We start from the raw sequence: 221,125 nt of genomic DNA on the forward strand, positions 1-221,125 counted from the left end.
AGCCGCTCGGGGAACGGCTTTTCGACCGGCTTCAGGTCATCGTCGAGCTCGTAGTAGGCAAACTGCTCGCCGGTGGTGGAAACCATCAGCAGCGACAGGCCGGGCCGCGCGCCCTTCTTGGCGTTCCAGTCGCCCAGGATCGACAGCGGATCGGAGATCGAGGTGCCGCCCCAGCCGAGGCCGGGCTCCGAGACCTTGAAGTAGCGGCCAGGCGTCGAGCGACGGCCGATGATCTTGATGCCGGTGTCCTGCCAGCCCAGCACCTTGCCGGCCTGGTGCTCGGAAACGACGCCGGTGATGTGGTCGTCGACCACCACCACCTCGTCGACCAGCCCGCGCCATTGCGTGGCGAACATGCCGATGGTGGCCGAGCCGCAGCCGACGCGCATGCGATGCTCGACCTTGCCGTCGATGACCGGCGCCTTGCCGGCCTCGACGATGACGGTCGCGCCGCCATCGATGGTGAGCTCGACCGGCTTGCGGTTGCAGAGATTGAGCAGTGCATCGCAGGTGGCGCGGCCTTCCTGCTTGGAGCCGCCGGTCAGGTGATGCACGCCGCCCAGCGACAGCATCTGCGAGCCGTATTCGCCTGTCGTGACGTGGCCGATCGCCTCGCCCTCGACACGTACCGTCGCCGTCTCGTCGCCGATGTGGCGGTCGGTGTCGATCTTCACCTTGACGCCGCAGTAGGAGAAGATGCCCTCGGTAACGACGGTGACGAGATCGACGCCCTCGACCTCCTGGCTGACGATGAAGGGCGCCGGCTTGTAGTCGGGATAGGTGGTGCCGGCGCCGATCGCGGTGACGAAGCGGCGCCCAGTGTTGACCAGCTCGCCGTTCCAGGCCTCGCCCTCGGCGACGAACGGCACGACGGCGCCACCGGTCTCGGCGGCATGGTCGAGGATGGTCAGCGGATCCATGCGCACGATGCGGCCGCCGACATTGCCGTAGCGGTCGCAAGCGCCGGTGCGGCCGTCGGCGATGTAGCACATCACCGGGCAGGCATCGCAGCGGATCTTCTCCGCCACCTGCTTCTCGCCGGGGTCGTGGGTTTCGAAACGTTCGGCAAGCTCGCTCATCGGCGTGCCTCCTTGTCGCGGATCGCCGCGCGGATGCGGGCCGGTGTCGCCGGCACCTTGGTGACCAGAACGCCGGTGGCGTGGCGGATGGCATTGAGGATCGCCGGTGCGGTCGGGATCAGCACATGCTCGCCCAGGCCCTTGGCGCCGAAAGGTCCTTCCGGGTCCGGAACCTCGACCAATATGTGCTCGACCGGCGGCACGTCGCCGATGGTCGGGATGAGATAATCGTGCAGGTTCTCGGTGCGGCCGGGGATGTATTCCTCCATCAGCGCCATGCCGATGCCTTGCGCGATGCCGCCCTCGATCTGGCCTTCGACCAGGACGGGATTGATGGCCTTGCCGACATCGTGCGCGGCGGTGATCCTGATCAGCTTCACGGTACCGAGCTTGAGATCGACCTCGAGTTCGGCGATCTGCGCGCCATAGCCGTAGACGGCGTAGGGCTTGCCCTGGCCCTTGGCGTCCAGCGGCAGCGTCGGCGGGTCGTAGGTTTCTTGCGCAACGAAGACCAGTCCGGCGGCGTCAGCCTTCAGCTCAGACAGATCGATGCGCCGCGCCGCGTCGCCCTCGCGGATGAAGATGCTGACGCCGTCGAGCGCGAGGGTCGCACGGTCAGAGACATTGGCGAAGCGCAGGATCTGCTCGCGCAGTGCCCTGCCGGCCTTCTCGGCCGCCTTGCCGGTGACGAAGGTCTGGCGCGAGGCGGACGTCTTGCCGGCATCCGGCGTGATCGCGGTATCGGCGCTCTTCAGTTGGAATTTGTCCAGCGGCAGGCCGAGCGCGTCGGCGCAGATCTGGGTGATGACGGTGTTCGATCCCTGGCCGATGTCGACGGCGCCCTGATGCAGCACGACCCCGCCCGCGGCCGAGATGCCGACCTTGATCGTCGAGGGGTTGGGCAGCGAGGTGTTGCCGCAGCCATACCAGCAGGAGGCGACGCCGACGCCGCGCTTTCTGTCCTCGCCGGCGGCGTTGAACGCCTCGGCCTCGGCCAGCGCGCGGGCCCAATGCGGGCGAAGCGATTCCAGGCATTCGCCGATGCCGACGCCCGATTCAAGGCGCTGTCCGGTCACCGTTTCGGAGCCGTTACGAAGGCAGTTTTTCAAGCGGAAATCGAGGCGATCCAGGCCAAGCTTGCCGGCCAGCTCGTCGTAGAGCGTCTCCTGCATGATGGTCGCCTGCGGCACGCCGAAGCCGCGGAACGCGCCGGAGATCGGGCCGTTGGTGTGGATGGCGCGACCCTCGGCACGGTAGTTGGGCGTCAAATAGGGGCCGGAGGCATGCACCGGAACGCGATTGGCGACCGTCGGCCCCCAGCTGGCATAGGCGCCGGTGTTGAAATCGCCGGAAAAGACCATGCCGGTGACGCGGCCTTCGGCATCGGCGCCGACAGTTGCCTGCATCTCGGCGGGATGGCGCTTGGTGGTCGAGATCATCGATTCGTTGCGGGTGTAGGCAAGGGCCGCGGGCCGGCCGGTCTTCATCGCCACCAGGCCGATCAGCGGCTGCAGCGAGACGTCGAGCTTGGAGCCGAAGCCGCCGCCGGTGGCGGTCGGCACGATGCGCACCTTGTCGACGGCAAGACCGAGCACCTTCGCCGTGTCGTCACGGTCCATATAGGGCGCCTGCGTACAGGCGACGACGACGAGCGTGTCGCCGTCCATGTAAGCATAGCCGGCTTCCGGCTCGATATAGGCGTGCTCGACATAGGAGGTTTCGATGACGCCGGACGCGGTGACGGCGGCGCCGGCAAGCGCTGCGTCAGGATCGCCGCGTTCGACGAAGCCGGAGGTGAGCAGGTTCGCCGGACGGTGCCGGTGCAGCAGCGCCGCGCCATCGGCTTTCGCATCCGAGGGCTGCAGGACATGCGGCAGCTCGGTCCATGAAACCGGAAAATCCGTCAGATCGAGATCGAGGATCGTTTCGCGCTCGCCCGCCACCAGCGCAACCGCCTCGCCGCGAAAGCGCGCGACGCCTTCCGCGAGCGCCGGCTGGTCGGCAAAGGGACCGATGACGCCGAAGCAGTTGTGGCCCGCAATGTCGGCGGCGGTGAAGACGCCGGCGATGCCGGGACGGGCGTCCGCCCAGGCCCCGATGTCGCCGAAGGCGAAGCGGGCACGATAGTGCGGCGAGCGGACCACCAGCACGGCGAGCGCATCGGCCGGAAAGGAGTCGCCGCCGAATTTCTCATCGCCGGTGACCTTCGGCACGCCATCGAGGCGGATCGGCGAGGCGCCGACGGCGCGACCCGTCTCGGGCATGCGATGGTCGAGCCCATCGACGTGCCGCCAGGCATCCATCACCGCCGCCACGATCTTCCGATAACCGGTGCAGCGGCAGAGCACGCCGCCCAGCGCGTCCTGGGTCTCGGCTTCGCTGGGCTGCGGATTGCGTTCGAGAAGCGCGGTCGCCGCCACCAGCAGGCCCGGCGTACAGATGCCGCATTGCGCCGCGCCGTGCTCGAGGAAGGAAGCCTGCAGCGCCGACAGCCGGCCATTGGCAAGACCCTCGACCGTGGTCACGGTCGCGCCCGACACGGAGGCCGCCGGCACCAGGCAGGCGCAGACCGGGTTGCCGTCGACCAGCACGGTGCAGGCGCCGCAATCGCCGGCATCGCAGCCGACCTTGGTGCCGGTCAGCCCCAATTCGTCGCGCAGCACCTGGGAAAGGCGGCGGACCGGCGGCACGGAGACGCTGACGGCGGCGCCATTGACCTCGAAGGCGATGTCGGCGCGGTCCATGCCCGTGCCGGACTGGTCTACGCTCACAAGAGGCTGAACCTGGCTCATGCGGCCACCTTGTCGCCAGCAGCGTGGCCTATGGCGCCGGCGACCGCGCGGACGACGATCTCGCGCGCCGCATCGAGCCGGTATTCGGCGCTGCCGCGCACATCGCCGATCGGCGACAGTTCGTCGATCGGCGCGGCGAGCACCGCGCCGGCAAGGGCTTCGTCGGCCGGCAGGCCGAGCAAGGCCGCCTCGACGCCCGCGAGCCGCCTGGCGACCGCCGAGCAGGCGCCGACGGCGATGGCCGCTTCAGCGACGGCGCCATCGTCGACGACAAGGCGCGCCGCCGCCATGGCGATGGAGATGACCAGATAGCGTCGGGCGCCGAGCTTGACGAAGGCAGATGTGCCGGCAGCCGCCGGTTTCAGGATGCGAATGGCGGTGACCATCTCGTCCGATGCCAGGGCGGTGCGGCGATTGCCGAGAATGAACTCGCCGAGCGGCAGATGCCGCGTCGCCTTCGCCGACCGCAACTCGACATCGGCGTCGAGCACCAGCAGCGCCGGCACGCCATCGGCGGCGGGCGAAGCGTTGCAGAGATTGCCGACGATGGAGGCGACATTCTGGATCTGCACGGAGCCGACATCCCGCGCCGCCGCCTTCAGCGCATCGAAGGCCGCCGGAAGCGGTTGGCGGACGAGGTCGGTCCAGGTGGTGCGCGCGCCGATCCGCCAATGCGCCTCGCTTTCCGCGATTCCTCGCAGCGCTGTCAGGCCGTTGATGTCGAGGATGTTGTCGCGAAACGGCTTGTTGCCTTGCGCCGGGTAAAAGTCCGTGCCGCCGGCCAGGATTCGCCAGCGATCCTCGCCAAGCAAGGCGAGCGCCTCGTCGACCGTGGTGGGTTTCGCGTAACGGATCACGCTTTGCCTTCCCAGAAAGGGGCCCTTGCGAGGGAACCTGCCGGCGTCCCACCGGCCAAAATTCATTCGTATGCAAATGATATCAAGTCGGCAGGAATTGTCAAAGCCGGAGTTTCCTGTCGCCGCACAGGCTGACGGTCTCAACGCGATTGTTATGCCGCTGGAGGTTGACGCCGCCCGCCATCTGGTCGAGTTTCTGCGTCCGGTCGCGACAGCGGCATTCTATCAAAGCCTACGCCGAGACGAGAAGGAGGCCCCATGGCCGACGAAGCGCTTGTTGTCATCGACCTGCAGAACGACTTCTGCCCGGGCGGCGCGCTGGCGGTGGCCGGCGGCGACGAGATCGTGCCGCTGGTCAACGACCTGATCCGCCGAACCGACCACGTCGTGCTGACGCAGGACTGGCACCCCGCCGGCCATTCGAGCTTCGCCTCCAGCCATCCCGGCAAGCAGCCCTTCGAGACCATCGAGATGCCCTACGGGCCGCAGACGCTGTGGCCCGACCATTGCATCCAGGGCAGCCTCGGCTCGGACTTTCATTCCGGGCTTGCCTGGACCAAGGCGGAGCTGGTGATCCGCAAGGGGTTCCGCCCGGCGATCGACAGCTACTCGGCCTTCTTCGAGAACGATCACACGACCCAGACCGGCCTGGCCGGCTATCTGCGCGAACGCGGCGTCGACACGGTGACGCTGGTCGGGCTGGCGACCGACTTCTGCGTCGCCTTTTCGGCGCTGGACGCGGTCAAGCAGGGCTTCAAGACAACCGTGCGGCTAGACGCCTGCCGCGGCATCGACCTCAACGGCTCGGTCAATGCGATGCTGAAGCGAATGCGCGAGGCCGGCGTGGTGCTCGAAGACCACTTGTCGGACTGACCGGACTGTGGAGCGTCGAGGAGGCTTCAAACAATTGGCGAGGACACTGGCGGCAGGCCTACCCGCCCTGGCTGTCCTTCTGTTTCCGCAATTCGCCTTCGCAGCGGCGGACCACGAACTGCCCGGCGCGGCGATGTCGCTCTGGTGGGTGCTGCCATTTGCCGGCCTGCTGTTGTCGATCGCCACCGGCCCCCTGCTCTTCCACCATGTCTGGGAGCATCACTACGGCAAGATCGCGGCCGGCTGGGCGGCACTGGCGGTGGTGCCGCTGGCGATCGCCTTCGGCATCCCTTCGGCCATGGAAGCGGTGCTGCACACGCTGCTCACCGAATACATGTCCTTCATCATCCTTTTGTTCGCGCTCTACACGATTTCGGGCGGCATCCTGCTTGCCGGTAACATCCACGGCACGCCCCTGGTCAACGCCGGGCTTCTGCTTGCCGGCGCGCTGCTTGCCTCGGTGATCGGCACGACCGGCGCCTCGATGATCCTGATCCGGCCGATCCTGCGCGCCAATGACAACCGGCCGTTCAACGCGCATGTCGTGATCTTCTTCATCTTCCTGGTTTCCAACATCGGCGGCTCGCTGACGCCGCTCGGCGACCCGCCGCTGTTCGTCGGCTTCCTGCGCGGCGTCGACTTCTTCTGGACGACCGCCAATCTCTGGCGCGAGACGCTGTTCACCGGCGGCCTGGTGCTCCTGGTCTTCCTGGCGATCGACACGATGCTGCACCGACGCGAGGCCGGTATGCCGAAGATCAAGGATCCGACGCCGGACAAGACCGTGCGCCTGCGCGGCGTCGCCAACCTGCCGCTGCTGGCCGGCGTCATCGGCGCGATCCTGCTCTCCGCAACCTGGAAGCCGGGCGTCAGCTTTTCCATCTTCGGCGTCGGGCTCGAGCTGCAGAACCTGGCGCGCGACGTCGTCATCCTGGCGCTTGCGTTCGCCTCGCTCGCCGTCTCGCGCAAGAGCCATCGCGAGGCGAACGGCTTCACCTGGGGGCCGATCGCCGAAGTGGCGAAACTGTTTGCCGGCATTTTCATCGCAATCGTGCCGGTGATCGCCATCCTGAGAGCCGGCCATGATGGCGCGCTGGCGCCGCTGGTCGCGCTGGTCACCTCCGATTCCGGCCAGCCCAACGACCTCGCCTATTTCTGGCTGACCGGAGCGCTGTCGTCCTTTCTCGACAATGCGCCGACCTATCTGGTGTTCTTCGAGCTTGCCGGCGGCGATGCACAGCGCCTGATGGGCGAATTCGCAACCACGCTTGCGGCGATCTCGGCAGGCGCGGTGTTCATGGGCGCCAACACCTATATCGGCAATGCGCCGAACTTCATGGTCTATGCGATTGCCAGGCATCGCGGCGTGAAGATGCCGGGCTTCTTCGGCTATATGGCGTGGTCTGGAACGGTGCTGATCCCGACGTTTCTGATCGCGGGATTTCTGTTCTTCGGTTGAGTTCGGCGGCCACCGGCATGGGGGTCGCTGGCGGCGCTTGCGTATGCGCGGTCAGCAATTTCTGCTATTGGCGAAGCGAGGTGCGGGATAGGTTCGATTGAACCTGAGGAATGCTTATCGAACGCAAGCCATTCGTGGGACGACGATGACCATCAAAGCCGAGAGCCTGCCCTATCTGTCAGCCGAATTCCTGGACAGCTTGGCGATTTCCACGTCCGACGTGGTCGACGAAATCGAGCGGCAGATCATCGGTCAGAGGCGGGGCGAAGTATGGTGTGCGCCGAAGGCGGTGGTACTGCCGGGCGACGACCGCTACATCATGGCTACTCTCGCCGTCGCGACCGAACCCCGAGTGCTGGCCACCAAGTCGCTGGTGGTCAATCCCCGCAACTCCGGGCGGGGACTCGCAACGCTGAACTCGCTGGTCACCCTTCTCGACGCTGAGACAGGACTGCCGCTTGCCTTGGTCGACGGCAATTGGGTGACTTCGAAGCGTACGGCTGGGCTGAGCGCGGTAGCGGCCAGGCGTCTGGCCCGCGCCGACTCGGCGTGCGTCGCGTTCATCGGATGCGGCGTGCAGGCGCGTGCTCATCTCGACGTTCTGGCCGATCTTTTTCCGCTGCAAGAGATCCGGGCCTTTGCTCGCAGCAAAGCCAGTGGTGAAGCACTGTGTCGGATGGCCGAGGCGCGTGGTCTGACCGCGGTAGCGAGCGATACTGCCAAGGCGGCGGTCGAATCCGCCGACATCGTGGTGACGACAGTCACATTGATACCCGAGCCCGCTCCGTTTCTGGATGCGCGATGGCTGCAGACCGGAGCCTTCGCCACCATGACCGATCTGGCCCTGCCCTGGGTGCCTGAAAGCATGGCCGTCTTCGATCGCATCGTCATAGACGATCTGGCGCAAGAGGCGCAGATGAGCAAGCCGATGGTGAGGCCCGAACTCGTGGCCGGCGACCTGACGGGTTTGGTCGGTGGCGACGTGGCGGGTCGCCAAGGCGCGAGCGAGCGAACAGCATTCGTTTTTCGTGGCATGGCGGTCGGCGATCTCGCAATTGCCGGTCTGGCATTTGCACGCGCGAAAGCAATCGGCGCGCTGGACGCTTAGGGGTTGAAGCGCCGTCCACCTCAACCCACCCCCACATAGCGCCGCACCGCCGACGGATCGGCGCGCAATTGCTCGACATCGACAGTCTCGCGGTTGCGGCCGTTCTCGATGAAGCAGACGCGGTCGGCGACCGAAAGAACTGCATCGACGCGCTGCTCGACCAGAATGGTGGAGACGCCGCGTTCGCGCAGCTTGGCCACCGTCTCGCGGATCTTGGCGATCATCGACGGCATCAGCCCTTCGGTCGGCTCGTCGAGCAGCAGCACCTGCGGTTCGAGGCAGAGCGCGCGGGCCATGGCCAGCATCTGCTGCTCGCCGCCGGACAGCGTGCCGGAGCGCTGCCTGAGGCGCTGGCGCAGCAATGGAAAAAGGTCGAGGACATTTTCCCGCACGGCCTTGCCCCTGCCGCGCGCCATCAGGCCGATCTCGATGTTTTCCGCCACCGTCATCTCGGCGAACAATCGCCTGCCCTGCGGCACATAGGCGACGCCGGCTTTCGGCACGTCGTGCGCCGCCAGGCCGGTCAGCTCCGTGCCGTCCAGCCTGATCGAACCGGCGGCCGCCGGAACCAGGCCCATGATCGCCTTCAGCGTCGTCGTCTTGCCGGCGCCGTTGCGGCCGAACAGGCAAAGCACCTCGCCCTTCTCGAGCACGAGGTCGAGCCCGTAGAGGACCTGGACCTCGCCGTAGAAGCAGTCGAGCCCGGAGATGGCCAGCGCCTTGGACCCCGCCTCAGTCATGGCCGGCCCCGAGATAGGCGTCCTGCACCTGGCGGTTCTCGCGAACTTGCTCCGGCGTGCCTTCGGCGAGGATGCGGCCGGCATTGAAGACGGTGATGCGGTCGGCGAGCTGCATGACGACGGGCATATTGTGCTCGATCAGGAGCACGGTGGCGCTTTTGGCGATCTCGCGCACCAGCTCGATGAAATTGTCGATCTCGCTGTCAGCCAGGCCTTGCGTCGGCTCGTCGAGGATCAGGAGGCGCGGCTTGAGCGCCAGGCCCATCGCCACTTCGAGTAGCCGCTGGTGGCCATAGGAGAGCTGGCCCGCCGGCATATGGGCGCGATCGGCAAGCCCGGTTCGCTCGAGCGCGGCCATGACGCCGGCCTTGACCGCGCCCTTGGAGCGGCCGTCGGTCAGCGTGCGCTGCACCGGCAGCGCGACATTGTCGTAGGCGGAAAGATTGGCGAAGACGCTGGTGATCTGGAAGGTGTAGGCGACGCCAAGGCGAACCCGTCTGTAGGCCGGCAGGCCGGTGATGTCGGCGCCGTCGAAGACGATCATCCCGGACGAAGGAGGGATACGTCCGCTGACCAGGCTGACGAAGGTGGTCTTGCCGGCGCCGTTGGGGCCGATGACGGCGCGGATTTCGCCCGGCATCAGGGCGAAGTCGACATTGTCGACGGCGCGCAGGCCGCCGAAATTGCGGGACAGGCCCCTGGTGGTCAAAAGCGGCATCATGGCAGCCACCCGAGCCAGCGCTGGCGGATGCTGCCCATGATCCCCTTGGGGAAGAACAGCACCAGAAGGATGAGCGCGACGCCGACGATCAGCAGATAGGCGGAGGTGAAGCCGCTGGTGATGTCGATGACATAGTACATGAACAGCGTGCCGATGAGGGGGCCGAGCGCAGTGGCGGCGCCGCCGAGCAGCACCCAGAGCAGCGGCAGGATCGAATATTGCACCGAGGCGAAGCTGGAGCCGACATAGCCGAACAAAAGCGCGTAGGCCGCTCCGGAGGCCGCGCAGATGGTGCCGGAGACGACGACGGCGGCGAGCTTGTTGGAGAAGGTGTCGTAGCCGAGCATCTTCGTCCGCTCCTCGTTCTCGCGGACGGCGACCAGCACGCGGCCATAGCGAGAGCGGACGACGGCAAGCGTCGCCAGCAGGATGATGGAGAACAGGGCCAGCGCGCTCATGTAGCGCACGGTCGGATTGGTGAGGTCGAGCGTCGTGCCGCCCAGGGTCAGCACCCGCGCCGCTTGCTGAACGACCAGGCCCTGGTCGCCGCCGGTCCAGACGGCGAAATAGAGCATGAGCAGCGAAAACACCTGCGCGAACATCATGGTGACGATCATGAACGCCACACCGGAAGTGCGCAGCGCCAGCAAACCGATGAGCAGGGCCAGCAGCGCGCCGCAGGCGATGCCGGCGAGGAAGGCGGCCGGCACGCTCCAGCCGAGATGATAGACGCTTAAGCCCGCACCATAGAGGCCGGCGGCGAAGAACATGGCATGGCCGAGGCTGAGCAGGCCGACATAGCCGAACAGCAGATTGTAGCCCATGGCGAACACCGCCAGCACCATGATGCGGGCGATGAGGCCGTGATGATAATCCGGCAGCACGAAGCTCAGCGCGAAGAGCAGGGCGATGACGCCGAGATGCAGCGAATAGGCCTTTGCCGGCGAAGCTTCCGTCATCGCGAGGCCGTCCCGAACAGGCCTTGCGGCCGGAACACCAGCACCATGGCAACGACAAGTGTGGCGATGATCTTGGCCAGCGTCGGCGAGAAGAACATCGAGATGATGCCGTCCGACAGGCCGATCAGCACTGCGGCGACGAGGGTGCCGCGCAATGAGCCGAGGCCGCCGATGATGACGACGATGAAGGACAAAAGCAGCGGATCCTGACCCATCAGATAATGCGCCTGGCTGATCGGCACGATCAGCACCGCGGCTATTGCCGCCAGCATGGCGCCGAGGGCGAAGACGCCGCCATAGACGCGGTCGACCGGAATGCCGAAGGCTTGCGCGGTCTCGCTGTCATACTGGGTGGCGCGCATCAGCAGCCCAACCTTGGTCCGTGTCAGCACCAGCCAGGTGGCGACGAGCAGCAGCGCGGAGGCCGCGACCACCGACAGCTTGTAGCCGGAATAGCCGAACCAGGGCAGCAGGATGCGGTAGCTGAAGGGCGGCTCGACCGGGCGCGCCTCAGGGCCGTAGAAGGTCAGCGCCAGCTGCTGGATGATGTAGAGCATGCCGATCGTGGCGACGATGGTGGCTTCCGGATTGTAATTGAGCCGGCGCAGCACCAGCCGCTCGGCGACCAGCGCGACCGCGCCGACGATGAGCGGCGCGATGACCAGCGCGGCGACGAAGCCGAGTGCAGGATGGCCCGAGATCGCCGTCGAGATCGCCCAGGCCAGCACCGCGCCCAGCATGAAGAACTCGCCATGGGCGACATTGACGACGCGCATGACGCCGAACACCAGCGACAGGCCAAGCGCCGTCAGCGCCAGCACGGCGGAAGTGACGAGGCCTTCGAGGGCGGCGAGGAGGAGATGGGGTCCGAAATGCATGCTACACGCAGGCAGGTGCCAAGCGCACCCCTCTCTGCCCTGCCGGGCCCGGCCCCGCGCTATCGCTCCGGGCGTTCGTCGCTCGGAAAGCCAAGCAATTGGCTTCCCGTCCGCTTCGCGGACCGCTCCTCACCCCCCTCAAGGGGGGAGATTGGCTCTCCCTATCGCTTTCGCCAATCGCAAAGGCCGACCGATGGCCGCCTTCGCATGAGCTGCTGATCTCCCCCCTTGAGGGGGAGATGTCCGGCAGGACAGAGAGGGGTGGCTTGGCGCTCACGCTTGTCGGCGCAACTAAGTCACAGCGCCTGCGTCGTGTAATCCCCCTCGGCCTCGTAGAGGCCGTCCTCGATCTTCGTCTTGTGCACCACCTTGAGCTTGCCGCCCTCGACCTTGGAGATGTTCTGGATACCGAAGCACTGGTGGATCTTGCCGTTGAAGGTCTTCGGGCCCTGCGGATGCTCCGGCCCTTCGGCGAACTCCTTCAGCGCCTCGGTCGCCTCGACCAGCTTGGCGCGATCCTCGGGCCCCTTGTAGCCGGCATCCTCCATCGCCTTCTTGACGACATAGAGCGTTTCCCAGCAGCCGAACATGTGCGAGGCGGTGGAGACGTCCTTGGCATCGCCGACGGCGGCGCCATTGTCGTCGATGCCGACGGCGGCGCGGTAGGCCTTCTGGGCAGGGGAATCGTCGGCCTGCGCATAGCGCGGCGAACCTTCCCAGAAATGGCTTCCGTCGAGGAATTCGAGGCCGGGGCTGTTGATGTCGGTCGCCTCGAGCGAATCCATGAAGCCGAACAGCTGCGGCCGCGACGAGCCGTAGAATTCGCCGAGCTCCTTGACGAAGGTGAGCACGGCCGGGCCGACCATGACGTGATAGATCACCTCGGTCTCGGCCGGGATCTGCGGGAAGTATTTGGTGAAGGACGACTCCGTCGGCGGGATGGCGATCTGGGCGACGACGTCGGCGCCCTGCGCCTTCAGTGCCGGCGGCAGGTAGTCGCGATGGTCGTAGCCGAAGGCGAAGTCGGGGAAGATCTGCGTCACCTTCTTGCCGGCATTGGCGGCGATCCACGGCGCCATCGACTGGATCTGGCTCTTCACGTCGGTGATGCCGGGCTGGAAGACGTAGCGGTTGAGCTTGGTCGAGGCGACGTGGTGACCTTCGCTGACGACGAAATAGGGGATCTTGTTCTCGCCGGCGGCGGGCGCCGAGCCGATCACGACATGCGAGAACAAGGTGCCGAAGACGATGTCGGTCTTGTGCTGGGTGGCGAACTTGCCGACAACCTCGGCGCCACGGGCGGGATCGGTGCCGTCATCCTCGATGACCAGCTCGACCGGGCGGCCATTGATGCCGCCGGCATCGTTGATCGCCTTGACCGCGGCGGCGCTCGTCTTCTCGTACCAGCGGCCATAGGCGGCGCCGATGCCGGTGCGGTGCGACTGGAAGCCGATCTTGACCGGCGCCGAGCTCTGCGCCTGGCTGTAGCGGACGAAGCCCGGCGCGACGGCAAGGCCGGCGCCGGCGGCGAGGCCCTTCAGCGCGGTGCGGCGCGAAAGAGTGGTCTTGGAAAGATCGAAAAACCCATTCTTGTCAGACACGGCAGTTCCCCTGTTTTTTGAGTTTTGACCAATGGCTGTAACGAGGCAAAAATTGCATGTGTACAAACTAAATCACCAAAGCCTCGACGTGGCAAGCGTACTTCCCGACAGGCATTGAGGCCGCCTCTTTCACCCGGCGGTCGGCGTGGCAAGCAGCCAAAGGCCAAAGACCGTATAGGCGATCATCAGCACCGTGAGCGGCAGTTGGCTGAGCGCGGCACGCGCCGCGGCCGGATGCAGCCGCCAGGCCAGACCATGGGCGACGAGGACGGCCAGCATATGGCCAAGGATGATGACGCCGGCCTGGAGATTCCACAGCCACCAGGCCGAGTCGGCGCCGGCGACCACGCCGGCTTCGACTTCCATGTCAGCGGTGTCGAACAGGTTCCAGCCGAGCGCGAAGGGATCGGACAGGGCGGCCAGCGCATATTGGCCGTCGACCAGCAGCGCCGTCAGGTAGTGGGCGAAATGGTAGGCGAGCGCGATCGGCACGATAGACCAGACCAGCAAGCCGGCGGCTTGCGCGAATGAATGCCGGTCGCCGGCGAGGCGCTGGCCGATATGGACGGCAAGCGCGAACACCGCTGCCAGCAGGACGAAGGTCAGGACAAGGCCGAAGCTGCCGATGCCGATCAGCGCGGTGCGCCCGGGAAACTCCAGCGGATTGACGCCGAACAGGCCGAGCCAGAAGAAGGTTTTCGACAGGCCGTCAAAGGAGACCGAGGACAGCGCCAGCAGCAGGAAGGCGATGCCGGCTGTCGGCAACGGCTCGGCGGAGAGCAGTTTGGCGCCCGGCCAGCAGAGACTGAGGCGGCACTTCGCATCGCGCTCAACAACAGCAAAGCGCGCGACCATGGCGAAGAACACGCTCAGGAACTCGCCGCGCCGGCTCCATTCGCGATGGCCGAAGACGAGCATCAGGATGAAGTTCAGCAGCCAGTAGAGGCCGGCGGCGTATGCCAGCCGGGCCGGGTCGTCGGGCGCCGGGTCGATCAACTCGAACCAGGCGAAGGCGAAGAACAGCCCGACGGCCGGCCAGCAGGCTAGCCATGCGGGCAAGCGGCCGTCCTGTTCACCGCCGCGTCCGATCAGGCGGCTGACGACCCGCCACGGTCCGTACCAGGGGTTCAGCCACGACCAGAGATCGCCGAGCGCGCCCTGCAACAAAGCCAAGCCCACCCAGAGCAGCGTCCATATGACGAGCGGCAGCGGGTTGGACAGCGGATCGCGGCTGCCGAACAGGCCGGCGGCAAGGAGGATTGCGAAGCCGGCAAAAGATATCGCGCTGACGATCGTGCGAGAGGCGTCACCGAGGGCAAAGAGCGGCAGGCGCCGGCGCCAGAAGCGATCGAGGGCTGCGGGCGGCAGCAGGGCCAGGACAAGGAAGCTGACGGCGACCGCGAGCGCGCCTCCGGCGACGTAATAGCCGGTGGGAAGGAGGAGGACATGGCCGCGATCGGAGGCATGGGCGAAGGCGGAAGTGGGGAGGGATGCGAAGGCTGCTGCGAGAGCCATTCGCGAAGGTTTGCGCCTTACGGCGCCCCCCTCTGTCCTGCCGGACATCTCCCCCACTTGGGGGGAGATCGCACTATCTTCAGAGGCAAGCGTCTGCCATTGAGAAGTGGCGCCTGCTCGGATGGCTTGGCACCCTTCCTCTCCCCCGTCGATCGGGGGAGAGGTGTCGAGCGCAGCTCGACGGAGTGGGGGTCGACCCTGGCGCGGGTCAGGACGATGCGTGCAAGCGATCCTCTTTCCTATGCCCGTTGCGGCGGTTGCCAGGTGGTTCCCCCACTCCGTCGCCGCTTCGCGGCGCCACCTCTCCCCCCTCCGGAGGGAGAGGAAAGCAGCCTCAGCGGGGGAGATGTCCGGCACGACAGAGGGGAGCGCGAAGAAGCTCGGCTTATCGAGCCTTGCAATCTCGCTTGACGATGCGGGATCAGCACAGGCCACAGGCGCAGCCTTTAAACCTTGACCAGCTGCCTCACCCGGTCCTTCTCGCCGAATATCCTCAGGTAGCGCTTGATCTCCTTCTGGTCCCCGGTCGCCTTGGCCGGATTGTCGGAGAGCTTGACCGCGGGCCTTCCATTGGCCTCGGTGACCTTGCAGACCAGCGAGATGGCATCCAGGCTGTTGGTTTCGGTCGGCGCGCAGCCCTCGAAATCGTTGGTGAGGTTGGTGCCCCAGCCGAAAGACATGCGCACCTTGCCGCGGAAGTGGCGGTAGGTCTCCTCGATCGTCTCGACCTCGAGCCCGTCGGAGAAGATCAGCAGCTTCTGCCTGGGGTCCTTGCCCCTCTCGCGCCACCAGTCGATGATCTTCTCGCCGCCCTCGATCGGCGGCGCGCTGTCGGGGCGGAAGCCGGTCCAGTCGGCGACCCAGTCCGGCGCGTCACGCAGGAAGGATGCGGTGCCGAACGCGTCCGGCAGCACGATCAGCAGGTTACCGCCATAGTAGCGCTGCCAGTCCTGCAGCACCTTGTAGGGCGACTGCTTGAGCTCCTCTTCCGAATTGGCAAGGGCGGCAAACACCATCGGCAGCTCATGCGCGTTGGTGCCGAGCGCCTCGAGGTCGTTGTCCATGGCAAGCAGGACGTTGGAGGTGCCGGTGAAGGCCTGGCCGATGCCTTCCTTCAAGGCTTCCACACACCAGCGTTGCCACAGGAAGGAGTGGCGGCGGCGGGTGCCGAAATCGGAGATGCGAATACCCGGCAGCGCCTTCAGCCGCTCGGTCTTTGCCCACATCTTGGCCTTGGCGCGGGCATAGAGCACGTCGAGCGCGAACGGGCCGAAGGCGCGCATGGCCGCGCGCGATCGCAGTTCATTGATGATGGCCAGCGCCGGGATCTCCCACAGGGTCGTGTACATCCAGGGACCGCTGAAAGAGAGCTCGTACTGGCCGTCGCGCTTGGACAGCTCGTATTCGGGCAACTGGAAATCCTCCAGCCAGGCAAGGAATTCCGGCTCGAAGATCTGCTTGCGGCCATAGAAGGTGTTGCCGCCGAGCCAGATCATCTCCTTCTTGGAGAAGCGCAAGGTGCGGGCGTGGTCGAGCTGGTCGCGCAGTTCCTGCTCGTCGATCTCGTCGGCGAGGCGCACCGAGGTGGTGCGGTTGATCAGCGAGAAAGTGGTTTCGACCTTGGGATACATGCCCCAGATCATCTGCAGCATCAGAAGCTTGTAGAAATCGGTGTCGAGCAGGCTGCGGACGATGGGGTCCAGCTTCCAGGTGTGGTTGTAGACGCGCCGCGCAATATCGGTCTTTGCCATCTCGTCCTGCCGCCTTCGCTGCTCACTCTAGCGCTTGCCTGCGCAATTCCGGCCGCTTTTCCTGGAACTGCTTCAACCAAGCCTCTTAGCATTGAATTTTCGGCAACGCCTCCCGCTTTGCGGGCTGGCCCGACAAAAAGAAGTCGCCCCAGTCCAGCCGTCAGGACGCCGTCCTGGCGCCGATCACCCTCAGCGCCGGGCGCTTCCGACGGCTGCCGATGCGCCCCGCGACCGGTGCGTCGGCGCGGCCGTCGGCCTGTTCCTTCTCGGCGAACAGCCAGTCGATGAAGAGCTGGACGATCGGCGTCGACCTCATCTCGTTGCGGCAGACGACGTAGAAGTCGTCGACCGCCGGCACCGACAGGCTGAACGGAGCGACCAGCAGGCCCCTGGCCAGCAGCGTGCTCGCGGTGACGGAATCGCCGAGCGCGACGCCGTGGCCATGCACGGCGGCCTCGGTCGCGGTGCGCGCGTCGCCCAAATGATGGCGGCGGCCGCGCTCCAGGTCCAGCGCGTCGGCGGCGGCCAGCCAGGTGTGCCACTCGCGGCCGTCATCGCCGTGCAGGATGACATGGTCGGCGAGATCGCGAACGGTGCGGATCGGGCGGTTGTTGATCAGCGTCGGACTGACCACGGGGAACAGTTCGAGGCCGGACCATTTGCGCATCCAGCAATCGCTCCAGCTGCCATCGCCATAGTGCACGCAGACATCGATATGCGGGGCGCGGATGTCCCTGGCGTCGTTGGAGGGAAGCAAGGTGAGCTGGATGTCGGGATATTGCGCGGTGAACGAGCCCAATCGCGGCGTCATCCACAAGAGCAGCAGCGCCGGCACGCAGGATATTGAGAGCTTGCCGGCGCTGGCCGGCCGCGTCATGCGCTGCGTGGCGGCGGCGATGCCGTCGAAGGCGCTCGACACCGCCGGCAGAAGCTCGGCGCCGTGCGGCGTCAGCTTCACCCGCTGGCCGGCGCGCTCGAGCAGCTTGACGCCGAGCGACTGCTCGAGCGCCTTGATCTGGTGGCTGACGGCGCCGTGCGTGACATTCAGCTCCGCCGCAGCCTTGGTCAGCGAGGCATGGCGGGCCGTGGCCTCGAAGGCGCGCAGCGGATTCAGCGGGGGCAGACGCTTGGCCATGGTGCACTCAAGTAGTGTGAGATTTTCTCACAACAAACACCCTAACAATATCAATTGATTTTTCAATGGAGCTGCCGGAAACTTTGTCCCGGAACATCATCAAGACGTGAAATCTGCAGGCAGCCAGGGCGGGACCGCGGTCCGGCCGGATGGCGGTCAGCATCATAGGTGTTGCTTCACTACCAGCCAGACGGAGGAGACCGACATGGGTTACGATCGCGGCAAACTTGAAGCGTTGCGTCGCAAGTATGGCGAGGGCCATGGCGGCGAGATGTTCGACCCGAAGTTCCGCAAGGTCGCCGACAAGATCTTCTCCAAGTCGGGCACCAGGCTGGCGCCCTATTCCGGCATCCCGACCTTCCTCACCGCGCCCTACCGCGAGGTGGCCGCCGACAAGCCGGATTTCGGGGATCTGCAGGTGGCGATGATCGGCGTGCCGATGGATCTCGGCGTCACCAACCGTCCGGGCTCGCGCTTTGGGCCGCGGGCGCTGCGCGCCATCGAGCGCATCGGCCCCTACAACCATGTGCTGGAATGCGCGCCGACGCATGAGCTTCGCGTCGCCGACATCGGCGACGTCCCGTTCCAGAGCCGCTACCGGCTGGAGACCAGCCATGAGGACATCGAGCGCCGAGCCAACCAGATCGTCGACGCCGGCGTCATCCCGCTCTCGGTCGGTGGCGACCACTCGATCAGCCATCCGATCCTGAAGGCGGTCGGCAAGAAGGCACCGGTCGGCATGATCCATATCGATGCCCATTGCGACACCAGCGGCCTGTTCGACCTGACCAAGTTCCACCATGGCGGGCCGTTCCGCAACGCGGTGCTGGACGGCGTGCTCGATCCCTCGCGCACCATCCAGATCGGCATCCGCGGCTCGGCCGAGTATCTGTGGGAGTTCTCCTACGAGTCCGGCATGACGGTCGTGCACGCCGAGGAAGTGACCGGGCTGGGCATGCCGGCCATCATCGAGAAGGCGCGCAAGATCGTCGGCGACGGGCCGACCTACATTTCCTTCGACGTCGACAGCGTCGATCCGGCCTTTGCGCCGGGCACCGGCACGCCGGAAGTCGGTGGGCTGACGACGCGCGAGGTGCTCGAACTGCTGCGCGGCCTCAAGGGCCTCAACATCGTCGGCGGCGACGTCGTCGAGGTGGCGCCGCAATACGACGCGACCACCAACACCGCCCATGTCGGCGCCCAGGTCCTGTTCGAGATCCTGAGCCTGATGGTGTTCAGCCCGGCCATCAAGAAAGGCTGAGGCTACGCCAGACCAATACGGCCGCCGCGCTGGAGCCGGCGGCCGGTTTCAACAACAAGCTTCCAGAAGGGGAACTAAAATGACACTTCGCACCACGCTGAAATCCGCCATCACGGCAATGCTGATGCTCGGCGCCGCCGGCCTCGCCTCGCAGGCGGCCAGGGCCGACGCCATCGACGACATCACCAAGGCCGGCACCATCAATGTCGGCATCTTCTCCGACTTCCCGCCCTTCTCCTCGGCCAGCGCCGACATGAGCATCAAGGGCTATGACATCGACGTGGCGCAGGCCATCGCCGACTCCCTGAAGGTGAAGCTGAACCTCGTCAGCGTCACCGGCCAGAACCGCATTCCCTATCTCACCGACAAGCGCGTCGACTTCCTGATGAGCGTCGGCTACTCGAAGGAGCGCGCCGAGGTGATCGACTTCGCCACCGCCTACGCTCCCTACTACATCGCCGTCATCGGTCCGGCCGCGCTTGCCGTCAAAGGCAAGGAGGACCTTGCCGACAAGTCGATCGCCGTCAATCGCGGCACGCTGGAGGACACCTCGCTGACCGAAGCGGCACCGGCCTCGGCGGACATCCGCCGCTTCGACAACTACAACTCCGTCATCCAGGCCTTCATCTCCGGCCAGACCCAGCTGATGGTGGTCGGCAACGATGTCGGCGCCCAGGTTCTGGCCAAGCAGGACGCGCTGCAGCCGGAGCAGAAGTTCCAGCTGCTCACCTCGCCTTCGCATATCGGCCTCAACAAGAACGAGGACCGGCTGAAGCAGGCGATCAACGACGCGGTTGCCAAGATGCTGGCCGACGGCAAGCTGGACGAGAGCTCGAAGGCCTGGCTGAAGACGCCGCTCAACCCCGACAACCTCAAGGACTGATCCTGGGACAGCAGGGGGCATTGCCATGGGCTACAGCCTCGACTTCGGCTGGCTTGCGGGTGCGGTAGGCGCGATCGCGCGCGGCGCGGCGACGACGATCCTTTTGATCGCCGTCACCACGCTGGCGGGAACCTTCCTCAGCATCCTCGGCGCCGCCGGCAAAAGAAACGGCCCGAAGCCGCTCCGGCTGGCAATCGCGGCCTATGTCGAGGTAATGCGCAACACGCCGTTCCTGGTGCAGCTGTTCTTCATCTTCTTCGGGCTGCCCAGCCTCGGCATAAGGCTCGATCCGATCCTGGCCGCCATGCTGGCGATGACGCTCAACATGGCGGCCTACACGATCGAGATCGTCGGCGCCGGGCTGGACGCGGTGCCGCGCGGGCAGACGGAAGCCGCACTGGCGCTTGGGCTCAGGCCTCGCCTGGTGTTCGTCAAGATCGTGCTGCCGCAGGCGCTGAAGGTGATCTACCCGGCGCTGACCAGCCAGATCGTCATCATGATGCTGGAATCGGCCGTGGTGTCGCAAATCGCGGTGCGGGAACTGACCTACGAGGCCGATATGCTGCAGGCACGCACCTTCCGCGCCTTCGAGACCTATTTCGTGGTGACGCTGGTCTATCTCGGCCTGTCGATGGGGCTGCGCCGGCTGCTGGTCGGCGGCGGACGCCGTGTTCTGGGAGCCGGCGTGTCATGATCGAGTTCACCTTCTGGGACATATTGCGCAACCTGCTGCTCGCCGCGCGCTGGACGGTGCTGTTGTCGCTCGCCGCCTTCGTCGGCGGCGCGCTGGTCGGGCTGGCCGTGCTGTTCTTGCGCATCGCCAAGACCAAATGGACCCGGCGGATTGCCTCTGGCTACATCGCGCTGTTCCAGGGAACGCCGCTCTTGATGCAACTCTTCCTGATGTTCTTCGGCCTGCCGATGCTCGGGCTGCGCATCGAGCCATGGACGGCGGCGGCGATCGGCCTCACCTTCTTCGCCAGCGCCTATCTGGCCGAGATCTGGCGCAGCGGCGTCGATGCGCTGCCGCGCGGCCAGTGGGATGCCGGCGCCAGCCTCGGGCTGCACTACCTGCAGGAGCTCAGGCTGATCATCCTGCCGCAGGCGTTCTCGATCACCCGCGCGCCGACCGTCGGCTTCCTGGTGCAGCTCATCAAGTCGACGGCGCTGACCTCGATCATCGGCTTCGAGGAACTGGTCAGGACCTCAAACGCCATCAACAACGCGACCTTCGAACCGTTCACCGTCTACGGACTGGTGGCGCTGATCTTCTTCGTCATGTGCTTTCCACTGACGCAATACGCCCGCGCGCTCGAGCAACGAGCGGCGGCACACTGATCCGCCTGACGGCGGAGAAACGCAACCAAGGGAACCCGCCGGACAACCGGCACAAACAGAGGAGAATTGAGATGAACAGACTGATCGCAACACCCATCACCCGGCGCGGCGTGCTTGGCGCCGGCCTGGCCGCCGCCGGCGTGCTCGCCATGCCCGCGGTGCTGCGGGCGCAGGACAAGTCGCTGAAGGTCGGCGTCTATGGCGGCTATTTCAAGAAATCGTTCGACGAGCATGTCTTTCCGGAATTCACCAAGGCAACCGGCATCGCGGTGGAATCGGTCGCCGAGCCGACCGGCGAGGCCTGGCTGGTGCAGCTCGAGCAGGCGGCCAAGGCCGGACAGGCGCCGGCCGACCTTTCGATGATGTCGCAGACCTCGACGCTGAAGGGCCAGTCGACCGAACTGTGGACGCCGCTCGACACCTCGAAGTTCAAGCACTATGGCGACCTCCTGCCCCGCTTCATCAACAAGTATCCGGACGGCCGCGTCGCCGGCATCGGCGCGGTGGCCTGGTGGATCACGCTGGTCACCAACACCGACGTCTACAAGGACGCGCCGACCTCGTGGGCAGCACTCTGGGACAAGGCCAACGAGGACAAGCTCGGCCTGCTGGCGCTCGCCTCCAACTCGTTCCTGCTCGAAGTGACGGCCAAGACCTTCATGGGTGGCACCAACGCGCTCGACACCGAAGACGGGCTGAACAAGGCGTTCGAGAAACTCGCCGAGCTCAAGCCGAATGTCCGGCTGTGGTATCGCGACGAGGCGCAGTTCGAGCAGGCGCTGAAGTCGGGCGAGATCCCGATGGGCCAGTACTACCACGACGTCACCGGGCTTGCGGCCGCCGACGGCTTCCATGTCCGCTCGACCTTCCCGAAGGAAGGCGGCATCCAGGATTCCGGCAACTGGGTGCTGTCGCGCGCCTCGACCAAGGTCGAGGAAGCGCACGCCTTCATCGACTTCATGAGCCAGCCTTCGATGCAGGGCGTGATGTCGCGCAAGGTCGGCACCACGCCGACGTTGAAGAAGGAGGTGCTCGACCTCAAGCCGGAGGAGTTCGCCGCCGTGTCGTCGGACATCGAGCCGATCATCCCGCGCTACGACCTCTATACGTCGAAGGCCGACTGGATCAACCAGAAGTGGACCGAGCTGATCGTCGGCTAAGCACCAGCTGAAACCGGCCGCCGGGCATCTGCCCGGCGGCCCTTGCGGTGCAACGTCCTGAGAGAGGGGTGAGCATGTCCGGATTGAACATAAACGCCATCACCAAGAAATTCGGCGTCTTCGCCGCCGTCGACAATGTCCAGCTCAACGTGCCGCACGGCACCTTCGTCTGCCTGCTCGGCCCGTCGGGCTGCGGCAAGACCACGCTGCTGCGCATGATCGCCGGGCTGGAGGAACCGACCAGCGGCGCCATCGTTCTCGATGGCGAGGACATCACGCCGCTGCCGACGCACAAGCGCAATCTCGGCATGGTGTTCCAGTCGCTGGCGCTGTTTCCGCATCTTTCGGTCGGCGACAACATCTCCTACGCGCTGCGCATCCGCGGCGCCTCCAGGGATGAGCAGAAGAAGCGGGTCGACGAACTGCTGACGCTGATCCACCTGGAGGGCTTCGCCGACCGTCCGGTGGCGAAGCTGTCGGGCGGCCAGCGCCAGCGCGTGGCGATCGCCCGCGCCCTCGCTCTGTCGCCGAAACTGTTCCTGCTCGACGAGCCGCTGTCGGCGCTCGACGCCAAACTGCGCGAGGCGATGCAGGTGGAACTGCGCCAGCTGCAGCAGAGCCTCGGCATCACCACCATCGTCGTCACTCACGACCAGCGCGAGGCGATGACCATGGCCGACCTCGTCGTCGTCATGGGTCACGGCAAGATACTGCAGGCGGCGCCGCCGATCGAAATCTACCGCAAGCCCGCCGACGCGTTCGTCGCCGACTTCATCGGCATCACCAATCTGTTGCCGGCGGAAGTCGACAGTGCCGGGCGCACGACGATCCTCGGCACCGCCATTCCGGGCCTCGCCATGCCGGCCGGCATGACCAAGGCTTCGGTGTCGATCCGTCCCGAGGATGTGCATATCGGCGAGCCTGCCGGCGGCGCCATCACCGGCCAGGTCAGCTTCGTGCGCGATCTCGGCGGCACGATCGAGACCTTCATCGAGGTGGGCAACACCAGCATCGTCGCGGTGACGACCCCGCGCGAAAGGCACGACGTGCCGGTCGGCGCCAAGGTCGGCGTCGTGCTGCCGCCGGAAAGCTGCGTGGTGCTCGGCTCATGAGACGCGAAGCCCCCAGGTCGCTAGCCGACTACACGCCGCTGTTCTTTCCCGGCCTGATGCTGATCGTCTTCTTCGTCATTCCGTTCTCGACGATGATCGCGGTCAGCTTCTTCAAGCGCAATCCGTCCGGCTTCTACACGCCGGATTTCGTCATCGACAATTACGCCCGCTTCCTGTCGACCTTCTTCGGCGGCGTGCTCGGCTTCTCGCTGATGCTGGCGGTGCTGGTCGCCGTCTGCTGCGTGGCGATCGGCTTTCCCTTCACCTACCTTTTGACCCGGCGGCCGCGCCGCGTGCAGACGCTGTGGCTGGTCGGCCTCTTGTCGGTGCTGTCGCTGTCGGAGGTCATCATCGGCTTTGCCTGGTCGACGCTGTTCTCGCGCACGGCGGGCATCACCAACCTTCTGGTGGCGGTCGGGCTGATGGACAAGCCGGTGGCGCTGCTGCCGACCTTCGGCGCGGTGCTGACCGGCATGGTCTACCAGGCGCTGCCCTACACGATCCTGGTGCTCTACCCGGCGCTTGTCCGTCTCGACCCGACCTTGCTGGAGGCGGCGCGCACGCTCGGCGCCTCGCCGGTCAGGGCCTTCTTCAACGTTGTCGCGCCGGCGCTCAGGAACACCATCGTGGCGACGCTGATCATGGTCTTCGTCTTCGCGCTCGGCTCCTATCTTTTGCCGCAGATCCTCGGGCGGCCGCAGCATTGGACGCTCTCGGTGCTGATCACCGACCAGGCGATCTACCAGTCCAACATGCCTTTCGCGGCGGCGATGGCGGTGTTCCTGGTGCTGATCTCGCTGGCACTGGTCGGCATGACGCTGCTCGTCGGACGCAGGGAGAACGCGCTATGATCGAGACCTGGCTCCGCCGCCTCTATTTCGGCCTCGTCGCGCTGTTCCTGGCAGCGCCGCTCATCGTCGTCGCCGGCGTCTCGGTCAATTCGCGGCAGGAACTCACCTTCCCGCCGGTCGGCTTCTCGCTCGCCTGGTACGCGCAGATCTTCACCGATCCGGAATGGCGGCTGGCGCTGATCCATTCGGTGACGCTCGCCGTCTGCTCGGCGGCGATCGCGGTGGCCATCGCGCTGCCGCTTGCCTGGTTCCTGTGGCGGCGCATCGCGCCATGGGCGAACATCTTCCAGGTGCTGGGGCTGGCGCCCTTCATCCTGCCGCCGGTCATCACGGCGCTCGGCTTCCTGAGCTTCTGGGCGACGGTCGGGCTGTTCGGCCAGTTCTTCACCGCCATCATCAGCCACGCGATCTTCTTCGTGACGCTGCCGCTGGTGACGCTGTCGCTGGGTTTCGCCTCGATCGACCGCTCGCTGGTCGAGGCGGCGGCGACCATGGGCGCCGACGACCGCACCGTCTTGAAGACCGTGGTGCTGCCGTTGATCCTGCCCTATCTCGTCTCGGGCTACGCCTTCGCCTTCGTGCTGTCGCTCAACGAATACATCGTCGCCTACATGACGATCGGCTTCACCACCGAGACACTGCCGATCAAGATCTTCAACGCGCTGCGCTACGGCTACACGCCGACCATGGCCGCGGTGTCAGTGTTCTTCGTCGCGGTGGCGGCGCTGGTGTTCGGCTCGATCGCGCGCTTCGGCGACATCCGCAGGCTGCTGGGCGCCATGTCTTCCGACGGCAATTGAGCAAGCCATGAAACGAACGGCCACCGATCTCGGTGGCCGCTCTCTTCAATGCCCGAAGGCGAGCTGCGGCGTGATGCGGTCGCGCCGCAGCCAGCGCGCCAGCAGAAGCGCGGCCACCACGGCCAGCCCCGACGCCAGGCCGATCCAGATGCCGACGCCGTTGAAGCCGAGATGGAAGGCGAGCAGCACGCCGAGCGGCAGGCCGATGCCCCAATAGCCGATCGCGGCGTAGATCATCGGCACCTTGGTGTCGTGCAGGCCGCGCAGCATGCCGGCCGCCACCGCCTGCGCGCCATCGAAGATCTGGAACAGTGCCGCAAACACCAGGAAGGAGACCGCAAGCGTGATCACCCTGGCATTGGCCGGATCGCTCAGATCGATGAAGGCGCTGATCAGCAAATGCGGCCAGAGAATCATCACCAGCCCCATCAGCGCCATGGAGGAAACGCCGATGACGAAAGCGGTCCAGCCGGCGCGCGAAACGCCTTCCGGGTTGCCGGCGCCATGGGCAAGGCCGACGCGCACGGTGACGGCCTGGTTGAGGCCGAGCGGCACCATGAAGGAGATCGAGGCGATCTGGATGGCGATGGCGTGCGCGGCCAGCGAGTCCGCGTCGATCAGGCCCATCAGCAATGCCGCCGCGTTGAAGATCGTCACCTCGAAGGCGAGGATGCCGGCGATCGGCAGGCCGAGCCTGAGCAGACCCTTGAAGCGCGGCCAGTCGGAGCGCCAGAAGCGGCCGAACAGGTGGTAGCGGCGGAATTTTTTCTCCACGAGCAGCACCGCCGCCAGGCCGCAGAACATCAGCATGCTGGACAGCGTGGTGGCGAGGCCGGAGCCGGAAATGCCCATCGCCGCGACGCCGAGATTGCCGAACATGAACACCCAGTTGAAGAAGGCGTTGCAGGCGACGGCGACGAAGACGATGACCAGCGCCCAGCCCGGCCGCTCCAGCGCCGAGATGAAGGAACGCAGCACGATATAGCCGTAGAAGGGCAGCACCGCCCATTCCAGCCAGCGCAGATAGATGCCGGCCTGATGCGCCAGCCTGGGCTCCTGGCCCATGGCCAGAAGCACGCTCTCGCCGTGCCAGAGGAAGACCCAGATCGGGATCGAAATCAGGATCGCCAGCCACAGGCCCTGGCGCACGGTGCGGCGCAGGTCGCGCACCGAATGGCGGCGGCGACCGAGCTCGGTCGCCATCATCGGCGAGGTCGCCAGCATCAGGCCGAGACCGAAGATCAGCGGCATGAAATAGAGATTGGCGCCGAGCGCGCCGGCTGCCAGCGTGTCCGGCCCCAGCCGACCCATCATCATGACGTCGGTCGCGGTCATGGCGGTCTGGCCGAGATTGGTCAGCACCATCGGCCAGGCAAGCGCAAGCGTTGCCCTGATTTCCTGACGCCAAAGATTTTCCGGCGCGCGAGCGCCGGCTTCGATCGCAGACATTGTCCTGCTCTTCAGACCACGGCGCGTCGGGACAGAGCCCGGAAGCCGCACACAAACGGCGCAAAATGGCGCCGTTTGCGTCGTCTATTGAACGAAATGCGACATGAAGGCAAGGGAGGACGGACGGCGAACCATTGAGCCAGCGGCGCCGGCGCCTCGTTCACTTGCCGCGCGGAGCCTGCTACGGGTTTCCGGGACGGGAGGAATGGATGACGTTCAGGCAAAGGAAAAATACCGCCGCGATCCCGCGCACCGTGCCCTCCTTCGAGCATATCGTCACCGAAGCGAGCGACAGTTTCCTGTGGCGTCTGGACGACTATCCGTGGGAACGCAACGTCTGGAACTTCCATCCGGAATACGAAATCCATTTGCTCAGGAAATCGTCGGGCGTGGCGCTGGTGGGCGACCATATCGGCGAGTTCGGGCCGGGTTACCTGGCAATCGTCGGCGGTGGCCTGCCGCATGACTGGGTGACGGCCGTGCAGCCCGGCGAGCTGATCGAAGGGCGCGATATCGTGTTGCAGTTCGATCCGCAGCGGCTGCGCGGCTCGGCCGGCCTGCTGCCGGAGCTGCGCGAGCTGGAGCCGTTCCTGGAGCGGTCGCTGCGCGGCATGGTCTTCCACGGACAGACGGCAATCGACGGCGCCGCGCTGATGGAACGGATGGGCACGGTGCACGGGCTGCCACGGCTCTGCCTGTTCCTCGAGCTGGTCGACCTCATGGCCAGCACCGATGAATACGAGCTTCTGTCGTCGCCGGATTTCTCGCCGCTGCTCGACGCCCAATCGCTCGACATCATCCAGCGCACGCTGACCTATCTGTTCCAGCACTTCGCCGAGGACCTGAAGCTGCCGGATGTGGCGGAGCTGGCCGGGATGAGCGAAAGCACATTTTCGCGCTTCTTCCAGAAGAACACAGGCAACAGCTTCAGCGACCATGTCGCCAAACTCAGGCTGTGGCAGGCCTGCAAGCTGCTCTCCGATACCGACGTCCCAATCACCGACATCTGCTTCCAGGTCGGCTACATGAACATTTCCAACTTCAACCGCGCCTTCCTGCGCAAGCACAAGATGACGCCGTCATCCTACCGCAAGCTGTCGCGGCAGCGGCTGGCGATGCGGGCCTGATCCGGTCGAGAACCGACTCCCAAAACAGCACTGATACTCGTGTGACAGGTCGGTCCCGCCTTGGCGGTTTTTTGCGCCGCACAATGCATAAAAGTACAGGTTTACTGCAACGGGGCTTCTAGCCTCCCCCTTAGCAACTCCTCATTTTGGCGACGGGTGGCAAGTCGCTCGGGCGACGGTGAGGGTCGCTTAGCCCGAGGACAGCCGCTTCCCGCGACGATTCCTGGAGGAGAAAAACCAATGAAATCAACTCGGCTCGCTGCCAGCCTGGGCGCAGCTTTCGTGCTTACCGCTTCCGCTTCAACGATGGCGCTGGCGCAGGCGCCGGTCTGCTCGGCGCCGGTCAAGGTGCTGGCGCAGCCGCGCGACGGACTGACGCTGCTGGAGGACTCCAAGGACGAGTTCAAGAAGCTCTCCGGCGCCGGCTTCCAGATCGACTACCTCAACGAGAACGACCGCCGGGCAAAGTCGCGCGCCGATGCGTCCACCGTCGGCAACTACAACGTCTACTATGTCGACGAAGCCAATGTCGCGCTGTTCGCGTCGTCCGGCTGGATCGCGCCGCTCGCCGATTATTATCCGGCTGAATATGATTTCGCCGATTTCGATCCGGGCCGGCAGAAGGTCGCCACCTATGACGGCAAGGTCTGGTTCGCGCCGCTGACCGGCGGCGGCGACCTGATGGTCTATCGCAAGGACGTTCTGGAGGCCGCCGGCATCCAGCCGCCGAAGACGCTGGACGAGCTGCTCGCCGACGTGCCGAAGCTGACCAATGCCGACAAGGGCATGTATGGCATCGCGCTGCGCGGCGCACGCGGCTCGGGCGCCAATGTCTGGCGCTGGATGCCCTACTTCAAGGCCTATGGCGGCAAGTGGTTCGACGGCGACAAGCCGGCTTTCAATTCGGACGCCGCCGTCAAGGCGACCGAGACCTACCTCAAGCTGTTCAAGGATTCGGCGCCCGGCACGCAGACCGGTAGCTGGGATGAATCGACCGGCGCCTTCCTCTCCGGCCAGGTCGCCATCCTCGTCGAATCGACGCCGCTGTCGGGCATGGCGGTCGATCCGAAGACCTCGCAGGTGGTCGGCAAGGTCGGCTTCCTGCCGCCGCCGGCGCCACTGTCTGGCGGCGGCTACGGCCATGGCCTCGCCATCGCGACCAAGGCCAATCCGGACGACGCCTCGAAGAAGTGCGCCGGCTTGTTCGTCGCCTGGGCGACATCGAAGGAGAACGAGAAGCGCCGGCTCGACGCGCACCAGTTCGGCGAGCTCAACCGCACCAGCATCCTGTCCAGCAAGGAATTCGCCGACATCTACGGCGCCGATCTCGGCCAGGCGCTGGCCGAAACCGGCAAGGTGACGGCGGTGAACTTCTGGCAGGATCCGCGCTGGCCGGATCTCGGCGACCGCTGGGGCATCATCCTCGAAGAGCTGGTCACCGGCACGCGCACCGACATCAAGGGCAGCCTCAACGAGCTCGAGGCCTACGCCAACGAGCTGGTGAAGAAGAAGTAGTCCTCCCGCCGCGGCGCGCGGTCCACGGCATTCGCTGGAATGCCGGGACCTGCGCGCCGCGGGTTCTTCACACGACCGCCAACACCCGAAAGGCCCGCGAGGATAGGCCATGCGCCGACGCTCTTCCCTGCCCGTCACATTTCTGGTCCCGACGCTCGCCATCCTGCTGGTGCTGTCGATGGTGCCGACGCTCTACGCCGTCGTCATCGCCCTGCAGAACCGCGAGCTGAGCACGCCGGGCTATTCCTGGGTCTGGTTCTCGAACTTTGCCGACCTCTTCATCGACCGCCGCTTCCTCAACGCCGTCTGGGTCTCGGTCAAATGGGAGATCGTCACCGTCGTGGCGACCATGGTGGTGGCCATCGGGCTCGGCGTGCTGATGTTCGAAGTCGCGTCGCCGCGGCTGCGCAACATCTATTGCCTGCTGTTCATCATCCCGGTGCTTTTGCCGCGCGTCTCGGCGGCCTTCGTGTGGAAGTTCGCCTACCATCCGCTCTACGGCATCGCCACCTATCCCTACCGGCTGGTCACCGGCGGCCTGATCTTCGATCCGCTCTCCAAGGCCTCGACCGCCCTGTTCGCCGTCGCCTCGGTCGATGTCTGGCAGTGGGGACTGTTCTTCGCGGTGATCGTGCTGAAGCTGCTCGAGACACTGCCGCCGCAGCCGATCGAGGCGGCGCGGCTCGACCATGCGAGGCGCTGGCAGATCCATGCCTACGTTACCCTGCCGATGCTGAAGGCGCCGCTGATCAGCCTGATGTTCGTCAAGATGATCGAGTCGCTGCGCTCCTTCGACCTGATCTATGTGATGACACGCGGCGGGCCGGGCGTGGCGACCGAGACGCTCGACATGTACGCGTTCTCGCAAGGCTTCATCGAGTCCGGCAAGGTCTCCTACGCCTCGGCGATGGCGGTGCTGATGATGATTGCCACGGTGATCACCTTCACCATGCTGTGGAAGCGGGTGCAGGCATGAGGCGGTACCGCATGCGACCGGGCCGCTTGATCGCCAAGGCCATCCTGGCGCTGGCCGGATTCCTCGCCGTGTTCCCGCTCGTCTGGACGGCGCTCAATGCGCTGAAGAACAATGTCGACATCATCACGCGGGTGCCGCGCCTGGTGTTCACGCCGACCTTTGCCAACATCAGCTACATAATCGGCCGCGACAGCGTGATGACCGGGCTCTACAACTCGGTCGTCGCCTGCGGCTTGGCCGTGCTGATCGGCGTCGTTCTCGGCCTGCCGGCGGCCTACGCGGTGGCGCGCTATCCCAACCGCTTCGCCGGCGACATCCAGTTCTTCGTCTTGTCGCTGCGCTTCCTGCCGCCGGTGGCGGTGGCCATACCGCTGATGGTCATCTGGCTGCAGATCGGCCTCTACGACACGCTGCCGGCGCTGATCGTCACCTATTCGCTGCTCACCATATCGGTGATCATGTGGCTCGCCATTCCGGCCTTCCAAAGCGTGCCGAAGGAAATCGAGGAAGCGGCCTTCGTCGACGGCTACGGCGCCTATTCGGTGTTCTGGCGGATCGCGCTGCCGGTCGCGGCGCGCTCGCTCGCCGGCGCCATCGCGTTCAGCTTCGTGCTGGTGTGGAACGAGTTCCTGATCGCGCTGATGCTGTCAAGCTCCAACGCCAAGACGCTGCCGATCGTCGCTTCGGAATTGTCCCAGCAAGGCATGAACGTGCCGTGGGGCATCCTCAACGCCTCGGTCGTGCTCCTGTCGCTGCCGCCGCTGCTGTTCCTCGGCGTGCTCAGCGGCTTCCTGAATTCCGTTTTCCGGCAAAAGAAGAGTTGATGCGAGGATTACCCGATGCAGGCACTGGTACTTGAGAAAAAGGGCGAGCTGTCGCTGCGCGAGATCGCGCTGCCGCTCGACGTCGGACCGGACGACGTCAGGATCGCCATCCACACCGTCGGCGTCTGCGGCAGCGACGTGCATTACTACACGCACGGCGCCATCGGCAGCTACATCGTGCGCCAGCCCATGGTGCTCGGCCATGAGGCGTCAGGCACGATCGTCGAGGTCGGCGCCAACGTCGCGAGCCTGAAGGTCGGCGACCGCGTCTGCATGGAGCCCGGCGTGCCGAACCTGTCGTCGCGCGCGACCAAGCTCGGCATCTACAATGTCGATCCGGACGTGCGTTTCTGGGCGACGCCGCCGGTGCATGGCGTGCTTGCGCCTTTCGCGGTGCATCCGGCGGCCTTCACCTACAGGCTGCCGGACAATGTCTCCTTCGCCGAAGGCGCCATGGTCGAACCCTTCGCCATCGGCATGCAGGCAGCGGCGCGGGCGCGCATCGTGCCAGGCGATGTCGCCGTCGTCGTCGGCTGCGGCCCGATCGGCATCATGATCGCGCTGGCGGCGCTGGCCGGCGGCTGCTCGAAGGTGCTGATCTCCGATTTCTCGGCGCCCAAGCTGAAGATCGCCGCGCAGTATCAAGGCATCGTGCCGGTCAATATCGGCGAGCAGTCGCTGGTCGACGCCGTCGCGGCCGCGACCGACAGTTGGGGCGCCGACATCGTATTCGAAGCCAGCGGCAACCCGAAAGCCTTCGCCAATTTGTTCGACATCGTGCGGCCAGGCGGCGCGGTGGTGCTGGTCGGACTGCCGGTGGAGCCGGTCAGCCTCGACGTGCCGGCGGCGATCTCGAAGGAAGCGCGCATCGAGACGGTGTTCCGCTACGCCAACATCTTCGACCGCGCCCTGCAATTGATCGCCTCCGGCAAGGTCGACCTCAAGCCGCTAATCACCGGCACCTATGATTTCTCCGACAGTATCAAGGCCTTCGAGCGGGCGGCCGAGGGCAACCCGCAGGACGTCAAGCTGCAGATCCTGCTTACCGGCGAGAAGGGCTGACCATGTCCGCGATCGTTTGCTCCCATGTCGACAAGGCCTACGGCGCAACCGCCGTCATCCGAGATCTCAATCTCAGCATAGAAGAGCACGAATTCGTCGTGTTCCTCGGCCCGTCAGGCTGCGGCAAGTCCACGCTGCTCAGGATGCTCGCCGGGCTGGAGGACATCACTGGCGGCGAGGTCTCGATCGGCGGCAAGGTGGTCAACGACCTCGAGCCCGGCGACCGCGGCATCGCCATGGTGTTCCAGAACTACGCGCTCTATCCGCATATGACGATCTTCGACAACATCGCCTTCGGGCTGCGACGGCAGAAAGTGCCGGCGGCCGAGATCGTGAAACGGGTCGAGGCGGTTTCCCGGACGCTGGGGCTCGACCCCTATCTCGGCCGCAAGCCGACCGAGCTTTCCGGCGGCCAGCAGCAGCGCGTGGCGATCGCACGCGCCATGATCAAGACACCGAAGGTGTTCCTGTTCGACGAGCCGCTGTCCAATCTCGACGCCAAGCTGCGCAACCATATGCGCATCGAGATCGCAAGGCTGCACCAGTCGCTCAAGACGACGACCGTCTACGTCACCCACGACCAGCTCGAGGCGATGACACTGGCCGACCGCATCGTGCTGCTCAGGGATGGCGTCATCGAGCAGGTCGGCTCGCCGGCGGAGATCTATCGCCGGCCCGGCAACCTGTTCGTGGCCGGCTTCATCGGCACGCCGAACATGAATTTCGTCGAGGTGACGGTCGGCCGGGCCGGAGACTGCTGGTCGCTGACCGGCGCCGGAACGGTGCTTTCGCTGGACGGCTCGGCCTTCCATCTCCAGCATGGCGATCGCGCCGTGCTCGGGATCCGGCCTCCCGACCTGAAGACGGCAGGCGCCGATGCCGGGCGGAACCTGCTGCAGGGCACCGCGGACCTCATCGAATTCCACGGCAATGACGCGCTGGTGACGTTCGGCTCCGGCGGCAAGGAGATCAGCGCGTTGGTGCCGGCGCGCGAATGCCCGGCGTTGCGCGCGCCTGTGCGCTACACATTCGACGAGGAAAGCATCCATCTGTTCGACGCGACATCCGGCGCCTCGCTGCGCAAGCCGGAACGAAACGGCAGCCTGCTCAGCTGATCGCGTCGAGCGCCTGCCGCTGCCGGTGCATCTCCAGGAAGATGCGGTAGTCGCGGTCGAAGCGGGCGCCGGCCGCCGGATTGGCGGCGCGCTTCCTGCCGCCCTGCTGCATGGCGACGCAGGCGGCGTTCAGATCCGTATAGAGCCCGGCGGCGGTGGCCGCCACCATGCCGGTGCCGAGCAAGACCGCCTCGTCGGCCAGCGGCTCGATGACGGTGCAGCCGGTGGCGTCGGCGTAGAGTTCCATCAGCAGCGGGTTCTTGGTGTGGCCGCCGGTAACGTGCAGCGTGTCGATCAAATAGCCGTTCTCGTTCAGCGCTTCCAGCACGTGGCGCACACCGAGCGCGATGCCGACGGCGGTGCGCCAGTAGAGCTTGCACAGGCTGTCGAAGGAGGAGTCCAGCGTCAGGCCGCTGACGACGCCGACGGCGTGCGGGTCGGCCAGCGGCGAGCGGTTGCCGTGGAAATCCGGCAGCACGTGCAGTCTCGCCGCCAATGCCTCGCCCTCGGCGGCGCGCAGTTCGGCGACGCGGCTGGCGATCCTGGCATGCATTGCTGTATTCGGCTCGCCGCCGGCGCCATGCCAGCGGATGATGTGGTCGAGCAGCGCGCCGGTGGCCGACTGGCCGCCTTCCGAGAGCCAGAGCGTCGGCAGCGCCGCGCCATAATAGGGGCCCCAGACGCCGGCGAAGGGCTGCGGGTCGGGCGACATCGCCATGACGCAGGAAGAGGTGCCGGCGATCAGCGCCAGATGTCGGCTGATGTTCTTCTGGTCGCCGGCAAAGCCGCCGAGCACGCCGAGCGCGCCGGCATAGGCGTCGATGACGCCGGCGCCGACCCGGCACTTTTCGCCCAGGCCAAGCTCGGCCGCCGCTTGCGCCGTCAACGGGCCGATATCGGCGCCGACCGGGCTGGCCTTCTCCGGCAAATTGCCGTGCTCGAACAAATCGCCAAGGCCGACGGTCTCGAAGAAGTCGCGCCGCCAGCTTGTCTGCTCATGCGCCAGATAGGTCCATTTGGCGGTCAGCGTGCATTGCGAACGCGCCAGCGACCCGGTCGCCTTCCAGGTCAGGAAATCGGTGAGGTCGAATAGATAGCCGGCTTCATTCCATGTCGCGGGCAGATGGCGCTTCAACCACATCAGCTTGGGCGTCGCCATTTCCGGCGACATGACGCCGCCGATATAGTCGAGCACGGCGTGGCCGCTCGCCGTGCACTCGTCGGCCTCGGCGATGGCGCGGTGGTCGAGCCAGACGATGGTGTCCCAGCGCTTTTCGCCGGTGACCGACACGCTGAGCTGTTCGCTATCCCTGCCTCGCACCACGAGCGAGCAGGTGGCGTCGAAGGAAATGCCGATGACGTCATCGGCCGCGATCCCCGCCTTGGCGACGGCGGCGCGCACGGCCTTGCAGACCGCCGACCAGATATCGCGCGAATCATGCTCGGCGTGATCGGCCTTGGGCTGATGCATGGCGATCGGATGATCGGCGCGCCCGAGCAAGGTGCCATTGACGTCGAGAATGCCCGCGCGGGCGCTCCCGGTGCCGACATCGACCGCGCAAACGAAACTGTTGGTCAAGATGCTTTTACTCTCGCTCCCAGGCCTGCAATCAGATCGGGCAATTGCAGCATGTCAGCGAATATAAAGTCCGGTTCGGTCGACGCAAGCCGCGCTTTCAAGGCGGGGTTGTCGGCATGCGAGCCGCCGGTGAAGGCAAAGACACGCATGCCCGCGGCGCGGGCCGCGGCGACGCCGGCCGGGCTGTCCTCGATGACCAGGCATTTGCGTGGTTTTGCCCGCATGCAGGCAGCGGCATGAAGGAAAAGGTCCGGCGCCGGCTTGCCGCGCTTGACCATGGCGGCGCTGAACAGATGCGGTTCCAGAAGGCCGAGCAGCCCGGTGACATCGAGCGCGTAGCGGATGCGCTCCAGCGTGCCGGAAGAGGCGACGCAGAACGGCAGGCCAAGTCTCGGCAGCACCTCCCTGATGCCGGGGATCGGCTTCAACTCCTCACGGAATTTGCGCATCAGGTCGACGCGCATCGCGGTGAGGTGCTGGTCGCTGATCTCGAGCCCGAACTCGCTGCCGAGGATCTCGCGCACGCTCTTCATGCTCTTGCCGAGGAAATGCTCGTAGGCGGCATCCTCCGAGACCGTACCACCCGCGAGCGCGATCATGCCGAGCAGTGCAGAGACCGAAAGCGCCTCGCTGTCGACCAGCACGCCGTCGCAGTCGAAGATGACCAGTTCGGGCGTCATCCTGGCTGCTTCCGGTGGCTTCAGAGCTTGCCGGCGAGATAGCGCGTCAGCGTCTCGCGCGCGCCGTTTGCCCACAAGACGTTGAGCGCATGGGCAAAGGCCTCGGCGAAGGCGGCGGAGCGGCCGACATCGCCATAGATGTCCTCCATGGCCAGCCAGGCGCCGGGCGCATCCTTCGCCGTCCTGGCGGTCGCCTGCAGGCGATCCCAATTCGGATCGTTGGGCTCGATAACGACGCCACTGTCGGTGGTGCCGAAGCAGTAGCGGCACCACAGCGCCGATTCCAACGCGAGGCCGGCGAAGCCCTTGCCCGCCTTTAGCCGGTCGGCGATGGTCGGGATGATGAATTTCGGCTGCCGGTTGGAGCCGTCGAGGCAGAGCCGGCGGATGGTGTCGCCAATCTTGGGGTTGGAGAAGCGGCGCTCGATGAGCTGGTAATAGTCCTCCAGCACCGTGTCCGGCACCGGCGGCACGGTCGGAATGATCTCGTCGCGTTCCAGCTTGGCGAGGAAGCCGCGCACCAGCGGCTCCTGCATCGCCTCGTGGACGAAGTGGATGTCCATCAGTCCGGCCGGATAGGCGATCGTGGCATGACCGCCATTGAGGATACGGATCTTCATCAACTCGTAGGGCGCGACATCGCCGACGAACTGCACGCCGACCTTTTCCAGCGCCGGCCGGCCGGCGGTGAAATGATCCTCCAGCACCCATTGGCGGAACGGCTCGCAGAACACCGGCCAGTTGTCCTCCAGTCCGAAATCGCTGGCCAGGATGCCGCGCTCGCGGTCTGTCGTGGCTGGCGTGATGCGGTCGACCATGCCGTTCGGAAAGGCGACGTTGTCCCGTACCCAGTTGGCCAGATCCTCGTCGATCAGCCGCGACAGGCCGATGACGCCGTCGGAGGTGACATGGCCGTTATGGGGGATGTTGTCGCAGGACATGACGGTGAACGGCACGATGCCGTCGGCGCGGCGGCGCACCAGCCCTGCAAGGATGAGGCCGAATACGGTCTTCGGCTCCGCACCCGGCTGAGCATCGGCGACGATGTCGGGATGGGTCGGGTTGAAGACACCGGAAGCCGGATCGATGAAATAGCCGCCTTCGGTAATGGTCAGCGAGACGATCCGGATCGCCGGGTCGGCAAGCTGCTCGATGATCGCGGCCGCTTCGCCCGGCATTAGGAAATCGATCATGGCGCCGGTGACGCGGGCGCTCATATGGCCTTGGTCCTGCTCGACCACCGTGGTCAGCCAGTCCTGTTCCTCGAGCTTGCCGCGGCCGATCTTCTCGCCGGCGAAGACGCCGGCGCCGATCAGTGCCCAGTCGTGGCCGAGGCCCGCGTTGAACAGGTCGTCGAGATAGACGGCCTGGTGCGAGCGATGAAAATTGCCGACGCCGAAATGCACGATCCCGGCCTTGAGCCTGGCACGGTCATAGTTCGGACCGGAGACCTTCGGGGGGAGCTTGGCGAGGTTCGAGGAAGAGAGTTTCACGGTCATCTGCTTTTACCCTTTGGCCGATACATGGCCTGACAATTCTCCCAACCCTCGGGAGAAGGAGCGGCAGCGAGGGGCGGCATTTGCCTGCCAGCATTCATGCCGCCCCCGCATGCCCCGGCGGCAGCCTCTCCCCGGAGGAAGGGAGAGGCGCCTTTCCCCCTCAACTCATCCCCGTCAACTCATCCATTGGCCGCCGTCGACATTGTAGGTCTGGGCGACGATGTATTCGGCCTCGTCGCTGGCCAGGAACACGGCCATGCCGGCGAGGTCTTCCGGCTTGCCCATGCGCCCGTAGGGCACGCCCTCGCCGACCAGCCGCTTCTTCTCGCCCTTCGGCCGGTTCTCGTATCTGGCGAACAGCGCATCGACGTGGTCCCACATGTCGCTGTCGACGACGCCGGGAGCGATGCCGTTGACGTTGATGCGGTGCTTGATCAGATCGAGCCCAGCCGACTGGGTGAGCGAGATAACGGCGGCCTTGGTGGCGCAGTAGACGGCGACCAGCGGCTCGCCGCGCCGGCCGGCCTGGCTTGCCATGTTGATGATCCGGCCGCCCTTGCCCCTGGCAATCATCGAACGGGCAGCCGCCTGCAGCATGAACAGCGTGCCGGCGACGTTGACCGAAAACAGCTTGTCGTAGCTCGCCCTGGTTATCTCGACGATCGGCGCGAGGTCGAAGATGGCGGCGTTGTTGATCAATATGTCGAGGCCGCCGGTCCTGGTCTCCACCGCTTTCACCGCCGCCTCGATGGAGGCCTGATCGGTGACGTCCAGCTTGACGGCGTAGGCCTTGTCGCCGATGGCAGCCGCCGACTTTTCGGCCGCCGCCAGATCGATGTCGGCAACCGCCACTGTCGCACCCTCGCGCGCGTAGGCTTCGGCGAACGCCCTGCCGATGCCGCGCGCCGACCCGGTGATCAGCGCCGATTTGCCTTTGAGCCTCACCGGGCCATCGCCTTTCCGTCCGGGCCGAAGCGATGCAGCTTGGCCTGGTCGGGCGTCAGATAGATGGTGTCGCCATGATGGACCGCGAGCTCGCCGTCGGCGCGCACCGTCAAGGTGCCGACGCCGTCGGCATGGACGTGCAGGAATGTATCGGAACCGAGATGCTCGGCGACGCCGACGGAGGCCTTCCAGTCGCCGGCCGTGGTCGAGATGTTCATGTGCTCGGGGCGGATGCCGATGGTCTTGGCGCTGTATTTCGCCGCCGGCGCGCCTTCGATCAGGTTCATCTTCGGCGAGCCGATGAAGCCGGCGACGAACAGGTTCTTCGGCGTCTTGTAGAGCTCCATCGGCGAGCCGACCTGCTCGACATTGCCGGCGTTGAGCACGACGATCTTGTCGGCCATGGTCATGGCCTCGACCTGGTCGTGGGTGACGTAGATCATCGTCGTCTTGAGCTGGTGGTGCAGTTCGCTGATCTCGAGGCGCATGGTGCCGCGAAGTGCGGCGTCGAGGTTGGACAGCGGCTCGTCGAACAGGAAGGCGGAAGGCTGGCGCACGATAGCGCGGCCGATGGCGACGCGCTGGCGCTGGCCGCCGGAGAGCTGGCCCGGACGACGCTCGAGGTAGTTGGTGAGGTTGAGCACCCGCGCGGCGTCCTTGACCTTCTTGTCGATGGTCGCCTGGTCCTCGCCCGCCATCTTGAGCGGGAAGGCGATGTTCTTGGCGACCGTCATGTGCGGATAGAGCGCATAGGACTGGAACACCATGGCCAGCTTGCGCTTGGCCGGCGCCTCGCCGGTGACGTCGCGGCCGTCGATGTTGATGGTGCCGCCGCTGGTGTCCTCCAGCCCGGCGATCAGCCTGAGCAGCGTGGACTTGCCGCAGCCCGACGGACCGACGAACACGACGAACTCGCCATCCTCGATGACCAGATCGATGTTCGGAATGATCGTCGTCGACCCAAAGGATTTGGAGACGTTCTTGAGCGTGATGTTTCCCATGGTTTCCTCCCCGAGGGATTATTGTCCGTCGTCCGCCGCTTGCGGCGCCCTACTACTTCACCGCGCCGAACGTCAGGCCGCGCACCAGCTGCTTCTGGCTGAACCAGCCCATGATCAGGATCGGCGCGATGGCCAGCGTCGAGGCCGCCGACAGTTTGGCCCAGAACAGGCCTTGCGGGCTGGAGAAGGAGCTGATGAAGGCGGTCAGCGGCGCCGCCTCGGTGGTGGTCAGCCGGATCGTCCAGAAGGCTTCGTTCCAGGCCAGGATGATGTTCAAGAGCATGGTCGAGGCAATGCCCGGCACCGCCATCGGGGTGAGCACATAGACGATCTCGTTCCACAGCGAGGCGCCGTCCATGCGCGCCGCCTCCAGGATCTCGCCCGGGATCTCGCGGAAATAGGTGTAGAGCATCCACACCACGATCGGCAGGTTGATCAGCATCAGCATGACCATCAGACCGACGCGGCTGTCGAGCAAGCCGGTGTCGCGGAAGATCAGGTAGATCGGGAACAGCACCGCGACCGCCGGCATCATCTTGGTGGACAACATCCACATCAGGATGTCCTTGGTGCGCTTGGTCGGCGAGAAGGCCATCGACCAGGCCGCCGGGATGGCGATGATGAGCGCCAGGATGGTCGAGCCAACCGACAGGATCACCGAATTCAGGAAGAACTTGAAATAGCCGCTCTGCGCCTGGACCTCGGAATAGCTCTCGAACGTCCCCGAAGGGATCAGGGCGAAGCCCTGGATCGCCTCCTGCTCCGATTTGAACGAAGTGATGATCGTGTAAAGGATCGGGAAGAAGATCAGCAGGGCGACGATCCAGGCCGCCACCGTGGCGATCGTCTTGTGCTGGGTGGTGACTGCGCGTGCCATCTTATCCTCCCTTACTTATCGAGGTTCTTGCCGACTGCGCGCATGGCGAAGAAGGCGACGATGTTGGCGAGAATGACGGCGATCACGCCACCGGCGGACGCCTGGCCGATTTTGAATTCGAGCAGCGCCTTCTGATAGACGAGGAAGGGCAGGTTGGTGGAGGCGTAGCCGGGGCCGCCATTGGTGGTGACCAGGATCTCGGCGTAGACCGAGAGCAGGAAGATCGTCTGGATCAGGATGACGACGGTGATGGCGCGCGACATGTGCGGCAGCGTCAGATAGATGAAGCGGCTGAGGAAGCCGGCGCCGTCCATCTCGGCCGCCTCCTTCTGCTCGCCGTCGAGCGACTGCAGCGAGGTCAACAGGATCAGCGTGGCGAAGGGCAGCCACTGCCAGGCGACGATGATGATGACGGCGGTCAGCGGATGCTGGCCGAACCAGTCGATCGGCTGGCCGCCGAAGAAGCGCGCAATATCGGCGAAGACGCCGTATTGCGGGTGCATGATCATGTTCTTCCAGACCAGCGCCGCTACCGGCGGCATGACGAAGAACGGCGAGATGACGAGGATGCGGACGATGCCTTGTCCCCACATCGGCTGGTCGATGAGCATCGCCAGGAGGATGCCGCCGACCACCGTGATCACCAGCACGCTGACGACGATGGTCAGCGTGTTGAGAATGGCCGCAAAGAATGCGGGGTTGGAGTAGAACAGCTTGTAGTTGGAGAACCAGACAAAACCGTCGCGGATCGGGTTCAGCGGATTGTATTGCAGGAACGAGAACCAGAGCGTGAAGGCAAGCGGCACGATCATCCAGACGAACAGTAGGATCACCGATGGCGCCATCATGAAGCGGGCAAGCGAACGGGTCTGCTGAGTAGCCATGACGGTCACCCTCCAAATGTCAGCCGGATTTTAGAGTTGTGTCACAATTTCCGAGATTGTGAAGGTGGCCGCCCGACTGGGATTCGGGCGGCCAATGCCGGTCATGATGCGCTACCGGCGTTCGGCACCGGGAGGAGCCTTACTTGATGTAGCCGCCTTCGGTCATCGCCGCGGTGGCTGCGTCCTGAGCCTGCTTCAGCGCGTCGTCGACGCTCGACTGGCCGGCGAGTGCCGCCGAGAACAGCTGGCCGACAGTGGTGCCGAGACCCTGGAACTCAGGAATGGCGACGAACTGCACGCCGACATAGGGCACCGGCTTGACCGTCGGATGCGTCGGGTCGGCCGCGTTGATGGAGTCCAGCGTCATCTTGGCGAAGGGCGCCGCCTTCTGGTACTCGGCGTTGTTGTAGAGCGAGGTGCGCGTGCCAGGAGGAGCGCTGGCCCAGCCTAGCTTGGAAGCGACGAGCTCGGAGTAATGCTTGCTGGTTGCCCAGGAGACGAACTTCTGCGCCGCGTCAGCCTTCTGCGTGCCGGCGGGAATGGCCAGCGACCATGCCCACAGCCAGTTGCCGCGCTTGCCGAGGCCATTGTCGGGCGCCAGCGCATAGCCAACCTTGTCGGCGACCTTCGAGCTCTTCGGATCGGAGACCATGGATGCGGCGACCGTGGCATCGATCCACATGCCGCACTTGCCCTGCTGGAACAGCGCCAGGTTCTCGTTGAAGCCGTTGGACGAGGCGCCCTCGGGGCCGTCGGCCTTCATCAGGTCGACATAGAACTGCAGCGCGTTCTTCCATTCCGGCTGGTCGAACTGCGGCTTCCAGTTCTCGTCGAACCAACGGGCGCCGAATGAGTTCGACATGGCGGTCAGGAAGGCCATGTTCTCGCCCCAGCCGGCCTTGCCGCGCAGGCAGACGCCGTTCACGCCATTGGCGCGGTCGGTCATCTTGTCGGCGGCCTGCTTGATGAAGTCCCAGGTCGGCGCTTCGGGCATGGTGAGCCCGGCCTTCTCCATCAGATCCTTGCGGTACATGACGAAGGAGCTCTCGCCGTAGAAGGGCGCCGCATAGAGCTTGCCGTCGACCGAAAGGCCGCCGGCGATAGCCGGCAGGATGTCCTTGACGTCATAGTCGTCACCGAGCTTGTCGAGTGGCAGCAGCCAGCTCTGCTTGGCCCAGATCGGAACCTCGTAGGTGCCGATGGTCATGACGTCGTACTGGCCGCCCTTGGTGGCGATGTCGGTGGTGACGCGCTCGCGCAGCACGTTTTCTTCAAGCGTGACCCAGTTGAGCGTGATGTCGGGGTTAGCCTTGCTGAAGTCGTCGGTCAGCGTCTGCATGCGGACCATGTCGGCATTGTTGACGGTGGCGATGGTGATGGATTCGGCGTGCGCGGCGAACGCAAGAGCGCTGGCCGACAACAGGCCCAGGGTGAGCGTGCGAAGTTTCATCAAATTCCTCCCATAAACCAAGTGAGCATTTGCCTTGGCTGTGAGCAATTACTCATCTGATGTGAATTATGTCAAGCCGGATTCGATGCTGCAGCGCAGCACAAGTGACCCGTGCGCCGACACGCAAAATCGCACGGGCAGATGCATGAAGAGGCGCGACGGGGTTGGCCAGGGACGGGCTTTCGCGATCAGCCTATTGGCAGGCGATCTCGGCCAGGATCCAGTCGCGGAAGGCGCGGATCTTCGGCACGTTGCGGCGCGCCGTAGGATAGACCAGCCAATAGGCATGGCCATCGTCGCCGACCAGATCGAAAGGCTGGATCAGGCGGCCGTCGGCGAGCTCCGCCTTGAACAGCGCCCTGGTCACGATCGCCACGCCCTGGCCGGCGATCGCGGCATTGGCCTCATAGGCCTGGGCGCCCATGCTGGTGTTGGGGCGCCTGGCCAGCTCCTCGACCGGCAGGCCGGCAGCGGTGAACCAGTCCCGCCACCAGATGTCGCCGGGATCGAGGATCGGCAGGCGCAGGAGATCGGCCGGCTCCCTGACGCCGCCGATGCTGGCGGCAAGCTCCGGGCTGAGCACAGGGGTGAAATCGGCATTGAACAGCCTGTGCACCTCGACGCCCGGCCAGGTGCCGCCGCCCGAGCGGATGGCGATGTCGATGTCCTCGCGGGCGAAGTCGACCAGGCGGTTCGAGGTGTCGAGGCGGACGGCGAGCGAGGGATGCGCGACCTGGAAGGAGCCGAGATGCCGGGCGAGCCAGTTCGACGCGAAGGTGAGCAGCGTGGAGACGCAGAGCACGCCGTCGGCGCCGCCGCGGGCCGCGGCATAGGCGCCGCTCAACAGGGCGAAGGCCTCGCTGACTGCTGGCGCCAGGCGCTGCCCGGCTTCGGTCAGCACGATCTGCTTGGGCTTGCGCAGGAACAGAGGCGAGCCGACGCGCTCCTCGAGCAGCTTGATCTGGTAGCTCGCCGCCGCTTGCGTCATGCCGAGCTCGGCGGCCGCCTTGGTGAAGGAGAGATGCCGCGCCACCGCCTCGAAGACCCGGATCGCGGCGAGCGGCGGGAGCTGGGCGAGCTGCCGTGAGCTGAGTTCGGGTCCTTATGGGCCGTGATCGACGTTTGATTGGTCGCAGCGGCCGATCGGACCGATATCTGGGGTCGACGACACCTCTCGTCCAGACATAGCGAAGGCTGACGATCATGACCACGGTACAGGAAAAACTGCTTCTCGTTCCAGGCCAGGCTTGGTTTTCATGGCTTGTGCGTGGATTTGCGCACCATCGGGCGAAGCGGCGGGCCTATCTCGACATCAGGGAGCTGTCGCCGCACCTGCAGCGCGACATGGGCTTGCTGGACGGCAACGGCAATTTCGATCCCTACAATTAGGCTCTGCTGATTTTATCGGAGATCGGGGCGCCTGCTGGCTTGGCGCATGAACGGCTCCGAACCCGAGGCGCAGATCATGCGCCAAGCAAGGCTGTCGCGGTCCGCTCGTCGGTGATGAGGCCGTTGACCAGACGCCGGTTCACGGCGGCGAGGATGCCGGGCAATTTGCGCTCGCCCATGGCGAGCGCAATGACCAGCGATCTTTCGCGCGACGGCAACGCCGCCGAAGAGACGCGGTCATTGGTGATGCCGTCGATCATGCGGCCCTCGCGGTCGAACACCCAGCCGACGATCTCGGCGATGCCGCCGGCCTTCTGCAGCGACTTCAACTCGCCTTCGGAAATGAAGCCGTCCTCATAGAGCGGGGCCTTGGGGCCGAGATCGCCGATGCCGACGAAGGTGACGTCGGCTTCCGCCGCCAGCGCCAGCGTCGGCTGGATCATCGGCTGGCTGAGCAGCATGTCGCGCTCTTCCGGCGAGGAGGCGATGACCGGCAGCGGCATCGGGAAGGAGCGCGCCTTGACCCTGTCGGCCATGGTGAAGATGACGTTGTAGAAGGCGGCGGAGCCGTCCGGCGAGATGTTGCCGGTCAACGACACCACCTTGTGCTGCGGGCATTCCATCGGCGGCAGTTGCTCGATCGCCGCCTTCAGCGTGCGCCCGGTGCCGATCGCCATGACCAGGGGTTCCGGGGAACGCAGCCGCCGCTCGATTTCCGCCGCCGCCGCCTCGGCGACGCCGATCGTCGTCGAGGACGAGGTGGGATCGCTCGGCACCACTTCGACCAGATCGAGCGCGAAGCGCGATTTGAGCCGCGCTGCCAGGTCGAGGCAATTGGCGATCGGATGGTCGACACGCACCTTGATCAGCCCTTCCGAGACCGCCAGCGACACCAGCCGCTGCGCCGTCTGCCGGGAAATGCCAAGCGTCAAGGCGATCTGGTCCTGCGTGTTGCCGGCAACATAATACAGCCAGCCGGCGCGCGCCGCGTCGTCCAACCGGTTGCTGCCGCTGTCCTGCCGCGAATTCACTTCTGCCTCCCAAACCCGCCCAACAGGGCGCGGGTACCACTAGCTTACAGGGAATGTGCCAACGCGCAATTGTCTATCGACAGGGCAATTGCCTGCACTAGCGATGCGACCTGGAGTGGGGACGGCGGCAAAGGAAGGCCTGCTTGACGGTTTATCTCGCCAAGCAAACCGATTAAGGGGATCGGCAAAGGAGCCTTGCATGACGCCGAAAGCGGTTTTCTGGGATATGGACGGGACGCTGGTCGACAGCGAGCCGTTGCACGAGGCGGCCCTGGTGGCGGCGCTGCGCAGCGTCGGCATCGCGCCGCCGACCAATCTGCATGAGCGGGTGCTGGGCGTCGCCGCATGGCCGGTCTACGAAATGCTGCGCAACGAATTCGGGCTCGACCTGCCGTTCGACGACTGGATCGTGCGCAAATACGATCACTACCTGCCGCTGGCCGAGACGCTGAAGCCGCGCCCAGGCGCGATCGAGATCTTCAACGAATTGCGCGATCGCGGTGTCGAGCAAGCGGTTGTCTCCAATTCCGACCGGCTGATCGTCGACGCCAATCTGCGCGCCGTCGGCCTGATCTACCCCGGCATGAAGACGATCAGCCGCAACGACGTGCGCGAAGGCAAGCCCTATCCCGAGCCGTTCCTGCGCGCCGCTCATCTGGCGGAGGTCGATCCGGCGCAATCCGTCGCGGTCGACGACAGCCTGACCGGCGCCATGGCCGGCCTTGCGGCGGGCATGCGCACGATGTTCTGGCCGGAAGCGCCGATGGCTGGGCCGCCGGGGGCTGTTGTGATTAACAGTGCTGAACAGTTGCGGGCTGAGTTGGGGCTGTGAGCCCGGGCGTCGGCGCCGCCCCTCATCCTAAGCGGCTGGTCATTGGCGATACCGTGTAGCTTGGCGCATGCATTGTCTAATGTAGCGCTGGTCGACCCCCCACTCCGTCTCGGCTTCGCCGAGCCACCTCTCCCCCGATCGACGGGGTAGAGGAACGCCAAGCTTTTTGCCGTCAACGCTCCCTTCCTTTCCCTCCGGAGGGGGGAAAGGATGGCGCTGCAAAGCAGCGACGGATTGGGGGAACCACGTGGCAATCAAACCTTCGGCCGATCAGTCACGCCAGTCACAGAAGATGTGTGCATGGCGTATGCGTGACGGGGAGAAGGAAGAGGCCTCAGTTCCGGTAGACCGGTTCCTGCTCGTCGAGGATCGCCTTCAGCTCGGCGAGATGGCGTTCGGCCTGGCCGGGATAATCGCTGGCTTCCGCCGCGGTCTTTTCGGCGATGGCGTCGGACAGGGTGCGCAGCGGACGGCCGGTCCATAGCGCCTTGATGTAGGTCTCGGCGGCGCGCTCGAAATAGAACATGCGGTTGAAGGTGTCGGCGACAGTGTCGCCGATGACCAGCACGCCATGATTGCCCATGACCATGACCTTCACCTTGGGATCGGTCAGAAGCTGCGAGCAGCGCTCGCCCTCCTCCTCGAAGGCCAGCCCGCCATAATGGGCGTCGACGACATGGCGGTTGAAGAAGGTGGCCGAGTTCTGGTCGATCGGCGGCAGGCGAGAGTCGGCAAGCGAGGCGAGCACGGTGGCGTGGATCGAGTGCACATGCATGACGCAGCGCGCATGCGGCACGTTGCGATGGATGGCGCCATGCAGGCCCCAGGCCGTCGGATCCGGCGCATTGGGTCCGGAAAGCGTAGCGGGATCGTTGGCGTCGATCAGCAGCAGGTCGCTGGCCTTGATGCGCGAGAAATGCACCTGGTTGGGGTTCATCAGGAACCTGGTGCCGTCGTCGTTGACGGCCAGCGAGAAATGGTTGGCCACCGCCTCATGCATGTTGAGCCGCGCCGTCCAGCGGAAGGCGCAAGCGAGGTCGACGCGCTCCTCGTAGAAGGGCAGGTTGCTCAGCGGTTCCTTCTGCAGGCGGGCGATGCTCATCGAAAATCCTCCGGTTTTGGCGACAATGCCGCGCTGAAGGCCAGCCAGCAACGGCAAACTCGTGGGTCAGGCGGCCGGGCGCGCCGACTGCAACCCGCCATGCTCGACGATGAACTCGATCACCTCCTTGAGGCCCTTGCCGCGCGACAGGTCGGTGAAGCCGAACGGCCGCTTGCCGCGCATGCGGGCGGCGTCGCCCTCCATGATTTCGAGGTTGACGTTCACATAGGGCGCCAGATCGCTCTTATTGATGATGAGGAAATCGGAGCGGGTGATGGCCGGCCCGCCCTTCCTCGGGATCTCCTCGCCCTGGCAGACCGAGATGACATAGAGCGTGAGGTCGGCGAGGTCGGGCGAGAAGGTGGCGGCAAGATTGTCGCCGCCGGATTCGATGAAGATGACGTCGAGGTCCGGAAATTTGCGGTTCAGTTCGGCGATCGCCTGCAGATTGATCGAGGCGTCCTCGCGAATGGCGGTGTGTGGGCACCCCCCCGTCTCGACGCCGACGATGCGCTCCTCCGGCAGCGCCTGCAGGCGGGCCAGCATCATGGCGTCTTCCCTGGTGTAGATGTCGTTGGTGACGACGGCGATGGAGAAGTCGTCGCGCAGCGCCTTGCAAAGCTTTTCGGTGAGCGTCGTCTTGCCGGAGCCGACGGGACCGCCGATGCCGATGCGAAGGGGGCCATTGGCCTGGGTCATGCGGAAAACTCCGTGATGGCGAGGATTGCGAAGCCTGCTCCGATCAGCAGGCAGAGTGGCGAATAGAGGCGCTGGTCGAGCCGCGCGAAAGGCTGCTCGGGGGCCAGCCGGCGCCACCAGGGCGTGAAGCCGGCGATGCCGCGCCCGAGGAAGACCAGCGCGATGAGCAGCGAAGTGGCGGCGAGGCCAGGCTTGGGAAAGGGCGAGGCAAAGACGCCCTCGAGCGCCAGTGGCCATAGCGTCGCCAGGCCAAGGCAGGCAGCGACGGCAAAGCTGGCGCCAGGCGACGGCATCTCGTCGACGCCGCGGAAGCCGACGACGGCTCGGGCGCATGACTGGGTATCGGTGCCCGGCCAGATGCCGCCGATGCCCCAATAGACATGCAGCGCGGTGATGAGGAGCAGGACGAGCGAGAGCGCGAAGGCGAGAACGATCATGAGCGGAACAACCGGGAGTACTGGGTTTCGTGCCTCATCGCCATGACGTCGGAGACGAAGGCGCAGCCGCCTAGATCGTCGAGCGTGGAGGCGGCGGCGCGGGCGGCCGTCGCCAGCGCCAGCGGTTCGAAGCCGGCTAACGATGCGGTGGCGTCGACCTGGCCGACGACGCCGAGCCGGATCGCCGCCTGGACCAGGTTGGAGAAGAAGGACTGCAGGAAGGCGGAAAGTGCGTCCGTCAGGCCAATGCCGTTGCCGCCGGCGACGGCGCCGACAGCGACGCAGTAAGGGCAATCGGCGGGCAGGCGCCCCAGCACCGGGCTTGGCCAGGCCGAGGCTGCCTTGAGGAAGGCCGCGCCCTGCAGCATGGTCTCGGCATGGCGCTCGCGCGAGCCGGCGAGTGCCTCGGCAAGGGCCGCGATCTCGCCGGGATCGTCACCGTCGCGGGCACGCCGCCAGCTTTCGGCAAACAGCACGGCGTCGTTCCAGCCCGAGCCCATCTCGACCAGCGCCTCCAGCCAGGCGGCGAGGCTTTGCTTGTCGTCCACCAGACTGTCCTGCACGGCGCGTTCGAGGCCATGGCTATACGAGAACCCGCCGACCGGGAACGCCGGCGACAACCACGCCATCAACCGCAGCAGGGCGATGCCGTATGGCTGCTCAGTCATGGTGGTGGTGGTGGTCATCATGCGAATGGGAATGACTGTGCGAATGGCTGTGGGAATGCTCGCCGCCATGCGCATGGGAATGCGCTTCGGTATGGCTGTGCGCGTGGCTATGGCCGTGATCGTGGCCGCCATGGCCGGAATAGGCGCCGCGCACCGGCTTGAACGGCTCGCGGACCTCGCTGACCGTGGCGCCCAATCCCTCCAGCATCGCCTTGATGACATGATCGCGCAGGATGAGGATGCGGTCAGCCTCGATCGCCGCCGCGAGATGGCGGTTGCCGATATGCCAGGCGAGCTCGGTGAGGTGCACGGCATCGCGGGCTCGGATGTCGTAGACGTCTTCGGGCGCTGCGACGATCTCGAGCTGGCGGCCGTCCTCAAGCACCAGCCGGTCGCCATTGTCGAGCGCCACCGGCTCGGGCAGGTCGACCAGCACTTTGTCGCCGCTCTCGGTCTCGATGGCGCGGCGGCGCAAATGCCGCTCATCATGGGCAAGCACGGCCCTCGCGTAGGGCTTGACCGTTCCGGCCTTGCCAGCGGCGAGCACGGAGATCGCGCGCGGGAATTTGGTGAAATCGGTGTTGATGTTCAGTTTCATCTCATGGCTCCGCCATTAGCTTGCGCACGCGCGCGGGCCGGCCGCGACAGCACGCGCTCGAAATAGGCATTGACGCGTTCGGACTCGATCGGAAACCGGCCGGCGCGAGCCCAGCCACCCATGTCGCCAAGCAGCACATCGACCGCGGAAAATCGGTCGCCGAGCGCGAAAGGCTTGTCGCCGAGCCGACGGTCGAGCGCCTTGACCTCCGCGGCGAAATCATGGGCGGCGGCGGGGCCGACATCGACGCGGACTTCCTTCGGCAGAATGAAGCGGTGGCGCAGCTTGTTCCACAGCGGCGCTTCGAATTCCGACTGGGCGAAATGCATCCAGGAATCCATCTCGGCGCGGCCGGCGAGACCCGGATTGGCGCCCATGCCTTTGTCGGCATGCTTTTCGGCCAGATAGACGCAGATCGCCGCGGAATCGGTGACCTTCAGATCGCCGTCGATCAGGATCGGCACCTTGCCTGAGGGGTTGAGCGCGTAAGCTTCGGGCGAGCGCAGCTTGACCTCGACGAATTCATAGGGCTGCCCGAGCTCCTCGAGCATCCACAGGACCCGGCTGACCCGGGACCCGCGCGATCCGACGGCCTTGTACATATAGTTGAACCCTGCTTTTTCCCGGACCCTAAACCATCGCAGCCCCTAACCCAATGGGCTCAACGAGCGCGGCTCAACGGCCGCCTAGAACAGAAAATACCGCTGCGCCATCGGCAGCACGGTGGCCGGCTCGCAGGTCAGCAACTCGCCGTCGGCGCGCACCTCGTAGGTTTCCGGATCGACCTCGACGTGAGGCGTAGCGTCGTTGAGCACCATGGAGTGCTTGCCGATGCCGCCGCGCGTGTTCTCGACGGCGACCATCGCCTTGTCGACACCGAGCTTCCCTTGCAGGCCGGCGTCGAGCGCGGCCTTGGAGACGAAGGTCACCGAGGAGTTGGTCAGCGCCTTGCCGTAGGCGCCGAACATCGGCCGGTAGTGCATCGGCTGCGGCGTCGGGATCGAGGCGTTGGGGTCGCCCATCGGGGCGGCGGCGATCGAGCCGCCGACCAGCACCATTTCCGGCTTGACGCCGAAGAAGGCCGGGTTCCACAGCACCAGATCGGCGCGTTTTCCGACCGCCACCGAGCCGATCTCCCTCGACAGGCCGTGCGCGATGGCCGGGTTGATGGTGTATTTGGCGATGTAGCGGCGGACGCGGAAATTGTCGTTGTCACCGGTCTCCTCAGGCAGCGAACCGCGCTGGCGCTTCATCTTGTCGGCCGTCTGCCAGCAGCGGATCGCCACCTCGCCGACGCGGCCCATGGCCTGGCTGTCGGAGGAGATGATCGAGAACGCGCCGATGTCGTGCAATATGTCTTCGGCCGCGATGGTTTCCTTGCGGATGCGGCTTTCGGCGAAGGCGATGTCCTCCGGGATCGACGGCGACAGATGATGGCAGACCATCAGCATGTCGAGATGCTCGGCCAGCGTGTTGACCGTGTAGGGCCTTGTCGGATTGGTCGAGGACGGGATGACGTTGGGCAGGCCGCAGACCTTGATGATGTCGGGCGCATGGCCGCCGCCGGCGCCCTCGGTGTGGAAGGCATGGATTGTGCGGCCCTTGATCGCCGCCACCGTGTTCTCGACGAAGCCGGACTCGTTCAGCGTGTCGGTGTGGATCATCACCTGCACGTCATAGGCGTCGGCGACCGACAGGCAGCAGTCGATGGCGGCCGGCGTCGTGCCCCAGTCCTCGTGCAGCTTCAGCGAGCAGGCGCCGGCCAGCACCATTTCTTCCAGCCCCGCCGGCAGCGAGGCGTTGCCCTTGCCGGAGAGGCCGATGTTCATCGGAAACGCGTCGAAGGACTGGATCATGCGCGCCATATGCCAAGGGCCCGGCGTGCAGGTGGTGGCCAAGGTGCCGTGCGCCGGACCGGTGCCGCCTCCGAGCATGGTGGTGATGCCGCTCATCAGCGCTTCCTCGATCTGCTGCGGGCAGATGAAGTGGATATGCGCGTCGAAGCCGCCGGCGGTGATGATCTTGCCCTCGCCGGCGATGATCTCGGTGCCGGGTCCGATGATGATGGTCACGCCGTCCTGCATGTCCGGATTGCCGGCCTTGCCGATGGCGGCGATGCGGCCGTCTTTGAGGCCGATATCGGCCTTGAAGATGCCGGCGCTTGCATCGATCACCAGGGCGTTGGTGATGACGGTGTCGACGGCGCCTTGGGCGCGCGACACCTGGCTCTGGCCCATGCCGTCGCGGATCACCTTGCCGCCGCCGAATTTCACCTCCTCGCCGTGGAGCGTTAGATCCTTCTCGACTTCGATGATGAGCTCGGTGTCGGCAAGCCGCACCTTGTCGCCGACCGTCGGGCCGTACATCTGCGCATAGGCGGCGCGGGTAATTCTAGCCATCAGCACTTGCTCCCGAAAAGCGGCCCGATCGAAGCCGGGCTCCACATTGGCGCCATCCTATGGTCACGCAATGACCCGCTGGGCGACACCTTGTGTTCCCATTTCGCGGTTGAGGTGGGCGAGTCACCCCGAAACGACCGTTTGCCAAATCGATGGAAGGAAAATCCATGCGCAAAACGACACTTCTGGCGGCCGCCGCTGCCGCGATGCTGGCGAGCGCCGCCAGCGCCCAGCAGCAGCCTGCCCAGCAGCAGCAGCCCGCGCCGACCGCTCCCGCGGCGCCCGGCGCGCAGCCGGCCGTGCCGACGATCCAGAGCGTCAACATCGTCGACATCACCGAGCTGCCCAAGGAAACCCAGACGCAGGTCAACCAGGTGATCGCCGAGCGCGGCGAGGCCGGGCTGCAGAAACTGCGCAGCTCTATCGACGCGACGCCCAAGGTGAAGTCGGCGCTGGAAGCCAAGGGGCTCACCTCGGCGCAAGTGGTCGCTGCCAGCATGAACACCGGCGGCGCGCTGACCCTGATCACCAAGAAGGCGAGCTGACGACCGGCCGCGGCGGACCGGCACCCGGTCCGCCCACGGCGCCGAAGAGGGAACCATCGCCGGACGGAAGCCGTTTCGTCCCTGTCGCGCTGCACCGCGTCCGGAAGCGACCCCCCTCAGGAGCGAGCCATGGCGATCAACCCCTTCTCCGTTACGAGGCTGAAAAGCGCAGCCGCCGTGGCGCTGCTGCTGGCGGCCGCGCCCCTTGCCGGACTGAACGCGCAAGGGCTCGAAAACAAGGAGACGGTCGACCGCATCGTCGGCTCCGACGTCGAGCAGGAAGAGAGCAAGACCACCGCCCAGGCAGGCAAGGTCGCCAGCGCGATCGACCGGACGCGCGAGAACATCGGCGCGGTGCGCAAGACCTCCAAGCTCGACAAGGTCGACATCGTGTTCCTCACCGACGCCGCACGCAGCGAAGGCGGACCGCCGCCGGCGATCGAGAGCAAGATCGAGCAGCACCGGGACGACATCGCGGAGCTGCGCAAGGAGATCGAAGCCAACGCGCTGCTGTTCAACGCCATCGATTCGCGGCGCGTGCAGGCAGAGGACGTCGTCGCCGTCGCGTTCGACGATCCGGGGAAAGTCGTTATCTATGCGGCAGCCAAGCCGCCAGGCTGAGCCGGACGCGCGGAATGGACCGACAGCTCCAGGCGCCAACGGCCTCACAGCTTGCCCATCACCTTCTGCTGAAAACCGTAGACTTCGCGTTTTCCCCCGAGCGGCACCAGCGTGACGTCGCGCTCCTGCCCCGGCTCGAAGCGGATCGCCGTGCCGGCGGCGATATCGAGGCGCATGCCCCTGGCGGCCTCGCGGTCGAATTTCAGCCCTTCATTGGTCTCGAAGAAATGATAGTGGCTGCCGACCTGGATCGGCCGGTCGCCGCTGTTGGCGACTTTCAGCGTCAGCGTCGGCAGGCCCTTGTTGAGCTCGATATCGCCTTTGGCGGTGATGACTTCGCCGGGGATCATCGCCAGCCTCACAGCACGCCGCAGACGAGGCCGACGCCGACGGCCGCGCAAGCGGCACCGGCGGCGCGGGCAAGGCCGCGGAAGCGCATGCCAAGCCCAAGCGCGGCGGCAATGCCGGTGGCGTGGAGCAGCGCGGTAGCGCCGGCAAAGCCCGCCATGTATTCCAGCCCGCCGGCGTTTTCGGGCACTTCCGTGCCATGGGCGTGACCATGGAACAGCGCGAACAGGCCGATGATTGCGACACCGGCCGAGACAGGCAGGTCAACCGCAAGTGCCACCAGCAGGCCAAGCGCCACGACAGAGGCAAGAATGCCCGGCTCGACGAAGGGTACCGGCACATGCAGCATGCCGAGCGCGCCGCCCGCCAGCATGACGCCGACGAAGGCCAGCGGCCATGCCCATATCGCCTTGCCACCCTTGAGCGCCGCCCAGAGCCCGACCGCGACCATCGCGGTCATGTGGTCGAGGCCGGACAGCGGATGCATGAAGCCGGCGGTGAAGGACGAGGTCGTGCCGACTCCGACATGGGCATAGGCGGGCATCGCCGCTGCCAGCAGCATGACGGCGGTCAGCGTGGTGCGTTTGGTCGAAGCTGAGATCATCGATTTGCCTTCTCTTATGCCTTCTCTGGGGACGGTCAGGCGGCCACGCGGGGGCCGCAACCCTCGGCCTTGAGCACGCGTTTGGTGGAAGCCGGGTATTTCTTCAGCATGGCCGCCGGCCGGATCGGCCGCGCCGTAAAATTGCCGCCGCAGTTCGGGCAGACGCCGCCGAGCACGTTTCCAGCGCAATCGGCGCAGAAGGTGCATTCGAAGGTGCAGATCAATGCATCCGTCGCCTCCGGCGGCAGGTCCTTGTCGCAGCATTCGCAGTTGGGGCGCAGCTCCAGCATCTTTTCCTCCTCAGCGTATCGGCTCGTGCACGGTCACCAGCTTGGTGCCGTCGGGAAACGTCGCCTCCACCTGCACGTCGTGGATCATCTCGGCGATGCCATCCATCACCTGCGCGCGGGTGACGACATGGGCGCCGGCCTCCATCAGCTCAGCGACCGGGCGGCCGTCGCGGGCGCCTTCAACGACGAAGTCGGTGATTAAAGCGATCGCCTCCGGGTGGTTGAGCTTGACGCCGCGCTCCAGCCGCTTGCGCGCCACGATCGCCGCCATGGCGATGAGCAGCTTGTCCTTTTCCCTCGGCGTCAGGTTCATGCGTCTTCCCCGGATTGGCGTAATCAGCTTCAGAGTGACCATAATTTGGGCAGGCCGGCCCGTCCGTTGAGCAATTCGACAAGCGGAACCAGCCGCTTGCGGAGCCGGTAGCCGTCCTCGGCGAACAGCCTCGCAAGAAGCTTGCCAGATTGGTTGACGGTCCAGACGCTGGCGCCGCCCGCATCGCCGATGATGGCGCGCGCCGGATCGAGAAAAGCCTCCGCCCGCGGCGAGACCATCAGCAGTGTCGCGACCGCGGCGGCGCCGCCGGCGACGGCCGGGCGGCCGAGCGCAGCCGCTATGTCCGGCCCTATGCGGAAATCCTCGGCGTGGACGAGAGCGCCCTCCTGGCGGACACGCCAGCGGTCATGGAAGCTGCCTTCCGTCGTCCTTTCGCCCATGGCCAGGCGGCCGAACACGGTGGCCTCCAGCAACAGCGCCTCGGCGCCGGCGGCAAGCTCGACGTCGAGGCTGCGGGCGAAAGCCGCGCGGTCGAAGACGATGGTTTCCTGCGGCAGCCAGGCGAGGCTGCCGCCTGCGCCGACATTCAGCTCGACCCGCATTTCGGCACGGTCGGAGGCAGCTCGATAGACCTTCTCGCAGGCCTGGGTGGTGATCGAGGCAGAGGCACCGGCGCCGACGTCGACCTGCCAGGCAAGGCGGTCGCCGCCGGTCAGGCCGCCGGCGGTGTTGATCAGCACGGCTTCCAGCGGGTCGACCGAGACGGCCGGCATGCGGATCTTGGCCGAGCCGTCCTGGTAAAGACGCTCGAGCCGCGTGCGGCCGTCCTTCCTGCCGCAGAAAAGCCTGGCTCGCCCGGCAACACGCTGTGCAGTCGGCGCTGAAGTCGAGAGAGTTGCCATCATGTCCATGCCGCCAACGTTAAGCACTCCGGCGGCTTTGTCGATATATAGCTTGTTGCTTGACAGCGTTTCGGTTTCTATAGAGGGAGCCACCTTGGAACGGTCATGCGACGTCTGACGGAGCATGAAGCGACGACGACGATGCGAATCCGGGGATAAAAGGGGCGCTGATCGATTGGCGTCGGGAAACGACAAAGTGGGGAAGAGACCGAATGGCTGATCAGCTGGCGACGGACATCATCGCGAAGATCAAGGCTCATGCCGAGCCCGGCGGCGAAGAGATCACCACCAGCACCGAATTGACCGCGCTGGGCATCCATTCACTGGAACTGACCGAGATCATCTTCGATCTCGAGGAAGAGTATGGCATCGAGATCGAGATGAACACGGTCGATGCCTGGAGCAATCTGAAGAATGTCGGCGACATGGTCGAGGCGGTTCGCGCGCTGATCGCGAAAAAAGCCTGACCGCATGCTGAAACGCGTCGTCATTACCGGCATCGGCGGACTCTGCGGGCTTGGCACCGATGCCACCGCCATCTGGAGCGAAATGCGCGCCGGCCGCTCGGCGATCGGGCCGATCGACAATCCGCTGCTGCACGATTTGAAGGTCAAGATCGGCTGCGAGATCAAGGAGTTGCCCGAGCACGGCATCGACCGCAAGCAGCTGGTGTCGATGGATCGCTTCAGCCTGCTGGCGGTGATCGCGGCACGCGAAGCCATGCAGCAGTCCGGACTGGCGACGCATGCGGACAATACCTACCGGATGGGCACGATCGTCGGCGTCGGCGTCTGCGGCTTCGAGGCGATCGAGGAAAACTACCGCGCCATTTTGATCGACAAGAAAAACCGCGCCGGCATCTTCACCGTACCGAAGGTGATGCCAGGCGCCGCCTCGGGCCAGGTCAGCATGAATCTCGGGCTGCGCGGGCCGGTCTTCGGCGTCACCTCGGCCTGCTCGTCGGCCAACCACGCGATCGCCACGGCTGTCGACCAGATCCGGCTCGGCCGCGCCGACGTCATGGTCGCCGGCGGCACCGACGCGCCGCTGGTCTGGGGCGTGCTGAAGGGCTGGGAGGCGCTGCGCGTGCTGTCGCCCGAAACCTGCCGGCCGTTCTCGGCCGACCGCCAAGGCCTGGTGCTCGGCGAAGGCGCCGGCATGGCGGTGCTGGAAAGCTACGACCACGCCATGGCGCGCGGCGCCACAATCCTCGCCGAGATCGCCGGCGCCGGCCTCTCCGCCGACGCCTCCGACATCGTCGCGCCGACCGTCGAGGGGCCGGAGGCGGCAATGCGCTTCTGCCTCGCCGACGCCGGCCTCAATCCCGAGGACATCGACTATCTCAACGCGCACGGCACCGGCACCAAGGCCAACGACCAGATCGAGACGGCGGCAATCAAGCGCGTCTTCGGCGAGCACGCGCGCGCGCTTTCCATATCCTCGACCAAGTCGATGCATGCGCACTGCCTCGGCGCCTCGGGCGGGCTGGAGATGATCGCCTGCGTGATGGCGATCCGCGACGGCATCGTGCCGCCGACGGCGAACTTCCGCGAGGCCGACCCGGATTGCGATCTCGACGTGACGCCGAATGTCGCGCGCGAACGCAAGGTGCGCGCCGCGATCAGCAACGGTTTCGCCTTTGGCGGCACCAATGCGGTGCTGGCCTTCAAGGCGGTCTGACGGCCTCTATTTCCGCCAGGGTCATTTCCATCGACGGTCCGGAACCCTCGCTTGCATATTGATCGCGGCGGGCCGCGCGCCTAACTCATGGCGACCCGCCACGACCGCCGTCCGGCGCCCAGTCCCCGCCCAGGAGCCTTCGATGACCGACCTGTCCGCCTTTCCGATCGCCATGCGCTGGCCGGCCGCCCATCCCGATCGCATCCAGCTCTATTCCTTCCCGACGCCGAACGGGGTGAAGGTGTCGATCACGCTGGAGGAGCTTGGCCTTGCCTACGAGCCGCATGCGGTCAACATCGGCAAGAACGAAAGCTGGACGCCGGAATTCCTGTCGCTCAACCCCAACGGCAAGATCCCGGCGATCATCGATCCGAACGGCCCCGGCGGCAAGCCGATCGGCCTGTTCGAATCCGGCGCCATCCTGCTTTATCTCACTGACAAGACCGGCAAGCTGATCCCCGCCGATCCGATCCGTCGCTACGAGACGATCCAGTGGGTGTTCTTCCAGATGGCCGCGATCGGCCCGATCTTCGGCCAGGTCGGCTTCTTCAACAAATTCGCCGGGCGCGAGATCGCCGACAAGCGGCCGCTGGAGCGCTATCGCGACGAGTCGCGGCGGCTGATCGGCGTGCTCGAAACCAGGCTCAAGGGCCGCAGCTGGATCATGGATGACGACTACACCATCGCCGACATCTCGATGCTCGGCTGGGTGCGCAATTTGATCGGCTTCTACGAGGCGCGCGAACTCGTCGGCTTCGACGACTTTCCGCTCGTGGCGGCATGGCTGGAGCGCGGACTGGCGCGGCCGGCGGTGCAGAGAGGCCTCACCATCCCCGCCAGGGGCTGAAAGGCCGACCCTACTTCGCCTTGGCTTTCGCGCCACCTCTGCCAATCACCGAAGCCGCGAGCCGCGCTGTGGCGGCCACCGCGCCCGTTGCAATGCTTGCCACGGTGCGGATCGGGCCCGACTTGGCTGCCGCCGGCTTGTGCGACTTCGGCGCCTTCACGGCGGCCTTGTGCACCGCGCCCGGCACCACCTTCTTGGGCGCCGCCTTGCCGAAGGCTGGCTTGGCGTCCTTCGAGCGCTCGGCTATTGCCGGGCCGGCGCCGTTTTTCGCTTGGGTGGCCTTGCGCGGAGCTGCCTTGCCCTTGACGGGTTTTCTTGTGCTGGTAGCCATCGGACGAGTCCTTCAAACGACACAATCAGGATGTCGGCATAACGACCGGAAAGTCTTAAGGTTCCGCTCGGAAATTGCTGCAAATTGAACGAGTTCGCCTTAGCCCGGTTCGCCGATGACGAGATCGGCGACCCGCCGCCGCGCCAGCACGCGATCGATGTTGGGCATGTCGTTGGAGGCGATCCAGGCGCGGGCGTCCTCGTCGGAGCGGCCATGGCCGCGCCAGCGCTCCATCAGGCGGCGCTCGAGCTCGCCCCGCGGCACGTCGACGAAGATGGTGAAATCGAACAGAGGCGCCAGCCGCGACCACGGCTCCTCGTCGAGCAGCAGATAGTTGCCCTCGACCAGGATGAACTTGGTGTCGGCGCCGATGATCTCGGCCGCGGCGCGCGACAGTTCCATGCCGCGGTCGAACACCGGAATGGCAATGTCGGGCTCGCCCGAGCGGATGCGCTTCAGCAGCGTCTCGAAGCCGGCGAAGTCGAAGGTCTCCGGCGCGCCCTTGCGCGCGCGCAGACCACGGCGGTTGAGCACGATGTCGTCAAAGTGGAAGCCGTCCATCGGCACCACTTCGGAAGCGCCTTCCGGCAGCAGTTCATGCAGCCTGCCGGACAGCGTCGACTTGCCGGCGCCGGGCGGGCCGGCGATGGCGACGACGAAGCGCTTGGCCTTGCCGGCGCGCTTGAAGATGGCGGCTGTGATATGGGCGATCTCGGACATCGGCGCCTTTCCGGTAGCGATTTTCGGCCGCATCTTGGCGGCAGTCGGCGGAAATTTCAAACCCGCGCGGGATGCCCGGCGTTCAGGCCGGAACGGAGCGGCCGAGGCGCAGGAAATCGCCGTCGAAAGCGATCTCCCGAACCATGCCGTCGGCGCCGGTTATGCGCATGTGGTCGCGCGCGGCCTCGATGTCGCGCGGCGGCTCGCCGCCGGCGAAAGGCACGGCGCCGATGACATGGCGGAAGGAGACGCTGCGGCCTTCGGCAAGCGCAAAGGCGGTGGCGACGCCTTCGCGCTTCAGCCAGTTGTCGCCGAGCGAGGCGGCGTGGCCGACCGCGGCGCGACCGTCCTCGATGCCGAGCACCCCGAGATGGCGGCCGCCCCACGGCGCGTAGTCGCGGCCGCCATTGCTGAACCACAGCATGGTGATGGGCAATTCGGCCGGGTTCTTCAGCACCAGCACCAGGTCCTGCTCGGCATGGCGCGCAAGCGCCGTCCAGCCCGGCCCGCCGTGATCGGCTTCCACCAGCGTCAGGAAATCCTCGCGCCTGTCCTCTATGCGATACTCGGTGAGATCGGCGGTGCCGCCGGCTGCCGTGGGAAACCGGGTCAGATCGGCCGAGCGGGCGGGGTAGGCAAGGAGGAAACGGCCGCGCGCCGGATCGGGCTCCAGCGGGTCGCCCGGCGTCGCCGCATAGCGCTTCGGCGAGAAGGCGAGAGACCCGCCGCCCTGCATTACCGTCATTGGATGGTGGGCGACGGAAATGGCGCCGGCGCCGCCGGAAAAGACATGCTCCTGGTAGAGGAAGGGGTGGGTGTCGCGCAGCGTCAGCACCTTGTCGACGCTGGCACCCATGACCTTGCGGCGCAGCCGGAAGCTGGCGCGCCAGCCATCGCTGACGGCGCTATCTTCAACCAGGTCCCAGGCGCTGTTCGCCGGCCAGCCATGCAGCGGCGCCTCCTCGACATCAGCGCGCGAGAACGGCGCGCAGAGGAAATCGCCGGAGAGACGCACCGTGCCCTCGGGCAGGTCCTGCGGCAGGCTCTCGCGCGGCGCGCCGACCCAGGGCGCGCGATGCAGCGGCTGCAGCCGGCGGCCGTCGGCCTCGACCGTCATGTCTGCGATGTGGCCGACCGCAAGGTCGAGCGCGACCGAGATGCCCCTTGCCTTGATCGTGACCGTATCCATGCCTGTCACCCTCGCGAATCTTTGGCGCCAGCAAAGCCCGCGCGATGCCCGATGCGCAAGCGCTGCGAAAAGCATTTTGCATCAGACGGGAAGTCGGCGCCGCCCCTCATTGCCCTGCCGGGCATTTCTCCCCGTATAGTGACGGGGAGAAATGGGCTGGCCGCAGCGGCGGCGCCCTCCTGCAGCGTTGCTGATTGGCGAAAGGGGCGATGAGAGCGCCCCTCTCCCCGTCACTATACGGGGAGAGGATGCCGGCAGGCAGGTGAGGGGCAGCGCCAGCGTTGGAAAGGGTGCGGTAGCGCTACAAACGGGCCGCCCCTATTGCCTTTTATACTCCCAGACCGGCGACTTGGTGCCGTCCGTATACGTGACCTGCACCGACATCGACTTCACGCTGTCGGCGACCTTGAAATAGGGCTGGTAGTCGTAGGGGATGGCGTAGGGATCCTTCTTGTCGCAGGGCGGCATCTTGATCTCCTTGTCGGGCGCAGCGCCGTCGAGGCCGTAATGAACCTCCTTGATGGCGCAGCGGTAGGACAGCATCTGCGTGAAATAGACCAGGCCGTGGTTGCCGCCGGAATCGAAGGCGATCCACGAGGTCCAGAACTGGTCGAGGATCTGCTTGTCGCCCTGCTGAAGGGCCGAGTCCGGATCGAAACGGATGTCGAACGGACCGGTCTCGCGGCCCCTGATGTCGAGATATTTGATGCCGATCGTGGTGGCGGCGGTGCTGTCCGGCAGTTCGAAGCTCGGATTGGGCATCGGCTTGCCGGTCCGCTGGTCGTTCATCGCCATCAGGCCAGTGTCGGTGAACGGGCCGCTCTCGCCGAGTCGCCAGGAGATGCCGGTCGCCGCCTCGGGCAGCGAGATGGTGATCGTCCAGCCGGCATTGGAGCGCATCGGCGTCAATGTCGGGGCGAAGCGCTGCGGATCGAGCACGTCGCCGACCGCGGCCAGCCGGCTGCGGCTGCGCTCCAGCCAGTCGGCCAGTTGGGTCTGGTCGACGAAATATTTGAGCAGCCCGCCTTCCTTCTCGTAGGAGACGAACTTGGTCAGCGCCTCGGCCTCGCTGCGCTTGTCGGACAGCGACTGGCTGCCGAGGCGATCCTCGGAAAACTCCTGCGCCAACAGGAAATAGGCCGGGGCGTAGTCGGGATGGGCCGCTATGAAGGCGTTGAGCTTGTCGAGGCGCTGGGCATCGTCGAACTGTTCGAGATGGACGAGCTTGATCGCCGGCGCCTTGGCCTTGTCGGCAAGCTGGCCGAACACCTCGCGGGCGCCGGCCTTGCCGTCCTGGACCCGAAGCAAGGTGGCGAAGCGCGTGTAGGGATCGACGGCGTCGACATCGAAGTTGGCGAAGGCGAGATAGGATCGCCGCGCGTTCAGCATGTCGCCCGACAATTCGTAGACACGGGCATTGTGGTAGTACTCGTCGGGACGCTTGGGATCGGCGATCGCGCCGCCCTGCGCGGCGAGCGCGGCAAAGCCCTTGGCGATGGTGTCGATGGAAGCTGCGATCTGCTCGGTCGTCGCCTGCAGCTTCTCGGCCTGCGCGGCCGCCTGCTGCTGGCCGGCGGCCAGCGTGTCGGTGGTCTGCTTGACCGCCTCGACGGCTTTCTGCGTCTGCGTGCCTTGTTCGGTCTGCTGTTTCTGGGCCGAGGCAATCTCCTCGGCCTTCTGCGCAACGGTGTCGGTCGACTGCTTGACCGCCTCGACCGTCTTCTGGGTCTGAGCGCCCTGCTCGGTCTGCTGCTTTTCGGCGGCGGCGATCTCCTCGGCCTTCTGCGCAACGGTGTCGGTCGACTTCTTGACCTCCTCGACCGTCTTTTGCGTCTCGGTGACGGTCTTTTCGATCTTGGCGACCTTTTCGGAGACGATGCCCAGCGACTGCTGCAGTCCGGCCACCGCCGGCACCAGGGTGGCGATGATGCCGTTCTGCGAATTCGTCTCCTGCTGGACCGCGTAGACGCCGCTGGCGATCGCCGCCGCACTGGTGGCGAAGATCAGCGCCGGCATCGCTTTGGTCGCCAGCACCAGCCTGAGCACGATGGCGACGGCGATGATCGCGGCGGCGATCGCGGCAACCAGTGCGATATAGGCGGCGAACGGCCCCAGCGGGTTGAGCACGTCCGATACCGCGCCGCTGACGAACGCGACGCTGCCCGCCCATTTGCCGGTGCGGCTGAGCGATGCCCGGATAAGAGAAGGCGCGGCCGCGCCGATGTCACCTGTCATGTCGATCCCCCAAACCAATGCCGCACGCATGGTAGCAGCGCGGCCCCGCCGGGAAAACAGGCCAGGAAACGGGCGTTTTCGGGGCGGTGGGGTGTGGGAGGTGTCGCCCGACGAAGCGATAGCGACGAGCTGCAAGGTATGGCGCCGCTCGCGCAGGAATCGCCAATTTGCCGAAGTCGGCGCCGCCCCTCATTGCCCTGCCGGGCATTTCTCCCCGTATAGTGACGGGGAGAAATGGGGCTGGCCGCAGCGTTGGCGCCTTTCTTGCAACGTTGGTGATTGGCGAAAGCGGCGATGAGAGCGCCCCTCGCCCCGTCACTATACGGGGAGAGGGTGCCGGCAGGCAGGTGAGGGGCAGCGCCGGCGTTGATGTCGTTCAGAGCCTGTCGCCCGCCTAAGCTGTTGAGACACCTTGATCCCCCCGTTAACCAGTTGGACGCAGCAATCGGCTTAGGCTAGGGTCCGGCCCTCTCAGCAACAGCCGGATCCGACTTGCGCCTGTCCGACACTTTCCCGCTCCTCCAGAAGATCATGATGGCGTTCGCGCTGCTGGCGATGGTCGCCGGCTGCACCACCGTCGAGCCGCCCGATAGTGTATTGGCGGTGCCGGCGCAGCCGCAGCGCTATGCGGCGATCGTCGTCGATGCCCGCAGCGGCAAGCAGCTGTTCGAGGTCAATTCGACGGCACAGCGCTATCCGGCCTCGCTGACCAAGATGATGACGCTCTATCTCCTGTTCGAGGCGCTGGAGAGCGGCCGCATCACCAAGGAGACGCAGATCCCGGTTTCGGACAATGCCGCCCGGCAGCCGCCGACCAAGCTGCGCTTTAGGCGCGGCGAGACGATCGACGTCGATTCCGCCATCCGGGCGATCGTGGTCAAGTCGGCCAATGACGTGGCGGTGGCGGTCGGCGAATATCTCGGCGGCTCGCAAGACCAGTTCGCCGCCATGATGACCGCCAAGGCGCGAAGCCTCGGCATGACCAGCACCAGCTTCCGCAACGCGTCCGGCTTGCCTGACGACAGCCAGATGACGACGGCGCGCGACATGGCGGTGCTGGGCATGGCGCTGGAGCACCGCTTCCCGCAGCATTTCCACTATTTCTCCGAGAGCGACTTCATGTTCCGCGGCCGGCTGGTGCGCGGCCACAACGACATGCTCGGCCGGGTGCGCGGCGTCGACGGCATCAAGACCGGCTATATCAGGGCCTCCGGCTACAACATCGTCACCTCCTACAATGCCGACGGCCGCCAGCTGATCGTGGTGGTGATGGGCGCCGAGAGCGCGCGCCAGCGCAACGACCATGTCGAGGCGCTGATCCAGCGCAGCCTGTCGCCGATGGCGGCGGAGGCGAAAACGCGGCTGATGTACGCGGGGCAGCAGCCGACGGGGTCGGCGCTTCCGGGGTTGCCGGAACCGTAGAAGTTTTGCAACGCCGGCCCGAGGCGCCCCCCTCTGGCCTGCCGGCCATCTCCCCCACGAGGGGGAGATCAGATTTCACCGCGGCTTTCGCCAATCGCCAACGTCAAAGCGTGGCGCCGAAGCTGCCAATCTCCCCCCTCGCGGGGGAGATGTCCGGCAGGACAGAGGGGGGCGCGAAGGATCACCACCGATCTCAGCTTGCGCCGCCCCCCATCACAACAACTTGTTCGGTCACACCACATTCACACTCGCGATGGATATGCCGCGCCGGCTTGGCGTATCGTACCCAAAAGCCGAGAACAGGAGCACTGACCATGGCCGGCGACCCGAAGGCGCAGAAGACGGAAGACGACGAGACCCACTCGGCCGGCGAATATCTCGAGGCCTCCACCTTGCCGGACGACCTGCACGAGACGGCGGACGACGAGATCCTCGAAGCGCCGGAGGTGCCGGATTCCGAACCGGCCCTGCCCGGGCCCGCCGCGTCGCGGGTCAAGCCGAAGAAAAAGCCGTCGGCGATCAGCGGCCGGAAATTCCGCAAGCGCGACCTGGTGCGCATCGACGATTTGCGACCGAGCCTTTCCGACCGCATCCGCGCCGACCATCCCGACCTGCCGCGCGGCGCCCGCATCAGCCGCGAGGAGCTCGCCCGCTACCGCATGCGCTACATGGAGGAACTGCTGCAGCAGGAGCACGGCGAATTCTCCGAGCTCGACCGCCAGGTGGTCGAATCGATCGCGAGACAGGACACGATTTCGGAAAACTCGGAAGAGGAGTTCGAGGAGCACAGGTCGTTCGCCGACCGCGTCTCCGACTCGATGGCCGAGTTCGGCGGCAGCTGGTGGTTCCTGATCTCGTTCGCCAGCGTGCTGCTGATCTGGATCGGCATCAATCTTTTCGAGGGCATGGCGGGCGCCTTCGACCCCTACCCGTTCATCCTGCTCAACCTGATGCTGTCCTGCATCGCTGCCATCCAGGCGCCGGTGATCATGATGAGCCAGAAGCGGCAGGAAGCAAAAGACCGGCTGCGCTCCTTCAACGACTACCGAGTGAACCTCAAGGCCGAGCTCGAAGTGCGGCATCTGCACGAAAAACTCGACTATCTGATCTCGCGCCAATGGCAGCGGTTGGCCGAAATGCAGCAGATGCAGCTCGACGCGATGCACGAGCTGACCGGCGCGAAGAAGGTGAAGCGGGCGACAAGAGGGGTGCGGAGGCGGGTGGCGAGGAGCGAGGCGGCGGGGTGAGGCGTCGGAGCAGCAAGGTTGCTGACGACGCAGATACGGCGCAGCCTTGACCGCCACATACGCCCTCGGGAAGCCTAACCGCTCCTGTGGCGTCAAATGCCTTGCCACCCCAATTGCCCGTTGAAGCCCGGAGCGGCTTCCGCTAAGAAGCCGTGGCTGGCCGGCTCACCGGCTGGTTCGTTTTCCGGTTCCCCGGGAAGCACCCGTAGCTCAGCTGGATAGAGCGCTGCCCTCCGAAGGCAGAGGTCACAGGTTCGAATCCTGTCGGGTGCGCCAACGGCATGCCCCCTATTGCCTGCGACGCCTCCCCGACGAAGCAAGGTAACCCAGCGCAAGGGTCATAACGGCGACCGCGATCCCGGCGCTGATCACACCTGCCGGTGTTATCCTGGCACTGCCTTGCAAGACAACATGCTTACCCAAACGCAGATCGAAAACCGACTTGATTTCCTCAGGATGTGCGGGGAGCGCGAGGGAAGGTTCTTCCTGGACTGACATTTGAGCCTCCGGTTCGAATGTGCCGCCGCCCGCACATCGGCCGGCGACTAGCGCGCCGACATTTGTGCCGCGGCCGAACGTGCATTCAGTGGTAAGCCTTGAGAATCGATAGGCACCAAAATAATATGGCGGTGCCCAGTTTCATCTCCTGTGGTGCCCCATTTGGCAACCTACGATTTCCTCGATCACTGCGCCAAGCTTACAGCCGCCTCCCACGCCTGAAGGCAGAATATTGTAGCGCTGCGGCCGACATAGATGGGAATTGATCGACCAGATGGCGGCGTAACTGGCGCGGCCCGGCGTGCGGTTGAACGCGCGCCGCCTCAGAGATAGGTGGAGGCCAGCCCACCGTCGACCGGCAGGTTGACGCCATTGATCCAGCGCGCCGCGTCCGAGCACAAGAAGACGACAGCCGGCGCGATCTCGTCTGCAAAGGCAGGGCGCTTCATTCTGCCGCTGTCAGCCTCGACCCGATCCTGACCAAGCATGGTGATGAAGTCGCCGAGGATTGGCGTAAAGACCGGGCCGGGCGCGACGGAATTCATGCGGATGTCACGCGAGAGGAAGAGCTGCTGCGCCCGCATGAACGTCCAGACGATCAGCGCTTCCTTGAAATATTGATAGCAGGTGCCTTGCGAAACCGGATTCGCAGCCAACCAATCATGACCGGATTGGAAGGTCGCGGTCGTTGCCAGGTCCTTGTGCCGGGCGAGGCGTTCCGGCCATGCGGCGCCCAATATCGATGCGAAGTTGACGATTGCCGCGCCCGGCGAAAGCCTGCCGACCACAGTCTCGGTCAGGTGACGCAGGCCGAGATAGTTGACGCGTGCGACCGTATCCTTGTCGGCGGTGCCCGGCACGCCTGCCGCGTTGACCAGCCCATCGAATTGCGCGGGCAAGAACGAAACGGCCTCGTCGATCGTTTCCGGCTTCGAGAGATCGGCCTTCACGAAGCCATCGAGGCTAACCGTGGGATCATTGCGGTCGATGCCGATTACCCTGGCGCCATGGAAGCGGGCGAGACGGGCGACCTCGGCTCCGATCCCCGAAGAGGCGCCCGTGATGACCAGAAGCTTGTTGGAGAGATTCATGGTTCGATCCTTCGGGGATTGGTCAAAATGGATAGGGCGTTGCTTGTTCCTTGACGGAAATCCACATCCACTGCGTGAATTCCTCCCAGATCGCCGGGCCTGAGACGCGGCTGCCATTGCCCGAGCGCCGCCGGCCGCCGAAAGGTGCGTGCGGCCCGGCGTTGACGGTCTGATCGTTGATGTGCAGATGGCCGACCTCCAGTCTTTCGCCAACCGACTGGGCGCGGTCGACGGAAGCCGAAATGACGCCGGCGGCGAGGCCATATTCGGAGCTGTTGACGAGAGCGATCGCCGCCTCTTCGTCGCGGAACGGGGCAATGCAGGCGACGGGCCCGAAGATCTCTTCCTCGAACGCACGCATGCCTCGCTCAATGCCGAACAGAACCGTTGCCGGATAGAAGCGGCCGCTTGCCTTGCCTCCGGCGAGCAGCTTTGCGCCCTTGGCGACGGCATCGTCGACGATGCCCTGGATTCTCTCGACCTGGGCATCGGAAATGATGGGGCCAAGCGCCACCTGATCGGTCGAGGGATCGCCGGCAACCAGGTGTCCGGCTCTGGCGGCAAGGCGCGAAGCAATCGCATCGGCATGCTTCTCGTCGACAAGGATGAGACCGGTCGACATGCAGATCTGGCCCTGATGCAGGAAGCAGCCCCAGGCGGCATTCGACGCCGCGATGTCGGGATCGGCATCATCGAGAATGATCAGGGCGTTCTTGCCGCCGAGCTCGAGCTGGACCTTCTTCAGATGCTTGCCGGCCAGCTCGCCGACCCGGCTCCCGGCCGCCGCCGACCCCGTGAACGAGACCATCGCGATGTTCGCATCCGTGCAGAGGGCCTCGCCGGCGTCAATTCCGCCGGGGACGACATGGAGGACACCTGCGGGCAGGCCCGCTTCCTCGAACAGGCGTGCAATGATGATGCCACCGGAAATCGGCGTGCGCGGATCCGGTTTGTGGACGACGGCGTTGCCTGTCGCCAAAGCGGCGGCAATCGCGCGGACAGAGAGGACAAGTGGAAAATTGAACGGCGAGATAATTCCGACCACGCCGTGCGGCACCCGCCGCGCATGGTTCTGGCGTCCGGCATCCATGGTGGGAAGGGCGATGCCATTCGGCTCGACAGCGGCAGCCGCGGCGTGGCGGATGAAGGCCGCCCCGTGATCGATCTCGATTTGCGCCTTCGCCCGGATGGAGCCGGATTCGCGCATTATCCAGCCGACCAGCTCTTCGCCATTGGCTTCCAGGATATCGGCCGCCTTGTTCAATATGGCCGCGCGCTCGGAGGGAAGTTTCGCCGCCCAGGCCGGCTGCGCCAGATAGGCGCCAACCGCGGCTTGCCCGATGTCTGCCGCGCCGCCGACGCCCACCGAGGCCACCAACATGGCGGTCGCGGGATTGCGCACCTCGGCGACGCCGGCAGCCGTCTCACGCCAGCCACCCAGAAATGCCTTGCCGGTCCAGCGCGCCTCGTCGATGAAGCTCCTGCTTTGGATGTTCACTCGTTGATCCTCCCTTGCAAACATTCGCAATTGCTCTGCTGCGCGCGCGGGGCATCTGGTCCTGCCGCTGCCAGCGCCCGCAGCACGTGAATCTTGCCGGAGGCTGTTCGCGGCAACGCCTCAAGCGCACAGAATGTCTTTGATACTTTGCAGGCTCATGCGCCTGGTGCAGTGGCCAACGAGCGCGGTGGCATCGAGGATGCAGCCTGGCTCCATCACCAAGACCGGGCCGACTCCATCCCATTACACCGCGACCTCGGCACTGTGTGGCTCCTCCTTGCCATCATTCGCTATGTCAAATAGCATTATTGCTATGCCGCATAGCATAGTATTGCTATCTGTCATAGTCTTTTTTGAGATTCCGGAAAGCCAAGCGGCGCAGCGCGGCGCGCTCGACACATTGGTTGGTTGCGATCCGCGCCGGGCCGCGTCCTCGCCGTCTCGGACCGCATCGCCGTGCCGAGGCGCGGGGTGCAGGCGGGCGAGCGCAAGATCGCGGAGACCAACCACGACGAGGTCGTCAAGCTGATGGTCGGCGGATAGGCGAAAACGCCGTTGTTAGCCGCAACCTGCGACGCCAAGTGATTCCACTTGGCTGCAAATGCTCTAGCGAACAACGCCCCGGCAGGCCCAGGCGACATTGGCGAACGAGCGCGGGCCATCGGGCCGGCCGGCCTGGTAGGCATCGCGGACGGCGGCTTCGGTGCGCGCCCGCTCGGCGGCGTCGAGCGTGGACATGTATTTGCCGAGCGGCCCCTCGCCGGCGCCGATCGGCGCCCAGTAGTCGTCGAAATCCGCATAGTCCATGCGGATCATCAGCTCGGTCTCGGTGACGTCGGCCAGGCCCTGCTCGACGAAGGTCCGCTTCATCTCGCCCGGCTGCATCATCGGCTGGAAGCAATAGCGGCTGCGCATCTGGCGACCGCTTTCGCTGAGCGCGGCAACCGTGTCGATCATCATGCGCATGCCGGGCATGCCGCCGAAATGGTCCCACACCACCGCTGCCACAACGCCGCCCGGCCGCGTCACGCGGCGCATCTCGGCCACCGCCTTGCCGGCCTCCGGCACGAAATGCAGCACGAGCAGCGCCAGCGCGCGGTCGAACGCGTCGTCCGCGAACGGCAGCGCGGTGGCGTCGGCTTGGCTGAAGGTAGTGCGCGGATCGGTGTTGCGTGCCTTGGCCGCCTCTATGAAGACGGGCGAGAAGTCGATGGCCTGGATTTCGGCGAGGCCGGCGGATTTCGCCAGCTCGAAGGTCAGGCTGCCGGTGCCGCAGCCGACGTCGAGGATCTTCTCGCCGCCGGCCAGGCCGGCGAAGTCGATGAATTTGGGCGCCAGCCTGCGGCTCCAGCGACCCATCAGCTGCTCGTAGCCGGATGCCTGGTGCACAGTGAAGCTAGACGTCATCTCGCTCTCCCTTCGCTGGCCTCAGGCTAGTCCTCGACGGGATCGATGCCAAGCGGTGGCGCAATCGACGCGATCGCAGGCAAGGATAGCGTGGTGTGTAACGGCTTCTATGTGGACGACTTCACGGTCGCCACGCTCTCCCGCTCCACCAGCGGGCATTCCAGCTTGGTGATGGGATAGCGGCCGCGGCCAGGCGTGGGCGGCGCTTCCAGCTGCTCGATCGCCCATTGGCCCATCGCCATATGCGGCAGGATCGATGTCGTCAGCGGCGGAAACAGATGGCGGGCGATCTCCTCGTCGTCATAGCCGACGACGGAAATATCCTCGGGGATATGCAGGCCGGCCTCCTTCAGCGCCTCGTAGCAGCCAATCGCGGTGCGGTCGTTCTGGCAGAAGATGGCGGTCGGGCGCTCCTTCAGGGCGAGCAATTTGACAGTCGCGGCATAGCCGGCGCTGGCCGACCAGTCGCCCTCGACCACCAGCTCCGGATCGAAGGGGATGTCGGCGGTAGCGAGGGCGCGGCGATAGCCTTTCAGCCTATCTTGAGCCGCTTGCATCCAGGGCTCGCCGGTGATGGTGGCGATGCGGCGGTGGCCATGGCCGATGAGATGCCGCGTCGCGCTCTGGCCGCCGGCGATCTCGGAGGGTACGACGGCAGGGAAGGCATAGTCGGCGGTGTAGCAGTTGAGCAGGATGACCGGGATATCGAGGCTGTAGAGGAATTCGGGCGCCGCGATCTCGCGGGTGAAGATGGTCATGTAGATCAGCGCCGAGATGCCGCGCCTCGTCAGCGCTGAAATAGCGCGCGGCTCCATGACGGCATCGCCCATGGTCTGCGCGACAAGCAGCACGTTGCCGGCATTCCAGGAGGCCTGGCGCGCGCCCTCGATGGCGACCACCGCCTCGGGGCTGGTGGCGAGCTGGTCGACGGCGAAGCCGATGACGCCGTCCAGCCCCTCGAATGGCGTCACCGGCGGCCGCAGGGCGGAAAACACCGGCGGCGAGTAGCCCAGCGACCGCGCCGCTTCGATCACCCGGTCGCGGGTCTGCTGCGAGAGCCTGATGCCGGGCGAATTGTTGAGCACGAACGACACCGTCGCCTGCGAGCAGCCGGCGGCCCTGGCTATGTCGGTCATGGTGACGCGGCCCTTGGGCCTGGCGGCGCGTCGCCTGGACGCCTCCGGGGGATCGCGCAATTCCGTCGGTTCGCTCATGGTCGTTTTCCCAAACCCGGCCAGTTGTTAAGCAAAGGCCGGCAGCAACGGCAAGATGGCTTTCGTGGAAGCGCATTTATCGAAATGCAGCTTGATTATAACTATTACCAAACGCAACGCATTCCGCGCCGGCCGCGCCGCACGCCGACGAAACGACCGGACAAGGTCAGCAAAGCTGACGATTTCCCGTAGAATTTCCGCGCGATGGCCCGCTTTGCCGCTGGCGCTCTTCTTCCTCCCTTGCGCTCCGCTTCGCCTGCCAGATCTCCCGTCCGGCTGTATCGGCCATCCTCAATAACTAATACTATTTACTAATAGCCGTAAGCGTTCTACTGTCAACTCGTCGTTACCGGATCCGGGCTTCCGGCTGGTGGCGTCAAGGCGTGCGATGCGGTGCGCCATCGGGCCGGCAAGCCGCCGGAAGAGGGTCGCCGCACACTCACGAAAATGTCAGACAAATCGGACTATTTACGAACTGCGAATGAGTGTCTAGTGTCTCGGTCGCGGCTGGATTGGCGCCATTCTTAGGTTGCCGGATCTGGGGCCAAACCCTTGAGGAGAGGGGTGCCCGCGCCGCAAGCGACACATTCTGTCTGTGTTTCAAAAGGGAGGTTGAACATGAAATCTGTGATCCGAACTGCGTCCATCGCCGCCGCGGCCCTGGCGCTCGGCCTGTCGGCGAGCGCGATCGCGCGCGCCGACGACAAGCCGACGCTGGCCTTCGTCGTCAACGGCGCATCCGACTTCTGGAAGGCGGCGGAAGCCGGCGTGAAGAAGGCGCAAGGCGAGCTGCCGGACTACAATCTGGAGCTGAAATATCCGGAGCAGTCGTCCGTCGCCATCCAGCAGCGGCTGATGGATGACCTGGTGACGGCCGGCGTCAAGGGCATCATGGTCTCCGCCGTCGACCCCAAGACCTCGACCGACGGGCTGAACAAGATCGCGTCCCAGACGGCGCTGTTCACCACCGACTCGGACGCCCCGCAGACCAAGCGCGTCGCCTATATCGGCTCGTCCAACGTCGATGCCGGCAAGCAGGCGGCCGAGATCGCCAAGAAGGCGATGCCGGACGGCGGCAAGTGCCTCGGCTTCGTCGGCCTGCTCGGCGCCGACAACGCCAAGGAACGCATCCAGGGCATGAAGGACGGGCTCGCCGGCACAAAGATCGAACTGGTCGACGTGCGCGGCGACGACATCGACCAGGCACGCGCCAAGAAGAACGTCGAGGACGCGCTGGTCGCCAGCCCCGACATCACCTGCATGGTCGGCTTCTATTCCTACAACACGCCGCGCATCTATGAGGCGCTGCGCGACGCCGGCAAGCTCGGCCAGATCACCGTCGTCGGCTTCGATGACGATCCGATCACGCTGGGCGGCGTCAAGGAAGGCACCGTTGCCGCCACCGTGGTGCAGCAGCCGTTCGAGTGGGCCTATCAGGGCATGAAGCTGATGGCCGCCTATCTCAAGGGCGACAAGTCGGGCATCCCGGAGGGCGGCCTGATCATCGTGCCGACCAAGATCATCGGCAAGGACGATGTCGACGCCTACGCCGCGAACCTCAAGGCGATGGCCGGCAAGTAGGACGACGCCCGTTTCGCCGGCTCATGGATCTGCCTTGAGCCGGCGATCATATTGACGGGCCCGCGAAGGCCCGTCAGTCTGAGGCCAAACGCCCACCGGCTGCTGTCAGGCGTGATGAATTATTCCGACGTATCCATTGCTCAATCCGCGATCGCTCCGTTCCTGACCCTGGACGGCGTGCGCAAGACCTATCCCGGCGTGGTGGCGCTGGACGGCTTTTCCATGGAGGTGCGGCCAGGCGAGGTGATCGGCCTGGTCGGCGAAAACGGCGCCGGCAAATCGACGCTGATGAAGATCCTCGGCGGCGTGACGCGGCCGGATACCGGCACCATCACCGTCGATGGCGTCGCGCATGATGGGCTCACCGTCGAGGCCAGCATCGGTTCCGGCATTGCCTTCGTGCACCAGGAACTCAACCTGTTCGAGAACCTCGACGTCGCCGCCAACATCTTCTTCGGCCGCGAGCCGCTGAAGGCTGGGCCGCTGAAGCTCGTCGACCGCTCGAAGCTGCGCGAGATGGTGGCGCCGCTGCTGAAGCGCGTCGGCGCCAATTTCTCAGCCGACGCGCCGGTCGCCTCGCTGTCGCTCGCCCAGCAGCAGATGGTCGAGATCGCCAAGGCGCTGTCGATCAAGGCGCGGCTGGTGATCCTCGACGAGCCGACCTCCAGCCTGCCGATCGCCGAGACCGAGAAGCTGCTCGACGTCATCAAGGCGCTGAAGGCGGAAGCCATCAGCGTCATCTTCATCTCGCATCGACTGCACGAGGTCGAACGCGTCGCCGACCGCGTCGTCGTGCTGCGCGACGGCATGCTCGCCGGCACGCTGCCGAAAAACCAGATCAATCACGACCAGATGGTCAAGCTGATGATCGGCCGCATGCTGAAGGAACGCGAGCGGGTCTCGGATTCCGCGCATGCGCCGGGCGGCACGGCGCTCTCGGCCAGGGCCGTGCGCACCAGCGCCTATCCGGAACGCCCGGTCGATCTGGACGTCCGCCACGGCGAAATCCTCGGTTTTGCCGGGTTGGTCGGTTCCGGCCGCACCGAGCTGGCGCGGGTGCTGTTCGGCATCGACGAGCGCTTCGGCGGCAGCGTGACGCTGGATGGCAAGACGCTGAAGCTCGGTTCGGCCGCCGACGCTGTCGCGAGCGGCATCTTCCTGGTGCCGGAGGACCGCAAGCTGACCGGCATCCTGCTCGACCTCTCGATCGCCGAGAACATCTCGCTGCCCAACCTGCCGGCGCATGCGAAGCATCAGCTGGTCTCGACCAGCGCCGAGATCGCCACCGCCGAGAAGCAGAAGAGCAATCTCGGCATCAAGGCGCCGTCGGTCGCGACCCGCACCGGCACGCTGTCGGGCGGCAACCAGCAAAAGGTGGTGCTGGCCAAATGGCTGGCGATGAACCCCAAGGTGATGATCCTCGACGAGCCGACGCGCGGCATCGACATCGGCGCCAAGGCCGAGATCTACGGCCTGATGCGGGCGCTGGCCGACGCCGGCGTGGCGGTGCTGATGATCTCCAGCGACATGGAAGAAGTGATCGGGGTGTCGGACCGCATCGCGGTCATGCACGAGGGGCAGATATCCGGCATCCTCGAGAAGGACGACTTCAGCCAGGAGAACGTGCTTCGGCTGGCGGTGGGCAAGAAGCCGCTGCCGGCCCAGGCGGTGGGAGGAGCGCAATGAGCAAGAAAGATCTCGGCCTGCTGGTGCTGATCCTGGTGGTCGGCGCGGTGGTGACGGCCATCAACCCGCGCTTCCTGTTGCCGATCAATCTTGCCAACACCTCCAACCTGATCGGCCTGTTCGGCATCCTGTCGATCGGCCAGGCCTTCGTCATCATCACCGGCGGCATCGAGCTCTCGGTCGGCTCGGTGGTCGCGCTGCTCGGCACGCTGTTCATCGACTTCATCGCCGTGCGTGAGCTGGACTGGCCGCTGGCCTTCGTGCTGATCATCGCGCTCGGCGCGATCATCGGCCTGGTGCATGGCTGGCTGATCACGCGGCTGAAGCTGCAGCCTTTCGTGGTGACGCTGTGCGGCTTGCTCATCTACCGCGGCGTGGCGCGCTTCTACACCGCCGACGGCACGGCGGGCTTCGCCTTCGGCCAGAATTTCCCGGACCTCGAATTCCTCACCGCCGGACGCAGCTACGGCGTGCCGAACAGCTTCATCGCGCTGATCATCATCGCCATCGTCATGTGGGTGGTGCTGCACCGCTCGGTGTTCGGGCGCTATCTCTACGCCATCGGCAAGAACGAGGAAGCGGCGAAATATTCGGGCATCCGCACGGGCCGCATCGTCATGGCGGCCTACGTCATCTGCGGCGTGCTGACGGCGCTGTCGGCGATCTACTTCGCCATGTACACGCGCTCGATCTCGCCGGCGAGCCACGGCCAGTTCTACGAGCTCTATGCCATTGCCGCCGCCGTGCTCGGCGGCTTCTCGCTGCGCGGCGGCGAAGGCTCGCTGATCGGCGTCATCCTCGGCACGGTGCTGCTGCAGGAGCTGCAGAACCTCGTCAACCTGCTCGGCATCCCGTCCTCGCTGAACTTCGCCGTGATGGGCGGGGTGATCCTGATCGGCGTGCTCGTCGACCAGCAATGGGGCGTGTTCCGGGCGCGGCGGCAGATGATCGACGCGACGCGCAGGAACGTCGCCGGCGCACCGGCGGAGTAGCTTTCACTTCCCCTTCTCCCCTTGTGGGAGAAGGTGGATCGGCGCGCAGCGCCGAGACGGTTGAGGGGTGCGCGACGGATCACCGTCCTTGCCAAGCTGGAGCACCCCTCATCCGACCTCGCTTCGCGAGGCCACCTTCTCCCACAAGGGGAGAAGGCAAGGGGCTCAGATCATGCTGGACAAATCCGAAAACGCCATCGCCTTGCGCAGCACCTCGGCGAAGCGCTCACCGGCGATGTCCCTGGCGCCGCTGTTGTCGATCGAGGTGACGTCCGGCCCGGAGAGCGCGATGCTGGCGCTGCGCGCCAGGCGCGCCAGCACTTCGCCGCGCGATTCGCGGCCGCGCGCGGCCAGCCGCTCGGCGAGGATTTCCGGCGTCGCGGTGATCTCGACCACCGCCAGATTGGCGTAACGCTCGCGCAGCGCCGGAATAACAGACCGCGAGACGTTGGCGACTGCGACATGACCGTTGGCGACCGCCCAGTCGACATCGGCGGGCAGGCCGTAGCGCAGGCCGTGGGCGTCCCAGCACAAGGCGAAGGCGCCGTCGGCCTCGGCCTCGGCGAAGGCGGCATCGGCCAGCGTATCGTGGTCCTCGCTTGCCGCATCGCTCGGGCGGGTGATGACGCGGCGCACGAATTCGAGCCGCGTCTCGTCGGCGAAGCGGCCCTTTGCATAGCCGATCACCGTGTCCTTGCCGGCGCCGCTCGGACCGACCACGGCGACGAAGACGCCGTTGCGGATCGGGAATCTCTCGGCCGACAATTCGCGTTCGAGCAGGGCCGAGACCATCATGCGACCCGGCGCCCCTGGCGCCAGACGGTGCGCACGACCGGCACATGATCGTCGACGCGCACGCGCACCAGATCGGCGCGCCGGCCCTCCTCGATCACGCCGCGGTCACTGAGACCGACCGCCTCGGCCGGGTTCTTCGAGACCATCGCCACCGCCTGCGGCAGGGAAATGCCCTCGACCATATCGCCAAGGAAGAATGCCGACTGGATCAGGCTGAAGGGAATGTAGTCGGACGACAAGATGTCGAGCAGGCCGTCGCCGGCCAGCGTGCGGGCCGAGACGTTGCCGGAATGCGAGGCGCCGCGCATGACGTTGGGCGCACCCATCAGCACGCCGAGGCCGGCCGCCTTGGAGGCCCGCGCCGCTTCCTCGGTGGTCGGGAACTCGGCGACGCGCACGCCCTGCTCGATCGCTTCCTCGACATGGCCGGCGGTGGCGTCGTCATGGCTGGCCAGCACAATGCCGCGTTCGTGGCAGGCGGCGGAAATGAAGATGCGGTTCGGACCGGAATTCATCGCCGATTCCGCCATGCGCTTCTCGCAGAATTTCTGGAAGTCGCGATCGGAGAGCTTCAGCTTGCGTTGGTAGTAATAGGCATAGGTTTCGAGATTGACGAATTGGCGCTGTCCCGGAGCATGGTCCATCAGCGACGCCAGCTTCACCCGCTCGTCGGTCTCGAAATTGGCGAAGGCCTTCAGGCAGTCCGGCGCCGAGACCTCGCAGCGCAGATGGATGAAATGGTCGGCCCTGAGCCGCTCCTGCGCGACGCTGTCCTCAATGGCGTCGGCCAGCTTGCGGATGTCGGCGGAGGTGAGGTCGGCGTCCTCGTCCATGCCGACGCGCAAGGCATCGAGCACGGTGGTGATGCCGGCGGTTGCCACCTGCGCGTCATGGGCAAGCACGGCGGCAATCGGGTTCCAGCGGACCTTCGGGCGCGGCGCGTAGTGACCTTCGAGATGGTCGGTGTGCAGTTCCACCAGGCCGGGGATGATGTAGTCGCCGCCCATGTCCTCGCCGGCGCGGGCAGCGCCCGGGTCGATGACGGCGATCAAGCCGCCGCGCAGCACCAGCGAGCCCTCGACGATCTCGTCGGCAAGCACGATGCGGGCATTGGTGAGAACGGTCTCGGCGGTCATTTCAAATCGTCCTTGGTAATCAGGCAGTTTGGTCTCAAGCAGTTTGGTCTCAGGCAGTTTTCCGGGCCGGGCGGCGTCCTAGCGCGTGGTGGGACAGCACAATGAACGGGGCGCCCGGTTCGGTTTCGACGAACAGCGTCAGCGCATCGACCGGCACCGGCCGCAGCAGCACTTCCGTGAACAGGCTGTCGATTGCTGCGCGCAGACGAGGGCTTTCCTGTGACGCGACGCGGCCGGACAGCGTCATATGAAAGCGGAAGGTCTCGAAGACGTAAGGGTAGCCCCATTGGCAGAGGTTGCGGAACTCGTCCGGCTTCAGCGAATCGGGGCTGCGGCGCTCGATCTCGGCCTCGGTCAGCGGCGCGCGGAAACGGTCGAAGGCGAGCACGACATCGCCGGCGAAGCGGTTGAGCGCCGGCACCGGCGCTTGCGGCACCAGCGCGAAGAAGCCATCGATCTGACCGACGATCAGGCGCGGGATGGTAGCCGGCTGGGCCGCCTCGGCAAAGCTGTCGAGCGCCGCGCGCAGCGAGGCTTCCGTCTCGTTCTCAGCCAACCTGAAGGGCGCCTTCAGCGTCGCGTGAAAGCCGTAGCGGCGGGCCGAGGCGGTATGGAAGGCAACTTCAGCCGCCGACAGCTCACCCACGGCCTCGACCGGCCGGGTGGCGGCGCCGAACGGGTCGCGTCCCAGCCAATTGGCGGCGATCCGCGCCAGCGGCTCGTCCTGGCTTGGGGTGAAATAGATGGCGTAGCGCATAAGAAGTCCTCGTCAGACCGTTGCCATAGGTGATTTCCATGACGGATTGACGAAGCTTACGATGGTTTTCGATGGCAAATCGGCCAGGCAGGTCCTTAGCCGACGATTTTTCCGTGCTGGACCAATGGCTTCAGCGCAATGCAGGAGGCTCAGGCCTTCATCAGCCATTCGTGCTCGGGCGCGTTGTGGAACTTCCAGGTGCGCTTCGGCCCGGCCATGACGTTGAGATAGTAGAGATCGTAGCCATGGCAGGCGGCGCATGGGTGGTAGCCCTTCGGCACCAGCACCACATCGCCGTCCTCGATCGCCATCGCCTCGTCCAGCTCGCGCTCGCCATTCCTGCCGGCGTCGGTATAGACGCGCTGGAAGGCAAAGCCCTGCGGCGGGTTGAGGCGGTGGTAGTAGGTCTCCTCGAGATAGGACTCGGCGGGGAGATTGTCCCGGTCGTGCTTGTGCGGCGGATAGCTGGAGGTGTGACCGCCAGGCGTGATGACCTCGACCACCAGCAACGAGTCGGCCGGCTTGCCTTCGGGCAGGATGTTGGTGACGTAGCGCGTATTGGTGCCCTTGCCGCGCACCTCCTGGCCGAGGTCCCGCGGAGCGATGACGCGGGCCGGCAGGCCGCCGCCCAGGCCGGGCGCCGAGCAGACGGCGAGTTCCAGCTCGGTGTCGGCGGTCACCGACCAGTTGGACCCCTCAGGCACATAGACAGACCAGGGCTTGCCCTCGAACGGCGACATGCGCTCGCCGAGCAGGCCGAGATCCGTGCCGGCGGCGGACGCCTTGCCCTTGCCGGTGACGAAGACCAGGCAGACCTCGCGGTCGGCCGTTTCACCCGAAGCCGTCTCGCCCGCTTTCAGCCGATGAAGATCGAAGCCGACATAGGTCCAGCCGGCGCTTTGCGGCGTGACGTGGGCGACGCGGCCGTGGCCCTTGTCGGCCTTGACGAGCAGTTTGGACATTTTTGTCTCCTCGATCATTCCTTCGGTTCGGCCGGAGGCTTGGCCTCTTCGGCCGGCTTGTAGAGATAGAAGAACTGCCAGACGGCATAGCCGGCGAAGCCGAGCGCGATGACGCCCCAGAAAGGCGTTCCGGAGGCGAACTCGATCACCGACCAGGCCAGGCAGACAGCCACCACGGCGATGCGCCGCCACAGCGGCCGGAAGAACGGGTGCTCATAGTCTTTCATCGCGCGCCAATCCCGGATTTAGCCAAAGCGCATCAGATAGACCGAGCGCCCTGACTAATCCACCGTTCAGGCCGGAAAACCCTGCGTCTCCACCGTGTAGCCGGCGGCGCTCATCACCCGCATCAGCTCCTTGTAGCCGACCTGGGCCATCCTGAGCGGAGGGTTTGGCTTCGGATCCTGCTCGGCCTCGACGACGAACCAGCCTTCATAGCCATGGTCGGCGAACCGCTGCACAATGGCGCCGAAATCCAACGACCCGTCGCCAGGCACGGTGAAGGCGCCGAGCGCCACGGCATCGAGGAAGGACTGCCTGGTGCGGTCGAGTTTGTCGATCACTCCCATGCGAACGTCCTTCACGTGGACGTGGTTGATGCGCTTGTGGTGGTTGTCGATGGCGCGCAGCACATCGCCGCCGGCGAAGGCGAGATGGCCGGCGTCGAGCAGCAGCGGAATGCCTTCGCCGGAGTGGCGCATGAAGGCGTCGAGCTCCGTCTCGGTTTCGACGACCGCCGCCATGTGGTGGTGGTAGGACAGCGGCATGCCCTGCTCGGCGCACCATTCGCCGAATTCGGTCAGGCGCCTGCCATAGGCCTTCATCTCGTCGCCGGAGAGCTTCGGCTTGGTGGCGAGCGGCTTCGAACGGTCACCCTGGATGGAGCGGCCGACCTCGCCATAGACGATGCAGGGCGCGTTGACCGCCTTGAACAGGTCGATCATCGGCTGGATGCGGTCCTTGTTCCTGGCCATCTCCTCGTCGACCAGCGTGCCTGAGAACCAGCCGCCGCAGAGCGTGACGTCGGCCTCCTTGAGGATCGGGAGCATCACTTTGGGATCGTCGGGAAAGCGGCGGCCCTTTTCCATGCCGGTGAAGCCGGCCGAGCGCGACTGGCGCAGACACTCCTCCAGCGACACGTCATCGCTCAGTTCCACCAGATCGTCGTTCCACCACGCGATGGGGGACATGCCCAGTTTGGCTTTCAAGTCGTCACTCCAATTGTCAGTTCGTTGCGAGGCGGACGCGGGCTCAGCCCTGCCGGCTGCCGACGGCTTCCTCATATTTCTTGCGCGCGGCGTTGACTTCGCGTCGCGCGGAGACTTCCGGCACGGCGACATCCCACCAGTGGCCGCCGGCCTCGGTCGAGACCAGCGGATCGGTGTCGATGACCAGCACGGTGGTCTTGCTGTTGGCCTTGGCCCTGGCGAGCGCCGTCTCCAGCTCGGCGATCGAGGCCACCTTCTCGGCCGTCGCGCCGAGGCTTGCCGCATGGGCGGCGAAGTCGACATCGGGCATGACCTCGTGGCGGGAGTCCTTCAGGAGATTGTTGAAGTTGGCGCCGCCGGTCGCCATCTGCAGCCGGTTGATGCAGCCATAGCCGCGGTTGTCGAGCAGCACGATGGTGAGTTTCAGCCCCAGCATCACCGATGTGGCGATCTCGGAATTGAGCATCAGGTAGGAGCCATCGCCGACCATGACGACGACCTCCTGATCGGGCTTGGCCATCTTGACGCCGAGACCGCCGGCGATCTCGTAACCCATGGTCGAGAAGCCGTATTCGGCATGATAGGAGCCGGGCGCGCCGGCCTGCCAGAGCTTGTGCAATTCGCCGGGCAATCCGCCGGCGGCATGCAGCAAGGTGACGCCCGAGCCCATGGCGCGCTGCACGGCGCCGATCACCTGCGCGTCGGATGGATAGGCGGCATTGGTCGAGGCCGTGACCTTGGCGGCGGCAGCCTGCCACTCCGTCTTGCCCTTCAGCGCATTGTCGGTCCAGGCGAACGGCGCCTTCCAGCCCTTCAAGGCAGCGGACAGTTCCGCCAGCCCTTCGGCCGCGTCGGCGACCAGCGGCAGCGCCCAGTGCTTGCCGGCATCGAAACCTTGGGTGTTCAGCCCGATGATGGTGCGGCCGGCATTCTTGAACAGCGCCCATGAGCCGGTGGTGAAATCCTGCAGCCTGGTGCCGACGGCGAGCACGACATCGGCCTCCTCGGCCAGCCGGTTGGCGGCGGACGTGCCGGTGACGCCGACCGCAGCCATGTTGAGCGGATGGTCATCGGGGAGCGAAGACTTGCCGCCCTGCGTCTCGCAGACGGGAATGCCGGCGCCCTGCACCAGCTTGGCCAGTTCGCCCGAAGCCTGCGAATAGAGGACGCCGCCGCCGGCGATCACCAGCGGCCTTTTGGCGCCCTTCAGCGCCGCGACGGCGGCCGCCAGTTCGTTGCGGTCCGGACGAACCCGGCGCGGCATCCAGAGGCGCTCGGCAAACAGGCTTTCGGGATAGTCATAAGCCTCGGCCTGCACGTCCTGGCAGAGCGACAGTGTGACCGGGCCGCATTCGGCCGGATCGGTCAGCACCTGCATGGCGCGGTTGAGCGCCGGGATGATCTGCTCCGGCCGCGTGATGCGGTCGAAATAGCGCGACACGGCGCGGAAGCAGTCGTTGACGCTCGCCGTGCCGTCGGAAAAATCCTCGGCCTGCTGCAGCACCGGATCGGGCAAGCGGTTGGCGAACACATCGCCCGGCAAAAACAGGACAGGCAACCGGTTTACGTGTGCCAGGGCCGCCGCCGTCACCATGTTGAGCGCGCCGGGACCGATCGAGCTGGTCGCCGCCATGAAGCGGCGGCGGAAATTGGCCTTGGCATAGGCGATCGCTGCATGCGCCATCGCCTGCTCGTTATGGGCGCGGAAGGTCGGCAATTTGTCGCGCACCTGGTAGAGCGCCTCGCCGACGCCGGCGACATTGCCATGGCCGAAGATCGCCCAGACGCCGCCGAAGATCGGCACTCGTCTGCCGTCGATCTCAGTCATCTGGCGCGACAGGAAGCGGGTCACAGCCTGCGCCATGGTCAGGCGTACGGTCTTCGTCATGTCGTTTCCTCCGGCTTCCGTCTGTTATGCCGCCTTGCGGCCGCGCGCGGCAAGCCATGCCTCGGTCAGTTGCTCGAAGCGCGACGCCATGTCGGCGACCGCCCCTTCATCCGACATGCTGCCGGCCAGCCACTGTTCGGCGGCGTTGATGAAGATGGTGCGACCGACGGCGAAGCCCTTGACGATCGGCGCGTTGCTCGTTGCGGCAAAGGCCGCTTCCAGCTCGTCCTGCGGCGCCTCCAGCCCGAGCAGCACGACACCGCGGCACCATGGATCGTTCTTGACGATCACCGCCTCGATCTTGGCCCAGGCGCTGGCCGAGGCCTGCGGCTCGAGCTTCCACCAGTCGGGCTTGATGCCCAGCGCATAGAGTTCCTCCAGCGCGCGCGGGATGGTGGTGTCGTCGAGCTTGCCGTGCTTGCCGGCGATGATCTCGACGAGAAGCTCCCTGCCCACTTTCCGCGCGGCTTCGAACAGGGTCCTGAGCTTCTGCTGCTGCTCCAGCTTCAGCGCCTCGGGGTCGTCCGGGTGGTAGAAGCACAGGCATTTGATGCAGTGCTCGACCGGCCAGTCGACCAGTTGCGAGCCAATGTCCTGCGAGAATTCGAAGCGCAGCGGCCGCGAGCCCGGCAGTTCGACCGGACGGCCAAGCCAGGCGAAGGGATGGCGGGCGAATTCGAACATGGCGTCGCGGCCATATTTCTCGTCGAGCAGCATGCCGTAACCGGCGCGGCCGGCGGCGACTTTGGCCGCCGCCTTGACGGTCAGCACCTTGAAATCCTCGATGCGGGCGGCATCCGCACCGGTCTTGGCGGCGACGTCCTCGAGCTGGACGCGGTGGTCGCAGGCGAGCGCCATCAGCGAGGGGATGTCGCGCCGGCGCGTCGTCGCCCAATGGATGTGGTTGATCGCCTCGTCCTTGCGCAGCGCCAGGTGCTTGCTGCCGTGCTTGAGGAAATACTGCAATTCCTCGAAGGTCGGATATTCCGGCGCGCAGAGCAGGCGCGAGACGGCGAAGGCGCCGCAGGCATTGGCCCAGGTCGCCGCCGTGGCGAAGCTCTCGCCGCCGAGCCAGCCGCGCAGGAAGCCCGACATGAAGGCATCGCCGGCGCCAAGCACATTGTAGACCTCGATCGGAAAGCCCTTGCCGACAATGCCGTCCTCGAGGTCGTCGCTGATCGGCCCGTCATAAACGATGCAGCCCATGGCGCCGCGCTTGAGCACGATGGTGGCGGAGGACAGCGAGCGGATGGTCTTCAGCGCGCTCAGGCAATCATCGGCGCCCGAGGCGATCATGATCTCCTCTTCGGTGCCGACGATGAGGTCGCAATCGGGCAACACCGTCTTCAGCTGCGCCGAGACGCGGTCGGATTTGACATAGCGCTCGAAGCCCTCGGCATGGCCGGCAAGGCCCCAGAGGTTCGGGCGATAGTCGATGTCGAAGACCACCTTGCCGCCCTTGGCCTTCATGATGCGGATCGCCTTGCGCTGCGCGGCGTCGCTGTTGGGTCGCGAGAAGTGCGTGCCGGTGACGACGACGGCGCGAGCCGAGGCAATGAACGCCTCGTCGATATCCTCCTCGGCCAGCGCCATGTCGGCGCAGTCGGAGCGGTAGAAGATCATCGGCGAGACGCCTTCATCCTCGACCGAGAGCAGCACCAGCGCGGTCAGCCGCTCCTTGTCGGTCTTCAGGCCGTCGACCGAGACGCCTTCACGCTTGAGCTGCTCGCGGATGAAACGGCCCATCTGCTCGTCGCCGACGCGGGTGAGCAGCGCCGAACGCAGGCCAAGCCTTGCCGTGCCGACGGAGATGTTGGCCGGGCAGCCGCCGACCGATTTGGCGAAGGAGGTGATGTCCTCCAGCCGCGAGCCGATCTGCTGGCCGTAGAGGTCGACCGAGGCGCGGCCGATGGTGATGACGTCGAGCGGTTTCGCTTCCACGGCTTCGCCCATTCGAACCTCCCATCGGCCTTATTGTGTTGAGCAACCCCATTTTGGGGTACACGCGCGAGCGGCGGCGTGATGCCGGGATTATGAAATAATAATTCCAATCTGTAGTCAAGATGGAATGAGCATTCCCTAGCCGAAAAAGACTGCAGGCCGAGCCGTTCAGCCCTTGCGCTTGCGGCCCGTGTCGCGCCGCTTCTCGCCGACTGCGACGGTCAGCGCCATGGCCAGCGCCATCGTCGCCGACAGTGAGCGGAAGCCGGCGAAATCGGCCTCGGCGACCTCGAACCAGACCTTGGCGAACTGGGCGAGCGGCGAGAACGAGGAGTCGGTGATGGCGACGATCGGCACGCCCTGCTCGGAGATGGCGCGCGTTTCCTCGATGGTCGCCGGCGCATAGGGCGAAAACGAGATGGCGATGACGGCATCCCTCGGCGTGGCAAAGCCGACCATCTCGGCGTTGAGGCCGGCGGCCGACTCGATCAGCTGGTTGCGGATCTTGAGCTTGCCCAGCGCGTAGGCGATGTAGGAGGCGACCGGATAGGAGCGGCGCTTGGCGAGCACGTAGATGGTCTCGGCCTTGGCCAGCAGCGCGATCGCCTCCTCGAAATGCGGTTCGTTGAGCGTGCGCGAAATGTCGCTCAGCGAGGTGCTGGCGGCAGCGACGAAACCATCGAAGATCGCCCGATGGCCGGCGCCTTCCTCGGCCTTGGCGCGCAGCGCGGCCAAACGCTCGTCATAGGATGAATTGCGCTCGCGCAGGCGTTCCCGGAACACAAGCTGCAGGCTGGTGAAGCCGTCGAAGCCGAGCTGCTGGGCAAAGCGGATCAGCGTCGAGGGCTGGACGCCCGCCGAGGCGGCGATGCTGGCGGCGGTGCCGAAAGCGATGTCGTCGGGATTGTCGAGCGCATAGGCGGCTATCTGCGCGATGCGCTTGGGCAGGCTGTGGCGCCGCTCCAGGATCGTCGCGCGCAGCGTCTCGAAATCGCGGGGAACCCGTTCGTCCATCGTCGCTCCGCCCACGGCCATAATGGTAGTCCCCCTCTCCTGCCTCATCATAGCGGCTTCGCGCAAGAACACCATAAAAAATGATTTGGACGTTCCATTCCGAGCGGAAATGGATTAATTCATCCACACGCTGCAGTTCCCCTTCAATGGAGACATCCAAATGGTCGGAGTGGGCCTCATCGGCACGGGTTTCATGGGCAAGTGCCACGCCATTGCCTGGAGCGCGGTCGGCACCGTCTTCCCGGATGTAGCCAAGCCCAGGCTGGTGCATCTCGGCGAGGTCAATGACGAGCTTGCCAGGCGCAAGGCGGGTGAGTTCGGCTTCGCCAGGGGCTCCGGCGACTGGCGCGCCGTGGTCAACGATCCGGAGGTCGAGATCGTGTCGCTGACCACGCCCAACCAGTTCCATCCGGAAATGGCCATCGCCATCCTCGAAGCCGGCAAGCATCTCTGGTGCGAGAAACCGATGGCGCCGGGCTTCGCGGAAGCCGAGGCGATGGCGAAGGCGGCGAAGACATCCGGCAAGGTGGCGGCGCTCGGCTACAACTACATCCAGAACCCGGCCATCCGCCATATCGGCGCGCTGCTTGAGGAGAAGATCATCGGCGAGGTCAACCATCTGCGCATCGAGATGGACGAGGACTTCATGGCCGACCCCGAGGCGCCGTTCTTCTGGAAGCATGAGGCGGCATCGGGCTATGGCGCGCTCGACGATTTCGCCGTGCACCCGCTGTCGCTGATCAAGGTGCTGTTCGGCCGCGTCGGCCGCGTCATGTGCGACATGGCCAAGCCCTATGCCGACCGCAAGGTCGCGACCGGCGGTCGCCGCGCGGTCGAGACCTACGACATCGCCAGCGTGCTGATGCATCTCGAGAACGGCATTGCCGGCACGCTGCTGGTCAATCGCTCGGCCTGGGGCCGCAAGGGCCGCATCGCCATCCAGATCTTCGGTTCGAAAGGCTCGATCCTCTACGACCAGGAGCGGTTCAACGAGTTCCAGCTCTACCTGACGGCAGACAGGCCGACCGAGCAGGGCTACCGCACCATCCTGGTGGCGCCGCACCACAAGCCCTACGACGCCTTCGTCCCGGCGCCCGGCCACGGCCTCGGCTTCAACGACCTCAAGATCATCGAATGCCGCGAGCTCATGCTGCGGCTCGCCGGCAAGCCGGCGCGGATCATCGATTTCGACGAGGGGCTGGAGATCGAGCGCACCGTGCATGCGATGGCGCGCTCGTTCCAGGAACAGCGCTGGGTGGACGTGCGGTAACAGCCGCTTCCAACGCAAAGCCGGCAAAGCGTCAGGTGGCGGCAGCCGATGCGTTGATCTCCCAGCCGTCCACCCAGACCTGCCGCAGCCGGTCGCCTTCGCCCTTGAACCATAGGCCCGCCAGCCGGCAGTCCTCGATGCGGTCGCTGCGGAAATTGCGGATGGCCTGGCGCAGTTCGCACCAGGCGACGATGTTGGCGGTTTCGGCGTAATAGATGAGCGCGACCGGGCGGATGAGGCGCTTTGTGTCGCGGCCGGCCTCGTCGCGATAGGAAAGGTCGAGCTTCTCCTCGTCGCGGATGGCGCGGCGCACCAAGGCGAGATCGACCGCCGAGGCCGAGGGTGCAGCAAAACCCCAGGCATGCAGGGCATTGGCGTCGAGCGCCTGGCGCAAGGGCGGCGGCACGGCACCGGCGATCTTGGCGCCGACGCGTTTTGCGGCCTGCTTGAGCTCGTCGTCGCCGGTACGCTCGAGCAGCGCCAGCGACAGCACGATCGCCTCCATCTCCTCGATCGAGAACATCAGCGGCGGCAGGTCGAAGCCCGGGCGCAGGACGTAGCCGATGCCGCGCCCGCCCTCGATCGGCACGCGCATCGCCTGCAGTGCCGCGATGTCGCGATAGATCGAGCGCACCGTCACTTCCAGCTGTTCGGCAATCATGGCCGCCGTCACCGGCTGCCTGGCCAGCCGCAGGATCTGGATGATCTCGAACAGGCGCGACGCCTTGCGCATTTCCTCAACGGCTCCGAACGCAACTGACACACCCCCGTCAGTTGGGATGATCTATAGGACGGCCTATCCGCTTGAAAATCAACACATTGCTCTGCGGCATTTCGGGTGAAGGCAACAGACTACTGACATGGACTACGCGCAAAATCTCTGGCTCTTCTTCATCCTGCTGTTCGGCATCATCGTCGTGCCCGGCATGGACATGCTGTTCGTGCTGGCCAATGCGCTGACGGGCGGCAGCAACAGAGGTCTCGCCGCGACTGGCGGCATCATGCTGGGCGGCATTGTGCACACGCTGAACGGCGCGATCGGCGTCGGCCTGCTCATGCATTTCGTCCCGATCCTGTTCACGCCGCTGCTGATCGCCGGCGCCGCCTACATGGCCTATATCGGCATCACGCTGATGCGCAGCTCCATCACCATCGGCCAGGACGGGCCTTCCGGCAGCCGTTCCGCCTGGAAGGCGTTTCGCCAGGGGCTGATGACCTGCCTGATCAATCCGAAGGCCTACCTCTTCATCCTCGCCGTCTATCCGCAGTTCCTGAAGCCGGACTACGGCCCGATCTGGATGCAGGCGACCGTCATGGGGCTGATGACGATCGCCACGCAGGCCGCCATCTATGGCGGGCTCGCGGTTACCGCCGGCAGCAGCCGCCAACTGCTGGTCGCCAATCCGCGGGCGACCGTCCTTGCCGGTCGGGCGGCGGGGCTGCTGCTGTTCGCGGTCTCGGTGTTCACCGCCTGGGAAGGTTTGAGGGCGGCGTGAGCCTCAAGGGCCCACGCCGAGTTCCTTCCGGCACCCGTCTCGGCGCTGCGCGCCGATCCACCTTCTTCCGTAGGGGGGAAGGAAGTCAGGCCGCGCCCTGCCGGGTCGCCAGCATTTCGCGGCGTGCCGACCGCCGCCATTCGACCGCGCCGGCAAGGCCGTGCAGCACCGTCTCGGTGGTCGCCCAGTCGATGCAGCCATCGGTGATGCTCTGGCCGTAGGTGAGCGGCTTGCCGGCCACCACGTCCTGCCGGCCGGCGACGAGATTGCTCTCGATCATGACGCCGATGATGCGCTCGTCGCCCGCTGCCACCTGGCCCGCCACGTCGGCCGCCACCTTCGGCTGGTTCTCCGGCTTCTTGCTCGAGTTGGCGTGGCTGACGTCGATCATCAGCCGCGGCGCGACTCCGATGCGGCCGAGCTCCGCAGCGGACGCGGCGACGCTCGCCGCGTCGTAGTTGGGCTGGATGCCGCCGCGCAGGATGACGTGGCAATCCTCGTTGCCGGTGGTCGCCGCGATCGCGCTGCGGCCGCCCTTGGTCACCGCCATGAAATGGTGCGGCTGGGCGGCCGACTTCACCGCCTCGGCGGCGATGCGGAGATTGCCGTCGGTGCCGTTCTTGAAGCCGACCGGGCAGGACAGGCCCGAGGCCAGCTCGCGATGGATCTGGCTCTCGGTGGTGCGCGCGCCGATGGCGCCCCAGGCGACGAGGTCGGCGATGTATTGCGGCGTCGTCATGTCGAGGAACTCGGTCGCCGCCGGCAGGCCGAGATTGTTGACGGCCGACAGCACGTTGCGCGCCATGCGCAAGCCCTTGTCGATGTTGAAGCTGCCGTCGAGGTCGGGATCGTTGATCAGGCCCTTCCAGCCGACCGTGGTGCGCGGCTTCTCGAAATAGACACGCATGACGATCTCGAGCCGGTCGGCAAGGGCCTCGCGCAGCGCCGCCAGACGGCTGGCGTAGTCCATTGCGGCGACCGGATCGTGGATCGAACAGGGGCCGACGATGACCAAAAGCCGGTCGTCGGCGCCTGTCAGGATCGAATGGATGGCGTTGCGAGACGCGGCAACGGTGCGCGTCGCCGTCAGCGTGCGCGGTATCTCGCGCATCACCTCTTCCGGCGTGCTCAGTTCCTTGAGTTCGGTGACCCGAAGGTCGTCTGTGGTGGTCAACACGGCTTTCTGCTCCTGGTTAGGAGACCTGCCGGCTGAAACAAAAAAGCCGCCAGGTCTGGCGGCTTGTCGGATTTTGATGCTGCAATCTTCAGATCGAGCGCAATCCTCCCGCCGCCAGCGAGCTACCGTAGCTAAAGTACCAAAACGAGGCGGTCAGGTGGATCATGCGGCTCATATAGTCGATGCGAAGGCGCTTGTCACGTGTCGGTAGGGGCTCGGCTTGATATTTGTCTCGCCTGAACGTGGTTCAACAGTGAGACGACATACCGTTCCATCTCAAGCCTGCGAGCGATATTGAGAACGCTTGCCCATGTATCCTGCGGATCAGCACCGCGGGCGATCATGGCCGGCGCGTTGTGAAATGAGTCTGCAAGCATGCGTGCTGTAGGTAGGTCATCGGCCGCGCGAATTTCGATGAGGACGATGCCGAGAATCTTCAGGATATTTTCGTTCGTGATGGGTTGAGGATCACTCAATTGAGACGCCTTTCTTTCGGTACGGGCCTCGTCTCAGCTAGAAATTTGCTCGTGGCCTCGGGGAAACCAGATACGACGACGAAACCAGTTGCCCATGATTTTGATCGAAATCATCCATGTCCTGACCATCTCGATGCTGACGACCTTTTGCACGGATCCGAAGGTTGGCGAGAACAGTTGGAGAGCGTTGGCTTCTGACCGCGCGGTGACGCCAACCCCAAGATGGCCGCTTACCGTGATCTAATATGGATGCATCGAGACATTCTCTTGTGGCGAGGGCATAGGCTATCGAACCCGACATGCCCTGTTTATGCAGTCCAGGGATCGAAGAGTTCGATTCCAAAGCCTTCGAAATCCTTCGTGTTGCGCGTTGCCAAAGTGAGCTGCTGCGCAATCGATGTGGCAGCGATCAGTCCATCCATTGAGGACAGACCGCGGCCGCGGCGCTTGGCAAGGCCCATCAGGTCGCCCCAGGCCAAGGCAACGCCTTCGTCCACCGGCAAAACCCTCTGCTCAAAGCGCTGGGGCAAATCCCGAGCGAGCCATTCTGCAAGCGCTTCGCGTTTGCGTCCCTCATCCATGAGGGCAACGCCGCGGCGGATTTCGGCGATCGACACGACGCTGATGAATGAGCGGTCCTCGTCAAGCTCGTCCAACCAGCCCAACACGCGTGCGTCTGGCGCCGGCCTTGTCACTTCGGACAGGACATTCGTATCAAGCAGTATCTTCACAGCGGCAGATCACGCGGCTCGTCGCGTTGACGCTCAAGGTTCAAATCGGAGCCGCGCAACGGCGACTCCAGCAGGAACTCCGCCAGCGTGCCTTTCCGTGCGGTCTTGCGCCGCCATTCCTCTGCGGACACGACGACCACGCTTGGTTTGCCGTTTCGGGTGATCGTCTGCGGCGACGATTGTGCCCGATCTATGACCTCCGAGAGCCGGGCTTTTGCCCCAGCGACCGTCCAGCTCATATCTTCTTTGGGTCCAGGCAGCATTTCAATCTCATGACTATTCTGACCATCTTGACTATATGGGAATAGCGATGCTGCGGCAACAGGGACTTTCAGAGCCCGGGACGCTCGAGCCCAATCACTCGTGAACGCGCGGCCGATCTGCTTCTGGATGCGAGGCTGCTCGCCTGCCCTACTCGCCGACCACGCCAGCAATGTTCTGGTCGTAGTCGACCAGCGAGCCGGTCATCACGCCGGCCTGCGGGCTGAGCATATAGGTGATCAGCCGCGCAAGCTGGGCCGGCTTGACCAGCTGGCCCATCGGCTGCGAGGCCTCGGCCTTTTGCAGCCAGTCGTCCGGGGCGTCGTGCCACTTCTTCTGCACGATCGCCTCGCCCTCGGTGTCCATCCAGCCCGGCAGCACCGCGTTGCAGCGGATGCGGTTCCTCCGATAGGAGCTGGCGACATTCTTGGTCAGCGTCATCAGCGCGCCCTTGCTGGTCGAATAGGGCGTCAGGAAGGACTGGCCGGCATGCGCCGACATCGACAGCACGTTGACGATCGAGCCCGGCGCCTTGCGGGCCAGAAGATGCGCGACCAGGCCCTGCATCAGGAAGAAGGGGCCGCGCACATTGGTGTCGAAGATCTGGTCGAAGACGTCCTCTGTCGTTTCGATCAGCGAGCCGCGGGCCGAGGTGGCGGCTGCGTTGACCAGCGCGTTCAGCGTGCCGAAATGCGCGATCGCCGTGTCGACGGCGCGCTTGCAGTCGGCGACCTTGGCGACGTCGGCGCTGATGAAGATGGCGTCGACGCCGCCCTTCTTCAGCGCCGCGACCGCCTTGTCGCCCTTTTCCTGCGAGCGGCCGACCAGCGCCAGCGCGCGGCAGCCCTCGTCGGCCAGCGCCTCGGCGACGGCGAAGCCGATGCCTTGCGCGCCGCCGGTGACGAGGGCGCGCGTTTCCGAATTGCGACCGGCCAAACCGCTCATCGCTGTTCTCCTGTGTTCGAATTCAAAAAGCTCAGTCGACGCGGACAGCCTTGCCGGTCTTCGCCGATTTGAGCGCCGCGTCCGCAAGCTTCAGCGCCACAAGGCCGTCCGTTCCGCTTGGCGCCGCCTTCTTGCCCTTGGTTGCCGCGCCGATGAAGGCGGCGATCTCGTTGGCGTAGGCGTCGAGGTAGCGGGTCATGAAGAAGTCGTGCAGCGGCGGGCGCGTGTAGCCCTTGTCGTTGGCGAGCTCGATCGACACCGGCCGCTGGTTCTCGGCGGCGACCATGCCCTTCGAGCCGTGCACCTCGATGCGCTGGTCGTAGCCATAGGTGGCGCGGCGCGAGTTGGAGATGACAGCCTGCTTGCCGGACGCGGTCTCGAGGATGACGCTGACCGAGTCGAAATCGCCGGCCTCGCCGATTTTTTTGTCCACAAGCACCGAAGCGTGTGCGCTGACCGCCACCGGCTCCTCGCCGAGCAGGAAGCGCGCCATGTCGAAATCGTGGATGGTCATGTCGCGGAAGATGCCGCCGGAGCGGGCGATGTAGTCGAGCGGCGGCGCGCCGGGGTCGCGCGAGGTGATGGTGACCATCTCCACCGTGCCGATGGCGCCGTCGTCGATGGCCTTGCGCACGGCGGCGAAATGCGGGTCGAAGCGGCGGTTGAAGCCGACCATCAGCGTGGCGCCGGCCTTCTCGACCACGGCCAGGCACTTCTCGACGCGCTTGACGTCGAGATCGATCGGCTTCTCGCAGAAGATCGCCTTGCCGGCCTTGGCAAAGCGCTCGATGAGGTCGGCATGGGTGTCGGTCGGCGTGCAGATGATGACAGCGTCGATGTCCTTGGCCTTCTCGATGGCCTCGATGCTGCGCACTTCGGCACCATAGGCCGAGGCCAGGTCGCTCGCCGCCTTCTCGAAGGCGTCCGCCACGGCAACCAGTTTTGCATCGGGATTAGAGCCGACGGCGCGGGCGTGGACCTTGCCGATGCGGCCGGCGCCGAGAAGTGCGAAGCGGATAGTCATGAATTGTCCTTTGAGGGTGGTTCTAAAACATGTCCGCGCCTGTCTGGCGCGGACGATCTGGTTGATCCCGGCCGTCAGGCGGCCTGGAGCTCCGCCTGTCCGGTCTTGGCGCCGGTGATATAGGCGACAATGTCGTTGCCGTCAGTGTCCTGCTTGCGCAAATTGGCGACGATCTTGCCGCGCCGGAAGACGACGATACGGTCGACCAGATCGAACACCTGGCGCATGTTGTGGCTGATCAGGATCAGCGGCTCGCCATTTTCCTTCAGCGTGCGGATGATGTTTTCGACCTGTGCCGTCTCCTGCACGCCGAGCGCCGCCGTCGGCTCGTCCATGATGATCAGCTTGGAGGCGAAGGTCGCCGTGCGGGCGATCGCCACGCACTGGCGCTGGCCGCCCGACATGTGGCGAATGGTGCTGGAGAGGTTCGGGATCTTCACCGCGGTGCGGACCAGTGCGGCCTCGGTCGCCTTGCGCATGTACTTGCGATCCAGAATCGAGAACGGGCCGAGATTGAACAGCACCTTCTCGCGGCCTAGGAACAGGTTGGACGGCACGTCGAGATCGTCGGCAAGCGCGAGGTTCTGGAACACGGTTTCGATGCCCGCCTCGCGCGCCTCGATCGGCCCGGCGAAGCTCACCTCCTTGCCGTCGAACCAAACCTTGCCGTCGGTCCGCTGCTCGACGCCGGTGATCTGGCGCACGAAGGTCGACTTGCCGGCGCCGTTGTCGCCCATGATGGCGACATGCTCGCCCTTGCGCAGTTCGAAGTTGGCGCCTTCGAGAGCATGCACGCCGCCGTAGCGCTTGGTCAGGTTTTCGGTCTTGAGAACGATGTCCGACATGGTCAAGCTCCTATCGCGCGGCGACGCTGGCGCCATTGATCGAGAACCACCGCGCCGACGATGATCACGCCCTTGACCATCTCCTGGTAGTAGGCGTCGAGGCGCAGGAAGGTGAAGCCGGAGATGATGACGCCGAAGATCAGCGAGCCGATGACGGTGCCGATGATCGAGCCGCGGCCGCCCGACAGCGAGACACCCCCGATGACCGCCATGGCGATGGCGTCGAGCTCGTACATGACGCCCATGCCGGCCTGGGCGGTGAGGTTCTTGGAGCAGAGCACCACGGCGGCGAGCGAAGCGAGGATGCTGGCGATGACATAGACCAGCACCTTGTGGTTGGCGATCTTGATGCCCGACATGCGCGCGGCGTCCTCATTGGAGCCGATGGCGTAGCAGTGCTTGCCATACTTGGTGTAGGTCAGGATCAGCTGGAACAGGATCGCCAGCGAGATGAAGATGATGACCGGCATCAGGCCCTTGCCTATCGCCGCGAAGCTGTCGGTCGGAAACGAGATCGGCTGGCCCTTGGACCACCATTTGGCGATGCCGCGCGCGGTGACCATCATGCCGAGCGTGGCGATGAAGGGCGGGATGCGCGTGTAGGCGATCAGAAGCCCGTTGACCAGGCCGGCGATCAAGCCGCAGCCGATGGCGACCAGCACCGGCACGATCACCGGCAGGTCGGTCAAGCCATAATCGATGAACATCGCCTTGGGGTTGGGATTGCCGTTGACGGTCGCCACCTGGGCGAAGCTCATGGCGATCATCGCGGTGGCGCCGACGACCGAACCGGACGACAGGTCGATGCCGCCGCAAATGATCACCTGCGTCACGCCGATGGCGATGATGCCGACGATCGACACTTGCAGGATGATGATCTGCAGGCGCTGCTCGTTGAAGATGGCGTCGACATTGTCGCGGGTGTTGAACAGGAAGCTGTCACCGAGAAAGACCCGGCCGATCAGCTCGAAAGCGCCGACGAGGATGACGAGCGCCAGGAAAACGTTGAACTCGGCAGGCCATGCACGCTTCTTCGCATCGTAGGTCAGCCCGCCGACGCCATGGGATGTCTGTGCCACGTCTCTTTCCTCCGTCGGCCGCATTCGCCCTCCCGCCCGCACGGGCGGGAGGAACGAGGAGCGGCGCCGTTGTTCTGATCTGATGCGCCGCCCTATTTCTCTGTCGCAATTCCGCGCGGAAAACCGTTTCACGCTTTCCCTGGAACTGCGCTAGTGAACGGCCTGCCTCAGTTCTTCTTCAGGAACTTGTCGATGTTGGCCGGCGTGACGAGCTGGAACGGCACGTAGACCTTGTGCTCGACCTTCTCGCCCTTGGACAGCTTGAGCGCGGCATCGAGCGCGCCGGCGCCCTGGCCGGCGGCGTCCTGGAACACCGTCACGTCGAGATCGCCGGCCTGCATCGCGGCGAGCGCGTCCTGGGTGGCATCGACGCCGCCGACGACGACCGTCTTCATGTCGATGTTGGCGGCCTTCATTGCCTGGATGGCGCCGATGGCGCTTTCGTCGTTGTTGGCGATGACGCCGTCGAACGGCTTGCCGGTCGACAGCCAGTTGGTCATCAGGTTCTGCGCCTGGTCACGGTCCCAGTTCGAGGTCTGCTTGTCGATGATCTTGATGAAGCTGCACTCCGGGGTGGCGATCACTTCCTCGATATCTTTGGTGCGCTGCACCGCGGCCTGGTTGGAAAGCTCGCCCATGATCACATAGACGTTGGCCTCCTTCTTGCCGGCTTCGGTGAACAGGCGGCAGGCTTCCTTGGTTTCGAGCGTGCCGGAATCGGCTTCGTTCGAGGCGACGAAGGCCTGGTTTTCGGGCAGCGAGTCGACGTTGACCGGTTCGCGGTTGACGTAGACGAGCGGGATCTTGGCGGCGGCCGCCGCGTCGGACATCGCCTGCGTGGCCGAGGTGTCGACCGGGTTGACGATGATGGCGTCGACGCCCGAGGCGGCGAAGTTCTTGATCTGGTCGAGCTGCTTGGCGACGTCGTTCTGCGCGTCTTCGACCTGCAGCTCGACACCGTCCATGCCCTTGGCCTGCTCGATCATGCCGTTGCGCAGCACGGTGAGGAAGTTGTCGTCGAACTTGGCCATCGACACGCCAACCTTGGCGGCAAAGGCGGACGAACTCATCAGCGCCGCGAAAGCGACGCCCAAAAGCAGTTTCTTCATTGTATTTCTCCTCCACATGGTGTCCGGCTGCACCGATTTTTGCCCGGAATCCCCGATCTCCCGAGGAATCTCTCCCGCTTGCCATCTCGATTCCGGAGGGCGCCTCCCGCGTGATGGAACGCCAAGTCCTGTGTTTGAAACAGATGTTCCGGAACGAAAGAACCAAAATGCCTAGTTCATGAAATATTTATTCCATTTCGGGCGAAGGCGTCAAGGGCGAATCGAAAGCCGAGCGCCGGATTTTCGGTCCCGTCTGATAGATTCTATCATTTGCCGCGGTTGCCGCGCCGGCGGGCGGATAGCCGGCCCCGGCTAGATGTTTTCTGGCAAATAGATGTCGAAGGGCAGGAAGGTCTGGCCCGGCGCGTTGGCGGCGCCGGCCTCGATGGCATGCGCCATCAGGTCGACAAGCTCGCGGCAGAGCGCGGCGAGCGGAGTGGAGATCACCATAGTCAATATGTTGTCGGCAAGCGCGGCGCGCGACACGGGCGTGATCTCGTTGCAGACGACCGCCGGCATCTGCATCGGCCGCGCTTCCCGCAAGCCCGAGACCGCACCTTCCATGCCGCCGCCGGCGACATAGCAGCCGGCGAGATCGGGATGACGCGCCAGCAGGTCGATCATCGCGTCGTGAGTGACCTGGTTTGCCTCAAGATTGACCAGCGTCTCCAGCACGGCGAACTCCGGCGCATGCTCGCGGAAGAAGGAGCGGAAGCCGATCTCGCGCAGCTCATGACCGTGGAAACGGTGGCTGCCGACGAAGAGGGCGACCTTGCCGGGCTTCCTCGCCGCCTTGGCGATCATCCAGGCGGCGGTGCGGCCGACCTTGCGGTTGTCGAGCCCGACATAGCCCTCGCGGATGCCGGAGGCAAAATCGGAGAGCAGCGAAAAGACCGGCAGGCCTCGCGCCTTCAGCGCCTCGACAGCGGCGGTCAATGTCGGGTGGTCGGGCCCGACCAGGGCGACGGCCCGCGATCTGGTCGCCAGCCTGCGCATCTCCGCGGCGATCTCGTCCGGCACCAGCGAACTGGTGAAGTCTACCGCCGCGGTGCCGCGAAAACGCTGCGACTGCGCGACCGCCAGTTCGAGTTCGCGGGCGAACTCGCCGTAGAAAAAGTCCTCGCGCCTGAGCAACAGGAAGCCAAGGCGATATTCCGGCAATTCCTGGCGCATGCGCTTCCGGATCAGCCCTGCGGCGTGGTAGCCGATATCGGTCGCCGCTTCGTAGACGCGGCGCGCGGTCTCCTCGCGAACCGGCAAGCGGTTGTTGAGCACGCGGTCGACGGTGGCGACGCTGACACCGGAAATTCGCGCCAGATCGGTGATGGTCGGCCGTTTCGCCATGATGGTCCTCCGATAGCCTCCCTTCCTACACCAGCCTGATGGAAAATGATAGAAACTATCTTCATGATGTTGATCCTATCATTTGTTGCCGCTATTTTGAATTTCGACGCCTGCGATCCCAGGCTCGGCATTGGCCGGCAGGAGATCCGTGAGGCGTGGTGGAGGACCCCGGAATGGCGGAAGCATTGTCCGCGACGCCGTCGCGACGCGATTACAGCCTGGTGGGCCGCGACACGCAGCTGGCAGTCGACAACGGGCTGGCGGCGGCCGAGTGGTACCACACCGAAGTTCCCCGCAAGCAGATGAAGGAGCTAATGCAGCGTTCCGACGGACCGGCGCTGCGCGATACCATCATCTGGCTCGGCGCCCTGGTCGTCAGCGGCGCCGGCGGCGCCTGGTTCTGGGGCACGTGGTGGTGCGTGCCGTTCTTCTTCGTCTACGGCACGCTCTACGGCTCCTCGACCGACTCGCGCTGGCACGAATGCGGCCATGGCACCGCTTTCCGCACCCAGTGGATGAACGACGCGGTCTATCAGCTCGCCTGCTTCATGATCATGCGCAATCCGGTGACCTGGCGCTGGAGCCATACGCGCCACCACACCGACACCATCATCGTCGGCCGCGACCCGGAAATCGCCATCATGCGGCCGCCGGACCTCATCCGCGTCGTCCTCGCCTTCGTCGGCGTCCTCGACGGCTGGCATGCGATGAAGGACATGGTCCGTCATTCAGCCGGCATCATCAACGCCGAGGAAAGGACCTATGTTCCCGAGCAGGAGGTGCCAAGGGCGATCCTGATCGCGCGCATCTGGCTGGCGATCTACGCGGCGACGATCGCGCTGGCGCTCTACACGGGCTCGTTCCTGCCGCTGATGCTGGTCGGCCTGCCCCGTCTCTATGGCGCCTGGCACCATGTGCTGACCGGCATCCTGCAGCATGGCGGGCTGGCCGACAACGTCATCGACTACCGGCTGAATAGCCGCACCGTCTACATGAACCCGATCAGCCGGTTCATCTACTGGAACATGAACTACCATGTGGAGCACCACATGTTCCCGATGGTGCCCTATCACGCGCTGCCCAGGCTGCACGAGCTGATCAAGCACGACCTGCCGGCGCCGACGCCGTCGATCCTGGCCGGCTACCGCGAAGTGATCCCGGCCTTCCTGCGCCAGCTGCGCAACGAGGACTATTTCCTCAAGCGCGAGCTGCCGCCGACCGCCCGGCCCTATCGCGAGGAATTGCACAACGACAAGGCCGCCGCCGCGGCCGAGTGAGATCGCCCTAAAGCGCCAAGCCGCAGACAAGTGGGCGCCATGCAATGGCGGGCGCCAGGCAGACTATCGGAGAGATCGATGAGCGACTGGATCGAGGCCTGCAAGGCCGATGACATCGACGAGGAAGACGTGAAGCGGTTCGACCATGGCGGCCGCACCTTCGCCATCTACCGCAGCCCCGACGACGAGTATTTCGCCACCGATGGGCTCTGCTCGCATGAGAAGGTGCACCTGGCCGACGGCCTGGTCATGGACGACATCATCGAATGCCCGAAGCACAATGGCCGCTTCAACTACAAGACCGGGGCGGCCAAGGGCGCGCCGGTCTGCGTCAACCTCAGGACCTATCCGGTCAAGGTCGACGCCGGCAAAGTCCTCATTCAGATCGGGTGAGGGAAATGCACGCGGGAATGGTGATCATCGGCGCCGGCGAATGCGGCGGACGGGCGGCGCTGACGCTGCGCGACCTGGGTTACGAGGGCCCGGTGACGCTGGTCGGCGACGAACCGCACCTGCCCTATGAGCGGCCGCCGCTGTCGAAAGAGGCGATGACCGGCGCGGCGCCGGCGATCAAATCGATCGCCAGCGACGCGGTGCTGGCCGAACGCTCGATCCGGCATATCCATTCAGTCCGCGCCGTGGCGATCGACCGCGCACAGCATCTCGTGCGTCTGTCGGACGGTTCCTCGCTGCGCTACGACAAGCTTTTGCTGGCGACCGGCTCGCTGCCGCGCAAGCTGCCGATGCCGGGGCTGGGCGAACGCTGCGTCTATTTGAGGACCTTCAACGATGCGCTCGCCATTCGCGCGCATCTCAATCCGAAGAACCGCGTCGCCATCATCGGCGGCGGTTTCATCGGCCTCGAACTCGCCGCCTCGTCGCGCAAGCTCGGCGCCACCGTCACCGTCATCGAGGCGCAGCCGCGCATTCTGATGCGCGGCGTGCCGGCCGAGATCGCCGCGGTGATCCACAAGGCGCATGAGGCCGAAGGCGTGACCATCCTCGCCGGCCAGGGCATCGAGGCGATCGCCGATGACGGCAAAGAGGTGCGCATCAGCCTTACCGGCGGACAGCAAATCGTCGCCGACCTGGCGGTGATCGGCATCGGCGCCGTGCCGGTGACGGGCCTTGCCGCGGAAGCCGGGCTGGCGGTCGACAATGGCATCGCTGTCGACGCTGAGCTTCGGACCGCCGACCCCGACATCTTCGCCGCCGGCGACTGCTGCTCGTTCCCGCTTGCCGTCTATGGCGGCCGCCGCGTGCGGCTGGAAGCCTGGCGCAACGCGCAGGAGCAGGGCGCGCTGGCGGCGAAAAACATGCTCGGCGCCAGCGAGGCGCATGCGGCGGTGCCGTGGTTCTGGTCGGATCAGTATGGACTGACGCTGCAGATCGCCGGGCTTTCCGACGAGGGCAAGAGCATGGTGCGGCGCGATCTCGACGACGGCGCGTTCATCCTGTTCCACCTGGCCGAGGACGGACGGCTGGTCGCCGCCAGCGGCATCGGTCCGGGCAATGCGGTGGCGCGCGACATCCGCCTGGCGGAGATGCTGATCGCCAAGCGCGCGGCGCCGGGATCCGAGGCGCTCGGCTCGCAAACGGTCAAGCTGAAATCGCTGCTGGCGGCGTGAGACTTTGGGAAGCTTGCAAGCATCTTGCCGGCATGAGGGAGACCTAAAAGATGGCACGCAGCAGACCGACGGTCGCCGACCTGCAAGCGCTGAAGGGCAAGCGGCAGCTCTCCAAGCTGCGCGTCTTCTCGCTGGACGAGGCGGAAGCCGCCGAACGCGCCGGCATCGACATGATCTCGGTCACCTATGAGCTGATCTTCGATCCGCGCTTTCGCGACGCCGCGCCGACCTGCTTTGCCATTCCTGGCGACGAGCAGGCGAAGATGGGCGCCACCACCGACGAGATCCTGCGCATGGCTGTGAAGCTGCGCGCCGCAAGCGCCGACGCCATGTACTGCTCGGCCAGCCTGCAGACGATCCGCCGCCTGCGCGACGAGCACATCCCGGTCTGCGGCCATGTCGGCCTGATCCCGGCGCACGCGACCTGGACCGGCGGCTTCAAGGCGGTCGGCAAGACCGCCGAAAGCGCCGCCTTCGTCTGGAAACAGGTCAAGGACCTCGAGGCGGCCGGCGCCTTCGCCGCCGAAATCGAGGTGGTGCCGGCCGAGGTCGCCAGCGCGATCTCGCGGCGCACGCCGCTGATCATGATCTCGATGGGCGCCGGCGCCGGCTGCGATGCCCAGTATCTGTTCTCGGAAGACGTGCTCGGCACCAATCGCGGCCGCTATCCGCGCCACGCCAAGCGCTACCGCGACCTCGCGGCGGAGTTCGACCGCATCCAGAACGAGCGCATCGCCGCCTTTAGCGAATATGCCGCCGACATCCGGTCGGGCGCATATCCGGAACCGCGCCACATGGTCGAGGCGGACGCCGGGGAATTGCGCAAATTCGAGGCGTTTCTCGACGCGGAAGGCTAAAGGGGCGCTAGAACAGCGCCTTCAGCTCGTCCAGTTTGTCGTTGACCAGCCAGCCGTAGTAGTTTTCCTCGGGCAGCTTTTCCGGCTCGCCGGCGGCGCGGCGCTTGTCGTTCTCGGCCTTCAAGGCAGAGGCGCGCTGCTCGGGATTGCCTACATTGTAGAGCGTTGCGGTGAGCCCGGGATTGTCGGAGATGTCGAAGCCGGCAATGTTCTTATAGGCATCGATCGACGTCCTGATCGTCGCCGCGACATAGGCCAGCGTCAGGTCCGGATCCATGATGGTCTTGTAGACCGTGTTCGGATCGCCGACGTCGAGCTTCGGCAGTCCGGAAACCTTGTGCACGAGATCGCTCATCTGCAGCGCGGTCAGCGGATTGAGCTGGCCGAGGCCGAAGGTCTGGCCGGCATAGTAGGGCTGGAAGAAGGTGGCGCCGAACCGGTCGTTGGGAAAGCTTGTCCCGCCAACGCTCTTGCCGCGGAAAGAATGGTTCCAGACCTGCTCGCGGCACTCCCACAGATCGTAGCTGTCGGTCATGCCGGCGCATTTCTTGAATTCGGGGCGCTGGACGAAATCGCTGATATCCTCGCCGTCATAGGCGAAGGAGAGCTTGCTCGACAGGTAGGAGATCGCCTTGACGTAATAGGTCTGCAGCCGGTCGTAGGCGTCGACATTGTAGGTATGCTCGCCGACGATGGCGCCGACGATGTGCATCGGGTCGATGCCGTAGGCGGCGGCCTCCTTGCTGATCTTGGCGCGCAGATCGGCGTCGCTCTTCAGCAGCGCGTAGACCTTGCGGTACTTGGCCTGGAAAGTGGTGTTGGTGGCTTGCGTGCGCCGGCTGGAGGCGCCCGGTATGTCGGGCTGGACGGCGTTGCGGTTTCCCGGCGGCACCAGGGTCTGTGCGTCGGCAACAGAAACAGCCGCCGCCATAGCCAGGCCGAGAAGGAGAAGAAGCCGTTTTTTCATACGCCGCCGCCCGTCAAGGCGCACGGCCAGAGCGATCCGGCAACGCGCCTTAAGTGTTGTCTTCCATGCTTGTCCCAAAACCGCTCGCCAGTCTGGGGCACGCCCGAGTCGCCGGGCAAACTAGGTAAAGCAGGACGGAGAGTCGAGAGAAGCCCACCCGCCGCCGGGGCGAAAGAGGGCCGGATGCTTCCATTTGGCCACACCCGCCCGCCGCGCCGGGCAAGCCTTGCCGGCCCGCCCGAAGCCGGAACCCTGCCCGGCATCGGGTTCCCTGCTGATGCATATCGTTGTCCCAAAACCGCTGCGCACTTTTGGGCGACATGCATTTACAGGATGAATCTGGACAAATCCGTGTTCCTCGAGAGGTCGCCGACATGCTTTTGCACATAGGCGGCGTCGATGGTGACGGCGGTTCCGTTGCGGTCCGGCGCGTCGTAGGAGATCTCGTCGAGCACCCGCTCCATCACCGTCTGCAGGCGGCGTGCGCCGATATTCTCGACGCTGGCGTTGAGATCGACGGCAATGCCGGCCAGCGAATCTATGGCATCGTCGGTGAAGGTCAGCTCGACCCCTTCCGTCTTCATCAGCGCGACATACTGCTTGATCAGGCTCGCCTCGGTCTCGGTGAGGATGCGGACGAAGTCCTCCTTCTCCAGCGCGCGCAGCTCGACGCGGATCGGCAGGCGGCCCTGCAGTTCCGGCAAAAGATCGGACGGCTTCGACACATGGAAGGCGCCGGAGGCGATGAACAGGATATGGTCGGTCTTCACCGGGCCGTACTTCGTCGCGACCGTCGTGCCTTCGACCAGCGGCAGCAGGTCGCGCTGCACGCCTTCGCGCGACGGGCCGCCCGAAATGTCTGACCTGGCGGCGATCTTGTCGATCTCGTCGAGGAAGACGATGCCGTCATTTTCCGTCGCGTCGAGCGCGCGGCGGATCACCTCGTCCTGGTCGAGCAGCTTGTCGGACTCGTCGTTGACCAGCAGCGCGTAGGAATCGCGCACCGTGGTCTTGCGGCTCTTGGTCTTGCGGCCGCCCATCGCTTTCGACAGCATATCGTTGATGTTGAGCACGCCGATATTGCCGCCCGGCATGCCGGGGATCTCGAAGCCAGGCATGCCGCCGGTGCCGGTGTCGGCGACTTCGATCTCGATCTCCTTGTCGTCGAGCTCGCCCTCGCGCAGCTTCTTGCGGAAGCTATCGCGCGTGGCCGGGCTCGCCGTCTTGCCGACCAGGGCCTCGAGCACGCGTTCCTCGGCATTGATCTGGGCGCGCGCCGCGACGTCCTCGCGCATCTTCTCGCGCGCCAGGCCGATGGCGACCTCGACCAGGTCGCGCACGATCTGCTCGACGTCGCGGCCGACATAGCCGACCTCGGTGAACTTGGTCGCCTCGACCTTGACGAAGGGCGCGCCGGCGAGGCGGGCCAGGCGGCGCGAGATCTCGGTCTTGCCGACGCCGGTCGGGCCGATCATCAGGATGTTCTTCGGCATCACCTCCTCGCGCATCTGGCCTTGCAGCTGCTGGCGGCGCCAGCGGTTGCGCAGCGCAATGGCCACGGCGCGCTTGGCGTCCTTCTGGCCGATGATGAAGCGGTCGAGTTCCGAAACGATTTCACGGGGGGAGAAGGTGCTCATGTCACTAAATTCCACTTTGCCACTGCTTGATGGACTCGAACGGATGCAGCAGCATGATCACGTTGAGCGTCAGATTGTCCCGGATGATGTAGCCTGTGCCGAGTTCGAAGATGAGGGCGAGGGCGACGACCACCCATATAGGAAGCTTTCGCGCCATCACAAATCCCAGCACCATGGCCAGCGTGTCGGACACCGAATTGATGATCGAGTCGCCGTAATAATCGAGCGAGATCGTGCCGGCGCGGTAGCGCTCGATGATGAAAGGGCTGTTCTCGAGCAGTTCCCAGCCGCCTTCGATGAGGACGGCGAAGGCGAGCCTGAGCCCGATCGGCGAGCGCGGAAAAAGAAAGCGCGCCAGCGCGTAGAACACGAAGCCATGAATGATGTGCGAGGGCGTGTACCAGTCGGAAATGTGCTGCGAGTTTTCCGAGCTCAGCACCACGCCGTGCCAGAGTTTCACGTAGCCGCAGGTGCAGATCGGAGGATGGCCCATGCCGTAAAGCGCGCCGGCCTGGAAGATGAGCAAAGCCAGCACGAGCAGCAGCCCCATGCGCCAGCTGTCCTCATAGGCCGAATAGCTGTTGTCGTCGCCCGTCGCGTTCATTTGGTCAGTCCCCCTCTTCCGTGCCGGCCGCGTCGACGGCCATCAGCACGACGTCCCCATATTGCGATTGCCTGCGGCCGATGGCCCTGAAGCCGGCCTTCTCATAGGCGCGAATGGCGCGGCCATTGTCCGGATGCGGATCGATGATGACGCGCGGCGCCCCTTCCTCGAAAAGCTGCTCGACGAACTGCCGCACGATGGCCGAGCCGTGGCCGACGCCGACCAGCTCGGCCCGACCGATCGACAGGTCGATGCCCAGCGTGCCGAACGGCTGGTCGGCATAGGGATGATCGTCCTCCAGATGCGGATCGTAGCTCTGCAGATAGGCGATCGGCCTGCCGTCGAGCTCGACGATCAGCGGCTCGACCGAAACCGAATCGATGTGCTCGCGGATCTCGACGATCTCTTTTTGCGGATCGTCCCACCATTCGGCGACATGCGGCTCGGCCAGCCAGCCGGCGATCATCGGCAGGTCTTTTTCAGTCACCGGCCGAAAATCGTAAACGTGCTCTTGTTGGACCATGATCTTATCCGAAAACCGGGTCCCACTTTTCGGGATCATGGTCGATTGCCTCAGGCGGCATCGAGCGTTTCGACGACAAAATTGCTGTTGGTGTAGACGCAGATGTCGGCCGCGATCTGCATCGCCTTGCGGGCGATCTCCTCGGCGTCCTTGTCGGTGTCCATCAGCGCGCGGGCGGCGGCCAGCGCGTAGTTGCCGCCGGAGCCGATGGCCATGACGCCATGTTCGGGCTCGAGCACGTCGCCGGTGCCGGTCAACGCCAGCGAGACCGACTTGTCGGCGACCAGCATCATCGCTTCCAGCCGGCGCAGGTAGCGGTCGGTGCGCCAGTCCTTGGCGAGTTCGACGCAGGCGCGCGTCAACTGATCGGGATATTGCTCGAGCTTGGCTTCGAGCCGCTCCAGAAGGGTGAAGGCATCGGCGGTGGCGCCGGCGAAGCCGGCAATGACATTGCCGCCCTTGCCAATGCGGCGCACCTTCTTGGCATTGCCCTTCATGATGGTCTGGCCGAGGCTGACCTGGCCGTCGCCGGCGATCACGACCTTGCTGCCCTTGCGCACGGTGACGATGGTCGTGGCGTGCATGGTCAGTTCATTCGACATTTTCTGCTCCGATTCGCGCGATCCCAATGAGGCGATTGGCGCGGTACGAGGGACTTTGATCGGCCATATGTATGCATGGGGTGGGCGATTGCAAACGACATGCCGGCCAGCCCGATACCCTATGGGAATGGCAACTGGCAATCGCCGGATCATGCTGCTAGAAGGCTCTCGATTTCAAGCATATGGGCGTTTGCGGCCTGTGCGCTCCCGCACGCCATGAACCTCCCGGACAAGGATAGATCATGCCGACGCGTTCCGCCGAAGCCAGCCGCAAGACCAAGGAAACCGACATCTCGGTGTCGGTCCATGTCGACGGCACCGGCAAGTCCGACATTGCGACGGGCGTCGGCTTCTTCGACCATATGCTCGACCAGCTGTCGCGTCATTCGCTGATCGACATGACGGTGAAGGCAAAGGGCGACCTGCACATAGACGACCACCACACGGTCGAGGACACCGGCATCGCGCTCGGCCAGGCGCTGGCCAAGGCGCTCGGCGAGCGGCGCGGCATCATGCGCTATGCCTCGATCGACCTCGCCATGGACGAGACGCTGACCAGAGCGGCAATCGATGTCTCCGGCCGGCCGTTCCTGGTCTGGAACGTCTCCTTCTCGTCGCCCAAGATCGGCACGTTCGACACCGAGCTGGTGCGCGAGTTCTTCCAGGCGCTGGCGCAGAACGCCGGCATCACGCTGCATGTGACCAATCACTACGGCGCCAACAACCACCACATCGCCGAGACCTGCTTCAAGGCGGTGGCGCGAGCGCTGCGTTCCGCGCTCGAGCGCGATCCGCGCCAGCCGGACGCGGTGCCGTCCACCAAGGGATCTTTGAAGGGATAGGCGATGGCCATCTATGTCGTGATGGAGCCGCCGGGCCGCGGTGAACGATCCGATGGAACGGTCTTTGTCCGCGACGGTTTCGCCTGGCTGGGCTTCCTCGTGCCGCCGCTGTGGCTCGCCTGGAACCGGCTGTGGATCGAGGCGGCGCTGACCTTCGTCGTCATGGCCATCTTGTCGATGCTTGGTGAAAAGCTTGGACTTGCCTGGGCCGGCTCGGCCCTGTCGCTGCTGGTCTCGCTCTATGTCGGGCTGGAAGGGCAAGGGCTGCGCATCGCGGCGCTGCGCCGCCGCGGCTGGCACGAATGGGGCGTCGTCGAGGCCGACAGGCTGGACGGCGCCGAGACGCGTCATGCGCTGGAGACCGACATGCCAGACGAGCAGCCGCCCGTGCCGCGCATCGTGCCCGACGCCAATCTGGCACGGCCGGCGCAGACCGGCATGGCTCTGGGGCTCACCCACACGCCGGGAAGGCCCTGACATGCGGGTTGCGATCATCGATTACGGGTCGGGCAATCTGCGCTCGGCCACCAAGGCCTTCGAGCGCGCCGCGCGCGAGGCGGGCATTGCCGCGACGATCGAGCTCACCGCCGATGCCGAGCGGGTCCGCACCGCCGATCGCATCGTGCTGCCCGGCGTCGGCGCCTATGCCGACTGCGCGGCCGGCCTCAAGGCCGTCAGCGGCATGTGGGACGCGGTGGAAGAGGTGGCGATCGACAAGGGGCGGCCGTTCCTCGGCATCTGCGTCGGCATGCAGCTGATGTCGGAACGCGGGCTGGAAAAGACCGTCACCAGGGGCTTCGGCTGGATCGCCGGCGATATCAAGGAGATCACGCCCGCCGATGCGGCGCTGAAGATCCCGCAGATCGGCTGGAACACGATCGAGCTCACGCGCAAGCATCCGGTATTCTCGGGCATCGAGACCGGGCCGAAGGGACTGCACGCCTATTTCGTCCATTCCTATCATCTGGAGGCCACGAAGCCGGACGAGGTGCTGGCGGTCGCCGACTATGGCGGGCCGGTGACGGCGGCTGTCGCGCGCGACAACCTGGTCGGCACGCAGTTCCATCCCGAGAAGAGCCAGGCCCTCGGCCTTGCCCTGATCACCAATTTCCTGCGCTGGAGGCCTTGATGAGCAAGAAGGGCTACTGGATCGCGCTGATCGACGTCCGCGATCCCGAGATCTACAAGCAATATATCGAGGCCAACGCTGTGGCATTCGACAAATACGGTGCGAAATTCCCCGTGCGGGCCGGACGCTACACCAACCCGGAAGGGCCGACGGGCAATCGCCATGTCGTGGTCGAGTTCGAGTCCTACGAAACGGCGATCGCCTGCTACGAATCGCCGGAATACCAAGCGGCCTCGAAATATAGGCTTACCGCCTCGACCGGCCACTTTGTCATCGTCGAGGGCGCCTGACCGTGATCCTGTTTCCCGCGATCGATCTCAAGGACGGCAAATGCGTGCGCCTGAAGCACGGCGACATGGCGACGGCCACCATCTACAACGATGACCCGGCGGCCCAGGCCAAGGCCTTCGAGGAACAGGGTTTCGAGTGGCTGCACGTGGTCGACCTCAACGGCGCCTTCAAGGGCCAGAGCGTCAACAGCGCGGCTGTCGGCGCCATCCTCAAGGCAACCAGGAGCCCGGTGCAGCTCGGCGGCGGCATCCGCACGCTGGAGCAGATCGAGGACTGGCTCGACCGTGGCCTGGCGCGCGTCATCCTCGGCACCGTGGCGGTGCGCGACCCCGACCTCGTCAAGCAGGCCTGCAAGGCCTTTCCGGGCAAGATCGCCGTCGGTATCGACGCCAAGGGCGGCAAGGTCGCGGTCGAGGGCTGGGCCGAAGCGTCCAGCCTCGGCGTCGTCGAGCTGGCGCAGAAATTCGAAGGCGCCGGCGTCGCCGCCATCATCTACACCGATATCGACCGCGACGGCGTGCTGACCGGGATCAACTGGGATTCGACGATCGACCTCGCCGAGGCGGTGTCGATTCCGGTGATCGCCTCGGGCGGCCTGGCCTCGATCGCCGACATCGTGCGCATGACCATGCCTGACGCGCAGAGGCTCGAAGGCGCCATTTCCGGCCGCGCGCTCTATGACGGGCGCATCGACCCAGCCGAGGCGCTGGCGATCCTGCGCGGCGAGGGCATGGAGGCAAGACCGTGAAGGTCTCGATCATCCTGGCGTCCTACGACAGCGGCCACTATCACGGCGGCTGCGGCCAGGGTCCGGACGCGCTGATGGCCGGCGGCCTGGCCGACGCGCTCAAGCTTGCCGGCCACGACATCGACGTCCACGACATCGGCAGGGTGAGCGACGACGAGCAGGCGCGCGAGATCGCGACCGGCTTCGCCGTCTGCAACGCCGTCTCGGGCGAGGTGCGCATCGCCCTCGACAATGGGCGGTTTCCCGTCGTGCTCGCCGGCAACTGCCTGAGCAGCGCAGGCGCCGTGGCCGGCGAAGGCGCCGACGCCATCATCTGGGCCGACCAGCATGGCGACATCAACACGCCGGACACTTCCACATCCGGATTTCTCGACGGCATGGCGCTGGCGACGGTACTGGGCCTCTGCTGGCGGCCGATGACGGCGCAGATCCCCGGCTTCAAGCCGATCGATCCCGCCCGTGCGGTGCTCGTCAATGCGCGCGACCTCGACCCGGCGGAAAAAGACCGTCTGGAAAAGCTCCCCGTCATCCGGGCGGAATGTCAGGGCTGGGCCGGAGCGGCCGAAAAGCTGAAGGCCGCCGGCGCAAGCCGTGTCCACATGCATATCGACCTCGACGTGCACGATCCCGAAGAGATGCAGGCGAACCGCTTCGCGACGCCCGGCGGTCCCGCTCCGGAGCAGGTGCGTCGCGCCATGTGCGGCATGGCCGGGCTGCTGCCCGTCGCCGGCCTCACCATCTCCGCCTATGATCCGGCCTTCGATGCCAAGGGCGAGGTGCCGCCGCTGGTCGGTGAACTGCTGGTCGACCTGCTGGCGACATTGGAGAAGAGCTGATGCTGAAGGCACGCGTCATTCCTTGCCTCGACGTCAAGAACGGCCGCGTCGTCAAGGGCGTCAACTTCGTCGACCTCATCGATGCCGGCGATCCGGTCGAGGCGGCCAAGGCCTATGACGCGGCCGGCGCCGACGAGCTCTGCTTCCTCGACATCACCGCCTCGTCGGACAACCGCGAGACCATCTTCGACGTCGTCGCCCGCACCGCCGAGCAATGCTTCATGCCGCTCACCGTCGGCGGCGGCGTGCGCCAGGTGGCCGACATAAGAAGGCTGCTTCTGGCCGGCGCCGACAAGGTGTCGATCAACACGGCAGCGGTGAAGAACCCCGATTTCGTCGCGGAAGCGGCCGACAAGTTCGGCAACCAGTGCATCGTGGTGGCCATCGACGCCAAGAAGGTCTCGGGCGCCGGCGAGGCCGACCGCTGGGAGATCTTCACCCATGGCGGGCGCGAGAAGACCGGCATCGACGCCGTCGACTTCGCCAGGCGGATGGTCGATCGCGGCGCCGGCGAGATCCTTTTGACGTCGATGGACCGCGACGGCACCAAGGCCGGCTACGACATCGCGCTGACGCGCGCGATCGCGGACGCGGTGCGCGCGCCGGTCATCGCCTCCGGCGGCGTCGGCACGCTCGACCATCTGGTGGAAGGCATCCGCGACGGCCATGCCGGTGCGGTGCTTGCCGCCTCGATCTTCCATTTCGGCACCTACACCATCGCCGAGGCCAAGGCGCATATGGCCGCTGCCGGGCTGCCGATGCGGCTGGACTCGCCGGTTCAACGGGCTTAAACGGCGAAAATGACTGAGTTTTCGCTGTCCGATCTGGAAAAGACCATCCGGGAACGCGCCCGCTCCGGCGATCCGGACTCGTGGACGGCAAAGCTGTTCGCCAAGGGCATCGACAAGGCGGCGCAGAAGCTCGGCGAGGAAGCCGTCGAGACGGTGATCGCCGCCGTGCGCGGCGACAGGCAGGGCCTCGTTTCGGAAAGTGCCGATCTTATGTATCATTGGCTGGTCGTCCTCGGCATCGCCGGCGTGCCGCTGGACGAGGTGCTGAAGGAGCTCGAGGGCCGCACCGGCCGCTCGGGGGTTGCCGAAAAAGCGTCGCGGCCCAAGGGCTGACGGTAGAGACGGATTGAGCATGATGTCGCCCGAAAACCGCTTCACACTTTTCGACATCATGCTCTAGGAGGGCAGGAAACTCGATGGATCAGCTTGCTCCTACCGAGAAATACTCCCCCTATCGTTTCTTCTCGGCCGAGCAATGGTCACAGTTCCGCGCCGACACGCCGCTGACGCTGACCGAGGACGAGATCGACCGCTTGCGGTCGTTGAACGACCCGGTCGACCTCGAGGAGGTCAAGCGCATCTATCTGTCGCTGTCGCGGCTGCTCTCGGCGCATGTCGAGGCAAGCCAGCTCCTGTTCCGGCAGCGCCAGGCCTTCTTCAACGCCCAGGATGTGGTCAAGACGCCCTTCATCATCGGCATCGCCGGCTCGGTCGCGGTCGGCAAATCGACCACGGCGCGCGTGCTCAAGGAGCTTCTGGCGCGCTGGCCGTCGAGCCCCAAGGTCGATCTGATCACCACCGACGGCTTCCTGCTGCCAAACGAGATCCTGCGCCGCGACAATCTGATGGAGCGCAAGGGCTTTCCCGACAGCTATGATGTCGGCGCGCTGCTCAGGTTCCTGTCCGGCATCAAGTCGGCGCAACGCAATGTCCGCGCGCCGGTCTATTCGCACCTGACCTACGATGTCATTCCCGGCGAGTTCGTCACCATCGATCGGCCGGACATTTTGATCTTCGAGGGCATCAACGTGCTGCAGCCGGGCAAATTGCCGAGGGACGGCAAGATCGTGCCCTTCCTGTCGGACTTCTTCGACTTCGCCATCTACATCGATGCCGACGAGAAACTGATCCACCAGTGGTACATCCAGCGCTTCATGCGGCTGCGCGAAACCGCCTTCCGCAACCCGGACTCCTTCTTCCACCGCTATTCGCAGCTTTCGGAAGACGCCGCACGCGCCATCGCCGAGGGGCTGTGGACCAACATCAACCTGAAGAACCTGCGCGAGAACATCCTGCCGACGCGGGCGCGCGCCGACCTCATCCTGCGCAAGGGCGCCAATCACCTGGTCGAGGAGGTGGCGCTGAGGAAGCTTTGAAGCGCCGAGGCATTCCTTAAAGTCATCTTAACCGAGCTTTCCTATTGTCGGGCCCGATCCGCGGGCTGGGCAAGCAATGAACGCGCCATTCCTCCACATCGATCGACCGGCGTCGAGCGGCATCGCGCACCCGCGAACCGGCACGGCGACGGTCGCGCTGATCGTGCCGGTGCACAATGAGGAAAGCGCGATCTGGCCGTTTCTGGCGGCCGTGCGCGAACACACCGACCCGCTGAAGCAGGCCGGCGTCGCCTTCGATTTCATCTTCGTCAATGACGGCAGCAGCGACGCGACGCTCGATCGGCTGATCGAGGCGCAGCAAGCCGATCCGCGCATCCGGGTGATCGACCTGTCGCGCAATTTCGGCAAGGAAGCCGCCTTGACCGCCGGGCTCGACTGCTGCGATGCGGATGCCGCGATCCCGATGGATGCCGATCTCCAGGATCCGCCGCATGTCATTCCGCTGCTTGTCGAGAAATGGCGCGAGGGGTTCGAAGTCGTCCTCGCCAAGCGGACCAGCCGCGCCACCGACAGTTTCCTCAAGCAGCGCTCCGCGTCGATGTTCTACCGCGTTCACAACTGGATCGCGCAACAGAAGATCCCGCAGGATGTCGGCGATTTCCGGCTCATCGACCGCCAGGTGATCGAGGCGCTGCGTTCGCTTCCCGAGCGACGCAGGTTCATGAAAGGGTTGTTCGCCTGGGTGGGCTTCCGCTCCGCCACCGTCGAATACAGCCGCGACCAGCGCAGCGCCGGACAATCGAAGTTCTCTGGCTGGCGGCTGTGGAACTTCGCGCTGGAAGGCATCACCAGCTTCTCGAGCGCGCCGCTGGAGGTCTGGACCTATGTCGGCGCGACGATCTCGGCCTTCGCCTTCCTCTACGGCCTCCTGATCATCGCCAAGACGCTGGTTTTCGGCATCGACGTGCCCGGCTATGCCTCGCTGCTGGTCAGCGTGCTGTTCCTCGGCGGCATCCAGCTGCTCGGCATCGGCATCATCGGCCAGTATCTCGGCCGCGTCTATGCCGAGATCAAACAGCGCCCGATCTACATCGTGCGCCGCAAATACGACGGGACGCCCTGATGGAGCTCGATGCCTATCGGCGGATGGCGGCCACCGAGGACGAGCATTGGTGGTTCTGCGGGCGGCGCGCCATCGCCGAGGCGGTCATCCGCGGCCTCGGCCTGCCGCGCGAGGCCGACATCCTCGAGATCGGCGCCGGCACGGGCGGCAACATCAGGATGCTGGAGCAGTTCGGCACCGTCACGGCGGTGGAGATGAACGAGCTGGCGCGCCGGATCGCCCGCGAGAAGACGGGCCGCGACTTCCTTGCCGGCCATCTTCCCGATGGCATGCCCGTGACGCCGGCGAGCTTCGACCTCGTCTGCCTGTTCGACGTGCTGGAGCATGTCGCGGAAGACGAAGCCTCGCTGGAGACGATCAGGCGGATGCTGAAGCCGGGCGGCAAGGTTGTGCTCACGGTTCCGGCGCACCAATGGCTGTGGAGCAAGCATGATGTCGGGCTGCACCACATGCGGCGCTATTCGCGCAATCTGTTGAAGACGCGCATCGAACAGGCCGGTTATCGCATCGAGAAGCTGAGCTACACCAATGCGGCGCTGTTTCCGGTGGCGGCGCTCGCCCGCCTTGCCGACCGCCTGCGGCGCTCGAACACCGCTTCCGGGCAGGCGATGCCGCCAAAGCCGATCAACAGCGCGATGAAGGCGCTGTTTTCGGCCGAAAGCCGGATCCTGCCGAACGCCGGGCTGCCGTTCGGCGTCTCGCTGCTTGCCGTGTTCGGCACGGACGCGGCCTTCGACAGGGCGCGACTGGACAGCCGGCTGGCGGCCTGACTCCGACCATGCTGAACATTCTGCGCTCCCACCGGATTTCGCGCTTCGCAGTGATCGGCGGCGCTTCGACGCTGGTCTATGCCGTTTGCGCCCTGGCGCTGTCGCACGGCGGCACTGGCGCCGCGATGCTCCCGGCAACGGCGGCGTCCGTGGTCGCCTATGCCATTGCGGGCCTGTTCTCCTATGCCGGGCACAAGTACTTCACCTTCATGTCGGCAGGCGCGCACGCCTTCGAACTGCCGCGCTTTGCTCTGCTCAACGCGATGGGCCTGGCGACAGCCATCGCCTTGCCGGTCGTCCTCACCGAGCGGCTGGGCATGCCCGCGGCCATCCCGATCGTCCTGACCTGCATCGTCGTGCCGCTGGTGAACTACATCGTGCTCAGGCGTTGGGTGTTCCGCGATGTCTAGAGCCGAGCCCTACGACAAGCCTTTGGCCGGATTTGCTCCCACGTCGCGACCCGTCTGGCGGATCGCGACGCCGCTTTTCCTGACGTTCTTGGCTGCCGCCTATGCGGCGTGGCTGGCGATCGCTGTGGTGCCGACCAATGTCGATGTGTCGTGGCTGCTGGTGGTCTGCGAGCGGCTGTTGAACGGCGAACGGCTGAACACCGATATGCTAGAGACCAATCCGCCCTTCTCGATCTGGCTGTATATGCCGTTCGTGCTGCTGGAGAGGCTGACCGGCATAGCGGCCGAGTTCTGGCTGGCGCTCGGGGTTGTCTGTCTCGGTCTGGCCAGCCTGGTGGTTTGCGCCCGGATCCTGACGCGCGCCGACCCGATCTACCGGCAGGCCGGCGCCTTCTGGCTTCTGGCGGCGGCGGCCTTCATGGTTCTGTGTTTCCTGCCGGATCAGTTCGGCCAGCGCGAGCAGTTCGCGCTGATCGGCATCCTGCCCTGGCTGGCATTGCAGTGCGCGCGCCAGCGGCAGCCGGACTTCGTTGCCGGGTCGCTTGCCGAACGCATCGTGGCCGGCCTCGGCGCCGGCGTCATGGTGATGGTCAAGCCACCCCACTTCGCCCTGGCCTTCGTCGTGCCGTCGCTGTGCCTCGCCTGGCAACGGCGTTCGCCAAGGCCGATCCTCGTTACGGAAAACCTTATCGGCGCCGCGATGGCCGTCCTCTACGTGGCCAGCATCGCAATCTTCGACCGCGGCTACCTGACGCAAGTCCTGCCGCTCGTCAGGGAAGTCTACCTGCCGCTTCGCGCGCCGCTGCTCGACAATCTGGAGAACTGGCCGAAGATCGTGCTGCTGCTGTCGGCCGCGATCGTTGTCGGGACGGGAGGGTTGAGGCATGTGCATTGGGACACAAGGATCGCGCTGGCAAGCGCGCTCGGCCTGGTCCCCGCCTTCCTGCTGATGGGCAAGGGATGGCCGAACCACGCCCTGCCGATGGTCGCGATCACGGCAATCGCGTTCGGCCTGCAGCTTCTGCGGTTCGGCGATTTCCCCAAGGCAGGGATGGTTCGCAAAGCCGCGCTGATGTTCGGTTGCGTGCTGCTGCTGCAAGCGACGACCAGGGCGCAGTATGACGCGCTGACCAGGGACAGCGGACCGATCGAGCGATCCGTCGCGGCGATCCGCGGCAGCTTCGACCATCCGACGATCGTATCGATTGCCTCCCAGATGCAGGCCGCCTTCCCCCTGACCCGGTTGGTCGGCGGCAGGTTCGTGTCGCGCAACCCCGGCGCCTGGATGGTCTCCAGCGCCCAGAAACTGGTGGACAGGACCGATGACCCCGAACAGAAGCTGAGACTGGAGACAATCCGCGATCGGGCGATCGGCGACTTTGCCGCCGAGATAGCGGCAAAGCAGCCCGACATCGTGCTGGCAGGCCCGGCAGGCAATCCGTCCTGGGATGCGCTCATGCACGGCGACAAGCGGATCGCTTCTGCCTTGCGCAATTACCGTGTGCTGCATGCGGAGCCGGCAATCACCGTCTACCGGCGCATCCAAAGATGAAGGATACGGCGCTCAGAACGCCGCGATGGCCGCCTCGGGGCGATTGACGGTCGCTGTCTGCATGGCCGCCACCGGCCGGGAATCGGCCGGGATCAGCTTGCGAGCCACGACATAGACGATGAGGGTGACGATGGCGCTGACATAGCCGTCGATCGCATAATGCCAGGCGAGGTAAACCGAGCTGGCCGCGACGAAGGCGACATAGACGAACGCCAGCGCACCCAGATAGCGGTTGAACTCGCGCAGGAACAGCGCGTTCAGCATCGCCAACCCGACATGCACGCTCGGGAACGCCGAAATGCCCGAGCCAAAGCCGGTCTGCCTGGCCTCGTGCAGCGTCCACAGATACTGCTGATAGGAAACGGCGGAGTTGCGCGACGCGGCGCCATGGGCCAGGAACGCAAGCTGTTCGCCAAACCGGGCCACGTCTCCCGTGACCGAGCCATAGAACGCCGGGCCCGCCGACAGGAACAGCGCCGCCAGCACGTTGCCGACGACGATCCAGACGGCCATGAAGCAGGCCAGGTAGCGCGTGCGAACCGATGCCACCATGGGCGACGTCGCGACAAAGAACAGGGCGCCGAAATTGAGCAGGAACCAGAACACGTTGTAGTTCCACTCGATTGCCGCGCGGACCGAATCGTTTTCGGCCACGGCGTAAAGCCAGCGCCACGGATCGGTGCCAAAATGCAGGAAGGCGTCGATGTTGGCTTGCGCCACGTCGAACGGAAAACCGTCCTGCCAGACCGGCATGCCGTTCTTCACCGAGGTGAACGTGCCTTGGAAGATCATCAGCGCCATAAGCAGGCTCAGCCCGGAGAACGCGTAGGCCAACCGCGTCGTGGAAAAGATCCGTTTCGCGGCAAGACGGCGCCGGGGGCCGAAGCGGCGGACAATCAGGATGAGGTCGATAAGGATGGCAAAAGCCGGCAATATCAGACAGTTAAGCAGTGTCCATCTGCCGAAATAGATCGAATAGGCGGTGCGGTCGTCAGCGCCTATCGCATGCAGGAAGACCAGTCCCGCCAACGTATAGATGACGATGCTCAGATAAAGGCCCGAATCCCTGCGAACGAGCTGAATCGCCCCGCAGACGATCGTCCACAGGTGACGGATAACCAAACCGCTCTCATTCATTGCCCGACCCCACATCGCAGCGCCTTGGCGTATTTATGAAAAAAGTCTGTAGATTCGGTTAGCGGGCGTGCATCGTCACCCGCCGCAACGTCAGATTGATACGGCCGCCATTCTTCAGCAGAGCCGAGGTCGACGGGTAGATGCGGTCGACGCCGTGGAAGCAAAGGCGGCCCTCGCCGCCGAGCACGACGACGTCGCCGCTTTTCAGCCGGAACGATTTTGTCCCGCCTTCGCGCGTGGTCTGGCCGACCCTGAACAGGCAATCGTCGCCGAGCGACACGGAGACGACGGGCGCGGCGAAATCTTCCTCGTCGCGGTCCTGGTGCAGGCCCATCCTGGCGTCGCTCGAATAGAAATTGACGAGGCAGGCCTCAGGCGGATGCGGATAGGCAGCAACCTCCTGCCATACTTTCAGCAAGGCCTCCGGGATCGGCGGCCAGGGCTGTCCTGAGACCGGATGCGTCGGCTGATAGCGGTAGCCACGCTCCTTGTCGGTGACCCAGCCGAGCGGGCCGCAATTGGTCATGCGCACGCTCATTTCCTTGCCGGTGCGCGGCATGGCCGGCACGAACAAGGGCGCGGCCTGCACCACCGCCCTGATCTCTTCGACCAGCGCTTCCTGCGCCGGGCGCGGCAGGTAGCCGGGCATGTGGCGGACACCCTTGGGCAAAACGAGCATGGGATTTCCGTTCGATCCGGTTAACGCGCCCGAGCATGCCACCGATGGGGAAAGTCGGCGACCCGAAAGCGGCCAGCGCGGTCTCCGCCGGCCGGTCTCAGTCGTTCTCGACCCGGCCGCGCAGCTTCTTCACCGTGGAGCGCCCGGCCTTGGTCTTGAGGCGGCGCTCGACGGCGCCTTTCGACGGCCTGGTCTTCTTGCGCGGCGGCGGCGGCGGCTCGGCCGCCTTGGCGACCAGCGCGGTCAGCCTCGCCCGCGCATCGGCCCGGTTCTGCTCCTGGGTGCGGAAGCGTCCGGCCTCGATGACGACGACGCCGTCCTTGGTGGCGCGCTGGCCGGCAAGCTTGATGGTGCGCTCGCGCACCCGCTCCGGCAGGCCCTCGGCGTTGGCGGCATCGAAGCGCAGTTGCACGGCGGTGGCCACCTTGTTGACGTTCTGGCCGCCGGGACCCGAGGAACGGATGAAATCCTCGTGCAGATCGCCGGGATGGATCACCACATTGTCGGCAATGATGATTTTTTCGTCTGAAGCCATGCCGCAGTCATGACGCGGCGGCGTGAAAAAGAAAAGACCCGGCGGAAAGCCGGGTCTTGGACAGAAACACCATAGCCGCAACGACTATTCGGCCGCTTCCTGCAGGCGCGGCGCGGCACCCATGATGGTCGCGTCGACATGCGGCTCAAACTTTTCGAAGTTGGCGGCGAACATGCCGACCAGCCTCGCCGCCTGGCGGTCGTAGGCCGGCTTGTCGGCCCAGGTGGAGCGCGGATCGAGGAGGGCGCGCTCGACGTCGGCGACCGCCACCGGCACCGCGAAGCCGAAATTGGCGTCGGTGCGGAAATCGGCGGTCTTCAGCGACCCGTCGAGCGCGGCGGAGAGCAGCGCCCGCGTCACCTTGATCGGCATGCGGCGGCCGGTGCCGTAAGCGCCGCCGGTCCAACCGGTGTTGACCAGCCAGCAATCGGCGCCATGGCGGGCGATCAGCTCGCGCAGCAGATTGCCGTATTCCGACGGGTGGCGCGGCATGAACGGCGCGCCGAAACAGGTCGAGAAGGTCGCTTCCGGCTCGGTGACGCCCTTTTCGGTGCCGGCGACCTTGGCCGTATAGCCGGAGAGGAAATGATACATCGCCTGCGCCGGGGTCAGTTTCGCGATCGGCGGCATCACGCCGAAGGCGTCGGCGGTCAGCATGATGATGTTTTTGGGATGTCTGGCGCGGCCGGTCTTCGAGGCATTGGGGATGTAGTCGAGCGGATAGGCGCAGCGCGTGTTTTCGGTCAGGCTGCCGTCGTCGAAATCCGGCACGCGGTCGGCGCCGAGCACGACATTTTCCAGCACGGTGCCGAAACGTTGCGTGGTGGCGAAGATCTCCGGCTCGGCCTCGGCCGAGAGCCTGATCGTCTTGGCGTAGCAGCCGCCCTCGAAGTTGAAGATGCCGTGCGGGCCCCAGCCGTGCTCGTCATCGCCGATCAGCGTGCGCGACGGATCGGCCGACAGCGTCGTCTTGCCGGTTCCGGAGAGGCCGAAGAACACCGCCGCGTCGCCCGCCGGGCCTTCATTGGCCGAGCAGTGCATCGGCATCACGCCCTTGGCCGGCAGCAGATAGTTGAGGGCGGTGAACACCGACTTCTTCATCTCGCCGGCATAGGAGGTGCCGCCGATCAGCACGATCATGCGCGTCAGATCGACGGCGATCACCGTTTCGGTGCGGGTGCCGTGGCGGGCCGGGTCGGCGCGGAACGAGGGCAGGTCGATGATCGTCATCGCCGGCACGAAATGCGCGAGCTCCGACGCCTCGGGGCGGATCAGGAGATTGCGGATGAACAGCGAATGCCAGGCGAATTCGGTGACGACCCGGGTCGGCAGCTTCAGATCCGAATCGGCGCCGCCGACCAGATCCTGAACATAGAGGTCCTTGTTCGCCGCATGGGCGTGGAAATCTGCCAGCAGCGCATCGAACTGCGCCGGCGAGATCGCCTTGTTGTTGTCCCACCAGACATGCGGTTCGGTGGCGCCGTCGCGCACGACGAATTTGTCCTTGGGCGAGCGTCCCGTATGCTGGCCGGTCTCGGCGACAAGGGCGCCATGGGCGGTGAGCCTGGCCTCGCCGCGGCGGATCGCTTCCTCGTACAGCGCGGCGGCGCCGAAGTTATAGCGTACCGTGCCCGTGGTCTTCAGATCGAGGGGGCATGCGGGATTGCGTTTGCCGGCTTCCGACATCAAGGGTTCCTTCTTCGTTTGCCGCATCTGGCTTCGTTTTGCCGCGTCTGGCCGGCGGATGACCGGCGCCCCGATGCCGGGGCTGAGAGGGTCAGAACCAGAAAACCCGAATGATATCAAATCTTTAATCGATTTAAAAAATTTGAAAGTTGTTTAAATCGTTTATATGTGCAAAAAATCACAGTGGTTGCCCAAAGGATTGGCAAACCTTGTTCGTCCAATCCGCGTAGGGGTGCGAATGCGGCCGCCGGCACGCTGTGCGTGACACTGCGCGGAGCCTATGCCACATTTTGTACCTAATTTGTCCTGCAAAAGCCCCTTCTCGACGAAAGAAGGGACAGCTCATGAGGGAGCCGCTTGAAATGGCAACAATCGCGCTTGTCGACGACGACCGCAATATCCTGACGTCGGTGTCGATCGCCCTCGAATCCGAGGGCTATCGCGTCGAAACCTACACGGATGGTGCGTCGGCGCTGGAAGGCCTGGCGGCGCGGCCGCCGAATCTCGCCATCCTCGACATCAAGATGCCGCGCATGGACGGCATGGAACTCTTGCGCCGGATGCGTCAGAAATCCGACCTGCCGGTGATCTTCCTGACCTCCAAGGACGACGAGATCGACGAGCTCTTCGGCCTCAAGATGGGCGCCGACGACTTCATCCGCAAACCGTTCTCGCAGCGTCTGCTGGTCGAGCGGGTGCGCGCGGTCCTGCGCCGCACCAGCGCCCGCGAGGCCGCCGCCAAGCAGCCCAGCCAGCAGGCCCGCTCGCTGGAGCGCGGCCAGCTGGTGATGGATCAGGAGCGGCATACCTGCACCTGGAAGGGCGAGCCGGTGACGCTGACGGTCACCGAATTCCTCATCCTGCATTCGCTGGCGCAGCGTCCCGGCGTGGTAAAAAGCCGTGATGCGCTGATGGATTCGGCCTATGATGAACAGGTCTATGTCGACGATCGCACCATCGACAGCCACATCAAGCGGCTGCGCAAGAAGTTCAAGGCCGTCGACGACGACTTCGAAATGATCGAAACCCTTTACGGAGTCGGATACCGGTTCCGCGAAGCGTAAGTTGATGCATGCCGCTCGACGGTGTACGGCGGTTTGGGTCAACGACATGCGTAGGAACAGGCCGGGAGCTGCTATTCGATGGCAGTGGACGTAGAGCGGAACAGAAGGGCGGGCGCCGTCAGGCGGCCGTCCCGGATGCTGCCCGCATTCCTGTCGAAGATCACCGTGCCGATGCGCCGTTTCCTCGGCCATCACATCTTCTCCAGCCTGACCCGCCGCATCCTGTTCCTCAACCTTGCCGGCCTGGCGGTGCTGGTCACCGGCATCCTCTATCTCAACACCTTCCGCGACGGGCTGATCGATGCCCGCGTCGAAAGCCTGATGACGCAGGGCGAGATCATCGCCGGCGCGATCGCGGCGTCGGCGACGGTGGAGACTGATTCGATCAGCATCGATCCGGAAAAGCTGCTCGAGCTGCAGGCGGGCGAGAGCCTGGGCCCCGGTTCCGACCAGCTCGACAATCTCGACTTCCCGATCAACCCTGAGCGGGTCGCGCCGGTGCTGCGGCGGCTGATCTCGCCGACGCGCACGCGCGCCCGCATCTACGACCGCGACGCCAACCTGCTGCTCGATTCGCGCCATCTCTATTCGCGCGGCCAGATCCTGCGCTACGACCTGCCGCCGGTCGACGACGAGCAGCCGGGCATCGTCGAGCGTGTCGAAAAGTTCGTCTTCGACTTCTTCCGCAACAAGGACCTGCCGGTCTACCACGAGCAGCCCGGCGGCAACGGCGCGGCGTTTCCTGAAGTGGTCAAGGCGCTGACCGGCAGCCCCTCGACCATCGTGCGCATCAGCGAGCAGGGCGAGCAGATCGTCTCCGTCGCCGTCCCGATCCAGCGCTTCCGTGCCGTGCTCGGCGTGCTGATGCTGTCGACCGAAGGCGGCGACATCGACAAGATCGTCTCCGCCGAGCGCAAGGCGATCCTGCGTGTCTTCGGCATCGCGGCACTTGTCACCGCCATCCTGTCGATGCTCCTCGCCTCGACCATCGCCAACCCGTTGCGCCGGCTTTCCGCCGCCGCCGTCAGGGTGCGGCGCGGCGTCAAGAACCGCGAGGAAATCCCCGACTTCTCCGACCGCCAGGACGAGATCGGCAATTTGTCGATCGCGGTCCGCGACATGACCAACGCGCTCTATGCCCGCATCGAGGCGATCGAGAGCTTCGCCGCCGACGTCTCGCACGAACTGAAGAACCCGCTGACGTCGCTGCGCAGCGCCGTGGAGACGCTGCCCCTGGCGAAGAACGAGAATTCGCGCGGGCGGCTGATGGAGATCATCCAGCACGACGTGCGGCGGCTCGACCGGCTGATCACCGACATTTCCGACGCGTCGCGCCTCGACGCCGAGCTGGCGCGCGAGGATGCGGGAACGGTCGACCTCAAGACCTTCATCACCGACCTCGTCGCCGTCTCGCGCGAGACGACGCGCAACAAGAAGGCGGTCGAGATCGAGCTCAAGGTGGCCAAGCTGCCGCAAGGCGTCAAAGGCTATGTCGTCACCGGCCACGACCTGCGGATCGGCCAGGTGATCACCAATCTGATCGAGAATGCCCGCTCCTTCGTTCCCGAGGAGCATGGCCATATCACCATCTCGCTGGCGCGCGCCGGCAAGCTCAACATCGTCACCGTCGACGACAACGGGCCGGGCATCAGGGCCGACAACATCGACCGCATCTTCGAGCGTTTCTACACCGACCGTCCGGCCGGCGAGGCCTTCGGCCAGAATTCCGGCCTTGGCCTGTCGATCAGCCGGCAGATCGTCGAGGCGCATGGCGGCACGCTGACGGCGGAAAACATCCCCGGCACCAAGCCCGGCGAGATCAAGGGCGCGCGCTTCGTGGTGACGCTGCCGGCCGAAGCTTGACTTCCGACGCCATCATGTCCGATCCCGCCGCGAAGCCCGAAAACATCCACGGAACCGCTATCCTGATCGGCGAGCGCGGCGTCCTCATCACCGGAGCGTCCGGCGCCGGCAAGACGACGCTGGCGCTGACGCTGATCGACCATTGCCGCGCGCGCGGCCTGTTTTCGCGGCTGGTCGGCGACGACAGGCTGCTGGCCATGGCGCATGGCGGGCGGCTGGTCTGCCGCGTGCCGGCGACCATCGCCGGCCTCGCCGAGGTGCCCGGCTTTATTCCGCGGCCGCTGCCATTCGAGCCGGGCGCGGTGATCGACCTCAATGTGCGGCTGGTGCCACAGGCGGAAATGGCGCGTTTCCAGGAAGAAATCCGCGAACCGGTCGCCGGCTGCCCGGTGCCGCGCGTCGACCTTGCCGAGCGCAATGCGGCGACCGCCCTGCCGGCCGTGATGGCGCGGCTCTCCATCGCGCCTTTTCTGTGATCCGTTTCGGCTTTTTTGCTGCAATGCGTCAAAATGGCCCCGGCCGGCGCAATTTTGGGCTTGTCAACGCGCCGCGTGTCGACAAGATAGCGCTCCCGCCGCCTGGAATGGCTGGCGAGCATAAAATACGCCTGTGAAGCGGCGATGACGGGAGCCACCAAAGAATGATCGGACTCGTGCTCGTGACGCACGGTCAGCTGGCCACGGAGTTCCGACATGCCGTGGAACATGTCGTCGGGCCGCAGGACAATTTCGAAACCGTGGCGATCGGCGCCGAGGACGATATGGAGCAGCGCCGCCGCGACATCGTCGACGCCGTGGCGCGCGTCGACACCGGCGCCGGCGTCATCGTCTTGACCGACATGTTCGGCGGCACGCCCTCGAACCTTGCCATCTCGGTGATGGAATCCGGCCGCATCGAGGTCATCGCCGGCATGAACCTGCCGATGCTGATCAAGCTTTCCTCGATCCGCAAGGGCGACAACATGGCCGCCGCGCTCGACGAGGCGCAGGCCGCGGGGCGCAAATACATCAACGTCGCCAGCCAGCTCCTGAGCAGCAAATGAACGCGCTGTCGCCGGAACAAGACCAGCTCGTGCGTGATTTTCCGATCATCAACCAGCGCGGCCTGCATGCGCGCGCCTCGGCGAAATTCGTCCAGGTCGCCAGCAGCTTCGATGCCGCCATCCATGTCGAGAAGGACGGCGTCACGGTCGGCGGAACCTCGATCATGGGCCTGATGATGCTGGCGGCAAGCCCGGGCTATTCGATCCGCGTCACCGCCAGCGGCCCGCAAGCGCTGCAGGCCATTGACGCGCTGGAGCAGCTGGTCGCCGGGCGCTTCGGCGAGGAATGCTGACGACGAGCTTTTTGTCTTCATGCATGTCGTTACCCCAAAACCGCTGCACACTTTTGGGCGACATGCATCGGTGCAAAGACATGCACGAATAAAGATTTCTTTATATCCCATTGTCGTTTGGATGCCGATCTGCTAGTCAGGCCGGCAATCCGCGCCCTTCCACGCGCCGTCAGGCGCCGGCGCGTGTCACAGACAAATCACACCGGAGCACTGCCATGACGGGTAGCAAGGACTATGTGGTCGCCGACATTTCGCTTGCCGGCTGGGGCCGCAAGGAGATCGAGATCGCCGAAACCGAAATGCCGGGCCTGATGGCCTGCCGCGAGGAGTTCGGCGACAAGAAGCCGCTCAAGGGCGCGCGCATCACCGGCTCGCTGCACATGACGATCCAGACGGCGGTTCTGATCGAGACGCTGAAGGCGCTGGGCGCCGACATCCGCTGGGCCTCGTGCAACATCTTCTCGACCCAGGACCATGCCGCGGCGGCGATCGCCGAAGCCGGCATTCCGGTGTTCGCCATCAAGGGCGAGACGCTCGAGGACTATTGGGAATACACCGACAAGATCTTCCAGTGGGCCGATGGCGGCACCTCCAACATGATCCTCGACGATGGCGGGGACGCCACCATGTACATCCTGATCGGCGCCCGCGCCGAGGCCGGCGAGGATGTGCTGTCCAATCCGGGCAGCGAAGAGGAAGAGATCCTGTTCGCCCAGATCAAGAAGCGCCTGAAGGCCTCGCCCGGCTTCTTCACCAAGCAGAAGGAAGCGATCCGCGGCGTCACCGAGGAGACGACCACCGGCGTCAACCGGCTCTACCAGCTGCAGAAGAAGGGCCTGCTGCCGTTCCCGGCGATCAACGTCAACGATTCCGTCACCAAGTCGAAGTTCGACAACAAATACGGCTGCAAGGAATCGCTGGTCGACGGGATCCGCCGCGGCACCGACACGATGATGGCCGGCAAGGTCGCGGTCGTCTGCGGCTATGGCGATGTCGGCAAGGGCTCGTCGGCCTCGCTGAAGGGCGCCGGCGCCCGCGTCAAGGTCACCGAGGTCGATCCGATTTGCGCGCTGCAGGCGGCGATGGACGGTTTCGAGGTGGTCACGCTCGAGGACGCGGCGCCGACCGCGGACATCGTCATCACCACCACCGGCAACAAGGATGTCGTCACCCTCGACCACATGCGGTCGATGAAGGACATGGTGATCGTCGGCAACATCGGCCACTTCGACAACGAGATACAGGTGGCGTCGCTGCGCAACCTGAAATGGACCAATGTCAAGCCGCAGGTCGACATGATCACCTTCCCGGACGGCAAGCGCATGATCCTGTTGTCCGAAGGCCGGCTGCTCAATCTCGGCAACGCCACGGGCCATCCGAGCTTCGTCATGTCGGCGTCCTTCACCAACCAGGTGCTGGCGCAGATCGAGCTCTACTCGAAGCACGGCCAGTACCAGAACCAGGTCTATGTGCTGCCGAAACATCTCGACGAGAAGGTCGCGCGCCTGCATCTCGGCAAGCTCGGCGCCCGGCTGACCGAACTGTCAGGCGAGCAGGCCGCCTATATCGGCGTGACGCCGCAAGGTCCGTTCAAGCCGGAACACTACCGCTATTAACCAAAACGAAAATTACCACTAGATATTGAAGCCGGGCGATTGACTTTCGCCCGGCTTTATTTTTGCGCCGAATGATTCTTCACGCCGATTCCAGCAGGCGTTATTGTTGTGATTCGCGGTCCGGGGGACGAGGGCCGGGATACGCAATCTGGGCGGTCTTGCATTCAGGCGGCGAAGAGGACCAAGACATGCCGGGGGAAAACCCGCCTCGTGCGGGACAGGCCGTTTCCGGCGGCCAAAGCGATTCGGTGAGATCGGGCTCCGCCGTCAGGGGCGGGCGTTTGCTGCGGCGTGCCGGTGTCCGCATGGCGGCGCTGCTTGCCGGCTCGGCGCTTTGCAGCCCGTTACTTGGCCTTGCGGCGCATGCCGAAGGCGGCGTCGCGCAATCGGCCGGACTATCGGTCAGCACGGTCGAGGTCATGCAGCTCGCCATGTTCGCCGGGGTCATGGGGGCCGCCCTTGTCTCGGCCATCTTCCTGATCCGCGAAAGAGCCCGCACGTCGGCGCAGAACGCCGAGCTCAGGACCCGCATCGCCGACGTCAACGCGGCGCTGCAGCGCTCCGAGGCGCTGCTCAATCTGCGCGACCAGCGCGTCGTGGTGTGGGCTTCCGAGAACAAGAAGCCGGAACTCATCGGCACATTGCCGCTGGAGAGCGGCGCGCCCGAGGACCGCGCCGCCTTCCTCGCCTTCGGCCGCTGGCTGATGCCGCGTTCGGCCGCCGCGCTCGAGCATGCCGTGGCGGCGTTGCGGGAAAAGGCAAGGACCTTCGATCTCGTCATCGAGACGCAGGCCGGGGTGCCGCTCGAGGTGCAGGGCCGCAAGAGCGCGGCGCATGTGCTGGTGCGCTTCGTCTCGCTATCGGAAACGCTGCGCGGCCAGGCAAGGCTGAAGATCGAGAACCAGCGACTCAGCGCCGACTACGACACCATGCTTGGCCTGCTCGACGCGCTGAAGATGCCGACATGGCTGCGCGCCGCCGACGGGCGGCTGAAATGGGTCAACCGCGCCTATGCCGAAGCGGTCGAGGCGCCAAATGCCGAAGCCGCGGTGCGCGAGGCCAAGGAGTTCCTCGGCGGCCAGGCGCGCGAACAGATCGCCGAGCAGCACAAGGCGCGGCCGGTGTTCGAGCAAACGCTGTCGACGGTGATCGAAGGCGATCGCCGCATGTTCTCGGTGACCGATTTCGCCGGTGCCGACGGCTCGGCCGGGCTTGCCTGCGACACCAGCGCCACCGAGACCATCCGCGGCGAATATGAGCGGACGGTGCGCAGCCACGCGGACACGCTCGACCAGCTCAACACAGCGGTCGCCATCTTCGACGCCAACGAGAAGCTGCGTTTCTTCAACCAGGCGTTCCAGAAACTGTGGAACCTTGACAGCGGCTTCCTGCACAGCGCACCGGACAATGCCCTGCTGCTCGACCGGCTGCGCAGCGAGGGCAAGATCGCCGAACAGCCGGAGTGGCGGCGCTGGAAGGAAGGCCTGCTCGGCGCCTATCGCGCGGTCGAATCGCAAGAGCACTGGTGGCACCTGCCGGACGGCAAGACCATTCGCGTGGTGGCCAATCCGCAGCCCAAGGGCGGCGTCACCTGGGTGTTCGAGAACCTGACCGAGAAGATGGATCTCGAAAGCCGCTACCAGACGGCGGTGCGCGTCCAGGGCGAAACGCTGGACAATCTCGCCGAAGGTGTCGCGGTGTTCGGTCCGGACGGTCGGCTGCGGCTGTCGAACCCGGCATTCGTGGCGCTGTGGGGGCTGGACCAGGACGTGGTCAAGCCCAATGTCCATGTCTCGGCGATCCGCGACCTCTGCGACCGGCGGGCCAAGGACAGCCCGTGGGGCGGCTTCGTCGCCGCCATCACCGGTTTCGACGACGAACGCCGCGACCGCCATGGCCAGAGCGAACTCGTCAACGGCACGGTGCTCAGCTACGCCGTCATCCATCTGCCCAACGGGCAAGTGATGATGACCTTCGTCGACGTCACCGACAGCGTCAATGTAGAGCGGGCGCTGAAGGACAAGAACGAGGCGCTGGAGCGGTCCGACCAGCTGAAGAACGAGTTCGTGCAGCACGTTTCCTACGAACTGCGCTCGCCGCTGACCAACATCATCGGCTTCACCGAGCTGCTGTCGTTGCCCACGACAGGGCCGCTGACGCCGAAGCAGCGCGAATATGTCGAGCATGTCGGCTCGTCCTCCTCGGTGCTGCTCACCATCGTCAACGACATACTGGATCTCGCCACCGTCGATGCCGGCATCATGCAACTCGACATCTCCGAGGTCAGCGTCGACCGGACGATCGCCGCCGCCGCCGAGCTGGTCGCCGACCGGCTGGAGGAGCACTCGATCACGCTCAAGGTCGACGCCGCGGCGGCGCCGAAGAGCTTCCATGGCGACGAGACCCGCATCCGCCAGATCCTCTACAATCTCCTGAGCAACGCCGCGAACTACGCGCCGGAAGCAAGCACGGTCACCCTCGCCTGCCGCCAGCTCGCCGAGGGCGTGGAATTCTCCGTCCACGATGACGGACCCGGCATGCCGCCGGATGTGCTGGATTCGGTGTTCCGCCGCTTCGAGCCGCGGACCAATGGCGGACGCCGGCGCGGCGCCGGCCTCGGCCTGTCGATCGTCAAGAGCTTTGTCGAATTGCATGGCGGCAGCGTCCGCATCGAGACCGGCAAGGACCAGGGCACCACCGTCATCTGCACCTTCCCCGCCGCGCCTTCGGGCATTCGCGCCGCAGCCGAGTAGCGGGCCTCATGGCAGGGCTGGAGCGTTTTCTCGCCGACGAAGCCGCCACGGCAAGGCTGGGTGAAGACCTGGCGATGGCGCTGCGCCCGGGCGACGTGCTGGCGCTCAAGGGCGATCTCGGCGCCGGCAAGTCGACGCTGGCGCGGGCGCTGATCCGGGCGCTGGCCGACGATGCCGGCCTCGACGTGCCGAGCCCGACCTTCACGCTGGTGCAGAGCTACGAGACGCGCCTTCCCGTGCATCATTTCGATCTCTACCGCCTGTCTTCGGCGAGCGAGCTCGACGAACTCGGCTTCGACGACGCGCTGGCGCAAGGGGGGGCGGCCCTGGTCGAATGGCCGGAACGCGCCGAGGCCGCTTTGCCCGATGGCACGGTCTGGATCGAGCTCGTCCACCAGGGCGACGGCCGCCTGGCGAAGCTGTCGGGACAGGGCGCTGCCTTCGATCGCGCGGCGCGCTCGCTGGCGATGCGCGATTTCCTGGCCACGGCCGGCTGGGGCGAAGCCGGCCGGCGCTTCTTCGTCGGCGACGCTTCCGCCCGCTCCTATGAGATCGTTTCGCTCGCCGGCATCGCGCCGCGCGTGCTGATGAACTCGCCGCGGCTGGTGCTCGGCCCGCCAGTGCGCGACGGCAAGCCCTATGCGGTCATCGCCCACACCGCGCAGTCCGTCACCGCCTTCGTCGCCATCGACAAGGCGCTGCACGCCGCCAAGGTCAGCGTGCCGGAGATCCATGCCGAGGACCTGGAGCAAGGCTTCCTGCTGCTCGAGCATCTCGGCGCGGAAGGGTTCCTGGGCCAGAACGGCGAGCCGATCGCCGAGCGCTATGCTGCGGCGGCCGAGTTGCTGGCGATGATGCACGGCAAGGCCTGGCCCGACAGGATGGAGGCCGCGCCCGGCGTCTTCCACGACGTGCCGCCCTTCGATCGCGAGGCGATGCTGATCGAAGCCGATCTCCTGGTCGATTGGTATGTGCCGATGCTGACCGGCAAGCCGGCGGGCAATGCCTTGCTGGCCGGCTACCACAACGAATGGAACAAGGTGCTCGACCGGCTCGAAGGCAGCCAATACACGCTGATGCTGCGCGATTTCCATTCGCCCAATATTATCTGGCGCGGCGACCGCACCGGTCATGACCGGCTCGGCGTCGTCGATGTCCAGGACGCGCTGATCGGCCCCGCCGCCTATGACGTTGCCTCGCTCGCCATGGACGCCCGCGTCACCATCTCGCCTGAGATCGAAAAGCGGACGCTCGATGCCTATGTCGCGGCGCGCCACGCCGCCGGCGCCTTCGACGAGGCGGCGTTCCGGGAGGCCTACGCGATCATGGCGGCGCAGCGCAATTCGAAGATCCTCGGCATTTTCGTGCGGCTCGAAAAGCGCGACGGCAAGCCCTTCTACCTCAAGCACCTGCCGCGCATCCGCGACTATCTCAGAAGAGCGCTGGCGCACCCGGCACTCTCCGGGCTACACGACTTCTACGCCGCCCATGGCCTGCTGGAAGAACGACCGCTGTGACCGCAACCCCCAGGAACGCAATGGTGCTCGCCGCCGGGCTTGGAAAGCGCATGCGGCCGATCACCGACACGATGCCGAAGCCGCTGGTGGAAATCGCCGGCAAGACGCTGCTCGACTGGGGGCTGGACAGCCTGGCGAGCGCCGGTGTCGATAGGGCGATCGTCAACGTTCATTATCTTCCGGACCAGATCATCGCCCATGTCGCCGGCCGCAAAGCGCCGAGGATCGTCATTTCCGACGAGCGCGAGATGCTGCTGGACTCGGCGGGCGGCATCGTCAGGGCGCTGCCCGCGCTGGGACAAGAGCCCTTCTACATCATCAACGCCGACACGTTCTGGATCGACAGCGGCCAGCCCAGCCTCCAGCGCCTTTCCCTTGCATGGGACGCTGCCAGAATGGATATTCTGCTGATGCTCACCGATCTCGATTCCGCCACCGGACATTGCGTCGGCACCGATTTCCTGGTGGCGGCGGACGGCGCCCTGCAGCGCTCGAAAGGCGATCCGGCCGGCCTGATCTATGCCGGGGCTGCGATTGTCCACCCGCGCATCTTCAAGGACGCGCCGACGGGCCCGCATTCACTCAACGCCTATTTCGACACGGCGATCGCCGCCGGACGGCTGTTCGGAATGGCGATGCAGGGCCGCTGGATCACCGTCGGCACGCCCGACGCCATTCCGCTCGCCGAGGCGGCGGTCGCCGGCGCCCTCGCGAAAGCGATATGAGCGGCTCGCGCCGCGTTTTCTCGATCCCGCCCGGAGCGCCGTTTCTGCCGACGCTGGCTGAAGCCTTGCTGGCCGGCCGGCTTGTCCCCGGCTTCCGCTTCGAGGGCGACCCGCTGGCGCTCGCCGACGTCACGCTCTATGTGCCGACGCGGCGCGCGGCGCGGGCATTGCGCGGCGCCTTCGTCGACATGCTGGGAGGTCGCTCGGCCATTCTGCCGACGGTGCGGCCGCTCGGCGAGTTCGACGAGGACGAGGCCGCCTTCGACACCGAGGCAACGCCAGCAATCGATCTGGCGCCGCCGATCGCGGCGCAGGAACGCTTGCTGTTGCTGGCGCCGCTGGTGCGGGCGTGGAAGGAGAGCCTGCCGGCGCATGTCGCGGCGCGCTTCAATGAGGAATTCGTGGTGCCGACCTCGGCGGCCGACGCCATCTGGCTGGCGCGCGACCTTGCCCGGCTGATGGACGAAATCGAGACCGAAGGTACGGATTGGGCGAAGCTCGCCGGGCTGGTCAGCGGCAACCTCGCCGGCTGGTGGCAGGTGACACTCGATTTCCTCGGCATCGTCACCGACCACTGGCCAAGGCTGCTGGAGGAGCGCAGGCTCTCCAATCCGGCCGCGCACCGCAGCGCGCTGATCAGGCTGGAGGCGGCGCGGCTGAAGCGCAATCCGCCGGCCGGACCGGTGATCGCCGCAGGCTCGACCGGCTCCATTCCGGCGACAGCCGAACTGCTCGGGGTGATCGCCGGCCTGCCTAACGGCGCGGTCGTGCTGCCCGGCCTCGACAAAGGGCTGGATGAGGCATCCTTCGCCGCGATTTCGGCACCCGGCGCGCGGCCGGCGACGCTCGGCCACCCGCAATACGGCCTGGCAAAGCTGATCGGCGGCATCGGCGTGCTGCGCACCGATGTCGAGGAGATCGTCGCCGCCGACCGGGCGCTTTCGGTGCGCGCGGCGCTTGTCGGCGAAGCACTGCGACCGGCCGAAACCACCGAATTGTGGACCGCGACCCGCCCCGGTTTCGCAGGCGAGGCCATAGGCGAGGCTCTGGCCGGCGTGACGCTGGTGGAAGCCGCGAGCGAGCGCGACGAGGCAGTGGCGATCGCGATCGCGCTGAAGCGCGCCGTCGAGCAGCCGGCCCGGCGCGCAGCACTTGTCACCGGCGACCGCGCGCTGGCGCGGCGCGTCTCTGTCGAGCTCAAGCGCTTCGGCGTCGTCGCCGACGATTCCGGCGGCACGCCGCTCGCCAACACGCCGGCGGCGAGCCTGCTGAGGCTGGCGCTGCAGGCCGCATTCCGGCCTGGCGATCCGGTCGGCCTGTTGTCGCTGCTGAAGCACCCGCTGCTTGGCCTCGGCCGCGACCGGGCACGCGTGCGCCATGCGGCGGAGATCGTCGAACTGGTGGCATTGCGCGGCGGCACCGGGCGGCCGGACGCGGCCTCGCTGGCGTTGCTTTTCGAGGCCCGCCTTTCGGGTCTCGGCGGCAGCCGCCCGCCCTTCTGGCTCTCGCGGCTGTCGGCGCGCGGCATCGACGAGGCGCGGGACATGCTTGCCCGCCTGGCCGAGGCGCTTGCGCCGCTCACCGCCTTTCGCGGCGAACAGGATGCCGACCTCGCCGCCTTGACTCATGCAAGCGTTGTTGCGCTGGAGAACCTCGGCCGGGCAGCCGATGGCGGCCTGACGCAACTCTATGCCGGCGACGCCGGCGAGAAGCTCGCCGAACTCATGCGCGGCCTCGTCGCCGCTTCGGTGCCGTTCGCCTTCGCGGCAGCCGAATGGCCGGACGTGATGGACGCGCTGATCGCGCCCGAAATGGTCAAGCCGGCGCAAGGCACCGACCGCAACATCGCCATCTGGGGCGCGCTGGAGGCGCGGCTGCAAAGCGTCGACACGCTCGTCATCGGCGGGCTCAACGAAGGCGTGTGGCCACGCAAGCCGGAGAGCGACCGCTTCATGTCGCGGCTGATGAAGACCGGCATCGATCTCGAGCCGCCGGAACGGCGCATCGGCCTTGCCGCGCACGACTTCCAGATGGCGATGGGCGCGAAAAAGGTGGTGCTGACGCGCTCGGCCCGCTCCGGCGACGCGCCGGCGGTGCCGTCGCGCTGGCTGCAGCGCATGCTGACCTTCATCGGCAAGGAGCATGCGGCAGCGCCCTTGCGGCGCGGCGAGGCGCTGCTCGCCTGGGCGCGCGCGCTCGATGCCGGCGAGCGGCAGGATTTCGCGCCACGGCCGCAGCCGAGGCCGCCGCTCGGCGTGCGGCCGCAGCATTTCTCGATCACCGAGATCGAGACGCTGCGCCGCGACCCCTATGCCGTCTATGCCAGGCGGATCCTCGGCCTGATGCCGCTCGATCCCGTCATCCGCGATCCCGGAGCGGCCGAGCGCGGCACGCTGTTCCACGCCATCCTGCATCTGTTCTCAGCCAGGATCGCCGATCCGCGCCAGCCGGACGCGCTGGCAGGTCTTCTCGAAGCCGGCCGGGCCTGCTTTGCGGAAGCCGCACTGCCACCTGACATTGAGGCGGTGTGGTGGCCGCGCTTCGAAAAACTCGCCGCCAACATCATCGAATGGGAGCATGGCCGCGCCGACGCCGTCACCCAACGCTATGCCGAGGAACGAGCCGAGAAGACCGTGGTCGGCCGCACCGGGGTGACGCTGTCCGGCTATGCCGATCGCGTCGACCTGCTGGCCGGGGGCATGGCCGACATACTCGACTACAAGACCGGGTCCTCGCCATCGAAGGCGCAGGCGCACACGCTGCTTTCGCCGCAGCTGGCGCTGGAAGGCGCGCTGCTCAGGCGCGGCGCCTTCAAGGCGCTCGGCACAGCTGAGCCCTCGCAGCTCGCCTTCGTGCGGCTGAAGCCCAATGGCGACGTGTTCGAGGAATCGATCCTCGAATACAACCGCAAGCCCAGGACCGCCAATGAGCTCGCCGAGGAGGCCTGGGCACGGCTGGAGAAGCTGCTCTTCCACTATGCCGACCCGACAACCGGCTATCTGTCGCGCGCGCTGCCGTTCCGCGAGGGCGAGGCCGATGGCGACTACGACCATCTCGCGCGCGTGCTCGAATGGTCGGCCGGCGGCGATAGCGAGGACGAGGCGGGGGAGGCATGAAGAAGGCCTACCCGATCCCCAGCGACACCGCTGCCAGCCAGGCGCGCGCTTCCGACCCGCTGAATTCGGCCTGGGTGTCAGCCAATGCCGGCTCGGGCAAGACGCATGTGCTGGCGCAGCGCGTCATCCGGCTTTTGCTCAACGGCACCGATCCGTCGAAAATCCTCTGCCTGACCTATACGCGCGCCGCCGCCGCCAACATGTCGAACCGGGTGTTTTCGACGCTGTCGGAATGGACCTCGCTCGGTGACGCCGAGCTCGCCGCGCGGATCGCGACGCTGGATGGCCGCCGCGCCGCGGCCGACACGATGCGCCGCGCGCGGCGGCTGTTCGCCGAAGCACTGGAGACGCCAGGCGGGCTGAAGATCCAGACGATCCACGCCTTCTGCGAATCGGTGCTGCACCAGTTCCCGCTGGAAGCCAACATTCCCGCGCATTTCGAGATGCTCGATCCGCAGATGGAAGCGTCGCTGTTCGCCGATGCCCGCCGCGACATGATCTCTGGCGCCGGCGCCGGCGCCGAAGGACTGGCCGAGGCCTTCGCCACGGTGCTGGAGCGCGGCGGCGAGGCCGGCCTCGACGCGCTGCTGGCCGAGATCGTGGCGAAGCGCGATGGGCTGCGCGCCTTCCTGTCGGGGCTGGGCGAGGACTTCCGGCCGCTGTTCGCCGAATTCCGCTTCAGGCCAGGCCTGACGGCCGAGGACATCGCCGCCTCGCTCTGGCCATTGCCCGGCTTCCTGCCAGACTATTTCGCCGGCTTCGCGCGCACCGCGGAAACGGCCGATGCGCGCATCGTGCTGAACAACATCCTGCCCTATGCCAGGCTGGCCTTCGCCGAAGCCGACCCGATCCGCAGGCTGCAGCTGCTCGGCAAGGCCTTCCTCAAAGCCGATGGCGACGCTTACGAGCCGGCAAAGACCTTCAAGAGGGCGCTGCTCGACCGGCTGCCCGACCTGCCGGAGCGCTATCTAGCGGCGGCCAAGGCGATCCTCGAGGTTTCGGACCGGCTGGCGCTGTTTCGGATGCTCGAAGGCACGGCGGCGGCGCTGACCATCGCCCGCTGGCTGATCGCCCGCTACGAGCAGCTGAAGCGAAGCCGCGGCTTCCTCGACTTCAACGATCTGATCACCCGCACCGTCGCCCTTTTGTCGCGGCCCGATGCCGGCCCCTGGGTGCAGTTCAAACTCGACCAGGGCATCGACCACATCCTGCTCGACGAGGCGCAGGACACCAGCCCCGATCAGTGGGAGGTGGTGAAGAAGCTGACAGAGGAATTCTTCGCCGGCCTCGGCCAGCGCGAGACGGTGCGGCGCACGATGTTCGCCGTCGGCGACGAAAAGCAGTCGATCTATTCCTTCCAGGGCGCCGCACCCGATTCCTTTGCCGAGAGCAGGCTTTTGTTTGCCGGTCGCGTGCGCGACGCAGAAGCCTCTTTCGCCGATCTCAAGCTGACCTGGTCGTTCCGCTCCAGTGACGATGTGCTGGCCGCCGTCGACCGTGTCTTTGCCGACCCGGGCGTCAGGCGGGGCATCAGCCACGACCCCGATCCGCTCAGCCACAAGGCGATCCGCACCGACGCGCCGGGCTATGTCGAGGTGTGGCCGTCGATCGGCGCCGACGCGGTCGAGGAACCGGACGACTGGACCTTGCCGGTCAACCATGCCAGCGCGCCGGCGGTGCGGGTGGCCGAGCATGTGGCTGCGACGATCCAGGCCTGGCTCCGGGACGGCGAGGTCCTCGAGGGCAAGGGCCGCAGGCTGACGGCCGGCGACATCCTTGTCCTGGTGCGCAAGCGCGACCGCTTCGTGCATGCATTGTCGCGCAGCCTGAAGAACCGGCAGATTCCCGTCGCCGGCGCCGACCGGCTGAGCCTGCCCGGCCACATCGCGGTGAAGGACCTGATCGCGCTCGGCCATTTCCTCATCCAGCCCGAGGATGACCTTTCTCTCGCCGCCGTGCTGCGCAGCCCGATCTTCGACGTGTCCGAGGAGCGGCTCTTTTCGCTGGCTAACGGACGGCCGACGGGTCTTTCGCTATTCGCTTCGCTCCGCAAGCAGGGTGGCGAGGATGCCGTGCTGGCCGGCATTGTCGCGCGGCTCGACGCCTGGACGGACGAGGCAGCCTTCAAGCCGGTGTTCGAATTCTACGCCGCGGCCCTTGCGCGCGACGGCCTGCGCAAGAAGATGATCGCGCGCCTCGGGCCGGAAGCCGGCGACATAATCGACGAATTCCTGAGCTTCTGCCTTGCTGAGGAGCACACAGGCCTGCCCGGGCTGGAGGCTTTCCTGGCAACGCTGGAAAGCAGCGGGCCAGAGATCAAGCGCGAGATGGACCAGACCCGCGACGAGGTGCGCGTCATGACCGTGCACGCAGCCAAGGGCCTGGAGGCGCCTGTCGTCTTCCTGGTCGATGGCGGTTCGGCGCCGTTCAGCGACCAGCATCTGCCGCGCCTGATGCCGTTCGAGGGTTCGGGCGAGCATCTTGGGGGCAAGGGCTATCTCTGGCGCTCGGCGAGCGACGTTGCCAATAGCTTTTCGAAAGCCGCGGCCGCGCATGCAAGGGAGCTTGCCGACGACGAATACCGCCGTCTGCTCTATGTCGGCATGACACGGGCCGAGGACCGGCTGGTCGTCTGCGGCTATCACGGCAAGCGCGCGCCGAGCACCGGCACCTGGCATGCGATCGTCAGCCGGGCGCTGATCGGCGCGCCGGAAAGCGGGGAGCGCCGGCACCCGGCGACGGACGAGGTCGCCGTGCACCGCTTCCATATGACCAAGCTGCCGCCGGTGGCGTTGGTGGCGGCCGGATCGGCAAGCCCGGTGCAGCATGTCGCGCCGCTGCCGGAAAACCTGTTCCGCCCGTTGCCGCCCTATGAGGAGCTGCCGCGGCCTCTGTCGCCCTCCGGCGCCTCGGCGCTGATCGACGAAGCCAAGCAGACGGTGACCGACACGCGCTCGCCGGTGCTGGATGCCGAGGCAGAGCCCGGTTTCGCCGTCCTGCGCGGGCTGGCGCTGCACAAATTGCTGCAAATGCTGCCCTCGGTCGCTGAAGGCGAGCGTCAGGACGCCGCTGAACGCTATCTGGCGCGCGCCGGCGCCGGCTGGCCAGAAGCAGAGCGCGGCAAAGCGCTGGCAGCCGTGATGGCGATCCTCGCCGATCCCCGCTTCACCGCATTGTTCGCGCCCGCATCGCGCGCCGAAGTCGCGGTCATGGGCAGCCTCGAGGTGAAGGGAAAGTTGCGCTCGATCTCCGGCAAGATCGACCGCCTGGCGGTCTCCGGGCACAGCGTGTCGATCGTCGACTACAAGACCAACCGGCCGGCGCCGGCGACGCTGGAGGAGGTGCCGCCTGCCTATGTGCTGCAGCTGGCGCTCTATCGGGCACTGCTTCAGCCGCTCTATCCCGGCCGCGCGGTCCGGGCCGTGCTTTTGTTCACCGAGGCGCCAAGGCTGATCGAGCTGCCGGCGCGGGCTCTTGACGATGCCCTTGCCCGACTCACGGGAGCGTGACACAAGAACTGCTTGAATTAGGCCGCTGCCACCACCACATTTGGTGTAACCCGAGTTCTCGAAAGGATTTCCGCATGACCACCGTCAAGGTCGACAAGAGCAATTTCCAGGCCGATGTGCTCAACGCCAAGGAGCCGGTCGTGGTGGATTTCTGGGCCGAATGGTGCGGCCCCTGCAAGATGATCGCCCCGGCACTGGAAGACATCGCCAAGGAGCTTGGCTCGAAGGTGAAGATCGCCAAGCTCAACATCGACGAGAATCCGGAGCTTGCCGCCCAGTTCGGCGTGCGCTCGATCCCGACGCTGATGATCTTCAAGGGCGGCGAAGTCGCCGACATGAAGGTCGGCGCGGCGCCGAAGACCGCGCTGTCGCACTGGATCAACGGCAGCCTCGCCTGAGCCAATCGAAAAGCTTCAAAGGAAAAGCCCGGCCGTCGCGCCGGGCTTTTTCTTTGGCGCCATGTCTCGGCGCCTTCTGGCCCTCGTGTGCTATGCCTGCATGTCGTCTGCTTGGGACGGACAGGAGAACACCATGACCGGAACAGCCAAGGCCACCGTCTTCATCGACAACGAGCGCGTCATCGTCACCGAATACCGCTTCCAGCCCGGCGACAACACCGGCTGGCACCGCCATGGCCATGACTATGTCATCGTGCCGCTGATGGACGGCAAGGTGAAGCTGCTGACCAAGGACGGCGAATCCTTCGCCGAGATGAAGAAGGGGGCGCCCTATTTCCGCAAGGAGGGCGTCGAGCACGACGTCATCAGCGCCAATGACAGCGAATACGCCTTCATCGAGATCGAGCTGAAATAGTCCATAGACGGCGCGCGGAAGTCACCAGTCGGCGATGCGATCGCCGCCGGTAAATTGCGCGCTTTTTGCGGTGTATTCGAACAGCTCGATCTTCACGCCGTTCGGATCGCGGATCCAGGCCTGGAACGTGTCGTCGCAGGCGTGCTTCTTCGATGTGACCTCGACGCCCTTCGACCTGATATGGGCGATCGCCGCGTCGATGTTTTCCACTTCCAGGCAGAAATGGTTGATCTGGTTGCGATCGCTGTAGCTGGCCTCGTCGTTCTGGAACACCTCGACATGGCTGCGGCCGCCGCAATCGAGGTAGAAGCCGAAAACCTTGCCGTCGCGCAGGAAATTGAACCTTGTGTCCATGCCGAGCACGTCGCGGTAGAAGCTTCGCGTCGCTTCCAGGTCATGCGCGAAGATGCAGACATGGGCGAGTTGCTTGACCTTGATCACGACGGGCTCCTTGCGGTCAGAACAGGTCGGAACCCTGCCCTCAGGTCGGCGGCGTGCCGTTTTCGGCCAGCACCGCGCCGGCCAGGTAAAGCGAGCCGCCGATCAGGATGCGCGGCGGCGGACCGTCCCAGGTGTCGCGCAGCAGCATCAGCGCGCTGGCGACGGAGCTGACGGGTTCCGCCGACAGGCCGGCCTCGGCGGCACGCAGCGCCAGTTCGTCATTCGGCACGCCGGCGTCGCTGAGGCTCACCGGCACCGTATAGACATGCCGGGCGAGCCCCTTGAAGGCGCGGAAATAGCCGCTCTGGTCCTTGGTGTTGATCATGCCGGAGATCAGGAACAGCGGCCGCGGGTGCTTCTCTTCCTGCTCGGCGAGCGCCTCGGCGATGACGACGCCGGCGCCCGGATTGTGACCGCCGTCGAGCCAGATGTCGGCGCCCTTCGGCGCCAATTCGGCCAGCTTGCCTTGCGCCAGCTTCTGCATGCGGCCGGGCCAGGCGACGCTGGCCATCGCCTTTTCGGCGGCGCGATGGCTGATCTCGAAGCCGGCGGCCTTGATCGCGGCGATCGCCGCGGCCGCATTGGCGAACTGGTGGCGCCCCGGCAGGCGCGGCGGCGGCAGGTCCATCAGCCCGTCCTCGTCCTGGTAGACCATGCGGCCGTTTTCCTCGAAAGCGAGGAAATCCTGGCCGTAGACGAAGGTCGGGCAGTCGAGCCGTTCGGCGGTCTCGATCAGCACCTGCAGCGCCGTCTCGCTTTCCTGCGCGCCGATGACAACCGGGCAGCCAGGCTTGATGATGCCGGCCTTTTCTGCGGCGATCAGTTCGACGCGGTCGCCGAGATAGGCCTCATGGTCCATCGACACCGGCATGATCACCGACACTGCCGGCCGGGCGATGACATTGGTGGCGTCGAAGCGGCCGCCAAGGCCGACCTCGATGATGGCCGCTTCGGCCGGATGCTCCGCGAACAAGAGGAAGGTGACGGCGGTGAGGATCTCGAAGACGGTGATCTTCTGGCCTTGATTGGCCGCCGCGACGCGGGCGATGGCATCGGCGAAGACCTGGTCGTCGACCAGCTTGCCGCCGCCCTCGGCGGCGAGGCGGTAGCGCTCGTGCCAGTTCACCAGGTGCGGCGAGGTGTGCACATGGACGAGGTGACCGGCCGCTTCGAGCAGCGCGCGAGAGAAGGCGGCGCAGGAGCCCTTGCCGTTGGTGCCGGCGATGTGGATCGCCGGCGGGATCAGCTCCTGCGGATTGCCGAGACGTTCGAGCAGCCGCGTGATGCGGTCGAGCGAAAGGTCGAAGCCCTTCGGGTGAAGCGCCATCAGGCTTTCGATTTCGCGGTCGGCGGCAAGCGTTGTCATGGACGAATCCTAGCGCATGACCCCGAAACCGGAAATCGGTTTCGGAAAGGATCATGCGCAAATCAAAAAGCTACAGCACCGGACGGTGCGCGCAATCGCGCCTCGCGGCGTTCAGTGTCGCGTCAGGCCTGCGGCCGCGCTTCCTGGTGGGCGAGCGCCGGCGGTAGGATCTCGGGCTCGAGCGGCTTTTCTTCCTGCGGCAGCTTGAGCAGCATCTTCAGAAGCCGCGCGATGGTCTGGCGCATCTCCAGCCTCGACACCACCATGTCGACCATGCCGTGCTCCATCAGATATTCGGAGCGCTGGAAGCCGTCGGGCAGCTTTTCGCGGATGGTCTGCTCGATGACGCGCGGCCCGGCAAAGCCGATCAGCGCGCCGGGCTCAGCGATGTGGACGTCGCCAAGCATGGCATAGGAGGCGGTGACGCCGCCGGTGGTCGGATTGGTCAGCACGACGATATAGGGCAGGCCGGCTTCCTTCAGCCGGTCGACGCCGACCGTGGTGCGCGGCAACTGCATCAGCGAGAGTATGCCTTCCTGCATGCGGGCGCCGCCGGAGGCAGCGAACAGGATCAGCGGCCGCTTGCGCTGCAGGGCGACCTCGAACGCATGGACGATGGCGTCGCCGGCAGCCATGCCGAGCGAGCCGCCCATGAAGGCGAAATCCTGCACGGTGACCACCACAGGCAGTCCGTCGATGCTGCCCAGCGCATTGACGATCGCGTCCTCCAGGCCGGTCTTGGCCTTGGCGTCCTTCAGCCGGTCGGTGTAGCGCTTCTCGTCGCGGAACTTCAGCGGATCCTGCACGACCTTGGGATTTTCGAGCGTCTCGTATTTGCCGTCGTCGAAGAAATATTTCAGCCGCTCCTTGGCCGAGATCTTCATGTGATGGCCGGACGACGGGATTACGAACTGGTTGGATTCGAGGTCCTTGTGGAACACCATCTCGCCGGTCTCGGGATCCTTGATCCAGAGATTCTCGGGCATGTCGGTGCGCCGGCCGAGCATCGAATTGATCTTCGGGCGGACGTAATTGGTGATCCAGTTCATCGCTTCGGCTCCCGTCCTGACTAGGAAGAGGTAGGAAAACTATTCGGCGGCAGCAAGGCGGGCGGAGCGGACGCCCTGGGCAAGGCCGCTGACCAAAGTAGCCACCGCCTCGGCCGGATCGGCGGTCTTTTCGCCCTTCGGCCCCAGCACATTGGCGACAGCGTTGACGATCGCGGTGCCGACGACGACGCCGTCGGCCGAGGCGCCGATGGTGCGCGCCTGCTCGGCGGTCTTGACGCCGAAGCCGACGCAGACCGGCAGCGCGGTGTGGCCCTTGATGCGCTTGACGGCCGCCGCCACCTTGGCGGTGTCGGCCAATGCCGAGCCGGTGATGCCGGTCATCGAGACGTAGTAGACGAAGCCGGAGGTGTTCTCCAAAACCTTGGGCAGGCGCCTGTCGTCGGTGGTCGGCGTCGCCAGGCGGATGAAGTTGATGCCGGCCTTCAGCGCCGGAATGCAGAGCTCCTCGTCCATTTCCGGCGGCAGGTCGACGACGATCAGCCCGTCGATGCCGCTGGCCTTGGCATCGGCAAGGAAACGCTCGACGCCGTAGATGTAGATCGGGTTGTAGTAGCCCATCAGCACGATCGGCGTCTCGTTGTCGGCGGTGCGGAATTCCGAAGCCATCTTCAGCGTCTTGACCAGCGTCTGGCCGCCTTTCAGCGCCCTGAGGCCCGCCGCCTGGATGGCCGGGCCGTCGGCCATCGGATCGGAAAACGGCATGCCGAGCTCGATGACGTCGCTGCCGGCTCCGGGCAGCGCCTTCATGATGGCTAAAGAGGTGTCGTAATCGGGATCGCCGCCCATGAAATAGGTGACGAGCGCCGGGCGGCCCTCGGCTTTCAGCTTGGCCATGCGGCGGTCGATGCGGGTCGTCATGATCAGATCTCCATGCCCAGCATCGAGGCCACCGTGTGCACGTCCTTGTCGCCGCGGCCGGACAGGTTGACGATGACGATCTGGTCCTTGTCCATGGCCGGAACGATCTTGACCGCATGCGCGATGGCATGGGCCGATTCCAGCGCCGGGATGATGCCTTCGACGCGCGTCGTCAGCTGGAAGGCCTCCAGCGCCTCGTCGTCGAGGATCGGCACATATTCGACGCGGCCAGAGTCGCGCAGCCAGGAATGCTCGGGGCCGACGCCGGGATAGTCGAGGCCAGCCGAGATCGAATGGCCGTCGAGGATCTGGCCGTCGGCATTCTGCAGCAGATAGGTGCGGTTGCCGTGCAGCACGCCCGGCGCGCCGGCATTCATCGACGCGCAATGCTCGACACCATCGAGGCCGCGGCCGCCGGCTTCGATGCCGATGATGCGGACGTCCTTGTCGTCGAGGAAGGGATGGAACAGGCCGATGGCGTTGGAGCCGCCGCCAACGGCGGCGATGATGGTGTCGGGCAGGCGGCCTTCCTGTTCGAGGATCTGCGCGCGGGCTTCGGCGCCGATCACCGACTGGAAGTCGCGCACCAGCTCCGGATAAGGATGCGGGCCGGCGGCGGTGCCGATCAGGTAATAGGTGTCCTCGACATTGGTCACCCAATCACGAAGCGCCTCGTTCATGGCGTCCTTCAGCGTGCCGTGGCCGGCGGTGACCGGCCGCACCTCGGCGCCGAGCAGCTTCATGCGGAAGACGTTGGGGCTTTGCCGGGCGACGTCGGTGGCGCCCATGTAGACGACGCAGGGATAGCCGAAGCGGGCCGCGACGGTGGCCGAGGCGACGCCATGCTGGCCGGCGCCGGTCTCGGCGATGATGCGCTTCTTGCCCATGCGCTTGGCAAGCAGGATCTGGCCCAGGCAATTGTTGATCTTGTGCGAGCCGGTGTGGTTCAAATCCTCGCGCTTGAAATAGACTTTCGCGCCGCCGAGATGCCTCGTCAGGCCTTCGGCGAAATAGAGCTTTGAGGGCCGCCCGGCGTAGTGGGTCGACAGGTTCTGCAGCTCGGCCTTGAACTCCGGATCGTTCTTGGCCTCGTTCCAGTGCCGTTCGAGGTCGAGGATCAGCGGCATCAGCGTCTCGGCGACGAAGCGGCCGCCGAAGATGCCGAACATGCCCTGCTCGTCGGGCCCGGTGCGGAAGGAATTGGGCATAGCCGGCTTGTTCATCGCCGATCTCCTGGTTCAAGAATTGCTCAGGCGGCGCGGTCGTCGCGCGCGGCCCTGACGGCCCGGAAAAACTGCTCGATCAGCGCCGGATCCTTGACGCCCGGGGCGCTTTCCACGCCCGACGAAATGTCGATGCCGGGCGGATTGGCTGATCTCAGGGCGTCGCCGACGTTGACGGCGTTGAGCCCACCGGAAAGCATGTAATCGACGCCGGCGTCAAGGCCGGCAAGGATATGCCAGTCGAAGGCGACGCCATTGCCGCCCGGCAATTCAGATCCTTTCGGCGGCTTGGCATCGAAGAGGAAGCGGTCGGCGATGCCGACGAACGGTTTTATCCGCTCCAGATCGGCCGTCTCACTGATCGACAATGCTTTCATCACCGGCAGGCCGTAGCGCACTTTCACCTCGGCTACCCGCCCGGGCGTTTCGGAACCGTGCAACTGCAACATGTCAGGCTGCATCCTGGCGACGATCTCATCCAGAAACGCATCGCTGGCATCGACTGTGACGGCAACCGCCAACGCCTTGCCGCGCGCCGCCTCGCGCAACCTGCCAGCGTCGGCGGGCTCGATGTAGCGCGGGCTCTTGGCGAAAAAGATGAAGCCGACATGGCTGGCGCCGCCGGCCAGCGCCGCGGCCATTGCCGCGTCGGTCTTCAACCCGCAGATCTTGATGTCGAGCGCCATGGCGCGGGGATTGGCACGAAAAGCCGCAAGAGTCGAGAAAAAGCATGCTGTTGCCGCCACGGCGGAAAGCACTACCTTTCAAACAGGGGACATTGGCGGGAGCAGACAATCATGACCGACCGAACCGTTGCCGAACTCAGGCAAAAGATCGCGCAGGCGCGCGACGTGATCGCGCATCTGATGGACAAGGCCGCCTTCAACGGGGCCGAGGCGCACCGGGCGCTGGACTATTTCGGCGGTGACGCTTTCGACCGGAATTTCCTGCCGTGGCCGCAACATGGCGCCGAGGGGTTGCGACCGGAGGAACTGAACGCGGCGAATGATGACTGAGCGGCCGGCCCAAGGCCGCCGGACGCGTCAATCGAACACGATCGCCTGCAGGGCGCCGCCGTTGCGCTTCAGCCAGTCCTTGCAGCGGTCGGTGTCGGGGCAGAGCTTTTCGCACAGTTTCCAGAATTTCGGGCCGTGGTTCATCTCTTTCAGATGCGCCACCTCATGCGCGACGAGGTAGTTTATCACCGGCGCCGGCGCCATCATGATGCGCCAGGAGAAGGACAGATTGCCTTCCGAGGTGCATGAGCCCCAGCGGCTGGAGGTGTCCTTGAAGCGGATCGCCTTGGCGCGCTTGCCGAGCGCTTCGGTGTGTTTGGCCACCAGCTTCTCGATCTCGCGCTTGGCCTCGCGCTTCAGATAGTCGGCGATGCGGCGCGGCAGATGCACGCGCTCGCCATGCACGATCAGCAGCGGGCCACGCTCGTCGCGCGAGATGGTGACGGTGCCGCGCTTGGACGGGTCATGGACGATCCGATGCGCCACGCCGCGCACCGGAATCTTGATGCCCGGCCGCACCTGCGGCCGTGTCGGCACCTTGGCCAGCCGCTGCTCCAGCCAGTCCTGGTGACGGTCGAGGAATTTCTCCACCTCGCCGCGGCGCAGGCCCGGCGGCACGGTGATGCGCAGGCCCTGGCCGCCGGAATCGATGCGCAGCGTCAGCCGCCGCGCCCTGTGGCTCTCGACGATCTTGAGCGGCAGGGTACGGCCGGCGACGCTGTGCTCACGCTCGACGACTGGCGCCGGCTTGGGTTTGGTCAGGCTGCGGAAAAAGCCGATGGTCATGGCCGGACGATACGCGATTCGAGGAAAACGACCAGTGGAGTGAACTTAAAAAGAGAACAAAAACGAAACGGCGCCGCTTGCGCGACGCCGTTTGTCATAGCGAGGCCGGTCGCGCAACCTCAGTCGTCAAGCAGGTTCGAGCCCTTGCGCTTGGGGGTCGACGGGCTTGCCGGCTTGGTCGTCCCGGTCGTGGTTGGCGCGGTCGACTTGTTGCGGTTGGCCATGAAACGATCGAACTCGTCCTGGTCCTTGGCGCGGCGCAGCTCGCGGGCATAGTCGTCGAACTCGGTCAGCATCTCGTCGAGCTTGCGGCGTTCCTCGGCCAGGCGGTCGAACTCCTTTTCGCGCCAGTCGTCGAAAGCGACGTTGCCGGTGCGGGCCGAGCCGTGGCCCCAGCGCGCGGCCTTGTCGGAACCGCGGCGGCAGCCGGCGAAGATGCCATCGGTGGCGCGGTTCACGTCACGCTTGAAGCCGTCGAGCCGGTCGCCCCAGATGATGTAGGCGAGCATGGCGAAGCCGAGCGGCCAGAACACCATGAAGCCGATCACCATCAGCGCGATGGTCGCCGGCGTCCAAGCCGGACGGATCAATGCAGTTGTGTTCATTTTCTCCCAGTCCTTCCGTTGGGCACAGCCAATCCTGGCTGCGTGGAATCGAGATGGGATGGGCAAAACGGCGATTCAAGACGATCGCATCCAAAACCGGACAAAGGGCTGAAATGATTGTCTCATTTTGAGTTCTTCGAGGAAAACCACGACCATTCCGGCAACCAGACCCCAGAAGGCCGCGCCGACGCCGAACAGCGTCAGCCCCGAGGCGGTGACGGCGAAGGTGACGATGGCGGCCATGCGGTGGCCTTCGTCCTTGAGCGCGATCGACAGCGCGTTGGTCAGCGGCGCCATCAGCGCAAGACCCGCCACCAGCACGATGAGGGCCTGCGGCAGCACGGCGAAGATCGCCACCAGCGAGGCGCCGAACATGGCGAAGACGAGGTAGGCGAGCGTGTAGAACGGGCCTGTCTTCCAGCGCTCGGCGGTATCGGGATGGACATCCGGCCCGGTGCAGATCGCCGCTGAAATCGCCGCCAGATTGGTGGTCGGCCCGCCGAACGGCGCCGACAGCAGCGAGAAGAAGCCGGTGACGCCGATCAACGGACCGGGCTCGGGGTGGTAGCCGGCGGCCTTCAGCACGGCGAGGCCGGACAGGTTCTGCGAGGCCATGGTGACAAGGTAGAGCGGCAGCGCGAGCCCGATGACGGCGCCGGCCGTGAACTGCGGCGCAATCAGCGTCAGCGTCGACAGTTCCGGCGCCGGCAGGCCGCCGACACGGCCGGTGAGGAAGGCGGCCAGGCCACCGCCGATCAGCACCGCCAGCACCGATAGCGCCGGATTGAACAGACGGATGACGAAGAAGGCCACGATCAGCGGCAGGATCAGCCGGATCGGAAGGGATGGTCTTGAAGGCATTGGTGGCGAAGCCGACGAGGATGCCGGCCAGCATGCCGGAAGCGACGGAGGGTGGAATCCGGGCGATGAATTGGGTCAGCGGCTTGAACAGGCCGGTGGCGATCAAAAGCACCGCGGTGACGATGAAGGCGCCGACCGCCTCGTTCACCGAAAAGCCGCTCGATGCCGCGAGCAGCGCCAAGCCGGGCGTCGACCAGGCGGTGATGACAGGCATTTTGGTGCGCCAGGACAGCCACAGGCACTCGACCGCCATCGCCAGGCAGATCGCCGTCACCCCGCTCGCCGTCTCGACCTGCGTCGCGCCGACCGCCTTGGCGGCGGCGATGACGACGGCGAGCGTGCCGCCGAAGCCGACGATCGCGGCGACGAAGGCGGATATCGGAATGGAGATGCGCATGCTCACATGCCTCGCTGCACCATGTCGCCCACCGCCCGCAGCAGCAGGTCGAGATCCTGTGGCCGCGACAGGCGGTGGTCGCCGTCCGGAATGAGCGAAAGCGTCACGTCGTCGGCCGGCAGCAATGCGGCAAGCTTGAGCGCGTGGCTGGACGGCACATCCGCATCGGCGAGGCCCTGCAGGATGTGCACCGGGCAGTGGGTGTCGATCGGCCCGCCCATCACCAGGTTCTTGCGGCCGTCCTCGATGAGCGCGCGCGTATAGATGTAAGGCTCGGCCGAATAGTCCGACGGTTCGGCGAAGAAACCCTTTTCGAGCAAATCCTGCTTCTGCGCCTCGGTCAGCGCCGGCTCGACCAGTTCGGCGGTGAAATCCGGCGCCGGCGCCAGGAGCACCAGGCCGGTGACGCTGGCGTCGCCCGCCTTGCGCAGTTCCTGCACCATGCGCAGCGCGATCCAGGCGCCCATCGAGGAGCCGACCAGGATCTGTTTGCCTTGGGTGAAACGGCGAAAGACGGCCAGGCTCTCGGCCAGCCATTTCGAGATGGTGCCGTCGGCGAAGGCGCCGCCGGACTCGCCATGGCCGGAATAGTCGTGGCGCAGGAAGGCTCTGGGCTCCTTTGCCGCCCACCCGGCCAGCGTCTCGGCCTTGGTGCCCAGCATGTCGGACTTGTAGCCGCCGAGCCAGACCACGCCGGGCGCGGCGCCTTGCGACGGCCTGACGGCCGCGCCTTGCGACTGCCTGACGGCGATGCTGGTTCCCTCGACATCCAGAAACATGGGAGCGGTTGCGGTCATGGCTGGCGTCTGGTCCTGTTCCTTGTGCCGGTCTTTTGGCACGGCGGAGCGTTCGACGAAAAGTGCTCTGCAACTTTCTTTGCTTGGTGCAGACGCGGGATCAGGTGATTTCTTGCGAAGGCTGTGCTATTGACTTGCGCCGCGCGCTCACCACATTGGCGCGTCCCGACCATCCGAACTCTACGAACCCCGAACGAAACGGCCAAGGAGACCACGACCATTCGCAGACCTTTCAAAGCAGCGGCGCCCACCAAGGATGGGCCGCGCTCCAACCGCGACATCCGGGTGCCCCGGGTCCAGCTCATCGACGCAGAAGGCCACAATCGTGGCGATGTTTCCATCAACGACGCATTGCTGCTGGCCGAAGAGGCCGGGCTCGATCTCGTCGAGATCTCGCCCAACGCGCAGCCGCCCGTCGTCAAGATCCTCGATCTCGGCAAGCTGAAATACGCCAACCAGAAGAAGGCGGCCGAAGCGCGCAAGAACCAGAAGGTCATCGAGATCAAGGAGATCAAGATGCGCCCGAACATCGACAGCCATGACTACGAGACCAAGATGAAGGCGGTGCGCCGCTTCTTCGAGGACGGCGACAAGGTCAAGCTTACGCTGCGCTTCCGTGGCCGCGAAATGGCGCATATGGAGCTCGGCATGCAGCTCCTGAACAAGGTTCGCGAGGAAGTGGCGCCGATCGCCAAGGTCGAAGCCGAACCGAAGCTCGAAGGCCGCCAGATGATGATGGTGCTGGCGCCCCGCTGACAGGCGGGCCGCCGACCAACCCAGGCGTTGGCGTCGATCACGGCTTCGAGAAGCCGAATTGACTACTTCCCATGGCAGCGTGCTCTAAAATCCGCCTGAATTGCGGAGCACGGCGTCCCGACGATCGGCGGGGCGCCTGTTTTCAATCCGATCGCCGGCAAACCTCGACGATCGGATTGCATCATGGTCGATGACGTCAAATACCCTGACACCAACCCCGTGAAATACGGGCTGGGCAACTACCAGCAGATGCGCAGACTGGTGCTGGCGGTGCTGATCGCGGTGCTGTTCGCCGCGCTGCTGTTCGGCCAGTCGACCTTTCCGCCCGACACGTGGCTGCATGAGTCGATCGAGATGTTCGGCGTGCTGCTGATCTTCCTCGGCATCGTCGGCCGGCTGTGGGCGACGCTCTACATCGGCGGACGCAAATCCTCCGAAGTGGTCACCGGCGGCCCCTATTCGATCACCCGCAACCCACTCTATGTCTTCTCGACTGTCGCCGCCGCCGGTGTCGGGGCGCAAATCGGCTCGTTCACCGGCATCATCCTGTTCGCGGCCCTGTGCGCCGGGGCGTTCCACATCGTCATCCTGCGCGAGGAGAAATTCCTCAAGGAGGCGCTCGGCGCCCCTTACCGGGCCTATCTGGCGAAAGTGCCGCGCTTCTTCCCCGACCTCTCGCTGTACGACGAAGGCGACACCGGCAGCTTCAAGCCGCGCCTGCTTTTGAACACGCTGCTCGACGGGCTGGTGTTCCTGGTCGCGCTGCCGGCCTTCGAGCTGATCGACGGCGCACAGCTGTCGGGCGTGCTGCCCGTGCTCTTCAGGCTCCCCTGATCGCGGACAGAGCGTCGCATGGCTTGAGGTGTTGCGCGCCGGCCGTGTTTGATCTATAGGACCGCCGTCCCGCGTATCGGCCCGAAATCGTCTTTCGGAAAGCATAAGCAGGAACAAAAACGAAAACCGCCCGGCAGGGCATGCCGTGGCGGTTTCATTTGCTTTTCGGGCTTTGGTCGGCCCGGAGCGAACAAGAAGCGCGATGGTGCGCCCACAATACGGAGTAGCAAAATGCCCAAGATGAAGACCAAATCGGCCGCCAAGAAGCGGTTCAAGATTACTGCCACCGGCAAGGTGCTGTCGGCTGCCGCCGGCAAGCGCCACGGCATGATCAAGCGTTCCAACAAGTTCATTCGCGATGCCCGCGGCACGATGGTTCTGGCTGAACCGGACGGCAAGAAGGTCATCAAGAATTTTCTGCCGAACGGCCTCTGAGCATTCGGCCTGGACACGCAACTGGTTTGACGCAATTCCGAACGGAAAACCGCTAAACACTTTTCCTGGAATTGCTTTTAAGGAGATCATGACATGGCACGCGTAAAGAGAGGCGTCACCGCTCACGCCAAGCACAAGAAGGTCCTGAAAGCCGCCAAGGGTTTCTACGGCCGCCGCAAGAACACCATCCGCATCGCCAAGCAGGCGGTGGAGAAGTCGCTGCAGTACGCCTATCGCGACCGCAAGAACCGCAAGCGCTCGTTCCGCGCGCTGTGGATCCAGCGTATCAACGCCGCGACCCACGAGCACGGCCTGACCTATGGCCGCTTCATCGACGGCCTCAACAAGGCCGGTATCGAGATCGATCGCAAGGTCCTGTCCGACATGGCCATCCACGAGCCGCAGGCTTTCGCCGCGCTGGTGGCCAAGGCCAAGGTCGCGCTCGAATACCTGAAGAACACCACGCCGAACGCTTTTGAAAGCGCTGTCGCCTAAGCCAGCGCTTCCCAAGCATTCGCAATTCTGATTTGGGGAACCCGCGCTGGCACGGCTGGCGCGGGTTTTTCTTATGCCTGATGCAACCAAAATGGTGACGCACCGGACACTGGTGGTTGCCCGATCGAGAGAGTTTCACCGTGAACGCCAGTGCTGGAAATCTTGAAGTCCTGGAAGGCTCGCTGCTTGCCGACATAGCGGCAGCCGCTGACGAGGCTGCGATCGAGGCGGTGCGCGTCGCGGCGCTGGGCAAGAAGGGCTCGGTCTCCGAAATGCTGAAGACGCTCGGCGCGATGACCGCCGAGGAACGCCAGGTGAAGGGCCCAGCGATCAACGGGCTGAAGAACCGCGTCACCGAGGCGCTGACCGCGCGCAAGGCGGAACTGAAGGACGTGGCGATCGCCGCCCGGCTCGCCGCCGAGACGGTCGACGTGACGCTGCCGGTGCGCCAGTCGCCGGCCGAGCGCGGCCGCATCCACCCGATCAGCCAGGTCATCGACGAGATCGCGGCGATCTTCGGCGATCTCGGCTTCGCCATCGCCGAGGGTCCCGATGTCGAGACCGACTATTACAATTTCACCGCGCTGAACTTCCCGGAAGGCCACCCGGCGCGCGAGATGCATGACACCTTCTTCTTCCAGCCGGACGAGAAGGGCGAGCGCAAGCTTTTGCGCACCCACACCTCGCCGGTGCAGATCCGCACCATGGAGCGGCAGAAACCGCCGATCCGCATCGTCATCCCCGGCAAGACCTACCGGCAGGATTCGGATGCCACGCACTCGCCGATGTTCCATCAGGTCGAGGGGCTGGTGATCGACAGATCAGCCAACGTCGCCAACATGAAGTGGGTGCTGGAGGAGTTCTGCAAGGCCTTCTTCGAGGTGCCGAGCGTCAAGATGCGCTTCCGCCCGTCCTTCTTCCCGTTCACCGAGCCGAGCCTCGAGGTCGACATCCAGTGCGACCGCTCGCGGCCGGGCGAGGTGCGGTTCGGCGAGGGCTCGGACTGGATGGAGATTCTTGGCTGCGGCATGGTGCACCCCAATGTGCTGCGCCATGGCGGGCTCGATCCCGACGAGTACCAGGGCTTTGCCTGGGGCATGGGCATCGACCGCATCGCCATGCTGAAATACGGCATGCCGGACCTGCGCGCCTTCTTCGATGCCGACGTGCGCTGGCTGTCGCATTACGGCTTCAGGCCGCTCGACCTGCCGACGCTGTTCGGAGGCCTCTCGGCATGACGGCGCCGCACACCGGCGGCTGCCGCTGTGGCGCCGTGCGGTTCGAGGCGTCAGTCGAGCCGCACCACATCAGCTACTGCCATTGCGGCGATTGTCGGCGGGCGAGCGGCGCGCCGGTGTCGGCGTTCGTCGGCTTCATGACCGACCAGATCGCGCTCGACGGCAAGGCACTGAAGCGGTTCGAGAACGGCCCAGTAACGCGCACCTTCTGCGGCGTCTGCGGCTCGCCGATCGCCTATACGGATGAGCGGCTCGCCGGCCACATCTATTTCACCCTCGGTTCGATGGACATGCCGGCCTATTTCAAGCCGACGCACCATGCCCATGTGCGCGAGCAGCTCCCCTTCCTGCATATGCCCGACGACCTGCCGCGCCATCTCAGGACCAGCGTGACCAGGCCCGAAAATCAACGACCCGACGGGCAAAGACCAGACGGAACACAGTCATGAAATTCACCCTCTCCTGGCTCAAGGACCACCTCGAGACCGACGCCTCGCTCACCGAGATCGTCGAGCGGCTGACCGCAATCGGCCTCGAGGTCGAGCATGTCGACGATAAGGCGGGGCTAAGACCCTTCGTCATCGCCAAGGTGCTGTCGGCGGTGCAGCATCCCGACGCCGACCGGCTGCGCGTGCTGACGGTCGACACCGGCGACGGCAGACCGCCGGTACAGGTCGTTTGCGGCGCGCCGAACGCCCGCGCCGGCCTGATCGGCGCCTTCGCCGCGCCCGGCACCTACGTTCCCGGCATCGACGTTACGCTCGCGGTCGGCAAGATCCGCGGCGTCGAGAGCCACGGCATGATGTGCTCGGAGCGCGAGTTGGAAATCTCCGACGAGCACAACGGCATCATCGACCTGCCGCAGGACGCGCCTGTCGGCACCAGCTTTGCCGCCTACGCCCATCTCGACGATCCGGTGATCGAGATCAACCTGACGCCGAACCGGCCGGATGCGACCAGCGTCTACGGCATCGCGCGCGATCTTGCCGCGAGCGGGCTCGGGCGCCTCGTCGGCGGCGGGATCATGCCGCATGCCGGCGATGGCCTCTGCCCGGTCAAGGTCACGATCGAGGCGCCGGAACTCTGCCCCGGCTTCGCGCTCACGCTGATCAGGGGTGTGAAGAACGGCCCGTCGCCGAAATGGCTGCAGCAGCGGCTGCTCGCCATCGGGCTCAGGCCGATCAGCACCCTGGTCGACATCACCAACTACGTCACCTTCGACCGCGGCCGGCCGCTGCATGTGTTCGACGCCAAGAAAGTGACCGGCAACCTCACCGTGCGCCGGGCAAAGGATGGCGAAAAGATGCTGGCGCTCGACGGCCGCGAATACACGCTGACGCCGGAAATGTGCGTCATCGCCGACGAGGACGGCGTCGAATCGATCGCCGGCATCATGGGCGGCGAGCATTCTGGCTGCGACGAGAACACCACCGACGTGCTGGTCGAATCCGCGCTCTGGGACCCGATCACCACGGCCCGCACCGGCCGCGCGCTCGGCATCATCACCGATGCGCGCTACCGCTTCGAGCGCGGCGTCGACCCTGAATTCATGGTGCCCGGCATCGAGCTGGCGACCAAGCTGGTGCTCGATTTCTGCGGCGGCACGCCGACCGAGATCGAGGTGGCGGGCTATGCCGGCCACAAGCGGAAAACCGTCTCCTTCCCGCTGTCGGAAGTGAAGCGGCTGACCGGCATCGAGGTGCCTAAGGCGGAAAGCCTCGACATCCTGACCCGCCTCGGCTTCGAGCCGCAGGGCTCGGGCGACGTCGTCAAGGTGAAGGTGCCGTCGTGGCGGCCGGATGTCGACGGCAAGGCCGACCTGGTCGAGGAGGTGATGCGCATCCACGGCGTCGACAATATCGCGCCGCAGCCGCTGACCTCGCATGACGCGGTCAACGGCAAGATCCTGACGGTGCTGCAGATCCGCACCCGCGCGGCCAAGCGCGCGCTTGCCGTGCGCGGCATGATGGAGGCCGTCACCTGGTCGTTCATTCCGGCCAAGCACGCCGAACTGTTCGGCGGCGGCCAGACGGCGCTGAAGCTCGCCAACCCGATCGCCGCCGACATGTCGGACATGCGGCCCTCGCTGCTGCCCGGCCTGATCTCTGCCGCCCAGCGCAATGCCGACAGGGGCATTGGCGATGTGGCGCTGTTCGAGGTCTCCGGCACCTATGAGGGCGACCTGCCCGACCAGCAGCGGCGCGTCGCCGCCGGCGTGCGGCGCGGCACGGCCAAGCTCGACGGCTCCGGCCGCCACTGGGCCGGCAATGCCGGGCCGGTCGGCGTGTTCGACGCCAAGGCCGATGCGATCGCGGCGCTCGAAGCCTGCGGCGCGCCGGTCGACCGGCTGCAGATCGAGCCCGGCGGCCCGGCCTGGTACCATCCCGGCCGTTCCGGCACGATCAAGCTCGGTCCGAAGACGGTGCTCGGCACGTTCGGCGAATTCCATCCGAAGACGCTTGAGGCGCTCGACGTTTCCGGACCGATCTGCGGCTTCGAGGTTTTTGTGGACGCAGTGCCGGAGCCGAAGGCCAAGCCGACCCGCACCAAGCCGAAGCTGGAGCTGTCGCCCTTCCAGGCGGTGAAGCGCGACTTCGCCTTTGTCGTCGACAGGACGGTCGAGGCCGGCACGCTGGTGCGCGCAGCCCTTGCCGCCGACAAGAAGCTGGTCACAGGTGTCTCGGTGTTCGACGTCTTCGAGGGCGCGTCGCTGGGCGCGGCCAAGAAGTCGATCGCCATCGAGGTGTCGATCCAGCCGGTCGAGAAGACGCTGACCGACGAGGATTTCGAGGCGCTGGCCAAGCGTATCGTCGAGAACGTCAACAAGCAGACGGGCGGCGTGCTGCGCGCTTAAGCAGGAGGTTGCCGGAAGGTGGCGAATCGTCCTCCAAAGGGCGATGGACCATCTCCGTCATTCCGGCCTTCCTTTTGAAGAACAGCGCCTGGCGTTCCTCGGCATCATCGCGACCGACCCACTCATTGGCGAAACACTGGCGCGGGTGCGTGATCTCGCGCTGCCGGACTGGCTGGTGGTTTCCGGCGCGCTCTACAACAGCGTCTGGAACCACCTGACCGGCAAGCCGCCGGGCTACGGCATCAAGGATGTCGACCTGTTCTATTTTGAGGATGCCGACCTTTCCTACGAGGCCGAGGACGCGGTCATCCGCCGGGCGGCCAGACATTTCGACGGGCTGACGCTGCCGGTCGAGGTGCGCAACCAGGCGCGGGTGCATTTGTGGTATCCGGAGAAGTTCGGGCAGGAATGCCCGCGCTATACGAGCGCCAGCGAGTCCGTCAGCTATTTTGCTTCGAAGACGCATGCGGTTGGAGTGCGGTACGGCCGGGACGGAGCGCTGGAGCTGGTGGCGCCGTTCGGGCTGGACGATGTGTTTTCGTTCCGGATTACACCGAACCGGGTGATGGACAACCAGCGGACGCATGAGGCGAAGGGGAAAAGGGCGCAGGAGTGCTGGCCGGAGATTGAGGTGGTGCCGTGGTAGGATATGTAAGCGCGAGGCGCCCCCCTCTGCCCTGCCGGGCATCTCCCCCACAAGGGGGGAGATCAGCAGCTTTGGCGCCGCGCCTTTCCTTCAAACGGTCGTAATTGGCGAAAGCGGCGGTGACAGCCAATCTCCCCCCAAGTGGGGGAGATGTCCGGCAGGACAGAGGGGGGCGCTGTCCCGCCGGCGTCTCAAAGCAAGCTGAACCGTCTAACCATTCACCAGCGCCATCAGCTCCTCGGTATAGCGCTTGCCGACCACCTTGTCGGGCGACAGCGCGTCGCCAATCGCGGCAACCTCCGCAGCACTCAAATCGACCTCGGCCGCTGCCGTGTTCTGCTCCAGATGGCGGATTTTCCGCGCGCCGGGGATCGGCACGATGAAATCGCCCTGGTGCAGCACCCAGGCGAGCGCCAGTTGAGCCGATGTCACGCCCTTCTCCGCCGCCATCTTTTCCAGCGTGGCAACAACCTTGGCGTTGGCTGCCATGGCTTCGGCCTGGAAGCGCGGCTGGCCGAGGCGCCAGTCGCCGGCGTCGAGGACGTCCGGCCTGGCGATCGTGCCGGTGAGCAGGCCGCGGCCGAGCGGGCTGTAGGGTACAAAGCCGATGCCGAGCTCGCGGCAGACGGCGAGGACCTCGTCCTCGGGATCGCGGGTCCATAGCGAATATTCGCTCTGCACGGCCGATATCGGGTGCACCGCATGCGCCCGGCGGATGGTCGCGGCACTCGCCTCCGAGAGGCCGAGGGCGCGGACCTTGCCCTCGCGCACCAGCTCGGCCATGGCGCCGACCGTGTCCTCGATCGGCACGTTGGGGTCGACACGGTGCTGGTAATAGAGGTCGATGACATCAGTGCCCAGCCGCTTCAGCGAGGCCTCGGCCACCGCCTTGACGTGCTCGGGGCGGCTGTCGACGCCGGCCATGCGGTCGGTGCCCGTCCCCTCTTCCAGGATCTTGAAGCCGAATTTGGTGGCGATCGTCACCTTGCCGCGCACCGGCTTCAGCGCCTTGCCGAGCAGGATCTCGTTCTCGTAGGGGCCATAGACTTCGGCGGTGTCGAAGAAGGTCACGCCGATCTCGACGGCGCGGCGCAGCGTGGCGATCGCTTCGGCTTCTGGCTGGCCGCCATAGACGAAGCTCATGCCCATGCAGCCGAGGCCGACGGGGAAGACTTCGAGTTCAGTTCCAAGTTTGCGGGTTTGCATCACGCATCTCCTTGTTGTGATGCGGAACAAGTAGCCACTTGGCTTTCGTTCGATAACCGTGTCGCTTTTGCACGGCTTGTTCTATAAAATAGATCAATGAACCGAGCGAACCTCTCTCAGCTGGCAGTGCTTGCCACCGTTGCCCAATGCGCCAGTTTTCGCGGTGCGGCCCGCGAGCTCGGCATCGCGCCGTCCGCGGTGAGCCACGCGGTGGCGAGCCTTGAAGCTCGGCTCGGCGTGCGACTGCTGGCGCGCAGCACGCGCAGCGTGGCGCCGACCGTGGAAGGGGCGCAGTTGCTCGAACGGCTGCGGCCGGCGCTTTCCGAAATAGACCACGCGCTGGAGACGGCGGTGGAGGCGCGCGACCGGCCGGCCGGCAATCTGCGGCTGACCGTGCCGCGCACGGCAGCGCACCTGACGCTGACGCCACGGCTCGGCGCCTTTGCCGCCGCCTATCCCGACATCGTGCTGGAGATCGTCATCGAGGACCGCTTCACCGATGTGGTCGAGGGCGGCTTCGATGCCGGTGTGCGGCTCGGCGAAAGCCTGCAGCGCGACATGATCGCGGTGCGCATCGGGCCCGACCTTCGCGGCGCCGTCGTCGCCGCGCCGTCCTATTTTGCCACGATGCCCAGACCGCGCCACCCGCGCGAGCTCGCCGACCACCGCTGCATCCGCTTCCGTTTCTCCAGCGGCATCCTCTATCGCTGGGAATTCGAGAAGGACGGCGAGGAGATCGAGATCGCTGCGCAAGGGCCGCTGATCCTCGACGAGGACCATCTGATCGCGCAAGCGGCGGTAGACGGCGTCGGGCTCGCCTTCGTCTTCGAGCCCTATGTCAGGGCGCCGCTCGCCGACGGCAGGCTGATCCGCGTTCTGGAAGACTGGTGCCCGACCTTCGACGGCTTCTTCGTCTATTATCCCAGCCGCCGGCAGATGCGGCCGGCGCTGCGGGCTTTCGTGGACTTCTTCAGGGTGGGCGGGTAGGGGCGCTGCAGGCCCGCGGCGAAACCATCGCTCCAAGGTTGGTCGCCAACCCTATTGGCCGCCGGCGCCCGGAATTGTGTGGGGAGTGGGGCATAGGGTAGCCTGGAAGAAAGCTGACCTCAGCGGCGTTTTTCGACCATGGAATCGTCAATCACCAACACCTCAACCCGCTATGGCTGGGCGATGATCGTCCTGCATTGGCTGATCGGGATCATCTTCATCGGCCAGTTCGTGCTCGGCTTCGTGATGATGCGGATCGAAAGCCAGCGTACCTCCTTCGAGCTGATCCAGTTGCACAAGTCCTTCGGCTTCCTGCTGCTCGGCTTGATCATCCTGCGCATCGCCTGGCGATCCGGCAATGCGCCGCCGCCCTTGCCGTCATCCGTCGGCAGCCTGGAGCAGCGCACGGCACCGTTGGCGCATTTCGCGCTCTATCTCTTACAGATCGCCCTGCCGCTCTCCGGTTGGGCGCTGGTGTCGGTGTCGACGCTGGAGATCCCGAGCATGCCATTCAATCTGTTCGTGATGCCCAACCTGCCACTGGCCGTATCCGACGCGGCGGAGAGTTTTTGGACGGCAGCGCACTGGTATCTCGCCTATGCCGGCATCGCGCTCGTCGTCCTGCATATCCTGGCCGCGTTGCGCCATCATTTCTGGCTGCGCGACGGCGTGCTTGCGCGCATGATCACGCCTTCGTCAGGCAGGGAATAGAAGACCGCCGTCGTTCGTTGGTGAGGCGAGAAGACAGCAATGCGCTGCCTCAGAAAAAGGACCTTCCCCATGCATGCGCGCATCCTTGGATTGGCGGCCCTTGCCGCTTGCCTTGCCGTGCCCGCCATCGCGGCGGTGGCGCTCAGCGACGCCGCCGGCAGCTACACGATCAGCCCGGCCGCATCGAACATCCGCTTCACCATCGGCAAGGCGGGCGGCGGCGGCTTCGACGGCGCCTTCGCCCGCTTCAAGGGCAGCATCCGCATCGACAACGGCAATGTCGAACGCTCGCAGGTCAACCTCACCATCTTTCCCGAGAGCGTCGGCACCGGCCAGAACCGCATCGATGCCTTCCTGCGTTCCGACGCGGTGTTCGACAGCGCCAACAGCCCGGAAATCCAGTTCCGCTCGACCAATGTGACCCGTACCGGCGACACGACGGCCTTGGTCACCGGCCGGCTGACGGCGCGTGGCAAGACGTTTCCGGAAAAATTCACCGCCGAGCTCAGCAGCCTCAAGGCCGGCACGATCAAATTCCACGTCACCGGCAAGGTGTTGAGGTCGCGCTACGGCATGGATGTCGGCACGCCGATCTATTCCAACGTCGTCAACTTCGACATGACGCTGACGGGCAAGAGGGGCTGAGGCGCATTTCCTCGCCCCCGCAACGCGGGCCACGCTATGCACACATCTTCTGTGATTGGCGTGACTGATCAGGCCGTAGCTTGATGGCCACGTGGTTCCCCCAATCCGTCGCTGCTTCGCAGCGCCACCTTTCCCCCCTCCGGAGGGAAAGGAAGGGAGCCTTGCTTGGCGAGCGTTGACTGCAAAAAAGCTAGGCGCCTTTCCTCTACCCCGTCGATCGGGGGAGAGGTGGCTCGGCGAAGCCGAGACGGAGTGGGGGTCGACCAGCGCTACATTGGACAATGCAGGCGCCAAGCCACGGAGCGTCTGCGATTGGCTTTTCCCCTGAATTGGGGCACACCTCCATGATGTAAATCGACATGGAGAAGCGTGATGTTCCGATGGGGTGTTCTGTCGACGGCCAAGATCGGCCGCGAGCAGCTGTTGCCGGCAATCGTCGAGGCGGAGAACGGCGTCCTGTCGGCGATCGCCAGCCGCGATCTGGCGAAAGCCCGGGCGCTCGCCGACCGTTTCGGCGCGCCGCATGCTTTCGGCTCCTATGAGGAACTGCTCGCCTCGAAGGACATCGACGGCGTCTACATCCCGCTGCCCACCTCGCAGCATATCGAGTGGACGGCCAAGGCGATCGAGGCCGGCAAGCATGTGCTGGTCGAGAAGCCGCTGGCGCTCGACGCCGAGGACATCGCGCCGCTGATCAAGCTGCGCAACGAGAAGAAGGTGCTGGTCTGCGAAGCCTTCATGGTCATCTACCACCCGCAATGGATCAAGGTGCGCGACCTGATCGCCAGCGGCGCCATCGGCCGGCTGCGCCACGTGCAGGGCGCGTTCTCCTATTACAATGTCGACCCCAAGAACATGCGCAACCAGCTCGACCTCGGCGGCGGCGCATTGCCCGACATCGGCGTCTACCCGACGGTGTCGACGCGCTTTTCGACCGGCAAGGAACCGCAGCGCGTGCAGGCGACGATCGAGCGCGACAAGACCTTCGGCACCGACATCTATTCCTCGATCCGCGCCGATTTCGGCGACTTCGAACTGTCCTTCTACCTGTCGACGCAGATGGCGGCGCGGCAGGTGATGGTGTTCCACGGCGAGAAGGGTTTCATCGAGGTGTTCTCGCCGTTCAATGCCGGGCTCTACGACCACCATCGCATCGAGCTGCACAACCAGAACCACACCGAGGCGCAGGTGTTCCGCTTCCCCGGCACGCAGCAGTACCGGCTGGAGGTCGAGACCTTCGCCAGGGCGGCGCAGGGCGCCAAGGAGCGCGTCTTCACGCTGGAGGAATCGGTGCTCAACCAGAAGGTCATCGATGCCATCTTCCGCGCCGGCGGCAAGGACGGCTGGGAACCGGTCTGACAGTTCGCTTTGGGGGGAGCAAAAATGGCTGACGATGCGGACGTCGTCATTGTCGGCGCGGGGCTGGCCGGCCTCGTCGCCGCGGCCGAGCTGGCCGAGGCCGGCAAGAAGATCATCATCGTCGACCAGGAACCGGAGCAGTCGCTGGGCGGCCAGGCCTTCTGGTCGTTCGGCGGTTTGTTCCTGGTCGACTCGCCGGAGCAGCGACGCATGCGCATCCGCGATTCGCACGATCTCGCGCTGGAAGACTGGATGGGCACCGCGGCTTTCGACCGCCCGGAAGATTTCTGGCCGCGCAAATGGGCCGAGGCCTATGTCGGCTTTGCCGCCGGCGAAAAGCGTTCCTGGCTGATCGAACGCGGGCTGAAATTCTTTCCCGTCGTCGGCTGGGCGGAACGCGGCGGCGGCAACGCCATCGGCCACGGCAATTCGGTGCCGCGCTTCCACGTCACCTGGGGCACCGGCCCCGGCGTGCTCGAACCTTTTGTCCTGCGTGTGCGGGAAGCGGAAAAGCGGGGGCTTATCCAGTTCAAATTCCGCCATCGTGTCAATGAGCTGACGCGAACAGGCACGACCGTCGATGGCGTGCGCGGCGACATCCTCGAGCCAAGCAGCGTCGAGCGCGGCCGCAAGAGCGCGCGCGACATCGCCGGCGATTTCGAACTTCACGCGCAAGCGGTGATCGTCGCCTCCGGCGGCATCGGCGCCAATCACGAGCTGGTGCGCAAGAACTGGCCCGAGCGCCTGGGCAAGGCCCCATCGCGGATGATCACCGGCGTGCCCGACCATGTCGATGGCCGTATGCTGGCCATCACCGAAGCGGCCGGCGGCAGGGTCATCAACCGCGACCGCATGTGGCACTATGTCGAGGGCATCAGGAACTGGGCGCCGATCTGGACCGACCACGCGATCCGCATCCTGCCCGGCCCGTCGTCGCTGTGGCTCGACGCGCGCGGCAAGCGCCTGCCGGTGCCGCTCTATCCGGGCTTCGACACGCTCGGCACGCTCAGCCACATCATGAGCACCGGCTTCGACTATTCCTGGTTCATCCTGACCAGGAGGATCATCCAGAAGGAGTTCGCGCTGTCGGGCTCCGAGCAGAACCCGGACCTGACCGGCAAGAGCTGGCGCCAGGTGCTGGGCCGCGCCACGTCGGGCATTCCCGGCCCGGTGAAAGCCTTCATGGAGAAGGGCGAGGACTTCATCGTCGAGGCCGACCTTTCGAAGCTGGTTGCTCGCATGAACGCACTGGCCGGCGGCGAGCCGCTATTGGAGGCGGCCCAGGTCGAGCGCGAGATCCGCGCCCGCGACCGGCAGCTCGACAATCCATTCTCGAAAGACATGCAGGTGACGGCGCTGCGCGGCGCGCGCGCCTATCTCGGCGACAAGCTGATCCGCACCGCAAAGCCGCACAAATTGCTCGATCCGGCGAACGGCCCGCTGATCGCGGTGCGCCTCAACATCCTCACCCGCAAGACGCTCGGCGGCCTGCAGACCGATCTCGACAGCCGCGTTCTCGATGCCGGGGGCCAACCGGTGCCGGGTCTCTACGCGGTCGGCGAAGCTGCCGGCTTCGGCGGCGGCGGCGTGCACGGCTACGCGGCGCTGGAAGGCACGTTTCTGGGCGGCTGCATCTTCTCCGGGCGCAGTGCAGGACGGGCGGCGGGCGGCGCGGTGGTCTGAAGGATCGACGGCGTTCCCGCAGGCTCGTGCCGTCGGGGGCGCCTCGTTTGCCGCATCATTTCGCAAGCAAGACCATCTCTTGTGTGGGTACCCCTGCGCATTAACAGATGCTAACATTCTTCGTTCCTCGGGAACGTCGCAATGTCCAAGATTTGCTTATTGTGCGCGTGCCTTCTTTTTCTGGCTGGCTTGTCGACACCTGCGTCCTCTGAGGCCGAAATCAGTCAGCGCAGTCACAGATATGCACTTGTCATCGGCAACTCCGCCTACCGCTATGCGCCATCGCTCCCCAACGGGGTGAATGACGCGAATGCGATCGCTCGAATTTTGGAAGAGACGGGGTTTAAGGTCACGCTTGGCCTGGATGCCGACGCCTCAACGTTCAGGGAACTCATCGGAAAATTCAGGCGAAACTTGCAGCCGGGTGATGTCTCGCTTTTTTACTACGCCGGACACGGGCTCCAAGCGAACGGAGAAAACTACCTATTGCCTGTTGATGCCGCCCTTCACCGTCCGGCCGACTTGGCTCTGGAGGCTGAGCGCTTGCAAGACATTATCGCAGCCATGACGGCCGAGGAAAATACCGCCATCGTCCTTCTCGATGCCTGTCGGGACAATCCTTTCGTCAAGCAACTAAGTGGACAGAGTCAGAGTCGCGGCTTTGCGATAGAAAAGGGGCTGGGAGCCCTGGATGCCGGCAGGGGGGTCTTCATCGGCTTTGCAACACAGCCCGGCAATGTCGCTCTCGATGGAGCCGTCAATCATAGCCCGTTTGCAGACTCTCTTGTGAAGCGCATAAAGACTCCCTCGATCGACATTGAAATTCTCATGCGTCGCGTCCGCTTGGACGTCATGAACGCGACGTCTGGAAGGCAGGTTCCCTGGAGCAATTCGTCCTTGGTGGAGCCGGGGTTCTCATTCAACCCAGATCCCACATTCAATAATCAGTCTCCGTCAGAGCTTCCTCAGCCAGACATCAATACGGCGAAAGACCTCGAGTTTTGGAAATCGATCAAGGATACATCCGATGTCTCCATGTATCGTGCCTATCTGGCGGCATTTCCGAATGGTGCGTTCATCGAAATCGCGAAGAGCCGAATTGCCAAGTTCCAAGCACCTTCGCCGCCACGCAAGAAAATCCTAACAAGGAAAGTCAGTCGCAAGCCGCAAGCCTCGCTGCCGATCAACGAGCCTTCCGCCAATCGTTCGGCGGAAACGACCGCACCTGCCAAGCAGGAATCCGTTGGACGATGCAGGGATGGCAACAAAGAGAGATGTCGCGAGAGATGCCGTGAAGGCGTAAGGCGTGCCTGTCGCAAGCTGCAACAGCTTGGGGGTTAGACGACCGGATTATCGCCTTGCGTAGCAAATTCGGGTGCGGCGGGCGTGTTCGCTTGATCCCACAATCCGACATTGCACGTGAGGGCATGCGTCCAGATTACCGGCTGGCCAGCACCATGCGGTTGCCCTCGCTGTCGCGGAACTCGGCGACGGTGCGGCCAGGCTGCCATGGAGCTTCCTGAGGCTCGGTGATGATTTCGACGCCGCGCGCCTTCAACGCGGCGATTGTCGTTTCGACATCGCCATCGACCAGCACCAGCACGGGGTCGACCCCCGGCGCCTCGTCGGCGCGTCTGACAAAATGCAGGTTGGTGACGGCGTCGGGAAACGCCAGCTCGATCCAGCGCCAGCCGCCCTCGCCCATCGGCTGGTCGGCTATCACCTGGCAGGCAAGGTGATCGGTATAGAACGCCTTGGCGCGGTCCTGGTCGAACACCGGAAGTTCGGCAAACTGGATATGCATGATGTCTCTCCTCATCGCGGAGGCCGCCGCGCGGCCTCGACGGATGAAAGACGACGCAGACGCGCAGAAAGATTCGGGCCACCTTGAGAATCTTTTCGATGCTGCGGAACGTCTTTTGTGGGCAAACCCAGAAAAGGAGGATGACAATGGGCTACAATCTCATCCGCTACGGCGTGAAGGATGAAAGCATCGCCGAAAACCGCACCCTCGTTGCAAAGGTGTTCGAGGCGCTCGACGAAACGAAGCCGCTATCCGTGCGCTACCTCGTTCTGGAGCTGGAGAATGGCGAGTTCGTGCATCTTGTCGGGTATGACAAGGACAGCGCCGCCCTGACCGGGCTCGACGCCTTCAAGGCTTTCAGCGCCGACCACGCCGAGCGGCGGTCTGGCCCTCTCGCCAGATCGGCGGCAAAAATCGTCGGCAACTATCGTATGCTGGACAATGCCGTTGAGGCCATGCCGGCCTGACCTCAGTGCCGGCGGCCTTGGCGCGGTGCTGCAGCCTGCTCGGGAATGAACGCAATGATGTCATCGAAATTCGACCGGGCGGCGCTGGACGCGATGCTGGCCGGCCTGCGTCCGAAGTTGCACCGCTACGCAGCCCGCATGGCCGGCTCCGTCATCGACGGCGAGGACATCGTGCAGGAGACGGTGCTGAAGGCGCTGCAGGCGATCGACGGCAACGCCGCAGTCGACCGTCCGGAGCAATGGCTGTTTCGCATCGCCCACAATACGGCGCAGGACCATCTGCGCCGCCGCCAGCGGGAGCGTTCCCGCCTAAGCGAGGCCGATATGACCGGAGTGGAAGACCCCTCCGCCAGCGCAGAGGCGAGGCTTGCGGCTGCCACCAGCCTGCGCACTTTCATGCAGCTCACGCTGCCGCAGCGCAGCGCCGTTATCCTGGTCGACGTGCTCGGCCTCAGCCTTTCCGAAACCTGCGAAGCGACGGGCGCGACGCTGGCCGCCACCAAGGCGGCGCTGCATCGCGGGCGGGCCGAGTTGAGGGCGTTGGCAGCAGCGCCGGAAGAAGCGGTCATGCCGGCGCTCGATGCCGACGACGAGCGGCGACTGCGCCACTACGTCGACCTGTTCAACGCGCGCGACTTCGACGCCGTCAGGGCGCTGATCGCCGAGGATATCCAGCTCGAAGTCGTCAACCGCACGCGTCTCAGAGGCAAGAAGCAAGCCTCGACCTATTTCGGCAATTACGACCGCGTCAGCGATTGGGCATTGTCGCTCGGTTTTGTCGACGGCCGGCCGGCGATCCTGATCCGCGATCCGAAGGTTCCGGACGGCGCGGCGCGCGGTTTCATGCTGGTCGAGTGGCGCGGCGAAGAGGTCGCGGGTATCCGCGATTTCCGCTACGCGCCCTACTGCCTGGCGGATGCGGATATCCGTCCGATCGACTGAACGGAAGCAAGGCGCCATCACTGCCCGAACAGGTCGGTGGGCATGCCGGATCGGGCCACTCGGCCGTACCGGCAAGGCAACGCAGGCGGGGCGGCCCCCAGGCCGTCCCGTCGAACTTGCTGGCTTCGACGCGGCGGCATCCACCTCGCGCCAGCATGCTGTTGGTCACTGATCGACGACCAGCCGCAACGCCCGCGATGCCGGCTGCAGCTGGACCTGCCTGCCCCAGTCGAAGGCGATGAAATCCTGCTCGATGCCGTCGGCGAAGATCACGCCGCCCTCGTTCATCCGCGATGTGATGAGGAGCGGGCTTTCGGTGATCTTGCCGGCGCGCAAATTCGTGGCGGTGGCGACGCTCGGAAACGGCTCGCGCACCCAGAAGCCCACCGCGTGCTCTTCGCGCCCGAGCGACAGGTCGAGATGCGTCGCTTCCATGATCGAGCGCGCCCAGCCCGTCGCGCCGGTGCCGGAGGCGACGATGAGGCCGCTGGAGGAATGGTTTTCCGCCTCGCCCTCCGCCTCGATCCGGTAACGGGCCGACTGGTGGCTGCGGTGGCCGACGAAGATCTCGTTGAGCGCGAGGAGCGTTTCGCCGCCATCGAGCTCGGCCTGAACCATGGTTCGCGATTCGATGCCGACATTGCCGGCTATGCTGGCGGCGAGCAGCTTGCCCAGCCGGCCGACGCCGATGCGGACCAGCACACCGTCATAGAGATCCGGCGCCGGATTGACGCCGAGCACCGGCTGGCCGTCGAGGTACTTGGCGACATTGGCGACCAGCCCATCCTGTCCCACCGGCACGACAACGTCGTCGGCCGCGAACAGGAAGCGGTCGAGGTCGGCGCGCTTGACCAGGGTCTGGCGCCAATCCGCCGGCACCGAGGCCCGTGCCGCGCCCAGCACGGCATGGAACTTGTCGTGCCGGACCTCGACATCCTCGAGCCGCTGGCCGCGCGTCTGCAGGAAGAAGCGTGCCTGGTCGCGCGTCGCGTGGCGCGCGACCAGCAGCTCGTAGTCGGTCTCGCGCGTCACGAAGACCGCGCGGGGTCGGTTCGCCGCCATGCTTCGCCCCCCTCAGCGGGCCTCGATCACCTCCGGGCTCTTGCGGAATTCGCCGAGCACGGTGGCGAGCAGGTCCGGCGTCACGTTGACGTGCTCGATCTTCTCCAGCTTGCCGGCGAGCTGCTGGGCGGCGAGGCCGAGCAGGATCGCGGGCGGCAGGTCGCGGTAGATGGCGATGCGCTGCCGTTCGGCCTCGGCCCTGGCGCCCTCGACGGTGCGGATGCGCTCCGCCTCGGCGGCCGCCTCGACCTGCTGCGCCTCCGCCGCGCCGGTGGCGCGGTTGCGGGCGTTTTCGGCCTCCTCGGCAATCAACAGCTTCTCGCGCCGCGCCAGTTCGGTCCTGGTCGCCATTTCATTTTCGGCGATGGCGCGCTCCTTTTCGACGGCGAGCGCCCGACGCTCGAAGGTCGCTTCGTCGGCCTTCTGCTGCAGCGCCTCGAAGGTCGGTGTCTGCAAGGCCCGCTCGAGCTCGCTCGTCGGGGTGAGGTTGGTGAGCCGCACGGTGACCGCGGCGACGCCGATGTCGATCAGCGCCGGGTCGGCGGCGACTACCGCCTGCAGCCGCTCGCGCAACGGGGCGGGGCCGGCGTCAAGAAGCGCGCGCACCGGCGCCTGTCCGAGATATTGTTGCACCGCCTGGTTGGCGATGCCGGCGATGCGCGCCTGTATCTTCTCGATCGGCTCGCCCTGCGGCTTGCCGGTCCTCAGATTGATGCTGAAATCGACGCGCTCCGCCAGCCGCTCGGGATCGACGACATGCCAGCCGACCGTGCCCTGCACGGCCACGGTCTGGAAATCCTGGCTGCGGCCCTTGACGAACAGCGTCATCTCGCGGTCGTCCATCGGCACTTCGGCAATGCTGGCGGTTTCCGGCGCGAACCAGAACACCAGGCCGCGGCCGCTCTGCTTCACGCGACCATCGCGATAGCGGATGACGTGGCTGCTTGCCTCGCTGCGGAGCTGGGCGATGAAGCCGAAGTTGCGGATGGTGGCCATGGTAGTCTCTCCCTCAATCGGTTACGGACGCTGGAAACGGTAAAGTTCTGCCGGTCGGTAGGCGGTGCCCGCCTCATAGGCGCCGGTCGCCGCCAGCCAGCCCTTATCGAGCAGCCGCCGGCGAAAGGCCGGCTTGTTGAGCGATGTGCCGAGAATCGCCTCGTGCACATCCTGGAGCTGCCGCAGCGTGAACAGTTCCGGCAGCAGCGCGAAGGCGACGTCGGAATAATCGAGCTTGCCGCGCAGCCTGAGCATCGCCATCGCCAGGATGTCGGCGTGGTCGAAGGCGAGCGTGAGCTTTTCGTTGTCCGGCGACAGCACGTTGACCGGACCGCCGGCCTCGCCGGCCCAGGGCACATGGATCGCGGCGGGCAGCAAAGCCGGCATCGCCCGCGCGGCCGCGTCGAAGGCCGTCTCGGTCAGCAGAACGAGATAGGCAACGCTGACGATGCGCATGCGCGGGTCACGATCGACCGCGCCGAAGGTGTAGAGCTGCTCGAGGCGAGCACCCTCAATAGCGGCCTTCTCGCGCAGCACCCGCGCGGCAGCGGCATCGAGGGACTCGTCGATGCCGACAAAGCCGCCCGGCAACGCCCAGCGGCCTGCGTGCGGATGCTGGTCGCGCCTGAGCAGCAGGACCGTGGGGCGCCCGTCGCACAGCCCCAGCAGGACGAGGTCGACCGCCACCGAGGGACGCTGGAATGCGCTGGGGTCGTAATCCTTGAGGAAATCGGTCTCGCTCATTGACGTGTCTCGTATCTATTACGCAAGTTACATATATCTATCTTGAATATATGTCAACTGACACGCAGGAGTTCGAGAGACGGTCAAGAAGGTGAGCGTGGATCGTCCGTATAACTGTCCTGCGCGCTGATCGCCGTCAACTCGATGTCAGGCTGTTCCGGGCGCTGTTGGAACGCCACGCTGATCCGCGCGTTTGCAGGTGACGCTGTGCGGTCAAGACGGAGCTCGCGCAATGGCCTCCATCCGCTACATCGTGACGGACGTCGATAGGTCGGTCGAATTCTATCGCGACAGACTCGAGTTCTCTGTGAACATGCACAATCCCGGCAAGTTCGCAGCGCTCGTTCGTGATGATCTGACGCTCTACTTGAGCGCCCCCGGAGCGGGTAGTGGAGGAACAGCCGGCGGCACTCCGGAGCCCGGCGGCTGGAACCGGTTCATGATCATCACGAAGGACCTGGATGGGCTCATCAGCCGGTTGAACACCCAAGGGGCCGAATTCAGGGGCGAAATCAGCGAAGCGGGGGCCGGTCGAACCAGGCTTCTGAAAGACCCATCGGGCAACCTGATCGAATTGTTTGAGTTCAAGTAATTGAAGCTCCTGACGCCTGCCGCGAACTGGGGCAACCCAGGGGCCATCAAGCTGTTTGAGGAGGTGTCGGATTGCGGGTAGGTGACGACCTGCTCGTTGCCCTAGCGGAGGAGTTCAACTCATCGATGGTGAAATGGCGCGCCCGAAGAGATTCGAACTCCTGACCCCCAGATTCGTAGTCTGGTGCTCTATCCAGCTGAGCTACGGGCGCGCAACAGGCCATGCTTTGCATAGCCCCGCGATCCGATCGTGACGACCGGCCGCGACGAGACGTGTTCCCTAACGACTGAATTTCCGAAAAGCAAGCCGATCCGGCAAAAGTTTTGTCGCAGGTGCTTTTTGTCCGGACTAGGCCGGTCGGCGCAAACTTCCGCGGGCCTGGTCGAGGCGGACCGGCTGGTCGGGGATGGTGACGGCGAAGGTGGTGCGCCCGCCGATCGATTCGACCAGCTCGACCGTGCCGCCATGGGCGCGGATCAGCTCGTAGGCGATGGCCAGCCCCAGCCCGGTGCCGCCGCTGCGCGCCGAGCCGCGGAAAGCGGCGAACAGGTTCTCGCGCGCTTTCGGCGGCAGGCCGGGCCCGGTGTCGGTGACGACGATGCGGCTGACGCTGCCCAGGCGCTCGGCCGAGACCGCCAGCCGGCGCACGACCGCGCTTTCGGTGTCGGCCGCCATCGCCTGCACCGAGTTGCGGCAGAGATTGGTGAGCACGCGGAACAGCTGGTCGGAATCGGCATCGACCTCGAAGGCATGCTCGACGCCGTTGACGAAATCGATGCCCTCATCGATGTCGAGCAGGCCGTGCACGTCCTCGACCAGCTGGTGCAGCCGGACGCGGCGGCGCGACGGCGGCGGCTCCTGCGTGCGGCCATAGGCGAGCACGCCTTCCGAATAGGACACGGCCCGGTCGAGCGCGCGCAGCAGCTTCGGCGCGAAGGACTGCACGGTCGGGTCCTTGACCAGCCGCAGGCGGTCAGACATCAGCTGCGCGGAGGCCAGGATGTTGCGCATGTCGTGGTTGATCTTCGACACGGCGAGCCCGAGATCGGCGAGGTGCTTCTGCTCGGAAAGCATCTTCTGCAGCCGTTCCTGCATCTGCGACAGCTCGCGTTCGGCGACGCCGATCTCGTCGGCGCGGGCGGCGGGACGGATGATGCGGCCGGGGTCGTCGGGCGCCTCGGAGAAGGACAGCATCGAGCGCGTCATGGTGCGGATCGGGCCGATCATGATCAGGTCGATCGCGGCATAGACCAGCATGGCGGTGAACAGCGAGATCAGCAGCGAGACGAAGGCGACATTGCGCGAATAGACCAGCATGGCACTGCGCAAGGCGTAGTCGGGCATGATCAGCTCGAATTCCTTGTCGCTCTCGCCGACCGGGCCGAAGACGCGCAGCATGCGCTTGCCGCCGAAGAACAGCGTGTCGAGCGCCCCGGTCATGCCGTCGATCATGCCGACCTTGGAAATGTCGATGTGCTCGTCGACCTGCGGCGGCATCTCGGACACCACCAAAAGCCGCGAGACGCCGCCGTCGCGCACGGCGATCGCCTTGGCGCCGATCGCCATCAAAACGTCGTTCTGGGCCGTGCGCGAGAGCGAGTTGGGCTCGCCCTGCACCAGCACGATCGACACCGCGGCCGCCGTGCCCAACCGCTCCTTCAGCCAGCTCACCCGGTAGCTGGCGATCCAGGGCAGGAAAATCAGGATTTCGGCCAAGAGCACGAAGACGATGGTGAGCAGAAGAAGCTTGGTCGACAGGCCGCGCGACAGGGGCACCGTGCGGGCGGCGGTGCTCGCCGCGCCGGCCCTGTCGTCCGTGGCTTGGGCTTCAGTCATGCTTCAGGGTCTTCACAAACACTTGATAGCGAAGATTAGGCGATTGCGGCTTTTTTGCCAATTTCATCCGTGCCGGATAAAAAACATCCACCGCGCGATCGCGACAAAGGGCGCAGCGGCGCCGGATTGACTTCCAAAACCCTTCTTTCTATAAGCCCGCTCACGCTCGGGCCATTCGTCCCGGCGCGGTTTCGATCGCGCCTAAACTGGCCCGGCAAAGCTCCTGTTACAGAGTGACAGAATCAAGAAGGGCCGCACCCCGCGGTATTAAAACAAATGAAGCGTACCTACCAACCGTCCAAACTCGTCCGCAAGCGCCGGCATGGTTTCCGTGCTCGCATGGCCACCAAGGGTGGTCGCGGCGTCGTCGCAGCCCGCCGCAATCGCGGCCGCAAGCGGCTCAGCGCCTGAACGGAAGACGAGATCGTTGCCCGCAACCGGCAAGCCAGTGGGAGCACATCCCAAGCGGCTTCTGAAGCGCGCGGATTTCCTGGCTGTCCGCGGCGGCGAGAAGCGCCGCGGGCGGCTTTTCCTCGTCGAGGTTCTCGACCGTGGCGACGGATTGTCGCCGCGCGTCGGCTACACCGTCACCAAGAAGGTCGGCAATGCGGTCGTGCGCAACCGCGTCCGGCGCCGGCTGAGAGAAGCCGTGCGCACGCACGCGGCCGATGACATGGCGCCCGGCAATGACTATGTCATCGTCGGGCGTGAAGACGTGCTCGCCATTCCGTTCGGCCAGTTGAAGGCCGAGCTTTCCCGCCGACTGTGCGGAACACGATAGGCCAAGGGCTTCGATGGAAAACAACCGCAATTTCTTCATCACCATCGCGCTGTCGGTGCTGATCCTGACGCTGTGGCAGGTGTTCTACATGAACCCGCGCGTCGAGCAGCAGCGCGAGGCGGCCCGCATCGAGGAACAGCGGCAGGCCGAGCAGAAGAAGGCGGCCGAAGCGGCCAATCCGGGTACTGCCGTCACGCCGGCCCCCGCGCCCGGCGCCATTCCGAGCGCTCCCGGCGGCGAGGCCGTGACGGCGGCCGGCCGCGCGCAGGCGCTGGCCGCGACCAGCCGCGTCAAGATCGACACGCCGAGCCTCGAAGGCTCGATCAACCTCACCGGCGCGCGCCTCGACGACCTCAAGCTCAAGCATTACACCGAGACCGTCGACAAGAACTCGCCCGAGATCGAACTGCTCAATCCGTCGGCACTGCCCAACGGCTATTTCGCCGAGATCGGCTTTGTCGGCAACGACAAGACCGGCGCGGTGCCGGGCGCCGATACGGTGTGGACGGTCGACGGCAACGCCACGCTGACGCCGTCGACGCCGGTGACGCTGACCTATACGAACGACAAGGGCCTGACCTTCAAGCGCACCGTCTCGGTCGACAACGACTATATGTTCACGGTCTCCGACACCGTGCAGAACTCGGGTACGGCGCCCGTCTCGCTGTTCAATTACGGCCGCGTCACCCGCTTCGACAAGCCCGCCGTCGCCAGCACCTATGTGCTGCATGAGGGTCTGATCGGCTATACCGGCACGGAAGGCCTGCAGGAGCACAAATACGCCTCGATCGAGAAAGACAAGCAGGCCCAGCCCGGCAAGTCGACCGACGGCTGGCTCGGCATCACCGACAAATACTGGGCGGTGACGCTGGTGCCGACCGAGAAGCAGCCGTTCCAGCCGCGCTACGCCTATTTCGAGGACGGCCGCCACCGCTACCAGTCCGACTTCCTGACCGACGCGATCAATGTCGATGCCGGCCAGTCGGCAACGGTCGAGACCGAGGTCTTCGCCGGCGCCAAGGAAGTCGCCAAGATCAACGCCTACGCCGAGGACCGCCACATCAAGCGGTTCGACCTCTTGATCGACTGGGGCTGGTTCCACTTCATCACCAAGCCGATGTTCTGGCTGATCGACACGCTCTACAAATTCTTCGGCAATTTCGGCCTGGCCATCCTCGCCACCACCGTCATCGTCAAGGCCATCTTCTTCCCGCTCGCCAACAAGTCCTACGCGTCGATGGCGAACATGAAGAAGGTGCAGCCGAAGATGCTCGAGATCCGCGAGAAATACGCGGACGACAAGATGAAGCAGCAGCAGGCGATGATGGAGCTCTACAAGACCGAGAAGATCAATCCGCTGGCCGGCTGCTGGCCGGTGGCGCTGCAGATCCCGGTGTTCTTCTCGCTCTACAAGGTGCTCTACATCACTATCGAGATGCGGCACGCGCCGTTCTTCGGCTGGATCCAGGACCTTGCCGCGCCCGATCCGACCTCGATCTTCAACCTGTTCGGCCTGATCCCGATGACGCTGCCGCACATGCTGATGATCGGCGTCTGGCCGCTGCTGATGGGCGTCACCATGTTCCTGCAGATGCGCATGAACCCGACGCCGCCGGATCCGACGCAGGCCGCGATCTTCACCTGGATGCCGATCATCTTCACCTTCATGATGGCGGGCTTCCCCGCCGGCCTGGTCATCTACTGGGCCTGGAACAATCTGCTGTCGATCCTGCAGCAGGGCGTGATCATGAAGCGGCAGGGGGCCAAGATCGAATTGTGGGACAATCTGGCGGCGCTGTTCCGCAAGAAACCCTCGCCGGCGGAATAGCCGGCAGCCCGATCAATTGTCTTCGAAAAACCCGGCTCGTCCGGGTTTTTTGTTGGCGCCCGGAAACTCGGGCTCGGCATAGTCCGTAGCTTTCTCAGTCCTCCCCAAGAGGCCGCGACGGCTTCCGGCGCAGCGACGCCGGTGTTTGGGAGGTCGTCCGGCAGGCCGGGGTCACCGCGCTGCTTCGCGGGACCCCGGCTTCAACAGCGCGGGTAGACCCGGTCGCCGCCCGTCCCTAAGCTCCGTATGCTGCAAGTGTGGACGGAGCCAGCCGATGACCGGACCCAATCCCAACATCAAGCACCCGATCCCGATGCATCCGCGCGTCGGCTTCCTGAAAGGACTGGTCAGCGCGCCCAACATCGAGGTCGGCGACTTCACCTACTATGATGATCCGGACGGGCCGGACAAATTCGCCGAGCGCTGCGTGCTGCACCATTATCCGTTCATCGGCGACAAGCTGATCATCGGCAAGTTCTGCGCCATCGCCGAAGGCGCGCGCTTCATCATGAACGGCGCCAACCACGCAATGTCGGGCTTCTCGACCTATCCGTTCAACATCTTCGGCCATGGCTGGGAGGAAGGCTTCGACCCGAAGACATGGGCGAAGGAGATCCGCGGCGACACGGTGGTCGGCAACGATGTGTGGATCGGCATGGATGCGGTGATCATGCCCGGGGTGACAATCGGCCACGGCGCCATCGTCGCGGCGAAATCGGTTGTCACGCACGACGTGCCGGCCTATGCGATCGTTGCCGGCAACGCGGCCAAGGTGGTGAAGATGCGCTTCGACGACAAGACGATCCGGCGGTTGCTGATGGCATGCTGGTGGAACTGGCCGGTGGACAAGATCGGCCGCAACCTCGACGCCATCAGGGGCGCCGACATTGCCCGCCTGGAGGCAGCCGTCTGATGGACAAGACCGTGATCGGCACCGACCTGTTCACCCGCGGCTGGGTCTTCATCCGCGGCGTGCCGGCGATGAAGTTCCTGCCGCCGGAAGGGCCGCCGGAGATCGCCTTCGCCGGCCGCTCGAATGTCGGCAAGTCGTCGCTGATCAACGCGCTGGTCGGCCAGAAGGGGCTGGCGCGGACCTCGAACACGCCGGGGCGCACGCAGGAACTCAACTATTTCGTGCCGGACGGCTTTTCCGGCGAAGGCGCCGACCTGCCGCCGATGGCGCTGGTCGACATGCCGGGCTACGGCTATGCCAGCGCGCCGAAGGAAAAGGTCGACGACTGGACGAAGCTGATCTTCGACTATCTCAAGGGCCGCGTCACGCTGAAGCGCGTCTATGTGCTGATCGACGCCCGCCACGGCATCAAGGCCAAGGACGACGAGGTGCTGTCGCTGCTCGACAAGGCGGCAGTCTCCTACCAGATCGTGCTGACCAAGACCGACAAGATCAAGGCGGCCGGCGTGCCGCGGCTGATCGAGGAGACGCTGGCGAAGATCAAGAAGCGGCCGGCCGCCTTCCCGTTCGTCCTGGCGACGTCGTCGGAAAAGAGCGACGGGCTGGAGGAACTGCGCGCCGCGATCGTGCTGGCCGCCAACGGCGGCTGACGCACCCGCCGCGAAAGCGCGTCCGGTTAAGCAAGACCGGCGCCCGGCCGCATCCCCGATCCAGATCAATCCGTCTCATCGCGCTCCGGCGCGTGGTCCCGCCGGCCGGCCAGGATTTCACGCTTGCCGACGTGGTTGGGCGTGCCGACCAGGCCCTCCTTCTCCATGCGTTCGACCAGCGATGCGGCGCGATTGTAGCCGATGCCGAGGCGGCGCTGGATGTAGGAGGTCGAGCATTTCTTGTCGCGCTTGACCACTTTGATGGCTTCCTCATAGAGGGCGTCGCCATCCTCCTCGGCTATCGCGCCCTTGTCGAAGACGGCACCCGCGTCGGCCGCCTCTTCTTCCGCCTCCTCGTCGGCGGTGACCGTTTCGAGATATTCCGGACGTCCCTGCGCCTTCAGATGCGCCACGACATGCTCGACCTCCAGGTCGGAGACGAAGGGGCCATGGACGCGGACAATGCGACCGCCGCCGGCCATGTGCAGCATGTCGCCCTGGCCCAGCAACTGCTCGGCGCCCTGCTCGCCCAGGATGGTGCGGCTGTCGATCTTCGACGTCACCTGGAAGGAGATGCGAGTGGGGAAATTGGCCTTGATGGTGCCGGTGATGACGTCGACCGAGGGGCGCTGCGTGGCCATGATCAAGTGGATGCCGGCGGCGCGCGCCATCTGCGCCAGCCGCTGGATCGCGCCCTCGATCTCCTTGCCGGCCACCATCATCAGGTCGGCCATCTCGTCGACGATGATGACGATGTGGGGCATCGGCGCCAGGTCGATTTCCCGTTCCTCGAACAGCGGCTCGCCGGTGCCCTTCTCGAAGCCGACCTGCGCCTGCATGACAACGACCTCGCCGTTGTCGCGGGCGGTGGCGGCGCGCTGGTTGTAGCCGTCGATGTTGCGCACGCCGAGGCGCGCCATCTTGCGGTAGCGGTCCTCCATCTCGCGCACTGCCCATTTCAGCGCCGTGACGGCCTTCTTGGAATCGGTGACGACGGGCGTGAGCAGATGCGGGATGCCGTCATAGACGGACAGTTCCAGCATTTTTGGGTCGACCATGATGAGGCGGCATTCCTCCGGCTTCATCCGGTAGAGCAGCGACAGGATCATGGTGTTGATGGCGACCGATTTGCCGGAGCCGGTGGTGCCAGCGACCAGCAGATGGGGCATCTTGGCCAGGTCGGCGATGACCGGCTCGCCGCCGATCGTCTTGCCGAGGCCCAGCGCCAGCTTGCACGACGTGTTGCGGAAGCCGGCCGATGCGATCAGCTCGCGGAAATAGACCGTCTCGCGCGTCTCGTTGGGCAGTTCGATGCCGATGACGTTGCGGCCGGGCACGACGGCGACGCGCGCCGAGATGGCCGACATGGAGCGGGCGATGTCGTCGGCCAGGCCGATGACGCGGCTGGATTTCACGCCAGGCGCCGGCTCAAACTCGTAGAGCGTGACGACCGGACCAGGCCGGACATGGATGATCTCGCCCTTGACGCCGAAATCCTCCAGCACGCTTTCGAGCAGGTCGGCGTTCTGTTCCATCCGCTCCTGCGACATGTAGAAGCCCTGGCCCTCCGGCGGCATTTGCAGCAGGTCCTCGGACGGAAGCTCGTAGCCGGACGGGGCGGCCGACGGCACCACCTTGCCGGCGGCGGGCAGAGACGGCGCGCGCTTCGCGGTCCTGGCACTCTTTGGAACGGAAATTGGCGCGGCGGGCTCCGCTGCGGGCGCGCGAGGTTCAATCTCCACCGAAGCAGGCCGTGCGGCAGGCGTGCCGGCCTGTGCAGGGCTTGCGGCCGGACCGTTCGAACGCCATTCGATGATGCGGTAGGACGAAATTGCCTCGCCCGGGGAGGCGGATCCGGACCGGATCGGTCGCGCCGGAGGATGCACCGGCGCGGAGGCGGGGGATGGCGACGATTCGTTCAGGCGAGCCCGCGCCAGGCGCTCGGCGAGCAAGGGCATGCTGAATTCGAAAAACGCATCATCGGAAAGATAGGACCAGCGGAATTTCGGCGGCTGCGCCTTTTGCGCCGGCGTGGCGACCGCCCGCGGCGGAGCGGCGATGGCCTGCGGCGGCTTGACGATGGCCTGCGGCGGCTTGGTCGAAGCAGTAGAGGGCGCAGCAAGGATTTCCCGGGCCGGCGCGACCGGCCGGGGGGCCGACGGCGCGGGGCGGACGGAATCGCCGCGGGAAGGCGTCGCCTTGGCCGGTGGTTCATCATCCGGCTGCGCCGTGGGCCGCTTGTCGGACTCCGGCGTGCGGGTGAAACGCACATTGGGCGCGAGGAAGAAATATTGCTGCCAGGTCGGGCGGCCGAACTCGCCGCCTTCAGTCGAATCCAACGAGGCGGCGGCGTCCGAATCGCCTTCATCGGCGGCTCGCAGCGTGACGACCTGCCCGGTTTGCCGCTGCGGCGGCGCGGCCGCGCCATGGTGCCGGGCATCTTCCGGATGACTGCCATCGTTGTCGCCGTAGGGGGAAGCGCCGGAAGGATTGGCACGGGTAAAACGCATGGATGTCACACTCGAGATTCGTCGAACAAACGTGTCCCGAGACATAGGAACCGATGGTTAACAAGCTCTTCCGGAGAGCTCCGATCGACAGCCGATTTAGGCTGGGGCACGGACGTGCCCAGCGGACATCGAGGCCGGTTACGGCGCTGTCTGCCTCGCGTCGTCAAGGCACGTCGCTATCCTTCGCACCGCTCCGCGCGCTTCAGTTTTTCATGCCAACTGCGCCCGCTCCTCGGCCGCGAGCCTCTCGGTGCCGTAGGCCTTCAGGAACATGCCGACGCCCGACCTGACGACATGGTCGATCTCCTCCTGGCTGGGGGCCTTGGTGCGGTAGGAGAAGATGCACTGCCGGAAAATACCGGCCAGGCAGAGTTCGGTGAACTGATAGGCGGCAAGATCGACATCGTCGATCTTGAGCAGGCCGCGCTCGATGGCGGCATTGAGGAAGGCCATGACCTTGTCATGGCCGCGTTTCGGGCCGCGCTCGTAAAACCGGGCGCCCATGTCGGGTATCCTGTCCGCCGCGCCGATCACCGTACGCTGCGCCTGGATGACCTTGGCCGAGGTGATCTTGAGCGACAGCACCTTGCCGAACTTAACCAGCGTCTCGCGCAGATCGCCGGCGCGATCGAGCATCTCGTACATGTTCTTGAAGATGGTGCCGCGCTCTTCCTCGATCAGCGCCTCGAACAACTCTTCTTTGTTGGCGAAGTAGACATAGATGGTGCCCTTGGAGACACCGGCCTCGCGGGTGATGTCGTTCATCGACGCGGCCTCGAAGCCCTTGTCGATGAAGACACGGCGCGCGCCCTCGATGATCTGGCTGCGCTTGACCGGATCCTGCCCGGCCGCCGGGCGGCCGCGACGCAGGCTGTCCAGCACGTCGCACTGGTCGTTGCCGGGGTCCGACACTGTTTCGCCCATAAAAGTCACACCTCGCAAAATAATTCGAACCAACCGGTTCGATTGCCTCTTGATATGGGCCTGTTTTAGCGCTAAGTCAATCTCCAGATCGAACCGAACGGTTCAGTATAACAGAATTTCCTCATATAAACCTGCTGAGAGATATCATGTCCTCGAACGCGCCCGCCACCGCCGAAGTTCGCACGTTTCCCAACGCCAAGGTCCAACCATCGACCGAAGCGCCGGAAGCGCTTCCGCAGCCCGCCACCGTGACCCCTGCCGAGGCGCCCGCCAAGAAGAAGCGTTCGGTGCGCTCCCTGCTTCTGCCCATCATCGGGCTTGGGCTGCTCGGCGCCGCCGGCTGGTACGGCTACGACTACTGGACCGACGGCCGCTTCATGATCTCAACCGACGACGCCTATGTCCAGGCCGACATGTCGTTCGTGTCGCCGAAGATTTCCGGCTATGTCGATAAGGTCCTGGTGAGCGAGAACCAGCAGGTGAAGGCCGGCGACCCGCTGCTGACCATCGATGACGGCGACTACAAGATAGCCGTTGCCCAGGCCGAGGCGCAGATCGCCACGTTGGCGAAGACGCTCGACCGCATCGACGCGCAGACCAAGGCTGCCCAAGCGTCGCTGCAGCAGGCGCAGGCGTCGAAGGTGGCCGACCAGGCCGCGGCCGACAATGCGGCGCGCGCCCAGGACCGCGCGGCGCAGTTGCTCAAGACCCATGTCGGCACGCAGGCGCAGCTCGACGACGCGCAGACCGCGCTCGACCAGGCCAAGGCGGCGCTTGTCGGCGCCGACGCGCAGATCGCCGCCGCGCAGGCCAACATCGGTGTGCTCGAAGCGCAGCGCGCGGAGTCCGCAAGCACGCTGGCCTCGCTGCAGCTCGGCCGCGACAAGGCGGCGCGCGATCTGTCCTTCACCGTCCTCAAGGCGCCCTATGACGGCGTCGTCGGCAACCGCTCGGTCGAGCAGGGCGACCTCGTCAGCCCCGGCCAGAAGCTCGCCGTCGTCGTGCCGATGGACAAGCTCTACATCGTCGGCAACTTCAAGGAGACGCAGCTTGGCCGGCTGGTGGCCGGCGAGAAGGTCCGCATCACGGTCGATGCGATCGACGGCCAGAGCTTCGAAGGCACGGTGTCGTCGCTGGCGCCGGCTTCGGGTGCGGTGTTCTCGCTGCTGCCGCCGGAAAACGCCACCGGCAACTTCACCAAGGTGGTGCAGCGCGTTCCGGTCCGCATCGACGTGCCGGCCGACGTGTTGACGACCGGCAAGCTGCGCGCCGGCCTCAGCGTCATCGTCGCCGCAGACAGCCGCACCGCGCCGGCCGCGACTGCCAACTAGGCACTTTTGGGGGGCGGCCCGGCGGCTTGTCGAGCGCCGGGCCGCCCAGCCAGCCCAGGTATTTGTTTCGACGCAATTCCGGACGGAAAGCCGCTGCGCGCCTTTCCTGGAATTGCCGCAGGGAGGCCATGACATGGCAACCGCAACCGTCACCGCAGGATCGATACCGGCACGGCCGGCGGCACCCGCCCTGCCGGCCGACCATATGCCGGTTCGCCGCGTCATCGCCTTCCTGGCGATGGTGTTCGGCATGTTCATGGCGATCCTGGACATCCAGATCGTCTCGGCCTCGCTGGCCGAGATCCAGGCGGGCTTGAGCGCCAGCTCGGACGAGATCCCGTGGGTGCAGACCGCCTATCTGATCGCCGAGGTGGTGATGATCCCGCTGTCCGGCTTCCTCAGCCGAATGCTGTCGACGCGGGTCCTGTTCACAATCGCTGCCGCCGGCTTCACTGCGGCCAGCGCGCTGGCCGCGACCGCCACCAACATCGACCAGATGATCGTCTACCGCGCCATCCAGGGCTTCATCGGCGGCGGCATGATCCCCAGCGTCTTCGCTGCCGCCTTCACCATCTTCCCGCCGTCGCGCCGCGCCGTCGTCTCGCCGATGATCGGCCTGGTGGCGACGCTGGCGCCGACCATCGGCCCGACGGTGGGCGGCTATATCAGCCACGCCATGTCCTGGCACTGGCTGTTCCTGATCAATGTCGTGCCCGGCATTTTGGTGGCGACGGCGGCCTGGACGCTGATCGATTTCGACAAGCCCAACCTCAAGCTGTTCTCGAAGTTCGACTGGTGGGGCCTCGCCGGCATGGCCGCCTTCCTCGGCTGCATGGAATATGTGCTGGAGGAAGGCCCGAACAACGACTGGCTGCAGGACCAGGCGGTGTTCCTCTGCGCCGCCGTCATGACCATCGGCGCAGTGCTGTTCTTCTGGCGCGCCTTCACCGCCGAGGAGCCGATCGTCGACCTGCGCGCCTTCACCAACGTCAACTTCGCCTTCGGCTCGCTGTTCTCCTTCGTCGTCGGCATCGGCCTCTATGGGCTGACCTATCTCTATCCGGTGTTCCTCGGCCGTATCCGCGGCTACGATTCGATGATGATCGGCGAAGCGCTGTTCGTCAGCGGCCTGGCGATGTTCTTCACAGCGCCCGTTGCCGGCATCCTGTCGAACAAGATCGATCTCAGGCTGATGATGATGATCGGCTTCTTCGGCTTCGCCACCGGCACCTGGTGGATGACGCATCTCACCGCCGACTGGGACTTTTACGAGCTGCTCATCCCGCAGATCCTGCGCGGCTGCTCGATGATGCTGTGCATGGTGCCGATCAACAACATCGCGCTCGGCACGCTTCCGCCGGAGCGGCTGAAGAATGCGTCTGGCCTGTTCAACCTGACCCGCAACCTCGGCGGCGCCGTCGGCCTTGCCGTCATCAACACGGTGCTGATCGACCGCAACGCCTTCCACTATGCCAGGCTCGCCGAGCATGTGCAGTGGGGCAGCGCCGAAGCGCAGCAGAAGCTGCAGAACATGACCATGAACTTCGAGCAGACCGCCGGCCTCGACGCCACCAAGGCGGCGATCTCCAAGCTGTCCGGCATGGTCCAGCAGCAGGCATCGCTGCTGTCCTTCATGGACGTGTTCTACATGCTGACGGTGCTGTTCGCCACGCTCGGCCTGTTCGTCCTGTTCATCCGCAAGCCGGCCGACCAGGCCGGCGGCGGTGGTGGAGGCCATTGAGGCGCGCCGGAACCCCCGCCTGGCGCCCCTCGTGCATGACCCCGGAAATCGGCGACGATTCCGGGGTCATGCTTTAAGTCCACCCGTTTGGCGGCGAGGCGTCGGTGGCGATCGCGCCTTGGATGAGAGCCACCTGACCTGGTTTCGGCTGAAGTGGTTTCAGCTAGAGTTCCGGCATGAACATCCTGATTCTCGGTGCGACCGGCTTCATCGGGTCCGCCGTCACAAGAAGACTTGCGGAGGAAGGCCACCAGGTCACGGGGCTTGGACGCGAGCCGGCGCGCGCGGCGCTGAAGATGCCGCAGGTGCGCTGGCTGAAGGCCGACCTCGCCGGCATGACGCGGAGCGTGGACTGGCAGACCGCACTGGATGGCCAGCAGGCGGTCGTCAATTGCGCCGGCGCCCTGCAGGACGGGCTCGCCGATGACCTGACGGCCACCCAGGAAAAGGCGATGCTCGCTCTCTATGAGGCTGCGCGCGACCGGGAATTGCTGATCGTCCAGATCTCGGCGGACACAGGGGGAACCGGCCGCGACCTGCCCTTTCTCGACACCAAGAGGCGGGCCGACGGGGCGCTCGCGGCAAGCGGCGTGCGCCATGTCATCCTGCGGCCGGCGCTGGTGCTCGGCCGCAATGCGCATGGCGGCTCCGCCTTGTTGAGGGCGCTGGCGGCCTTCCCGCTGGCGATCCCTCTGGCTTACGCCGACAGCCCGGTCACGACGGTCGCGCTCGACGATGTCGCCGGCGCGGCCAGCGCCGCGATCGGCGGCGCGTTGCCCTCCGGCTCGGACCTCTCGCTCGGCGGCGATGAAGGCCTGACGCTGAAGGACCTAGTCCTTTTGCATCGCAACTGGCTCGGCCTGCCCCCGGCCCCTGTGATTGCCGTTCCGCCGATGGCCGCACGGCCGGTGACGTGGCTGGCCGATCTCGCCGGCTGGCTCGGCTGGCGCTCGCCGCTCCGCTCGACGGCACTGGCGGTGATGGCGGGCGGTGTCGAGGTGCGGCGGCAGCCAGGCACAGACCAGCGCCTTTCCTCGGCGGCCGAGACGCTCGCCGCCGCCCCTTCGGGCGTGCAGGATCTATGGTTCGCCCGCCTCTATCTGTTGAAGGCGCCGATCATCGTCACGCTGGCGCTGTTCTGGCTGGTATCCGGCCTCGCGCCGTTCCTGGCATTCGAGGCGGCGCGCAGCCATTTCGCAAACTTCCTGCCTGGCCGCGCTGCGGGCGCGATGGTGGCGGCGACATGTCTTGCCGATGTCGCGCTGGGGCTTGCGGTGCTCTTCCGGCCCTGGGCGCGGCGCGCTCTGATCGGCATGCTGGTGCTGACGCTCGCCTACCTGCTTGCCGCTACATTCGCGGAGCCGGCGCTCTGGCTCGATCCGCTCGGCCCGCTGGTCAAAGTGGTGCCGTCGATCCTGCTGGCGCTCACGGCCCTTGCCATTCTGGACGAACGCTGATGGCGCTGGAAGACGTGCTGCGACTTGTCCATGTGCTCGGCGCGACGGTGCTGTTCGGAACCGGCATCGGCATCGCCTTCTTCATGGCGATGGCCGTCAGGACCCGCGACCCCCGCATCGTCGCCCATGTCGCCGGCATCGTGGTGGTCGCCGATACCATCTTCACGGCGACTGCCGTGGTGCTGCAGCCGCTGACCGGGTACGGGCTGGCGCGCGTCGTCGGATGGCCGCTCAACGAAGGCTGGATCCTGCTGTCACTGGCGCTTTATGTGATCATCGGCCTGTTCTGGGTGCCGGTGGTCTGGATCCAGATCCGCTTGCGCGACATGGCCAGGCACGCAGCTGCGGAAGCGACCGCCCTGCCATCAGGCTTCGACCGCCTCTACCGCGTCTGGTTCGCGTTCGGCTTTCCGGCCTTCTTCGCCGTCGTCGCCATCTTCTGGCTGATGCTGACCAAGCCCAGCATCACGCTTCTCGGCCTGAACTAAAGTGCCATTCAGGCGGCGGCCGGCTTGAAGCTCAGCGCCACGCCGTTGATGCAATGGCGCAGGCCCGTCGGCGCCGGGCCGTCGTCGAAGACATGGCCGAGATGGCCGCCGCAGCGGCGGCAATGCACCTCGGTGCGGGTCATGCCGAGCGAGCGGTCCGCGGTCGTGCCGATGGCCTTGGGAATTTCCTGCCAGAAGCTCGGCCAACCGGTACCGGAATCGAATTTGGTCTCCGAGGGATAGACCGGCAGGTCGCAGCCGGCGCAGGCGAAGATGCCCTTGCGGTGCTCGTTGAGCAGCGGGCTGGTGCCCGGATATTCGGTGCCTTCCTTGCGCAGCACATTATACGCCGCGTCGGACAGGATGGCGCGCCATTCGGCGTCGGTCTTGGTCACTTCGAAGGTCTCGGCGGCGCGGGCGTCTGGCGCGCCACCAATGCGCAGCAAGGCAGCCGTGCCGGCCAGCACCGCGGCGGCCGCGGCGCCGCTCAGGAGAAGATCGCGACGGTTCATGGGACAATTCCTCCAATGCCGGTTTGCCAGATTTTCGCGCCAAGCGAAAATCAAAAGCGGTTGACGCCTCCCAACGAAAACTCCGCGCCGGCTCCACTTCACGTGGACGGCGCGGAGCAAGCTGTCAGTCGCACGGCCTACAGCAGAGGAGCCGCGCAACCGGGGAAGGCCTTTGCCATGTCTTCGCTGGCAGCGGCGTCTTTGTTACATCTTCGGCAGCAGCACCTTGTCGATGACGTGGATGACACCATTCGACTGCCGGACGTCGGCGATCGTGACATTGGCGACATTGCCGTTCTCGTCGGTCACGGTGACCTTGCCCTTGTCGGCCTTGAGCGTCAGTTCGCAGCCGCCGGCGGTCTTGACCGTGTGCGCGCCGCCATCGGCCTTGGCCATCTTGGCGACGTCAGCGGCCATCGCCTTGGCGGCGATGACGTGGCAGGTCAGGATCTTGGTGAGCTTGTCCTTGTTCTCGGGCTTGAGCAGCGTCTCGACCGTGCCGGCGGGCAGCGCGGCGAAGGCCTCGTTGGTCGGCGCGAAGACGGTGAACGGGCCGGCGCCCTGCAGCGTGTCGACCAGGCCGGCAGCCTTGACGGCAGCGACCAGCGTGGTGTGGTCCTTCGAATTGACGGCATTCTCGATGATGTTCTTCTTTGCATACATCGGCGCGCCGCCGACCATCGGATTGGCGGCATAGGCGGCGGCACCGAGGGCGGAAAGACCAATAGTACCGGCGAGCAAAAGGGTGGCGAATTTACGCATGATTTCTATCTCCTCTGGATATCGTTGCCCGTCTTTGGGAACACCAGGAGATACGGGGTAGACTTTTAGGAGTTTCGTCGGGCTCTCAAAAAAACTTTATCTGACCTTGCGCGCGACGAAATTACGTTGACGAGCGCGCAGTCGGAAAGAAACTTTTCTCGCTTCAACCTGACGCAGGATAGATTTCGATTATTCTTTCAGGCAGAGCGCTCGGCCCTCGAAGAGACTAGATGCCCTTCAGGTCGCCCGCGGCGACAACCGGCCCGGTCGGCTGGCCGGTCGGCGAGCCCCCGACAGGCTCCACGCTGACCGCGAGCACGGCGCCTTGCGCGAGCTTCTGCTCGACGGCCGGGGTGACCGCCATATGCGTGGTCTGGCCGGCGGGGATGACGCCCATCGAGACCGGCGCGTTCTTGCCCTCGATCATCCACAGCTCGAAATCCTTGCCGGCGGCGCGCTCGCCGGAGACAAGAGAGAGGCCGACATCGCGCCGCGCCGCGTCGTAGACGACGAGATATTTGACGTCGCTGCCGTCGGCGGCCAGCGAGGCGACCAGCCGCGCCTGCGGCTCGACCACCGGCGGATTGACGTAGGGCAAGGCAATGGCGATCGCCAGCGCAGCCACCGCCGCGGCGGCGAGGCCGCGCCAAAAGGCGAGGCTCGACCAGAGACCGGGGCGCGATTCTTGCGCGAACAGCCGGCGATCGATCGCCTCCTTGACCCTGATCGGAGGCTCGGTCTCCGGAAAGGCTGCGGCCATCGGCGAAAGGTGAACCTCCCAGCGGTCGACAAGACGCGCGAAAGCGGCGTCTGCCTCGATGCGGCGGGACGCGATCTGGCGTTCGTCCGCGGCCAGGACGCCAAGAACGTATTCGGCGGCGAACAGGTCGTCGCCTCCACGTTCCGGTCCGTTTTCCTCTGCCAGCGTCATCTTTCCAGGCATTCCCTGAGTTTCAACAGGCTGCGCCGCAGCCAGGTCCGCATCGTGTTCAGCAGCACGCCATGGCGCTCCGCCAGCTCGGCATAGCTTTCGCCGTTCAGATAGGCGGCCCGGACGGCCGCCGCCCGGTCTTTCTCCAACTCATCGAGGCAATGGTAGATGCGCACGGATTCACCGCCCGCCACGGCCATGGCCTCCGGTCCCGGCGCCGGATCGGCCACGTCGAGCGCGGCATCGATATAGGCGGCTGGCTCTCGCCGCGCCCGGATGCGATCGATCGCATGATTGCGCGCAATGGCCACCAGCCAGGAAATCGGGCTTAGATCGGAGACCGCGAAACGATCCGCCTTCGTCCAGATCTTGACGAAGACCTCCTGAAGCGCTTCTTCCGCATCTCCCCTGTCCTTCAATACACGAAGGCAGACGCCGAAAAGTTTCGCGCTGGTCTGCCGGTAGAGCAGATCAAACGCTGCCCGGTCCTTCATTGAAGTCCGGACGATCAGCTGGCTGATATCCTGCGGCGCCATGGCGGCAAATTAGAGGATTGCCATACATTTGCAACGGCGCAGGCAATACTGTCCCGCTCAAAGCTTGCGATGATCTTTGCCGACGATGGGTTAGCGCGCCGTTGCCAAGCAAATCGGCTGCCGCTAGCCTCCGGGCCGGCGGAGGACAGCGGCGATGTCGGTCGAGCGGGTGCTGTGGGAAGAGGATGCGACCGGCCTGGCCGGCCTTGTCCAGAAGGGTGAGCTCTCGCCGCAGGAGCTTGTCGACGCGGCAATCGCGCGCGCCGAGGCGACGCGCCCCGACATCAATGCCATCGCCGAGCCGCTTTATGATGCGGCGCGGGCACGCGCCAGGACGGTCGACCGCACGCTGCCGCTCGCCGGCGTGCCCTTCGCGCTGAAGGACCTCGGCATCGGCCTGAAGGGCGTGCCGATCCATGGCGGCAGCCGCATCCCGGCTTTCACGGCCGACTACAATTCGGTGATGGTCGAGCGCCATCTCGCCGCCGGCCTGATCCCGATCGCCACCAGCACCTCGCCCGAGCATGGGCTGAGGCTGATGACGGAATCGGCGGCTTTCGGCATCACCCGCAATCCGTGGAATACCGGCCACACCACCGGCGGCTCGTCGGGGGGCGCGGCGGCACTGGTGGCTGCCGGCGTGGTTCCGGCGGCGCATGCCTCCGATGGCGGCGGCTCGATCCGGGTGCCTTCGGCCTGCAGCGGGCTGGTGGGCCTGAAGACCTCGCGCGGCCGCGTGCCGCTGACGCCGCTCACCAGCGAAAGCTGGTTCGGCATGGTCGTCGATCACGCGGTCGCCCGCTCGGTCAGGGATTCGGCGCGGCTGCTCGACCTGACGCATGGGCCGGATCCGCTGTCGCCCTATGGCGCGCCGGCGCCGAAAGGCAGCTTCGCCGCGGCCGCGGCGCGCGATCCCGGCAAGCTCAGGCTCGCCGTCTACCGCAAGTCGCCGCTCGGCCTGCCGATTTCGGCCGAGACGCTGAAGGCGCTGGACACGGCGATCGCGCTGGCGCGCGAGGGCGGCCATACGGTCGAAGAGATCGACCTGCCCTATGTCGGGCGCGATTTCATGGCCGATTTCTGCAAGACGGTGACCTCGGCGGTGGCCGGCACGATACGCGCCGAGGCGCTGCGCGTCGGCCGCAGCGTTCTCGGCGACGTCGAGCGGGCCACGCGCGTGCTTGCCCGCTTCGGCGATATCATCCCGGCCGGCGAACTCTATGAGATCCTGCAGCGGCTCAATGCCACGTCGCGCCGGCTGATCGCCGAGACGGCGCCGTACGACGCCGTGCTGATGCCGATCATCGCGCACCCGCCGCTGGCCTGCGGCGCCATGGACCCGAAGGGCGCCGACGAGTTGATCGAGAACCTGCTGGACAAGCTGCATTTGACCAGGCTGCTCAGGATCAAATCGTTCCTCGGGCAGCTGATGGACAAAAGCCTCTGGTTCACCCACTGGCCGGCGATCCAGAATGTCACCGGCCAGCCGTCGATCGCGCTGCCGGTCCATGTCACCGAGGCCGGCCTGCCGCTCGGCATCCAGGCGGTGGGGCGCCCGGGCGACGAGGAGACGCTTCTGTCCTTCGCCGCGCAGATGGAGAAGATCTCGGGCTGGCAGAAGCGGCGGGCGCCGCTGAAGGTGCCCAGCTAATTTCATAAATTGTGACAGCAAAGCCGTTTGCGACCCGAACCAATTCCCGCTAAGACGCGCGCCATCCTTGCCACTTTGGGAACAAGACCGATGACGGACATCGCCGCCACCGCCGAAATGCAGGCCGCGCTGCTTTCGCGGGCGCTGCCCTATATGCAGCGCTACGAGAACAAGACCGTCGTGGTGAAATATGGCGGCCACGCCATGGGCGACAGCGAGCTCGGCAAGGCCTTCGCTCGCGACATCGCGCTGTTGAAACAATCCGGCGTCAATCCGATCGTGGTGCATGGCGGCGGACCGCAGATCGGCGCCATGCTCAACAAGATGGGCATCGAATCCAAATTCGAAGGCGGCCTGCGCGTCACCGATCAGAAGACGGTGGAGATCGTCGAGATGGTGCTGGCCGGCTCGATCAACAAGGAGATCGTGGCGCTGATCAACGCCGAGGGCGAATGGGCGATCGGGCTGTGCGGCAAGGACGGCAACATGGTGTTCGCCGAAAAGGCGCGCAAGACCATGATCGACCCGGACTCCAACATCGAGCGGGTGCTCGATCTCGGCTTCGTCGGCGAGCCGGTCGAGGTCGACCGCACGCTGCTCGACCTGCTCGCGCGCTCCGAAATGATCCCGGTGCTGGCGCCGGTGGCGCCCGGCCGCGACGGCCACACCTACAACATCAATGCCGATACTTTCGCCGGCGCGATCGCCGGCGCCTGCAAGGCCTCGCGCCTCTTGTTCCTAACCGACGTGCCCGGCGTGCTCGACAGGAACAAGACGCTGATCGACGAGCTGACGGTTTCCGAGGCCAAGGCGCTGATCAGGGACGGCACGGTGTCGGGCGGCATGATCCCGAAGGTCGAGACCTGCATCGAGGCGATCGAGCGCGGCGTCGAAGGCGTCGTCATCCTCAACGGCAAGACGCCGCATTCGGTGCTGCTTGAGCTGTTCACCGAGCACGGCGCCGGCACGCTGATTGTGCCGTGAAGCGGCCTGCCGATCAGCCTGGCTGTTCTGTCAGGCGGGTTGAGGCAGGCGGGCGATGACCTTTATTTCGAAATCAAAGCCGGCCAGCCAATTGACGCCGACCGCAGTCCAGTTGGTGTAAGGCGGTTCGCCAAACACTTTCAACCGAACGGCATCGATCGCCGCCCACTGCGCTGCAGGATCGGTGTGGAAGGTGGTGACGTCGACAATATCGTCGAACGTGCCGCCGGCGGCTTTCAGCACAGCTGCGAGGTTGTCGAAGGCCAGCTGGACCTGCTTCTCGAAGACCGGCTCGGGCGAGCCGTCCTCACGGCTGCCGACCTGGCCCGAGACGAACAGAAAGTCGCCCGAGCGGATCGCCGCCGAATAGCGATTGATCTCATAGAGTGCCTGCCTTTCGGCAGGAAAGATTGCGTCACGTTTGCTCATTGTCATTCCATTCAGATGTGGCAGACCCAATCTGCTGGCGATCCGGGCCTGCGTTCCATGGTCCGGGACAATTCACATACGCCCCGTATGCCTGAGATGGGTGCATACGTTGCGTATGTCAATACGCATACGTTACGTATGTCTGTAAATGGCAGCGAACCCCTCAGGCGCCGGGTGAGATTGCAACGGTCGCTTCGGCCGGCTTGCGCGGCGGCCGCATGACCACCATCGATTCTTCCTCGGCGTCCTGCGGCGCGCCCCAGAATTCGGCGAGCGTCGGCCCGTCCGTCACGCGGCGGTCGCGGGCCAGAAAACCCCAGACTTCGCGAAACCAGACGCGGCGGCCCATCTTCGTGTACCAGCGCATCGAATGGCGCTGCTCGGGATCGCGGTGGAAGAGGATTCGCGCCAGCGCCTTCGGCCGCGACTGCACGGCGAGCTCGATCAGCTTGACGCTGAAGAACAGCATCCAGGGTTTTAGCCGCGTCATCCTCAGCACCTGGTGCTTGTAGTCCCACAGCCGGACATCGCTCTGGATCACCGTCCGATCCTTGGCGATGCGGAAGAAAGGCGTCCAGCGGTGCGGCGTGACATAGAGCGCCTGGATCTGGTCGGGATCGTAGGCGATCAACTGGCGGAAGCCGCGCCAGAGGTCGCGAAAGCCCTCGTCCTCGAAGCCGGCCACCCAGGTCGCCATTGACAATATGCCATGCTGACGGAGCAGGCGGATCGCTTCGCGGTCTGAAGCCGTGCTGCCGCCCTTGCGGATCAATGACAGCGTCTCCTCGTCGGTGTTCTCCATGCCGAGCAGCCAGCGGATGACGCCGGCCTTGCGGTAGAGATGCAGCATATCGGCATCGCGCACGATGTCGTCGGCGCGGGTCGAGCCGACGATCAGCACCGGCACGTCTTCAGCGATCATGGCGTCGAGAAAGGCGCGCCAGGCTTTCTTCGACGAGGTCGGGTTCTCGTCGGCGAGATTGATCAGATCGACGCCGTGCTCGCGGTGCAGCCAGGCGATCTCACGCGCGAAGTTCTTGGGGTCGCGATGGCGCCAGCGGGTCCAGAAGCCGCGCTGGCCGCAATAGTTGCATAGATGCGGACAGCCTCGGGAGAACTGCATGACCACGGCGCGCTTGCCGCCCCAGTAGCTGTAGCGGCGGTGGTCGATCAACTCCCAGCCGACGCGATAATCATCGAGAGTGGCGATGGTGCCTGCCGAACGGGTGGCGAAGGGACGGCCGAGATCGTCGCGATAGGCGATGCCGGCCACATCGGCGAGCGGCCGCCGCCGGTCCAGCGCCTCGATCAGCGACACGATGGTCGCCTCGCCCTCGCCGCGCACGATGACGTCGAAGGCTTCCGTTCCCGCCAGTATGTCGCGCCAGTGATAGGTCGGGAAGACGCCGCCATAGATCACCAGCGTCGCCGGCGCGCGGCCCTTGACCATGCGCGCGATTTGCAGCGCGGTCGGATGCGCCGAGGTGGAGCCGGAATGGCCGATCAGGATGCAGTCGGGACCGTCGCCCAGGGCATCCTCGACGAGCGCGGGAAGCGGCATCGGCCCGAACTCGGCATCGACGAGGCGGACCTCATGGCCGGCATCGAGCAGCGGGCCGCCGAGCGCCAGCAGACCGAGCGGCGGCAGATGGTCGTCCGGCACGCGGCTGCCGATGGCGGTGTGCGGCGGGTTGATCAGCACGATCTTCATGGCGGACCTTCTTGTTCGATGGTCCGCCTGACCTAGCCTGCGATCTGGATGCCGACTTGGCCCTGTTCAGCAGTTTCGGTGCAGCTTTTCCGCAATAATGGCGCGTGGCTACTTCCTGAGATGCCCGAGCGGCACGTGGCCGGGCCCCTTGATGTTCTGCAGCACGAGTTGGGTGTGGACGTCGCGCACGCCGTCGAGCCGCATCAGCCGGTGCATGACGAAGGCGTTGAGCTCGTCGACCGAAGGCACCATGACATGCAGCAGGAAATCGTGGTCGCCGGTCATCGTCCAGCACGACGACACCTCGTCCATGCGCTGCACGGCGGCGATGAAGCTCTCGGGCGAGCCGTCGCTGTGGCTGACCAGCCGCACCTGGATGAACACCTCGACCGTCAGGCCGACGGCGCGGCGGCTGATGACGGCGCCAAAACCCTTGATGATGCCGGTGTCCTGAAGCGCCTCGAAACGCCGCGCGCAAGGCGTGGTCGAGAGGCCGATCTGCTGCGCCAGCTCCGACACAGGCTTGCGTCCGTCGCGCTGCAGGATGTCGAGCATCTTGATCTCGAAATCGTCAAACTGAGGCATTTTCACTCTCCAGCAGCTTTTCGATAGCTTCTTTTACCTCAAATAGCGCGAGCGGACCATTAGGAAAGCGGAATTGCCTCGCCGCCTCCGGCTAAATTGGCAACACGATTGCCACTCATGAATCCGCCAGGAGAACAGCCATGACGATCAGCGTTGCCGATTACGCCCGCGAATGCGAGGCGCAGGGCCTGCGCGGCGACTATTCGGTCTGCCGTGCCGATTTCACCGTGGCGCAGGGCTACGGCTACAGCGCCGACGAGCAGGCGGTGTGGCGCACGTTGTGCGACCGCCAGACCAAGCTGACACAAAAGCTCGCTCACCGCTCCTATCTCGACGGCGTCGCCGCACTCGGCCTGCTCGACCGGATCCCGGATTTCGACACGATCAGCGAGAAGCTGCGCAAGCTGACCGGCTGGGAGATCGTCGCCGTGCCGGGCCTCATCCCCGCGGCCCCCTTCTTCGACCACCTCGCCAACCGCCGCTTCCCGGTCACCAACTGGCTGCGGACGAAGGAAGAGCTCGACTACATCGTCGAGCCGGACATGTTCCACGACTTCTTCGGCCATGTGCCGATCCTGACGCAGCCGGTGTTCGCCGACTTCATGCAGATGTACGGCGAGAAGGCGGAGGACGTGATCGCGCTCGGCGGCGACGAGATGATCACCCGTCTCTATTGGTATAGCGCCGAATATGGGCTGATCCGGGAAGCCGGCCAGCCGCTGAAGGCTTTCGGCGCCGGGCTTATGTCGTCGTTCACCGAATTGCAGTTCGCCGTCGAGGGCAATGACGCGCACCACGTGCCCTTCGACCTCGAGACGGTGATGCGCACCGGCTACGAGATCGACAAGTTCCAGCGCGCCTATTTCGTGCTGCCGTCCTTCGACGTCTTGCGCGATGCCTTCGGCAGCGCCGATCTCGCCGGCATCGTCGCCCGCCACAAGGGCAAGCCGGCGCTTGACCCGGCGACGGTCTAACGCTCTCAAAGAGCGCGCAGCGGTCTTGAGAGCCATGCATCAAACAAGGTCTTGAAGCGCGGCGGCTCTGCGCGTCGCGCCTCGAGGTCGGCGTCGCCCCGCCGGCGTTCAGAGCGGTTCAGTTGCTGATTGGCGGCTGAACCGCTCCGAATATTTGCGGACAAGCGCCGCTCGGACAGCTCCGGCGCTTCGGGGTCAGCCGGCTTGCGGCGCCTCCGCCTTCAGCCGGGCAAGCTGCTCGCGCTGCAGGTCGAGCGCGGCGGCGATAAAGCGCTGGACGGCGGCGAGTTCGGCATCGCTGAAGCTGGCGATCAGCCTTTCGCCATCCCGCGCGATGGCGCCATAATAGCGCGCCGAAAGCTCGCGGGTCAGTTCGGTCGCCTCGATCACCACCTTGCGCCTGTCCTCCAGGCTGCGCGTGCGCGTCAGCAGGCCGCGCGCCTCCAGCCGGTCGATCAGCGCGGTGACCGCGGCCGGGGTCAGCCCGGTCGCGACCGCGATCGCGCCCGCCGATTGGGCGCCGCCATGGAGCAGCCCGAGGCACTGGCGCTCCGCCGCGTTCAGCCCGAGCCTCGCCCCCACCGCCTCGTCATAGGCCTGCGTCGCATCCTGCCAGCGCATGATGGCGTGACTGATGGCTGCCGTCATATCGGCGCGATTCGTGCTTGACGATTTTGTTTCGATCATCTAACTATCAATCTGTCTAACATTAAGACGACAGTAGCAATATGCGGCCGCAGCCTGCGCAAGGCAAGGTCCCGGTCGCTGACAAGGAGCGAAAAATGAGCTTGATTCAGCAGCGGACTCCCCTCTCGCACGAGGAGGAGTTCAAATACGCCAAGCTGGCGATGGAATGGTATGGCTGGGGTTCGCCGATCGGCCTCGGCATCCTGCTGGTGGCGCTGGCGGCGGCAGCCGTGCTGGTGCGCATCGCCGTCTACGGCCTTTAAGCCGGCGGCAGACGATTCTCCCCAAAGGCGCGGCAAGGGCGACGCCGGCGGCCTATCCGGCTGCCGGCGTCGCTTGCCTTTGGGATGATCTTTTCGCAATTCCGGACGGAAAACCGCGACGCGCCGTTGCTGGAATTGCTCAGACGGTGATGACCTTGCTCAGATGATCGCCCAGCCGGCAGGCCAGCGCGGTGATCGTCGTCGTCGGATTGCATTCGCCCGAGGTGCAGAACACCGAGGAGCCGCCGACATAGAGATTATCCATGCCGTGCACCTTCGAATTGGCATCGACCACGCTCTTGGTCACATCCGTGCCCATGCGCGTGCCGCCCATATGATGGTGTCCGGCCAGCTCCTCATTCGTCGGATAGTCCTCGCCATTGGTCAGCCAGTCGGCGATGCGCACCCGGCCGAGGTTCTTCTCGGCCAGCGTCTTGCCGAACAGCCGGAGGCCTTCGAGAATCGTGCGGTGCTCCAGCGGCGATTTCCTCCAGTGCAGTTCGATGCGCGGCACGCCGGCGTGGTCGACATCGGTCTTCGACAGCTCGATCTGGTTGGAAGCCACCGGCGCCTGTTCCCAGGCGACATAGAGCTGGGCGGCGCAACGCAGGCGCTGGCTGAGCTTGGCTGACATCCATTCGGCCATGTCGGGCGCCGTGCAGGCGAGGTCGGCGATCAACCGCTTGACGCTCGGATAGGGCGTCTCGATCAGCCGGATGCCGAAATTCATGATCTGCAGCCGTTCCATGGCGGGCAGTGTCGGCGAGAAGAAAGCCTCGTTGACGGCGTCGACCTCGAACTCGCCATAGTCGGCGAGGATGGCATTGCCGCCCTCGAAGGTCGGGTGCTCCATCCAGTAGCGGCCGAGCGCCGCGGCGTTCGGCACGACGCCGCCGTTCGAGCGCTGGTTCGACCACAGAAGCAGCCGCGAATTCTCCAGCCCGCCGGTGCAGACGATGAAGTAGTCGGCGGTGAAGGTTCCGGCATCCTGCCCGTTCGACCACAGCCTGGCGCCGGTCACGCGCTTGCCGTCGCCGGAAAGTTCGGTCGCATAGGTGTTGAGCACGACGGCGATGTTCTTGCTCTTGTCCAGCTCTTCGGCGAATTTCTCGCCGAAGCGCACGGCCGGGCTCTTGATCAGCTGCACCCAGCGGATGTCGTCCGAGATTGGCACATCGGGCCGGAAGTCGGGAAGCTCGAGGATGTCGTGGACTTCTCCCAGATAGGGCTCGATGTCGGCGCGGCTGATCGGCCAGCCGGTGTCCGGCGCCCAGGCCTTGGGCTCGAAGTCCTGGCTGTCGAGCACCCGGCACCAGCCCGCCCAGTGGTTGGACGAACCGCCCATGAAGCGCAGCCGCGTGATGTCGAGATCGAAATAGGGATCGCCGACCGTGGCGCCGCGATAGAAGTCCTGCGATTCGTCGCTGAATTCGCGCGATCCGGCCTCCAGCACGACGACGGGAATGCCGGCGGCGCCCAGCTTTCTGGCGATCGTGGTGCCGGCCGGGCCGGATCCGAGGATGCAGGCCCTGGCGGCGAAATTCGCCGCGCGGAAGGCCTCGTAGCTGTCGAAGATCATGCGAGATCGCTCCGCTTCAGGATCCAGCCATTGACCTCGACGATCTCATTTGGGTCGGCGTTGGGGGGATCGACGACGGGCTGGTTGCGGAACAATGACAGGGCCGGCAGCGCGACCAGCGCCTGCACGATGGCGCGGCGCGACATTTTCTTGATGAAGAAGCTCATGACACGTCTTTCGATGGGGGCCTCGATCCACGCATGGCGTTCCTGAACGGCACACGCCCGCCAGCAAAAGCCAGTTTCGTGCCAATGCTAGCGCAGGCTTCCCTCACAACCGGATAAGCGTCCCGGTTGAATGCGAACATGGTTAGGATTTCGCGAGCCTGCCGGCGGGTGCGCACTCTTCGCGGGTGGATCTCAGGCGGCTTCCGAGACATCGCGGTCGAGGATCGACAGGTTGCGGCCACGATGCTTGGCCTCGTAGAGCCGCCGGTCGGCGGCGCGCATCAGCTCGGACACGTTGACGCCCTCGCCGCATATGGTGCCGCCGATGGAGACGGTGAGCGGCACGGTGCGTTCGTCGACCGGGCGGAAGCGGATCAGCTCGACCTCGCGGCGGACGCGCTCGGCGACGCGCTTGGCCTCCTGCGTGGTGGCGCCGACCAGGAAGGCGGCGAATTCCTCGCCGCCGATGCGACCGAGCACGTCGCCGCTGCGCACGCCGCGCTCGATGGCGCTGGCGATCAGCAGAAGAGCGTCGTCGCCGGTCAGATGGCCGTAGCTGTCATTGATCATCTTGAAGTGATCGGCGTCGATGATCAGCAGCGCGCCGCGATCGGATTTGCGCCGCGAGCCGTCGAGGGCGGCAAAGAAGCTTTCGCGGTTGAGCATGCCGGTCATGTCGTCGCGACTCGCCTTTTCCGACAGACGCCGGTGCGCGGTGGCAAGCTGGGCATGCGCCCGGGCGAGTTCGCGATGCGCGCTTTTCAACCTGTCGGTTTGCCAGAAGGTGGTGGCGCTGGCGATCCAGGCCAGGATCAGCGGGAACACGGTGGAGGTCAGCCAGATCGCGCGGCTGAGCGGGACGCCCAGTGCCGGCATGATGATCAGCGTCAACAAAAGCGAGATGGCTACCGAGGCGCACGCGACCGCGGCGGACTTCAGAAATAGGCGATTCATCGCTGACTCCCACAGAACCGCTTCTGTGCCAGCAAGCGCTGAAGGCGACCTTTCGGCGATGGCTAAAATTTGAAACGACACGCGATTTTCGCCGCGAGCGGCGCGCATAAGTTGTGGATAAATCCCCTGCCGAAGATTCTATTTCGTGCCATAAGGAGCCCATGACCACGCTGCCAGACCCCGCCCGCTTCGCCCATGTCACGGACTGGGTGTTCGATCTCGACAACACGCTTTACCCGCACCATTCGAACCTGTTCGCGCAGATCGACGTGAAGATGACGGCCTATGTCGGCGAGCTGTTGACGCTGCCCCGCGATGAGGCGCGCAAGCTGCAGAAGGAACTCTACCTGGAGTATGGCACCACGCTGAACGGGCTGATGACGCGCCACGGCATCGACCCGGACGACTTCCTCGAAAAGGTGCATGACATCGACTATTCCTGGCTGGTGCCCGACCCCGTGCTCGGGGCAGCGATCCGCCAGCTTCCCGGGCGCAAGTTCATCTTCACCAATGGCGACCGCAGGCATGCCGAGCGCACCGCGCGACAGCTCGGCATCCTCGAGCATTTCGACGACATCTTCGATATCGTCGCGGCCGGGCTCAACCCCAAGCCGGCGCGCCAGACCTATGAGCGGTTCGCCGAGCTGCATTCCGTCACCGGCCACAATGCGGTGATGTTCGAGGACCTTGCCCGCAATCTCTCGGTGCCGAAAGCGCTGGGCATGACGACGGTGCTGGTGGTGCCGCGCAATTTCGAGCCGACCTTCGCGGAGATCTGGGAGCGCGACCCGGCCAATGAGGACGACGTCGATTTCGTCACCGACGACCTCGCCAGCTTCCTGACGGCGATCGTCGAAGTCACGGCGTGACCGGATCGCCGGCGCATGCAGCCCGTGCGCAGCGGCGCAGGCGGCATGCTGAACGTTGGGCATCGGCTATTTCAGCGTGAAGTCCGGGATCGTGCCGGGCGGCAGTCCCAGCCGGCCATTCAGGTCCTTCAGGAACCGGCACCAGTCTGGAGTGCCGCCAGTTCCTCGGCCGTTGCCATTGCCGTCCGACGCGTTGCCGTTGCCGAAGCCGTTGCCGCAATTGGCGTTACCGTTGAAGTTGCCACTATTGAAGTTGCCGCTGAAGCTCCCGGCATTACCGTTGCCATTGAAATTGCCGTGATTGCCATTGCCGTTGAAGTTGCCGGAGTTTCCGTTGCCGTTGAAGTTGCCGGTGTTGCCAAGGCCGTTGGCAACACCGATCGGAAGGTCGGCAATCCTGACCAGGGCCGAGGCGTCGGCGGCAAGCATCGCGGCAAGCAGCGTGCCGAGTGCGAGGCTGTTTCCCTCAAGCAGCCTCGCCGCCAATTGGCGCTTGCGAGGCGAAGCGGACCTCGGCGATCTCGGACCGGTCATCGGTTGTTTCCCCGGCCGTTGAAATTGCCGTTGAAGGCCCCGACATTGCCATTGCCATTGTAGGAGCCGCCGTTGAAGTTGCCGTTCCCGGCGCCGATATTGCCGTTGCCGTCATATTCGCCGGTGTTGCCGTTGCCGTTGAAGGCACCGACATTCTGATTTCCGCTCGTCGACGATGTGTTGTCGTTGCCGTTGAAGGCGCCGACATTGCCGGTGCCGCTGTTGAAGGCGCCGACGTTGCCGCTGCCGCTGTTCTTGTAACCGACATTGCCGCCCGAGAAACCGAGCGGATTCATGCCGCGGACATCCGAACCGATGGACTGGCCGTACCGGCCGACGCTTTGCTGGACGCGTGACATGCTGAAGGCCTGGGTGCCTGTCGTGCCGTCGGCTTTCGCGGCGGTGGCGCTGATCAGGCCCAGGCACAGCGCCATTGGGACGCGCGATTTCATGTGCGAATTCCTTCCATAACTTCGCATTGAAAAAAACTGGGACCGCCGGCGACACGTCGCGAAAGCCTTGCGCGGGGGGACGGGCGCTGGCTCGGCGATCCCAGAAGCGTCAGCGTCTTTCGACGCTACTGGTTGGCATTGCCGTTGCCGTTGCCGTTACCCATGCCCCAGTTGCCATTGCCGTTGGCATTGCCGTTGCCGAGGCCGAAATTGGCATTGCCGTTCAGGTTGCCGTTGCCGAGGCCGAAATTGCCGTTGCCGTTGCCGTTGCCGTTCGCGGCGCCGGCGTTGAGGTTGCCGTTGTAGTTGCCGTTGAAGGCGCCGGCATTCGCGTTGCCGTTGCCATTGCCGTTGCCGAAGCCGAAATTGCCGTTGCCGTTGAAGTTGCCGTTGAAGGCGCCGGTATTGGCGTTGCCGTTGCCATTGCCGTTGCCGACGCCGACGTTGCCGTTGCCGTTGCCGTTGCCGCTGCCGATCGAAACAGCGGACGCCGTACCGGTCAGAGCCGACAGGACAGCCGCGGCCAGAATGATCTTCCTCATGACGTTCTCCTTGGTTTGCGTTGAACTTCCCGGCCGCAACAAAGATGGCCGAGACGACGCAAGAAGAATGCGCGCAGAAAAGGCGACCGGACATTCGGGCTGATCGGCATGTCCTGTCAGTTTTTCAGCTGATGTCCTTGTCGGGAAAAGCCGACGGGACCGGGAAAAAACTGACAGGCATAAGGGCGTATGTGGGTGTATATTGCACAGAGAGACAGAAATTCGGGGCCTTTTCTCACAAATCCGTGAACGGCAAGTCCTGTAGAGCAATTCCAGGAAAAGCGTGGAACGGTTTTCCGCCTGGAGTTGCTTCAAACAAGGGGACTTAGCGGCAAGAGAACAGAAGGGGCGATGCGGGCTGGTATCGACACGCGCGAGAGCGACACTTCAAAGTCCCGGCGCCGGAGACTGGCGCGACGCTTGATCGCCGTGCAGGAAGAACGGTGCCGGCGCCTGTCGCGCGAGCTCCACGACGATCTCGGCCAGATGCTGGCCAGTGTCGCGCTCGAACTGCACGGCATCCGCGCAGCGTCCCCGGAACAGGGTGAGCGCCTCACGCGGGCTGCCATGCTCGTCGATCAGTTGAGCGCCAGGGTACACGCCGCCGCCTGGAATTTGCGGCCCGCCGACCTGGATCACCTGGGGCTTCGCGCCTGCGTCGAGGACCTCGCCGCCATGCTGTGCGCTCAGCTCGATATCCCTTGCGACATGGACCTGGAAGCGCTTTCGCGGTCACTCGCCCCCGAGATTGCCCTGACCCTGTACCGTGTCGCGCAAGAGGCGCTTACCAACATCGGCAAGCATGCTCAGCCGCGCCGCGCGAGCGTGACGGCCCATATCTGCGATGGCCGGCTGCGCCTTACGATCGAGGACGATGGCCGCGGGTTCGATGCCGACGCCACGCTCGGCTCCCGCGCCCTGGGGCTTGCGGGAATGAGAGAGCGCCTCGCGCTGATCGGAGGCGAACTGTCGATTGAAACGGCCAGGGACAGGGGGACCACCCTCTATGCCGATGTGCCCCTCTTTGCCGATATGCCTTGACGGACTGAGGGCCCCGCCTGGGCCGCGAGCCGGCACGATCGTCGACGGCAATGTGATCCGCTCCAGGCATTTGTTCTCACACGGTCTTGAACGAAACCACGACAGCGCTCCAGCTTCGCGACGGGCTACGTGAAGCGCGCCACATCCGAGACCACTGGCTGCGGCTTACAATCAGCGCGAGGGTTCGACGAGATGTCCGACCCACTGCTCCCGCTCAGGGTTTGCAGGGATAGACGCGCTCCTCCCGTCGTTCGGGACGAGCTGTCATGAACCATCAAGGGCAAGGGGATCTCTCCACGTGATGGACCTTTGACAGGCTGATGGAGGTTAAGGGTGTCGCGTAGAAGGATATTCGTGGTTGATGACCACCCGATCGTCCTGTCCGGCATCGGCGCGATGATCGATGGCCAGGTGGACATGACGATCGTCGGACTTGCGGCGAATGCGGACGAGGCCCTCGAAACCATCGGCAAGGCCCTGCCTGACGTCGCGGTGATCGATATCTCGCTTCCTGGCGTCAATGGGGTCATGCTCATCGAGCGGCTTCTCGAAAGGTACCCCAGCCTCAAGTGCATCGCGCTGACGGCTCATGAGGATCCCGGCTGCCTGCGTCAGGTGCTGGCCGCGGGCGGCAGGGGGTTTGTGGTCAAGCGGTCGACGACCACGGATCTGCTGCAAGCCATCCGCTGCGTGCTGGCCGGCGACAACTACGTCGACCCGGCACTGGCCGCGCGCATCCTCAGCCCACGCAGCAGCGTGCAAGGCGATGCCGGCAATTTGAGCGAACGGGAGCGATCGGTCATCCAGCTGGTGGCCTTCGGCTACAGCAACAAGGAGATCTCCTCGCGGCTCAATCTCAGCATAAAGACCATCGAGACCTACAGGACCAGGGCAACCGACAAGCTCGAACTCCACTCCCGGGCGGCCATCGTGCGCTTCGCGCAATCGGTCGGATGGCTGGCCGAGCTGCAATAGCGGACAGCGTCGGCCCAGGGGCGAGTTGCCGGGCCGGTCAGAGATTGTAGAAGCGGCTGATGATGGCCCAGGCCTCGTCGGCGGTGTCGACGAAATCGATGATGTCCTGGTCGCCGGGCGTGATGGTGCCTTGCTCGGCGAGGAAATCGAGATCGATCGCGCGCTGCCAGAAGGCCTTGCCGAACAGGATCACCGGCACGCGCTCCATGCGGCCGGTCTGGATCAACGTCAGGGTCTCGAAGAATTCGTCCATCGTGCCGAACCCGCCCGGGAACACCGCGACGGCCTTGGCGCGCATGACGAAATGCATCTTGCGGATGGCGAAATAGTGGAAGTTGAAGCAGAGCTCGGGCGTCACATAGGCGTTCGGCGCCTGCTCGTGCGGCAGCACGATGTTGAGGCCGATGGACGGCGCGCCGACATCGTCGGCGCCGCGGTTTCCCGCCTCCATGACGCCAGGCCCGCCGCCGGTGACGACGACGAATTCGCGATAGTAGGAGCCCGCCGAATGCTGCGAGCAGAGACGGGCGAATTTACGCGCCTCTTCGTAATAGCGGCTGTTCAGCTCGAGGTTCTTCTTCTGCGTCTCGTTCTTCGCCGCCCAGGCGTCGCCGCCGGGCTCCGGAATGCGGGCGCCGCCGAACAGGATGACGGTCGACTGGATGCCGCGCTCGGCGAGAATCATCTCCGGCTTCAGCAGCTCGAGCTGCAGCCTGACGGCGCGCAATTCGCGACGCGTCATGAAGTCGGGATCGTTCCAGGCCAGCCTGTAGGTGTCGGCGCGTGTCTGCGGCGTATCCGGCACGCTCTTTGCCCGCTCCAGATCCTCATCCGAATGTGGCAGCGGCGTCCATCCCGCCTTTTCCATGGGAGTCATCAAATCCACCCGTCCATTTTCTCCACTTGCGCCGTCCCGTGACGCAGTCGCGATTGACCCCTATCAGACCTTCACATAGGGTCCGCGCGACTTTGAAACAGGTTAAGGCGCTGCCCCTTAACAGCTTGGTAACGGAGCAAATTGATGTCGAAGCCCGATCTGGCGAGTCTCGAAAAGACCATCGAGAAGGCTTTTGACGAGCGCGACACGATTTCGACCGCGACGCGGGGCGAAACGCGCGACGCCATCGAGGCCGCGCTCGAGCTGCTCGACCGCGGCGCCGCCCGTGTCGCCGAGCGCCAGGCCGACGGCAAGTGGCACGTCAACCAGTGGCTGAAGAAAGCAGTGCTGCTCTCGTTCCGGCTGAACCCGATGGAGATCATCAAGGGCGGTCCCGGCCAGGCGGCCTGGTGGGACAAGGTGCCGTCGAAGTTCGAGGGCTGGGGCGCGGTGGATTTCGAGAAGGCCGGTTTCCGCGCCGTGCCGTCGTCGATCGTGCGCCGCTCGGCCTACATCGCGCCGGGTGCCGTGCTGATGCCGTCCTTCGTCAATGTCGGCGCCTATGTCGATTCGGGCACCATGGTCGACACCTGGGTCGGGGTCGGCTCCTGCGCCCAGATCGGCAAGAACGTGCATCTTTCGGGCGGCGTCGGCATCGGCGGCGTGCTGGAACCGATGCAGGCCGGCCCGACCATCATCGAGGACAATTGCTTCATCGGCGCGCGCTCGGAAGTGGTCGAGGGCTGCATCGTGCGCGAGGGCTCGGTGCTGGGCATGGGCGTGTTCATCGGCCAGTCGACAAAGATCGTCGATCGCGCCACCGGCGAGGTGTTCTATGGCGAAGTGCCGGCCAATTCGGTGGTCGTCGCCGGCTCGATGCCGGGCAAGCCGCTGCCCAATGGCGAACCCGGCCCCAGCCTCTACTGCGCCGTCATCGTCAAGCGGGTCGACGCCAAGACCCGCTCCAAGACGTCGATCAACGAGCTGCTTCGCGATTGATCTTTTCCGCGAACAGACGCACCTTCCGCCGGCGCGACATTCCGTCGCGCGGGTTCAACACGGAGGGGCGTCATGGACTGGAAGTATCTTCTGACCAGCTTCGAGGGCCGCATCAACCGCGCCAAGTTCTGGGCCGGCATCGGCATATTCATTGCCATCGGCATCGTTGCCTTCATCCTCGATTCGATCCTCGGCACTCGTTTCACCACGGCCAGCGGCGGCCAGGTCGGCATCATCGGCATCGTCGTCACGCTGGCATCGATCTATTTCGCGTTTGCTCTTTACGCCAAACGCTGGCACGACCGTAACAAGTCGGGCTGGTGGACGCTGATCGGCCTCATACCCATCATCGGCGGCATCTGGTTGCTTGTGGAACTCGGCATCCTTGAGGGCACCAGGGGCGCCAATCAGTATGGACCGGATCCGCTTGCCTGAAAAATCCGACCTTACCTGGCTTTTCTTCAAAACCTCGGGCCGCGTCAGCCGCGCGGCCTATTTTCTCGGCGGATTGCTGGTCGCCATCGTCCAGGCGTTTCCACTCTATCGCTTCACGCTGGTGCCGGAGGGTTCGCCCGAGAGCAACATGTGGTCGTTCATCTTCCTGATCGCCTTTGTCGGCTCGCTCTGGTCGAACATCGTTCTGGCGGTGAAGCGGCTGCACGATCTCGACAAGCCGGGCATCGCGGCGCTGGTGCTGTTCGTGCCGGTCGTCTCGATCGTCGCCTTCCTCGTGCTGTGCCTGTTTCCGGGGCAGCCCGGGCCCAACCGCTATGGCAGGCGCACCAACGCGCCGGCCGATTCCTGAGCGACCATCTTTCGCCATGCGCTACCGCACGCTCGATCCGAAACTGATCATCGAGACCGCCGAACGGCTGGAGGAGCGCGTCGCCGAGCGTTTTCCCGACGCCGGCCTTCGCGGCGTCGCCGCCGAACTGGTGTCGCTGTCGCGCGACCTGGCAAAGGGCGCCAAGGCGCTGGAGGCGCCGCTCTGGTGGCTGCGCGGCCTGATCGCCGCCGCCGTCGTCGCCGGCGCGCTGGTGTTCGTCTTCGTCGGCACCATCCTGCCGCTCGACCGGCTTTCGCGGACCAGCGACGCCGTCCAGTCGGTGCAAGGCATCGAAGCCTCGCTCAACATGTTCATCCTCGCCATCGTCGGCTTCCTGGCCCTCATCCGCACCGAGGAGCGCATCAAGCGCAAGCAGGTGTTCCGCCAGCTGCACGGCCTGCGCTCGCTGATCCACGTCATCGACATGCACCAGCTGACCAAGGACCCGGCGACGCTGTCGGCCAATTTCAAGCCGACCTCGCATTCGCCGGCCCGCATCACCAATGCCGCCGACCTCGCCCGCTACCTCGACTATTGTTCGGAGATGCTGTCGATCACCGGCAAGATCGCGGCGCTGTTCGCGCAGTCGGTCAATGACGACGTGGTCATCGACGGCGTCAACGACGTCGAGAACCTGGCCTCCAACCTGTCGCGCAAGATCTGGCAGAAGATCACCCTGATCGACGATCAGGTCTGACCGCTTCCGGCGCCAACCCCGGCGGACCGCGCCGTGCCGCCTCGGCCTCGCGTACCAGGGCGGCGACGCGTTCCGTCATCGGCGCCGGCACGCCGGAGCGTTCGGCGAGCGCGAGCACCGCGCCCTGCAATTCGCCGATCTCCGTCGGCCGGCCGCGCCGCAGGTCGTCCCACATGGACGAACGCGCCTCGGGGTCGATGGCCAGCATGCGGCGCGCCAGCCGCCGGAACAGCCAGTCGGGCAGGCCGAGCACCTTGGGCAGCAGCGCGGGACGCAGGCCGGCAATGCGCGCCGGCCGGATGCCCGACGCCCGCATCGCCGCCAGCGCCTCGTCGATCTGGGCTGCCAGGATCAGCCGCCAGCGGCGGTCGGCCAGTTCGGTTGCCAGCGGCAGGCCGGACAGCGCCACCAGCGCGTTGTTGAGGTTCATCAGGAGCTTGCCCCACAGTACCGCCTTCATGTCGGCATGGGTTTCGACGCCAAGCCCTTCGACATCGAGCAGGCCGGCAAGGCCGGCCACGCCGTCCTCGATCATCACCTTGCCCTCGCTGGCGCGATGCACATGAAACGGCGCCTCGCCCTCCGGTGTCTGCACGACATTGAACGGCACCATGCCGGCAAGCACGTGTCGCCCGGCAAGCCTTGCCCGCAGTTTCTCGGCATTGCCGACGCCGTTCTGCAGGCTGACCACCACCGCTTCCGGGCTGGCATGCGCCGCAATGAGCGCGGCCATCTCCTCGGTGGCGCCGCTCTTGACCGTCACCAGGACGATATTGGCGCCGGCCAGGGCCTCAGCCGGATCGGCGGTGACGGAAAGCGCCGCGGGCGCGATGCAGCGGTCGCGGCCATCGAGGTCGCTGAGCCGCAAGCCATCCTTGCGCAACGCCGCCTCGACGCGCGGGCGCGCCAGCAAAGCCACCTTGCGTCCGGCGAGCGCAAGGCAGCCGCCGACATAGCAGCCGATACTGCCGGCACCGGCAATGGCGATGGTCTTTTCTTCCCTGGCCATGCGATAGTCTCACCTTGGTCTGCGACTATACGACATGAAAACCATAATGTCGGCGCCATGGCCGGCCATGACGTCTGGTCGTGACAGGCCTTTCGCTTTCGATTATCGCTTTGCCCATGAAATTGCCCACCGACCCTGCCGCAAACCTTGCCGCCCTGATCCGCTGCCCCTCGGTGACGCCCGCCGAAGGCGGCGCGCTCGCCTCGCTGGAGACGATGCTGAAGCCGCTCGGCTTCGCCGTCGAGCGTCCGGTGTTCTCTGAAGACGGCACGCCGGACATCGAGAACCTTTATGCAAGGCGCTCCGGCAACGGACCGCATCTGATGTTCGCCGGCCATACCGATGTGGTGCCGGTCGGCGACGAGACGGCCTGGACGCACCCGCCCTTCGCCGCCGAGATCGCCAATGGCGAAATGTATGGCCGCGGCGCCGTCGACATGAAGGGCGGCATCGCCTGCTTCATCGCGGCGGTGGCGCGCCATGTCGAGAAGGCGGGCGGGCCGAAAGGCTCGGTCTCGCTGCTGATCACCGGCGACGAAGAGGGGCCGGCGATCAACGGCACGGTGAAGCTGCTCGAGTGGGCGGCGGGCAAGGGCGAGAAATGGGACGCCGCGATCGTCGGTGAGCCGACCAATCCGGACACGCTCGGCGACATGATCAAGATCGGCAGGCGCGGCTCGATCTCCGGCAGCGTGACCGTCAACGGGCGTCAGGGCCACGCCGCCTATCCGCAGCTTGCCGACAATCCGGTACGCGGGCTGGTCAGCCTGGTCGACGCCCTGCTCCATCCGGTGTTCGACAAGGGGACAAAGGATTTCCAGCCGACCAATCTGGAGGTCACCTCGATCGACGTCGGCAATCCGGCCACCAACGTCATCCCGGCCAAGGCGACGGCCACCTTCAACATCCGCTTCAACGACACCTGGACGGCCGAGACCATCCAGGCCGAGATCCACAACCGCCTCGACCAGGCGGCCGGGCGCAAGAAGTACCGGCCAGGCAAGAAGACCCCGGTCGACTACGAGCTCGTCTGGCGCGACCGGCCGAGCCACGTCTTCCTGACCCGCGACGAGCGGCTGATCGAGACGCTGAGCGGTTCGGTCAAGGCGACGGTCGGCAGGAAGCCGGCGCTTTCCACCTCCGGCGGCACATCGGACGCCCGCTTCATCAAGGACTATTGCCCGGTGGTCGAGTTCGGACTGGTCGGCCAGACCATGCATATGGTCGACGAACGCGTCGCGCTTGCCGATCTGGAAACGCTGACCGGGATCTATCAGCGCTTCATCGAAGACTGGTTCGGGCAGGACCATGCTGTCGGCTGATGAAACCTACGCCTCGCTGGCCGGCGCCTGGCGGCTGATGCTCGGCAAGGTCGACGGGTTGCGCCTGCTCGACCTGTCGGCGGACGGTTTCTGGAATTCCTTCTTCGCCATCGTCGTGGCCGCGCCGGCGCTGATCGTCGGCTGGGTCGGCATCGCCAATGAGATCGGCGACCCGAACGCCTTCGCCGGGCGCTTCAGCATGCTTCTGCGGCTGGCGACCGTCGATATCGGCTCCTGGGTGCTGCCGCTGGTCGGCCTGGCGCTGATCGCGCCGCGCGTCGGCATTGGCGGCCGTTTCGTCCATTATGTCGTGGCCAGCAACTGGGCGTCGGCGATCATCGCCTGGCTGATGCTGCCGTCGGCGCTGATCCGGCTTTTCCTGCCGTCGACCGACGAGGTCCCCGGGCTGGTGTCGCTGCTTCTGTTCGCGGTCTCGATGATACTGACCTGGCGCATGACCAATGCCGTCATCGGCAGGGGCGCCGCCGTCGGCACCGCGGTCTTCGCCGGCATGTTCGTGGCCTCGCTGGCCGTGCTGTTCGGGCTGCAGGCGCTGCTCGGCATCACCATCCCGACCGGCGTCGAGGGCTAGGATCCTTCCGGATAATCGACGCCGACGAGGAACAGCCCGTCGGGCGGCGCCACCTGGCCGCAGGCGGCGCGGACCTGGGCGTCGAGCGCAGCCTTGAGATCGGCGGCGGTCCAGGAGCCGTCGCCGACGCGCCTCAGCGAACCGACCATCGAGCGCACCTGATTGTGCAGGAAGGAGCGCGCCGAGCTCCGCACCTCGATCATGTCGCCCGAACGGCTGACGTCCAGCCGGTCGAGCGTGCGAACCGGGCTTTCGGCCTGGCACTGGGTCGAGCGGAAAGTCGTGAAATCATGGCGGCCGAGCAGCACTTTGGCCGCCTCGTGCATGGCCTCGGCGTCGAGCCGCTTCGGCACCCACCAGACCTTGCCCTTCTCCAGCGCCGCCGGCGCGCGCCGGTTGAGGATGCGGTAGAGGTAGTGGCGGCCGGTGGCGGAAAAGCGGGCGTCGAAGCCGTCGGCGACGACAGCGGCCTTGAGAATGGCGATGCGAGCGCCGGCGGCCTGCAGATGCGCGTTGACGGCGTCCCGCACCTTGTCGCCCGGCCAGGCTTTGACCAGGTCGACATGCGCCACTTGGGCGGTGGCGTGCACGCCGGCATCGGTGCGGCCTGCGGCGCGGAGCCTTACCGCCTCGCCGCAGAACTTTTCGATCGCCTGCTCGATCGCCTGCTGCACCGAAGGCTGATCCGCCTGGTGCTGCCAGCCGGCAAAAAGGCTGCCGTCATATTCGATGTCGAGGCGAAAACGCGGCATAGAGGGCCGTAGCTTGCCGCCTAGGCGGCAAGCGCGGTGAAGGCCGAAGCGTAGACCAGCTTGCCGGCCTCGGGAGCATCGCCCCAGGCCAGCGCCTGCAGCGCCTCGCCCTGATACTCGCTCTCGAATTTCTCGGCGCGCGCATGGGTGTAGCCGAAGCGGCCGTAATAGGACGGATCGCCGAGCACCACGGCAAGCCGCTCGCCGGCTTCCTTGAGGCGGACATGCGCCTCGCGGATCAGGGCGCCGCCGATGCCGGTGCCGTGGAAGGACGGCTCGACTGCCAGCGGCGCCAGCGCCACGGCCGCGAACTGCTTGGCGCCCTTCTGGACGAAAAGCCTGGAGAACAGGATATGGCCGACCACCTGGCCGTCCTCTTCCGCCACAAGCTCGACGACGGCATCGCCGCCGGTGACCAGCGCGTCGACCAGTCCGGCCTCCGCCTGCTGGCCGAAGGCATGCTCTTCGACGAGGCGGATCGCCTCGCGATCCCGCGGCGTCGCCGCGCGTATCGACATCATGCTCATGAGAGTTTCGTTCCTTTTTCGATCTTGGCCCCGCGCAAGAACTCCTGCGCGGCGGCGGGCTTTCCGCCCGCCCGTTGAACTTCGACCAGCCGGACCGCGCCTGACCCGCAGGCGACCGTCAGCCGGTCATCGAGAACTCCTCCCGACTCGCCGACGCCATCCGAGAGCGTCGAGCGAAGCAGTTTCAGCCGCTCCATGCGGCCGCCAATGTCGACCTCGCACCACGCGCCCGGAAAGGGCGAGAGGCCGCGAATGTGATTGTGGACTTCGCCGGCAGGCCGCGTCCAGTCTACGCGTGTCTCCGACTTATCGATCTTTCGGGCGTAGGTCACCCCCACAGTCGCCTGTTGGGCAAATGTCAGACAATTTATCCCCAACTGCGCGAGCGCTTCCACCATCAGCGAAGCGCCTTGAGCCATCAGACGGTCATGCAGTTCGCCGGCGGTCATATCGGGTTCGATGGCGCATTTTTCAACCAATGCCACCGGACCGGTGTCCAAACCTTCCTCCATGCGCATCACCATCATGCCGGTCTCGGCATCGCCGGCCATGATGGCGCGCTGGATGGGAGCAGCACCGCGCCAACGCGGCAAAAGTGAGGCGTGACCGTTCAGGCAACCGAGCCTGGCCGCCTCGAGAACGGCCTTTGGCAGCAAAAGCCCATAGGCGACGACCACGGCGACATCGGCACGCTGCGCGGCGAATGCCTGCTGCTCGGCCTCGCCCTTGAGCGATGTCGGGGTGCGGACCTCGACGCCCAGCCGCTCCGCCTCGCGCTGCACGGGCGACGGCGTCAGCTCCAGCCCGCGCCGGCCGGCGGCACGCGGCGGCTGCGTGTAGACGGCGACGATTTCATGGCCGGCTTCGGCAATCGCGCGCAGCGTCGGCACGGAAAACTCCGGCGTGCCCATGAAGATGACGCGAAGGGGCATGACCCCTAGCCCACCAGCTTGCCCGGCGCCTTGTCCTTGGCGAGCTTCTTGAACTTCTTCACCACCATGTCGCGCTTCAGCTTGGAGATGTGGTCGATGAACAGCACGCCGTTGAGATGGTCGATCTCGTGCTGCAGGCAGGTCGCCATCAGCCCTTCGGCCTGCATCTCCTGCAGCTTGCCGTCGCGGTCGAGATACTTGACCCGCACCGCGGCGGGACGCTCGACCTCGGCGTAATAGTCCGGGATCGACAGGCAGCCTTCCTCATAGACCGAGCGCTGGTCCGAGCTTTCGAGGATTTCCGGATTGATGAAGACATGCGGCGCCGGCGTCTCGTCATCCTTGGCGAGGTCGATGACCAGCATGCGCAGCGGCTCGCCGATCTGGATCGCCGCCAGGCCGATGCCGGGGGCGTCATACATGGTGTCCAGCATGTCGCCGGCCAGTTTGCGCAAGGGCGCATCGACGCGCTCGACCGGTTTGGACAGCTGGCGCAGGACGGGATCGGGAAGGATGATGAGCGGCTTGATCGACATGGCGTCTCACCTAAGACGTCATGCGAAAAGCGTCAACCGGGGCGCTTTCGACCTGTTCACGTTTTGATCTGTGCCGGAGAGCCGAATCATCTATGCTGCCCGCATGAACGACCTGAGCTCCATCCTTTCCGAACCCGTGGCGCGGCTCGGCGCCAGCACGATCACGCTCGGCCATATGCTGGCCTTCGGCGCTGTCCTATTTCTCGGCCTCTTCCTTGCGCTGGTCATCGCGCTGTGGCGCTCGGCCAGGGCGCGGACGATAGCAGCCGCGGAAGCCGCCGACCATGCCCGCGACGCCGAGGCGCGGATGGCCGGCATCCTGCAGGCGCAGGCCGAGATGCAGGGCCGCATGGGCGCGATTGCCGAAGTGTTCGGGGCGCGGCAGGCCGAGCTCACCCAGTCGATCGGCCAGCGTCTCGACGCCATGACCGGCCGCATCGGCCAGACCATGACCGAGCAAACCAAATCGACGCATGAGAGCCTGGCCAAACTGCAGGAACGACTGGCGGTGATCGACACGGCGCAAGGCAACATCCAGTCGCTGGCCGGCCAGGTCGTGCAGCTGCAGGCGATCCTCTCCAACAAGCAGACGCGCGGCGCCTTCGGCCAGTCGCGCATGGAGGCGATCGTCGCCGACGGCCTGCCCCATGGCGCCTACGAATTCCAGGCGACCCTGTCGAACGGCAGCCGGCCCGACTGCCTGGTACGGATGCCGAACGGCGCGCCCTCGCTCGCCGTCGATGCCAAGTTCCCGCTCGAAGCCTGGAACGCCATCCGCGCCGCCGAAGGCGCGGAGATGCAGAAGGCCGCGGCGCAGGCCTTCCGGCGCGATATCGAGGTGCATATCCGCGATATCGCCGACAAATACCTGCTCCAGGGCGAGACGCAGGACACCGCCTTCATGTTCGTACCGTCGGAATCGGTGTTCGCAGAGATCCACGAGAATTTCGAGGCGGTGGTGCAGAAGGCGCACCGGGCCCGCGTCGTCATCGTCTCGCCGTCGCTGTTGATGCTGTCGATCCAGGTCATCCAGGCGATCCTGAAGGATGCCCGCATGCGCGAGCAGGCGCATCTGATCCAGGGCGAGGTGATCCGGCTGATGGAGGATGTCGGGCGTGTCGACGAGCGGGTACGCCGGCTGCAGACGCATTTTACCCAGTCGGCGAAAGACATCGACGACATCCTGGTCTCGACGTCGAAAGTGACCAAGCGCGGCCAGAAGATCGAGGCGCTGGAGTTCGGCGAAGGCGAAGCCGAGGCGCCGCGCAAGGCTGAAGCGGGGACGCGGGTGGCCGATTCCAAGACCGGCCAGCTCAGGCTGCGGGTTGTCGAGGACGGCGACTGAGGCGGGCGCTACTGTTCCTCGATGGTCGCCATGCTCTGGAATTCCGGCAACCATTGCAATGCGGAGCGGTGCCAAACCTGCTTTTTCGGAACCAGTTCCTTGCGCTGACGCGACGTACCGACCCTGATGCCATAAATCTTCGGCCCATCGCCGACCGAGGTCGCGTAGAGATGGGAGCCGCAGTCGCCGCAAAAGCCCTGCGCGCGCTTGGCGCCGGAGGATCCGGTCTTGATGTAGACCTTCGGCGAGCCGCTGGTGATCCGGTAGTTGATTTCCGGGGCTGGAACCGTCACGCGGAAGGCTGTGCCGGTCAATTGCTGGCAGTCCGTGCAGTGGCAGATCGAGGTCTTTTCCGGGTCGACCTCGGCCTCATAGGTGATGGCGCCGCAATGGCACCCGCCGTCAATCCTCATCGGTACCTCCTCCAGAATTCGCGACGATCTTAGCGGGACAAGGCCGCGAGGCAACAGCGCAGCGCTAGTCCAAAGCCGGATCGGAGGCAGCGTCGATCAGCTTGCGGCGGCGCTCCCAGGTGCCGGTGGTTTGCGGCTTGACGAACAGCCGGGTGATCTCCGGCATCTCGGTTTTCAGCAGCGCTTCCAGCCGCTCGACGCAGGCCTCGATCTCGGGCGCCGTCAGATGGTCTTCGAACTCGACGCTCAGACCGGCGACGATCTCTTGCGGTCCCATGTGGACGGTGAGAACGCCGTTCGCCCGCTGCACCGCCGGATCCCGCTGCACGATGGCAAGCACCTTCTTCTGCACCTCCGGCGATGCCGGCTCGCCGATGAGCAGGCCCTTGCTTTCGCGCGCCAGGAAGATCGCGGTCGAACCGAGGATCAGCGCGATGCCGATCGAGGCGGCGCCGTCGAGCTCGGGCATGGCAAAGACTTCCGCCGCCAATATGCCGGCAAAGGCGACGATCAGGCCAAGCAGTGCCGCGCTGTCCTCGAACAGCACCGTATAGACGCTCGGATCCTTGCTGAGCCGCACCGCCTCGAACCAGCCCAGTCCGCCCTTCTCGCGGCGGAATGCGGTCAGCGCCACATACCAGGAACTGCCCTCGAACAGGAAGGAGAGGCCGAGCACGACATAATTCACCCTGACATTGGCGACCGGCTCCGGCGCCATGATGTGCACCACGCCTTCGTAGAACGACACGCCGGCGCCAAGCGCGAAGACGAGGAGGGCGACGATGAAGCTCCAGAAATAGAGCTCACGGCCATGGCCGAGCGGATGGCTGCGGTCGGGCGGGCGGCCGGCGCGATGCATGCCGTAGAGCAGCAGGCCGCCATTGCCGGTGTCGACCAGCGAATGCACGCCCTCCGAAAGCATCGCCGAACTGCCGGTGAAGGCCGCGGCGGCGAATTTGGTCAACGCGATCGCCAGATTGCCGGCAAGCGCCGCGTAGATGACCTTTTTCGATCCGCCATGCCCTGCCATGCCGCTAAGTCCCGGTTGACGCCTGGAGCTTAATGCATGTCGTCCAAAATCGCGCCGCGGTTTTGGGGAACGCATCAAGACAAAGACTTAAAGCGCGACGCCCGAATCCGTTTCGTCATGACGCGCAATAACGATCGGGCCGTCGGAGCTCCTCAGGCGATTCGCCGGCGAAAACCGGTTGACAGCGGCCAGGCCGCTGCGCGCGTCCGACAATGTCCTCTTGCAGTCCGGCTTTTCTCTTGTTTCACTTCGTTGCCCACAATCGGAGGAACGAATCATGGCTAAAGGTGCGATGAAGGCGGGCAAGGAAGCCCGTAAGCCGAAGAAGGACGCGAAGAAGCCCGCCGCGGCCCCGGCCCTCAAGGCGCCGCCGGTCAAGGCGACGCGGCTCAAGGACAAATAGGCCTCGGCTGATCCGTCCCGGCGCGGATTTTCAACCGGCGGCATGGAGCCATGCTGCCGGTGTTTTGTTGATTGGGGCCGAGGACCGCCTATATCCGCGTGGCGAGGACGACCTCGCTCCTCCCAAAACCCGGCCGGGACGACCCGTGCTTGAATGTGCTGCTCCACGCGCCGGTTTCGCAAGATCGTGCGCCGTGAGGGCACGCAGCGAATGGAGCATTGCCGATGTCGTGGATCTATCTGTTTTTCGCCGGCCTGTTCGAGATCGGCTGGGCGATCGGCCTGAAATACACTGACGGCTTCTCGAAGCTGGTGCCGACGGTGCTGACCGTCGCCTCAATGATCGTCAGCCTCGGCATGCTCGGCCTGGCGCTGAAGGAGCTGCCCGTCGGCACGGCCTATGCGGTGTGGACCGGCATCGGCACCGTCGGCACCGCGCTGCTCGGCATCTGGCTGCTCGGCGAGCCGGCGACCGTGGTTCGGCTTGCCTGCATCGGCCTCATCGTCTGCGGCATCGTCGGCCTGAAGCTGGTGGCCTGATGTTAGCCGCGAGGCAAACGCGTTCGGGGCCGCCCCTGGCGACCCTGAACCTGTTCTTCGAACGAAACCGCTGTTAGCGGGCCGAGAAACCCGGAGGCGTCCGGCCGACACGCGCCTTGCGCGCGGCATAGCGTGCATCGCGCTTGGCCTTGCGTTCGGCCTCGTCGGCGAGCACGCGCGAAATGCGATCGTTCTCTTCGGCTTCGCGGATCTTTGCCTCCGCCGCAGCCGCCTCTTCGGCGGCAATGCGAGCCGCTTCGGCAGCTGCCTCGCGCTCGGCCTTCTCAGCCGCTTCGCGGGCCAGCTTTTCCTGCTTCAGCCTGGCCTTTTCGGCTTCGCGTATCGCGCGCGCCTCGAGGATCGCCTTGCGTTCGGCCTGTCGCGCCAGCACCGCGGGATCGTCCGCGGCCGGCTTTGACTTGAAGCGCTCCAGGAGCGCCTTCTTTGCCTCGTTCGCGGCATTGCGCCGCTCGAAAATGTCTTTTTCCCTGTAGATAGCCAAGTCCACTTCCCTGAAGTCAATTCGCGACGCTTACATACGCGCGAAAACCGATAGTTCAAGCGCCAAAACGGTATGCCAGCCATGAAATTCTGGGCTGTTGCAACTGGGAGACGTCACAGTCCCGCGCGAAAACCGACATGCAGTGTTCACAGTCCGCGCCTCTGGCGGCGCGGCGGGCGGATCGCTATCTCCAGCGCGACGCACAAACATCGAAACAAGGCATCAGGATGGCACGGCATGGAACTCGGTCTCTACACTTTCGCTGACGTCAGCCCCGAGCCCGGGCCGGGCGCCATCGGCCCGCATGAGCGGCTGCGCAATCTGATCGAGGAGATCGAGCTGGCCGACCAGGTCGGCCTCGACGTGTTCGGGCTGGGCGAGCATCACCGCCCCGACTATGCCGCCTCCGCGCCGGTCGTGGCGCTGGCCGCGGCGGCCGAGCGCACCAGGCGCATCAAGCTGACCAGCGCGGTCACCGTGCTCTCCTCCGACGATCCGGTGCGCGTCTTCCAGCAGTTCGCGACGCTCGACCTGCTTTCCGGCGGCCGCGCCGAGATCATGGCCGGGCGCGGCTCCTTCATCGAATCCTTCCCGCTGTTCGGCTTCAATCTGGAAGACTATGACGAGCTGTTCGCCGAGAAGCTCGACCTGCTGCTTGCCATCCGCGATCAGGTCAAGGTGACGTGGCAAGGACGCCTGCGCGCGCCGATCAACGGCCGTGGCGTCTATCCGCGCCCGTTCCAGGAGAAACTGCCGGTCTGGATCGCCATTGGCGGGACGCCGCAGTCCGCGGCCCGCGCCGGCGCGCTCGGCCTGCCGCTGGCGCTCGCCATCATCGGCGGCGAGCCGGCGCGCTTCGCGCCGCTGTTCGAGGTCTATCGCCAGGCCGCCAGACGGGCCGGCAACGATCCGGCAAGCCTCGCCACCAGCCTCAACGTGCACGGCTTCATCGCCGAGACCACCGAGAAGGCGGCGGACGATTTCTACACGCCGCAGGCCGAGGTGATGAACCGCATCGGCCGCGAGCGCGGCTGGGGGCCGACCTCGCGGGCGCATTTCGACCAGTCGCGCGGCCCGAACGGCGCCTTGTTCGTCGGCAATCCCGAACAGGTGGCGGAGAAGATTGTCGCCCAGCACAGGATCTTCGGCAATGACCGCTTCCTGCTGCAGATGGCGATCGGCACCATGCCGCACGCAAAGGTCATGAAGGCGATCGAGCTCTACGGCACCAGGGTGGCGCCGATCGTGCGCAAGGAAACGGCGAAGGCAGCACCAGCCGAACCCGTCGCCTGACCGCCGGCCGGACGCGTTCCAACGCCGAAGCCGCGGCTTCATCTTCGCCGTCGGCGCATTTCCTCTCCGGCCGAAGTCATTGCCGGCTAACGGAACTTTGCCGTCGGAAGCACGTTTTCGCGAGGAAGCCGCATCATCATATGCGGCGTGCCCGAGGGAAACGATGAAGGCCGAACCGACCGCTTCGGGCACCGGCGCCACCGGGACGCCTGATCCGCGCGAAGACATACGCGCGGATACGCATTTGATACGATCGCTGCTCATCGGCATCTTCATCCTGATGGCGGTCTATGCGCTCTACTTCGGCCGCGCCTTCTTCATGCCGGTGATCCTAGCCTTCCTGCTGGCGCTGACGCTGACGCCGATCGTGCGCTTCCTGCGCCAGCACGGCGTGCCCGACGCGCTGTCGGCGACGCTCCTGGTGCTGCTGTCGCTGATCTTCGTCGCCGGCGCCGGCTATCTGCTCAGCGGCCCGGTCATCGAGCTCATCAACAACGCGTCCACGATCGGCATGCAGCTCACCGAGCGCCTGGCCCAACTCAGGCAGCCGTTCGAGAAGATCATGCAGATCTCGCACCAGCTGGAAGGCCTGACCCAGACGTCACAGGAGCCCGACGTGCAGAAGGTCGCGGTGGCGCAGTCCGGCATGTTGTCTTCCGCCGCCGGCAACATCCTGTCGGCGGGCACCGGCATCACCATCGTCTTCGTGCTGTCGCTGTTCCTGCTCGCCTCCGGCACGATGTTCTACGAGAAGATCATCCAGTCCTTCGCCAGCCTCAGCGAGAAGAAGCGGGCGCTGCGCGTCGTCTACGACGTCGAGCGCGAGATTTCGCATTACCTGCTCACCGTCACCATCATCAATGCAGGCCTCGGCACGGTGATTGGCCTTGGCCTGTGGGGGCTCGGAATGCCCAACCCAATGGTCTGGGGCGCGGCCGCCGCCTTGCTCAATTTCCTGCCCTATGTCGGGGCGTTGATGACGATCATACTTGTCACCGTCATCGCGCTGATCAGCTTCGACTCGATCTCCTTTGCGCTGCTGGCGCCGGCCTTCGTGCTGCTGTGCGACATCGTCGAGGGCCAGTTCGTGACGCCGCTGGTGGTCGGCAGGCGGCTGGAGATCAACGCGGTGGCGATCTTCATCGCCATTGCCTTCTGGTCGTGGCTGTGGGGTTTTGTCGGCGCGCTGATGGCGGTGCCGCTACTGGTCGTCGTCAAGGTCTTCTGCGACCATTTCGAAGGGCTGAGCCATGTCGGCAATTTCCTGGCGGCACAGCATAGCCTCGTCGTCGAAGACGATACGGCCGAGGAGAACGGCAAGGTCCGGACCTGACCCGGCCCGCCAATTGTTGCCGCTCCTGTTTGTCGGACCCGGAGCGAGTGCCTATATCGAGCCGGTCAAAGCCGGACCTCCTTCATGACCGACGCCTCCTTCGACCTCGATGCCTATTTCGCCCGCATCTTCTATCGCGGCCCGACCGAGGCCTCGCTGGCGACGCTGAAGGCGCTGCACCGGCAGCATCCGCAAGCGATCGCGTTCGAGAATCTCGATCCGTTCCTCGGCCATCCGCCCAAGCTCGACCTCGCCTCGCTGCAGGACAAGATCTTCACGCGTGGCCGCGGCGGCTATTGCTACGAGCACAATCTGCTCTTCATGCATGCGCTGACGGCGCTCGGCTTCGAGGTAAGCGGCCTCGCCGCGCGGGTGCTGTGGGGCCAGCCGGACGACGCCATCACCGCGCGCAGCCACATGCTGCTCAGGGTGGAATTCGACGGCAATACCTATCTCGCCGATGTCGGTTTCGGCGGATTGACGCTGACGGCGCCGCTGCTGCTCGAAGCCGGACCTGAGCAGCAGACACCGCATGAACCCTTCCGCCTCGTCGAGACGGAGGATCATTTCCGCCTGCAGGCGCAGATCGGCGGCGACTGGCGCAGCATCTATCGCTTCGACACGCAGCCGGCCTACGCGGTCGACTATGCGGTCGGCAACCACTTCCTGTCGACGCATCCGAGCTCGCATTTCCTGTCCTCGGTGATCGCGGCGCGCGCCCTGCCCGACCGGCGCTACGCGCTGCGCAACAACCGGCTGTCGACGCATCATCTCGGCGGCCGCACCGAGCAGCGGGAGATCTCGACAGCGGCGGAGCTCGCAGGTGTGCTGGAAGGCCAGCTCGGCATCGTCATCCCCGACCGGCCCGCCTTCGCCGCCAAGGTGCGGGAAAAGAACATCGTGGAGCGCTGAGAAATGACAGCCCTGTCCGTCCTCGACCTGTCGCCGATCGCCGAAGGCAGCGATGCCTCGCGCTCGCTGGCGAACTCGCTCGACCTCGCCCGCCATGCCGAGCGCCTCGGCTACAGGCGTTACTGGCTGGCCGAGCATCATAACATGCCGGGCATCGCCAGTGCCGCGACTTCGGTGGTCATCGCCCATGTCGCCGGCGGCACCAGGACGATCCGCGTCGGCGCCGGCGGCATCATGCTGCCCAACCATGCGCCGCTGGTCATCGCCGAACAGTTCGGCACGCTGGCGGCGCTATTTCCCGGCCGCATCGACCTCGGACTCGGCCGCGCGCCCGGCACCGACATGGCGACGGCGCGGGCGCTGCGCCGCAATCTGGAAGCCAGCGATAATTTCCCGCAGGATGTCGTCGAGCTGATGGGCTATTTCCAGCCGGCCGAGGAAGGCCAGCGCATCCGCGCCGTGCCCGGCGAAGGCCAGAAGGTGCCGGTCTGGATCCTCGGCTCCAGCCTTTACGGCGCGCAGCTCGCCGCGCTGCTCGGCCTTCCTTACGCCTTCGCCTCGCATTTCGCGCCGGCCGAGCTCGACCATGCGCTGGAAGTCTACCGCTCGCGCTTCCAGCCGTCGGCTGAGCTCGACAGGCCCTATGTCATGCTCGGCCTCAACGTCTTTGCCGCGCCGACCGATGCCGAAGCGCGGCTTTTGTTCACCTCGCTGCAGCAGGCCTTCGTCAATCTGCGCACCGGCCGGCCCGGCCGGCTGCCGCCGCCAGTCGAGGGCTACGAGCAGACGCTGGACCCGATGGCGAAGACCATGCTCGGCCAGGCGCTGTCCTGCGCCGTGGTCGGGTCGCCGGAAACGGTGCGGCAAGGCATCGACGCCTTCGTGCGGCGCACCGGCGCCGACGAGCTGATGGTGACGGCGCAAATCTTCGACCATGCGGCCAGGGTGCGCTCGTTCGAGATCCTTGCCGACGTCCACAAATCGCTGTCGCAAGCGGCCTGAGACCGACAAGGCGCTTTTGCTGCTGTTGCCGGGCAACGGCTTTTGCTATGGCGGACCACCCATCCCGACCGCGAGCACGCCTGTGACAAATGACCTCGACGCGCGAACGCTCTTTGCCATCGACCTCGCGCGACGGGCCGGCGAGCTCGGGCTCAAGTATTTCCGCGACCTGGAAAACCTGACCGTCGAGAGCAAGGGTCATCAGGACCTGGTCTCGGACGGCGACCGCGAGGTCGAGCTGTTCATCCGCGCGGCGATCGCCGACGCCTATCCGCAGGACGGCATCGTCGGCGAGGAACATGCCGCGGTCGCGGGCACGACAGGCCATGTCTGGGTGATCGACCCGATCGACGGCACCGCCAATTTCGTGCGCGGCATTCCGGCCTGGTGCGTGGTGATCGCCTGCGCCAGTAACGGAGAGACGGTCGTCGGCGTCATCCACGAGCCCTCGACCGGCGAGACCTTCCACGGCCATCGCGGCGGCGGCGCCTTCGTCAACGGCAGGCCGATCACGGCGAGCAAGGCCGCGAGCCTCACGGAAGGTTCGGTCGGAACCGGGCTGTCGAACCGGGCCAACACCGAGCATGTCGCCGTGCTCATCCGCCAGATCATGGCCGAAGGCGGCGTCTTCTACCGCAACGCCTCAGGCGCGCTGATGCTCGCCTATGCCGCCTCCGGCCGGCTGCTCGGCTATGTCGAGGAGCACATGAACGCCTGGGACTGCCTGGCCGGCATGCTGCTGGTCGAGGAAGCCGGCGGCACGGTGCTCACGCCTGATCCGGCAACCGTCATCCGCCAGGGGACGAAGGTAATCGCCGGTGGAAAGGCGATCTTCCCGAAGCTGCAGGCACTCTGCGCCGAGGCATTCGGGCGCTGATTGCGGCGGCTGCGACGTTATTGCCCGCCTCGGATTCGGCGAGTTTGGCCATGTCCGGCGGCAAATCGGCTGCGGTACGCGTGATTTAGGCCTTTTCCCTGCCGTGGACCGCGATAGTGGACGCCTTGCGCAGAATGCTTGCGCGCCGTCCGGCCTGTTCTTATATACGCGCCAAGCCGTTCGGCGCCGGAAAGCCGGTTGCCGGAACGGGATTTCTTGTGAACAGGGGCTTTCGTCGGAACGCCTTCACGGGTCCTGAGAGCCTGCTTAGCGGAGAGACTAGAACAATGGCAAAAGTAATCGGTATCGATCTGGGAACGACCAACTCCTGTATCGCCATCATGGATGGCAAGGAGCCGAAGGTCATCGAGAATGCGGAAGGCGCGCGCACGACCCCTTCCATTGTCGCCATCAGCGGCGACGGCGAGCGCCTCGTAGGCCAGCCGGCCAAGCGCCAGGCGGTCACCAATCCTGAAAACACCATCTTCGCGGTCAAGCGCCTGATCGGCCGCCGCTATGACGATCCGGTGACGGAGAAGGACAAGAAGCTTGTCCCCTACAAGATCGTCAAGGGCGACAATGGCGATGCCTGGGTCGAGGCCGGCGGCAAGAAGCAGTCGCCCTCGCAGATCTCGGCCATGATCCTGCAGAAGATGAAGGAGACGGCGGAAGCCTATCTCGGCGAGAAGGTCGAGAAGGCGGTCATCACCGTTCCGGCCTATTTCAACGACGCCCAGCGCCAGGCGACCAAGGACGCCGGCAAGATCGCCGGCCTCGAGGTGCTGCGCATCATCAACGAGCCGACCGCGGCAGCCCTTGCCTACGGCCTCGACAAGAAGGACGGCAAGACCATCGCCGTCTATGACCTTGGCGGCGGCACCTTCGACATTTCCGTGCTCGAGATCGGCGACGGCGTCTTCGAGGTGAAGTCGACCAATGGCGACACCTTCCTCGGCGGCGAGGATTTCGACATGCGCCTGGTCGAGTATCTGGCGGCCGAGTTCAAGAAGGAACAGGGCATCGACCTGAAGGCCGACAAGCTTGCCTTGCAGCGCCTGAAGGAGGCGGCCGAGAAGGCCAAGATCGAGCTGTCGTCGACGACGCAGACCGAGATCAACCTGCCCTTCATCACCGCCGACGCCACCGGGCCGAAGCATCTGACGCTGAAGCTGACCCGGGCGAAGTTCGAGAGCCTGGTCGAGGATCTCGTCCAGCGCACGATCGATCCCTGCAAGGCGGCGCTCAAGGACGCCGGCCTGAAGGCCGGCGAGATCGACGAGGTCGTCCTGGTCGGCGGCATGACCCGCATGCCCAAGATCCAGGAGATCGTGAAGCAGTTCTTCGGCAAGGAGCCGCACAAGGGCGTCAACCCCGATGAGGTCGTGGCGCTCGGCGCCGCCATCCAGGCCGGCGTGCTGCAGGGCGACGTCAAGGACGTGCTGCTGCTCGACGTGACGCCGCTGTCGCTCGGCATCGAGACGCTGGGCGGCGTGTTCACCCGCTTGATCGAGCGCAACACGACGATCCCGACCAAGAAGAGCCAGGTGTTCTCGACCGCCGAGGATAGTCAGTCGGCGGTGACCATCCGCGTCTTCCAGGGCGAGCGCGAGATGGCGGCCGACAACAAGATGCTCGGCCAGTTCGACCTGGTCGGCATCCCGCCGGCGCCGCGCGGCGTGCCGCAGATCGAGGTCACCTTCGACATCGACGCCAACGGCATCGTCAACGTCTCTGCCAAGGACAAGGGCACCGGCAAGGAGCACCAGATCCGCATCCAGGCGTCCGGCGGTCTTTCGGACACCGACATCGAGAAGATGGTCAAGGATGCCGAGGCCAATGCCGAGGCCGACAAGAAGCGCCGCGCCGTGGTCGAGGCCCGCAACCAGGCCGAGGCGCTTGTGCATTCGTCGGAGAAGTCGCTGAAGGAATATGGCGACAAGGTCTCCGAGACCGAGCGCACGGCGATTTCCGATGCGATCGCGGCGCTGAAGACCGCCACCGAGGGTGACGACGCGGCCGAGATCGAGGCCAAGACGCAGGCGCTCGCCGAAGCTTCGATGAAGCTTGGCCAGGCCATGTACGAAGCCTCGCAGAAGGAAGCGGCCGAGGCCGACGCCAAGGCGGACGCCGCCAAGGACTCGGACGTGGTCGATGCCGACTTCGAGGAAATCGACGAGGATGACGACAAGAAGAAGTCGGCCTGAACCGTCTGACGCTAGATAAAGCGAAAAGCCCGGCGCAAAGCCGGGCTTTTTTGCAACCCTGGCTGAAAAAGTGCTAGGCGCGGCCGAAAAAACACGGGCAAACCCGCGTCAAGGCTGGCATCCGGCCACCATCGCACCTAAATCGAAACGACGTGCCGGCAAACGACGCAACAGTGCATCAAGACGTTGAGCATCCGGACTGCGGGAAAAAATGAAAGCTGATTTCTACGAGACGCTGGGCGTGCAAAAGGGCGCCGACGAGAAGGAGCTCAAAAGCGCTTTCCGCAAGCTCGCCATGCAGTTCCATCCCGACCGCAATCCCGGCGACCACGCCTGCGAGCATAAGTTCAAGGAAATCAACGAGGCCTACGAGACGCTGAAGGACCCGCAGAAGCGCGCGGCCTATGACCGTTTCGGCCACGCCGCCTTCGAACATGGCGGCATGAATGGCGGCGCGCAGGGCTTCGGCGCCGGCGGCTTCGCCGACATCTTCGAGGATATTTTCGGCGACATGATGGGCGGCCGCCAGCGGCGCTCGTCGGGCGGTCGCGAGCGCGGCGCGGACCTGCGCTACAACATGGAAATCTCGCTGGAGGAGGCGTTCTCCGGCAAGACCGCGCAAATCCGCGTGCCGGCCTCGATCTCCTGCTCGGAATGCTCGGGCAGCGGCGCCAAGCCGGGCACCCAGCCGGCGACCTGCTCGATGTGCAACGGCCACGGCAAGGTGCGCGCAACGCAGGGCTTCTTCTCGATCGAGCGCACCTGTCCGCAGTGCCAGGGCCGCGGCCAGACGATCAAGGACCCGTGCCCGAAATGCGCCGGCCAGGGCCGCGTCACCGAGGAGCGCTCGCTGTCGGTCAACATCCCGGCCGGCATCGAGGACGGCACCCGCATCCGGCTTGCCAATGAGGGCGAGGCCGGCTTGCGCGGCGGTCCGTCTGGCGACCTCTACATCTTCCTCGCGGTCAAGCCGCACGAATTCTTCCAGCGCGACGGCGCCGATCTCTATTGCAAGGTGCCGATCTCGATGACGACGGCTGCCCTTGGCGGTTCGTTCGAGGTGACGACGCTGGACGGCACGCAGACCAAGGTGAAGGTGCCGGAGGGCACGCAGAACGGCCGCCAGTTCCGGCTGAAGGGAAAAGGCATGCCGGTGCTGCGCCAGCCCAATGTCGGCGACCTCTACATCCAGACCGCGGTCGAGACGCCGCAGAACCTGTCGCGCCGCCAGCGCGAGCTGCTGGAAGAATTCGAGCAGTTGTCCTCGCAGGACAATTCGCCCCAGTCGAGCGGCTTCTTCGCCCGCATGAAGGACTTTTTTGAGTCGTTCGGCGATCGGTGACAGTTTGAAACGGCATGCATCCGGGATGCTTCCCGAGCGTCATCAACACCTTATGCCAGGTTGACGCCTTGCCTTGTCCCACCTAGCTGCTAATTAGCGGGTCGGGGAGCGTTGAGGAGAGCTCGCATGGCACGTGGTCCCGGATTGCGCAAGTCGCTGGCGGAGAAGTTCGACGACGAGCTGAAGTTCTTCAGGGGCTGGATCGACAAGCCGAAGACGGTCGGCTCGATCGTTCCCACGAGTTCCATCACAGCCCGCAAGATGGCCTCGATCGTCAACCCGAGATCCGGCCTGCCGGTGCTCGAGGTCGGACCCGGCACGGGCGTCATCACGCGTGCCATCCTGGCCCAGGGCGTGAAGCCGGAAAATCTCTACGCCGTCGAATACTCGACCGATTTCGTGCGCCATCTGCGTCAGCTCTATCCCGGCGTCAACGTCATCGAGGGCGACGCCTTCAATCTCAACGCGACGCTCGGCGACAAGCGAGACATGGTGTTCGATTCGGTCGTCTCCGGCGTGCCCCTGCTCAACTTCCCTGTCGCCCAGCGCATCGCCTATATCGAAAGCCTGCTCGACCGCATCCCCGCCGGCCGGCCGATCGTGCAGCTGACCTACGGTCCGCTGTCGCCGATCCCGCCCGGCCGTGGCGACTACACGGTCAAGCATTTCGATTTCATCATCCGCAACATTCCGCCGACGCAGCTTTGGATCTACCGGCGCGAGGCGCATTAGATGAGAAGGGAATAGGGGAGTACGGCAGTAGGGGAGTAGGGAAATCGAGCCGTACATTCCCCCTGTTGCCCCACTCCCTTACTCCCTTACTCCCTTACTCCCCTACTCCCGGTTCCTCATCCAACCGTTGATTTGAACGCCCCCTTTCTGTACCTGTCCGGGAACAAGGGTGGGCAATGCCAGTAATCCCGAAAATCCTCGTCTTCGCCGGATCGGTCCGGTCCGGCGCCTTCAGCGGCAGGACCGCCGACGTGGCGCAGCGAGAGCTTGCCATGCAGGGCGCCGAGGTGACGCGCATCTCGCTCGGCGACTATCCGCTGCCGATCATGGACGAGGACCTGGAAAAGGAAGAAGGCATTCCGCAGAATGCCATGCGGCTCGGCCGGCTGATCGCCGGCCATGACGGGCTGTTGATCGCAACGCCGGAATATAACGGCTCGATCCCGCCGCTGCTCAAGAACAGCGTCGACTGGGTGAGCCGGATACGCCGCGACGGCAGCCGCTCGTTCAGGCCGTTTCCGGGCAAGCCGGCAGGCCTTTGCTCCTCCTCCGACGGCAAGTTCGCCGGCATACGCTGCATCAATCATCTGCGTGCCGTGCTGGTGCGCTGCCAGGTCGAGGTGGTCACGCCGGAATGCTCGGTCTCGGGCGCCAGCGACGCCTTCGACCAGGATGGACATTTCCGCGACGACA

The 221,125-nt window shown here is 65.4% G+C and carries 224 protein-coding genes, 2 tRNA genes and 3 pseudogenes (2 of these 229 cut by a window edge); 116 read left to right on the forward strand and 113 right to left on the reverse strand.

The features are described 5' to 3' along the window. The 3 genes in view from PU724_RS18745 to PU724_RS18755 are tightly spaced (each overlapping or abutting the next) and all read right to left on the reverse strand, a layout consistent with a single transcriptional unit that may run on beyond the window. Window positions 1-1,079, reverse strand: the 5' portion of a protein-coding gene (locus PU724_RS18745; protein ID WP_354420410.1) for a 6-hydroxynicotinate reductase. Its footprint begins 466 nt before the window's first position; only the first 1,079 of its 1,545 coding nucleotides appear in the window; the start codon lies at window positions 1,077-1,079; the stop codon falls past the left edge of the window. Next, window positions 1,076-3,871, reverse strand: coding sequence for a molybdopterin-dependent oxidoreductase (locus PU724_RS18750; protein ID WP_354420411.1), 2,796 nt, complete (start codon window positions 3,869-3,871; stop codon window positions 1,076-1,078). The genes PU724_RS18745 and PU724_RS18750 overlap by 4 nt, the downstream gene beginning before the upstream one ends. Beyond that, window positions 3,868-4,728 carry an FAD binding domain-containing protein gene (locus tag PU724_RS18755; protein WP_292100610.1) on the reverse strand — a complete coding sequence of 287 codons (861 nt, stop codon included), beginning with the start codon at window positions 4,726-4,728 and terminating at the stop codon, window positions 3,868-3,870. Before PU724_RS18755 ends, PU724_RS18750 begins: the two co-directional genes overlap by 4 nt. 258 nt (window positions 4,729-4,986) lie before the next feature. On the opposite strand from PU724_RS18755, the gene pncA reads away from it, so the two are divergent. The 3 genes from pncA (at window position 4,987) to PU724_RS18770 (ending at window position 8,168) form a co-directional block, all read left to right on the forward strand. After that, the gene (pncA, locus tag PU724_RS18760; protein WP_127309082.1) at window positions 4,987-5,601 is read left to right on the forward strand and encodes a bifunctional nicotinamidase/pyrazinamidase; all 615 of its coding nucleotides are present in this window, start codon (window positions 4,987-4,989) and stop codon (window positions 5,599-5,601) included. Between the two features lie 133 nt (window positions 5,602-5,734). After that, on the forward strand, window positions 5,735-7,060 hold the full coding sequence (locus tag PU724_RS18765; RefSeq protein WP_407045966.1) for a sodium:proton antiporter: 1,326 nt from the start codon (window positions 5,735-5,737) through the stop codon (window positions 7,058-7,060). 145 nt (window positions 7,061-7,205) lie between these two features. Beyond that, the gene (locus PU724_RS18770) at window positions 7,206-8,168 is read left to right on the forward strand and encodes an ornithine cyclodeaminase family protein (protein ID WP_354420412.1); all 963 of its coding nucleotides are present in this window, start codon (window positions 7,206-7,208) and stop codon (window positions 8,166-8,168) included. 20 nt (window positions 8,169-8,188) lie between these two features. On the opposite strand, the gene PU724_RS18775 is transcribed toward PU724_RS18770, so the two are convergent. From PU724_RS18775 to gcvA (PU724_RS18810), 8 genes are all read right to left on the reverse strand, one after another. Then, on the reverse strand, window positions 8,189-8,908 hold the full coding sequence (locus PU724_RS18775; RefSeq protein ID WP_127282896.1) for an ABC transporter ATP-binding protein: 720 nt from the start codon (window positions 8,906-8,908) through the stop codon (window positions 8,189-8,191). Then, window positions 8,901-9,629 carry an ABC transporter ATP-binding protein gene (locus PU724_RS18780; RefSeq protein WP_127282895.1) on the reverse strand — a complete coding sequence of 243 codons (729 nt, stop codon included), beginning with the start codon at window positions 9,627-9,629 and terminating at the stop codon, window positions 8,901-8,903. Before PU724_RS18780 ends, PU724_RS18775 begins: the two co-directional genes overlap by 8 nt. After that, entirely contained in the window at window positions 9,626-10,588 is a 963-nt protein-coding gene (locus PU724_RS18785; protein WP_354420413.1) for a branched-chain amino acid ABC transporter permease, read from the reverse strand. The genes PU724_RS18780 and PU724_RS18785 overlap by 4 nt, the downstream gene beginning before the upstream one ends. Then, complete coding sequence (locus tag PU724_RS18790) at window positions 10,585-11,466, reverse strand: branched-chain amino acid ABC transporter permease (protein ID WP_127309079.1); 882 nt, start codon at window positions 11,464-11,466, stop codon at window positions 10,585-10,587. Before PU724_RS18790 ends, PU724_RS18785 begins: the two co-directional genes overlap by 4 nt. A 296-nt stretch (window positions 11,467-11,762) precedes the next feature. Then, window positions 11,763-13,067, reverse strand: coding sequence for an ABC transporter substrate-binding protein (locus PU724_RS18795; RefSeq protein ID WP_354420414.1), 1,305 nt, complete (start codon window positions 13,065-13,067; stop codon window positions 11,763-11,765). Between the two features lie 129 nt (window positions 13,068-13,196). Beyond that, on the reverse strand, window positions 13,197-14,582 hold the full coding sequence (locus tag PU724_RS18800; RefSeq protein ID WP_245520392.1) for a hypothetical protein: 1,386 nt from the start codon (window positions 14,580-14,582) through the stop codon (window positions 13,197-13,199). 446 nt (window positions 14,583-15,028) lie between these two features. Then, the gene (gene pncB / locus PU724_RS18805; protein ID WP_135860307.1) at window positions 15,029-16,333 is read right to left on the reverse strand and encodes a nicotinate phosphoribosyltransferase; all 1,305 of its coding nucleotides are present in this window, start codon (window positions 16,331-16,333) and stop codon (window positions 15,029-15,031) included. Window positions 16,334-16,493: 160 nt separating this feature from the next. Then, the gene (gcvA, locus tag PU724_RS18810) at window positions 16,494-17,468 is read right to left on the reverse strand and encodes a transcriptional regulator GcvA (protein ID WP_127309076.1); all 975 of its coding nucleotides are present in this window, start codon (window positions 17,466-17,468) and stop codon (window positions 16,494-16,496) included. 205 nt (window positions 17,469-17,673) lie between these two features. Here gcvA (PU724_RS18810) and speB point away from each other — a divergent pair, with 205 nt between their 5' ends. The 8 genes from speB to PU724_RS18850 all read left to right on the forward strand — a co-directional run bounded on the left by speB (window position 17,674) and on the right by PU724_RS18850 (window position 24,873). Then, window positions 17,674-18,729, forward strand: coding sequence for an agmatinase (gene speB, locus PU724_RS18815; protein ID WP_127309075.1), 1,056 nt, complete (start codon window positions 17,674-17,676; stop codon window positions 18,727-18,729). A 79-nt stretch (window positions 18,730-18,808) separates the two neighbouring features. Beyond that, window positions 18,809-19,612, forward strand: a complete 804-nt coding sequence (locus PU724_RS18820; RefSeq protein WP_354420415.1) for a transporter substrate-binding domain-containing protein — start codon at window positions 18,809-18,811, stop codon at window positions 19,610-19,612. A 25-nt stretch (window positions 19,613-19,637) separates the two neighbouring features. Beyond that, complete coding sequence (locus PU724_RS18825) at window positions 19,638-20,306, forward strand: amino acid ABC transporter permease (protein WP_127285606.1); 669 nt, start codon at window positions 19,638-19,640, stop codon at window positions 20,304-20,306. Then, complete coding sequence (locus tag PU724_RS18830) at window positions 20,303-20,950, forward strand: amino acid ABC transporter permease (RefSeq protein WP_127309073.1); 648 nt, start codon at window positions 20,303-20,305, stop codon at window positions 20,948-20,950. Before PU724_RS18825 ends, PU724_RS18830 begins: the two co-directional genes overlap by 4 nt. 71 nt (window positions 20,951-21,021) lie before the next feature. Next, window positions 21,022-22,110 (forward strand): ABC transporter substrate-binding protein, encoded by a 1,089-nt coding sequence (locus PU724_RS18835; protein ID WP_127285607.1) that lies wholly within the window; start codon window positions 21,022-21,024, stop codon window positions 22,108-22,110. A gap of 74 nt (window positions 22,111-22,184) precedes the next feature. Beyond that, the gene (locus tag PU724_RS18840; RefSeq protein ID WP_354420416.1) at window positions 22,185-23,222 is read left to right on the forward strand and encodes an ABC transporter ATP-binding protein; all 1,038 of its coding nucleotides are present in this window, start codon (window positions 22,185-22,187) and stop codon (window positions 23,220-23,222) included. Next, complete coding sequence (locus PU724_RS18845; protein WP_354420417.1) at window positions 23,219-24,073, forward strand: ABC transporter permease; 855 nt, start codon at window positions 23,219-23,221, stop codon at window positions 24,071-24,073. The genes PU724_RS18840 and PU724_RS18845 overlap by 4 nt, the downstream gene beginning before the upstream one ends. Next, window positions 24,070-24,873: an ABC transporter permease gene (locus tag PU724_RS18850; RefSeq protein ID WP_407045960.1), complete on the forward strand. Its 804-nt coding sequence runs from the start codon at window positions 24,070-24,072 to the stop codon at window positions 24,871-24,873. The genes PU724_RS18845 and PU724_RS18850 overlap by 4 nt, the downstream gene beginning before the upstream one ends. Before the next feature lie 45 nt (window positions 24,874-24,918). On the opposite strand, the gene PU724_RS18855 is transcribed toward PU724_RS18850, so the two are convergent. Beyond that, on the reverse strand, window positions 24,919-26,322 hold the full coding sequence (locus PU724_RS18855) for an MATE family efflux transporter (RefSeq protein WP_354420418.1): 1,404 nt from the start codon (window positions 26,320-26,322) through the stop codon (window positions 24,919-24,921). 209 nt (window positions 26,323-26,531) lie between these two features. Between PU724_RS18855 and PU724_RS18860 the strand changes: the two genes are divergently transcribed. From PU724_RS18860 to PU724_RS18885, 6 genes are all read left to right on the forward strand, one after another. After that, window positions 26,532-27,449: an AraC family transcriptional regulator gene (locus PU724_RS18860; protein ID WP_354420419.1), complete on the forward strand. Its 918-nt coding sequence runs from the start codon at window positions 26,532-26,534 to the stop codon at window positions 27,447-27,449. A gap of 240 nt (window positions 27,450-27,689) precedes the next feature. Next, the gene (locus PU724_RS18865; RefSeq protein ID WP_354420420.1) at window positions 27,690-28,964 is read left to right on the forward strand and encodes an ABC transporter substrate-binding protein; all 1,275 of its coding nucleotides are present in this window, start codon (window positions 27,690-27,692) and stop codon (window positions 28,962-28,964) included. Between the two features lie 109 nt (window positions 28,965-29,073). After that, window positions 29,074-29,940 (forward strand): carbohydrate ABC transporter permease, encoded by an 867-nt coding sequence (locus PU724_RS18870; RefSeq protein WP_354420421.1) that lies wholly within the window; start codon window positions 29,074-29,076, stop codon window positions 29,938-29,940. A gap of 11 nt (window positions 29,941-29,951) precedes the next feature. Further along, on the forward strand, window positions 29,952-30,764 hold the full coding sequence (locus PU724_RS18875) for a carbohydrate ABC transporter permease (protein ID WP_127309070.1): 813 nt from the start codon (window positions 29,952-29,954) through the stop codon (window positions 30,762-30,764). 15 nt (window positions 30,765-30,779) lie between these two features. Next, window positions 30,780-31,826, forward strand: coding sequence for an NAD(P)-dependent alcohol dehydrogenase (locus tag PU724_RS18880; protein WP_135860301.1), 1,047 nt, complete (start codon window positions 30,780-30,782; stop codon window positions 31,824-31,826). A gap of 2 nt (window positions 31,827-31,828) precedes the next feature. Then, window positions 31,829-32,941 (forward strand): ABC transporter ATP-binding protein, encoded by a 1,113-nt coding sequence (locus tag PU724_RS18885; RefSeq protein ID WP_128274814.1) that lies wholly within the window; start codon window positions 31,829-31,831, stop codon window positions 32,939-32,941. Here PU724_RS18885 and PU724_RS18890 read toward each other — a convergent pair. From PU724_RS18890 to gcvA (PU724_RS18930), 9 genes and pseudogenes are all read right to left on the reverse strand, one after another. After that, window positions 32,934-34,520, reverse strand: coding sequence for an FGGY-family carbohydrate kinase (locus PU724_RS18890; protein WP_354420422.1), 1,587 nt, complete (start codon window positions 34,518-34,520; stop codon window positions 32,934-32,936). The two genes, PU724_RS18885 and PU724_RS18890, sit on opposite strands and share 8 nt — an antisense overlap. Next, window positions 34,517-35,200, reverse strand: coding sequence for an HAD family hydrolase (locus PU724_RS18895; RefSeq protein WP_127392243.1), 684 nt, complete (start codon window positions 35,198-35,200; stop codon window positions 34,517-34,519). Before PU724_RS18895 ends, PU724_RS18890 begins: the two co-directional genes overlap by 4 nt. Before the next feature lie 20 nt (window positions 35,201-35,220). Beyond that, window positions 35,221-36,699: a mannitol dehydrogenase family protein gene (locus PU724_RS18900; RefSeq protein WP_354420423.1), complete on the reverse strand. Its 1,479-nt coding sequence runs from the start codon at window positions 36,697-36,699 to the stop codon at window positions 35,221-35,223. 174 nt (window positions 36,700-36,873) lie between these two features. Further along, on the reverse strand, window positions 36,874-37,644 hold the full coding sequence (locus PU724_RS18905; protein ID WP_127282614.1) for an L-iditol 2-dehydrogenase: 771 nt from the start codon (window positions 37,642-37,644) through the stop codon (window positions 36,874-36,876). Further along, window positions 37,641-38,645 carry an ABC transporter ATP-binding protein gene (locus PU724_RS18910; protein WP_127282615.1) on the reverse strand — a complete coding sequence of 335 codons (1,005 nt, stop codon included), beginning with the start codon at window positions 38,643-38,645 and terminating at the stop codon, window positions 37,641-37,643. Before PU724_RS18910 ends, PU724_RS18905 begins: the two co-directional genes overlap by 4 nt. Before the next feature lie 52 nt (window positions 38,646-38,697). Then, on the reverse strand, window positions 38,698-39,522 hold the full coding sequence (locus PU724_RS18915) for a carbohydrate ABC transporter permease (RefSeq protein ID WP_126057038.1): 825 nt from the start codon (window positions 39,520-39,522) through the stop codon (window positions 38,698-38,700). A gap of 11 nt (window positions 39,523-39,533) precedes the next feature. Further along, window positions 39,534-40,406: a carbohydrate ABC transporter permease gene (locus PU724_RS18920; protein ID WP_126057039.1), complete on the reverse strand. Its 873-nt coding sequence runs from the start codon at window positions 40,404-40,406 to the stop codon at window positions 39,534-39,536. 139 nt (window positions 40,407-40,545) lie between these two features. Then, entirely contained in the window at window positions 40,546-41,856 is a 1,311-nt protein-coding gene (locus tag PU724_RS18925; RefSeq protein ID WP_127282616.1) for an ABC transporter substrate-binding protein, read from the reverse strand. 193 nt (window positions 41,857-42,049) lie between these two features. Beyond that, a pseudogene (gcvA, locus tag PU724_RS18930) lies at window positions 42,050-42,955 on the reverse strand (transcriptional regulator GcvA); the annotation flags it as partial. 104 nt (window positions 42,956-43,059) lie between these two features. Here gcvA (PU724_RS18930) and PU724_RS18935 point away from each other — a divergent pair. After that, the gene (locus tag PU724_RS18935) at window positions 43,060-43,245 is read left to right on the forward strand and encodes a hypothetical protein (protein WP_127282618.1); all 186 of its coding nucleotides are present in this window, start codon (window positions 43,060-43,062) and stop codon (window positions 43,243-43,245) included. A gap of 74 nt (window positions 43,246-43,319) precedes the next feature. Here the strand turns inward: PU724_RS18935 and PU724_RS18940 are convergent, their stop codons facing one another. Further along, on the reverse strand, window positions 43,320-44,276 hold the full coding sequence (locus PU724_RS18940; protein ID WP_127282619.1) for a sugar-binding transcriptional regulator: 957 nt from the start codon (window positions 44,274-44,276) through the stop codon (window positions 43,320-43,322). Between the two features lie 199 nt (window positions 44,277-44,475). Here PU724_RS18940 and PU724_RS18945 point away from each other — a divergent pair, with 199 nt between their 5' ends. Then, window positions 44,476-45,108 (forward strand): HAD family hydrolase, encoded by a 633-nt coding sequence (locus tag PU724_RS18945; protein WP_128275144.1) that lies wholly within the window; start codon window positions 44,476-44,478, stop codon window positions 45,106-45,108. Window positions 45,109-45,442: 334 nt separating this feature from the next. Here the strand turns inward: PU724_RS18945 and PU724_RS18950 are convergent, their stop codons facing one another. The 7 genes from PU724_RS18950 to ureC all read right to left on the reverse strand — a co-directional run bounded on the left by PU724_RS18950 (window position 45,443) and on the right by ureC (window position 51,011). After that, window positions 45,443-46,210: a class II aldolase and adducin N-terminal domain-containing protein gene (locus PU724_RS18950; RefSeq protein ID WP_135860294.1), complete on the reverse strand. Its 768-nt coding sequence runs from the start codon at window positions 46,208-46,210 to the stop codon at window positions 45,443-45,445. A 66-nt stretch (window positions 46,211-46,276) separates the two neighbouring features. After that, complete coding sequence (gene ureG / locus PU724_RS18955; RefSeq protein WP_128275146.1) at window positions 46,277-46,909, reverse strand: urease accessory protein UreG; 633 nt, start codon at window positions 46,907-46,909, stop codon at window positions 46,277-46,279. Continuing rightward, window positions 46,906-47,346, reverse strand: coding sequence for a DUF3995 domain-containing protein (locus PU724_RS18960; protein ID WP_128275147.1), 441 nt, complete (start codon window positions 47,344-47,346; stop codon window positions 46,906-46,908). Before PU724_RS18960 ends, ureG begins: the two co-directional genes overlap by 4 nt. After that, window positions 47,343-48,032: an urease accessory protein UreF gene (locus PU724_RS18965; RefSeq protein WP_354420527.1), complete on the reverse strand. Its 690-nt coding sequence runs from the start codon at window positions 48,030-48,032 to the stop codon at window positions 47,343-47,345. Before PU724_RS18965 ends, PU724_RS18960 begins: the two co-directional genes overlap by 4 nt. Further along, window positions 48,007-48,612, reverse strand: coding sequence for an urease accessory protein UreE (gene ureE, locus PU724_RS18970; protein WP_354420424.1), 606 nt, complete (start codon window positions 48,610-48,612; stop codon window positions 48,007-48,009). The genes PU724_RS18965 and ureE overlap by 26 nt, the downstream gene beginning before the upstream one ends. Further along, on the reverse strand, window positions 48,609-49,214 hold the full coding sequence (locus PU724_RS18975; RefSeq protein WP_127282625.1) for a glutathione S-transferase family protein: 606 nt from the start codon (window positions 49,212-49,214) through the stop codon (window positions 48,609-48,611). Before PU724_RS18975 ends, ureE begins: the two co-directional genes overlap by 4 nt. 84 nt (window positions 49,215-49,298) lie before the next feature. Beyond that, window positions 49,299-51,011, reverse strand: a complete 1,713-nt coding sequence (gene ureC, locus PU724_RS18980) for an urease subunit alpha (RefSeq protein WP_135860292.1) — start codon at window positions 51,009-51,011, stop codon at window positions 49,299-49,301. Between the two features lie 167 nt (window positions 51,012-51,178). Between ureC and PU724_RS18985 the strand changes: the two genes are divergently transcribed. Beyond that, a complete protein-coding gene (locus PU724_RS18985) occupies window positions 51,179-51,556 on the forward strand; it encodes a hypothetical protein (RefSeq protein ID WP_135860291.1) in 378 nt (125 codons plus the stop codon). A gap of 129 nt (window positions 51,557-51,685) precedes the next feature. Continuing rightward, complete coding sequence (locus PU724_RS18990) at window positions 51,686-52,177, forward strand: hypothetical protein (RefSeq protein ID WP_127394388.1); 492 nt, start codon at window positions 51,686-51,688, stop codon at window positions 52,175-52,177. Window positions 52,178-52,221: 44 nt separating this feature from the next. Here PU724_RS18990 and PU724_RS18995 read toward each other — a convergent pair whose 3' ends face one another. From PU724_RS18995 to PU724_RS19015, 5 genes are read right to left on the reverse strand one after another with little or no spacing between them, the layout of a single operon-like run. Then, on the reverse strand, window positions 52,222-52,527 hold the full coding sequence (locus tag PU724_RS18995) for an urease subunit beta (RefSeq protein WP_126057054.1): 306 nt from the start codon (window positions 52,525-52,527) through the stop codon (window positions 52,222-52,224). Between the two features lie 8 nt (window positions 52,528-52,535). Then, the gene (locus PU724_RS19000) at window positions 52,536-53,129 is read right to left on the reverse strand and encodes a HupE/UreJ family protein (RefSeq protein ID WP_127393886.1); all 594 of its coding nucleotides are present in this window, start codon (window positions 53,127-53,129) and stop codon (window positions 52,536-52,538) included. Window positions 53,130-53,164: 35 nt separating this feature from the next. Beyond that, window positions 53,165-53,419, reverse strand: a complete 255-nt coding sequence (locus tag PU724_RS19005; protein ID WP_127310194.1) for a DUF1272 domain-containing protein — start codon at window positions 53,417-53,419, stop codon at window positions 53,165-53,167. A gap of 10 nt (window positions 53,420-53,429) precedes the next feature. After that, window positions 53,430-53,732, reverse strand: a complete 303-nt coding sequence (locus tag PU724_RS19010) for an urease subunit gamma (RefSeq protein WP_095805092.1) — start codon at window positions 53,730-53,732, stop codon at window positions 53,430-53,432. Window positions 53,733-53,761: 29 nt separating this feature from the next. Further along, the gene (locus PU724_RS19015) at window positions 53,762-54,598 is read right to left on the reverse strand and encodes an urease accessory protein UreD (RefSeq protein WP_127310193.1); all 837 of its coding nucleotides are present in this window, start codon (window positions 54,596-54,598) and stop codon (window positions 53,762-53,764) included. A 209-nt stretch (window positions 54,599-54,807) separates the two neighbouring features. Between PU724_RS19015 and PU724_RS19020 the strand changes: the two genes are divergently transcribed. The 3 genes from PU724_RS19020 (at window position 54,808) to PU724_RS19030 (ending at window position 57,122) form a co-directional block, all read left to right on the forward strand. Continuing rightward, window positions 54,808-55,062 carry an acyl carrier protein gene (locus PU724_RS19020; RefSeq protein ID WP_127282632.1) on the forward strand — a complete coding sequence of 85 codons (255 nt, stop codon included), beginning with the start codon at window positions 54,808-54,810 and terminating at the stop codon, window positions 55,060-55,062. 4 nt (window positions 55,063-55,066) lie between these two features. Next, window positions 55,067-56,275, forward strand: a complete 1,209-nt coding sequence (locus PU724_RS19025; protein ID WP_127393887.1) for a beta-ketoacyl-[acyl-carrier-protein] synthase family protein — start codon at window positions 55,067-55,069, stop codon at window positions 56,273-56,275. A 142-nt stretch (window positions 56,276-56,417) separates the two neighbouring features. After that, window positions 56,418-57,122: a glutathione S-transferase family protein gene (locus PU724_RS19030; RefSeq protein ID WP_127394253.1), complete on the forward strand. Its 705-nt coding sequence runs from the start codon at window positions 56,418-56,420 to the stop codon at window positions 57,120-57,122. A gap of 10 nt (window positions 57,123-57,132) precedes the next feature. Here PU724_RS19030 and PU724_RS19035 read toward each other — a convergent pair whose 3' ends face one another. From PU724_RS19035 to PU724_RS19050, 4 genes are all read right to left on the reverse strand, one after another. Continuing rightward, window positions 57,133-57,453: a hypothetical protein gene (locus tag PU724_RS19035; protein ID WP_127394252.1), complete on the reverse strand. Its 321-nt coding sequence runs from the start codon at window positions 57,451-57,453 to the stop codon at window positions 57,133-57,135. A gap of 99 nt (window positions 57,454-57,552) precedes the next feature. Next, complete coding sequence (locus PU724_RS19040; RefSeq protein WP_127282636.1) at window positions 57,553-58,173, reverse strand: nucleoside triphosphate hydrolase; 621 nt, start codon at window positions 58,171-58,173, stop codon at window positions 57,553-57,555. Window positions 58,174-58,255: 82 nt separating this feature from the next. After that, a complete protein-coding gene (locus PU724_RS19045; RefSeq protein ID WP_135859558.1) occupies window positions 58,256-59,362 on the reverse strand; it encodes a hypothetical protein in 1,107 nt (368 codons plus the stop codon). 318 nt (window positions 59,363-59,680) lie between these two features. Beyond that, window positions 59,681-61,597, reverse strand: a complete 1,917-nt coding sequence (locus PU724_RS19050; protein WP_354420425.1) for a tetratricopeptide repeat protein — start codon at window positions 61,595-61,597, stop codon at window positions 59,681-59,683. Window positions 61,598-62,128: 531 nt separating this feature from the next. Here PU724_RS19050 and PU724_RS19055 point away from each other — a divergent pair. The 3 genes from PU724_RS19055 (at window position 62,129) to PU724_RS19065 (ending at window position 64,542) form a co-directional block, all read left to right on the forward strand. Then, a complete protein-coding gene (locus PU724_RS19055) occupies window positions 62,129-63,019 on the forward strand; it encodes a D-alanyl-D-alanine carboxypeptidase family protein (RefSeq protein ID WP_426213541.1) in 891 nt (296 codons plus the stop codon). A gap of 314 nt (window positions 63,020-63,333) precedes the next feature. After that, window positions 63,334-64,266 (forward strand): DUF1003 domain-containing protein, encoded by a 933-nt coding sequence (locus PU724_RS19060; RefSeq protein WP_354420426.1) that lies wholly within the window; start codon window positions 63,334-63,336, stop codon window positions 64,264-64,266. 199 nt (window positions 64,267-64,465) lie between these two features. Further along, a tRNA-Arg gene (locus PU724_RS19065) sits at window positions 64,466-64,542 on the forward strand. Window positions 64,543-65,087: 545 nt separating this feature from the next. Here PU724_RS19065 and PU724_RS19070 read toward each other — a convergent pair. Then, the gene (locus PU724_RS19070; RefSeq protein WP_354420427.1) at window positions 65,088-65,855 is read right to left on the reverse strand and encodes a coniferyl-alcohol dehydrogenase; all 768 of its coding nucleotides are present in this window, start codon (window positions 65,853-65,855) and stop codon (window positions 65,088-65,090) included. 22 nt (window positions 65,856-65,877) lie between these two features. Next, window positions 65,878-67,353 (reverse strand): benzaldehyde dehydrogenase, encoded by a 1,476-nt coding sequence (locus PU724_RS19075; protein ID WP_354420428.1) that lies wholly within the window; start codon window positions 67,351-67,353, stop codon window positions 65,878-65,880. 429 nt (window positions 67,354-67,782) lie between these two features. On the opposite strand from PU724_RS19075, the pseudogene PU724_RS19080 reads away from it, so the two are divergent. Continuing rightward, window positions 67,783-67,896: pseudogene (locus tag PU724_RS19080) on the forward strand (sugar ABC transporter ATP-binding protein); the annotation flags it as partial. A 63-nt stretch (window positions 67,897-67,959) separates the two neighbouring features. Here PU724_RS19080 and PU724_RS19085 read toward each other — a convergent pair. Together PU724_RS19085 and PU724_RS19090 are read right to left on the reverse strand one after the other, a co-directional pair. Beyond that, window positions 67,960-68,760: a class I SAM-dependent methyltransferase gene (locus PU724_RS19085; RefSeq protein ID WP_354420429.1), complete on the reverse strand. Its 801-nt coding sequence runs from the start codon at window positions 68,758-68,760 to the stop codon at window positions 67,960-67,962. A gap of 107 nt (window positions 68,761-68,867) precedes the next feature. Next, window positions 68,868-69,974, reverse strand: a complete 1,107-nt coding sequence (locus PU724_RS19090) for a LacI family DNA-binding transcriptional regulator (protein ID WP_187331346.1) — start codon at window positions 69,972-69,974, stop codon at window positions 68,868-68,870. A 618-nt stretch (window positions 69,975-70,592) separates the two neighbouring features. On the opposite strand from PU724_RS19090, the gene PU724_RS19095 reads away from it, so the two are divergent. The 3 genes from PU724_RS19095 (at window position 70,593) to PU724_RS19105 (ending at window position 74,233) form a co-directional block, all read left to right on the forward strand. Then, on the forward strand, window positions 70,593-71,555 hold the full coding sequence (locus PU724_RS19095) for a sugar-binding protein (RefSeq protein ID WP_127286973.1): 963 nt from the start codon (window positions 70,593-70,595) through the stop codon (window positions 71,553-71,555). A gap of 114 nt (window positions 71,556-71,669) precedes the next feature. Next, a complete protein-coding gene (locus PU724_RS19100) occupies window positions 71,670-73,241 on the forward strand; it encodes a sugar ABC transporter ATP-binding protein (RefSeq protein ID WP_354420529.1) in 1,572 nt (523 codons plus the stop codon). Continuing rightward, window positions 73,238-74,233, forward strand: a complete 996-nt coding sequence (locus PU724_RS19105) for an ABC transporter permease (protein ID WP_127286975.1) — start codon at window positions 73,238-73,240, stop codon at window positions 74,231-74,233. Before PU724_RS19100 ends, PU724_RS19105 begins: the two co-directional genes overlap by 4 nt. 165 nt (window positions 74,234-74,398) lie before the next feature. On the opposite strand, the gene phnN is transcribed toward PU724_RS19105, so the two are convergent. The 9 genes from phnN to PU724_RS19150 form a co-directional block, all read right to left on the reverse strand. Continuing rightward, window positions 74,399-75,028, reverse strand: coding sequence for a phosphonate metabolism protein/1,5-bisphosphokinase (PRPP-forming) PhnN (phnN, locus tag PU724_RS19110; RefSeq protein WP_320253651.1), 630 nt, complete (start codon window positions 75,026-75,028; stop codon window positions 74,399-74,401). After that, window positions 75,025-76,164, reverse strand: coding sequence for an alpha-D-ribose 1-methylphosphonate 5-triphosphate diphosphatase (locus PU724_RS19115; protein ID WP_354420430.1), 1,140 nt, complete (start codon window positions 76,162-76,164; stop codon window positions 75,025-75,027). The genes phnN and PU724_RS19115 overlap by 4 nt, the downstream gene beginning before the upstream one ends. Window positions 76,165-76,213: 49 nt before the next feature. Next, a complete protein-coding gene (locus tag PU724_RS19120) occupies window positions 76,214-76,921 on the reverse strand; it encodes a DUF1045 domain-containing protein (RefSeq protein ID WP_354420431.1) in 708 nt (235 codons plus the stop codon). A 149-nt stretch (window positions 76,922-77,070) separates the two neighbouring features. Next, the gene (iolB, locus tag PU724_RS19125) at window positions 77,071-77,883 is read right to left on the reverse strand and encodes a 5-deoxy-glucuronate isomerase (protein WP_354420432.1); all 813 of its coding nucleotides are present in this window, start codon (window positions 77,881-77,883) and stop codon (window positions 77,071-77,073) included. A 14-nt stretch (window positions 77,884-77,897) separates the two neighbouring features. Beyond that, window positions 77,898-78,110 (reverse strand): DUF3329 domain-containing protein, encoded by a 213-nt coding sequence (locus tag PU724_RS19130; RefSeq protein WP_126057076.1) that lies wholly within the window; start codon window positions 78,108-78,110, stop codon window positions 77,898-77,900. A 66-nt stretch (window positions 78,111-78,176) separates the two neighbouring features. Further along, a complete protein-coding gene (iolE, locus tag PU724_RS19135) occupies window positions 78,177-79,091 on the reverse strand; it encodes a myo-inosose-2 dehydratase (protein WP_354420433.1) in 915 nt (304 codons plus the stop codon). 43 nt (window positions 79,092-79,134) lie between these two features. Then, window positions 79,135-80,979 (reverse strand): 3D-(3,5/4)-trihydroxycyclohexane-1,2-dione acylhydrolase (decyclizing), encoded by a 1,845-nt coding sequence (gene iolD, locus PU724_RS19140; RefSeq protein ID WP_354420434.1) that lies wholly within the window; start codon window positions 80,977-80,979, stop codon window positions 79,135-79,137. Window positions 80,980-81,003: 24 nt separating this feature from the next. Next, on the reverse strand, window positions 81,004-82,932 hold the full coding sequence (locus PU724_RS19145) for a bifunctional 5-dehydro-2-deoxygluconokinase/5-dehydro-2-deoxyphosphogluconate aldolase (RefSeq protein WP_354420435.1): 1,929 nt from the start codon (window positions 82,930-82,932) through the stop codon (window positions 81,004-81,006). Between the two features lie 156 nt (window positions 82,933-83,088). Beyond that, window positions 83,089-83,934 (reverse strand): MurR/RpiR family transcriptional regulator, encoded by an 846-nt coding sequence (locus tag PU724_RS19150; RefSeq protein WP_187331344.1) that lies wholly within the window; start codon window positions 83,932-83,934, stop codon window positions 83,089-83,091. Between the two features lie 160 nt (window positions 83,935-84,094). Here PU724_RS19150 and PU724_RS19155 point away from each other — a divergent pair, with 160 nt between their 5' ends. Next, window positions 84,095-85,204: a Gfo/Idh/MocA family protein gene (locus tag PU724_RS19155; protein WP_354420436.1), complete on the forward strand. Its 1,110-nt coding sequence runs from the start codon at window positions 84,095-84,097 to the stop codon at window positions 85,202-85,204. A 31-nt stretch (window positions 85,205-85,235) separates the two neighbouring features. Here PU724_RS19155 and PU724_RS19160 read toward each other — a convergent pair whose 3' ends face one another. After that, a complete protein-coding gene (locus PU724_RS19160; protein WP_127391603.1) occupies window positions 85,236-85,937 on the reverse strand; it encodes a helix-turn-helix transcriptional regulator in 702 nt (233 codons plus the stop codon). 127 nt (window positions 85,938-86,064) lie between these two features. On the opposite strand from PU724_RS19160, the gene PU724_RS19165 reads away from it, so the two are divergent. Beyond that, the gene (locus PU724_RS19165; RefSeq protein WP_135860277.1) at window positions 86,065-86,700 is read left to right on the forward strand and encodes a LysE family translocator; all 636 of its coding nucleotides are present in this window, start codon (window positions 86,065-86,067) and stop codon (window positions 86,698-86,700) included. Between the two features lie 85 nt (window positions 86,701-86,785). Here PU724_RS19165 and PU724_RS19170 read toward each other — a convergent pair whose 3' ends face one another. Then, window positions 86,786-87,877 (reverse strand): 3-deoxy-7-phosphoheptulonate synthase, encoded by a 1,092-nt coding sequence (locus PU724_RS19170; protein ID WP_135860276.1) that lies wholly within the window; start codon window positions 87,875-87,877, stop codon window positions 86,786-86,788. A 197-nt stretch (window positions 87,878-88,074) separates the two neighbouring features. Beyond that, window positions 88,075-88,353 carry a hypothetical protein gene (locus tag PU724_RS19175; protein ID WP_354420437.1) on the reverse strand — a complete coding sequence of 93 codons (279 nt, stop codon included), beginning with the start codon at window positions 88,351-88,353 and terminating at the stop codon, window positions 88,075-88,077. Between the two features lie 94 nt (window positions 88,354-88,447). Here PU724_RS19175 and PU724_RS19180 point away from each other — a divergent pair, with 94 nt between their 5' ends. Further along, the gene (locus tag PU724_RS19180; protein ID WP_426213504.1) at window positions 88,448-88,597 is read left to right on the forward strand and encodes a hypothetical protein; all 150 of its coding nucleotides are present in this window, start codon (window positions 88,448-88,450) and stop codon (window positions 88,595-88,597) included. A gap of 64 nt (window positions 88,598-88,661) precedes the next feature. Here the strand turns inward: PU724_RS19180 and PU724_RS19185 are convergent, their stop codons facing one another. The 8 genes from PU724_RS19185 to PU724_RS19220 form a co-directional block, all read right to left on the reverse strand. Next, entirely contained in the window at window positions 88,662-89,084 is a 423-nt protein-coding gene (locus PU724_RS19185) for a type II toxin-antitoxin system VapC family toxin (protein ID WP_354420438.1), read from the reverse strand. Beyond that, window positions 89,081-89,347, reverse strand: a complete 267-nt coding sequence (locus PU724_RS19190) for a type II toxin-antitoxin system Phd/YefM family antitoxin (protein ID WP_127391599.1) — start codon at window positions 89,345-89,347, stop codon at window positions 89,081-89,083. Before PU724_RS19190 ends, PU724_RS19185 begins: the two co-directional genes overlap by 4 nt. 148 nt (window positions 89,348-89,495) lie before the next feature. Continuing rightward, a complete protein-coding gene (locus PU724_RS19195) occupies window positions 89,496-90,290 on the reverse strand; it encodes an SDR family oxidoreductase (RefSeq protein ID WP_127391598.1) in 795 nt (264 codons plus the stop codon). Between the two features lie 31 nt (window positions 90,291-90,321). Beyond that, the gene (iolG, locus tag PU724_RS19200) at window positions 90,322-91,314 is read right to left on the reverse strand and encodes an inositol 2-dehydrogenase (protein WP_354420439.1); all 993 of its coding nucleotides are present in this window, start codon (window positions 91,312-91,314) and stop codon (window positions 90,322-90,324) included. Between the two features lie 74 nt (window positions 91,315-91,388). Then, window positions 91,389-92,159 (reverse strand): ATP-binding cassette domain-containing protein, encoded by a 771-nt coding sequence (locus PU724_RS19205; protein WP_127283246.1) that lies wholly within the window; start codon window positions 92,157-92,159, stop codon window positions 91,389-91,391. A 2-nt stretch (window positions 92,160-92,161) separates the two neighbouring features. Next, a complete protein-coding gene (locus PU724_RS19210; RefSeq protein ID WP_127283245.1) occupies window positions 92,162-93,238 on the reverse strand; it encodes an ABC transporter permease in 1,077 nt (358 codons plus the stop codon). Between the two features lie 167 nt (window positions 93,239-93,405). Beyond that, window positions 93,406-94,347 (reverse strand): sugar ABC transporter substrate-binding protein, encoded by a 942-nt coding sequence (locus PU724_RS19215; RefSeq protein WP_127283244.1) that lies wholly within the window; start codon window positions 94,345-94,347, stop codon window positions 93,406-93,408. A gap of 312 nt (window positions 94,348-94,659) precedes the next feature. Further along, window positions 94,660-95,691, reverse strand: a complete 1,032-nt coding sequence (locus tag PU724_RS19220; protein WP_354420440.1) for a LacI family DNA-binding transcriptional regulator — start codon at window positions 95,689-95,691, stop codon at window positions 94,660-94,662. Between the two features lie 173 nt (window positions 95,692-95,864). Here PU724_RS19220 and PU724_RS19225 point away from each other — a divergent pair, with 173 nt between their 5' ends. The 4 genes from PU724_RS19225 to PU724_RS19240 all read left to right on the forward strand — a co-directional run bounded on the left by PU724_RS19225 (window position 95,865) and on the right by PU724_RS19240 (window position 99,453). Then, the gene (locus tag PU724_RS19225; protein WP_189340329.1) at window positions 95,865-96,968 is read left to right on the forward strand and encodes a fatty acid desaturase family protein; all 1,104 of its coding nucleotides are present in this window, start codon (window positions 95,865-95,867) and stop codon (window positions 96,966-96,968) included. A 78-nt stretch (window positions 96,969-97,046) separates the two neighbouring features. After that, entirely contained in the window at window positions 97,047-97,361 is a 315-nt protein-coding gene (locus tag PU724_RS19230; RefSeq protein WP_127283242.1) for a MocE family 2Fe-2S type ferredoxin, read from the forward strand. Window positions 97,362-97,366: 5 nt separating this feature from the next. Next, window positions 97,367-98,596, forward strand: a complete 1,230-nt coding sequence (locus tag PU724_RS19235; RefSeq protein ID WP_354420441.1) for an NAD(P)/FAD-dependent oxidoreductase — start codon at window positions 97,367-97,369, stop codon at window positions 98,594-98,596. A 50-nt stretch (window positions 98,597-98,646) separates the two neighbouring features. Further along, the gene (locus PU724_RS19240; RefSeq protein ID WP_135860272.1) at window positions 98,647-99,453 is read left to right on the forward strand and encodes a 3-methyl-2-oxobutanoate hydroxymethyltransferase; all 807 of its coding nucleotides are present in this window, start codon (window positions 98,647-98,649) and stop codon (window positions 99,451-99,453) included. A 7-nt stretch (window positions 99,454-99,460) separates the two neighbouring features. On the opposite strand, the gene PU724_RS19245 is transcribed toward PU724_RS19240, so the two are convergent. From PU724_RS19245 to hslV, 5 genes are all read right to left on the reverse strand, one after another. Then, window positions 99,461-100,420, reverse strand: a complete 960-nt coding sequence (locus PU724_RS19245) for a DUF1402 family protein (protein ID WP_320253661.1) — start codon at window positions 100,418-100,420, stop codon at window positions 99,461-99,463. Between the two features lie 326 nt (window positions 100,421-100,746). Beyond that, a complete protein-coding gene (gene hslU / locus PU724_RS19250) occupies window positions 100,747-102,057 on the reverse strand; it encodes an ATP-dependent protease ATPase subunit HslU (protein ID WP_354420442.1) in 1,311 nt (436 codons plus the stop codon). A gap of 4 nt (window positions 102,058-102,061) precedes the next feature. Continuing rightward, entirely contained in the window at window positions 102,062-102,661 is a 600-nt protein-coding gene (locus PU724_RS19255) for a DUF2585 domain-containing protein (RefSeq protein ID WP_128274783.1), read from the reverse strand. A 4-nt stretch (window positions 102,662-102,665) separates the two neighbouring features. Further along, complete coding sequence (locus PU724_RS19260) at window positions 102,666-103,184, reverse strand: GNAT family N-acetyltransferase (RefSeq protein WP_354420443.1); 519 nt, start codon at window positions 103,182-103,184, stop codon at window positions 102,666-102,668. Between the two features lie 50 nt (window positions 103,185-103,234). Further along, the gene (gene hslV, locus PU724_RS19265; RefSeq protein WP_127309474.1) at window positions 103,235-103,786 is read right to left on the reverse strand and encodes an ATP-dependent protease subunit HslV; all 552 of its coding nucleotides are present in this window, start codon (window positions 103,784-103,786) and stop codon (window positions 103,235-103,237) included. 242 nt (window positions 103,787-104,028) lie between these two features. Between hslV and hisB the strand changes: the two genes are divergently transcribed. The 13 genes from hisB to PU724_RS19330 all read left to right on the forward strand — a co-directional run bounded on the left by hisB (window position 104,029) and on the right by PU724_RS19330 (window position 113,615). After that, window positions 104,029-104,628 carry an imidazoleglycerol-phosphate dehydratase HisB gene (gene hisB / locus PU724_RS19270; RefSeq protein ID WP_127283691.1) on the forward strand — a complete coding sequence of 200 codons (600 nt, stop codon included), beginning with the start codon at window positions 104,029-104,031 and terminating at the stop codon, window positions 104,626-104,628. Window positions 104,629-104,631: 3 nt separating this feature from the next. Beyond that, the gene (locus PU724_RS19275) at window positions 104,632-105,105 is read left to right on the forward strand and encodes a DUF2628 domain-containing protein (protein ID WP_354420444.1); all 474 of its coding nucleotides are present in this window, start codon (window positions 104,632-104,634) and stop codon (window positions 105,103-105,105) included. Between the two features lies 1 nt (window position 105,106). Next, window positions 105,107-105,757 carry an imidazole glycerol phosphate synthase subunit HisH gene (gene hisH, locus PU724_RS19280; RefSeq protein ID WP_354420445.1) on the forward strand — a complete coding sequence of 217 codons (651 nt, stop codon included), beginning with the start codon at window positions 105,107-105,109 and terminating at the stop codon, window positions 105,755-105,757. Beyond that, window positions 105,757-106,047: a DUF1330 domain-containing protein gene (locus tag PU724_RS19285; RefSeq protein ID WP_354420446.1), complete on the forward strand. Its 291-nt coding sequence runs from the start codon at window positions 105,757-105,759 to the stop codon at window positions 106,045-106,047. Before hisH ends, PU724_RS19285 begins: the two co-directional genes overlap by 1 nt. Window positions 106,048-106,049: 2 nt before the next feature. Beyond that, window positions 106,050-106,796, forward strand: a complete 747-nt coding sequence (gene hisA / locus PU724_RS19290) for a 1-(5-phosphoribosyl)-5-[(5-phosphoribosylamino)methylideneamino]imidazole-4-carboxamide isomerase (RefSeq protein ID WP_354420447.1) — start codon at window positions 106,050-106,052, stop codon at window positions 106,794-106,796. After that, window positions 106,793-107,632: an arginase family protein gene (locus tag PU724_RS19295; RefSeq protein WP_354420448.1), complete on the forward strand. Its 840-nt coding sequence runs from the start codon at window positions 106,793-106,795 to the stop codon at window positions 107,630-107,632. Before hisA ends, PU724_RS19295 begins: the two co-directional genes overlap by 4 nt. Further along, complete coding sequence (hisF, locus tag PU724_RS19300; RefSeq protein ID WP_187331353.1) at window positions 107,629-108,423, forward strand: imidazole glycerol phosphate synthase subunit HisF; 795 nt, start codon at window positions 107,629-107,631, stop codon at window positions 108,421-108,423. Before PU724_RS19295 ends, hisF begins: the two co-directional genes overlap by 4 nt. Window positions 108,424-108,432: 9 nt before the next feature. Beyond that, window positions 108,433-108,756, forward strand: coding sequence for a phosphoribosyl-ATP diphosphatase (locus PU724_RS19305; protein WP_127283698.1), 324 nt, complete (start codon window positions 108,433-108,435; stop codon window positions 108,754-108,756). 83 nt (window positions 108,757-108,839) lie between these two features. Then, window positions 108,840-109,799 (forward strand): type I pantothenate kinase, encoded by a 960-nt coding sequence (gene coaA, locus PU724_RS19310; RefSeq protein ID WP_126057108.1) that lies wholly within the window; start codon window positions 108,840-108,842, stop codon window positions 109,797-109,799. 76 nt (window positions 109,800-109,875) lie between these two features. Further along, on the forward strand, window positions 109,876-110,883 hold the full coding sequence (locus PU724_RS19315; RefSeq protein ID WP_354420449.1) for a glycosyltransferase family 2 protein: 1,008 nt from the start codon (window positions 109,876-109,878) through the stop codon (window positions 110,881-110,883). Further along, on the forward strand, window positions 110,883-111,653 hold the full coding sequence (locus PU724_RS19320; RefSeq protein ID WP_128273091.1) for a class I SAM-dependent methyltransferase: 771 nt from the start codon (window positions 110,883-110,885) through the stop codon (window positions 111,651-111,653). The genes PU724_RS19315 and PU724_RS19320 overlap by 1 nt, the downstream gene beginning before the upstream one ends. Window positions 111,654-111,661: 8 nt before the next feature. Continuing rightward, window positions 111,662-112,063 (forward strand): GtrA family protein, encoded by a 402-nt coding sequence (locus PU724_RS19325; protein ID WP_320253668.1) that lies wholly within the window; start codon window positions 111,662-111,664, stop codon window positions 112,061-112,063. Next, window positions 112,056-113,615, forward strand: coding sequence for a hypothetical protein (locus tag PU724_RS19330; RefSeq protein ID WP_354420450.1), 1,560 nt, complete (start codon window positions 112,056-112,058; stop codon window positions 113,613-113,615). Before PU724_RS19325 ends, PU724_RS19330 begins: the two co-directional genes overlap by 8 nt. Before the next feature lie 12 nt (window positions 113,616-113,627). Here PU724_RS19330 and PU724_RS19335 read toward each other — a convergent pair whose 3' ends face one another. From PU724_RS19335 to PU724_RS19350, 4 genes are all read right to left on the reverse strand, one after another. After that, window positions 113,628-114,752: a phosphatase PAP2 family protein gene (locus tag PU724_RS19335; RefSeq protein WP_426213517.1), complete on the reverse strand. Its 1,125-nt coding sequence runs from the start codon at window positions 114,750-114,752 to the stop codon at window positions 113,628-113,630. Between the two features lie 58 nt (window positions 114,753-114,810). Then, the gene (locus PU724_RS19340; RefSeq protein WP_354420452.1) at window positions 114,811-115,431 is read right to left on the reverse strand and encodes an alpha-ketoglutarate-dependent dioxygenase AlkB family protein; all 621 of its coding nucleotides are present in this window, start codon (window positions 115,429-115,431) and stop codon (window positions 114,811-114,813) included. A 97-nt stretch (window positions 115,432-115,528) separates the two neighbouring features. After that, window positions 115,529-115,966, reverse strand: a complete 438-nt coding sequence (gene arfB / locus PU724_RS19345; RefSeq protein ID WP_127391616.1) for an alternative ribosome rescue aminoacyl-tRNA hydrolase ArfB — start codon at window positions 115,964-115,966, stop codon at window positions 115,529-115,531. An 84-nt stretch (window positions 115,967-116,050) separates the two neighbouring features. After that, complete coding sequence (locus PU724_RS19350) at window positions 116,051-117,652, reverse strand: phosphoenolpyruvate carboxykinase (RefSeq protein WP_354420453.1); 1,602 nt, start codon at window positions 117,650-117,652, stop codon at window positions 116,051-116,053. Between the two features lie 362 nt (window positions 117,653-118,014). Between PU724_RS19350 and PU724_RS19355 the strand changes: the two genes are divergently transcribed. The 13 genes from PU724_RS19355 (at window position 118,015) to PU724_RS19415 (ending at window position 135,963) form a co-directional block, all read left to right on the forward strand. Next, complete coding sequence (locus tag PU724_RS19355) at window positions 118,015-118,716, forward strand: response regulator transcription factor (protein ID WP_126057113.1); 702 nt, start codon at window positions 118,015-118,017, stop codon at window positions 118,714-118,716. Window positions 118,717-118,794: 78 nt separating this feature from the next. Then, the gene (locus PU724_RS19360; protein ID WP_127283707.1) at window positions 118,795-120,579 is read left to right on the forward strand and encodes a sensor histidine kinase; all 1,785 of its coding nucleotides are present in this window, start codon (window positions 118,795-118,797) and stop codon (window positions 120,577-120,579) included. Between the two features lie 14 nt (window positions 120,580-120,593). Continuing rightward, window positions 120,594-121,055, forward strand: a complete 462-nt coding sequence (locus PU724_RS19365; protein ID WP_127283708.1) for an HPr kinase/phosphorylase — start codon at window positions 120,594-120,596, stop codon at window positions 121,053-121,055. A gap of 164 nt (window positions 121,056-121,219) precedes the next feature. After that, window positions 121,220-121,621, forward strand: a complete 402-nt coding sequence (locus PU724_RS19370) for a PTS sugar transporter subunit IIA (protein WP_127283710.1) — start codon at window positions 121,220-121,222, stop codon at window positions 121,619-121,621. After that, window positions 121,618-121,914 carry an HPr family phosphocarrier protein gene (locus PU724_RS19375; protein WP_127283711.1) on the forward strand — a complete coding sequence of 99 codons (297 nt, stop codon included), beginning with the start codon at window positions 121,618-121,620 and terminating at the stop codon, window positions 121,912-121,914. Before PU724_RS19370 ends, PU724_RS19375 begins: the two co-directional genes overlap by 4 nt. A 215-nt stretch (window positions 121,915-122,129) precedes the next feature. Next, window positions 122,130-123,530, forward strand: coding sequence for an adenosylhomocysteinase (gene ahcY / locus PU724_RS19380; protein WP_127310907.1), 1,401 nt, complete (start codon window positions 122,130-122,132; stop codon window positions 123,528-123,530). 188 nt (window positions 123,531-123,718) lie between these two features. Continuing rightward, complete coding sequence (locus PU724_RS19385; protein WP_354420454.1) at window positions 123,719-126,283, forward strand: sensor histidine kinase; 2,565 nt, start codon at window positions 123,719-123,721, stop codon at window positions 126,281-126,283. Window positions 126,284-126,291: 8 nt separating this feature from the next. Further along, entirely contained in the window at window positions 126,292-127,800 is a 1,509-nt protein-coding gene (gene tsaE, locus PU724_RS19390) for a tRNA (adenosine(37)-N6)-threonylcarbamoyltransferase complex ATPase subunit type 1 TsaE (protein WP_354420455.1), read from the forward strand. A gap of 20 nt (window positions 127,801-127,820) precedes the next feature. Further along, on the forward strand, window positions 127,821-128,525 hold the full coding sequence (locus PU724_RS19395) for a nucleotidyltransferase family protein (RefSeq protein WP_354420530.1): 705 nt from the start codon (window positions 127,821-127,823) through the stop codon (window positions 128,523-128,525). Beyond that, a complete protein-coding gene (addB, locus tag PU724_RS19400; RefSeq protein WP_354420456.1) occupies window positions 128,522-131,641 on the forward strand; it encodes a double-strand break repair protein AddB in 3,120 nt (1,039 codons plus the stop codon). The genes PU724_RS19395 and addB overlap by 4 nt, the downstream gene beginning before the upstream one ends. Next, window positions 131,638-135,150, forward strand: coding sequence for a double-strand break repair helicase AddA (gene addA, locus PU724_RS19405; protein ID WP_354420457.1), 3,513 nt, complete (start codon window positions 131,638-131,640; stop codon window positions 135,148-135,150). Before addB ends, addA begins: the two co-directional genes overlap by 4 nt. A 74-nt stretch (window positions 135,151-135,224) precedes the next feature. After that, window positions 135,225-135,548 carry a thioredoxin gene (trxA, locus tag PU724_RS19410; RefSeq protein WP_126057124.1) on the forward strand — a complete coding sequence of 108 codons (324 nt, stop codon included), beginning with the start codon at window positions 135,225-135,227 and terminating at the stop codon, window positions 135,546-135,548. Window positions 135,549-135,681: 133 nt separating this feature from the next. Beyond that, window positions 135,682-135,963: a cupin domain-containing protein gene (locus PU724_RS19415; RefSeq protein ID WP_127283612.1), complete on the forward strand. Its 282-nt coding sequence runs from the start codon at window positions 135,682-135,684 to the stop codon at window positions 135,961-135,963. A gap of 21 nt (window positions 135,964-135,984) precedes the next feature. Here PU724_RS19415 and PU724_RS19420 read toward each other — a convergent pair whose 3' ends face one another. The 6 genes from PU724_RS19420 to PU724_RS19445 form a co-directional block, all read right to left on the reverse strand. Next, window positions 135,985-136,404, reverse strand: a complete 420-nt coding sequence (locus PU724_RS19420) for a VOC family protein (RefSeq protein ID WP_320321192.1) — start codon at window positions 136,402-136,404, stop codon at window positions 135,985-135,987. A gap of 40 nt (window positions 136,405-136,444) precedes the next feature. Further along, complete coding sequence (locus PU724_RS19425) at window positions 136,445-137,770, reverse strand: bifunctional folylpolyglutamate synthase/dihydrofolate synthase (RefSeq protein ID WP_320253678.1); 1,326 nt, start codon at window positions 137,768-137,770, stop codon at window positions 136,445-136,447. A 122-nt stretch (window positions 137,771-137,892) separates the two neighbouring features. Next, on the reverse strand, window positions 137,893-138,819 hold the full coding sequence (gene accD / locus PU724_RS19430; RefSeq protein WP_127283609.1) for an acetyl-CoA carboxylase, carboxyltransferase subunit beta: 927 nt from the start codon (window positions 138,817-138,819) through the stop codon (window positions 137,893-137,895). Between the two features lie 39 nt (window positions 138,820-138,858). Then, a complete protein-coding gene (gene trpA, locus PU724_RS19435) occupies window positions 138,859-139,698 on the reverse strand; it encodes a tryptophan synthase subunit alpha (RefSeq protein ID WP_127283608.1) in 840 nt (279 codons plus the stop codon). Between the two features lie 2 nt (window positions 139,699-139,700). Then, window positions 139,701-140,921, reverse strand: a complete 1,221-nt coding sequence (gene trpB, locus PU724_RS19440) for a tryptophan synthase subunit beta (RefSeq protein ID WP_135860252.1) — start codon at window positions 140,919-140,921, stop codon at window positions 139,701-139,703. A 26-nt stretch (window positions 140,922-140,947) separates the two neighbouring features. Further along, window positions 140,948-141,607, reverse strand: coding sequence for a phosphoribosylanthranilate isomerase (locus PU724_RS19445; protein ID WP_354420458.1), 660 nt, complete (start codon window positions 141,605-141,607; stop codon window positions 140,948-140,950). Window positions 141,608-141,718: 111 nt separating this feature from the next. Here PU724_RS19445 and PU724_RS19450 point away from each other — a divergent pair, with 111 nt between their 5' ends. Next, the gene (locus PU724_RS19450; RefSeq protein ID WP_127283604.1) at window positions 141,719-141,937 is read left to right on the forward strand and encodes a hypothetical protein; all 219 of its coding nucleotides are present in this window, start codon (window positions 141,719-141,721) and stop codon (window positions 141,935-141,937) included. Window positions 141,938-141,964: 27 nt separating this feature from the next. Here PU724_RS19450 and PU724_RS19455 read toward each other — a convergent pair whose 3' ends face one another. From PU724_RS19455 to PU724_RS19470, 4 genes and pseudogenes are all read right to left on the reverse strand, one after another. Continuing rightward, a complete protein-coding gene (locus tag PU724_RS19455; RefSeq protein ID WP_127283603.1) occupies window positions 141,965-142,723 on the reverse strand; it encodes a M48 family metallopeptidase in 759 nt (252 codons plus the stop codon). A gap of 119 nt (window positions 142,724-142,842) precedes the next feature. Next, on the reverse strand, window positions 142,843-143,328 hold the full coding sequence (locus PU724_RS19460; protein WP_354420459.1) for a DUF2852 domain-containing protein: 486 nt from the start codon (window positions 143,326-143,328) through the stop codon (window positions 142,843-142,845). Window positions 143,329-143,403: 75 nt separating this feature from the next. Next, a pseudogene (locus PU724_RS19465) lies at window positions 143,404-144,586 on the reverse strand (benzoate/H(+) symporter BenE family transporter). Between the two features lie 2 nt (window positions 144,587-144,588). Next, window positions 144,589-145,383, reverse strand: coding sequence for an alpha/beta hydrolase (locus PU724_RS19470; RefSeq protein WP_292170824.1), 795 nt, complete (start codon window positions 145,381-145,383; stop codon window positions 144,589-144,591). A gap of 219 nt (window positions 145,384-145,602) precedes the next feature. Between PU724_RS19470 and infC the strand changes: the two genes are divergently transcribed. The 8 genes from infC to PU724_RS19510 all read left to right on the forward strand — a co-directional run bounded on the left by infC (window position 145,603) and on the right by PU724_RS19510 (window position 152,641). Beyond that, window positions 145,603-146,139, forward strand: a complete 537-nt coding sequence (gene infC, locus PU724_RS19475; RefSeq protein WP_059187883.1) for a translation initiation factor IF-3 — start codon at window positions 145,603-145,605, stop codon at window positions 146,137-146,139. Between the two features lie 183 nt (window positions 146,140-146,322). Beyond that, on the forward strand, window positions 146,323-146,973 hold the full coding sequence (locus PU724_RS19480) for a methyltransferase family protein (protein WP_128272490.1): 651 nt from the start codon (window positions 146,323-146,325) through the stop codon (window positions 146,971-146,973). Between the two features lie 231 nt (window positions 146,974-147,204). Beyond that, the gene (gene rpmI / locus PU724_RS19485) at window positions 147,205-147,408 is read left to right on the forward strand and encodes a 50S ribosomal protein L35 (protein ID WP_027166935.1); all 204 of its coding nucleotides are present in this window, start codon (window positions 147,205-147,207) and stop codon (window positions 147,406-147,408) included. Window positions 147,409-147,501: 93 nt separating this feature from the next. Continuing rightward, window positions 147,502-147,903 carry a 50S ribosomal protein L20 gene (rplT, locus tag PU724_RS19490; RefSeq protein WP_042637600.1) on the forward strand — a complete coding sequence of 134 codons (402 nt, stop codon included), beginning with the start codon at window positions 147,502-147,504 and terminating at the stop codon, window positions 147,901-147,903. A gap of 140 nt (window positions 147,904-148,043) precedes the next feature. Beyond that, window positions 148,044-149,141, forward strand: a complete 1,098-nt coding sequence (gene pheS / locus PU724_RS19495) for a phenylalanine--tRNA ligase subunit alpha (protein ID WP_128346285.1) — start codon at window positions 148,044-148,046, stop codon at window positions 149,139-149,141. Next, window positions 149,138-149,590: a GFA family protein gene (locus PU724_RS19500; protein ID WP_135860247.1), complete on the forward strand. Its 453-nt coding sequence runs from the start codon at window positions 149,138-149,140 to the stop codon at window positions 149,588-149,590. The genes pheS and PU724_RS19500 overlap by 4 nt, the downstream gene beginning before the upstream one ends. Further along, the gene (pheT, locus tag PU724_RS19505) at window positions 149,587-151,995 is read left to right on the forward strand and encodes a phenylalanine--tRNA ligase subunit beta (protein ID WP_354420460.1); all 2,409 of its coding nucleotides are present in this window, start codon (window positions 149,587-149,589) and stop codon (window positions 151,993-151,995) included. Before PU724_RS19500 ends, pheT begins: the two co-directional genes overlap by 4 nt. Window positions 151,996-152,038: 43 nt before the next feature. Next, window positions 152,039-152,641 carry a nucleotidyltransferase family protein gene (locus PU724_RS19510; protein ID WP_354420461.1) on the forward strand — a complete coding sequence of 201 codons (603 nt, stop codon included), beginning with the start codon at window positions 152,039-152,041 and terminating at the stop codon, window positions 152,639-152,641. A gap of 210 nt (window positions 152,642-152,851) precedes the next feature. On the opposite strand, the gene PU724_RS19515 is transcribed toward PU724_RS19510, so the two are convergent. Next, window positions 152,852-153,847 (reverse strand): aldo/keto reductase, encoded by a 996-nt coding sequence (locus PU724_RS19515; protein WP_354420462.1) that lies wholly within the window; start codon window positions 153,845-153,847, stop codon window positions 152,852-152,854. A gap of 96 nt (window positions 153,848-153,943) precedes the next feature. Between PU724_RS19515 and PU724_RS19520 the strand changes: the two genes are divergently transcribed. The 6 genes from PU724_RS19520 (at window position 153,944) to PU724_RS19545 (ending at window position 160,573) form a co-directional block, all read left to right on the forward strand. Beyond that, on the forward strand, window positions 153,944-154,834 hold the full coding sequence (locus PU724_RS19520; protein ID WP_354420463.1) for a LysR family transcriptional regulator: 891 nt from the start codon (window positions 153,944-153,946) through the stop codon (window positions 154,832-154,834). Between the two features lie 138 nt (window positions 154,835-154,972). After that, entirely contained in the window at window positions 154,973-155,545 is a 573-nt protein-coding gene (locus tag PU724_RS19525) for a cytochrome b (protein WP_354420464.1), read from the forward strand. A 69-nt stretch (window positions 155,546-155,614) separates the two neighbouring features. Beyond that, window positions 155,615-156,190, forward strand: coding sequence for a YceI family protein (locus tag PU724_RS19530; RefSeq protein ID WP_127286017.1), 576 nt, complete (start codon window positions 155,615-155,617; stop codon window positions 156,188-156,190). A gap of 372 nt (window positions 156,191-156,562) precedes the next feature. Then, window positions 156,563-157,549, forward strand: a complete 987-nt coding sequence (locus tag PU724_RS19535) for a Gfo/Idh/MocA family protein (protein ID WP_354420465.1) — start codon at window positions 156,563-156,565, stop codon at window positions 157,547-157,549. Between the two features lie 24 nt (window positions 157,550-157,573). Continuing rightward, complete coding sequence (locus PU724_RS19540; protein WP_354420466.1) at window positions 157,574-159,232, forward strand: FAD-binding dehydrogenase; 1,659 nt, start codon at window positions 157,574-157,576, stop codon at window positions 159,230-159,232. Between the two features lie 141 nt (window positions 159,233-159,373). Beyond that, window positions 159,374-160,573, forward strand: coding sequence for a caspase family protein (locus tag PU724_RS19545; protein ID WP_354420467.1), 1,200 nt, complete (start codon window positions 159,374-159,376; stop codon window positions 160,571-160,573). A gap of 97 nt (window positions 160,574-160,670) precedes the next feature. On the opposite strand, the gene PU724_RS19550 is transcribed toward PU724_RS19545, so the two are convergent. Next, window positions 160,671-161,036: a VOC family protein gene (locus PU724_RS19550; RefSeq protein ID WP_354420468.1), complete on the reverse strand. Its 366-nt coding sequence runs from the start codon at window positions 161,034-161,036 to the stop codon at window positions 160,671-160,673. Between the two features lie 98 nt (window positions 161,037-161,134). Here PU724_RS19550 and PU724_RS19555 point away from each other — a divergent pair, with 98 nt between their 5' ends. Both PU724_RS19555 and PU724_RS19560 read left to right on the forward strand, forming a co-directional pair. Next, complete coding sequence (locus PU724_RS19555) at window positions 161,135-161,503, forward strand: hypothetical protein (protein WP_426213534.1); 369 nt, start codon at window positions 161,135-161,137, stop codon at window positions 161,501-161,503. Window positions 161,504-161,557: 54 nt separating this feature from the next. Then, entirely contained in the window at window positions 161,558-162,445 is an 888-nt protein-coding gene (locus tag PU724_RS19560) for a sigma-70 family RNA polymerase sigma factor (protein WP_354420470.1), read from the forward strand. Window positions 162,446-162,610: 165 nt separating this feature from the next. Here the strand turns inward: PU724_RS19560 and PU724_RS19565 are convergent, their stop codons facing one another. From PU724_RS19565 to PU724_RS19575, 3 genes are read right to left on the reverse strand one after another with little or no spacing between them, the layout of a single operon-like run. Further along, entirely contained in the window at window positions 162,611-163,507 is an 897-nt protein-coding gene (locus PU724_RS19565; protein ID WP_127391970.1) for a diacylglycerol kinase catalytic domain-containing protein, read from the reverse strand. Between the two features lie 12 nt (window positions 163,508-163,519). After that, complete coding sequence (locus PU724_RS19570; protein ID WP_354420471.1) at window positions 163,520-164,503, reverse strand: SPFH domain-containing protein; 984 nt, start codon at window positions 164,501-164,503, stop codon at window positions 163,520-163,522. Between the two features lie 21 nt (window positions 164,504-164,524). Further along, a complete protein-coding gene (locus tag PU724_RS19575) occupies window positions 164,525-165,247 on the reverse strand; it encodes an NUDIX hydrolase (RefSeq protein WP_354420472.1) in 723 nt (240 codons plus the stop codon). Between the two features lie 232 nt (window positions 165,248-165,479). Here PU724_RS19575 and PU724_RS19580 point away from each other — a divergent pair, with 232 nt between their 5' ends. Next, complete coding sequence (locus tag PU724_RS19580; protein ID WP_354420473.1) at window positions 165,480-165,839, forward strand: VOC family protein; 360 nt, start codon at window positions 165,480-165,482, stop codon at window positions 165,837-165,839. 134 nt (window positions 165,840-165,973) lie between these two features. Here PU724_RS19580 and PU724_RS19585 read toward each other — a convergent pair. Together PU724_RS19585 and PU724_RS19590 are read right to left on the reverse strand one after the other, a co-directional pair. Continuing rightward, window positions 165,974-166,050 (reverse strand) — tRNA-Arg (locus PU724_RS19585). A gap of 137 nt (window positions 166,051-166,187) precedes the next feature. Next, on the reverse strand, window positions 166,188-167,675 hold the full coding sequence (locus tag PU724_RS19590) for an ATP-binding protein (RefSeq protein WP_354420474.1): 1,488 nt from the start codon (window positions 167,673-167,675) through the stop codon (window positions 166,188-166,190). 276 nt (window positions 167,676-167,951) lie between these two features. Between PU724_RS19590 and rpmH the strand changes: the two genes are divergently transcribed. From rpmH to yihA, 5 genes are all read left to right on the forward strand, one after another. Then, window positions 167,952-168,086 carry a 50S ribosomal protein L34 gene (gene rpmH, locus PU724_RS19595; RefSeq protein ID WP_008833937.1) on the forward strand — a complete coding sequence of 45 codons (135 nt, stop codon included), beginning with the start codon at window positions 167,952-167,954 and terminating at the stop codon, window positions 168,084-168,086. A 16-nt stretch (window positions 168,087-168,102) separates the two neighbouring features. Next, the gene (gene rnpA / locus PU724_RS19600) at window positions 168,103-168,456 is read left to right on the forward strand and encodes a ribonuclease P protein component (RefSeq protein WP_354420475.1); all 354 of its coding nucleotides are present in this window, start codon (window positions 168,103-168,105) and stop codon (window positions 168,454-168,456) included. 13 nt (window positions 168,457-168,469) lie between these two features. After that, window positions 168,470-170,284, forward strand: coding sequence for a membrane protein insertase YidC (gene yidC, locus PU724_RS19605; RefSeq protein ID WP_320321173.1), 1,815 nt, complete (start codon window positions 168,470-168,472; stop codon window positions 170,282-170,284). A 274-nt stretch (window positions 170,285-170,558) separates the two neighbouring features. Beyond that, window positions 170,559-171,197 carry a CatB-related O-acetyltransferase gene (locus PU724_RS19610; protein ID WP_135860232.1) on the forward strand — a complete coding sequence of 213 codons (639 nt, stop codon included), beginning with the start codon at window positions 170,559-170,561 and terminating at the stop codon, window positions 171,195-171,197. Next, window positions 171,197-171,847, forward strand: a complete 651-nt coding sequence (gene yihA / locus PU724_RS19615; RefSeq protein ID WP_354420476.1) for a ribosome biogenesis GTP-binding protein YihA/YsxC — start codon at window positions 171,197-171,199, stop codon at window positions 171,845-171,847. The genes PU724_RS19610 and yihA overlap by 1 nt, the downstream gene beginning before the upstream one ends. Before the next feature lie 65 nt (window positions 171,848-171,912). Here the strand turns inward: yihA and PU724_RS19620 are convergent, their stop codons facing one another. Together PU724_RS19620 and PU724_RS19625 are read right to left on the reverse strand one after the other, a co-directional pair. Further along, complete coding sequence (locus PU724_RS19620; RefSeq protein ID WP_354420477.1) at window positions 171,913-174,357, reverse strand: DNA translocase FtsK; 2,445 nt, start codon at window positions 174,355-174,357, stop codon at window positions 171,913-171,915. 210 nt (window positions 174,358-174,567) lie between these two features. Continuing rightward, entirely contained in the window at window positions 174,568-175,281 is a 714-nt protein-coding gene (locus PU724_RS19625) for a TetR/AcrR family transcriptional regulator (RefSeq protein ID WP_354420478.1), read from the reverse strand. A 146-nt stretch (window positions 175,282-175,427) separates the two neighbouring features. Here PU724_RS19625 and PU724_RS19630 point away from each other — a divergent pair, with 146 nt between their 5' ends. From PU724_RS19630 to PU724_RS19645, 4 genes are all read left to right on the forward strand, one after another. Beyond that, window positions 175,428-176,612, forward strand: coding sequence for an HlyD family secretion protein (locus tag PU724_RS19630; protein ID WP_354420479.1), 1,185 nt, complete (start codon window positions 175,428-175,430; stop codon window positions 176,610-176,612). 133 nt (window positions 176,613-176,745) lie between these two features. Further along, entirely contained in the window at window positions 176,746-178,353 is a 1,608-nt protein-coding gene (locus PU724_RS19635; protein WP_320321169.1) for a DHA2 family efflux MFS transporter permease subunit, read from the forward strand. Window positions 178,354-178,529: 176 nt separating this feature from the next. Beyond that, window positions 178,530-179,810 (forward strand): SDR family oxidoreductase, encoded by a 1,281-nt coding sequence (locus PU724_RS19640; RefSeq protein ID WP_354420480.1) that lies wholly within the window; start codon window positions 178,530-178,532, stop codon window positions 179,808-179,810. Then, the gene (locus tag PU724_RS19645) at window positions 179,810-180,298 is read left to right on the forward strand and encodes a DUF2269 family protein (RefSeq protein WP_354420481.1); all 489 of its coding nucleotides are present in this window, start codon (window positions 179,810-179,812) and stop codon (window positions 180,296-180,298) included. The genes PU724_RS19640 and PU724_RS19645 overlap by 1 nt, the downstream gene beginning before the upstream one ends. Window positions 180,299-180,306: 8 nt before the next feature. Here PU724_RS19645 and msrB read toward each other — a convergent pair whose 3' ends face one another. From msrB to PU724_RS19665, 4 genes are all read right to left on the reverse strand, one after another. Then, complete coding sequence (gene msrB, locus PU724_RS19650; protein ID WP_127312013.1) at window positions 180,307-180,810, reverse strand: peptide-methionine (R)-S-oxide reductase MsrB; 504 nt, start codon at window positions 180,808-180,810, stop codon at window positions 180,307-180,309. Window positions 180,811-181,014: 204 nt separating this feature from the next. Next, a complete protein-coding gene (locus PU724_RS19655) occupies window positions 181,015-181,572 on the reverse strand; it encodes a fasciclin domain-containing protein (RefSeq protein WP_354420482.1) in 558 nt (185 codons plus the stop codon). A gap of 226 nt (window positions 181,573-181,798) precedes the next feature. Next, window positions 181,799-182,503 (reverse strand): anti-sigma factor, encoded by a 705-nt coding sequence (locus PU724_RS19660; RefSeq protein ID WP_354420483.1) that lies wholly within the window; start codon window positions 182,501-182,503, stop codon window positions 181,799-181,801. After that, window positions 182,500-183,039: a sigma-70 family RNA polymerase sigma factor gene (locus PU724_RS19665; protein ID WP_354420484.1), complete on the reverse strand. Its 540-nt coding sequence runs from the start codon at window positions 183,037-183,039 to the stop codon at window positions 182,500-182,502. Before PU724_RS19665 ends, PU724_RS19660 begins: the two co-directional genes overlap by 4 nt. 154 nt (window positions 183,040-183,193) lie before the next feature. Here PU724_RS19665 and PU724_RS19670 point away from each other — a divergent pair, with 154 nt between their 5' ends. Together PU724_RS19670 and argB are read left to right on the forward strand one after the other, a co-directional pair. Continuing rightward, window positions 183,194-184,690, forward strand: coding sequence for an amidase (locus PU724_RS19670; RefSeq protein ID WP_354420485.1), 1,497 nt, complete (start codon window positions 183,194-183,196; stop codon window positions 184,688-184,690). Between the two features lie 90 nt (window positions 184,691-184,780). Further along, window positions 184,781-185,674: an acetylglutamate kinase gene (argB, locus tag PU724_RS19675; RefSeq protein ID WP_127284064.1), complete on the forward strand. Its 894-nt coding sequence runs from the start codon at window positions 184,781-184,783 to the stop codon at window positions 185,672-185,674. 30 nt (window positions 185,675-185,704) lie between these two features. Here the strand turns inward: argB and PU724_RS19680 are convergent, their stop codons facing one another. The 3 genes from PU724_RS19680 to PU724_RS19690 all read right to left on the reverse strand — a co-directional run bounded on the left by PU724_RS19680 (window position 185,705) and on the right by PU724_RS19690 (window position 188,399). Next, window positions 185,705-186,103 (reverse strand): RidA family protein, encoded by a 399-nt coding sequence (locus PU724_RS19680; RefSeq protein WP_354420486.1) that lies wholly within the window; start codon window positions 186,101-186,103, stop codon window positions 185,705-185,707. Window positions 186,104-186,266: 163 nt separating this feature from the next. Continuing rightward, window positions 186,267-187,814, reverse strand: coding sequence for a magnesium-protoporphyrin IX monomethyl ester anaerobic oxidative cyclase (bchE, locus tag PU724_RS19685; protein WP_354420487.1), 1,548 nt, complete (start codon window positions 187,812-187,814; stop codon window positions 186,267-186,269). 108 nt (window positions 187,815-187,922) lie between these two features. Further along, the gene (locus PU724_RS19690; protein ID WP_127284067.1) at window positions 187,923-188,399 is read right to left on the reverse strand and encodes an Lrp/AsnC family transcriptional regulator; all 477 of its coding nucleotides are present in this window, start codon (window positions 188,397-188,399) and stop codon (window positions 187,923-187,925) included. 140 nt (window positions 188,400-188,539) lie between these two features. On the opposite strand from PU724_RS19690, the gene phhA reads away from it, so the two are divergent. Then, complete coding sequence (gene phhA / locus PU724_RS19695; RefSeq protein WP_354420488.1) at window positions 188,540-189,373, forward strand: phenylalanine 4-monooxygenase; 834 nt, start codon at window positions 188,540-188,542, stop codon at window positions 189,371-189,373. 195 nt (window positions 189,374-189,568) lie between these two features. On the opposite strand, the gene PU724_RS19700 is transcribed toward phhA, so the two are convergent. Further along, window positions 189,569-190,060 carry a MarR family winged helix-turn-helix transcriptional regulator gene (locus PU724_RS19700; protein WP_354420489.1) on the reverse strand — a complete coding sequence of 164 codons (492 nt, stop codon included), beginning with the start codon at window positions 190,058-190,060 and terminating at the stop codon, window positions 189,569-189,571. A 95-nt stretch (window positions 190,061-190,155) separates the two neighbouring features. On the opposite strand from PU724_RS19700, the gene PU724_RS19705 reads away from it, so the two are divergent. Further along, window positions 190,156-190,323 (forward strand): hypothetical protein, encoded by a 168-nt coding sequence (locus PU724_RS19705; protein ID WP_187331341.1) that lies wholly within the window; start codon window positions 190,156-190,158, stop codon window positions 190,321-190,323. Window positions 190,324-190,462: 139 nt separating this feature from the next. On the opposite strand, the gene PU724_RS19710 is transcribed toward PU724_RS19705, so the two are convergent. The 3 genes from PU724_RS19710 to PU724_RS19720 form a co-directional block, all read right to left on the reverse strand. After that, window positions 190,463-191,902 (reverse strand): GMC oxidoreductase, encoded by a 1,440-nt coding sequence (locus PU724_RS19710; protein WP_354420490.1) that lies wholly within the window; start codon window positions 191,900-191,902, stop codon window positions 190,463-190,465. Further along, on the reverse strand, window positions 191,899-192,069 hold the full coding sequence (locus tag PU724_RS19715) for a hypothetical protein (protein WP_135859371.1): 171 nt from the start codon (window positions 192,067-192,069) through the stop codon (window positions 191,899-191,901). The genes PU724_RS19710 and PU724_RS19715 overlap by 4 nt, the downstream gene beginning before the upstream one ends. A 192-nt stretch (window positions 192,070-192,261) precedes the next feature. Further along, window positions 192,262-193,023, reverse strand: coding sequence for a GGDEF domain-containing protein (locus PU724_RS19720; protein WP_135859370.1), 762 nt, complete (start codon window positions 193,021-193,023; stop codon window positions 192,262-192,264). A 161-nt stretch (window positions 193,024-193,184) separates the two neighbouring features. On the opposite strand from PU724_RS19720, the gene PU724_RS19725 reads away from it, so the two are divergent. Continuing rightward, entirely contained in the window at window positions 193,185-193,892 is a 708-nt protein-coding gene (locus tag PU724_RS19725; protein WP_127284073.1) for a pyrimidine 5'-nucleotidase, read from the forward strand. A 66-nt stretch (window positions 193,893-193,958) separates the two neighbouring features. On the opposite strand, the gene PU724_RS19730 is transcribed toward PU724_RS19725, so the two are convergent. From PU724_RS19730 to PU724_RS19740, 3 genes are all read right to left on the reverse strand, one after another. Beyond that, a complete protein-coding gene (locus tag PU724_RS19730) occupies window positions 193,959-194,378 on the reverse strand; it encodes a hypothetical protein (RefSeq protein WP_354420491.1) in 420 nt (139 codons plus the stop codon). Window positions 194,379-194,422: 44 nt separating this feature from the next. Further along, on the reverse strand, window positions 194,423-194,878 hold the full coding sequence (locus tag PU724_RS19735) for a hypothetical protein (protein ID WP_320253700.1): 456 nt from the start codon (window positions 194,876-194,878) through the stop codon (window positions 194,423-194,425). Between the two features lie 125 nt (window positions 194,879-195,003). Next, on the reverse strand, window positions 195,004-195,420 hold the full coding sequence (locus tag PU724_RS19740) for a hypothetical protein (RefSeq protein WP_189340673.1): 417 nt from the start codon (window positions 195,418-195,420) through the stop codon (window positions 195,004-195,006). 429 nt (window positions 195,421-195,849) lie between these two features. On the opposite strand from PU724_RS19740, the gene PU724_RS19745 reads away from it, so the two are divergent. Next, on the forward strand, window positions 195,850-196,461 hold the full coding sequence (locus tag PU724_RS19745; protein WP_354420531.1) for a sensor histidine kinase: 612 nt from the start codon (window positions 195,850-195,852) through the stop codon (window positions 196,459-196,461). A 354-nt stretch (window positions 196,462-196,815) separates the two neighbouring features. Continuing rightward, on the forward strand, window positions 196,816-197,436 hold the full coding sequence (locus tag PU724_RS19750) for a response regulator (RefSeq protein ID WP_245493378.1): 621 nt from the start codon (window positions 196,816-196,818) through the stop codon (window positions 197,434-197,436). A gap of 37 nt (window positions 197,437-197,473) precedes the next feature. On the opposite strand, the gene PU724_RS19755 is transcribed toward PU724_RS19750, so the two are convergent. Then, complete coding sequence (locus PU724_RS19755) at window positions 197,474-198,313, reverse strand: LOG family protein (RefSeq protein ID WP_127284657.1); 840 nt, start codon at window positions 198,311-198,313, stop codon at window positions 197,474-197,476. 144 nt (window positions 198,314-198,457) lie between these two features. On the opposite strand from PU724_RS19755, the gene dapD reads away from it, so the two are divergent. The 4 genes from dapD (at window position 198,458) to PU724_RS19775 (ending at window position 200,835) form a co-directional block, all read left to right on the forward strand. Continuing rightward, window positions 198,458-199,312 carry a 2,3,4,5-tetrahydropyridine-2,6-dicarboxylate N-succinyltransferase gene (gene dapD, locus PU724_RS19760; RefSeq protein WP_354420492.1) on the forward strand — a complete coding sequence of 285 codons (855 nt, stop codon included), beginning with the start codon at window positions 198,458-198,460 and terminating at the stop codon, window positions 199,310-199,312. Between the two features lie 72 nt (window positions 199,313-199,384). Next, complete coding sequence (locus PU724_RS19765; RefSeq protein WP_127311288.1) at window positions 199,385-199,747, forward strand: DUF805 domain-containing protein; 363 nt, start codon at window positions 199,385-199,387, stop codon at window positions 199,745-199,747. Continuing rightward, window positions 199,740-200,117 carry a DUF805 domain-containing protein gene (locus tag PU724_RS19770; RefSeq protein ID WP_245478396.1) on the forward strand — a complete coding sequence of 126 codons (378 nt, stop codon included), beginning with the start codon at window positions 199,740-199,742 and terminating at the stop codon, window positions 200,115-200,117. The genes PU724_RS19765 and PU724_RS19770 overlap by 8 nt, the downstream gene beginning before the upstream one ends. A gap of 16 nt (window positions 200,118-200,133) precedes the next feature. Then, on the forward strand, window positions 200,134-200,835 hold the full coding sequence (locus PU724_RS19775) for a hypothetical protein (protein ID WP_127284661.1): 702 nt from the start codon (window positions 200,134-200,136) through the stop codon (window positions 200,833-200,835). On the opposite strand, the gene PU724_RS19780 is transcribed toward PU724_RS19775, so the two are convergent. Further along, entirely contained in the window at window positions 200,810-201,844 is a 1,035-nt protein-coding gene (locus PU724_RS19780; protein ID WP_354420493.1) for a 2-dehydropantoate 2-reductase, read from the reverse strand. The genes PU724_RS19775 and PU724_RS19780 overlap by 26 nt on opposite strands. 116 nt (window positions 201,845-201,960) lie before the next feature. Here PU724_RS19780 and dapE point away from each other — a divergent pair, with 116 nt between their 5' ends. Next, entirely contained in the window at window positions 201,961-203,166 is a 1,206-nt protein-coding gene (dapE, locus tag PU724_RS19785) for a succinyl-diaminopimelate desuccinylase (protein ID WP_354420494.1), read from the forward strand. Then, window positions 203,153-203,758, forward strand: a complete 606-nt coding sequence (locus tag PU724_RS19790) for a transporter (RefSeq protein ID WP_127284664.1) — start codon at window positions 203,153-203,155, stop codon at window positions 203,756-203,758. Before dapE ends, PU724_RS19790 begins: the two co-directional genes overlap by 14 nt. Here PU724_RS19790 and truA read toward each other — a convergent pair. From truA to def, 4 genes are read right to left on the reverse strand one after another with little or no spacing between them, the layout of a single operon-like run. After that, window positions 203,755-204,510, reverse strand: a complete 756-nt coding sequence (gene truA / locus PU724_RS19795; RefSeq protein WP_354420495.1) for a tRNA pseudouridine(38-40) synthase TruA — start codon at window positions 204,508-204,510, stop codon at window positions 203,755-203,757. The two genes, PU724_RS19790 and truA, sit on opposite strands and share 4 nt — an antisense overlap. Window positions 204,511-204,530: 20 nt before the next feature. Next, complete coding sequence (locus PU724_RS19800) at window positions 204,531-205,037, reverse strand: GNAT family N-acetyltransferase (RefSeq protein ID WP_127284666.1); 507 nt, start codon at window positions 205,035-205,037, stop codon at window positions 204,531-204,533. After that, a complete protein-coding gene (gene fmt / locus PU724_RS19805; RefSeq protein WP_354420496.1) occupies window positions 205,034-205,969 on the reverse strand; it encodes a methionyl-tRNA formyltransferase in 936 nt (311 codons plus the stop codon). The genes PU724_RS19800 and fmt overlap by 4 nt, the downstream gene beginning before the upstream one ends. Before the next feature lie 5 nt (window positions 205,970-205,974). Next, entirely contained in the window at window positions 205,975-206,505 is a 531-nt protein-coding gene (gene def, locus PU724_RS19810; RefSeq protein WP_354420497.1) for a peptide deformylase, read from the reverse strand. A gap of 103 nt (window positions 206,506-206,608) precedes the next feature. Between def and PU724_RS19815 the strand changes: the two genes are divergently transcribed. Then, complete coding sequence (locus PU724_RS19815) at window positions 206,609-207,850, forward strand: DNA recombination protein RmuC (protein ID WP_127284669.1); 1,242 nt, start codon at window positions 206,609-206,611, stop codon at window positions 207,848-207,850. Between the two features lie 8 nt (window positions 207,851-207,858). On the opposite strand, the gene PU724_RS19820 is transcribed toward PU724_RS19815, so the two are convergent. Further along, entirely contained in the window at window positions 207,859-208,263 is a 405-nt protein-coding gene (locus tag PU724_RS19820; protein ID WP_320321160.1) for a GFA family protein, read from the reverse strand. Window positions 208,264-208,327: 64 nt separating this feature from the next. Next, complete coding sequence (locus PU724_RS19825; protein ID WP_320321159.1) at window positions 208,328-209,293, reverse strand: cation diffusion facilitator family transporter; 966 nt, start codon at window positions 209,291-209,293, stop codon at window positions 208,328-208,330. 277 nt (window positions 209,294-209,570) lie between these two features. Between PU724_RS19825 and PU724_RS19830 the strand changes: the two genes are divergently transcribed. Together PU724_RS19830 and sugE are read left to right on the forward strand one after the other, a co-directional pair. Continuing rightward, window positions 209,571-209,696 (forward strand): hypothetical protein, encoded by a 126-nt coding sequence (locus PU724_RS19830; protein WP_126059281.1) that lies wholly within the window; start codon window positions 209,571-209,573, stop codon window positions 209,694-209,696. Window positions 209,697-209,920: 224 nt separating this feature from the next. Continuing rightward, window positions 209,921-210,235, forward strand: coding sequence for a quaternary ammonium compound efflux SMR transporter SugE (gene sugE, locus PU724_RS19835; protein WP_292100394.1), 315 nt, complete (start codon window positions 209,921-209,923; stop codon window positions 210,233-210,235). 73 nt (window positions 210,236-210,308) lie between these two features. Here the strand turns inward: sugE and PU724_RS19840 are convergent, their stop codons facing one another. Continuing rightward, entirely contained in the window at window positions 210,309-210,737 is a 429-nt protein-coding gene (locus PU724_RS19840; RefSeq protein ID WP_127284673.1) for a DUF6481 family protein, read from the reverse strand. A 237-nt stretch (window positions 210,738-210,974) separates the two neighbouring features. Here PU724_RS19840 and PU724_RS19845 point away from each other — a divergent pair, with 237 nt between their 5' ends. From PU724_RS19845 to PU724_RS19885, 9 genes are all read left to right on the forward strand, one after another. Then, entirely contained in the window at window positions 210,975-212,030 is a 1,056-nt protein-coding gene (locus tag PU724_RS19845) for an LLM class flavin-dependent oxidoreductase (protein ID WP_354420498.1), read from the forward strand. A gap of 163 nt (window positions 212,031-212,193) precedes the next feature. Continuing rightward, the gene (locus PU724_RS19850; RefSeq protein ID WP_354420499.1) at window positions 212,194-213,363 is read left to right on the forward strand and encodes an AI-2E family transporter; all 1,170 of its coding nucleotides are present in this window, start codon (window positions 212,194-212,196) and stop codon (window positions 213,361-213,363) included. An 84-nt stretch (window positions 213,364-213,447) separates the two neighbouring features. Next, window positions 213,448-214,275, forward strand: a complete 828-nt coding sequence (locus PU724_RS19855) for an arylamine N-acetyltransferase family protein (RefSeq protein ID WP_354420500.1) — start codon at window positions 213,448-213,450, stop codon at window positions 214,273-214,275. 3 nt (window positions 214,276-214,278) lie between these two features. After that, complete coding sequence (locus tag PU724_RS19860) at window positions 214,279-215,277, forward strand: LLM class flavin-dependent oxidoreductase (RefSeq protein WP_292247450.1); 999 nt, start codon at window positions 214,279-214,281, stop codon at window positions 215,275-215,277. Between the two features lie 82 nt (window positions 215,278-215,359). After that, window positions 215,360-216,154, forward strand: coding sequence for an inositol monophosphatase family protein (locus PU724_RS19865; protein WP_354420501.1), 795 nt, complete (start codon window positions 215,360-215,362; stop codon window positions 216,152-216,154). Between the two features lie 287 nt (window positions 216,155-216,441). After that, on the forward strand, window positions 216,442-218,358 hold the full coding sequence (gene dnaK, locus PU724_RS19870; protein ID WP_127285100.1) for a molecular chaperone DnaK: 1,917 nt from the start codon (window positions 216,442-216,444) through the stop codon (window positions 218,356-218,358). A gap of 211 nt (window positions 218,359-218,569) precedes the next feature. Beyond that, the gene (gene dnaJ / locus PU724_RS19875; RefSeq protein WP_127285099.1) at window positions 218,570-219,700 is read left to right on the forward strand and encodes a molecular chaperone DnaJ; all 1,131 of its coding nucleotides are present in this window, start codon (window positions 218,570-218,572) and stop codon (window positions 219,698-219,700) included. A gap of 126 nt (window positions 219,701-219,826) precedes the next feature. Continuing rightward, window positions 219,827-220,432 (forward strand): phospholipid N-methyltransferase PmtA, encoded by a 606-nt coding sequence (gene pmtA / locus PU724_RS19880; protein WP_127285098.1) that lies wholly within the window; start codon window positions 219,827-219,829, stop codon window positions 220,430-220,432. Between the two features lie 176 nt (window positions 220,433-220,608). Further along, a protein-coding gene (locus tag PU724_RS19885) for an NADPH-dependent FMN reductase (protein WP_135860210.1) crosses the window boundary here: on the forward strand, window positions 220,609-221,125 show its 5' portion. Its footprint extends 80 nt past the window's final position; 517 of the gene's 597 nt are visible here — the first part of the coding sequence; the start codon lies at window positions 220,609-220,611; its stop codon lies beyond the right edge, outside the window.

The organism is Mesorhizobium abyssinicae (assembly GCF_049887195.1).
Taxonomy (GTDB): domain Bacteria; phylum Pseudomonadota; class Alphaproteobacteria; order Rhizobiales; family Rhizobiaceae; genus Mesorhizobium; species Mesorhizobium abyssinicae.

Bases quoted from the DNA above. Each gene is read 5' to 3' on its own strand.
- PU724_RS18925 (WP_127282616.1), bottom strand. From the start codon at position 41,856: ATGAAACTTCGCACGCTCACCCTGGGCCTGTTGTCGGCCAGCGCTCTT.
- PU724_RS19620 (WP_354420477.1), bottom strand. From the start codon at position 174,357: ATGCGTTTTACCCGTGCCAATCCTTCCGGCGCTTCCCCCTACGGCGAC.
- PU724_RS19145 (WP_354420435.1), bottom strand. From the start codon at position 82,932: ATGGGCGAAGCCGTGGAAGCGAAACCGCTCGACGTCATCACCATCGGC.
- PU724_RS19245 (WP_320253661.1), bottom strand. From the start codon at position 100,420: ATGAAAAAACGGCTTCTTCTCCTTCTCGGCCTGGCTATGGCGGCGGCT.
- PU724_RS19220 (WP_354420440.1), bottom strand. From the start codon at position 95,691: ATGGCGAAACGGCCGACCATCACCGATCTGGCGCGAATTTCCGGTGTC.
- PU724_RS18975 (WP_127282625.1), bottom strand. From the start codon at position 49,214: ATGTACAAGGCCGTCGGATCGCGCGGGTCCCGGGTCAGCCGGGTCCTG.
- speB (WP_127309075.1), top strand. From the start codon at position 17,674: ATGGGTTACGATCGCGGCAAACTTGAAGCGTTGCGTCGCAAGTATGGC.
- PU724_RS19215 (WP_127283244.1), bottom strand. From the start codon at position 94,347: ATGAAGAAACTGCTTTTGGGCGTCGCTTTCGCGGCGCTGATGAGTTCG.
- PU724_RS18750 (WP_354420411.1), bottom strand. From the start codon at position 3,871: ATGAGCCAGGTTCAGCCTCTTGTGAGCGTAGACCAGTCCGGCACGGGC.
- addA (WP_354420457.1), top strand. From the start codon at position 131,638: ATGAAGAAGGCCTACCCGATCCCCAGCGACACCGCTGCCAGCCAGGCG.
- PU724_RS19015 (WP_127310193.1), bottom strand. From the start codon at position 54,598: ATGATGGCAACTCTCTCGACTTCAGCGCCGACTGCACAGCGTGTTGCC.
- dnaJ (WP_127285099.1), top strand. From the start codon at position 218,570: ATGAAAGCTGATTTCTACGAGACGCTGGGCGTGCAAAAGGGCGCCGAC.
- PU724_RS19090 (WP_187331346.1), bottom strand. From the start codon at position 69,974: ATGAGCGAACCGACGGAATTGCGCGATCCCCCGGAGGCGTCCAGGCGA.
- PU724_RS19180 (WP_426213504.1), top strand. From the start codon at position 88,448: ATGATTTTGATCGAAATCATCCATGTCCTGACCATCTCGATGCTGACG.
- PU724_RS19275 (WP_354420444.1), top strand. From the start codon at position 104,632: ATGGCCATCTATGTCGTGATGGAGCCGCCGGGCCGCGGTGAACGATCC.
- phnN (WP_320253651.1), bottom strand. From the start codon at position 75,028: ATGATGGTCTCGGCCCTGCTCGAACGCGAATTGTCGGCCGAGAGATTC.
- PU724_RS19565 (WP_127391970.1), bottom strand. From the start codon at position 163,507: ATGGCGGCGAACCGACCCCGCGCGGTCTTCGTGACGCGCGAGACCGAC.
- argB (WP_127284064.1), top strand. From the start codon at position 184,781: ATGACGGACATCGCCGCCACCGCCGAAATGCAGGCCGCGCTGCTTTCG.
- PU724_RS18785 (WP_354420413.1), bottom strand. From the start codon at position 10,588: ATGACGGAAGCTTCGCCGGCAAAGGCCTATTCGCTGCATCTCGGCGTC.
- PU724_RS19255 (WP_128274783.1), bottom strand. From the start codon at position 102,661: ATGAACGCGACGGGCGACGACAACAGCTATTCGGCCTATGAGGACAGC.
- PU724_RS19340 (WP_354420452.1), bottom strand. From the start codon at position 115,431: ATGCTCGTTTTGCCCAAGGGTGTCCGCCACATGCCCGGCTACCTGCCG.
- PU724_RS19775 (WP_127284661.1), top strand. From the start codon at position 200,134: ATGCGCTACCGCACGCTCGATCCGAAACTGATCATCGAGACCGCCGAA.
- PU724_RS19720 (WP_135859370.1), bottom strand. From the start codon at position 193,023: ATGAATCGCCTATTTCTGAAGTCCGCCGCGGTCGCGTGCGCCTCGGTA.
- PU724_RS19690 (WP_127284067.1), bottom strand. From the start codon at position 188,399: ATGCCTCAGTTTGACGATTTCGAGATCAAGATGCTCGACATCCTGCAG.
- accD (WP_127283609.1), bottom strand. From the start codon at position 138,819: ATGAACTGGATCACCAATTACGTCCGCCCGAAGATCAATTCGATGCTC.
- rplT (WP_042637600.1), top strand. From the start codon at position 147,502: ATGGCACGCGTAAAGAGAGGCGTCACCGCTCACGCCAAGCACAAGAAG.
- pheT (WP_354420460.1), top strand. From the start codon at position 149,587: ATGAAATTCACCCTCTCCTGGCTCAAGGACCACCTCGAGACCGACGCC.
- dapD (WP_354420492.1), top strand. From the start codon at position 198,458: ATGTCGAAGCCCGATCTGGCGAGTCTCGAAAAGACCATCGAGAAGGCT.
- PU724_RS18870 (WP_354420421.1), top strand. From the start codon at position 29,074: ATGCGCCGACGCTCTTCCCTGCCCGTCACATTTCTGGTCCCGACGCTC.
- rpmI (WP_027166935.1), top strand. From the start codon at position 147,205: ATGCCCAAGATGAAGACCAAATCGGCCGCCAAGAAGCGGTTCAAGATT.
- PU724_RS19450 (WP_127283604.1), top strand. From the start codon at position 141,719: ATGACCGACCGAACCGTTGCCGAACTCAGGCAAAAGATCGCGCAGGCG.
- PU724_RS19195 (WP_127391598.1), bottom strand. From the start codon at position 90,290: ATGAGCGGTTTGGCCGGTCGCAATTCGGAAACGCGCGCCCTCGTCACC.
- PU724_RS19640 (WP_354420480.1), top strand. From the start codon at position 178,530: ATGAACATCCTGATTCTCGGTGCGACCGGCTTCATCGGGTCCGCCGTC.
- PU724_RS18880 (WP_135860301.1), top strand. From the start codon at position 30,780: ATGCAGGCACTGGTACTTGAGAAAAAGGGCGAGCTGTCGCTGCGCGAG.
- PU724_RS19095 (WP_127286973.1), top strand. From the start codon at position 70,593: ATGAAATCTGTGATCCGAACTGCGTCCATCGCCGCCGCGGCCCTGGCG.
- PU724_RS18865 (WP_354420420.1), top strand. From the start codon at position 27,690: ATGAAATCAACTCGGCTCGCTGCCAGCCTGGGCGCAGCTTTCGTGCTT.
- PU724_RS18900 (WP_354420423.1), bottom strand. From the start codon at position 36,699: ATGACCGTGAAACTCTCTTCCTCGAACCTCGCCAAGCTCCCCCCGAAG.
- gcvA (WP_127309076.1), bottom strand. From the start codon at position 17,468: ATGGCCAAGCGTCTGCCCCCGCTGAATCCGCTGCGCGCCTTCGAGGCC.
- iolB (WP_354420432.1), bottom strand. From the start codon at position 77,883: ATGTCCAAACTGCTCGTCAAGGCCGACAAGGGCCACGGCCGCGTCGCC.
- iolG (WP_354420439.1), bottom strand. From the start codon at position 91,314: ATGACTATCCGCTTCGCACTTCTCGGCGCCGGCCGCATCGGCAAGGTC.
- PU724_RS19355 (WP_126057113.1), top strand. From the start codon at position 118,015: ATGGCAACAATCGCGCTTGTCGACGACGACCGCAATATCCTGACGTCG.
- PU724_RS18775 (WP_127282896.1), bottom strand. From the start codon at position 8,908: ATGACTGAGGCGGGGTCCAAGGCGCTGGCCATCTCCGGGCTCGACTGC.
- PU724_RS18910 (WP_127282615.1), bottom strand. From the start codon at position 38,645: ATGGGAAACATCACGCTCAAGAACGTCTCCAAATCCTTTGGGTCGACG.
- PU724_RS19790 (WP_127284664.1), top strand. From the start codon at position 203,153: ATGCTGTCGGCTGATGAAACCTACGCCTCGCTGGCCGGCGCCTGGCGG.
- PU724_RS18945 (WP_128275144.1), top strand. From the start codon at position 44,476: ATGACGCCGAAAGCGGTTTTCTGGGATATGGACGGGACGCTGGTCGAC.
- PU724_RS19725 (WP_127284073.1), top strand. From the start codon at position 193,185: ATGACCACGCTGCCAGACCCCGCCCGCTTCGCCCATGTCACGGACTGG.
- PU724_RS19590 (WP_354420474.1), bottom strand. From the start codon at position 167,675: ATGACTGAAGCCCAAGCCACGGACGACAGGGCCGGCGCGGCGAGCACC.
- PU724_RS18790 (WP_127309079.1), bottom strand. From the start codon at position 11,466: ATGCATTTCGGACCCCATCTCCTCCTCGCCGCCCTCGAAGGCCTCGTC.
- PU724_RS18780 (WP_127282895.1), bottom strand. From the start codon at position 9,629: ATGATGCCGCTTTTGACCACCAGGGGCCTGTCCCGCAATTTCGGCGGC.
- PU724_RS18840 (WP_354420416.1), top strand. From the start codon at position 22,185: ATGTCCGGATTGAACATAAACGCCATCACCAAGAAATTCGGCGTCTTC.
- PU724_RS19395 (WP_354420530.1), top strand. From the start codon at position 127,821: ATGGTGCTCGCCGCCGGGCTTGGAAAGCGCATGCGGCCGATCACCGAC.
- PU724_RS18965 (WP_354420527.1), bottom strand. From the start codon at position 48,032: ATGACCACCACCACCACCATGACTGAGCAGCCATACGGCATCGCCCTG.
- PU724_RS19190 (WP_127391599.1), bottom strand. From the start codon at position 89,347: ATGCTGCCTGGACCCAAAGAAGATATGAGCTGGACGGTCGCTGGGGCA.
- PU724_RS19160 (WP_127391603.1), bottom strand. From the start codon at position 85,937: ATGCGCAAGGCGTCGCGCCTGTTCGAGATCATCCAGATCCTGCGGCTG.
- PU724_RS19510 (WP_354420461.1), top strand. From the start codon at position 152,039: ATGGACCATCTCCGTCATTCCGGCCTTCCTTTTGAAGAACAGCGCCTG.
- PU724_RS19525 (WP_354420464.1), top strand. From the start codon at position 154,973: ATGGAATCGTCAATCACCAACACCTCAACCCGCTATGGCTGGGCGATG.
- PU724_RS19570 (WP_354420471.1), bottom strand. From the start codon at position 164,503: ATGGCCACCATCCGCAACTTCGGCTTCATCGCCCAGCTCCGCAGCGAG.
- fmt (WP_354420496.1), bottom strand. From the start codon at position 205,969: ATGCCCCTTCGCGTCATCTTCATGGGCACGCCGGAGTTTTCCGTGCCG.
- PU724_RS19830 (WP_126059281.1), top strand. From the start codon at position 209,571: ATGGCTAAAGGTGCGATGAAGGCGGGCAAGGAAGCCCGTAAGCCGAAG.
- PU724_RS19630 (WP_354420479.1), top strand. From the start codon at position 175,428: ATGTCCTCGAACGCGCCCGCCACCGCCGAAGTTCGCACGTTTCCCAAC.
- PU724_RS18835 (WP_127285607.1), top strand. From the start codon at position 21,022: ATGAACAGACTGATCGCAACACCCATCACCCGGCGCGGCGTGCTTGGC.
- PU724_RS19670 (WP_354420485.1), top strand. From the start codon at position 183,194: ATGTCGGTCGAGCGGGTGCTGTGGGAAGAGGATGCGACCGGCCTGGCC.
- msrB (WP_127312013.1), bottom strand. From the start codon at position 180,810: ATGAACCGTCGCGATCTTCTCCTGAGCGGCGCCGCGGCCGCCGCGGTG.
- PU724_RS19660 (WP_354420483.1), bottom strand. From the start codon at position 182,503: ATGACGCTGGCAGAGGAAAACGGACCGGAACGTGGAGGCGACGACCTG.
- ureG (WP_128275146.1), bottom strand. From the start codon at position 46,909: ATGACCCAGGCCAATGGCCCCCTTCGCATCGGCATCGGCGGTCCCGTC.
- PU724_RS19070 (WP_354420427.1), bottom strand. From the start codon at position 65,855: ATGAATCTCTCCAACAAGCTTCTGGTCATCACGGGCGCCTCTTCGGGG.
- dapE (WP_354420494.1), top strand. From the start codon at position 201,961: ATGAAATTGCCCACCGACCCTGCCGCAAACCTTGCCGCCCTGATCCGC.
- PU724_RS19705 (WP_187331341.1), top strand. From the start codon at position 190,156: ATGAGCTTGATTCAGCAGCGGACTCCCCTCTCGCACGAGGAGGAGTTC.
- PU724_RS19540 (WP_354420466.1), top strand. From the start codon at position 157,574: ATGGCTGACGATGCGGACGTCGTCATTGTCGGCGCGGGGCTGGCCGGC.
- PU724_RS18855 (WP_354420418.1), bottom strand. From the start codon at position 26,322: ATGTCTGCGATCGAAGCCGGCGCTCGCGCGCCGGAAAATCTTTGGCGT.
- PU724_RS19020 (WP_127282632.1), top strand. From the start codon at position 54,808: ATGGCTGATCAGCTGGCGACGGACATCATCGCGAAGATCAAGGCTCAT.
- PU724_RS18770 (WP_354420412.1), top strand. From the start codon at position 7,206: ATGACCATCAAAGCCGAGAGCCTGCCCTATCTGTCAGCCGAATTCCTG.
- PU724_RS18995 (WP_126057054.1), bottom strand. From the start codon at position 52,527: ATGATCCCCGGCGAAGTCATCACCGCCAAAGGCGATATCGAGCTCAAC.
- PU724_RS19780 (WP_354420493.1), bottom strand. From the start codon at position 201,844: ATGGCCAGGGAAGAAAAGACCATCGCCATTGCCGGTGCCGGCAGTATC.
- PU724_RS19545 (WP_354420467.1), top strand. From the start codon at position 159,374: ATGTCCAAGATTTGCTTATTGTGCGCGTGCCTTCTTTTTCTGGCTGGC.
- PU724_RS19655 (WP_354420482.1), bottom strand. From the start codon at position 181,572: ATGCGTAAATTCGCCACCCTTTTGCTCGCCGGTACTATTGGTCTTTCC.
- PU724_RS19085 (WP_354420429.1), bottom strand. From the start codon at position 68,760: ATGACGTCTAGCTTCACTGTGCACCAGGCATCCGGCTACGAGCAGCTG.
- PU724_RS19555 (WP_426213534.1), top strand. From the start codon at position 161,135: ATGCTGCGGAACGTCTTTTGTGGGCAAACCCAGAAAAGGAGGATGACA.
- ureC (WP_135860292.1), bottom strand. From the start codon at position 51,011: ATGGCTAGAATTACCCGCGCCGCCTATGCGCAGATGTACGGCCCGACG.
- sugE (WP_292100394.1), top strand. From the start codon at position 209,921: ATGTCGTGGATCTATCTGTTTTTCGCCGGCCTGTTCGAGATCGGCTGG.
- PU724_RS19460 (WP_354420459.1), bottom strand. From the start codon at position 143,328: ATGAACACAACTGCATTGATCCGTCCGGCTTGGACGCCGGCGACCATC.
- def (WP_354420497.1), bottom strand. From the start codon at position 206,505: ATGTCGATCAAGCCGCTCATCATCCTTCCCGATCCCGTCCTGCGCCAG.
- PU724_RS19100 (WP_354420529.1), top strand. From the start codon at position 71,670: ATGAATTATTCCGACGTATCCATTGCTCAATCCGCGATCGCTCCGTTC.
- PU724_RS19235 (WP_354420441.1), top strand. From the start codon at position 97,367: ATGCACGCGGGAATGGTGATCATCGGCGCCGGCGAATGCGGCGGACGG.
- PU724_RS19860 (WP_292247450.1), top strand. From the start codon at position 214,279: ATGACAGCCCTGTCCGTCCTCGACCTGTCGCCGATCGCCGAAGGCAGC.
- PU724_RS19260 (WP_354420443.1), bottom strand. From the start codon at position 103,184: ATGGTCCAACAAGAGCACGTTTACGATTTTCGGCCGGTGACTGAAAAA.
- PU724_RS18935 (WP_127282618.1), top strand. From the start codon at position 43,060: ATGACCACGGTACAGGAAAAACTGCTTCTCGTTCCAGGCCAGGCTTGG.
- PU724_RS19230 (WP_127283242.1), top strand. From the start codon at position 97,047: ATGAGCGACTGGATCGAGGCCTGCAAGGCCGATGACATCGACGAGGAA.
- PU724_RS19055 (WP_426213541.1), top strand. From the start codon at position 62,129: ATGATGGCGTTCGCGCTGCTGGCGATGGTCGCCGGCTGCACCACCGTC.
- PU724_RS19765 (WP_127311288.1), top strand. From the start codon at position 199,385: ATGGACTGGAAGTATCTTCTGACCAGCTTCGAGGGCCGCATCAACCGC.
- PU724_RS19000 (WP_127393886.1), bottom strand. From the start codon at position 53,129: ATGATCTCAGCTTCGACCAAACGCACCACGCTGACCGCCGTCATGCTG.
- PU724_RS19285 (WP_354420446.1), top strand. From the start codon at position 105,757: ATGAGCAAGAAGGGCTACTGGATCGCGCTGATCGACGTCCGCGATCCC.
- yihA (WP_354420476.1), top strand. From the start codon at position 171,197: ATGGACAAGACCGTGATCGGCACCGACCTGTTCACCCGCGGCTGGGTC.
- PU724_RS19820 (WP_320321160.1), bottom strand. From the start codon at position 208,263: ATGAGGATTGACGGCGGGTGCCATTGCGGCGCCATCACCTATGAGGCC.
- pncA (WP_127309082.1), top strand. From the start codon at position 4,987: ATGGCCGACGAAGCGCTTGTTGTCATCGACCTGCAGAACGACTTCTGC.
- PU724_RS19320 (WP_128273091.1), top strand. From the start codon at position 110,883: ATGGAGCTCGATGCCTATCGGCGGATGGCGGCCACCGAGGACGAGCAT.
- hisH (WP_354420445.1), top strand. From the start codon at position 105,107: ATGCGGGTTGCGATCATCGATTACGGGTCGGGCAATCTGCGCTCGGCC.
- PU724_RS19325 (WP_320253668.1), top strand. From the start codon at position 111,662: ATGCTGAACATTCTGCGCTCCCACCGGATTTCGCGCTTCGCAGTGATC.
- PU724_RS19045 (WP_135859558.1), bottom strand. From the start codon at position 59,362: ATGGATACGGTCACGATCAAGGCAAGGGGCATCTCGGTCGCGCTCGAC.
- PU724_RS19560 (WP_354420470.1), top strand. From the start codon at position 161,558: ATGATGTCATCGAAATTCGACCGGGCGGCGCTGGACGCGATGCTGGCC.
- truA (WP_354420495.1), bottom strand. From the start codon at position 204,510: ATGCCGCGTTTTCGCCTCGACATCGAATATGACGGCAGCCTTTTTGCC.
- PU724_RS19040 (WP_127282636.1), bottom strand. From the start codon at position 58,173: ATGTCCGAGATCGCCCATATCACAGCCGCCATCTTCAAGCGCGCCGGC.
- PU724_RS19375 (WP_127283711.1), top strand. From the start codon at position 121,618: ATGAACGCGCTGTCGCCGGAACAAGACCAGCTCGTGCGTGATTTTCCG.
- PU724_RS19755 (WP_127284657.1), bottom strand. From the start codon at position 198,313: ATGACTCCCATGGAAAAGGCGGGATGGACGCCGCTGCCACATTCGGAT.
- trpB (WP_135860252.1), bottom strand. From the start codon at position 140,921: ATGAACAAGCCGGCTATGCCCAATTCCTTCCGCACCGGGCCCGACGAG.
- PU724_RS18860 (WP_354420419.1), top strand. From the start codon at position 26,532: ATGACGTTCAGGCAAAGGAAAAATACCGCCGCGATCCCGCGCACCGTG.
- PU724_RS19455 (WP_127283603.1), bottom strand. From the start codon at position 142,723: ATGACCATCGGCTTTTTCCGCAGCCTGACCAAACCCAAGCCGGCGCCA.
- PU724_RS18800 (WP_245520392.1), bottom strand. From the start codon at position 14,582: ATGGCTCTCGCAGCAGCCTTCGCATCCCTCCCCACTTCCGCCTTCGCC.
- PU724_RS19120 (WP_354420431.1), bottom strand. From the start codon at position 76,921: ATGCGCTACGCCATCTATTTCACCCCAAGCCAGGACGAGCCGCTGGCG.
- PU724_RS19115 (WP_354420430.1), bottom strand. From the start codon at position 76,164: ATGACCGCCGAGACCGTTCTCACCAATGCCCGCATCGTGCTTGCCGAC.
- PU724_RS19010 (WP_095805092.1), bottom strand. From the start codon at position 53,732: ATGAACCTGACGCCGAGGGAAAAGGACAAGCTGCTCATCGCCATGGCG.
- PU724_RS19500 (WP_135860247.1), top strand. From the start codon at position 149,138: ATGACGGCGCCGCACACCGGCGGCTGCCGCTGTGGCGCCGTGCGGTTC.
- PU724_RS19030 (WP_127394253.1), top strand. From the start codon at position 56,418: ATGACCGACCTGTCCGCCTTTCCGATCGCCATGCGCTGGCCGGCCGCC.
- trxA (WP_126057124.1), top strand. From the start codon at position 135,225: ATGACCACCGTCAAGGTCGACAAGAGCAATTTCCAGGCCGATGTGCTC.
- PU724_RS19700 (WP_354420489.1), bottom strand. From the start codon at position 190,060: ATGATCGAAACAAAATCGTCAAGCACGAATCGCGCCGATATGACGGCA.
- PU724_RS19425 (WP_320253678.1), bottom strand. From the start codon at position 137,770: ATGACAACGCTTGCCGCCGACCGCGAAATCGAAAGCCTGATGGCGCTT.
- PU724_RS19330 (WP_354420450.1), top strand. From the start codon at position 112,056: ATGTCTAGAGCCGAGCCCTACGACAAGCCTTTGGCCGGATTTGCTCCC.
- PU724_RS19825 (WP_320321159.1), bottom strand. From the start codon at position 209,293: ATGGCAGGGCATGGCGGATCGAAAAAGGTCATCTACGCGGCGCTTGCC.
- phhA (WP_354420488.1), top strand. From the start codon at position 188,540: ATGACGATCAGCGTTGCCGATTACGCCCGCGAATGCGAGGCGCAGGGC.
- PU724_RS19800 (WP_127284666.1), bottom strand. From the start codon at position 205,037: ATGAGCATGATGTCGATACGCGCGGCGACGCCGCGGGATCGCGAGGCG.
- PU724_RS18850 (WP_407045960.1), top strand. From the start codon at position 24,070: ATGATCGAGACCTGGCTCCGCCGCCTCTATTTCGGCCTCGTCGCGCTG.
- PU724_RS19580 (WP_354420473.1), top strand. From the start codon at position 165,480: ATGGCCTCCATCCGCTACATCGTGACGGACGTCGATAGGTCGGTCGAA.
- PU724_RS19625 (WP_354420478.1), bottom strand. From the start codon at position 175,281: ATGGGCGAAACAGTGTCGGACCCCGGCAACGACCAGTGCGACGTGCTG.
- dnaK (WP_127285100.1), top strand. From the start codon at position 216,442: ATGGCAAAAGTAATCGGTATCGATCTGGGAACGACCAACTCCTGTATC.
- PU724_RS19205 (WP_127283246.1), bottom strand. From the start codon at position 92,159: ATGTCGGACATCGTTCTCAAGACCGAAAACCTGACCAAGCGCTACGGC.
- rpmH (WP_008833937.1), top strand. From the start codon at position 167,952: ATGAAGCGTACCTACCAACCGTCCAAACTCGTCCGCAAGCGCCGGCAT.
- PU724_RS19025 (WP_127393887.1), top strand. From the start codon at position 55,067: ATGCTGAAACGCGTCGTCATTACCGGCATCGGCGGACTCTGCGGGCTT.
- PU724_RS19150 (WP_187331344.1), bottom strand. From the start codon at position 83,934: ATGGACGAACGGGTTCCCCGCGATTTCGAGACGCTGCGCGCGACGATC.
- PU724_RS19165 (WP_135860277.1), top strand. From the start codon at position 86,065: ATGGACTACGCGCAAAATCTCTGGCTCTTCTTCATCCTGCTGTTCGGC.
- PU724_RS19845 (WP_354420498.1), top strand. From the start codon at position 210,975: ATGGAACTCGGTCTCTACACTTTCGCTGACGTCAGCCCCGAGCCCGGG.
- coaA (WP_126057108.1), top strand. From the start codon at position 108,840: ATGGATCAGCTTGCTCCTACCGAGAAATACTCCCCCTATCGTTTCTTC.
- PU724_RS18990 (WP_127394388.1), top strand. From the start codon at position 51,686: ATGGCGATCAACCCCTTCTCCGTTACGAGGCTGAAAAGCGCAGCCGCC.
- PU724_RS18985 (WP_135860291.1), top strand. From the start codon at position 51,179: ATGCGCAAAACGACACTTCTGGCGGCCGCCGCTGCCGCGATGCTGGCG.
- PU724_RS19365 (WP_127283708.1), top strand. From the start codon at position 120,594: ATGTCCGATCCCGCCGCGAAGCCCGAAAACATCCACGGAACCGCTATC.
- PU724_RS19155 (WP_354420436.1), top strand. From the start codon at position 84,095: ATGGTCGGAGTGGGCCTCATCGGCACGGGTTTCATGGGCAAGTGCCAC.
- hslV (WP_127309474.1), bottom strand. From the start codon at position 103,786: ATGTCGAATGAACTGACCATGCACGCCACGACCATCGTCACCGTGCGC.
- PU724_RS19385 (WP_354420454.1), top strand. From the start codon at position 123,719: ATGCCGGGGGAAAACCCGCCTCGTGCGGGACAGGCCGTTTCCGGCGGC.
- PU724_RS19680 (WP_354420486.1), bottom strand. From the start codon at position 186,103: ATGAGCAAACGTGACGCAATCTTTCCTGCCGAAAGGCAGGCACTCTAT.
- PU724_RS19470 (WP_292170824.1), bottom strand. From the start codon at position 145,383: ATGACCGCAACCGCTCCCATGTTTCTGGATGTCGAGGGAACCAGCATC.
- PU724_RS19225 (WP_189340329.1), top strand. From the start codon at position 95,865: ATGGCGGAAGCATTGTCCGCGACGCCGTCGCGACGCGATTACAGCCTG.
- PU724_RS19710 (WP_354420490.1), bottom strand. From the start codon at position 191,902: ATGATCTTCGACAGCTACGAGGCCTTCCGCGCGGCGAATTTCGCCGCC.
- PU724_RS19370 (WP_127283710.1), top strand. From the start codon at position 121,220: ATGATCGGACTCGTGCTCGTGACGCACGGTCAGCTGGCCACGGAGTTC.
- trpA (WP_127283608.1), bottom strand. From the start codon at position 139,698: ATGACGACCCGCATCGACCGCCGCATGGCCAAGCTGAAAGCCGAGGGC.
- pmtA (WP_127285098.1), top strand. From the start codon at position 219,827: ATGGCACGTGGTCCCGGATTGCGCAAGTCGCTGGCGGAGAAGTTCGAC.
- PU724_RS19130 (WP_126057076.1), bottom strand. From the start codon at position 78,110: ATGAAAGACTATGAGCACCCGTTCTTCCGGCCGCTGTGGCGGCGCATC.
- PU724_RS19515 (WP_354420462.1), bottom strand. From the start codon at position 153,847: ATGCAAACCCGCAAACTTGGAACTGAACTCGAAGTCTTCCCCGTCGGC.
- hisB (WP_127283691.1), top strand. From the start codon at position 104,029: ATGCCGACGCGTTCCGCCGAAGCCAGCCGCAAGACCAAGGAAACCGAC.
- PU724_RS19240 (WP_135860272.1), top strand. From the start codon at position 98,647: ATGGCACGCAGCAGACCGACGGTCGCCGACCTGCAAGCGCTGAAGGGC.
- PU724_RS19520 (WP_354420463.1), top strand. From the start codon at position 153,944: ATGAACCGAGCGAACCTCTCTCAGCTGGCAGTGCTTGCCACCGTTGCC.
- PU724_RS19735 (WP_320253700.1), bottom strand. From the start codon at position 194,878: ATGAAATCGCGCGTCCCAATGGCGCTGTGCCTGGGCCTGATCAGCGCC.
- arfB (WP_127391616.1), bottom strand. From the start codon at position 115,966: ATGGCTTCAGACGAAAAAATCATCATTGCCGACAATGTGGTGATCCAT.
- PU724_RS19480 (WP_128272490.1), top strand. From the start codon at position 146,323: ATGGTCGATGACGTCAAATACCCTGACACCAACCCCGTGAAATACGGG.
- tsaE (WP_354420455.1), top strand. From the start codon at position 126,292: ATGGCAGGGCTGGAGCGTTTTCTCGCCGACGAAGCCGCCACGGCAAGG.
- PU724_RS19740 (WP_189340673.1), bottom strand. From the start codon at position 195,420: ATGAGGAAGATCATTCTGGCCGCGGCTGTCCTGTCGGCTCTGACCGGT.
- PU724_RS19005 (WP_127310194.1), bottom strand. From the start codon at position 53,419: ATGCTGGAGCTGCGCCCCAACTGCGAATGCTGCGACAAGGACCTGCCG.
- iolD (WP_354420434.1), bottom strand. From the start codon at position 80,979: ATGACGAAGACCGTACGCCTGACCATGGCGCAGGCTGTGACCCGCTTC.
- PU724_RS18830 (WP_127309073.1), top strand. From the start codon at position 20,303: ATGATCGAGTTCACCTTCTGGGACATATTGCGCAACCTGCTGCTCGCC.
- hslU (WP_354420442.1), bottom strand. From the start codon at position 102,057: ATGAGCACCTTCTCCCCCCGTGAAATCGTTTCGGAACTCGACCGCTTC.
- PU724_RS19060 (WP_354420426.1), top strand. From the start codon at position 63,334: ATGGCCGGCGACCCGAAGGCGCAGAAGACGGAAGACGACGAGACCCAC.
- PU724_RS19715 (WP_135859371.1), bottom strand. From the start codon at position 192,069: ATGAGCTTCTTCATCAAGAAAATGTCGCGCCGCGCCATCGTGCAGGCG.
- PU724_RS18920 (WP_126057039.1), bottom strand. From the start codon at position 40,406: ATGGCTACTCAGCAGACCCGTTCGCTTGCCCGCTTCATGATGGCGCCA.
- ureE (WP_354420424.1), bottom strand. From the start codon at position 48,612: ATGAAACTGAACATCAACACCGATTTCACCAAATTCCCGCGCGCGATC.
- PU724_RS19050 (WP_354420425.1), bottom strand. From the start codon at position 61,597: ATGACAGGTGACATCGGCGCGGCCGCGCCTTCTCTTATCCGGGCATCG.
- PU724_RS19815 (WP_127284669.1), top strand. From the start codon at position 206,609: ATGAACGACCTGAGCTCCATCCTTTCCGAACCCGTGGCGCGGCTCGGC.
- PU724_RS19610 (WP_135860232.1), top strand. From the start codon at position 170,559: ATGACCGGACCCAATCCCAACATCAAGCACCCGATCCCGATGCATCCG.
- PU724_RS19315 (WP_354420449.1), top strand. From the start codon at position 109,876: ATGAACGCGCCATTCCTCCACATCGATCGACCGGCGTCGAGCGGCATC.
- PU724_RS19350 (WP_354420453.1), bottom strand. From the start codon at position 117,652: ATGTCGGAAGCCGGCAAACGCAATCCCGCATGCCCCCTCGATCTGAAG.
- PU724_RS18825 (WP_127285606.1), top strand. From the start codon at position 19,638: ATGGGCTACAGCCTCGACTTCGGCTGGCTTGCGGGTGCGGTAGGCGCG.
- PU724_RS19855 (WP_354420500.1), top strand. From the start codon at position 213,448: ATGACCGACGCCTCCTTCGACCTCGATGCCTATTTCGCCCGCATCTTC.
- PU724_RS19035 (WP_127394252.1), bottom strand. From the start codon at position 57,453: ATGGCTACCAGCACAAGAAAACCCGTCAAGGGCAAGGCAGCTCCGCGC.
- PU724_RS18895 (WP_127392243.1), bottom strand. From the start codon at position 35,200: ATGACGCCCGAACTGGTCATCTTCGACTGCGACGGCGTGCTGGTCGAC.
- PU724_RS19575 (WP_354420472.1), bottom strand. From the start codon at position 165,247: ATGAGCGAGACCGATTTCCTCAAGGATTACGACCCCAGCGCATTCCAG.
- PU724_RS19415 (WP_127283612.1), top strand. From the start codon at position 135,682: ATGACCGGAACAGCCAAGGCCACCGTCTTCATCGACAACGAGCGCGTC.
- PU724_RS19530 (WP_127286017.1), top strand. From the start codon at position 155,615: ATGCATGCGCGCATCCTTGGATTGGCGGCCCTTGCCGCTTGCCTTGCC.
- PU724_RS18875 (WP_127309070.1), top strand. From the start codon at position 29,952: ATGCGACCGGGCCGCTTGATCGCCAAGGCCATCCTGGCGCTGGCCGGA.
- PU724_RS18960 (WP_128275147.1), bottom strand. From the start codon at position 47,346: ATGATCGTTCTCGCCTTCGCGCTCTCGCTCGTCCTGCTCCTCATCACC.
- PU724_RS19635 (WP_320321169.1), top strand. From the start codon at position 176,746: ATGGCAACCGCAACCGTCACCGCAGGATCGATACCGGCACGGCCGGCG.
- pncB (WP_135860307.1), bottom strand. From the start codon at position 16,333: ATGGCAAAGACCGATATTGCGCGGCGCGTCTACAACCACACCTGGAAG.
- PU724_RS19445 (WP_354420458.1), bottom strand. From the start codon at position 141,607: ATGGCGCTCGACATCAAGATCTGCGGGTTGAAGACCGACGCGGCAATG.
- PU724_RS18845 (WP_354420417.1), top strand. From the start codon at position 23,219: ATGAGACGCGAAGCCCCCAGGTCGCTAGCCGACTACACGCCGCTGTTC.
- PU724_RS19335 (WP_426213517.1), bottom strand. From the start codon at position 114,752: ATGAATGAGAGCGGTTTGGTTATCCGTCACCTGTGGACGATCGTCTGC.
- bchE (WP_354420487.1), bottom strand. From the start codon at position 187,814: ATGAAGATCGTGCTGATCAACCCGCCGCACACCGCCATCGGCAGCCGC.
- PU724_RS18765 (WP_407045966.1), top strand. From the start codon at position 5,735: ATGTCGCTCTGGTGGGTGCTGCCATTTGCCGGCCTGCTGTTGTCGATC.
- PU724_RS18885 (WP_128274814.1), top strand. From the start codon at position 31,829: ATGTCCGCGATCGTTTGCTCCCATGTCGACAAGGCCTACGGCGCAACC.
- PU724_RS19645 (WP_354420481.1), top strand. From the start codon at position 179,810: ATGGCGCTGGAAGACGTGCTGCGACTTGTCCATGTGCTCGGCGCGACG.
- ahcY (WP_127310907.1), top strand. From the start codon at position 122,130: ATGACGGGTAGCAAGGACTATGTGGTCGCCGACATTTCGCTTGCCGGC.
- PU724_RS18915 (WP_126057038.1), bottom strand. From the start codon at position 39,522: ATGGCACGCGCAGTCACCACCCAGCACAAGACGATCGCCACGGTGGCG.
- addB (WP_354420456.1), top strand. From the start codon at position 128,522: ATGAGCGGCTCGCGCCGCGTTTTCTCGATCCCGCCCGGAGCGCCGTTT.
- PU724_RS18950 (WP_135860294.1), bottom strand. From the start codon at position 46,210: ATGAGCATCGCCCGCCTGCAGAAGGAACCGCTGAGCAACCTGCCCTTC.
- PU724_RS19550 (WP_354420468.1), bottom strand. From the start codon at position 161,036: ATGCATATCCAGTTTGCCGAACTTCCGGTGTTCGACCAGGACCGCGCC.
- PU724_RS19305 (WP_127283698.1), top strand. From the start codon at position 108,433: ATGACTGAGTTTTCGCTGTCCGATCTGGAAAAGACCATCCGGGAACGC.
- PU724_RS19360 (WP_127283707.1), top strand. From the start codon at position 118,795: ATGGCAGTGGACGTAGAGCGGAACAGAAGGGCGGGCGCCGTCAGGCGG.
- yidC (WP_320321173.1), top strand. From the start codon at position 168,470: ATGGAAAACAACCGCAATTTCTTCATCACCATCGCGCTGTCGGTGCTG.
- PU724_RS19535 (WP_354420465.1), top strand. From the start codon at position 156,563: ATGTTCCGATGGGGTGTTCTGTCGACGGCCAAGATCGGCCGCGAGCAG.
- PU724_RS18820 (WP_354420415.1), top strand. From the start codon at position 18,809: ATGACACTTCGCACCACGCTGAAATCCGCCATCACGGCAATGCTGATG.
- PU724_RS19665 (WP_354420484.1), bottom strand. From the start codon at position 183,039: ATGGCGCCGCAGGATATCAGCCAGCTGATCGTCCGGACTTCAATGAAG.
- PU724_RS19105 (WP_127286975.1), top strand. From the start codon at position 73,238: ATGAGCAAGAAAGATCTCGGCCTGCTGGTGCTGATCCTGGTGGTCGGC.
- PU724_RS19850 (WP_354420499.1), top strand. From the start codon at position 212,194: ATGAAGGCCGAACCGACCGCTTCGGGCACCGGCGCCACCGGGACGCCT.